Annotated in this window: 170 protein-coding genes, 3 rRNA genes, 1 pseudogene, 3 riboswitches and 1 other annotated feature (2 of these 178 running past the window's edge); of the genes and pseudogenes, 124 read left to right on the plus strand and 50 right to left on the minus strand. The window is 46.6% G+C overall.

Annotation, left to right across the window (positions count from 1 at the left end; translation table 11 throughout):
- On the minus strand, positions 1 to 660 hold the 5' portion of the coding sequence (locus NYE45_RS03345) for an alpha/beta hydrolase (protein ID WP_062837624.1). Its footprint begins 366 nt before the window's first position; only the first 660 of its 1,026 coding nucleotides appear in the window; it begins with the start codon at positions 658 to 660; its stop codon lies off the left edge, out of view.
- Positions 661 to 1,020: 360 nt separating this feature from the next.
- Here NYE45_RS03345 and NYE45_RS03350 point away from each other — a divergent pair, with 360 nt between their 5' ends.
- The gene (locus tag NYE45_RS03350; protein WP_076216717.1) at positions 1,021 to 1,764 is read left to right on the plus strand and encodes an IclR family transcriptional regulator; all 744 of its coding nucleotides are present in this window, start codon (positions 1,021 to 1,023) and stop codon (positions 1,762 to 1,764) included.
- Positions 1,765 to 1,912: 148 nt separating this feature from the next.
- Positions 1,913 to 2,026, plus strand: a riboswitch (TPP riboswitch).
- Between the two features lie 422 nt (positions 2,027 to 2,448).
- A complete protein-coding gene (gene thiC, locus NYE45_RS03355) occupies positions 2,449 to 4,233 on the plus strand; it encodes a phosphomethylpyrimidine synthase ThiC (RefSeq protein WP_340017296.1) in 1,785 nt (594 codons plus the stop codon).
- Positions 4,234 to 4,570: 337 nt separating this feature from the next.
- Here thiC and NYE45_RS03360 read toward each other — a convergent pair whose 3' ends face one another.
- Together NYE45_RS03360 and NYE45_RS03365 are read right to left on the minus strand one after the other, a co-directional pair.
- A complete protein-coding gene (locus tag NYE45_RS03360) occupies positions 4,571 to 5,260 on the minus strand; it encodes an aspartate/glutamate racemase family protein (RefSeq protein WP_340015568.1) in 690 nt (229 codons plus the stop codon).
- 177 nt (positions 5,261 to 5,437) lie between these two features.
- Positions 5,438 to 5,605, minus strand: coding sequence for a hypothetical protein (locus NYE45_RS03365; protein ID WP_017690769.1), 168 nt, complete (start codon positions 5,603 to 5,605; stop codon positions 5,438 to 5,440).
- A 530-nt stretch (positions 5,606 to 6,135) separates the two neighbouring features.
- On the opposite strand from NYE45_RS03365, the gene NYE45_RS03370 reads away from it, so the two are divergent.
- Positions 6,136 to 6,816, plus strand: coding sequence for a hypothetical protein (locus tag NYE45_RS03370; protein ID WP_340015569.1), 681 nt, complete (start codon positions 6,136 to 6,138; stop codon positions 6,814 to 6,816).
- A gap of 12 nt (positions 6,817 to 6,828) precedes the next feature.
- Positions 6,829 to 7,218: a hypothetical protein gene (locus tag NYE45_RS03375; RefSeq protein WP_340015570.1), complete on the plus strand. Its 390-nt coding sequence runs from the start codon at positions 6,829 to 6,831 to the stop codon at positions 7,216 to 7,218.
- Positions 7,219 to 7,314: 96 nt separating this feature from the next.
- On the opposite strand, the gene NYE45_RS03380 is transcribed toward NYE45_RS03375, so the two are convergent.
- Both NYE45_RS03380 and NYE45_RS03385 read right to left on the minus strand, forming a co-directional pair.
- The gene (locus NYE45_RS03380) at positions 7,315 to 8,133 is read right to left on the minus strand and encodes a zinc ribbon domain-containing protein (protein WP_340015571.1); all 819 of its coding nucleotides are present in this window, start codon (positions 8,131 to 8,133) and stop codon (positions 7,315 to 7,317) included.
- Between the two features lie 73 nt (positions 8,134 to 8,206).
- Positions 8,207 to 9,157, minus strand: coding sequence for a YafY family protein (locus NYE45_RS03385; protein ID WP_340015573.1), 951 nt, complete (start codon positions 9,155 to 9,157; stop codon positions 8,207 to 8,209).
- An 84-nt stretch (positions 9,158 to 9,241) separates the two neighbouring features.
- Here NYE45_RS03385 and NYE45_RS03390 point away from each other — a divergent pair, with 84 nt between their 5' ends.
- From NYE45_RS03390 to NYE45_RS03415, 6 genes are all read left to right on the plus strand, one after another.
- Positions 9,242 to 9,937: a response regulator transcription factor gene (locus tag NYE45_RS03390; protein WP_169482750.1), complete on the plus strand. Its 696-nt coding sequence runs from the start codon at positions 9,242 to 9,244 to the stop codon at positions 9,935 to 9,937.
- On the plus strand, positions 9,930 to 11,018 hold the full coding sequence (locus NYE45_RS03395; protein ID WP_340015574.1) for a HAMP domain-containing sensor histidine kinase: 1,089 nt from the start codon (positions 9,930 to 9,932) through the stop codon (positions 11,016 to 11,018). Before NYE45_RS03390 ends, NYE45_RS03395 begins: the two co-directional genes overlap by 8 nt.
- Positions 11,019 to 11,117: 99 nt before the next feature.
- A complete protein-coding gene (locus NYE45_RS03400) occupies positions 11,118 to 11,981 on the plus strand; it encodes a M15 family metallopeptidase (protein ID WP_340015575.1) in 864 nt (287 codons plus the stop codon).
- Between the two features lie 28 nt (positions 11,982 to 12,009).
- Entirely contained in the window at positions 12,010 to 12,570 is a 561-nt protein-coding gene (locus NYE45_RS03405; RefSeq protein ID WP_340015576.1) for a VanZ family protein, read from the plus strand.
- 236 nt (positions 12,571 to 12,806) lie between these two features.
- Positions 12,807 to 13,205 carry a hypothetical protein gene (locus tag NYE45_RS03410; protein WP_340015578.1) on the plus strand — a complete coding sequence of 133 codons (399 nt, stop codon included), beginning with the start codon at positions 12,807 to 12,809 and terminating at the stop codon, positions 13,203 to 13,205.
- Between the two features lie 33 nt (positions 13,206 to 13,238).
- Positions 13,239 to 13,553, plus strand: a complete 315-nt coding sequence (locus NYE45_RS03415) for a hypothetical protein (protein ID WP_340015579.1) — start codon at positions 13,239 to 13,241, stop codon at positions 13,551 to 13,553.
- Positions 13,554 to 13,681: 128 nt separating this feature from the next.
- Here the strand turns inward: NYE45_RS03415 and acnA are convergent, their stop codons facing one another.
- Entirely contained in the window at positions 13,682 to 16,396 is a 2,715-nt protein-coding gene (gene acnA, locus NYE45_RS03420) for an aconitate hydratase AcnA (RefSeq protein ID WP_062837613.1), read from the minus strand.
- Positions 16,397 to 16,773: 377 nt separating this feature from the next.
- Between acnA and NYE45_RS03425 the strand changes: the two genes are divergently transcribed.
- The 14 genes from NYE45_RS03425 to NYE45_RS03490 all read left to right on the plus strand — a co-directional run bounded on the left by NYE45_RS03425 (position 16,774) and on the right by NYE45_RS03490 (position 33,054).
- The gene (locus tag NYE45_RS03425) at positions 16,774 to 17,778 is read left to right on the plus strand and encodes an amidase domain-containing protein (protein WP_062837669.1); all 1,005 of its coding nucleotides are present in this window, start codon (positions 16,774 to 16,776) and stop codon (positions 17,776 to 17,778) included.
- 260 nt (positions 17,779 to 18,038) lie between these two features.
- Entirely contained in the window at positions 18,039 to 19,139 is a 1,101-nt protein-coding gene (locus NYE45_RS03430; RefSeq protein ID WP_062837612.1) for a D-alanine--D-alanine ligase, read from the plus strand.
- 30 nt (positions 19,140 to 19,169) lie between these two features.
- Entirely contained in the window at positions 19,170 to 19,493 is a 324-nt protein-coding gene (locus NYE45_RS03435) for a hypothetical protein (protein WP_062837611.1), read from the plus strand.
- Between the two features lie 157 nt (positions 19,494 to 19,650).
- A complete protein-coding gene (gene uvsE / locus NYE45_RS03440; RefSeq protein WP_340015583.1) occupies positions 19,651 to 20,652 on the plus strand; it encodes a UV DNA damage repair endonuclease UvsE in 1,002 nt (333 codons plus the stop codon).
- A gap of 98 nt (positions 20,653 to 20,750) precedes the next feature.
- Positions 20,751 to 21,623, plus strand: a complete 873-nt coding sequence (locus NYE45_RS03445) for an inositol monophosphatase family protein (RefSeq protein WP_062837609.1) — start codon at positions 20,751 to 20,753, stop codon at positions 21,621 to 21,623.
- Between the two features lie 24 nt (positions 21,624 to 21,647).
- Positions 21,648 to 21,938, plus strand: coding sequence for a hypothetical protein (locus NYE45_RS03450; protein ID WP_340015584.1), 291 nt, complete (start codon positions 21,648 to 21,650; stop codon positions 21,936 to 21,938).
- Positions 21,939 to 22,145: 207 nt separating this feature from the next.
- On the plus strand, positions 22,146 to 23,468 hold the full coding sequence (locus tag NYE45_RS03455; protein WP_340015587.1) for a stalk domain-containing protein: 1,323 nt from the start codon (positions 22,146 to 22,148) through the stop codon (positions 23,466 to 23,468).
- A 250-nt stretch (positions 23,469 to 23,718) separates the two neighbouring features.
- Complete coding sequence (locus NYE45_RS03460) at positions 23,719 to 25,506, plus strand: histidine kinase (RefSeq protein ID WP_340015588.1); 1,788 nt, start codon at positions 23,719 to 23,721, stop codon at positions 25,504 to 25,506.
- Positions 25,481 to 27,034 (plus strand): response regulator, encoded by a 1,554-nt coding sequence (locus tag NYE45_RS03465; protein ID WP_340015589.1) that lies wholly within the window; start codon positions 25,481 to 25,483, stop codon positions 27,032 to 27,034. The genes NYE45_RS03460 and NYE45_RS03465 overlap by 26 nt, the downstream gene beginning before the upstream one ends.
- Before the next feature lie 221 nt (positions 27,035 to 27,255).
- A complete protein-coding gene (locus NYE45_RS03470; protein ID WP_340015590.1) occupies positions 27,256 to 28,539 on the plus strand; it encodes a sugar ABC transporter substrate-binding protein in 1,284 nt (427 codons plus the stop codon).
- Positions 28,540 to 28,677: 138 nt separating this feature from the next.
- Positions 28,678 to 29,580 carry a sugar ABC transporter permease gene (locus tag NYE45_RS03475; RefSeq protein WP_062837603.1) on the plus strand — a complete coding sequence of 301 codons (903 nt, stop codon included), beginning with the start codon at positions 28,678 to 28,680 and terminating at the stop codon, positions 29,578 to 29,580.
- A gap of 2 nt (positions 29,581 to 29,582) precedes the next feature.
- Positions 29,583 to 30,422: a carbohydrate ABC transporter permease gene (locus NYE45_RS03480; RefSeq protein ID WP_076333843.1), complete on the plus strand. Its 840-nt coding sequence runs from the start codon at positions 29,583 to 29,585 to the stop codon at positions 30,420 to 30,422.
- A gap of 73 nt (positions 30,423 to 30,495) precedes the next feature.
- Positions 30,496 to 31,737, plus strand: a complete 1,242-nt coding sequence (locus NYE45_RS03485; RefSeq protein ID WP_340015592.1) for a rhamnogalacturonan acetylesterase — start codon at positions 30,496 to 30,498, stop codon at positions 31,735 to 31,737.
- A 900-nt stretch (positions 31,738 to 32,637) separates the two neighbouring features.
- Positions 32,638 to 33,054, plus strand: coding sequence for a sensory rhodopsin transducer (locus NYE45_RS03490; protein WP_340015593.1), 417 nt, complete (start codon positions 32,638 to 32,640; stop codon positions 33,052 to 33,054).
- A gap of 88 nt (positions 33,055 to 33,142) precedes the next feature.
- On the opposite strand, the gene NYE45_RS03495 is transcribed toward NYE45_RS03490, so the two are convergent.
- From NYE45_RS03495 to NYE45_RS03515, 5 genes and pseudogenes are all read right to left on the minus strand, one after another.
- Positions 33,143 to 34,300, minus strand: a complete 1,158-nt coding sequence (locus NYE45_RS03495; protein WP_340015595.1) for a Ger(x)C family spore germination protein — start codon at positions 34,298 to 34,300, stop codon at positions 33,143 to 33,145.
- Positions 34,297 to 35,766: a spore germination protein gene (locus NYE45_RS03500; protein WP_340015596.1), complete on the minus strand. Its 1,470-nt coding sequence runs from the start codon at positions 35,764 to 35,766 to the stop codon at positions 34,297 to 34,299. The genes NYE45_RS03495 and NYE45_RS03500 overlap by 4 nt, the downstream gene beginning before the upstream one ends.
- Positions 35,747 to 36,853 (minus strand): endospore germination permease, encoded by a 1,107-nt coding sequence (locus NYE45_RS03505; RefSeq protein WP_340015597.1) that lies wholly within the window; start codon positions 36,851 to 36,853, stop codon positions 35,747 to 35,749. The genes NYE45_RS03500 and NYE45_RS03505 overlap by 20 nt, the downstream gene beginning before the upstream one ends.
- A gap of 69 nt (positions 36,854 to 36,922) precedes the next feature.
- A pseudogene (trpS, locus tag NYE45_RS03510) lies at positions 36,923 to 37,915 on the minus strand (tryptophan--tRNA ligase).
- A gap of 140 nt (positions 37,916 to 38,055) precedes the next feature.
- Positions 38,056 to 38,369: a binding site (T-box leader), on the minus strand.
- A 27-nt stretch (positions 38,370 to 38,396) separates the two neighbouring features.
- Entirely contained in the window at positions 38,397 to 39,332 is a 936-nt protein-coding gene (locus tag NYE45_RS03515; RefSeq protein ID WP_340015599.1) for a DMT family transporter, read from the minus strand.
- Positions 39,333 to 39,491: 159 nt separating this feature from the next.
- On the opposite strand from NYE45_RS03515, the gene NYE45_RS03520 reads away from it, so the two are divergent.
- On the plus strand, positions 39,492 to 40,886 hold the full coding sequence (locus NYE45_RS03520) for a PLP-dependent aminotransferase family protein (RefSeq protein WP_340015600.1): 1,395 nt from the start codon (positions 39,492 to 39,494) through the stop codon (positions 40,884 to 40,886).
- Positions 40,887 to 41,037: 151 nt separating this feature from the next.
- On the opposite strand, the gene NYE45_RS03525 is transcribed toward NYE45_RS03520, so the two are convergent.
- Both NYE45_RS03525 and NYE45_RS03530 read right to left on the minus strand, forming a co-directional pair.
- Positions 41,038 to 42,357, minus strand: a complete 1,320-nt coding sequence (locus NYE45_RS03525) for a glutamate-1-semialdehyde 2,1-aminomutase (RefSeq protein ID WP_340015601.1) — start codon at positions 42,355 to 42,357, stop codon at positions 41,038 to 41,040.
- Between the two features lie 131 nt (positions 42,358 to 42,488).
- Positions 42,489 to 43,532 (minus strand): LCP family protein, encoded by a 1,044-nt coding sequence (locus NYE45_RS03530; protein ID WP_076333834.1) that lies wholly within the window; start codon positions 43,530 to 43,532, stop codon positions 42,489 to 42,491.
- Between the two features lie 128 nt (positions 43,533 to 43,660).
- Between NYE45_RS03530 and NYE45_RS03535 the strand changes: the two genes are divergently transcribed.
- Genes NYE45_RS03535 through bcp form a run of 4 tightly spaced genes read left to right on the plus strand, consistent with a single transcriptional unit; the run spans position 43,661 to position 46,804 of the window.
- Positions 43,661 to 44,707: an ABC transporter ATP-binding protein gene (locus NYE45_RS03535; protein ID WP_036614079.1), complete on the plus strand. Its 1,047-nt coding sequence runs from the start codon at positions 43,661 to 43,663 to the stop codon at positions 44,705 to 44,707.
- Position 44,708: 1 nt separating this feature from the next.
- Positions 44,709 to 45,503, plus strand: a complete 795-nt coding sequence (locus tag NYE45_RS03540; protein ID WP_062837592.1) for an ABC-2 family transporter protein — start codon at positions 44,709 to 44,711, stop codon at positions 45,501 to 45,503.
- A gap of 4 nt (positions 45,504 to 45,507) precedes the next feature.
- Positions 45,508 to 46,293 carry an ABC-2 family transporter protein gene (locus tag NYE45_RS03545; RefSeq protein ID WP_253429966.1) on the plus strand — a complete coding sequence of 262 codons (786 nt, stop codon included), beginning with the start codon at positions 45,508 to 45,510 and terminating at the stop codon, positions 46,291 to 46,293.
- A 46-nt stretch (positions 46,294 to 46,339) separates the two neighbouring features.
- On the plus strand, positions 46,340 to 46,804 hold the full coding sequence (gene bcp / locus NYE45_RS03550) for a thioredoxin-dependent thiol peroxidase (protein ID WP_340015602.1): 465 nt from the start codon (positions 46,340 to 46,342) through the stop codon (positions 46,802 to 46,804).
- Between the two features lie 97 nt (positions 46,805 to 46,901).
- On the opposite strand, the gene NYE45_RS03555 is transcribed toward bcp, so the two are convergent.
- The 6 genes from NYE45_RS03555 to NYE45_RS03580 form a co-directional block, all read right to left on the minus strand.
- Positions 46,902 to 48,023 (minus strand): endospore germination permease, encoded by a 1,122-nt coding sequence (locus NYE45_RS03555; protein WP_340015603.1) that lies wholly within the window; start codon positions 48,021 to 48,023, stop codon positions 46,902 to 46,904.
- Between the two features lie 28 nt (positions 48,024 to 48,051).
- Positions 48,052 to 49,179, minus strand: a complete 1,128-nt coding sequence (locus NYE45_RS03560) for an endospore germination permease (protein WP_340015604.1) — start codon at positions 49,177 to 49,179, stop codon at positions 48,052 to 48,054.
- Positions 49,180 to 49,197: 18 nt separating this feature from the next.
- Positions 49,198 to 49,434: a hypothetical protein gene (locus NYE45_RS03565; RefSeq protein ID WP_264935445.1), complete on the minus strand. Its 237-nt coding sequence runs from the start codon at positions 49,432 to 49,434 to the stop codon at positions 49,198 to 49,200.
- A gap of 6 nt (positions 49,435 to 49,440) precedes the next feature.
- Positions 49,441 to 50,643, minus strand: coding sequence for a Ger(x)C family spore germination protein (locus NYE45_RS03570; RefSeq protein WP_340015605.1), 1,203 nt, complete (start codon positions 50,641 to 50,643; stop codon positions 49,441 to 49,443).
- A gap of 20 nt (positions 50,644 to 50,663) precedes the next feature.
- Positions 50,664 to 52,178, minus strand: a complete 1,515-nt coding sequence (locus NYE45_RS03575; RefSeq protein WP_340015607.1) for a spore germination protein — start codon at positions 52,176 to 52,178, stop codon at positions 50,664 to 50,666.
- A 172-nt stretch (positions 52,179 to 52,350) separates the two neighbouring features.
- Positions 52,351 to 52,995, minus strand: a complete 645-nt coding sequence (locus NYE45_RS03580; RefSeq protein ID WP_264935438.1) for a DedA family protein — start codon at positions 52,993 to 52,995, stop codon at positions 52,351 to 52,353.
- Between the two features lie 241 nt (positions 52,996 to 53,236).
- On the opposite strand from NYE45_RS03580, the gene NYE45_RS03585 reads away from it, so the two are divergent.
- From NYE45_RS03585 to rrf, 10 genes are all read left to right on the plus strand, one after another.
- On the plus strand, positions 53,237 to 54,538 hold the full coding sequence (locus NYE45_RS03585) for a polysaccharide deacetylase (RefSeq protein WP_340015609.1): 1,302 nt from the start codon (positions 53,237 to 53,239) through the stop codon (positions 54,536 to 54,538).
- A gap of 103 nt (positions 54,539 to 54,641) precedes the next feature.
- Positions 54,642 to 55,631, plus strand: coding sequence for a MoxR family ATPase (locus tag NYE45_RS03590; protein ID WP_340015610.1), 990 nt, complete (start codon positions 54,642 to 54,644; stop codon positions 55,629 to 55,631).
- Complete coding sequence (locus tag NYE45_RS03595) at positions 55,628 to 56,887, plus strand: DUF58 domain-containing protein (RefSeq protein WP_340015611.1); 1,260 nt, start codon at positions 55,628 to 55,630, stop codon at positions 56,885 to 56,887. The genes NYE45_RS03590 and NYE45_RS03595 overlap by 4 nt, the downstream gene beginning before the upstream one ends.
- The gene (locus NYE45_RS03600) at positions 56,874 to 59,234 is read left to right on the plus strand and encodes a transglutaminase-like domain-containing protein (protein WP_340015612.1); all 2,361 of its coding nucleotides are present in this window, start codon (positions 56,874 to 56,876) and stop codon (positions 59,232 to 59,234) included. The genes NYE45_RS03595 and NYE45_RS03600 overlap by 14 nt, the downstream gene beginning before the upstream one ends.
- A 390-nt stretch (positions 59,235 to 59,624) precedes the next feature.
- A complete protein-coding gene (guaA, locus tag NYE45_RS03605) occupies positions 59,625 to 61,163 on the plus strand; it encodes a glutamine-hydrolyzing GMP synthase (protein ID WP_253429998.1) in 1,539 nt (512 codons plus the stop codon).
- 237 nt (positions 61,164 to 61,400) lie between these two features.
- Entirely contained in the window at positions 61,401 to 61,652 is a 252-nt protein-coding gene (locus NYE45_RS03610) for a hypothetical protein (RefSeq protein WP_340015615.1), read from the plus strand.
- A 402-nt stretch (positions 61,653 to 62,054) separates the two neighbouring features.
- Positions 62,055 to 62,154, plus strand: a riboswitch (purine riboswitch).
- Positions 62,155 to 62,324: 170 nt separating this feature from the next.
- Positions 62,325 to 63,701: an NCS2 family permease gene (locus NYE45_RS03615; protein WP_062837576.1), complete on the plus strand. Its 1,377-nt coding sequence runs from the start codon at positions 62,325 to 62,327 to the stop codon at positions 63,699 to 63,701.
- Between the two features lie 820 nt (positions 63,702 to 64,521).
- Positions 64,522 to 66,074 (plus strand): 16S ribosomal RNA (locus NYE45_RS03620).
- Between the two features lie 299 nt (positions 66,075 to 66,373).
- Positions 66,374 to 69,300 (plus strand): 23S ribosomal RNA (locus NYE45_RS03625).
- A gap of 76 nt (positions 69,301 to 69,376) precedes the next feature.
- Positions 69,377 to 69,493, plus strand: a 5S ribosomal RNA gene (gene rrf / locus NYE45_RS03630).
- The 16S, 23S and 5S rRNA genes sit together here, the layout of an rRNA operon.
- Positions 69,494 to 69,672: 179 nt before the next feature.
- Here the strand turns inward: rrf and NYE45_RS03635 are convergent.
- Positions 69,673 to 70,227, minus strand: coding sequence for an NADPH-dependent FMN reductase (locus NYE45_RS03635; RefSeq protein ID WP_340015616.1), 555 nt, complete (start codon positions 70,225 to 70,227; stop codon positions 69,673 to 69,675).
- A gap of 317 nt (positions 70,228 to 70,544) precedes the next feature.
- Between NYE45_RS03635 and NYE45_RS03640 the strand changes: the two genes are divergently transcribed.
- Entirely contained in the window at positions 70,545 to 71,549 is a 1,005-nt protein-coding gene (locus NYE45_RS03640; RefSeq protein ID WP_340015617.1) for a ketoacyl-ACP synthase III, read from the plus strand.
- A 178-nt stretch (positions 71,550 to 71,727) separates the two neighbouring features.
- Here NYE45_RS03640 and NYE45_RS03645 read toward each other — a convergent pair whose 3' ends face one another.
- Positions 71,728 to 73,662 carry an amidase family protein gene (locus NYE45_RS03645; RefSeq protein ID WP_340015619.1) on the minus strand — a complete coding sequence of 645 codons (1,935 nt, stop codon included), beginning with the start codon at positions 73,660 to 73,662 and terminating at the stop codon, positions 71,728 to 71,730.
- Between the two features lie 367 nt (positions 73,663 to 74,029).
- Between NYE45_RS03645 and NYE45_RS03650 the strand changes: the two genes are divergently transcribed.
- The 26 genes from NYE45_RS03650 (at position 74,030) to NYE45_RS03775 (ending at position 103,684) form a co-directional block, all read left to right on the plus strand.
- A complete protein-coding gene (locus NYE45_RS03650; protein WP_340017297.1) occupies positions 74,030 to 76,159 on the plus strand; it encodes a DNA topoisomerase III in 2,130 nt (709 codons plus the stop codon).
- A 164-nt stretch (positions 76,160 to 76,323) separates the two neighbouring features.
- Entirely contained in the window at positions 76,324 to 76,461 is a 138-nt protein-coding gene (locus NYE45_RS03655) for a hypothetical protein (RefSeq protein WP_017690703.1), read from the plus strand.
- A gap of 122 nt (positions 76,462 to 76,583) precedes the next feature.
- Positions 76,584 to 76,847: a DUF1294 domain-containing protein gene (locus tag NYE45_RS03660; protein WP_017690702.1), complete on the plus strand. Its 264-nt coding sequence runs from the start codon at positions 76,584 to 76,586 to the stop codon at positions 76,845 to 76,847.
- 244 nt (positions 76,848 to 77,091) lie between these two features.
- Positions 77,092 to 77,526: a universal stress protein gene (locus tag NYE45_RS03665; protein WP_047840488.1), complete on the plus strand. Its 435-nt coding sequence runs from the start codon at positions 77,092 to 77,094 to the stop codon at positions 77,524 to 77,526.
- Positions 77,527 to 77,796: 270 nt separating this feature from the next.
- A riboswitch (purine riboswitch) is annotated at positions 77,797 to 77,898 on the plus strand.
- A gap of 192 nt (positions 77,899 to 78,090) precedes the next feature.
- The gene (purE, locus tag NYE45_RS03670; protein ID WP_105602018.1) at positions 78,091 to 78,576 is read left to right on the plus strand and encodes a 5-(carboxyamino)imidazole ribonucleotide mutase; all 486 of its coding nucleotides are present in this window, start codon (positions 78,091 to 78,093) and stop codon (positions 78,574 to 78,576) included.
- Entirely contained in the window at positions 78,573 to 79,775 is a 1,203-nt protein-coding gene (purK, locus tag NYE45_RS03675; RefSeq protein WP_340015620.1) for a 5-(carboxyamino)imidazole ribonucleotide synthase, read from the plus strand. The genes purE and purK overlap by 4 nt, the downstream gene beginning before the upstream one ends.
- Complete coding sequence (gene purB, locus NYE45_RS03680; RefSeq protein WP_340015622.1) at positions 79,772 to 81,070, plus strand: adenylosuccinate lyase; 1,299 nt, start codon at positions 79,772 to 79,774, stop codon at positions 81,068 to 81,070. Before purK ends, purB begins: the two co-directional genes overlap by 4 nt.
- A gap of 242 nt (positions 81,071 to 81,312) precedes the next feature.
- Positions 81,313 to 82,188, plus strand: coding sequence for a phosphoribosylaminoimidazolesuccinocarboxamide synthase (locus NYE45_RS03685; RefSeq protein ID WP_340015623.1), 876 nt, complete (start codon positions 81,313 to 81,315; stop codon positions 82,186 to 82,188).
- Between the two features lie 295 nt (positions 82,189 to 82,483).
- The gene (gene purS / locus NYE45_RS03690; RefSeq protein ID WP_340015625.1) at positions 82,484 to 82,729 is read left to right on the plus strand and encodes a phosphoribosylformylglycinamidine synthase subunit PurS; all 246 of its coding nucleotides are present in this window, start codon (positions 82,484 to 82,486) and stop codon (positions 82,727 to 82,729) included.
- 4 nt (positions 82,730 to 82,733) lie between these two features.
- The gene (purQ, locus tag NYE45_RS03695; RefSeq protein ID WP_062836209.1) at positions 82,734 to 83,423 is read left to right on the plus strand and encodes a phosphoribosylformylglycinamidine synthase subunit PurQ; all 690 of its coding nucleotides are present in this window, start codon (positions 82,734 to 82,736) and stop codon (positions 83,421 to 83,423) included.
- Positions 83,401 to 85,644 (plus strand): phosphoribosylformylglycinamidine synthase subunit PurL, encoded by a 2,244-nt coding sequence (gene purL, locus NYE45_RS03700; RefSeq protein WP_076333435.1) that lies wholly within the window; start codon positions 83,401 to 83,403, stop codon positions 85,642 to 85,644. The genes purQ and purL overlap by 23 nt, the downstream gene beginning before the upstream one ends.
- Positions 85,629 to 87,107, plus strand: a complete 1,479-nt coding sequence (gene purF / locus NYE45_RS03705; protein ID WP_340015626.1) for an amidophosphoribosyltransferase — start codon at positions 85,629 to 85,631, stop codon at positions 87,105 to 87,107. Before purL ends, purF begins: the two co-directional genes overlap by 16 nt.
- Positions 87,108 to 87,116: 9 nt before the next feature.
- Complete coding sequence (locus NYE45_RS03710) at positions 87,117 to 87,554, plus strand: immunity 26/phosphotriesterase HocA family protein (RefSeq protein WP_340015628.1); 438 nt, start codon at positions 87,117 to 87,119, stop codon at positions 87,552 to 87,554.
- Positions 87,555 to 87,683: 129 nt separating this feature from the next.
- Positions 87,684 to 88,724: a phosphoribosylformylglycinamidine cyclo-ligase gene (gene purM, locus NYE45_RS03715; protein WP_340015629.1), complete on the plus strand. Its 1,041-nt coding sequence runs from the start codon at positions 87,684 to 87,686 to the stop codon at positions 88,722 to 88,724.
- Positions 88,724 to 89,341 carry a phosphoribosylglycinamide formyltransferase gene (purN, locus tag NYE45_RS03720; RefSeq protein WP_340015630.1) on the plus strand — a complete coding sequence of 206 codons (618 nt, stop codon included), beginning with the start codon at positions 88,724 to 88,726 and terminating at the stop codon, positions 89,339 to 89,341. Before purM ends, purN begins: the two co-directional genes overlap by 1 nt.
- 294 nt (positions 89,342 to 89,635) lie before the next feature.
- Positions 89,636 to 91,183, plus strand: a complete 1,548-nt coding sequence (gene purH / locus NYE45_RS03725) for a bifunctional phosphoribosylaminoimidazolecarboxamide formyltransferase/IMP cyclohydrolase (RefSeq protein WP_340015631.1) — start codon at positions 89,636 to 89,638, stop codon at positions 91,181 to 91,183.
- Between the two features lie 127 nt (positions 91,184 to 91,310).
- Positions 91,311 to 92,576, plus strand: coding sequence for a phosphoribosylamine--glycine ligase (gene purD / locus NYE45_RS03730; protein WP_340015632.1), 1,266 nt, complete (start codon positions 91,311 to 91,313; stop codon positions 92,574 to 92,576).
- A 716-nt stretch (positions 92,577 to 93,292) separates the two neighbouring features.
- Complete coding sequence (locus tag NYE45_RS03735) at positions 93,293 to 94,630, plus strand: hemolysin family protein (protein ID WP_340015635.1); 1,338 nt, start codon at positions 93,293 to 93,295, stop codon at positions 94,628 to 94,630.
- A gap of 246 nt (positions 94,631 to 94,876) precedes the next feature.
- Positions 94,877 to 95,959, plus strand: a complete 1,083-nt coding sequence (locus NYE45_RS03740; protein ID WP_062836217.1) for a hemolysin family protein — start codon at positions 94,877 to 94,879, stop codon at positions 95,957 to 95,959.
- A 249-nt stretch (positions 95,960 to 96,208) separates the two neighbouring features.
- Positions 96,209 to 97,162 carry a ring-cleaving dioxygenase gene (locus tag NYE45_RS03745; RefSeq protein ID WP_153028258.1) on the plus strand — a complete coding sequence of 318 codons (954 nt, stop codon included), beginning with the start codon at positions 96,209 to 96,211 and terminating at the stop codon, positions 97,160 to 97,162.
- 14 nt (positions 97,163 to 97,176) lie between these two features.
- Positions 97,177 to 97,782, plus strand: coding sequence for an alpha/beta hydrolase (locus NYE45_RS03750; protein ID WP_340017298.1), 606 nt, complete (start codon positions 97,177 to 97,179; stop codon positions 97,780 to 97,782).
- Between the two features lie 216 nt (positions 97,783 to 97,998).
- Positions 97,999 to 100,290, plus strand: a complete 2,292-nt coding sequence (locus tag NYE45_RS03755) for a glycoside hydrolase family 3 C-terminal domain-containing protein (protein WP_340015636.1) — start codon at positions 97,999 to 98,001, stop codon at positions 100,288 to 100,290.
- Positions 100,291 to 100,324: 34 nt separating this feature from the next.
- Entirely contained in the window at positions 100,325 to 100,456 is a 132-nt protein-coding gene (locus NYE45_RS03760; protein WP_340015637.1) for a hypothetical protein, read from the plus strand.
- 191 nt (positions 100,457 to 100,647) lie between these two features.
- Positions 100,648 to 101,538 (plus strand): alpha/beta hydrolase, encoded by an 891-nt coding sequence (locus tag NYE45_RS03765; protein ID WP_340015638.1) that lies wholly within the window; start codon positions 100,648 to 100,650, stop codon positions 101,536 to 101,538.
- A gap of 251 nt (positions 101,539 to 101,789) precedes the next feature.
- The gene (ilvA, locus tag NYE45_RS03770) at positions 101,790 to 103,082 is read left to right on the plus strand and encodes a threonine ammonia-lyase IlvA (protein WP_339168452.1); all 1,293 of its coding nucleotides are present in this window, start codon (positions 101,790 to 101,792) and stop codon (positions 103,080 to 103,082) included.
- Positions 103,083 to 103,096: 14 nt separating this feature from the next.
- A complete protein-coding gene (locus tag NYE45_RS03775) occupies positions 103,097 to 103,684 on the plus strand; it encodes a GNAT family N-acetyltransferase (protein ID WP_340015640.1) in 588 nt (195 codons plus the stop codon).
- A gap of 154 nt (positions 103,685 to 103,838) precedes the next feature.
- Here NYE45_RS03775 and NYE45_RS03780 read toward each other — a convergent pair whose 3' ends face one another.
- The gene (locus tag NYE45_RS03780) at positions 103,839 to 104,807 is read right to left on the minus strand and encodes a hypothetical protein (RefSeq protein ID WP_340015641.1); all 969 of its coding nucleotides are present in this window, start codon (positions 104,805 to 104,807) and stop codon (positions 103,839 to 103,841) included.
- A 317-nt stretch (positions 104,808 to 105,124) separates the two neighbouring features.
- On the opposite strand from NYE45_RS03780, the gene NYE45_RS03785 reads away from it, so the two are divergent.
- Both NYE45_RS03785 and NYE45_RS03790 read left to right on the plus strand, forming a co-directional pair.
- A complete protein-coding gene (locus NYE45_RS03785) occupies positions 105,125 to 108,250 on the plus strand; it encodes a copper amine oxidase N-terminal domain-containing protein (RefSeq protein WP_340015642.1) in 3,126 nt (1,041 codons plus the stop codon).
- Positions 108,251 to 108,633: 383 nt separating this feature from the next.
- Positions 108,634 to 109,539, plus strand: coding sequence for an AraC family transcriptional regulator (locus NYE45_RS03790; protein ID WP_340015644.1), 906 nt, complete (start codon positions 108,634 to 108,636; stop codon positions 109,537 to 109,539).
- Positions 109,540 to 109,642: 103 nt separating this feature from the next.
- Here NYE45_RS03790 and NYE45_RS03795 read toward each other — a convergent pair whose 3' ends face one another.
- The gene (locus tag NYE45_RS03795) at positions 109,643 to 110,455 is read right to left on the minus strand and encodes a hypothetical protein (protein WP_340015645.1); all 813 of its coding nucleotides are present in this window, start codon (positions 110,453 to 110,455) and stop codon (positions 109,643 to 109,645) included.
- Between the two features lie 411 nt (positions 110,456 to 110,866).
- Here NYE45_RS03795 and NYE45_RS03800 point away from each other — a divergent pair, with 411 nt between their 5' ends.
- From NYE45_RS03800 to NYE45_RS03810, 3 genes are all read left to right on the plus strand, one after another.
- Positions 110,867 to 111,100 (plus strand): hypothetical protein, encoded by a 234-nt coding sequence (locus tag NYE45_RS03800; RefSeq protein WP_340015646.1) that lies wholly within the window; start codon positions 110,867 to 110,869, stop codon positions 111,098 to 111,100.
- Positions 111,101 to 111,355: 255 nt separating this feature from the next.
- Entirely contained in the window at positions 111,356 to 112,186 is an 831-nt protein-coding gene (locus tag NYE45_RS03805) for an alpha/beta fold hydrolase (protein ID WP_036606057.1), read from the plus strand.
- A 103-nt stretch (positions 112,187 to 112,289) separates the two neighbouring features.
- Positions 112,290 to 113,075: a class III extradiol ring-cleavage dioxygenase gene (locus NYE45_RS03810; protein ID WP_062836227.1), complete on the plus strand. Its 786-nt coding sequence runs from the start codon at positions 112,290 to 112,292 to the stop codon at positions 113,073 to 113,075.
- A 173-nt stretch (positions 113,076 to 113,248) separates the two neighbouring features.
- On the opposite strand, the gene NYE45_RS03815 is transcribed toward NYE45_RS03810, so the two are convergent.
- Positions 113,249 to 113,461, minus strand: a complete 213-nt coding sequence (locus NYE45_RS03815; protein WP_145152891.1) for a hypothetical protein — start codon at positions 113,459 to 113,461, stop codon at positions 113,249 to 113,251.
- A gap of 163 nt (positions 113,462 to 113,624) precedes the next feature.
- Positions 113,625 to 114,164 carry a DoxX family protein gene (locus tag NYE45_RS03820; protein WP_062836230.1) on the minus strand — a complete coding sequence of 180 codons (540 nt, stop codon included), beginning with the start codon at positions 114,162 to 114,164 and terminating at the stop codon, positions 113,625 to 113,627.
- 337 nt (positions 114,165 to 114,501) lie between these two features.
- Here NYE45_RS03820 and NYE45_RS03825 point away from each other — a divergent pair, with 337 nt between their 5' ends.
- The 5 genes from NYE45_RS03825 (at position 114,502) to NYE45_RS03845 (ending at position 119,416) form a co-directional block, all read left to right on the plus strand.
- Positions 114,502 to 115,575: a DUF3048 domain-containing protein gene (locus NYE45_RS03825; protein ID WP_340015648.1), complete on the plus strand. Its 1,074-nt coding sequence runs from the start codon at positions 114,502 to 114,504 to the stop codon at positions 115,573 to 115,575.
- Positions 115,576 to 115,894: 319 nt separating this feature from the next.
- Positions 115,895 to 116,512: a DUF47 family protein gene (locus tag NYE45_RS03830; protein ID WP_062836231.1), complete on the plus strand. Its 618-nt coding sequence runs from the start codon at positions 115,895 to 115,897 to the stop codon at positions 116,510 to 116,512.
- Positions 116,513 to 116,526: 14 nt separating this feature from the next.
- A complete protein-coding gene (locus NYE45_RS03835) occupies positions 116,527 to 117,516 on the plus strand; it encodes an inorganic phosphate transporter (RefSeq protein ID WP_062836232.1) in 990 nt (329 codons plus the stop codon).
- Positions 117,517 to 117,866: 350 nt separating this feature from the next.
- Positions 117,867 to 118,826 carry a magnesium/cobalt transporter CorA gene (corA, locus tag NYE45_RS03840; protein WP_076333421.1) on the plus strand — a complete coding sequence of 320 codons (960 nt, stop codon included), beginning with the start codon at positions 117,867 to 117,869 and terminating at the stop codon, positions 118,824 to 118,826.
- A gap of 128 nt (positions 118,827 to 118,954) precedes the next feature.
- Positions 118,955 to 119,416 carry a DIP1984 family protein gene (locus NYE45_RS03845; RefSeq protein ID WP_036606052.1) on the plus strand — a complete coding sequence of 154 codons (462 nt, stop codon included), beginning with the start codon at positions 118,955 to 118,957 and terminating at the stop codon, positions 119,414 to 119,416.
- Positions 119,417 to 119,817: 401 nt separating this feature from the next.
- On the opposite strand, the gene NYE45_RS03850 is transcribed toward NYE45_RS03845, so the two are convergent.
- Complete coding sequence (locus NYE45_RS03850; RefSeq protein WP_340015649.1) at positions 119,818 to 120,906, minus strand: DNA alkylation repair protein; 1,089 nt, start codon at positions 120,904 to 120,906, stop codon at positions 119,818 to 119,820.
- Positions 120,907 to 121,039: 133 nt separating this feature from the next.
- Positions 121,040 to 121,678, minus strand: a complete 639-nt coding sequence (locus NYE45_RS03855) for a tyrosine protein kinase (protein ID WP_340015651.1) — start codon at positions 121,676 to 121,678, stop codon at positions 121,040 to 121,042.
- A gap of 456 nt (positions 121,679 to 122,134) precedes the next feature.
- Between NYE45_RS03855 and NYE45_RS03860 the strand changes: the two genes are divergently transcribed.
- On the plus strand, positions 122,135 to 122,425 hold the full coding sequence (locus tag NYE45_RS03860; RefSeq protein WP_017690665.1) for a YerC/YecD family TrpR-related protein: 291 nt from the start codon (positions 122,135 to 122,137) through the stop codon (positions 122,423 to 122,425).
- A 1-nt stretch (position 122,426) separates the two neighbouring features.
- On the plus strand, positions 122,427 to 123,212 hold the full coding sequence (locus NYE45_RS03865; RefSeq protein ID WP_340015653.1) for a CbiX/SirB N-terminal domain-containing protein: 786 nt from the start codon (positions 122,427 to 122,429) through the stop codon (positions 123,210 to 123,212).
- A 146-nt stretch (positions 123,213 to 123,358) separates the two neighbouring features.
- Here NYE45_RS03865 and NYE45_RS03870 read toward each other — a convergent pair whose 3' ends face one another.
- Entirely contained in the window at positions 123,359 to 123,928 is a 570-nt protein-coding gene (locus NYE45_RS03870) for a TetR/AcrR family transcriptional regulator (protein ID WP_340015654.1), read from the minus strand.
- A 168-nt stretch (positions 123,929 to 124,096) separates the two neighbouring features.
- Between NYE45_RS03870 and NYE45_RS03875 the strand changes: the two genes are divergently transcribed.
- The gene (locus tag NYE45_RS03875) at positions 124,097 to 125,023 is read left to right on the plus strand and encodes a 2-dehydropantoate 2-reductase N-terminal domain-containing protein (protein ID WP_340015656.1); all 927 of its coding nucleotides are present in this window, start codon (positions 124,097 to 124,099) and stop codon (positions 125,021 to 125,023) included.
- A 71-nt stretch (positions 125,024 to 125,094) separates the two neighbouring features.
- Positions 125,095 to 125,511 (plus strand): DUF4395 domain-containing protein, encoded by a 417-nt coding sequence (locus NYE45_RS03880; RefSeq protein ID WP_340015658.1) that lies wholly within the window; start codon positions 125,095 to 125,097, stop codon positions 125,509 to 125,511.
- 111 nt (positions 125,512 to 125,622) lie between these two features.
- On the opposite strand, the gene NYE45_RS03885 is transcribed toward NYE45_RS03880, so the two are convergent.
- Entirely contained in the window at positions 125,623 to 126,339 is a 717-nt protein-coding gene (locus NYE45_RS03885) for an NPP1 family protein (protein ID WP_340015659.1), read from the minus strand.
- Between the two features lie 518 nt (positions 126,340 to 126,857).
- Between NYE45_RS03885 and NYE45_RS03890 the strand changes: the two genes are divergently transcribed.
- From NYE45_RS03890 to NYE45_RS03925, 8 genes are all read left to right on the plus strand, one after another.
- Entirely contained in the window at positions 126,858 to 127,739 is an 882-nt protein-coding gene (locus tag NYE45_RS03890; protein ID WP_047840512.1) for a diacylglycerol kinase, read from the plus strand.
- Positions 127,740 to 128,132: 393 nt separating this feature from the next.
- A complete protein-coding gene (gene rlmD / locus NYE45_RS03895) occupies positions 128,133 to 129,743 on the plus strand; it encodes a 23S rRNA (uracil(1939)-C(5))-methyltransferase RlmD (protein WP_340015661.1) in 1,611 nt (536 codons plus the stop codon).
- Between the two features lie 444 nt (positions 129,744 to 130,187).
- Positions 130,188 to 131,903 carry a DNA cytosine methyltransferase gene (locus NYE45_RS03900; protein ID WP_340015663.1) on the plus strand — a complete coding sequence of 572 codons (1,716 nt, stop codon included), beginning with the start codon at positions 130,188 to 130,190 and terminating at the stop codon, positions 131,901 to 131,903.
- Between the two features lie 303 nt (positions 131,904 to 132,206).
- Positions 132,207 to 133,688, plus strand: a complete 1,482-nt coding sequence (locus tag NYE45_RS03905) for an ATP-binding protein (RefSeq protein WP_340015665.1) — start codon at positions 132,207 to 132,209, stop codon at positions 133,686 to 133,688.
- Positions 133,672 to 136,371, plus strand: coding sequence for a Z1 domain-containing protein (locus NYE45_RS03910; protein ID WP_340015667.1), 2,700 nt, complete (start codon positions 133,672 to 133,674; stop codon positions 136,369 to 136,371). Before NYE45_RS03905 ends, NYE45_RS03910 begins: the two co-directional genes overlap by 17 nt.
- Complete coding sequence (locus tag NYE45_RS03915) at positions 136,355 to 137,377, plus strand: PD-(D/E)XK motif protein (RefSeq protein WP_340015669.1); 1,023 nt, start codon at positions 136,355 to 136,357, stop codon at positions 137,375 to 137,377. The genes NYE45_RS03910 and NYE45_RS03915 overlap by 17 nt, the downstream gene beginning before the upstream one ends.
- 14 nt (positions 137,378 to 137,391) lie before the next feature.
- Positions 137,392 to 139,239, plus strand: coding sequence for an AIPR family protein (locus NYE45_RS03920; RefSeq protein ID WP_340015671.1), 1,848 nt, complete (start codon positions 137,392 to 137,394; stop codon positions 139,237 to 139,239).
- 181 nt (positions 139,240 to 139,420) lie between these two features.
- On the plus strand, positions 139,421 to 140,059 hold the full coding sequence (locus NYE45_RS03925) for a DUF6037 family protein (RefSeq protein WP_340015673.1): 639 nt from the start codon (positions 139,421 to 139,423) through the stop codon (positions 140,057 to 140,059).
- A 643-nt stretch (positions 140,060 to 140,702) separates the two neighbouring features.
- Here NYE45_RS03925 and NYE45_RS03930 read toward each other — a convergent pair.
- Both NYE45_RS03930 and NYE45_RS03935 read right to left on the minus strand, forming a co-directional pair.
- Entirely contained in the window at positions 140,703 to 141,011 is a 309-nt protein-coding gene (locus tag NYE45_RS03930) for a leucine-rich repeat domain-containing protein (RefSeq protein WP_340015674.1), read from the minus strand.
- 150 nt (positions 141,012 to 141,161) lie between these two features.
- Positions 141,162 to 142,370 (minus strand): hypothetical protein, encoded by a 1,209-nt coding sequence (locus NYE45_RS03935; protein ID WP_340015675.1) that lies wholly within the window; start codon positions 142,368 to 142,370, stop codon positions 141,162 to 141,164.
- A 60-nt stretch (positions 142,371 to 142,430) separates the two neighbouring features.
- Between NYE45_RS03935 and NYE45_RS03940 the strand changes: the two genes are divergently transcribed.
- The 3 genes from NYE45_RS03940 (at position 142,431) to NYE45_RS03950 (ending at position 146,009) form a co-directional block, all read left to right on the plus strand.
- Complete coding sequence (locus NYE45_RS03940; RefSeq protein WP_340015676.1) at positions 142,431 to 143,144, plus strand: S-layer homology domain-containing protein; 714 nt, start codon at positions 142,431 to 142,433, stop codon at positions 143,142 to 143,144.
- A 290-nt stretch (positions 143,145 to 143,434) separates the two neighbouring features.
- Complete coding sequence (cysD, locus tag NYE45_RS03945; protein ID WP_340015678.1) at positions 143,435 to 144,334, plus strand: sulfate adenylyltransferase subunit CysD; 900 nt, start codon at positions 143,435 to 143,437, stop codon at positions 144,332 to 144,334.
- A gap of 1 nt (position 144,335) precedes the next feature.
- The gene (locus NYE45_RS03950; RefSeq protein WP_340015680.1) at positions 144,336 to 146,009 is read left to right on the plus strand and encodes a GTP-binding protein; all 1,674 of its coding nucleotides are present in this window, start codon (positions 144,336 to 144,338) and stop codon (positions 146,007 to 146,009) included.
- Positions 146,010 to 146,286: 277 nt separating this feature from the next.
- Here NYE45_RS03950 and NYE45_RS03955 read toward each other — a convergent pair whose 3' ends face one another.
- Together NYE45_RS03955 and NYE45_RS03960 are read right to left on the minus strand one after the other, a co-directional pair.
- A complete protein-coding gene (locus NYE45_RS03955) occupies positions 146,287 to 148,053 on the minus strand; it encodes a leucine-rich repeat domain-containing protein (RefSeq protein WP_340015683.1) in 1,767 nt (588 codons plus the stop codon).
- A gap of 448 nt (positions 148,054 to 148,501) precedes the next feature.
- A complete protein-coding gene (locus tag NYE45_RS03960) occupies positions 148,502 to 148,708 on the minus strand; it encodes a DUF2536 family protein (RefSeq protein ID WP_340015685.1) in 207 nt (68 codons plus the stop codon).
- A gap of 388 nt (positions 148,709 to 149,096) precedes the next feature.
- Between NYE45_RS03960 and NYE45_RS03965 the strand changes: the two genes are divergently transcribed.
- The gene (locus NYE45_RS03965) at positions 149,097 to 150,071 is read left to right on the plus strand and encodes a tRNA-dihydrouridine synthase (protein ID WP_340015686.1); all 975 of its coding nucleotides are present in this window, start codon (positions 149,097 to 149,099) and stop codon (positions 150,069 to 150,071) included.
- Between the two features lie 112 nt (positions 150,072 to 150,183).
- Here NYE45_RS03965 and NYE45_RS03970 read toward each other — a convergent pair whose 3' ends face one another.
- Complete coding sequence (locus NYE45_RS03970; protein WP_340015687.1) at positions 150,184 to 151,239, minus strand: ankyrin repeat domain-containing protein; 1,056 nt, start codon at positions 151,237 to 151,239, stop codon at positions 150,184 to 150,186.
- A 379-nt stretch (positions 151,240 to 151,618) separates the two neighbouring features.
- On the opposite strand from NYE45_RS03970, the gene NYE45_RS03975 reads away from it, so the two are divergent.
- The 4 genes from NYE45_RS03975 (at position 151,619) to NYE45_RS03990 (ending at position 158,064) form a co-directional block, all read left to right on the plus strand.
- Complete coding sequence (locus NYE45_RS03975) at positions 151,619 to 152,188, plus strand: hypothetical protein (protein ID WP_340015689.1); 570 nt, start codon at positions 151,619 to 151,621, stop codon at positions 152,186 to 152,188.
- Between the two features lie 170 nt (positions 152,189 to 152,358).
- On the plus strand, positions 152,359 to 153,519 hold the full coding sequence (locus NYE45_RS03980) for a cobalamin-independent methionine synthase II family protein (protein WP_340015690.1): 1,161 nt from the start codon (positions 152,359 to 152,361) through the stop codon (positions 153,517 to 153,519).
- A gap of 280 nt (positions 153,520 to 153,799) precedes the next feature.
- Positions 153,800 to 157,165 carry a HEAT repeat domain-containing protein gene (locus NYE45_RS03985; RefSeq protein ID WP_340015691.1) on the plus strand — a complete coding sequence of 1,122 codons (3,366 nt, stop codon included), beginning with the start codon at positions 153,800 to 153,802 and terminating at the stop codon, positions 157,163 to 157,165.
- A 191-nt stretch (positions 157,166 to 157,356) separates the two neighbouring features.
- Positions 157,357 to 158,064, plus strand: coding sequence for a DNA alkylation repair protein (locus NYE45_RS03990; RefSeq protein WP_340015693.1), 708 nt, complete (start codon positions 157,357 to 157,359; stop codon positions 158,062 to 158,064).
- Positions 158,065 to 158,262: 198 nt separating this feature from the next.
- Here the strand turns inward: NYE45_RS03990 and NYE45_RS03995 are convergent, their stop codons facing one another.
- Positions 158,263 to 158,715, minus strand: coding sequence for a hypothetical protein (locus NYE45_RS03995; protein ID WP_340015695.1), 453 nt, complete (start codon positions 158,713 to 158,715; stop codon positions 158,263 to 158,265).
- A gap of 109 nt (positions 158,716 to 158,824) precedes the next feature.
- The gene (locus tag NYE45_RS04000; protein WP_340015696.1) at positions 158,825 to 159,379 is read right to left on the minus strand and encodes a hypothetical protein; all 555 of its coding nucleotides are present in this window, start codon (positions 159,377 to 159,379) and stop codon (positions 158,825 to 158,827) included.
- A gap of 330 nt (positions 159,380 to 159,709) precedes the next feature.
- Here NYE45_RS04000 and NYE45_RS04005 point away from each other — a divergent pair, with 330 nt between their 5' ends.
- The gene (locus tag NYE45_RS04005; protein WP_036668338.1) at positions 159,710 to 160,891 is read left to right on the plus strand and encodes a DUF4317 domain-containing protein; all 1,182 of its coding nucleotides are present in this window, start codon (positions 159,710 to 159,712) and stop codon (positions 160,889 to 160,891) included.
- A 171-nt stretch (positions 160,892 to 161,062) separates the two neighbouring features.
- On the opposite strand, the gene NYE45_RS04010 is transcribed toward NYE45_RS04005, so the two are convergent.
- Together NYE45_RS04010 and NYE45_RS04015 are read right to left on the minus strand one after the other, a co-directional pair.
- Positions 161,063 to 162,184, minus strand: a complete 1,122-nt coding sequence (locus NYE45_RS04010) for a response regulator (RefSeq protein ID WP_340015697.1) — start codon at positions 162,182 to 162,184, stop codon at positions 161,063 to 161,065.
- Complete coding sequence (locus tag NYE45_RS04015; RefSeq protein WP_340015698.1) at positions 162,181 to 165,312, minus strand: ATP-binding protein; 3,132 nt, start codon at positions 165,310 to 165,312, stop codon at positions 162,181 to 162,183. The genes NYE45_RS04010 and NYE45_RS04015 overlap by 4 nt, the downstream gene beginning before the upstream one ends.
- A gap of 243 nt (positions 165,313 to 165,555) precedes the next feature.
- Here NYE45_RS04015 and NYE45_RS04020 point away from each other — a divergent pair, with 243 nt between their 5' ends.
- The 3 genes from NYE45_RS04020 to NYE45_RS04030 are packed head-to-tail and all read left to right on the plus strand — an operon-like array spanning position 165,556 to position 179,163.
- Positions 165,556 to 166,266 (plus strand): serine protease, encoded by a 711-nt coding sequence (locus NYE45_RS04020; protein ID WP_340015700.1) that lies wholly within the window; start codon positions 165,556 to 165,558, stop codon positions 166,264 to 166,266.
- A 21-nt stretch (positions 166,267 to 166,287) separates the two neighbouring features.
- Positions 166,288 to 171,450, plus strand: a complete 5,163-nt coding sequence (locus NYE45_RS04025; protein WP_340015702.1) for a hypothetical protein — start codon at positions 166,288 to 166,290, stop codon at positions 171,448 to 171,450.
- Positions 171,451 to 171,471: 21 nt separating this feature from the next.
- Positions 171,472 to 179,163, plus strand: a complete 7,692-nt coding sequence (locus NYE45_RS04030; protein ID WP_340015704.1) for an S-layer homology domain-containing protein — start codon at positions 171,472 to 171,474, stop codon at positions 179,161 to 179,163.
- A 103-nt stretch (positions 179,164 to 179,266) separates the two neighbouring features.
- On the opposite strand, the gene NYE45_RS04035 is transcribed toward NYE45_RS04030, so the two are convergent.
- Positions 179,267 to 180,208 carry an AraC family transcriptional regulator gene (locus tag NYE45_RS04035; protein WP_340015706.1) on the minus strand — a complete coding sequence of 314 codons (942 nt, stop codon included), beginning with the start codon at positions 180,206 to 180,208 and terminating at the stop codon, positions 179,267 to 179,269.
- Between the two features lie 171 nt (positions 180,209 to 180,379).
- On the opposite strand from NYE45_RS04035, the gene NYE45_RS04040 reads away from it, so the two are divergent.
- The 3 genes from NYE45_RS04040 to NYE45_RS04050 all read left to right on the plus strand — a co-directional run bounded on the left by NYE45_RS04040 (position 180,380) and on the right by NYE45_RS04050 (position 184,054).
- Positions 180,380 to 181,399, plus strand: a complete 1,020-nt coding sequence (locus NYE45_RS04040) for a glycoside hydrolase family 88 protein (RefSeq protein WP_340015708.1) — start codon at positions 180,380 to 180,382, stop codon at positions 181,397 to 181,399.
- A gap of 13 nt (positions 181,400 to 181,412) precedes the next feature.
- Positions 181,413 to 183,593, plus strand: a complete 2,181-nt coding sequence (gnpA, locus tag NYE45_RS04045; protein WP_340015709.1) for a 1,3-beta-galactosyl-N-acetylhexosamine phosphorylase — start codon at positions 181,413 to 181,415, stop codon at positions 183,591 to 183,593.
- A gap of 242 nt (positions 183,594 to 183,835) precedes the next feature.
- On the plus strand, positions 183,836 to 184,054 hold the full coding sequence (locus NYE45_RS04050; protein WP_056692804.1) for a hypothetical protein: 219 nt from the start codon (positions 183,836 to 183,838) through the stop codon (positions 184,052 to 184,054).
- Between the two features lie 143 nt (positions 184,055 to 184,197).
- On the opposite strand, the gene NYE45_RS04055 is transcribed toward NYE45_RS04050, so the two are convergent.
- Positions 184,198 to 184,521 carry a hypothetical protein gene (locus NYE45_RS04055; protein ID WP_062836294.1) on the minus strand — a complete coding sequence of 108 codons (324 nt, stop codon included), beginning with the start codon at positions 184,519 to 184,521 and terminating at the stop codon, positions 184,198 to 184,200.
- A gap of 598 nt (positions 184,522 to 185,119) precedes the next feature.
- Between NYE45_RS04055 and NYE45_RS04060 the strand changes: the two genes are divergently transcribed.
- The 4 genes from NYE45_RS04060 to NYE45_RS04075 are packed head-to-tail and all read left to right on the plus strand — an operon-like array spanning position 185,120 to position 192,867.
- Positions 185,120 to 186,148, plus strand: a complete 1,029-nt coding sequence (locus NYE45_RS04060) for a Wadjet anti-phage system protein JetD domain-containing protein (RefSeq protein ID WP_340015710.1) — start codon at positions 185,120 to 185,122, stop codon at positions 186,146 to 186,148.
- On the plus strand, positions 186,136 to 187,665 hold the full coding sequence (locus NYE45_RS04065; protein ID WP_340015711.1) for a replicative DNA helicase: 1,530 nt from the start codon (positions 186,136 to 186,138) through the stop codon (positions 187,663 to 187,665). Before NYE45_RS04060 ends, NYE45_RS04065 begins: the two co-directional genes overlap by 13 nt.
- Positions 187,662 to 188,435: a DUF6063 family protein gene (locus NYE45_RS04070; RefSeq protein ID WP_340015712.1), complete on the plus strand. Its 774-nt coding sequence runs from the start codon at positions 187,662 to 187,664 to the stop codon at positions 188,433 to 188,435. Before NYE45_RS04065 ends, NYE45_RS04070 begins: the two co-directional genes overlap by 4 nt.
- Positions 188,419 to 192,867 (plus strand): chromosome segregation ATPase, encoded by a 4,449-nt coding sequence (locus tag NYE45_RS04075; protein WP_340015713.1) that lies wholly within the window; start codon positions 188,419 to 188,421, stop codon positions 192,865 to 192,867. Before NYE45_RS04070 ends, NYE45_RS04075 begins: the two co-directional genes overlap by 17 nt.
- Before the next feature lie 138 nt (positions 192,868 to 193,005).
- On the opposite strand, the gene NYE45_RS04080 is transcribed toward NYE45_RS04075, so the two are convergent.
- Positions 193,006 to 193,959 carry an alpha/beta hydrolase gene (locus NYE45_RS04080; protein ID WP_340015714.1) on the minus strand — a complete coding sequence of 318 codons (954 nt, stop codon included), beginning with the start codon at positions 193,957 to 193,959 and terminating at the stop codon, positions 193,006 to 193,008.
- Between the two features lie 179 nt (positions 193,960 to 194,138).
- On the opposite strand from NYE45_RS04080, the gene NYE45_RS04085 reads away from it, so the two are divergent.
- From NYE45_RS04085 to NYE45_RS04095, 3 genes are all read left to right on the plus strand, one after another.
- Positions 194,139 to 194,468 (plus strand): metalloregulator ArsR/SmtB family transcription factor, encoded by a 330-nt coding sequence (locus tag NYE45_RS04085; protein ID WP_062836296.1) that lies wholly within the window; start codon positions 194,139 to 194,141, stop codon positions 194,466 to 194,468.
- Positions 194,469 to 194,686: 218 nt separating this feature from the next.
- Complete coding sequence (gene sulP, locus NYE45_RS04090) at positions 194,687 to 196,450, plus strand: sulfate permease (protein WP_340015715.1); 1,764 nt, start codon at positions 194,687 to 194,689, stop codon at positions 196,448 to 196,450.
- A 93-nt stretch (positions 196,451 to 196,543) separates the two neighbouring features.
- Positions 196,544 to 197,533 (plus strand): phosphotransferase, encoded by a 990-nt coding sequence (locus NYE45_RS04095; protein ID WP_340015716.1) that lies wholly within the window; start codon positions 196,544 to 196,546, stop codon positions 197,531 to 197,533.
- A 112-nt stretch (positions 197,534 to 197,645) separates the two neighbouring features.
- On the opposite strand, the gene NYE45_RS04100 is transcribed toward NYE45_RS04095, so the two are convergent.
- From NYE45_RS04100 to NYE45_RS04110, 3 genes are all read right to left on the minus strand, one after another.
- Complete coding sequence (locus tag NYE45_RS04100) at positions 197,646 to 198,638, minus strand: DUF4003 family protein (RefSeq protein WP_340015717.1); 993 nt, start codon at positions 198,636 to 198,638, stop codon at positions 197,646 to 197,648.
- Between the two features lie 303 nt (positions 198,639 to 198,941).
- Positions 198,942 to 199,337, minus strand: a complete 396-nt coding sequence (locus tag NYE45_RS04105) for a hypothetical protein (RefSeq protein ID WP_340015718.1) — start codon at positions 199,335 to 199,337, stop codon at positions 198,942 to 198,944.
- Between the two features lie 169 nt (positions 199,338 to 199,506).
- Positions 199,507 to 199,872 (minus strand): DUF6713 family protein, encoded by a 366-nt coding sequence (locus tag NYE45_RS04110; protein WP_340015719.1) that lies wholly within the window; start codon positions 199,870 to 199,872, stop codon positions 199,507 to 199,509.
- A gap of 315 nt (positions 199,873 to 200,187) precedes the next feature.
- Between NYE45_RS04110 and NYE45_RS04115 the strand changes: the two genes are divergently transcribed.
- Positions 200,188 to 201,567, plus strand: coding sequence for an amino acid permease (locus tag NYE45_RS04115; protein WP_264934426.1), 1,380 nt, complete (start codon positions 200,188 to 200,190; stop codon positions 201,565 to 201,567).
- Positions 201,568 to 201,750: 183 nt separating this feature from the next.
- Positions 201,751 to 203,214: an acetylhydrolase gene (locus NYE45_RS04120; protein WP_340015720.1), complete on the plus strand. Its 1,464-nt coding sequence runs from the start codon at positions 201,751 to 201,753 to the stop codon at positions 203,212 to 203,214.
- A gap of 26 nt (positions 203,215 to 203,240) precedes the next feature.
- Here NYE45_RS04120 and NYE45_RS04125 read toward each other — a convergent pair whose 3' ends face one another.
- On the minus strand, positions 203,241 to 204,224 hold the full coding sequence (locus NYE45_RS04125) for a MerR family transcriptional regulator (RefSeq protein WP_340015721.1): 984 nt from the start codon (positions 204,222 to 204,224) through the stop codon (positions 203,241 to 203,243).
- 190 nt (positions 204,225 to 204,414) lie between these two features.
- Here NYE45_RS04125 and NYE45_RS04130 point away from each other — a divergent pair, with 190 nt between their 5' ends.
- The gene (locus NYE45_RS04130) at positions 204,415 to 205,317 is read left to right on the plus strand and encodes an SDR family oxidoreductase (protein ID WP_062836304.1); all 903 of its coding nucleotides are present in this window, start codon (positions 204,415 to 204,417) and stop codon (positions 205,315 to 205,317) included.
- Between the two features lie 128 nt (positions 205,318 to 205,445).
- Here the strand turns inward: NYE45_RS04130 and NYE45_RS04135 are convergent, their stop codons facing one another.
- The gene (locus NYE45_RS04135; protein WP_340015722.1) at positions 205,446 to 207,956 is read right to left on the minus strand and encodes a transglutaminase domain-containing protein; all 2,511 of its coding nucleotides are present in this window, start codon (positions 207,954 to 207,956) and stop codon (positions 205,446 to 205,448) included.
- A 487-nt stretch (positions 207,957 to 208,443) separates the two neighbouring features.
- Here NYE45_RS04135 and NYE45_RS04140 point away from each other — a divergent pair, with 487 nt between their 5' ends.
- Positions 208,444 to 210,822 (plus strand): amylo-alpha-1,6-glucosidase, encoded by a 2,379-nt coding sequence (locus tag NYE45_RS04140; protein WP_340015723.1) that lies wholly within the window; start codon positions 208,444 to 208,446, stop codon positions 210,820 to 210,822.
- A 112-nt stretch (positions 210,823 to 210,934) separates the two neighbouring features.
- Here NYE45_RS04140 and NYE45_RS04145 read toward each other — a convergent pair whose 3' ends face one another.
- The gene (locus tag NYE45_RS04145) at positions 210,935 to 211,702 is read right to left on the minus strand and encodes a GNAT family N-acetyltransferase (RefSeq protein WP_340015724.1); all 768 of its coding nucleotides are present in this window, start codon (positions 211,700 to 211,702) and stop codon (positions 210,935 to 210,937) included.
- Positions 211,703 to 211,855: 153 nt separating this feature from the next.
- Between NYE45_RS04145 and NYE45_RS04150 the strand changes: the two genes are divergently transcribed.
- Positions 211,856 to 212,518, plus strand: a complete 663-nt coding sequence (locus NYE45_RS04150) for a SprT family zinc-dependent metalloprotease (RefSeq protein WP_340015725.1) — start codon at positions 211,856 to 211,858, stop codon at positions 212,516 to 212,518.
- 116 nt (positions 212,519 to 212,634) lie between these two features.
- On the opposite strand, the gene NYE45_RS04155 is transcribed toward NYE45_RS04150, so the two are convergent.
- Together NYE45_RS04155 and NYE45_RS04160 are read right to left on the minus strand one after the other, a co-directional pair.
- On the minus strand, positions 212,635 to 213,717 hold the full coding sequence (locus tag NYE45_RS04155) for a saccharopine dehydrogenase (RefSeq protein WP_340015726.1): 1,083 nt from the start codon (positions 213,715 to 213,717) through the stop codon (positions 212,635 to 212,637).
- A 99-nt stretch (positions 213,718 to 213,816) separates the two neighbouring features.
- Complete coding sequence (locus NYE45_RS04160) at positions 213,817 to 214,137, minus strand: metalloregulator ArsR/SmtB family transcription factor (protein WP_340015727.1); 321 nt, start codon at positions 214,135 to 214,137, stop codon at positions 213,817 to 213,819.
- Positions 214,138 to 214,321: 184 nt separating this feature from the next.
- Here NYE45_RS04160 and NYE45_RS04165 point away from each other — a divergent pair, with 184 nt between their 5' ends.
- Positions 214,322 to 214,708 (plus strand): DUF1801 domain-containing protein, encoded by a 387-nt coding sequence (locus NYE45_RS04165; RefSeq protein ID WP_340017299.1) that lies wholly within the window; start codon positions 214,322 to 214,324, stop codon positions 214,706 to 214,708.
- A gap of 41 nt (positions 214,709 to 214,749) precedes the next feature.
- On the plus strand, positions 214,750 to 215,280 hold the full coding sequence (locus NYE45_RS04170; RefSeq protein ID WP_340015728.1) for an isochorismatase family cysteine hydrolase: 531 nt from the start codon (positions 214,750 to 214,752) through the stop codon (positions 215,278 to 215,280).
- Positions 215,281 to 215,639: 359 nt separating this feature from the next.
- Here the strand turns inward: NYE45_RS04170 and NYE45_RS04175 are convergent, their stop codons facing one another.
- Positions 215,640 to 217,091 carry a CAP domain-containing protein gene (locus NYE45_RS04175; RefSeq protein ID WP_340015729.1) on the minus strand — a complete coding sequence of 484 codons (1,452 nt, stop codon included), beginning with the start codon at positions 217,089 to 217,091 and terminating at the stop codon, positions 215,640 to 215,642.
- A 174-nt stretch (positions 217,092 to 217,265) separates the two neighbouring features.
- Between NYE45_RS04175 and NYE45_RS04180 the strand changes: the two genes are divergently transcribed.
- From NYE45_RS04180 to NYE45_RS04210, 7 genes are all read left to right on the plus strand, one after another.
- Positions 217,266 to 218,849, plus strand: coding sequence for a glycosyltransferase family 39 protein (locus tag NYE45_RS04180; RefSeq protein WP_340015730.1), 1,584 nt, complete (start codon positions 217,266 to 217,268; stop codon positions 218,847 to 218,849).
- Positions 218,850 to 218,853: 4 nt separating this feature from the next.
- The gene (locus NYE45_RS04185) at positions 218,854 to 219,402 is read left to right on the plus strand and encodes a hypothetical protein (protein WP_340015731.1); all 549 of its coding nucleotides are present in this window, start codon (positions 218,854 to 218,856) and stop codon (positions 219,400 to 219,402) included.
- A gap of 403 nt (positions 219,403 to 219,805) precedes the next feature.
- On the plus strand, positions 219,806 to 220,798 hold the full coding sequence (locus NYE45_RS04190; RefSeq protein WP_340015732.1) for a phosphotransferase: 993 nt from the start codon (positions 219,806 to 219,808) through the stop codon (positions 220,796 to 220,798).
- Positions 220,799 to 221,138: 340 nt separating this feature from the next.
- Positions 221,139 to 225,761 (plus strand): amino acid adenylation domain-containing protein, encoded by a 4,623-nt coding sequence (locus NYE45_RS04195; protein WP_340015733.1) that lies wholly within the window; start codon positions 221,139 to 221,141, stop codon positions 225,759 to 225,761.
- Between the two features lie 12 nt (positions 225,762 to 225,773).
- Entirely contained in the window at positions 225,774 to 226,796 is a 1,023-nt protein-coding gene (locus NYE45_RS04200) for a TauD/TfdA family dioxygenase (RefSeq protein WP_340015734.1), read from the plus strand.
- A 91-nt stretch (positions 226,797 to 226,887) separates the two neighbouring features.
- Positions 226,888 to 229,983, plus strand: coding sequence for an amino acid adenylation domain-containing protein (locus tag NYE45_RS04205; RefSeq protein ID WP_340015735.1), 3,096 nt, complete (start codon positions 226,888 to 226,890; stop codon positions 229,981 to 229,983).
- On the plus strand, positions 229,984 to 230,686 hold the 5' portion of the coding sequence (locus NYE45_RS04210) for an amino acid adenylation domain-containing protein (protein WP_340015736.1). 3,314 nt of this gene lie beyond the right edge of the window; the window shows 703 of its 4,017 coding nt (coding positions 1-703); its start codon is at positions 229,984 to 229,986; its stop codon lies beyond the right edge, outside the window.

Raw genomic sequence — 230,686 nt, forward strand, 5'->3', positions numbered from 1 at the left:
GTGATACAGCGTATCTGGCTCCAGCAGGAACGCACTGTCCAGAATCATCGCATCCACTTCCTGCGTAATCAGTCCGGTTTGTAGCGCCGTACCGGCACCCATGGAGAAGCCCCAGACAACCAGTTCCTGTGCACCACGCTGCTTGGCAAACTGGATCGCGCCCAGCAATTGCTGTGACTCAGCTTTGCCACCTGTGGCTACAGCTTTGTTCACCTGGGAGGCGAAGCCATAATCGAACATCACCACGTTGAATCCGAGTTGATGGGCATAGTGGGCGAGATCATACATGGGTACCCATGTTTCTTCCCGGTTGGCACCATAGCCGTGACTGAAGATGATCGTTTTGCTCGCGGCATTGTCAGCCGGAATATACCATCCCTGCATCGTGCGGCTGCCATCTGCTGCCGGGAACGTGATGTCTTCATACTTCATGTTCTTGGCCTGCATCGGATTGGAGAAGACCGGCGCTACCGTTGGATTGGATAATACCCATGCGATATAACCATGCAGTGCAATAAAACAAAACAGTAGAAAAAATACAACGGAGAGCAGCAACGCTACGATAATATGTTTGAACCGAATCAGCCTCGGTGATAGCGAAGAGGGCAGATCGGACACTTTTGTTTGCAGCGGGGCTTCGCTCTGGGATGTTGGATACATGAATGCCCCTCCTTTGAAGTTCAGTTGAAGATAACAACGACATGAAAAGAGAATTCCGTCTATTTCAATAGCCTGCTTCAGAGCGATATCTTAATGTAATATATCTTTATCGTATGTTCCAATATAGTCAAAGTCAATTGATTGAGGGCATTTGTTACGCAATTGTTATATAGTTCTTAAGATATATGGGTAACATTACCTTAGTGTGCAAATTACAGGGGATTAAGTCTTATAAAAAGGAAAAATTTACACTTTGGCCTATTCTGAATTTGGCTCTTTTTGGTTTACAGATGAGACCGTTTCTCATATAATTTATGTAACCAAGTTTCATGTGATGAAACATGAGGAGGGCATTATGCCATGGAAGATCGTAAGTTAACCGTCCGGGCTGTGGAACGGGCGCTGGATATATTATTATGTTTTACCACACGCAGTGATCTGGGACTCACCGAGATTGCCAGTCAGATTGGGCTGCACAAAAGTACAGTGCATCGCTTGATGGCAACGCTGGAGGATCGAGGATTTGTGATCCGGGATGCGGCAACGGAGAAGTACCGACTTGGCATCCGAATCTGGGAACTGTCAGCTCATATGTCCCGCAGTGATGATCCGGCTATTCTATTGCTGCCTGCGATGGAGCGACTGAGAGATCGATTGGGGGAGACGGTAAGTCTGTACCTGCGAGATGGCAGTGAACGGATTCGGATTCAGGCGGTGCAAAGTGATCAGGCGATCCGCCGTGTCGCTCCCGTTGGTGTTAGACTCCCGTTGTCTGTGGGGGCTTCCAGCAAAGTCCTGATGGCTTTTGCCACGGACGAGGATCGTGAAGAGCTGATGAATGGACCGGAATGGCCAGTGTTTATTGATCCTGCGGTGTATTTGGCGCAGATGGGAGACATCCGGGATAACGGATATGCCACGAGTTATGAGGAGCGTGAGCCGGGGGCTGCCGCGGTATCGGTACCGATTATGGATCGCAGAGGTAATATAGCAGCTGCCCTCTCGGTATCGGGTCCTGTCAGTCGACTTTCACAGGAGACATTGCATGAATATGCGCCTGTATTAAAGGAAGCCGCTACGCAGATGGGCCTCATGTTATCCTGATGTTGATGTAAGGTTCGTCTCCAATGGAGTTGATCATTTGGAATATAAAGGTTGTTTTTATGTTCCGGTTGCGCTAATCTGTTATGGACGGCCCATCGGGGCCAGCTGCATTGAATATGAACGGCGGCATGTGTATGCTGCAACTTGTTAACGTTACTGGGGGAGTCCGAATTGTCCGGACTGAGACGGAATCGCATGAGATTCCGGACCCTTTGCACCTGATCTGGATCATACCAGCGTAGGGAAGTAATCGGCGATATGACCACAAACACCACATGATGTGACCCCTGTAGTCTCCGTAAGGAGCTGCATGAAGGTGCATTATTGGTGATGGACATTAAAAGTCGGTTCCTTCGGGGGCCGGCTTTTTTTATATACAGTGAACGGGCGATATAGAAGCGGATTCTAGGGCTCCTTTTTCAATAACCTGCGAAAGTGGGCTTGGATGATGAGAGAGAAGTCACCATAGATTCATGATCTGTGGCAGCCTCCGTCTGTTGTTAACTGTACATGAATGATGTCTCCTCTGGTCTGGTGTAGGATCGCTCTTTCTTCTCTGCATTGCGCATGATTTGGGACAGGTACGTAACCAAGCTAATGATGATACCAACCAAGCCAAGCGAATGAACACTAAGGAGGAGATGAGCGAACATGAGTAAAGGAAATCAAACGGGACAACAAGCGATGGAACAGGAACATAACGGTCAGCCGGTGGAAAAGGAAACAGGGACGACCGCACGGGTTCAGCCCTTTCCCGGTAGCCGCAAAGTCTACATTCAGGGCTCACGGCCGGACATTGCTGTTCCGGAGCGTGAGATAGCCCTTCATGACACGAATACTCCCCAAGGGGTGGAGCATAACGAACCGCTGCGTGTCTACGATACGAGCGGCCCCATGACCGATCCCGCATTTCATGCGGATATCCGTGCAGGTCTACCAGCACTGCGCACTCGTTGGATCACGGAGCGTGGCGATGTCGAGGCTTATCAAGGCCGTACGGTTAAACCGGAGGATAACGGACTGAAGCCCGGAGGGAAGAGAGCCGGCGCCGAAGAGTACCCTGGATTGCGTGGCAAACCGCTGCGAGCACAGCCAGGACGCTGCGTGACTCAGATGCATTATGCGAGGCAGGGAGTCATTACGGCAGAGATGGAGTTCGCCGCTATTCGTGAAGGCGTGGAACCGGAATTTGTACGGCAGGAGCTGGCGAGTGGACGGGCCATTCTGCCATCCAACATTAATCACCCGGAGAGTGAGCCGATGTTGATCGGTCGTCATTTTCACGTGAAGATCAATGCCAACATTGGTAATTCTGCCGTATCCTCTTCCATCGAGGAAGAGGTGGAGAAGATGACTTGGGCAGTACGCTGGGGATCGGATACGGTGATGGATCTGTCCACAGGCAAAAACATTCATACCACCCGGGAATGGATCATCCGCAATTCACCTGTGCCGATTGGCACGGTGCCGCTCTATCAGGCGCTGGAGAAGGTGAATGGCGAAGCGGAAGCGCTGACCTGGGAGTTGTACCGTGACACGCTCATTGAGCAGGCAGAGCAGGGCGTGGACTACTTTACGATTCATGCAGGCGTACTGCTGCGTTATATCCCGATGACGGCCAAGCGGATGACAGGCATAGTGTCTCGAGGCGGGTCCATTATGGCGGCATGGTGCCTTGCGCATCATCAGGAGAATTTTTTGTACACCCATTTTGAAGAAATCTGCAAGATTATGAAAAGGTATGATGTGGCATTTTCACTGGGAGATGGACTTCGTCCAGGCAGTATCTACGATGCCAACGATGAAGCGCAGATGGCGGAACTGGCTACGCTCGGGGAACTGACGCAGATCGCGTGGAAGCATGATGTGCAGGTGATGATCGAAGGTCCGGGGCACGTGCCGATGCATAAGATCAAGGAGAATGTGGACTTGCAGATGGAGATATGTAAAGAGGCACCGTTCTATACGCTGGGGCCGCTAACGACTGACATTGCGCCAGGATACGATCACATCACGTCCGCCATTGGGGCGGCCATGATTGGCTGGTTCGGCACGTCCATGCTCTGTTATGTTACGCCTAAAGAACATCTGGGCCTGCCCAACAAGGATGATGTGCGCGAAGGGGTTATCGCCTACAAGATCGCTGCTCATGCCGCCGATCTGGCGAAAGGCCATCCACGTGCTCAGCGCCGGGATGATGCATTGTCCAAGGCACGCTTCGAGTTCCGCTGGCGTGACCAGTTCAACCTGTCACTGGACCCTGAACGTGCGATGTCCTACCATGATGAGACACTGCCAGCAGAAGGGGCCAAAGAAGCTCATTTCTGCTCGATGTGCGGTCCGAAGTTCTGTAGCATGCGCATTACGCAGGACATTCGTACCTTTGCGGCGGACAAAGGATTGTCCGAGAATGAGGCTGTAGCAGCGGGCATGCAGGAAAAGGCCGAGGAATATCGGACACGCTCCTAGGCGTCATTACAGCGTAAGCTGGGCAGTCTGATATAGAGATAAAGCCGTTCTTCTCTGAAATGACAGAGAGGGACGGCTTGTTTTGATTCTGTGACATGATTGTATTTTAAACTAGGCTAGCGCTCTCCAGGTTCTTCAGAATTAGCTTTATAATTGTTCCGGGTCCATATCTTATACAGAATGCCTGCGATAACAAATAGGAGGGCGTCACTGAGTTTAGGAGCTCCTCCATATAGAAATGCAGAGCAGGCAAAACCCACTATGAACAGTACAATAATATAGAGGAAACGCATATTAGTTCACCTCGTTAATTAATGGTGTTTGTCAGTAAGTGATTTCATTGCGGAGTCACGCCCAAATTCTTCTCCAAATACGTTGCAAGCGATGCCAGCGGGCTATGGATTGGAATACCGCGATCTACTGTAACCTGTGCAGCGGCGGGAGCCATAGACAGTTGGGCTGCCACTACCGTTTTACCCGGATACTGCTCAGCAATCTGCTGTAAGCCTTCTCGTACCGCTTCGAGATACCCTTGCTGATCTCCACGCATAATCAACTCAAATGTCCCAGGGATGCACACCGCTTCCGTCTGAGAGGTTTTGGGAACGTGTAGTTGCCCATTCGCATCCTCCTGCTCTAACGCCTGGTTCACCCGTGCCATCGTGCCTTCAATGGTTGCCGGGTTGGTGAACACGATGATGTACTCTCCCGGTACTCGCCGCATCTCCTGCAATAGCGGATCATCTATGCCAATCACCGGCACTGGGACCTGTTTTGCTTCTTGCTCCAATACTGTCGCAAACAAAGTGCAAGTGACCAGAATGGCATCTGCATGACACTCGGCGATCCAGTGGAGCGTCTGAGCTACTTTCTCGTGAATGACGACATCGGAAAAGTCAGCGTCATGTTTAAGACGGTCCAGACCTGGATCGACGTAATGGACCAATTCAACTTCATAAGGAGCAAGCGTCTCTTCAATTAAAGCGATGTTGGAATAATGAGCGTGAAAACAACCAATGGTGATCATGTGCTGAGTCCCCTTTTACAGTTCGTATATGTCATGGATCCTTTAGATATTTAAACCATTATAGAAACATGACTGAGGACTGTACAGTCGTTTATTGCTCAACGCCAATAACCGCCCTTCCGCCAAGCTGCGGAAAGACGGTTGATAACCGAACTCGAATACGGTCAGGTGTCCATTTTATCGAAGGGAAGGAGAAGCATTCTTCTTCGCCATTTTTTGCTGTAAAATTTCATGAAAGGATAGACCTTGAGTGTTCTCATTCTCCTTTTTAGGAGCAGTGGTCGCCGTGTTGCGCGGATATTGGTGATGGTACGGGATCATTTGCTGAATAGGCATGCGGATCATCTTGGTTCCTCCTTTGATGCATTTTTTTGAATTATGTATTTCGACTGGTTATGTTGCCAGGTGCGCATATAGGTACATATGACTTGTTAGACGAAATAGATGACTTTAGAATGTAATTCCAATTGGATTGTAGTGATTTTACCCGGTTTTAAGGAGATGTAAACGTTTTTAGGGAAATTCAGGAACAAAGGACCTGATTTGAGAGGTTTGATATGGGAGGATCGAATTGGTTGTTATGTGAATAGTCCCAATTTTAAGGAAGTCAATGGTACCCGCATATGAGGCATATTGTCTGGTTGAATAGGTAGGTTACGTGCTAACTAACTTGGTACTATAGGCGGTTGTATCGTTCTATCTAAGAACTTGACTAAGAGTGAAATAGAAATAAGATGTTATTTCAAACCATTGTGGCAATAATATAACTAATAGCATAGTTTAATTAGTGAACAGTATTTTGCTCAAAAAAATGATCATTTTTTTGACTTATCTATTTTCATTTGATATTATGAGATCGGGGGAATCCATGACCCATGCCGAGAAAAGTCGAAAACTCTAACCACAACCCAAACTTTAACACTAACCAAAACACTAACCAAAACACTAACCAAAACCAAAACCAAAACCAAAACCAAAACCAAAACCAAAACCAAAACCAAAACCAAAACCAAAACCAAAACCAAAAACAAAACCAAAACCAAAACCAAAACCAAAACCAAAACCAAAACCAAAACCAAAACCAAAACCAAAACCAAAACCAAAACCAAAACCAAAACCAAAACCAAAACCAAAACCAAAACCAAAACTCTAATCACAACCCAAAACCGGCTGGTATTTTCACCGATGCAGTGAAAGAATGTGTTGCCAGTCTCAAGGAGAACAAATTAAATATGATCACTAGTAAATTTGAACCGAAGGAAATGTTGGCATTTAGTCAGCTTCGAAAACTCAACCAAAAAGAGTTGATTCAATCCTTGGATCAAAACGACAAACTCGGCATTGTGATCAAAGACAAACTTCAAGTTGCAATGATCAACATGGAAAAATACGAACAGTTAGTTGAGGCCGTTCATGAATATAGTCGACTTCTTGAATGGCTGGAGGAACAGGAATTATTTAAATCTGTTGAGCAGCGGTTAAATGAACCTGTGTGGGAAGAACTGCCGGAAGGTAAGTCACTGTGGGAATGGGCTGGTCCTGAAACGAAAGGATGAGACCAGTAATTTATGAGCCAGAATACGAAGCAAAGATTTCATCCAGAAGTCCGAACAGCAGATTTACCTAATATCAAAAAAAAGTTTGGAACGGATTATACCGGATTAGAGGAATGTCAGCAGCAGATTGATGCGGCACTAAAAAGAATTCAAATCTATCCGGACAGAGAGGGAAAAATATGCAAATACGAACCGTTATCATCAGCAGGATTTCGTAAAGTTAAATTGTTTTCTAACAAGAAACCTCCGGTTGGCTCAACACCTGATCTACGAATTATTTATCGCTACAACATCAATGAAGATGCGATCGAGGTGCTAGTGATTGGATTTCGGATTAAACAACGTCCAAGACCACCAGAAGATCCTTATAGTTTGGCTGGTGAGAGGGAATTTCTATTTTAATGCAGCACCTTATATGCACAAAAAGAAGCCTTCGTTTGAGGGCTTCTTTTTGTGGAGTCCAACTTCAATTGTGTAAATTGCGTTTCATTTAGACCTTTATCTACTTTGGCGAACAGCGATGTATATATCGACTTGTACACTTTCAGGATTCAGACTGCGTTCATCATACAATTCGAAATCTCCTGTGAACGTACGATCGCTTTGTTTGTCCCATGCCCACACGGCTCCCCATGCTTCACCGACAACTTCTGCCATCGGTCCTTTTCTGGAAGTGAATACGGCGTAAGTTGCAGGAGGGAGCAGAATGTCGTGCAATCCTTCAGGTAATGTTTCATCGGAGCTGACCTCATGCCCCACTAGTATGGTGTACTCTCCGGTAACGCCATCCGTGTAATCCGCGTAACAGCCATAGCGGGCAGCTTCGGGTGCAGGGAGGTGCTCTGAGGCAAAATATTTGTTCCAGAGACCCTGAATACAGCCTTTGCCACTAATCTCAATGGCATTGGTTGTGCGGGCGGATATGCCGACAAGGCGTTTGCCTGGCAGCGTGACATAACGAACGGGCTGGGCAGATAACAATGGATTGATTGTAACCTGACCTGGTATAGCAGAAGTGGTAGAGTTTTCAGCCAGAGATGCTGCATGCTGATCCGTTGTATTCGTGCGCCAACGTTTCAAAAAAGGGAGCTGGTTACGCAGCATCGAATGAGCCGATTCTTCGTCCATGCCCTCGTCCTTCAGAATGGCAGTGCACATCTCTGTCATGCCTTCGAGTGAAATACCGGGCTGCTCGAACTTACCCTCTTTGTAACAATAGATACAGTACTCACGGGTTGTGCTTCCATCTGCTTCCGTTCCGAATTGGGCAGGGGTGGTGAGCGGCATGCCGCAGCTTTGACATACAGTGACGTTCATGATTAGTTCCTCCTTGGTTATGTACAGATTGAATATATCTGAAGTATACGGGGAGGAACTGGACAGCTGTCTGTCAGGTTTGAGTCGGAGGTATATAATTTTGTACAATTTGCTCGGCGATCCGGCAGATCTCGTCTCGAATATGCTGAGGTTCCAATACCTCAACATCCGCACCAAAGCCCAGAATGAACCCATATAACCAGGAATCCTCGGGGAAAGCAACCTGACTGATGTAATACCCGTTCCCATCAGGGATGACGTTCTCGATCCCAAACCATTCTTCCGCAATATGACGGACGCGAGGATGGAATTTCAAGGTTAACCCAGCCTGATTGCACGGGCGGGTCCATTCCTGCTGCCAGGGTCTGTCCTGTGGGTTGATTACTTTACGCTCGAAGCGCTCATCAGCAAGTGTGACATCTTGCATGCGTACGAGTTTGAACATGCGAAATTGATTCCGCTCGTGGCAAAAGGCATACAGGTACCAGGAATGCTTCTTGAGCACGATGGTATGAGGGTCGGCAGTTCGGTGAGTCTGTGTACCTTCCGCACTGCAGTAGGTAAAGGTGACGGGGCGTAATTGATCCATGCCCTGTTCGATAAGCTGAAGCTTGATTTGCAGGGCTTCGGGATGCGTCCAGGTTGAATAATCAACGATGAAACGATTGGTATTGGCCTGAAAATCATCATTCTTGGCTTCGGGCACGATACTGCTGAGTTTTTCCACCAGAAGCTCACGTGCCGCATTGGCATGGGAGGTGGATACACTGCGCAGCGCCGTGACGATGGAAGCGAGGTCCTTGTCTGTTAACACGTTTCGATCCAGACGGTATCCCTCTGCCAGACCAATACCTCCGCTTGCCCCCTGATACGTCACCACCGGAATGCCAGCTTGGCCCAATGTGTCGATGTCCCGATAGATGGTCCGAATGGATACTTCGAACGTATCTGCCAAGTCTTTGGCTTGTACTCGTCCGCGATTGATGAGTAAAACTACGATAGCTAACAAACGCTCCAGTTTCATATCTATGGATTCCTCTCATTGGTTTATCTGTTGGATTCAAATATGTTATATTGTTGAGCATCACACATAGGAGTGGAATAAGCAATGAAGCGAATTACGATTCTGATCGCAGACGATGAAGTTGAGATCGCTGATCTGGTTGCTTTACATTTACAAAAAGAAGGATATCACATCGTTAAGGCCTTTGACGGGAAGGCGGCGGTACAAGCTGTTCAGACCCAAGCGATAGATTTGGCGATTCTGGACATTATGATGCCTGGAATGGATGGGTATGAGGTGACCCGCAAAATTCGGGAGCAGCATCATTTACCGATCATTTTCCTGAGTGCCAAAACGTCAGATATGGACAAAATTACGGGACTCGTGATGGGTGCGGATGATTATATGACCAAACCGTTCAATCCGATGGAGCTTGTTGCCCGGGTTAACTCTCAGTTACGTCGTTCTCTGCAATTCAGCCAGTCTGCGCCTGTTCAGCGCTCCATTCTGGAGAAGGGCGGGCTCATCATCACGCCGGATCAACATCGAGTGACACTCTACGGCAAACCAGTGGAACTAACACCGAAGGAGTTTGACATTCTGTATCTGCTCGCGAGTCACCCCAAGCAGGTGTTCAGTGCAGAAAACATTTTTGAACAGGTGTGGGGAGAAGCCTATTACGAGAGCGGCAACACGGTGATGGTCCATATTCGGACCCTGCGCAAAAAGCTGGGAGAAGATGTGAACAAGAACAAGTTTATCAAAACGATCTGGGGTGTGGGGTACACGTTTAATGACTAAACGAAGAAGTTTTCGCACAACCATGATTATGTTGTTAGGCTTAAGCATGCTTGCCTCTGGCGCAATTACCTATGTGATTTATAAGCTTTTACAAGCCTATTATTCAGGTGTCCGTGCAGAAGATCAGCTCGCTGAATATCGTCATTTTATGAAAAGTATCGGGGATATCTATTTCTTCCTGATCTTATTTATCCCGCTGGCTATTCTATTTTTCTTCTGGTTTACCAAGCCCTACGCGACGTATTTCAAGGACATTTCAACAGGGATCAGGCATTTGGCCAACGGAGACTTTCAGCATCGTGTGCAGATTTCCTCGAAGGACGAGTTAGGTACGATTGCGGAGGATGTGAATCTGGCAAGTGAGAAGCTGAAGGAAGCTGTAGAACGAGGGGATTTTGCTGAAAATAGTAAGGACCAGCTAGTTGTAAATCTGGCGCATGACCTGCGAACACCGCTGACCTCTGTGCTTGGATATTTGGATCTGCTCATGAAGGATGATCAGCTGACGGAGGAGCAGGTCAGGCACTTTACGGCGATAGCATTCACCAAATCACAACGTCTGGAGAAACTGATTGATGATTTGTTTGAAATTACCCGTATGAACTATGGCATGTTGCCTATAAACAAGACAAAGCTGGATCTTAGTGAGCTGCTGAAGCAGATGAACGAAGAACTCTATCCTGTATTTGAAAAGAACCAATTAGTCGCCCGATTAAAAATAGACACTGACCTTACGGTCTCCGGTGATGGCGAGTTGCTGGCTCGTGTGTTCGAGAATCTGCTAATTAACGCTGCACGGCACGGCAAGGATGGCATGTACGTGGATATTAACGGATATCGGGATGCAGAACAGATCATCATTCAGGTGATTAACTATGGTGGACATATTCGTCCGGAGGAATTGCCGCATATCTTCGATATGTATTACACCGGAGATCGTGCCAGGACCCCTCAGGAGGGTGGGACAGGCCTTGGCCTGTTTATCGCTCGAAATATAGTTGAGCAGCATGACGGTACGATTTCTGCCCAGAGCGATGTGGTACGGACGTTATTCGAAGTTCGTTTGCCCGTATTCCAATAAGATTCGACGTCAAATTTAAGAAAAACTTTAAAATTGCCCTGCTTTTTCTTTAACTTGTGTTGTCTATCCTTAATGTATGAGGTAAAAGGAGGAACAAGCATGAAGAAGTGGGGCTTTTTGATATGTATTATTTTGATCGGATATATCGTTACGCAATCACCGGGATGGATTCAGCAGAAAAATGAGTTGCCCATCGAAATTCAGAATACACGTGAAAATCCTGCAGGTTATACGGTATCCGTCACGGGAAATATTCAGGATCAGGTACATAAGGGGAACTTGTTACTGGTTGATAAGCAGTACCCCGTTCACCCGGAAGGGGTTAAATCCGATATTGTATATGTGGCACATGAGGATGATCTGCTTCGTGGATATGGGATACTGGATCAGAAAATCATGTTATCACGACAGGTGGCGCAGGAGTTTCAGAGGATGGTTGAAGCAGCAGGCGAAGAGGGAGTCCGATATTTTCTCGTCAGCAGCGGGTACAGGGACTTTGAAAAGCAGGATGAGTTGTATCGGGAAAAGGGTTCAGACTATGCACTTCCTGCGGGACACAGTGAGCACAATCTCGGGTTATCCCTGGATGTAGGTTCCAGCTTGGCTGCCATGAATGAAGCACCAGAGGGTGCGTGGCTGGAGAAGAATGCATGGAAATACGGATTTATTTTGCGTTACCCGAAGGATAAAGTGCGCATCACGGGTATACAGTATGAACCATGGCATTTTCGATATGTAGGGCTGCCGCACAGTGCAGTCATGTATAAGAATAATCTGGTGCTGGAACAGTATCTGGATTTGCTAAAAGAGAAAGAGAACATTACTGTGGAAGTAGAGGGTGAGGAGTATCACATCCGCTATTATAGGGCCACCCAAGATACGACCGTTTACATACCTGAGCAAGGCCACACTGAAATATCGGGTGATAACATGGATGGCGTCATCGTCACCGTAAAGAAATAACAGGGCAACGCAAGGGAGGCAGAACAACATGAAGCATAACAACCAGAAGAAAAGCAAACATTACATCCTTTGGATTGCCGTCTTCATTATCTATTTATATCTGTTGACAAAGCTGATCCTGTTCAAAGGAAGTCCAGTCGATTTTGGCATCGTGAAGGATCGACTGATGGCGTTCTTGCAACAACCGGATCTGGTCCATACGCGAACCGTCAACCTGACGCCGTTTCAGGAAATCTCACGAGACTGGAACAGCCTGTCGTTACATCGTCCGGGCACCGCAATCCATCTGGTAGGCAATATACTGGCCTTTATCCCACTGGGCATCTTCATTCCTGTGTTGACGGGCAACAAGTTATTCTCTGGCGTAAAGGTACTCTTGCTGTCTCTGCTGCTCAGTCTGGGCTATGAAGTGACACAGTTAGTGACTGGCATGGGCATATTCGATGTGGATGATCTGATGCTTAATACACTCGGTGGCTTGATTGGATATATAGTTTTCACTATGGCTATGGGTCTGAAAAAGGTGTTGGTGGGAGGAGAATCCCGCGTGACGACGAAGAAGTTAAATTCTAAGGAAAGTCATGTGTAAGAAATGGCATTGGGCATTAAAAGGAAGATGGCCTTGAAGCAACGGAGGGCACACACATATTGAAACCAAAGGCTCTCCATCATTGTGCAGACTGCACTTTACGGAGAGTTTTTTTGCTGTTTCATAAGGTATCAAATTTAGCATAGGATCAGTGAACTTTGCGAATAACTTCGCAAATGAGGTAGAGTAGAGATGGTGCGTTAGTACCTATTCCTTACAAAAAAGGAGGACATATATTGTATTCATTAGCTAAAGAACTAGCAGGAACAATGAAAGCCATTATGCAAATTGAAACCGAAATTGCTGAAGCTACGAATAATCACTACGATGAAGAAGTAGTGCGTGATTTAGAACGGATAAGAACCGATCTGATAAGAGCCTGTACACGTGATGAGTTGCTGGTGATAAAAACGATCATGAATGTGGGGCAATCGGAGAGAGGATATCGACATCATTTCGATTCGTATGACGTTGAGATTATTAACCTTCCCATTGAGTTAAACGAGCATGAGTTGATGCAGAAATATTCCTATTACCTGATACATAAGACTGAACGTGAACTTGGGGATAGCATTGAGTACTATACCGCTGTGTCGGAACAACTGAAAGAAGGTAGAGAGATCTTAAAACTCTAAACTGTGATCTGTAAGTTCTAGGAGGCTAGTAAAATGATAATGAAAATTGTGGTCTATCACTTTGATGTGTTCTACTACTACGTTCCTGATCAATATGCAGGACAGATTGGTGAGTGGAGAGGCGAATTTATCGATTTTTTGCAGAGTTTAGAGTATAAGCACCCATTCACCCAGTATATCGAGTCTATTGATCATGAGGGAAATACGGAATATGCTCACTTTATCCGTAGTTACGGGGCGGATGACTTTGTGGACTGGATGAACGTGGAGAAATTAAACTGCAGAGGTGTATTTCGTATTCCTGAGCCACCTGATGATTCAGAAGTTGGTTTAAACTTTGAGTTCTAAGTGATAAGAACCTACTTGAAATTACATACCGATCGTTAAATAATTCTAAAAAAGCTCCCCATCACGTGCTGATTGCACGTAATGGGGAGCTTTTCTGTATAACTTCATCACATTAATGATTAATGCAATTAAGCTTTTTTCATCATTTGACGCAATACGGTTTGCAGGATACCGCCATTATGGTAGTAATCCACGTCAACCATGCTGTCCAGACGAGCAATGACAGGGAAGTCGAACTGTGTACCGTCCTCACGAGTTACGGTTACTTTCAACTCTTGTCCTGGCTTCACATCATTGCTGAGGCCAGTAATGTCATATGTTTCACGTCCGTTCAGACCAAGGCTGGACCAGCCGTGACCTTCCTGGAATTGCAATGGCATTACGCCCATGCCGACCAGGTTACTGCGGTGAATCCGCTCGAAGCTTTCCGCGATAACGGCTTTGACGCCGAGCAGGAATGTTCCTTTTGCCGCCCAGTCACGGGAGCTTCCTGTACCATACTCTTTACCTGCGATGACGATCAGGTTCTGTCCTTCATCCTGATACTTCATGGAAGCATCGTAGATGGACATTTCTTCGTCCGTTGGCAGGTACTTCGTAATACCGCCCTCGGTGCCCGGAGCCACCTGGTTACGAATACGAATGTTGGCGAACGTACCACGCATCATCACTTCATGGTTACCACGGCGTGAACCGTAGGAGTTGAAGTCTTTGCGCTCTACGCCATGCTCTTTCAAGTACAGTCCAGCCGGACTGGATACTGCAATATTACCTGCTGGCGAGATGTGGTCCGTTGTTACGGAATCCGCAAGCAATGCCATCACGCGTGCAGAACGGATATCTGCGATATCGTTCAACTTGTCGCCAAGCTCCTGGAAGAACGGAGGGTTCTGAATGTAAGTGGAATTCGGATCCCACTCGTACAATTCGCCTTCCGGTACAGAGATCGCATTCCAACGCTCATTGGCTGTAAACACGTTCTCGTACTTGTTGCGGAACATCTGAGCGTTCAGGGAACTAGCGATGGTATCCTTGATTTCCTCGGAGCTAGGCCAGAGGTCTTTCAGGAATACAGGCTCATTGTTCGTATCATAACCGATTGGATCGGTTTCAAAGTCAATATTCACGGTACCCGCAAGTGCATATGCCACAACGAGTGGTGGAGATGCCAGGTAGTTGGCTTTAACTTGTGCATGCACACGGCCTTCGAAGTTACGGTTACCGGACAATACAGCCGCTACGGTCATATCGTTCTCAGCAATAGCTTCGCTCACTTCGTCCGGCAGTGGACCGGAGTTACCAATGCATGTTGCACAACCGTAGCCGGCAACGTTGAATCCGAGTTTGTCGAGGTATGTGATCAGGCCTGCTTTTTCCAGGTACTCGGTAACTACAAGGGAACCTGGTGTCAGACTGCTTTTCACATATCCTGGTTTGGTCAAGCCGCGTTCAACTGCTTTTTTCGCCAGCAGTCCCGCTCCGACCATAACACTTGGATTCGAAGTGTTCGTGCAACTTGTGATCGCAGCGATCACAACAGCGCCTGCTTTCAGTTCACTGGAGGAACCGTTCGGATGCTTCACAGGTACAGTTTGTTCAATTTTCTCATCGCTCAGCCCGTAACCGCCTTTATCTACAGGTGTGCGGATGATGCTGTTGAAGCTTTCTTTCATTTGTGTCAGTTCGATGCGATCCTGTGGACGTTTTGGTCCTGCAAGACTTGGTACAACAGAGCCGAGATCCAGTTCAATCACATCTGTGAATTCAGGATCAACGGTGCTGGAAGTACGGAACATGCCTTGAGCTTTGTAGTAAGCTTCAACCAATTCAACCTGCTCGTCAGGACGACCAGTGCTGCGCAGATAGTTCAACGTTTCACTATCGACAGGGAAGAAGCCGATGGTAGCGCCGTACTCTGGTGCCATGTTGGCAACTGTCGCACGGTCAGCCAGACCGATGTTGGCAAGACCTGGTCCGTAGAACTCAACGAATTTACCAACAACGCCTTTTTTACGAAGCAATTGGGTAACGGTGAGTGCCAGATCCGTTGCTGTTGCGCCTTCGCTCAGGCTGCCTGTCAGTTTGAAACCGATAACGTCCGGTGTTACAAAATAAAGCGGTTGACCCAGCATACCTGCTTCGGCCTCGATTCCACCAACACCCCAACCAACAACGCCAAGTCCGTTGATCATGGTGGTGTGGGAGTCTGTACCTACGAGGGAATCCGGGAATACAACGGTCTCGCCGTCCACCGTTTTCGTTGCTGCCACGGAAGCCAGATACTCCAGGTTAACCTGGTGAACGATACCTGTGGATGGTGGAACCGCACGGAAGTTGTTGAATGCCGTTTGTGCCCAACGCAAGAAGCGGTAACGCTCTTCATTACGTTCGAACTCGACTTGGATATTGTAATCAAGTGCATCGTTGGTACCGAAAGCATCAACCATAACGGAGTGGTCGATAACGAGATCGACGGGTACGAGCGGGTTAATCTGTTTCGGGTCGCCGCCTGCTTTTTTCACGGTATCACGCATTGCAGCGAGGTCAACGACAACCGGTACCCCGGTGAAATCCTGTAGAACGATACGTGCAGGGATGAATGGAATTTCCTTGTTATTGTCACGGCCATCTGCCCAGCCGGTCAGTTGTTTTACGTGTTCTTCGGTAATGGCACGTCCGTCGAATTGACGAATTGCTGCTTCAAGCAACACTTTAATGGAGAAAGGGAGTCTGGAAAGATCGCCGTGGCCGCCTTCCTGAAGAGCATCGAGACTGTAGTAGCGGTAAGACTTGCCTCCAACCTCAAGACTGCGAGCGGCGGAGAAATGATTCTTTGCTGACATACATGTACCTCCTTGGGATGTGTCGGTGAGATGAAGAAAACGTTCATTTAGGTGAAGAACAGGCCTTCATCGTTCCGTGTTCTCGTTCGTTAGTTTCATCAGGTGAAACGTAATTTCATAATCATAACTTTAGTTTTAAGTATACCGTTTTCACCTCCGTACGTAAAGGGCTTTTTACCTGTTCAATCAAGCTTTTGAACCAATGAAGGCGTTTTCGTGAAGCGAGAAGGAATAAGAAATATCATGTACCTGTATTTGCCGAATTTTAAGCCTTCATCCCGAGCTATGTACATACAACTGAAGACCCTCTCATATGAATAGTAGGAGTTTATATATGCAATGAAATATTCCAGACAGAACTCATGCCAAAGGGGGACATAGGCTTGGAACGGGAATGGAAGAGTGCCTTATATACTTACGTGAACCAGTACAATCGCTGTGAGATCGACTACCGTCCACAGACCAGCGAACGGATCGTTACTGATCCTGACTTCGTGGTGGAACGGGGAGAGCGTATGGCAAGGCTGGACGAATGGTACCGTAAGCGGCGCGCCGTGCCTCTTCGCAGCGAGACCAGCGCCAAGCTTGTGCGCACGCTTATGGATGGACAGGAAGAAGCGGTGGTGGATGTACAATTGTACAGCAGACTGTTCTACGAGAAGAGCGGGATCACCCACCGGGAGGACCGGATTGAGCGGGAGCGGTTAACCTTTCTACGGCAGAGTGGTGGATGGATCATTGGACGGGTCGAGCGGGAAGTGCCGGAGCGTCGCCCCGCTGGGGAAGGACGTCCGTTTCAACAGGCAGATTTTGTACAGGCGATGAACCGGCCACTTCTGAATCGGGAAGTTTTGGGTCAAGGCAGAAGCTCACGTCAGCAGGCATATCGCAGGGATCTGGCGGTTGCCTATGCGGATCGATGGTGGAATGCGGGGAATCCGGCATTTGAGGAATTTGATGTGGATTGCACCAATTACGTGTCCCAATGTCTCTTTGCAGGGGGCGCACCCATCCACTATACTGGTAGAAGAGAAGCTGGTTGGTGGTATAAAGGGTATGTAAACGGCTCCGAAATGTGGAGTTACAGCTGGGCTGTCTCCAATAGTCTGGAGCGTTATTTATCAGGCAGCAGCTGGGGTCTGACTGCAACAGTCGTGGATCGTCCTGAGCAGCTGATGCTGGGAGATGTTATTCTCTATGATTGGGATGGAGATGGGCGATTTCAGCATAGCACCGTTGTAACCGCATTTGATGCGGGTGGTATGCCGCTTGTTAACGCACATACGGTTAGCAGCCGTCACCGATATTGGGATTACCGGGATTCTTACGCTTGGACGGAGCGGACGGTATACCGGCTTTTTCATATTGCAGATGAGTTTTAATGGAATCAATTTCATAATACCTTTGGCTGCTTCAATCAGGGCTAGATATAGATCGAAATGATTCGATTTGTCTATATCTAGTTACATGAATCCATTTTTTAGTGAGTTATGAAATTGATTCAATGACGAAAGATTTTCGGGATGCGGTGACGCAGACATCCAGTTCCGTGTAAAATAAGATCAGGTAACGCAAGCAGAATAACAAGGGTGCTGAGCATGCAAGGATGACAGCATCAGGCACAGATAATCGGAGGTTACGCATGAGTATGGATAAATTAAAAGTAGGCGTCGTGTACGGCGGAAAATCGGGCGAGCACGAGGTGTCGCTGCAGACGGCGTTTGCTGTAACGAACGCATTTGATTATGAGAAGTATGAACTGGTTCCTTTTTATATCTCCAAGCAGGGAACGTGGAAAAAAGGACCTGTCATGCATGCGCCGTTCGCGCAGATTGAAGATTTGAAGCTGGAGCAATCGGCAGGTGGAACTCAGGATGCGTTGAACGCACTGTTTGGCCGTTTGTATGGCGGAGCGGAAGCGCTGGACGTCATGTTCCCTCTGCTGCATGGTACGTTTGGTGAAGATGGCACTATTCAGGGCATGTTCGAGATGGCGGATATGCCATATGTAGGTGCAGGTGTACTCGCTTCAGCTGGTGGCATGGACAAAGTGGTTATGAAGAAGCTGTTCGCACAGGCTGGCATTGACCAATGTGCCTTTACGTATTTTAATGCGACACAATGGAAGCAGACAGAGCACGAGATGATCGTACAGGTCGAAGATCAGCTGGGATATCCTTGTTTTATCAAACCGGCAAATCTGGGCTCCAGCGTAGGCATCTCCAAAGCGCGTAACCGCGATGAGTTGAAGACAGCTGTCGAGTTCGCACTTCGGTACGATACGAAGGTTGTCATTGAGGAGTTCGTTGAAGCACGCGAGGTTGAGGTTAGCGTCCTCGGCAATGACGAGCCTATGGCTTCCGTTCCAGGCGAGATCGTATCCTCCGGTGAGTATTATGACTATGCAGCCAAGTATATTGATGGTCAATCCCAGATGCTGATTCCGGCACCACTGGATCCCGAAGCAGCAGATCGTATTCGCGAAGCCGCATTGCAGGCGTTCCGTGCGATTGAAGGTAACGGCATTTCCCGTGCGGACTTCTTCATTCGAAAAACGGACGGCGCATTACTTATTAATGAAGTCAACACCATGCCTGGGTTCACACCGTACAGCATGTATCCACTTTTGTGGCGTGAGACCGGTGTTTCGTATGCTGAGCTACTGGATCGCATGATTGAGCTGGCACTGGAGCGTTACAACCGCAAGCAGGCACTGAATTACGAGAACGGCGTACAGGCGTAGCCTGAGACGACAAGATCAGGAGGGGTATGCATGGGATTTCAGACTGAATTCAATTCCGTATGCAAATTCAAGAGTGAGCAGGAGCTGTTCGAACTGCTTGAATACGGTCGCGGCAAAATGGTTAAACAGGGCTTCCGGGTATTTCCTACCGGCCAGAAAGTCATTGCTTATACACCGGATAACGTGGCTGTAGCCATCGTGAAGATCGTGGTTTCCATTGCAGAGATCAACTTCCAGGGTCAAGAAGTAACCGAAGTAGAGATGCAGTTGATCCGTAAACTGACCGAGGAAGAATCACGCATCCAGACCGCACTTGCGGATGAGATGTTCTTTGGAGAGCAGGCACAGGAATAGTTGTTGTGATTGTGAGTGTGGGACGGATGTACTGATTTGCCAAAATACGATTATGGTCACTCTTTTAGGGTAAAACTTGGTTATATACAGTGACGGTACATCCTGACGGCTGAATATGCCGTGCGGGTTATCCGCCCTAACAGAGAGGAAGAAATTCATGCTCGTACGTTTTGGTTATGTGGCAATGTCCGTGCTTGTTGAGAATGCCTCACCTTCCCGGACCATGACCATGTCCAGTTTCAACAAAATCGATGACAGGGAAGCAGCCATCCGCAAGCTTGAACGGATTGCAGCCGAGAACCTGCACAATACATTACGTTTGCTCCGGCACAACAAAGGCAGCCATATTCATGTATATCGCTTCTCTTCCAAATTGATTCCACTGGCGACACACGAGGACTTGAATGACTGGGACCCGTTCCCGGCACTGAAGCAGGACTTTGAGGCCATTGGTGATTTTGTGAAGGCAAATCATATGCGTGTGTCCTTTCATCCGGATCATTTTACTGTACTTAGTACACCCCGCGAGCAAGTTTTGCACAACTCAATTCGCGACCTTCGTCATCATGTTCGGATGCTGGATGCTATGGGTCTGAATGCCACTGCCAAGAACAATATACATATTGGTGGTGCATACGGGGACAAGCCTTCGGCGGCGCTTCGTTTTGAAGAAAACTTTTTGAAGCTGGATCGAGACATCCAGGAGCGACTGACACTCGAAAATGATGACAAAACGTTCAATGCGCCAGAGACACTGGCTGTGTGCCAGCGCTTGGGATTGCCCATGGTACTGGATATTCATCACCAGTGGGTGAACAACGAAGGAGAACGGCCATGGGATCTGTGGCCTGATATCCTGAAGACCTGGCAGTCACCGCTCGCCCAGGCAGATTCACCGGCTGATCAGCCATTGCCACCCAAAATCCATGTCTCCAGTCCGAAGAGTGAAAAGGATCTGCGAGGTCATGCTGATGGGGTGGAGGTAGAGCCTTTGCTCGACTTCTTACGTCATATCGCAGCAGACACCCCAAGGCTTGACGTGATGATCGAAGCCAAACGCAAGGATGAGGCACTTGTGCAACTGATGCAGAAGCTGGCATTCTATCACGAAGAGGGTGTGGAGTGGGTGGACGAGTCTACCGTCATCATTCATCCGTAAGGTCAAAAGGGGCCTGGGCAACGAGAAACTTTACGACCTGTGGGGCGTATACTTTTAACAAGTATTTCAACTTTTCGTAGATTGATATAGAAAGTAGAGTGAACGCTTTGAATGAGAAGGAAAAGATACCTTATGTCGTGACAAGCAAAAGCTATACTGCCGTTGCCATTAATGCAGCTTCCAAAGCTGGCGAATGGATCAAAAGTCGTCTTGGGACGGTAACCGAACCTGGAACGAAATATTCACCCCAGGATCTGGTGACCGAAGTGGATAAAGGAGCGGAGCAGATGATCCGCCGCCTGATTCTCACGCATTTTCCCCACCATGCCATTCTGGGAGAAGAAGGCGTCGAACCGGGACCGGAAGCTTCGGCAAAAGCACTGAAAGAAGCAGAGGAAGAAGAGTTCCTCTGGATTGTTGATCCTGTAGATGGGACGACGAACTTTGTACACGGATTCCCGTTTTATTCGGTGTCCATCGCATTGGCTCACAATGGTGAAGTCATTGTCGGCGTGATCTACGACCCTTCCCGTGATGAACTGTTTGTTGCGGAAAAAGGGAAAGGGGCATACGTTCACGGAAACCGGATGCTTGTATCTGGTGAAAAGGAATTGGCTCAGAGCCTGATTGCAGTTGGATTCCCGGCAGATACAACCTTTGCTTTGCCACTGAATATGGCGGCTGTACAGGCTCTTGCTCCGCAGGTTCGTAACTTGCGTGCAGGTGGATCTGCGGCCCTTCATCTGGCGTATGTTGCCGCAGGACGTCTCAGCGCCTACACCGAGGTTGGCCTGAAACCGTGGGATATAGCCGCAGGTGCGCTACTGGTTGAAGAATCCGGCGGCAAGGTGACAGATACCATCGGAACGCCTTATCAACTTTCCGTGAATCATGTCGTTGCCAGCAATGGTAAAATCCATGATGCATTAACAGATGTACTGAAGGAAGCAAAGGCTACTGGGTTAGAGTGAAATTGATTATAAGGAGCGAAAACAATGGATGAATCCAAAGAACTGGAACGACGGCTCAGTGATATGCTGACGGAAGGGGACATGGAAGAGTCCGGCGACACCGATCAGCGGGAACGCCAGCTGATTCCTCCCAAATATGAAGTGCGGATTCAGACGGAACGTGATCCAATCGTCGAAGAAACGTTAAAGTACCGGAAGATGGCACGCGAAGTGGACGATCGTTATGATCGCTATCTGGAGCGAGCTACCGGGAACAAACCGGAGAGCAACACGGATTATTCGAATTCTGAAGACTCAGATAAGCCGCAATCTTAATTAATCACTGAACGTCATATCTGAACTTGGTAAATAACAGGCTCCCCATCAGGGAGTCTGTTATTTCATGTGTGCTCTCAACAGAGAGGACAACGCCTACTTTAAAATGATAGAATAGAGTAACACGAACTGATGTCATTGGAATGAGCGATGTACTATATATTAGTGTAAATTATTATAGATTCACGAAAAGGAGTGTTACCCCGAATGAAGCGTAAACGTATATGGGAAAATACAGCTGCAGGTTTAACAGCCAGTATGCTGGCAGGGATGCTGCTCTTCACATCATCTGCATTGCCTGCACATGCTGCAGACGCCAAAACAGGTGTATTGCCGGCGGGTACGAACGAGGCATCACTGACTGCCAAGAAAGATGCAGTAGCCGTAACGAAGGAGTTCCGCATTGTTACCTTGGGAGACTCCATAACCGTAGGTTATGAACCCAACACCAAAGAGCTGCCTTATGGTTATGTGGAACGTTTGCAAGAGCAGGGGTTACTGCATGGACGTACAAAGGTGGACAACTACGGGATTGCCGGATTAAAAACCAGTGGCCTGAAAAACTTCACCACTGCAATTAAGGATGGCAAAACGCTGACTTCTGAAGCCATTCAACCAAGTCTTCCTGATCCAAGAGCGGGACAGATCGGAGCCAATACGGCTGCAATCCGTGAGAGTGTAGCACAGGCGAATCTGATTGCAATTACCATTGGGGGAAATGATGTATCTGAGCTTCTCGGTACAGCAGACAAACTGAGTGATCAGGATCTGCAAGCGAAGGTAAAAGAATTACTCGCAACATATACAGCCAATGTAAGTGCAACGATTAATGACATTCATGAGATTAACCCGACAGCTACAATTGTCATCGCTGATCAGTATCAACCGATGCCAGAAGTAGCGGGCAAAGCTCTTTATGCCAAACTCATGGAGGCATCCCAAGGCTTCACACAAACCATTGATGGTATTGCAGCACAATTCACTGCTCAGGGTATCGATGTCAAAGTGGCACACGTGGCTAAGGAATTTGTTGGCGGCGAGGGCACCATGACACATATGATCAAAAATCGTGATTTCCACCCGAATCAATTCGGATATGCAGCCATTGCCGAAGTATTTGCCAAAACGATCTGGGGCGACTACACCAAGCTGACTGCACCTGCGACAGGTGAGCCGATGAACATTATTGTGAGTGGCAAAACATTGAATACACCGTACAAACCGATTATCCGTAACGGCAAAAATTTTGTGGCAATCCAGGACATCGTGAACGCTGTCGGTGCTACTACGGTGTGGGATAACAAAACCTCAACCGCAACCATTACATACGGAGACCGGAAGGTTGCTGTAAAAATTGGTGCCAATGCTGTGCAGGTCAACGGAGCTTCCGTTACCGTGGATACACCTGCATTCCTGAACAAGGTAGGCAAAGAGTCCAAAACATATGTACCGCTTGCCATGGTAGCCGAAGGTCTTAGCTTTGACGTGCAATATGTAGCGAAGTTGAAAACCGTGTTTGTTAATCCATAATATGCATTTCGTGCTCTAACATAGCATGTTATTTATTAGCCAGAATTCCTTGATCTGTTCAAGGAATTCTGGCTGTTTTACGTTCTATGAGAGTTGCTGACACGGATGTATACCTTCTCTAATGACCTAAAATGTTGCATAAATATATCTTGTCAGATGACCATGGATGTGTAAATATGAAAATAACTGACAATAAAACCACTAACCCATAGCACGACAGCACCCTTCGCAAGCCAAAGGAGCGCTTAGGATGAGCAAAATTAAGAACGCTTTCACAACACTGCCAATTCATCACAAAACGATTCTTCTCATCGGACTTTTGATGTTAATCAGCTTTACGTTTTATGCATCCGTACTCCGATATGTGTTCAGTATCTATGACCGGCAGATCTATGAGAAATCCTCTCAAGTCCTCAATATGTCTTCGGTAGGCATTGAGAATCAACTGCGTGAGATTTCCAATCTCTCCTTCAAGGTGATGTCGGACGAGCCGCTCCAGCAATATTTGCTCCAACTGAAAAAGGTCGAAACAGGTTACGAGAAAAATGGATTGCGCAAAAAGATTACCAACAGATTAGTCGCTTACGCGGGTTCCGAAAAATATGTCTATTCCATGCTATTTATCGATAATGATAATAATGTTATGGCCGCAGGCAATCGGGAGGGGATTTCGGAGTCGAAGCAAAAGGAACTGGTTGCACTGGGACAGCAATTCTCCGGCTCCAATGCCTGGCACACCAGCGGGGATAAACAGTCCCGACTTTTGTCCGTCCGACAGGTGAAATCCTTTATAGGTGGAGCATTTACATTGGAAGACCTCGGTACATTGATCATCCGCGTACGTTTGGACCGAATTGTACAGGATCAGATGCAAGAACCGGCTGAGGACTCTCAACTACTCATTACGGATGGAAAAGAAGTGATCTATCCAACAGAATCGTCGGTCAGTGAAGCCGAGCTTGAGTCTGAATTGAAGCGCACCCAGCCCTACGGAATTGCCATGTTGGAGCAGGGAAGACACTTTGTTGCCCGTGCCCATTCTTCCTATACGGATTGGACCTATTTGTACACGACCCCGTTTGACCAGATGTTTAAACAGATCCAGTTTGTCAAACAGTTGGTCACGGTGATCTTTATCATGATATTTCTGGCCGCACTTATATTTGGAGCGAAATTCTCCCGCAGTATCACCCAACCGATTGCGCAGTTGATCAAGAAGATGCGTAATATCGAAAAAGGCGATCTGGATAAATTGGAGGAGGCAGCCCTAGGCAATGTTCCGATATCTCCACAGAATGAGGTTGGCCTGCTGCATCGCACATTTAAGATGATGCTTCAACGGATACGCGAATTAATTGATGAGAATTATGCGAAGCAACTGGTGATTCGTGAGACCGAGTTGAAAGCGCTTCAGGCGCAGATTAATCCACATTTTCTATACAACACGCTTGAATCCATTAACTGGCTGGCCAAAGTACAGAAGCAACGTCAGATCTCGGAAATGGTTGAGGCTCTAGGATTTCTGTTGCGAAGCTCTGTGAACATGTCCGAGAAGTGGATCACGCTGGAAAGAGAGCTGGATATTGTCCGCAGTTACGTGACGATTCAGCGCACTCGTTTTGAGGAAAGACTGGATTTCGATATGAAGATTGCCCCAGAGGTAGGGACGGCCCGAATTCCGAAGTTAACGTTACAGCCGTTGGTAGAGAACGCCATACACTATGCACTCGAACCAAGCATTGACCCTTGCCGGATTCGGATCCGGGCGAGAGCAGAGGGAGATAAGGTGATTATTGAAGTCGAGGACGATGGTCCGGGGATGACACCTGAATTCCTGGAACAACTACACGAAGGACGTATTCAGACAAGAGGACAGGGCATTGGGTTGTCTAACATCCAGGAACGAATCAGACTGACCTTCGGTGATGAAGGTGGAATGGTGATGAGCAGCAAGCCCGGATCAGGAACTGTAGTATCGATCAGCATACCTTGGATTAGAGAGGACGATGACGATGTACAAAGTGATGCTCGTAGATGATGAACGTGTCATTCTGGAGGGGATTTCCCAAGTGGTCGATTGGGCCGCGGCAGGTACGGAATTGGTGGGAACAGCGAGGAACGGGATCGAAGCATTGGACAAAATCGGACAGTCGAGACCCGATATTATCATTACGGATATTTCTATGCCGGGTCTGGATGGTCTCGGACTCATAGAGAAGGCATCCGAAGCATACCCGGGTGTTCGTTTCATTATGTTATCTGGCTATAAGGAGTTCGAATATGCCCGCAGAGCGATGCAATATGGTGTGAAGCATTATTTGCTCAAGCCCTGTAACGAGAATCAGATCCATGATGCGCTGACTGAACTGTTGCAGGAACATCAGGATGCCCAGGTGAAGGAACATGTTGCCGGTGAGATGAAACAGCGGCTGCAACGGGTGCTTCCGCATGTGAAGGAACAATTTTTGCTGGAGTTCATGACCAACCGAACCTATGGGCCAGTTGATTTGGAGTATTATCAGGAGCTATTCGATCTGGAGCTTGAAGAGAACGCGGTTCGGTTACTGCTGTTCCGAATTGTGGATGAACATGATTACAGTCACTTATTTGCGATCAAAAACATTGCCAGTGACCTGCTCCCACATGTACTGTTAAGCACAACCATCGAAGGCAAACTCTTGATTCTGCTCGCGGATTCTGCTGATCCGGCTGGACTGAGGGAGAGCATTGAAGAAGTTCGGGCTGCGTTTACCCGACTATATAAATTGGAAGTGACCGCTGCGCTGAGTGAAGCAGATCGAATGATCCAGTCCAGGCGGTTGTTTCGTGAGGCATTGCAGTATCTGAACCATCGCTTCTTTATCGGTGAAGGCAAGCTGATCACGAAGAATGATCTGGTATTGGCCGGAGAATGCGACGGCGTGCATGTAGAGCAGGATGCAGAGCAACTGTGTCAGTTGATCAAATCGGGCAATACCGAGGAAACCGCGTTAGAGGTGGAGCGTCTGTTTGATCTATTGTCGCGTCAGCAGCTGGAAATTGAGGTGACTCGCTCTTATGTAGTGCAGCTATACTCGGCGATGGTTCATGTCTGTCCGCCGGAGGAGGCAACAGAATTTACCCAGCGTATGGCGGAATTGCCTCATATCGATACGTTATCTGGTTTGAAATCTTTTGTTGCAAGTAGTGCAGCCCGATTAACTTCCGGTTATTACAAAAACCATATCAGTCGCCAGTCTTCTGCCGTGGAGAAGATGATGGATATCGTGGATCGTCATTTTGGAGAGGCAGATCTCTCGCTCAATGGAGTCGCCCATCAGATGCTCTATATGAATCCGGATTATTTGGGCAAGATTTTCAAAAAAGTCACAGGCGAGAATTTTTCCAACTATGTGAATCGTCTGCGCATTGAACGCGCATGTGACCATATTCGCAGAGGTGGAGATGTGAAAGTATTCGAGCTTGCTGAATTGTTTGGATTCGGCGGGAATTCACAATATTTCAGTCAGGTGTTCAAAAAGTGGACCGGTATGACACCTACGGAATTCCGCAGGATCGGCATATAACAATGGACTATCAATCGTGTGATTCATGTCTGGGGAGGATAAACAGCGCCGAGAGGGGGACTGTTATCCTCCTCTGTTTTTTGAACCAACAAGACGGTTTTGTGTATTCAACTATGGTCGTACATTTGCGAAAATGACATTAACAAGTTTGTGAAAGCGTTATCAGAAATGAGAGGATAACTCGTTCACACAACCATATCAACATAAAAGGGGAGATTGGCATGGTGAAAAAGGCAATATTCCTGATGATGGCTGCATTGCTCGTTTTTACAGCGGCATGTAGCTCAGGTGGAGGAACTGAAGGAGCATCTGGAGATGACTCAGTTACCCTGCGGATCGCTTGGTGGGGCTCGGATGCAAGGCATGAATATACACAGAAGGTCATCGACCTGTACAAATCGAAAAATCCGAATGTCAAAATCGACGTGGAATATGCTTCATTTGACGACTATTGGAAAAAGCTCGCACCACAAGCAGCGGCAAATCAGTTGCCTGACATTGTTCAGATGGATATTTCCTACATCAGCCAATATGCACAGAATGGTCAGCTTGAGGACCTAGCGCCTTATCTGGGCAACCAGATCAAAGTGGACGATGTGTCCGAGAATGTTATCAGCACAGGTGTAATTAACGGTAAACAATACGGTGTACCTGCCGGTGTTAACGTTCTGGGCTTCCAGTATGATCCTGCATTGCTTAAAACAGCAGGCGTGGATGCAATCCCTGACAATATGACTTGGGAATCGTACGAAGCACTGGGTAAACAAACCGCAGAGAAAGGTCTGTATTTGGATGGAGGAATAGCTCCGGATATTTTCTTCCACTACTTCCTGCGTACCAAAGGATTGTCGCTTTACAATGCGGAAGGAACAGGTCTTGGCTATGATGATGACAAATTGTTTGTAGAGTTCTTCGGACTTATGCGCCGCATGATCGAGCAAGGTGCAGCACCTACGCCGGATGTAGCCAACCAAACCAAAGGCATTATTGAGGAATCGGATCTCGTGAAGGAAAAAGGAATCGGCGTATGGCAATGGTCGAACCAGTTCGTAGCCTTGCAACAGGTAGCGAACCGACCACTCGAAATCGCTCCAATGCCAGGACCGGATATGGAAAAAGGACTTTATATGCAACCAAGTATGTATTGGGGTGTAACGTCCAACTCCAAAGTGAAGGAAGAAGCGGCTAAATTCATCGATTTCTGGGTGAATGACGTGGAGGCCAACAAACTGATCAAAGGTGAGCGCGGTGTACCAATCTCAGGAGCAATCAAAGAAGCCATCGCACCTGAGCTGAGTGATGCAACGAAACAGGTCTTTGAATTCGTAGCAGCCATGGAGCCTAAAGCTTCACCAATGAGCCCTCCGCCACCGGTTGGTTCACCGGAAGTAATCTCTTCTCTGGCAGATGTGGTTGAAGAATTGAACTTTGGCAAAATTACACCCGAACAGGCAGCAGAAACATTCCGCAAGAACGCTGAATCTGTACTTGCGAACAATAAATAACAGTTGAATGATAGCTTGCTCGTCCCACCGCTGGGATGGTCGGGAAAGGGGCTACTCGCGAATGCGAGGGCCTTTCCCCGTCCAGATAACCCGAAGGGATTGAGGCAGCAGGCTGATCCATGAAGGAGGTTCGTTCCATTGAGGCAGTATTCATCGCTACGTAGAAACTTAACCGGATATGCGTTCATCAGCCCGTTTATTATTGGATTCCTGGGCTTCACGCTCATCCCCATGTTTGTTTCCTTATATATGTCGTTCACAAGTTATAACTTGTTCACTTCTCCGCGGTGGATTGGGCTCGATAACTACACCAAAATGTTTTTTGATGACCCGAAATACTGGAATTCGGTCAGAGTGACGTTTCTGTATGTATTCATTGGGGTGCCGTTAAGATTGATCTTTGCCCTCTTCGTAGCGATGGTCCTGAACACTGGCTCTCGTATGATTGGAACGTACCGGACGCTGTATTACCTGCCATCCATTATCGGTGGTAGTGTAGCCGTATCCATTATGTGGCGTAACCTCTTTAGTAATGAGGGGGTTATCAACAGCGCTTTAACAGCAATTGGGATCGGGCCTATCAGCTGGTTTGGTGACCCGAATGCGTCCCTCGTTATGCTTATCTCACTGTCTGTGTGGCAGTTCGGTTCGTCCATGCTGATCTTCCTGGCTGGTCTCAAAAATATCCCCACTGAGATGTACGAGGCAGCAGGTGTAGATGGTGCGAATCCTATCCGGAAATTTTTCAGCATTACCTTGCCTCTCCTTAGCCCGATCGTTCTATTCAATATGATTATGCAAACGATTGGTGCATTCATGACGTTTGTACCAGCCTACATTATCTCCAAAGGAGAAGGCGGTCCAATGGATGGTACCATGCTGTACTCTCTGTATCTGTTCCGTCAGGCATTTATGTTTAACAACATGGGTTATGCTTCGGCCATGGCTTGGATCATGCTGATCATGATCGGTATACTCACGGTAGCCGTGTTCCTGACATCCAAGTACTGGGTGTTCTACGAATCTGAAGGAGGGAAGTAACGATGGTTTGGAGAAATGTAAAATGGCCCATTTATCACCTGTTCGTTGCAGCGCTTGCCCTCCTGATGTTGTATCCCGTACTTTGGATGCTCTTCAGTTCATTCAAGGAAAGCCGTACAATCTTCGTCACTGCGGATACCTTGTTCCCTACCGAGTGGATTTGGAGTAACTATGTGGACGGTTGGAAAGGAACCGCTGGAAGACCGTTCATGGATTACATCACCAATTCACTTGTTATCGTAGTTATTTCCACCATCGGTGCCGTAATATCGTCATCGCTGATCGCTTTCGGTTTTGCCAGACTTAACTTCAAGGGACGTACATTCTGGTTCTCCTTGATGATGTTAACACTGATGTTGCCACATGACGTGGTATTGGTTCCTCAATACATTATCTTTACGAAGCTGGGCTGGTTAAACACCATTCTGCCAATCGTTGTTCCTACATTCTTCGGAATGCCATTCTTCATCTTCCTGATGGTACAGTTCATTCGAACGATTCCGAAGGAGTTAGATGAAGCTGCAACCATCGACGGATGTAACAAGTTCAGACTGTATATTCAGATTATTATGCCACTGATCAAGTCTTCTCTGGCGACTGCAGCCATCTTCTCCTTCTACTGGAGATGGGAGGATCTGCTCGGTCCGGTATTGTACCTGAACTCGCCTGATAAATACACCGTGTCGATGGCGTTGAAAATGTTCCTGGATAGCGAATCTGCTTCCAACTGGGGCGCGATGTTCGCCATGTCCATCGTCAGTCTGGTTCCGGTTGTAGCGGTGTTCTTCATCTTCCAGAAACAAATTGTTCAAGGGATGAGCACTAGCGGATTGAAAGGATAAGCAGGATTCAATGTTTCTTCGTATCTTCGCCCGAATGAACGTTTACGAAAGTTAAACAAGGAGGTTGTCGCTTTTGAATAAAGCTCAGGGTAGTCAAACCGTTGCCGTGGAGGCAGCGGCTGAGGGCCAGGCAGTGTCCGTGACCAGCTGGAAGTTTAACTTTGGACCGGACTCGGGAAGAGAAGAAGAGACAGGAGATTATCTGAATGTGACTGCAACAACCACATATGAGAACCGTGGAGAATACGGTTTTGAAGCAGGTTCTCTGGTGTATGAAAAACTACGCATTAGTGATGACCGTGTGTCGGATTTCACGAAACAAACTCATAGCAATCAGGGGCAGACGACCATGTCTGCCCGATTGCGTTCAAGCTTCTGTATTCCGCTCAAAGCTTCGTTCATCGTAGATCTTCCCGATGGAACCTATCAAGTATTACTTGTTGCAGGTGATGAATTGGCCGAGACAGTGACCAAAGTGAAGGCTGGTGAGGGCAGGCTTGTACTGCCAACCATTCGTACACTTCCTGGGCAATGTGCAGAGGTTCGATTCTCGGTGGTTGTTCGCGGCGGCAGACTTCGTCTGTCATTTTCCGGTCCTGCACCAAGAATCAATGCGTTAGAGATTACCCTTGCGAATCAGACCATGACTGTATTCCTTGCCGGGGATTCAACTGTAACGGATCAGCCAGAAAGTGGATATCCGTATTGTGGTTGGGGCCAGCTGTTGCCTGCGCAGTTCAAACATGATGTGGCAGTGGATAATCACGCACAGTCAGGCCGAAGTTCACGAAGTTTCATCAATGAAGGCAGACTCAGCGCCATTATGGAGCGGATCAAGCCCGAAGATTTTTTGTTTATTCAATTTGGACATAACGATGAGAAGCCGGACCCTGAACGTGGGACCGACCCATTCACAACATATAAGGAATATTTGAAAAAGTATATCAATGCTGCCCGCGAAGCCAAGGCTCGTCCAGTGCTCGTGACCCCGGTGCATCGGCGCTATTTCGCGGACGATGGTACTTTGACCGATACGCACGGCGATTACATTATCGCCGTGCGTGAGCTGGCGGAAGAGGAAGATGTTCCGCTGATCGATCTGGCGGAGCGCAGCCGTCTTCTGTTCGAGCAGGCGGGCGTGGAAGGCAGTAAGGAAGACTTTATGTGGGTGCTCCCAGGCGAATATGTGAACTTCCCGTCAGGCGTGGAGGATAACACGCACTTTCAGGAACGCGGCGCCCGCCGCCTTGCCCAGCAGGTGGCAGAAGCCATCCGCGAGTTACAATTGCAACCGTTGCAGATGTATCTGCGGTAGGTTCATGCCCTTAATAATTAAGCGAGTTAATTAAATAACGAGCCAGCAAAAGTTGCCCAGCGAATAGCGAAGGCAATAAACTTTTAAATGGGTCCGGCGAGCGTAGCAGCGAAGAAGGGCGGAATCGGGTAGAGGGAGCGAAGCGTCCGCCTTTGGAGCGGGATTTCCCCTGCTGAGGGAGAATTGAATAGAAATCCCGAGCCAACAGCGGCCCATAGCCCGATCCGCCCGCCAAAGCGGCCGCCCCGCGAGCTATTCAGGGTTTAAAAGCTGTAGCGAGTTAAACGAAGTAACGAGCCAGCAAAGTTGCCGAGCGAAAGAGCGAAGGCAATAATCTTTTTAAAAAATAGGCGAGCGTAGCAGCGAAGAAGGGCGGAATCGGGTAGAGGGAGCGAAGCGTCCGCCTTTGGAGCGGGATTTCCCCTGCTGAGGGAGAATTGAATAGAAATCCCGAGCCAACAGCGGCCCATAGCCCGATCCGCCCGCCAAAGCGGCCGCCCCGCGAGCTATTCAGGGTTTAAAAGCTGTAGCGAGTTAAACGAAGTAACGAGCCAGCAAAGTTGCCGAGCGAAAGAGCGAAGGCAATAATCTTTTTAAAAAATAGGCGAGCGTAGCAGCGAAGGAGGGCGGAATCGGGTAGAGGGAGCGAAGCGTCCGCCTTTGGAGCGGGATTTCCACTGCTGAGGGGAATGAATAGAAATCCCGAGCCAACAGCGGCCCGCAGCCCGATCCGCCCGCCGAAGCGACTGCCCCGCAAGCCCACGGGTTTTAAGAATTGCCCCGCGAATGAGCCGAAGAAATCCCGAGCCAACAGCGGCCCACAGCCCGATCCGCCCGCCGAAGCGCCTGCCCCGCGAGCCGTCCCACGTTTTTAACTTAATTATTGGAGGATATACTCAAATGACATTGGACTCGACCAAACAAGATACTTCAGCCCATAAGACGACTCCAACAGCTACAGGTCACACCTATTGGGTGATTCCGGATGGCTATATCCCGCCGGAGAGTAGCGGCACACTGGAGAGTCATGAGAGCATCTGCGTATTAAACACAGGTGCAACAGATGCGGAGTTGCACATGACGATCTATTTTGAAGACAGAGATCCACTTGAAGATATTATAGCTGAAGTGCCAGCGAGAAGAACAAAGCATATTCGTACTGCTTCGCTTCGCTCCGGTGAGCAGTCTATTCCGGCAGGCGTACCTTATGCGATCACTGTTTCGAGCAACATCCCCGTCATCATCCAGTACAGTCGCTTGGACACGACCCAGCCTGAATTGGCATTGATGAGTGTCATGGCGTATCCATTGGGATAACATAGCGACTTGGCATCAAATGCAAGCCAAAAAAGAAGACCCGTAGCCTTGCATGTAATGCAGGTGTACGGGTCTTCTTTCATTACAATCACTTACTGTATTTATACGTGCTCGCATTAAGGATATCCACATGGACCTCTACTTTGCCGAGCTTGAAACGCTCGAGGGGATCAGCACGTTGGGAGACCTCTTGTTGCCATAATGGAAAATTGTGGCGATAGAGATGTTCCACCAGACCGTATGAATCGATCTTGCGTGACTTGGTTTTTTCGAACGTATCTCGGATTTGGGATTCGATTTGTTTCTCCGCTTCCAGTTCCATGGCATGTGGAGACCGAGGAGCCCCATGATCTTCGGTGATGGAACTTTTGACTGAGGTAACTAGATCGAATGTGACGCTATCTCCTTGTTTTCTCGCGGTGATTCTCGTCTTGGGATGACGAAGCATCAGGGTTAAATCAGGAGTTTTTCCACCATTCCCGTATACGTATAGTGGGTACTGGGGTACGCTCTCGTAATTTACGTATCGTGTGCCATCTGCGTCTGCTCCTGCAACTCTACCCTGACTTGTGCCTTTGGAAATGACATAAAACCCATCCATTCTAACAAGGGGTGGAGTTTTATCGCCGTTGAACCAGGTCTCGTTCCTCGTTGAAACCGAGGGTAAAAGAACGACGGAAGCCGGCTCCCGTAGTCCATCGAGAAGTTGGTGAAGCCGGATAGGTTCGTAACCGGAATGCTGTTTGTATAGCCTCATGGGCTCAAATAACTCAATGGTTTGAGCGGATTGGTTCAACAATGCAGAGGGAGAGAGTATATCCGGAATGCTATGCTCTGTAGCGTAGATCCAGGGTGTATATCTTAGTTGACCTGAATGAAGAAGTGTATTAAAGATATCCTCCAGTCGACCATCTAACGCTTTTTTGGATATAACAATAGCTTTAACATGAGTCCAGAGCGTTTGCTGCTGTGACGTTTCATACAAGTCGTTAATAGCCATGCTCAGAGTTGTACCTTCGCCACGTCCAGTCCAGATATCCCTTGTCTCCCGGGAAGTTGGCGTTTCCTGTTTTGCAATACTGGAGAAGTCAATCAGTTGGGCATAAGCAATGTACTGGTTGTCTACATAATCTATTCCTATGGCCGTGATGAAGTTAATACTTTGCACCTCTTTGGAATCCCAGCACCCCGTTAGCAGGATCAAGCACCCCACAAGTAGGCCAATCATGGACGTGCATCTGATCATGGCCCTTTTCTCCGACGAGTGGAATCTTGGGTGTGAAGTGCTGCTGGACGCTTGGTTCTTTTCATGGAAGGCGGCATCGATACGGCCTGAGTGAAGTCTCCTGGAATGTAGGGAGATACGGGAGCCAGATAGGATACGCCATAACACTCCAAGGATACGAGGTGCACCAACAGGGCGAATAGTCCAATCATAAATCCGAATAATCCAAGGACGGATGAGATGAGAAGCATCCAGATCCGGATATGGGCAGTAGCCCCGCTCAGCACGGTGTTCACGAGAATATAGCTGGAGATAACTGAGATCGCTACCGTGACTATGATGGTGGGAGATGTAATCCCTGCGCGAATAGCCGCATCCCCAATGATAAGTCCGCCTACCACACTCACGGTCTGGCCTAATGCACGGGGCAACCTGCGACCGGCTTCGTTAAATAGCTCGAACATAAAAATCATCAGAAATGCTTCCAGCGTCACTGGCATGGGCAGGCCCATCCGAGTACCAGCAATCGTAGCCAAAAGAGGCAGCGGGATCTGTTCCACATTGAAACTGGTCAAGCCGATATAGAAGGCTGGGAAGAAACAGGCAATCAGCAGTCCGGATATGCGCAAGATTCGTTCAAAGGTAACGATGAAAAAAGGTGTACTTTCGTCTTCCGGAGATTTCAACTGATTGAAAAGTGTAGTTGGGGCGATGACCGCTACAGGAGAACCATCAATGAGAACGGCAAAACGTCCATTTAACAAGGAATCAACAACAAAATCAGGACGCTCGGTATTATCTGTGAGCGGAAAGATACTCCGAACGCCTCCCATTACAGCCCTTTCCATGATCGAGGTACCCAGAATGCCATCAATCTCAATCTGATCCAGATTATGTCGTGCTTCTTTCAGAATGTCTGGATTGATAATATCTTTTACATATAAAAGGCCAATGGCTGTCTGGGTACGACCGCCTTTGACGTACTTCTCATAACACATCGAAGAGGTTTTCATTCGTTTGCGAATAAGGGCAACGTTCGTGGTGAGTTCTTCGGTAAATCCATCGCGCGGCCCTTTAACTGATGTCTCAATGGCTGATTCTTCTGGACTGCGTCCCGGGATATCAGCAATATCCAGACTGCAGGACTGTACACCGTTACCGAAAATAATCAGTAGCTGTCCACTAAATATCAACATATTAAGCTTATTAGTATCTGTGAGGTCATCCAGTGGATTTAATGTTAATCCCAGTTCTTTCGGATGTGATTCCTCAATGATCAGGGAATGCTGTTCCAGACGGGGAATAATAAATTGGTTAATTTGTTTACCGTCGACGAGACCGTCGCAATACAGCAGAATCACGGGCTGATCGGATTCGTCTTTAACAGGAAAAGTCTGAATTACTACATCTGCACATGGATTGAACTGCTCTTTCAAAGAGGCAAGCAGTGTTTCATGGGACGTGGTGTCAATCGCTTGATGCTCCATGATGTTTCCTCCTCTGATGGCGTGAATGGATAAAGGCAACTGTCGTTGCTATAATCGCAAGTCCGCTCAGATACACGAGATTGAACGGGAATATGTATTCGACCAGAAGGTTTTCCAAGGTCATATCATCCAGAGGGAACAACATGGTTAGAATAAAGAAGACACCTAACGAGATACAACTGATGAGCCTTCTGGTAGAATTCTTAATATTCCATATTTCTACTACAATATACATGGCCAGACTAATTCGAGTGAACGACCCGGCGAGCCACTGGTAGATAGAAAAGAAGTCGGTTTGGGCAATGTATTTGCCCAAGGAGGCAATACGCCATTCTTCAAAGGCGGGATATCGCATTTTGGCAGCCTCAAAAGGATTGAATTCCACAATCGCCCCAATGAGTGGGCCGAAAGTCAGTCCCACAATAATGATTGCGAGCAATAGATACTGCCATACACGTATACGTTTGGTGAGATGAGGCTGAATGTACCAGATGAACAGTAGTTCAAACATGCCTGAAAGACTGTAAACCATGCCTTTAAGAACGGGGTGCCAACCATGTTCAAGCACAGGCAACAGCCGACTGTAATCCTTATATTGGGTATTCACGATAGCAACATAGAAGCCCAGCAATACCACCAGTGGAAGGATCAATCCTGCCGTAAATGCCAGCGAGCGAATACCTTTATACGCAGCGTAGGCACAGAGTGACATCAAGGCAATGCTGGTTACCAATATTGGTGTCTCTGTCAGATAGTTCGTTTTGGCCCATGTGGTGGTCTCGTGCAGGGTGAAATAGATGACGCATAGAAAAAAGAGACTGTTCCCAATTCGAAAGAACATGCCGATGGGTTTGCCGAGACGGGATGTCAGCCATTCATGCAGGGTTTGATGCTGGAGGAAACGAGAGACATAAGCGAGCATTAGCGCAAATACGAGAAATGGTCCGGCTGATAGCAGGACGGAAATCCAAGAATCCCTTTTGGCTGCAGCCAAAAGGGCAGGAATAATCAGAACATGGCTGATCAAGCCAACGGACAACATGATCAACATCATAGCTTGTAAAAAAGAAGGCTGTGTTCGTTTCATGCTGAGGGGTCCCCTTTTCCCAATAGACTGTCCTCAGCAGTGTTAACGTGATTGGAGCGCTTCATACTGTCAGTCAAAATAACGAATACCCATGGCTTCTCTTACCTCTAACATCGTTTCCCGGGCCGCTTTCCTGGCCTGTCGTGTCCCCTCAATAAGAATCTCTTTCACTTGATCATCACGCTGTTCATAATAATTCCGTCGTTCGCGAAAAGGAGCAAGCAGATCATTGATGGCTTCACCTGCGATCTGTTTACAATCTTTGCATCCAATCCGCCCCTGACTGCAACTGGCATGTATTTCGTCTGCGTTCTCCTTGCGGAAAAGCTGATGATAGGCAAAAACAGGGCAGATATCCGGGTGACCTGGATCAGAACGATGGATGCGGGCAGGATCAGTCTTGGCCTTGATCAATTTTGCTTTTACATCTTCAGGACTTGCATTTAATGAGATCGCATTCCCCATGCTTTTGCTCATCTTACCAACGCCATCCAGTCCTCCAAGCCGCTCTCCGGTCAAAATGCGGGGTTAGGGGAGAATGGGAGCGTATAACTCGTTGAACCGGCGAACCAATTTTCGTGCTGTCTCAATGTGAGGAATCTGATCTTCCCCTGCCGGAACAAGGGTGGCTTTACAGAATGCAATATCAGCAGCCTGACTGACCGGATATCCAAGAAATCCGTAGTACAGGTCGGTATATCCGCGATCACGTGCTTCGCTCTTGATGGTCGGATTATGCCGGAGTGTATTGACGGTAACAAACATGGAGAAGATCACAGTCAATTCCGCAATTTCCGGAATCATGGATTGAATGAACAGGGTAGCTTTGTTCGGATCAATGCCTACGGCAAGGTAATCAAGCGTGACTTGATAAACACTATCTGCAATCAGGCTAGGTTGATCATAGTGGGTGGTGAGTGCCTGAACATCTGCCAGTAAAATATAGGTTTTGTACTCTTCCTGCAATTGTACCCGACTGTGCAGGCTGCCTACGTAATGGCCGAGATGAAGTTGTCCGGTAGTCCGATCTCCTGTCAAAATAATATCCTTGTTTTTGTTCATGGTTTATTCTCCTTTGGTTTTGTGATTTTTCAACATTGAGCTGTCGCCACCAGCCGTCTTCCACGACCATCACCTCCTTTCAGCCTGCAAAAAAATCAAAAAAGCTTCGTCTTTTATCCCATTCCCCGGTTGGGAACAGAATAAAGGACGAAGCTTGTGCCTCGCGGTGCCACCTTCATTGGCCGCTCTGTTGCGGCCCACTTGAGGGATACGGATGAGGTATCTACCAGGAGCTCTTTTATGAGCTTCCATGCCTATCGATATCCTGTCCATGGATAACGGCTGGACATGCCGCCTTGCCTACTGAAAGTGTGTATTCCTAGGAAAGGATACAGACTTTGTTCAACTTGGAACTCCGAAGCCCATTTCCACATATCCGATGCACCGACTCCCACCAGCCGCCGGCTCTCTGTAGCATCCTGACATATGTACTTCTCTTCATCATCGCGGATAACAAATGTTTACAATTTCCAGAATTATATCACGCTTTGATTCCACTGACCAGCCTATGTTTGCGACCGCTCATATTGGTGCCAAGCACACCAGCGATAATCAACAATGCACCAATATAGTGGTAGCTACCCACTGGTTCATGCAGTATCCATGCGCCCCCTACGATGGAGATGAGCGTGGACAGATTGCTGAATACACTCATTTGGGAAGCCTCCAGATGAGTCAGGGCATAGCTCGCGAGCAGGGTGGAGATCATGGTGGATAGTATCGCCAGATAAGCGAGTGCACCCAGATAGGATGCATCTCCAAGTGGTTTGATGTAGTCCATCATGGAACCGCTGGACGCATGTCGGATCAGGGAAGCAGCGTTAAACACAATACAGCCAACCATCAGTGTGACCCATGTTAGTTCCATTGGTTTGTACTTCTGGGTTAATGGTCTTGCAAGCACACCATACCCTGCAAAACAGACTGTGGATAGCAGCAATAATGCAATGCCCTTCAGGTTACCCACAGACATGCCATTTCCTTGCATCATGAAAATAAAAACTACTCCAACGACAGACAGAAGCAGGAACAGCTTCTGCATCGTGGATGTGCGTTCCTTCAGGAAAACTGAAGCGAGAACGAGTGTGAATACAGGGGCCATAGCCTGAATAATACCGGCTTCCGATGAGTTGGAAGATACGAGCCCAAAGGCTTGAAAGGCAAAAAATAATACGGGAGATAGTAGCCCCAGCGGAATAATTCGCCACAGATCACGAAGGCTCAGTCGGATTTTGATCCAGCCAAAAATGACAGGAATGCTGACAACGATCAGCGACAGGGCGAATCGGTGTGCAAGTACATCAATCGGATGTGCAACAGTGACGGTCATTTTAACAAATAGAAAAGATAGACCTATAATAGCCGCGTATAGAATAGCTGCGATATAAGCGTATCCCCGAGTGTGTGTTGTGTTCATGAATGCTCCTCCAATACAGTAGTCATAGCGTTTTATCTTTTATTATCCTGAAATATGTCAGGTTCGAGGCATGTGCTGGCCTTATTCAATATACTGCCGGGTGCATCGTGCTACAATAGATAAAAGGTTGAACTGTATCGGTACAGTTGTTGGAGAGGGATGGGTGCATTGAGAAAATACGAAGTGATTGCCGAAGCGTTAAAGCAATGGATTCAGGAACAGATGCAGCAGCAGGATCGTCGCCAGTGGGCGGATAAGGGCATTCGACTGCCAGCAGTTCGAGTTGTAGCAGAACAATATCAATGCAGTGTAAGTACAGCGATTCGAGCATATGAGTGGCTGGAGCAACGGCACTTGGTGTACGCCATACCTCAATCCGGCTATTATGCCGTACAGAATGGGACAGGTGCTCAGGACATGGACTGGCAGGGAGCGCTGGACTTCGCTTCAGCTGCTCCCGATCCACGGGTGTTCCCGTATGCAGACTTTCGTCATTGTGTGGATCAGGCGATGGAAAAGAAGCAGGCAGAGCTATTCATGTACGGCACAGATCAGGGATTACCTTCGCTTATTCTGCTGTTGCAGAAGCAGTTTGCGGATTATCAGGTGTTTGCGAGAACAGAGCAGTTCTTTATCACATCAGGTGTGCAGCAGGCATTGGCTGTACTTGCATTGATGCCTTTTCCCAATGGAAAGAGAAAAGTATTGGTGGAACTACCGACGTATCACAATATGCCCTCGCTACTGAGTGGATTGAATGTGCCGATTGCCGGTGTGAGACGTGCCCTGGATGGACTGGACTGGGCATCACTTGAACGTCAGTTCGCTGAGGGAGATATTAAGTTTTTCTATGTCATGCCGCGGTTTCACAATCCAATTGGCACATCGTTAACTGTTGCTGAGAAAAAGAAACTGATCCGGCTAGCACAGCGGTACGATGTATATCTGGTGGAAGACGATTACTTGGCCGATCTGGAGGACAACACGAAACAGGACCCATTATGGTCCTATGATACCGAAGGTCGGGTCATCTATCTGAAGAGTTACTCCAAAATTCTGTTTCCAGGCCTGCGTATTGGTGTAGCAGTTCTGCCCTCACCTCTAATTCAATCGTTTGGTGCTTACAAAAAAATGCTCGATATCGACACGTCCGTTCTGTCTCAAGCTGCTTTGGAGATCTATGTGCACAGTGGAATGTTTGCTCATCACAGAAAAGTGATTCGTAACCGCTATGCTGCCCGGATGCACACGATGCATGAGCAACTGGATACGTATCCAGACTTTACACCATTTAAGGACGCCCCTCGTACAGGAGGGGAGCATACCGTACTGCCTTTGGCGGGTGATGTGCCGCTTCGTGTTCTGGTGTCCCGGCTCCAAAAGCACGGAGTCATCGTCGATACGACAGAACGGTACTATCCGGAGGGAACATATCAGGTGCATCAGGATCAAATGCTGCGATTAAACATCTCCAATGTGCCCAAGCAGCGAATCGAAGAAGGGATACAGAAGATCCGGGAGGAGATTTTGAAACTGCAGATCAGGCAGAAATAACGTGAAGAATCGAAATGTTGTCCGTAAATAACGTCCGTAAAAAACAAAAGGCGTCCACACAAGTTGATCACTTGTTGGACGCCTTTTCAATGAGTTGTTATCCATCAACCATACAGCTTGTACGCTACATTGTAGATGGACATAATCCGATTTATTCCTGAGCCATCGCCTTGAAGGAAGCTTCCGCGGCTTCCAATGTAGCTTGAACATCGTCGTCTGTATGAGCAGTGGTCAGGAACCAGGCTTCATATTTGGACGGAGCGAGGTTAATGCCACGGTTCAGCATATGACGGAAGAAGGAAGCAAACAGCTCTCCATCCGTGTCTTGAGCATGATCGTAGTTCGTAACGGGGTGGTCACAGAAGTGGGTGGAGAATGCACCACGAATCCGGTTAATCGTTAGATCAATGCCATGACGGTCAGCAGAAGCTTGCAGGCCTGCTGTCAGGTCGATAGCAAGACGTTCCATCTCTTCATATACACCTGCGCCTTGCAGGACCTCCAGACATGCGATACCAGCTGAGATGGATGCAGGGTTACCAGCCATTGTTCCCGCTTGATAAGCCGGTCCAAGCGGAGCAACCTGCTCCATAACGTGTTTGCGTCCGCCGTAAGCACCGATTGGCAGGCCGCCACCAATAATTTTACCAAGAGCCGTCAGATCCGGTTCAATCTCCGCATGATTATCGAGTCCGGCGTACGTCTGTGTAGAACCGTAATGGAAACGGAAAGCCGTAATAACCTCGTCATAGATAACCAGTGATCCGTTAGCGCGTGTCATGGCACAGAGGCCTTCCAGGAAGCCAGGCTCCGGCATAACCATACCGAAGTTACCAACGATCGGCTCAACCATGACCGCGGCAACATCATCACCCCAGCGCTCCAAAGCATCTTTCAGGCCATCCAGATCATTGTAAGGCACAGTAATGACTTCTTGTGCAATACTGGCTGGAACTCCGGCACTGTCGGGAATTCCGAGCGTGGACGGGCCTGAACCGGCAGCTACAAGCACCAGATCGGAGTGACCATGGTAACATCCGGCAAATTTTACGATCTTGTTGCGTTTGGTGTAGGCACGAGCGACCCGAATCGTGGTCATAACGGCTTCCGTACCGGAGTTTACAAAACGAACTTTATCCATGGAAGGAATAGCTTCCTTCAGCATTTTGGCGAGTTTGATCTCAAGTTCAGTCGGGGTACCGTATAGCACGCCATTTGCTGCTGCTTCCGTAATGGCCTGCGTAATATGCGGGTGGGCATGTCCTGTAACAATCGGACCGTAAGCGGCCAGATAATCAATATAACGGTTGTCATCGACATCCCAGAAGTGGGCGCCTTGGGCTTTTTTCATAAATACAGGTGCACCACCACCAACGGCTTTGAACGAGCGTGAAGGGCTGTTAACACCCCCAACAATATGTTCAAGTGCTTCTGCGTATAGGAGTTCGGAACGGGAACGTGATGGTTTCATAAGATAACTTCCTTTCGTAATTCAAAATATAATAAAGGTACAAGCTACAGAAAGATATGATGATTTTCTCATAAAGATATAGCCGGGCACAACGAGAGGGCAGCGTAATGGCTGCCCTCTGCATGTTTACATTACTGAGCCGGTTGCTCTGACTTTTGATCGTCACCACTGGCTGTTTTATCTTCGGTGCTGGTCGTACTATCATCCGTTGTAGCAGGTGGATGAATAATATCCTGAATATGCTGCTTCAGTTTCTCTTCATTCGTAACCGTCAATACTTGTGCTCCACCTGCTGTACGTTCTTCTTTCAACAGGTTCATGGGCGGAATCTGTTCACTGCCATTCATGCTGCTTTGGTATCCAAGTCCACCGAGCTTCCACATATCGGAAAGCGTCAGATTCGTATCTACATACGGATTGACCTGTTCCAGAATGGCAGGCAGCTTGGCGATGGTTGTCGTAGACTGCATTTTTGCCGTTACAGCTTTCAGCAATTCACGCTGACGCTCGGAACGAGCGAAATCCGACATCGCATCATGACGGAAACGAACGTACATGAGAGCTGTCTCACCATCCAGATGCTGATACCCTTTTTTGAGATCAATATCGTATTCGTTATTGTCTGCTTTACTTGTATAGTGCATGTCCTTCTCCACATCAAAATCAACACCGCCAACGGCATCCACCAATTTGATGAATCCTTGGAAATCCGTATACACATAATACTGTACAGGAATGCCAAGCAGGTCACCGGCAGCTTGCATCGCTGCGTTAGGGCCATGGGTGATGGCTGTGTTGATCCGCTCCTTGCCATACCCGTCAATATCGACGTAAGTGTCGCGCAGAATGGAGAACAGATTAATTTTTTTGGTAAGAGGGTCAAGCGATACGACCATCATGCTGTCGGAGCGGGGAACTTCACCTTTTTTCAATCCACGTGCGTCGACACCCATAACGAGAATGTTTACCGTTTCCGTGCCTTCCCATTTTGGTGGGTCAGGCGTATTTACTTTCTCCACATTTTCGATACCTGCGAAGGGTGAATCGTCACCGTCCTTTGCCAAACCGTCCAACTGATTGAGAATAGAACCGAAATAGTATGCCGCTGCTCCTCCGACTATTAACACGAAGGCGGCAAGAGAAATCCAGATGGTTCTCTTCGTCTTTCTGGTCATGCTAGCTCTCCTTTGTATTTGAGATGAAATAAAAAACGAGTTCGGGTATTGCTGAATTTTGACTGATACCATTATAATTTCTTTTTGGGCTACAAGCAATTTCAACAAAATCCAAGTGAGGTATAATCATGCTGGCGATTGATGTCAAAGATTTGCGCAAGTCGTTTAGCGTCCAGAAAAGCCGAGGTGGGCTGAAGGGCGCATTCCAAGACCTGTTTGCACGTCAATACCAGGAGGTATTGGCTGTAAATGATATTTCATTTCAGATTCCGCAGGGCGAAATATGCGGATATATTGGGGAGAACGGTGCCGGTAAATCAACAACAATCAAGATGTTGACCGGCATTTTGGTGCCTACTTCAGGGCAAATATCGGTTGGTGGATATGTTCCGTATCAGGAACGTGAGAAATTTGTACAGAATATTGGTGTTGTTTTTGGTCAGCGCAGTCAACTGTGGTGGGATATTGGCGTTATCGAATCCTTCCATTTATTGCGCAAAGTATATCGTGTCGGAGAGGTCGATTTCCGCAAACGGCTGGATGAACTGGTTGAGCGGCTGCAGCTGCAGGACCTGTTAAGCCGTCCGGTACGTAAGCTCAGTCTCGGTCAGCGCATGCGCTGTGAGTTGGTGGCAGCCTTGTTGCATAACCCGAGTATTGTTTTCCTGGACGAGCCAACCATTGGTTTGGATATTGTCGTGAAGTCGGAGATTCGGGATTTCCTGAAAGACATGAACAAGGAGCATGGAACGACTATTTTGCTCACAACTCATGATTTGCAGGACATTGAGGCCTTGTGTTCCCGGGTCATCATGCTTGATGCAGGCAACATCATTTATGATGGGGGTCTGGATCATCTGAAGTCCCAATGGGGCAAAGAACGGGAGATCCGCTTCAAGTTCGGTTCAGCTCACAACATTAGTCAGATGCAGGAATGGACTGCGGCGTTGCCTGTACGTTGGACAGTTGAGAATGAATTGTCCGCATCCGTATGGATTCCGCTGGAACTGAACGTTTCAGATGTACTCGGACGTGTCGTTGGACAAGCCGATATTACCGATATTCAGATTATCGAGATCAACACGGATGAGATTGTGCGCAGTATATACCAATCCGGTTCCGCCGAGCGTCCCGAGATTGTGGGAGCAGGGAAAGAAGCGGTGGGTGTATCCTGAGATGAATAGTGCATTTATTGATTTTATGCGCATCCGTTTTTTAACGATGCTGGCATACCGGGTGAATTATTACTCCGGCATTTTGATATATACGCTGAATATCGGCGTGTATTACTTTACCTGGCAAGCCATTTACGGTAGCAGTGGTGAACTTGGTGGCTTCACGGCAGCTCAGATGACCACGTATATCGCCGTATCCTGGATGGCACGTGCGTTTTACTTTAACAACCTGGACCGGGAGATTGCCGCAGACATAAGGGATGGGTCCATCGCGATTCAATTCATCAGGCCGATCAATTACGTTATGGTCAAAATGATGCAGGGGCTTGGCGAAGGCATTTTCCGCTTCCTGCTGCTCATGATTCCGGGCATGCTCATTGCCATTTTGCTGTTCCCGGTTGAACTGCCTACGGCGCCATCCGCTTGGATTGGCTTTCTTGTCATGCTGTTCTTCAGTTTCCTCATTAATTCCCAGATTAATGTGATAACGGGACTGGCGGCATTCTTTGTGGAAAACAATGAAGGCATGATGCGTATGAAACGCGTCGTGGTCGATCTGTTCTCCGGTCTAATCATCCCGATCAGCCTGTATCCAGGCTGGATGTCCGCGGTGATGAAGGTATTGCCTTTTCAGGCCATTACGTATCTGCCCGGTTCCGTGTTCACTGGAAGAGTGGAAGGTACCGCCATCTGGAATGTACTCGGTATTCAGGTGTTCTGGTTTGCCGTGTTACTGCTTCCGATGGTACTGATCTGGCGTAAGGCGCGCAAGCGTCTGTTCGTGCAAGGGGGATAACGGAATGTACTATATGGGTCTGATCTGGGAATATTTAAAAAACTATATGAAAACACGCCTGACGTACCGTGCCGACTTCTGGGTGGAGATCCTATCGGATCTGCTGTTCCAGGCCACCAACCTGATCTTTATTTTCGTGGTCTTCCGTCATACAGATAACCTGGGCGGCTGGAGTGAGAGTGAAGTCCTCTTTGTTTATGGATATTTTATGGTGCCCTATGGCATCTTCAGTTGTTTTATCAATCTGTGGGGATTCAGCGAGCGGTACATCGTCAAAGGCGAGATGGATCGTATCCTGACACGCCCTGCACATAATTTGTTCCAGATCTTGCTTGAAAATGTAGACCCGCCTGCACTCGTGGGCTCGTTTATCGGCTTGATCATCATGATCTTCAGTGGCGCAGAGATGGGCTTGGTGCTGGAGTGGTGGCATATCCCTGCATTGATTATTTTGGCACTCAGTTCAGTCATGATCTATGCTGGTATCTATACGACACTGACTTCGTTGTCCTTTTATTCAGACGCGCCAACAGGTATCCTGCCATTGATGTATAACATCCAAGGGTATGGGCGTTACCCGGTAACGATCTACAACCGTGCCATTCAGGTGCTGTTGACCTGGATCATTCCGTTTGCCTTCGTGGGCATCTATCCGGCAGCATTGTTCCTGGAGAGGTCCGAGATGCATCGCATGGCGCTCCTTACACCTGTGATGGGACTGGTATTTGGTTCCATGGGCTTGCTGCTGTGGAATTATGGCGTGAAGCGGTATCGCGGAGCAGGATCATAATAAACGCCCTATAACAATTCATGGGGGAGACTAGGGAGGAATTGACATGACGTTAACTGTAGGTGAATTGGCACCGGATTTTGAGCTTCCGTCAAGTACCGGAGAACCGGTGAAGCTTTCGGATTACCGCGGACAGCGGGTGCTGCTTTATTTTTACCCCAAGGATATGACTTCGTCCTGTACGCAACAGGCTTGTGATTTCCGGGATCGACATGCTGAGTTTGAGGGGCTGAACACCGTCATTCTCGGAATCAGCACCGATCCGATGAAACAACATGATAAGTTTATTGCTAAGTATGGTCTGCCTTTCACTTTGTTATCGGATGAAGAGCACGTCGTAGCCGAGCAATACGGGGTATGGCAGCTGAAGAAAATGTATGGCAAGGAGTACATGGGTATGGTTCGCTCCACTTTTCTGATTGATGAAGAGGGGATGTTAATCAAGGATTGGTCCAAAGTTCGGGTCAAAGGACACATCGAGGCTGCACTTGAGGCTGTACAAGCATTGTAATGATTTAGACATGTGTGAATCTGTGTGAATAAATACATCTTATCCGTATCATCATTAAAGGCTGTGCTTCGCGGAATTCACCGTGAACACAGCCTTTTTAGGTGGGCAATCGTTTAGGATTGGTTGAATTGCTCTTGCCAGAGCGAAGCCGATGCACAAGCAAAAGGAGCAGTGGGATAATAAAACCAACAGTGATATCCCAATCTACCCAAGCGGGCATGATCGTATTGGTGTAGAAGATGACATTGGGAGAAATCAGGACAGCTAAGGCGAATAATAACATCGCTGATGGCAGGACGAGAGGTTTGTATGCCTTTAACCGAAATAGCTGAGCTGTTCCAATGACAAAAGAGAACATGTACAGCAGGCTTTTAAAATAGGTAGAAATTAACCAAGCGGTCGCCATGAACGCCTCAATTCGTTCAAAAAAGTTACCGATATTAATTTTCTGGGACAGGGTATAGGAGATATAGATGTCATGCTGGGTCAGAAAGGGTCCAAAAATCATGAGCGAAATGAGCAATAGTGTGGTTAACAGTAACCCTCCACATAAGGTAGCGAGTAACATGTCACGTTTGATATGAGGTCCGGACATCACATAAGGAAGAACCATGCTAATCACGATTAACTCACCACAAGAAGTAAACGCCCCCCTAATGATGGCCTGAATCAGATGAAGCCAAGGAGTGTTTAAGTATGGCTGTAGATGTGAACTGTTCACTTTGGGCATCAGTCCCAGGAACAATAAAATCATAAAGGCAACAACGACGGGGGTCAGCAGTTCACTGCTACTTCCTATTGTATGCAAGCCATGCATAAGTCCCCAGACCAGAGCGCACATAAGGATAATCAGAATGACCCGGATAGGGGTCTGAAGATAGATCTGTGTGGTCATAAAGTCACCGACTTCACGGATACATATGGCAGCGCCTATGGCGAAATAGAACAGATACGCAGCTGATAAAACAGACCCTGCCCATCGGCCAAGTATTTTTTGGCAGATTTCAATAAGGGATAGCTCAGGATGTGTCTGATGAAGTTTGTATAGCACCCACATGATAAATATGCCGATCGGTTGACCGATAAGAGAACAGATCCAAGCATCCTGTTTACCTAAAGCGGTAACCACTGAGGGATAGAGTAGGATCATGTCTCCAACCATGACGAGGAAGGTGAGCAGTGTAAATTGCCTAATGGTGATTTTTTCGTTAATTAACATAGACCCCGTACTCCTTCCCCCAAAAAAATCAATCCTGTGAGGATTTGTTTTGAGTAACCGATGATTTTCTGTAAGACGACTTGAGCAATTGTATTAGCAGAAGACAGCCCGGAAGAATGATCCCGAGTGTGGTATCCCAATCTACCCAATATGGAACTATGGCGATCACGATAAAGGTTATGCTTGGTGAGATCAGATTGGCTAATCCGAAAACGAGTATGGACGCAGGAAGTACAAGTATCCGATACTGCTTAAGCTTGAACAGTTCAGCACAACCAACAATAAAGGCATATAAATATATCATCGCTTTGAAGTACGTTGAGATCAGCCAGGAAGAAGCCATAATGGCTTCAATACGTTCAAAAAAGCCCCCAATACTGATTTTCTGGGACAAAATAAAAGAAGCATATATGTTATGTTGCGTAAGAAAGGCACCCAAAACCAGCAGGGAGATGGTAACAAGCGTCGCCAATATCAAACTGCCTAAGCCTGCTGCAATAAGTACGTCCCGTGTTCGATGAGCTTGCTTGGCAACGTAGGGCAGAATCATCATGATGGGCACGGCTTCACCAATCGGATATATAATGCTGACCAGAATACCTTGTGCGATGGAGACGACACCCGTATCACTTACTGGCTTCAAATTGCTGGTATCTATCTGAGGAAGAAGGCAGACAGCAAGGACCACAATAAACACAATAACGACAGGCATCAGTAGCTCACTACTTCGTCCCATCGCCTCTAATCCGTGCGATACTCCCCAGCCAATCACAATGACGAACATCAGAATGATGATGCGGATCGGAGTGTACTGAAAGATTTGTGTGGTCATGAAATCGCCGACTTCTCTCGTATGCGTGGAAGCACCAATAATGAAAAAGAACAGGTAGAAGCAGGAAAAGAAAGTACCTGGCCAGAACCCTAGAATACTTCGTGCCATCTGCACCAAGTTTTTTTCCGGATGCACGCTGCACAGCTTCAGGATCATGGCCAGCAGTGCCATCCCCAGGGGAACGCCTATAAAAGCACAGATCCAGGAGTCTTGTTTGGCATAGGATGTGATGACTGAGGGGTAGATCAGCATCATATCCCCAACCACCATCATAAAAGTGAGAGTGGTCAATTGTCTTGTTCCAAGGCGCCCCTGTTCAAGCATAATGGTCCTCTCCTTTTTCTAGGTTCCCGTCAGACGTGCCAAGAATTGATTAACAGGTTCATAGATCCACATGATGATATAGAGCGGACTCGGAAAATCCCACAGGTTTGCTGCAATCACACTGAACCCTGTGGCAATGACGAGCATACCGCTGTACACGGCTGTTTCCCTCCATTCCTTGCGGCGGATGAGACCCGGAAGATCTACCATGCCTACAAGTCCTCCTATGACAATGACAGTAATGGTAATCAACATCCGGCCTCACTCCTTCAGATCATTCTTGAATGAATCATCCAGTGTACCTACACGTTTGATCTGTACATTGGCTTCATACTTAACATCCAGATTCTCGAAATATTTATCCCAGTCATTCTCAATCTTCTTAAAAAATTTAGGATCAGCATGATATACTTCCTGACCAAATCCAAAAATGTCGGCATGGAATTTTCGCCGCACTGAATTCACCGATTGTTCCATCAGTTCTATCAGCCGTTCCTCACTGTCTTTTTCCAGTTCTTTGAGGGTTTCCATCGAACCAATTTTGATTCCGCACTCTACTGCACCAATGGAAGACACATTTTTGATTTTGATGTGGATCACAGGCTGGTCGTCAACGACCTTCGCTTTACGTTCAGTCTTGGTGCGGAGGGCCTTGAAAGTCACATTTCCTCCCTTTCGGCAAGGCAGGTGACTGATGGTAGACACCACATTGTCACGGATATAGTTGTATCCTTTGGATTCATCTTCCGTTAACCAGCCGATCAGTTTGTCCTTCCTGAAGATGCTTAATCCCGTGGAATTCAGACGGGCGGGAGACTTGATTGTGGCAATATTATCTTTGCTCCCGCTGTTCTCTGAATTGCCAATAATCTCTACACCGGTGATTACGGGCTGTATTCCGGGAGTCAGCATATATTCGATTAATTGGTCTCCGGTTACGGTTGTTGTGGGAGACCAGGTTTTGGAGGATACGTCCAGAGAATTAAATAACTTCTCCGCAGGAATATTTTCCAATGGGGTAAGCACGTCCAGTACTTTGGAAGCTGTTGTACTTCGAGCAACCATGACGTAATAATCGGGCCGGACGGTAGGTTCCCGCATTAATGCTTCCATAACATCGTAAATTCCCTCTTTGCGGGCATATTCTTCGCCAAATACCAGTACGCGGATATGCGCCATGAATATGCGGCGTGGACTTGTCTCGGTCAGCTTCTGAATCGCTTCAAACAAAGTAGGGGCGGACGCCTGATATTGCGTAACAGGAGTACCTTTTCCACCCCCGGCTTTGGAGGAGACCTCATTTGGCACAACGACCTGAGCACTCACTTTAATCAAATCGCCATCCTTGTCCACACCGAGACCGAGCATAATGCCAAGTTCATTGAGTTCCTGACGATCCCAACATCCGGTAAGGAGAGGGAAAAGGAATGCAATGCATAAAATCAATCGGAGGCACTTGTTCATACGTTGTTCTCCTTACCGAATTAACGCTTCATTTTTTTGTTGGCTTGTCTGGTTTTGTTCGGAGTACCCGTAGAGAGTGGCCGGGTTTTCATATGGGACCAGGGTACACGAAACAGAGTATCCTTCAGATCTTTCTGAATGAAAGGTGCAAAGGGAGACATATACGATACGCCAAAAGAACGCAAGCTGCACAGATGTGTAACCGTAATGAGCAGAACAATTAGAATACCGTAGAAACCAAAAGCTGCCGCCAGAATCATCAATACAAAGCGTAGAATTCGGACAGAGATAGACAATCCATTCTCTGGTATGACATAACTGGATATCGCTGTAATGGAAACGATAATAACCATGGCAGCCGAAACAACCCCTGCATCTACGGCGGCTTGGCCAATGACCAGCGTTCCGACAATGGAAACGGCCTGACCAACTGTTTTTGGGATACGTATACCTGCTTCTCGTAAAATTTCATAGGTCAATTCCATGAGTATGGCTTCAATGAATGCGGGAAAAGGAACGCCTTCACGTTGAGCTGCCAGACTAATGAGCAGATTGGTGGGCAACATTTCCTGGTGAAAGGTGGTAATGGCAATATAGAAGGATGGAGCGAGTAGAGCGATAAAAAAGGACAGATAACGAATCATACGAATCAATGTGCTGATATCGGCCCGTTGATAATAATCCTCCGGTGATTGGAAGAAATGCACGAACAATGCCGGAACTAGCAGTACAAAAGGCGTACCGTCTACGATGATAGCTACTCTGCCCTCAAGCAAGGCAGCACAAACCGTATCTGGACGTTCACTATTGTAAACGGTGGGGAATAGCGTGCCTGTCTCGTCTTGTACAAGTTCTTCGATATACCCGCCTTCCAGAATCCCGTCAATATCAATCTCATCAAGCCTGCGCCTTAGTTCCTTCACGACCCCCGGATCGACGGTATGTTCCAGATATAAGACGGCAACTCTTGTTTTGGTGACTCGGCCAATCTCCCTTTCTTCGATCCAGAGATGAGGGTCACGAATCCTTTTGCGAATTAAGGAAGTATTCGTACGCAAATTTTCATTAAATCCTTCCATAGGACCGCGCACAACGGTTTGTGAGATAGGCTCACCAACAGCACGGTCTTCCCAACCAGCCGCGTCAATTTTTAACCCGCGTACACACCCTTCGATAAGCAGGATAGCGGAACCTGATAGGAGAGCATTAAGCACATCTTCCATGTCATCCACGAATACTACATTGCTCGCAGCCAGAATGTCATTTTGGAGGTAGCTTAGATGCTCATCATCTGCCAAGAATTCCGGAAGTTCATGCGTCTTTAACAGGGATTCCAGGATGGAATGATTCAGGATATGTACGTCCACCAACCCATCGATGTACAACATGACGGCAGGCCATTTATGCAGACACTGCAAAGGGCGCATCATCAAGTCGTTGCTGTTCCCCATCACCTGCTTGCAATATTCTGTATTTTCGCTCAGATCCGGAGAGATCTGCCTCTGATCTTGACGGTCCTGCGTTGCGTCGCTCATACCTTCACCTCCCTATACACCCTATATTTGCAAGTTAGTATGACCTGGATGAATTCGGATTATCACAAATACCTAAAAGAATGATTAGTTCTTACATCGTTGGAATAAACGCAAAAAAAGGAGCCGCGATGACATGCGGCTCCTTACTTATAGATAGACGTTCATTTAAATTTTACTTTTGTCTTTGTCGAACAGGGGTGGGCTTGGATACGGATCTCGCTGCCCATGCTTTGCGGTAACGGTAAAGCACGGCTGCGATGAGCAATAAGCCGATTCCTCCCACGATGTATGCTGCATATTGATGAGCCAGGTGGAATACGGCATTCCACTGGGGGCCAAATATTTTGCCAATGCCCAGAAATAGCACAACCCAGAACAACGCGCCTGAGTAAGCGTAGAGAGCGAATTTACGAAAAGGAACAGCGGCTATGCCTGCGAAATATCCGGTGAAATGTCGTACTCCCGGAATGAAATAACCGATGAAGATCAAGGCATTACCATACTTGGCAAACCACTTTTGCGTTTTATCGAGCTTGTCCTGCTTCAGCAGAAACCATTTTCCGTATCGTGTGATGAAGGGCAGACCTGCTTTGGCTCCAATAAAATAAGTGATTGTCATGCCAATCGTCGTTCCCAGAAAAGCCAGTATGGTGAGGATTCCAAAGTCCAGATGTCCCTTATAGGAGAGAAACCCTGCGTAAGCCATCGTTGTTTCACCCGGAAAGGGGAGTGCGATGAATTCAAGCAACAAGCCAAAAAACAAGACACTGTATCCGTAGGACCCAAACAGATGTTGGATCTTCTCAAGCAATTCCAATAGATTTCACTCTCCTGAAGACGGGGTGGGAGCATGATTCCTCTCCAAGGTGTTTTGTACACGTTCTGCCTGTCCATTATGCTACCTAATCCTAGGCGAAGAATCAATCACGCTCCATACCAAATTGTGAAAAATTATTAAACAAAATCGCGTCTTTTTTCAATGAAGCCTCCATATAATTCTAACAAATCTGCTGAAGTCTATCAGCAAATTACTAGAGACGGTGGAGGTCGATTCGTAAATGGTACAGAGACCGGAATTTAGCATCAAGGAAAAAGGGGAAAACTCCGCAACATCCATACATAGGTTTTTATCTGGACAATGGTCTGTCATTCTAGTGCGAATTGCTATATTGTTATGTGCATTTGCTGTATATGCAGGCACGGCTGACGCCTCTTCTGCTTCTGGCTCAGATGAGCCTGTCTCGGCAGAAAAGAATAATCAAGATAAGGTAGTCTATCTGAGTTTTGACGATGGACCGGGTAACCATACCCGTGAAGTATTGGATATTTTACACAAGGAGCAGGTTACGGCTACATTTTTCGTATTGGGTGAGCAGGCAGAGCGTTATCCCGAGTTAATCCGGGCACTTGTGGAGGATGGACATGCACTGGGCAATCATACGTTCAATCATCAATATGAACAGCTGTACAGTGATTTCAAAGTGTTCTGGAAACAGATCAAGCAGACAGAGGCAGTGCTGGAGCGTATCACCGGCTTCCGTCCGGATCTGGTGCGAGCACCTGGCGGTACCTATGGACATTTTGACCAAAGTTATTTTGATTTGCTCCAACTGGGTGGATACACGGTCATGGACTGGAACGTCGACAGTGGGGATTCCAAGCGCAAAGGTGTCCCTGCCAAAGAAATTCTCAGCAATTCGACCAAAGTACCTGCGGGAGCACGTTCGGTCATAGTTCTGATGCATGACGGAGGCGCACATGCTGAAACGGTAAAAGCACTTCCGGGTATTATCAAATATTATCGTGATCACGGATATCGTTTTGACACCATGAAGAGTACGGATCAACCGGTTCAATTCCGTGTACATCCAGATGGTAAGTATAAGGCGCGCAAGGCACCAGGAAAGGCCTGGATCGCAGAGCATGTAGAAGCGAATGCGACGTTGTGGCTTGCAAGCAAGAAGCTGAAGGTAGAGGTGGGGTTGGCTGCGGCTACCTTGCAACCGGGTGAGTTTCGCATGGAAGGTCAGAGAATCATGGTGCCTTTGCGTACATTTATGAAAAAATTCGGGGGCAGCACTCGCTGGGACCCTGAAACAAGGACAGCCACAGCTGTATGGAAGGAAAGAACGATTCATGCAGACAGTGTGAGCGGAACACTGACAACGACGGGTGCAATTGAAACGGGAGCAGTACAGAGTAAGGGGGGGACCATCTGGGTTCCGTTACGTGAGTTGCTGGAGCAGATGGGATTAAGGGTGAATTCCTTAACCAGTAATGAAGCAGAGTGGTCGGTGAAGGCAGGATCTTCCATATCCATTTCGGCAATGAACTTCATATATAAGTATAAAATGATCTGAAGAAAGTCATTCTTGCAGGACTATTCTCTCTACTTCCGGGCAACACTGAATCATAGATTACTATGGCTCAGAAATGCTGGTAGTTGGAAGGAGATTAGGAGAAATGTCTTATATTCGAATGGAACATGAACATGCAGTTGAATTGCTAAACAGGGTCATGAAGCGTGTTGAAAGTGTGATTATTGGCAAAAAACAAGAGATTCGTTATGTCCTCACTGCAATGCTCAGTGGAGGTCATGTACTTCTCGAAGATGTACCGGGTACGGGGAAAACGATGCTGGTTCGTGCTGTTGCTTCTGCGCTGGATTGCTCCATGGGCCGGATACAGTTCACGTCCGATGTGATGCCGGCAGATGTTACGGGCACTTCAATCTATCACCCGCATACAGCTGAATTCAAGTTTCGGCCCGGACCCGTCATGTCCAACATCGTACTGGCTGATGAAATAAATCGGGCTTCACCCCGTACTCAGTCTGCCCTGCTGGAGGCAATGGAGGAACGACGTATTACGGTTGATGGCACAACCTATGCCTTGCCACGCCCATTCTTTCTGCTGGCTACACAGAACCCGTTACAGTTCGAGGGTACGTACCGTCTGCCTGAAGCGCAGCTGGATCGATTTATTATGAGGATTGGACTGGGGTATCCCGATCCAGAGCAGGAACTGGAATTGTTAACCCGCATGCAAGGTAGAGAAGAGTTTGATGAGCTTCGCCCTGTCCTGCTTGCTGAAGAGGTCGTAGCCATGCAGCGTGAAGTCAAACAGGTACATGTTGATCCGGTCGTTAAACAGTATCTGGTGGCAGTTGCTGTGGCCTCTCGCAGCCTTCCGGCGGTAAGACTGGGCATCAGCCCACGTGGGACATTGGCCTGGATGGCTGCTGCGCAATCATTTGCCTATCTTCAAGGACGCAGCTATGTCATTCCGGATGATGTAAAAGAGGTGGCTGTGCCTGTTCTTTCCCATCGTATTCAATTAAAGGCCCAGAACAGAGCGGAGATTTGGGGGCAAGTACAAGTCATTGAAGAAGCGTTGTCATCGGTCCCGGTACCTGTACAAATGGCATCACAGGGAAGGGGACGCAGGCAATGACTGCTCTGGGACAACGGATTTTGAGTGCTGTCTTGGTGGTGGCTTTCGCTTCCTTGTATCAGTGGCATGGGGGCAGAGCGGCGTTGTTTCTATCCATTATGGCTTTCTTGATGTTCACAGGAGGTCTGCTTCTCCATTGGTTCAGACCACGGCGTATTCACATCCATCGGAAAATGCACACGAACCGGATTGAGGCAGGCGAGCAGGTGCGGGTTCTGGTCGAGCTGGAATTCGAATGCCGTATTCCATTGTTATGGATCGTTCTGTGTGAGAACACACCTGCAGGTGTTCATCGCAAATTGATTTTTCCGGGAACACGGCGTCAATTTACCTATCAATATGAATGTTCTGGTTTACGCAGAGGAGTCTATAGATGGGATACCGGAAGATTGTACTGGGGAGATATTTTTGGCTGGAATACGCTATCCGCAGAGACCACAGGTGACACGCCCTTGATTGTTGTTCCTCAAGCAACGGCTTGGGGGAAGGGAGAATCGGTAGAATTCGCAGCGATGATCGAAGGGACGCTGTCTGAACGAAGAAACAGTCAGGGAAACCGTAGTCCTGAATTCCGTGAATATCAGCAGGGGGATCCGCTGGGACGTGTTCATTGGAAAAGTACAGCCAAAACGGGTCGACTTCAGACCTTTTTGCCCGAAACCACAGATTTAGCTTCGCTGGGCATCCTTGTATATGAAGCCGCGTCGGGTTATGACGTGAAACAGGCAGGGATCATGGATTCACCTGCTTTTGAACGTGTGGTTCGTGCAGCTGCCCGCTGGGTTCATACCGCTGAACGGGATGACATTCCTTATCATCTGTGGATGGAAGGTGGCAATAAGAGCTATGACCCACAAGATCACAGGCAACAGGGACCATTCCATACGAATGATGAGAATCATGGACTGGACAAGCTTGCGGGAGCACGAATATCCAAGGCGGAATCGGTCTCGATTTCGCTCCGCACGGAGATGCTGGATAGATTGGCGAGCGGGTCTCGTATTGTGGTTCTCACAGGTAAGCTGGATCAGGTTCTGGCAGAATGGATCATGTCTGTAATCGGGTTGGGTTACCGCGTAGAGGTGCAGCTGACTGAATCGATCCAGTTAGGATCAACCGATAGGTCGATGAATGGATTGGGATATGACAGTTTGAGTTTGGAGCAGCTTCGTCACAGTGGGGTGCCGATCCATTCGGTCACAGAGAGCGCGTTATCTTCAATGGGAAAGGCGGAGGTAACGGATGTGGGAGCATAATGGAAACGATCGACCGAATTCTACTGTGGTAGACAGGGAGTCCTTAGAAGCCAATATAGAATCGGCTCATTTTGTATATCAAGCTGTGAACCAGACAATGGTAACCGATGTAAAGGGTGAAGGTCATGTTGCAGTACCTGTCCTGTACAAAATTTTTATTTCGGCCATTTTACTCATACTGTCTCTGGAATGGATATATCCTGTTACGTCATCGAATCAGCAGGGCAGTGAACGGTTCTTGTCCGTGATGGCGGGATTAACGGGAGCTTTGCTGCTCGCGGGGTTAATTCGTACAGGCTGGGTCACGGGAGCGCTGATCCGATTGGTCATTGCACTTGCTGCTCTATGTCTGATGTACGGAGGAAGTGATCCTGCCCGTTGGGCGGTTGCTTACCCGGGAATACTTTCAGCGGATATGGACACGTTTATGAATAACTGGCGATTTCATTCAATTAGTACAGAAACGAGAGGTTTGTTCATGATGTGCGGCTGGAGCATGCTCATGGCTTCGGTACAATCCCTTGTATTGCACCGTCGTAGCGTTATGCTGTTTGGCAGTGCAACGGTTCTCTATTTGCTTCTGCTGGAATCCTTTGCTGGGCTGGATGTGTATGCTTCGGTGATACGGTCTGTCCTATGGATTTTTCTTATTCAGGCGCTGCTTCAGCTACTTCGTCTTAATGGAGGAGTCACTACCCCGAGTTATCGCGGCAGTCCCTATGGCCGTTGGAGTGTGGTAACCATTGTGGCTTCCGCAGGCATGGTACTTTGCTCTGCATTACCTGGTCAGTTCGCTTCCATACCTCAACCGGAACGCATATCCCTGGAGCAGATGGGTGAACGCTTAGCCCGCTGGGCAGGTTATACGCAGCAAGGTAGTATCCCTGCTGCAACAGCGGTCACGGGATATAGCACAGCGGATGCGCCAATGGGAGCACCTCTGGTGCAGGGCAATTCCATCTTTTTTACGGCGAAAAGTCCGGAAGTGACGTATTGGCGGGGAGAGACCCGTTCATATTATAACGGTAGTACTTGGAGTGATCCTGGTCAAAGCTTTGAAACGGCGAGTCCGTCTGGATTGCTGCGAACAGATGGATGGGAGAATCCAACCTTTTGGAGTCGCATTCGTCAAACCGTCACGATGCAGCGAGAGTGGAAAGGACCAAATCCACTTTTTACCGGGGGCATACCGGTTAACGTATCGTTTCAGGATAAGAATAAGGATAATCAGGAGAACATGCTTTCTTTGCTGTCTAATCGAGATTCCGCAACGTTGTGGCTCGCAGGCTCCGGGAATGATAAGACGGTTAAACATTATACAGCGGACATCATGGTTCCAGTGGCATCGCCTGAACAGTTACGTCTGCTTGGGGAGACGGATAAAGGGAAAGATCCGGCCTCTATTCGGAGGACATATCTGCAATTGCCCGCGACACTCCCGGGTCGAGTGAAGAGTCTCGCCAAAGAAATCATGCAAGGAAGTGATACGCGTTATGACGCTGTGCAAGCCGTGAAAACTTATCTGGCTGCTCATGCGGAATACACGTTAGATACCCGTATGCCACCGCGAGGAACAGATTTTGTGGACGATTTTCTATTCGTCACACGGCAGGGGTATTGTAATCATTTCTCGACAGCCATGATTGTGCTGCTGCGTGCAGAGGGCATCCCCGCACGTTGGGTGAAAGGCTTTGGCCCGGGCGTAGCTGACCCGGAAATGCCCGGTCAGTACATGATTTCCCAGGGAGATGCACATTCCTGGGTAGAGGTGTATTTTCCAGGTGCAGGCTGGATGCCGTTCGAGGCTACGCCAGGCTTCACCATGGCGCAAGGCGTTGGCGAAGATGTCGCAGCGCTCGCCGGGCCGCAGGCAGGTGAAGTGACTCCGCCGATGACTAACGGCGGAGTGGCTTACGCGGGCGCATGGCTGCTCGCCCGCGCACGGGCCCTTGCCGCGGAGCCATGGCTCGCGGCAGCCCTTGTGGCAGCGGCCCTGCTGGGCGCCGCTGCTATGATCCGCATGCGGCGGCTACGCCCCGCGCTGCGGATCAGGCTGCTGCTGGCGTGGCCACGCAGCAGCTTCCCCGACCGCGAGCGGCTGCTGAGTGCCGCCGCTCCGGTCTGGGCCGCGCTCGCGCGCCGGTACGGCCCGCGGCCGCCGGGTATGACGCTGCGTGAATATGCAGCGTCACCGGCTTTGGCCGCAGGCGCGGGCGGCGCGGACATCGCGCGGTTTGCAGCCGACTGGGAACGGCTGCTGTACGGGCCAGACCGTCCGCTGCGTGCGGACAGTCTGGACTTCCTGCGCCGGGCACTTCGTTTGGCCCGGCGTTTGCAGGCGTTGTAACACAAGGGTGTTAACAACGTTACACCAAAGATGCGAAGCAGCTGCCATACAATCGCTATCGCTTTCCAATAGAGCTCGGCCACTTGTGGGTAGCTTGCGGGCAGATGAAGATCGCCATTGCTGGCGCACTGTTTTTAAACGCAGCGTTTGGTTCATCGCTGCATGCCATACATAAGACGCCTTTCGCGCTGCGCTGCGAACGAGGCGTCTTTCCACGATCATACACTTGAACCAGCATCTTGCTGCCAAGCTTTCTATTCGGAATTTCATATTTAAAGGCATTCGGTAACCCTTGTTTTGAAATGTCGAAAAAAGGAGTTTCGCCTTTCCTTGACGGTATGTTTTGTCGTTGCGTATAATTAGTTTCATTGAATTGAGGGAGGCACGGTTATGAATAAGCAGAATGAGATTGTGGTTGTCCTTGACTTTGGGGGCCAATACAACCAGTTAATCGCCAGAAGAATCCGGGATCTTGGCGTCTACAGCGAGCTTTTGCCGTATAATACACCGGCGGAAAAGATCGCAGAAATGGCACCAAAAGGAATTGTATTCTCGGGTGGTCCGTCCAGCGTATACGCTGAGAACGCTCCACACGTGGATCCGGCTGTCTATGACCTAGGCTTGCCGATCTTCGGTATTTGCTATGGAATGCAGCTTATGGCTCAACAGCTTGAAGGTAAAGTAGAACGTTCCGAGAAGCGAGAGTACGGTAAAGCAGACCTTGAGTTTGCTGCTGGATCTACACTGGCAAAAGGCATTGAAGGCGAACATACCGTATGGATGAGTCACGGTGACCACGTGGTTACACTTCCTCCAGGTTTCAAACTGGATGCAGGCACGGAAAGTGCGCCAATCGCTGCCATGAGCGACGATGAGCGTAAATTGTATGCTGTTCAGTTCCATCCGGAGGTACGTCACTCTGTTCGCGGTAACGACATGATTCGTAACTTCCTGTTCGAAATCTGTGGTTGCGAGGGCAACTGGACGATGGAGACATTTATCGATGACACGATCAAAGACATTCGTGAAAAAGTGGGCGACAGTAAAGTACTGTGTGCGCTTAGCGGCGGTGTAGATTCTTCCGTTGTAGCTGCATTGCTTCACAAAGCCATTGGTGATCAACTGACATGTATGTTTATCGACCACGGTCTGCTGCGCAAAGGCGAAGCGGAAAGTGTAATGGAGACGTTTGTCGGCAAATTCGACATGAAAGTTGTCAAAATTGATGCACAAGAGCGCTTTATGTCCAAACTGGCTGGCGTGGATGATCCAGAACAAAAACGTAAAATTATCGGTAACGAGTTTATTTACGTATTTGACGAAGAGTCCAAGCAGTTCGATGATTTTGCATTCCTGGCGCAAGGTACACTGTACACGGACATCGTGGAAAGTGGTACAGCGACTGCACAGACCATCAAATCCCACCACAACGTGGGCGGTCTGCCTGAAGACATGAACTTCAAACTGATCGAGCCACTGAGCACGCTGTTCAAGGATGAAGTACGTAAAGTCGGTACCGAGTGTGGCCTGCCGGACGAAATTGTACACCGTCAGCCGTTCCCTGGTCCGGGTCTTGCGATCCGTGTTCTTGGTGAAGTTACTGAAGAGAAACTTAAAATTGTTCGTGATTCAGACTACATCCTGCGTGAAGAGATTGCCAAAGCCGGTCTCGACCGTGAAATCTGGCAGTACTTCACAGCCCTGCCTAACATGAAGAGTGTCGGCGTTATGGGTGATGCGCGTACGTATTCCTACACTGTAGGTATCCGTGCTGTAACATCCATCGACGGTATGACTGCAGACTGGGCACGTATCCCTTGGGATGTGCTGGAGAAAATCTCCGTACGGATTGTTAACGAAGTTGATAACGTAAACCGTATCGTCTATGACGTAACATCCAAACCACCTGCAACGATCGAGTGGGAATAAGGCATATACCTTTAACAATAGAGTGAAAATGACTCTCTTTTATCTGCGTTGTTTCGCAAATAGAAGGGAGTTTTTTTATTGCGTATATTATGACTAAATTTATATTAGGATAATATTTTCTTTATAAATCTCGAATTTCATCCCATTTTAAAGCTCACTTCATGATCCTTTCAGGTCCAGCCTATACAATAAGTACATACTAAGAGCTATATGGCTACTGAAGGGAGAATTGAATGTATGCGTAAAACCGACTATATGAGCAAATGGAAGATGGGCATAGGAAGTGCGTTTCTGATGGTGATGCTGGCAGGATGCGGTTCAGGTGTGCAAGACCTGGCTTCCGGTTCGGGGGACTTTCCATTTGTGAACTTAGAGGCAGCGGATGCTTCTTCCGATGAGTCCAGAAACCATGAGTTATCCTCTGACTTAACAACGAACACAAATCAGGAACAACGAGAGATACAGGATGCTCCGCAGACAGAGATTTAATTAACATAGGACTGATCCGGTAAAAAGTAATTCCGGCGCATGTCGCAAATTGCTCCATATACCTAATCATTATATGCTTTCGTAATACCAGACATCGTTATTCCTAGAACATGACTCATCTGATTGCTAGAACGCATCAGAAACATAAACTACCCTGATCAGAGGTCTTCTTGACCTTTGATCAGGGTAGTTTTTTATGTTGAACTGCTGATCTCTCAGTCTGACAGAATGAACATATCCCCTTGAAGTCTCATCGAAAAAAGCGTATTCAATTGGGTTGTAAACCGCTGAACTGGTTCAATCTGTTAAATAATACGAACGATATTATAAAAGGGTGAGATTAATATTCGTTTTTCTCATTGACAAAAACATACTGCCCTCCTAAAATAGTGATGGGAAACAAACAAATAGCGCATACTAATTCGTATAATCTCGAGAATTGGCTCGGGAGTCTCTACGAGATCACCCTAATGATCTGGCTACGAAGAGGAGAAGGCTAAGCACATGAATTCTACATGATTGCGGGACATCACGCACATTAGAATTTTTTTTGTTCTTAGTGAAGGCATCGTGCCTCTCCTTGTCAGCTGAACCCTGGGTGAAGGATCTTCATCAGGGTCATTTGTCGTTTTTCAATATGGCTTCAACATCTCTAAGGGGGAGTTAGTAATTATGGATCGTTTCTTTAAATTAAAAGAAAACGGAACAAACGTTAGAACGGAGATTGTTGCGGGTCTCACTACCTTTATGACAATGGCTTACATTCTTTTTGTGAATACGTTGTTCTTGGGTCAAGCCGGGGCGGGGATGTCGGATAATGCAGTATTCTTTGCAACAGCCGTCGGCGCCGGATTAATGACTATTATTATGGGATTGTTTGTGAATATTCCGATCGCGCTCGCACCAGGTATGGGATTGAATGCGTACTTCATGACTGTCGTTCTAAGCTCGAATGGAGCGATTACTTGGCAGGCTGCTCTCGGAGCGGTATTCCTTTCCGGTATCGTGTTCATTATTTTAACCGTGACGAAGATTCGGCAAATGCTGCTTGTAGCAGTTCCACAGTCGATCAAAATGGCCATTACGGTGGGTATCGGTCTCTTTATTACCATTATCGGTTTCAAACTTGCTAATCTCGTGGCTGTAACAGTTAATGTTGCACCAGACGCAGATCTGAGTCAGCCGATTCCAGGTAGCAGTTTTAATCTATCATTGGGTAACTTTATAACGCATCATGATGCATTGCTTGCACTGATTGGTTTGCTCCTTATTGCTATATTGATGGTTATGCGTATCAAAGGCGCTCTATTGATCGGGATCGTAGCAACAACGCTGATTGGTATTCCGATGGGCGTTACGAATCTGAGTGGTCTTTCAGGCGCAAGCTGGTTGCCTAACTTCAGTGATCTGGCGGTTGGACAGCTGGATTTGAAAGGTGCCATCAGTTTGGGATTGTTTGAGATCATCTTCATCTTTACCTTCGTTGAATTGTTCGACACGTTCGGTACGATGGTAGGTACTGCAACACGTATGGGTATTATGAAGGATAAGAAAAAAGGCGAGAAAACCATTGGTAAAGCAATGCTCGTCGATGCAGTTGGTGTCAGCGCAGGTGCTGCACTGGGTACAAGTACCATTACGGCATACGTTGAAAGTGCTTCAGGTGTTGAGGCAGGTGGACGTACAGGACTGACTTCGGTAACGACAGGTTTGCTGTTCATTTTGGCTCTGTTTATCGCGCCGCTTGCGCTTGTTGTTCCATCCGCTGCGACAGCTCCGGCATTGATCATCGTGGGTGTGCTTATGATGAGTCAAGTGCGCAGCATTGAGTGGGATGATTTCCTGCAAGCTTTCCCAGCGTTCCTTACGATTGTATTGATGCCTTTCACAGGCGGAATCGCGAACGGAATCTCTGCAGGTATTGTATCTTATGTGATTCTGGCGGTGTTCAGTAACTTGGTGACAGAGCGCAAAGTGAAAATTCACTGGCTCATGTGGATCTTGGCGATCATCGTAATCTGCCGATACGTATTTATTGGTGGGGAGTAAGGGTACGTTAGGTGTAACGAAGAATTATCTGAGATGAGTTTCTTATCTTATAAATGAAAGAAGCGGAAGCCGCGGGATTAGACCCTGAGCTTTCGCTTTTTTTTGTATTCTTTTCTTGGGATAAATGAATTTCAAAAATGGTTTCCTTCTATAATAGAAGGAATGAGTATAATGATTATAATTTCTTGGTTGTTTATCCAATGAAATCATCGGTTAATATGTTTCTATAGCGCGAAGAGTCTGTACTGTGTACAACATGAGTTTCTCTATAATTGGATTAGGGATCATACGGGAAACCTTTTGCGAATGTAAGTAATTATTCCGATTCATTCAAGGTAGTACGCTGATGTATCATTTGGACTGCTATAAGGAGATACTTGTTAAAAGGAATATAGAATACTAATTTTATAAGAATTAATGTTTTCAAAAAAAGACTTGCGTTCCTTATCTGTACATGGTATATTCTAATTCCGGCCAAGAAAACACGAGATACACGGTGCGGCAAGCGAATGAAATAAGCTTCGAAAGAAACTTGAAAAAAGAGCTTGCAAAGTTGGTTCGGACATGATAATATATAAGAGTTGCTGGAGCGAACAACGATCGGTAACGAAACAAGTTTGATCTTTGAAAACTGAACAACGAGTGAGTAACGGTCTTGCTTGCAAGATCGACGCTGAGAAATTGGTACAAGTCTTCGGGCTGTATGATTTCGAAGAAAAAAAGAGATTTTTAATCTCGTCAGATTCAAAATGAGCTTATCGCTCTTTTCAAATACTGAGATGACTTTCATCGCGTTTAACCGCGCTACTGAAATTCATCTTTATTGGAGAGTTTGATCCTGGCTCAGGACGAACGCTGGCGGCATGCCTAATACATGCAAGTCGAGCGGAGTTGATAGGAAGCTTGCTTCCTTGATACTTAGCGGCGGACGGGTGAGTAACACGTAGGCAACCTGCCCTCAAGTTTGGGACAACTACCGGAAACGGTAGCTAATACCGAATAGTTGTTTTCTTCGCCTGAAGAGAACTGGAAAGACGGAGCAATCTGTCACTTGGGGATGGGCCTGCGGCGCATTAGCTAGTTGGTGAGGTAACGGCTCACCAAGGCGACGATGCGTAGCCGACCTGAGAGGGTGATCGGCCACACTGGGACTGAGACACGGCCCAGACTCCTACGGGAGGCAGCAGTAGGGAATCTTCCGCAATGGGCGAAAGCCTGACGGAGCAATGCCGCGTGAGTGATGAAGGTTTTCGGATCGTAAAGCTCTGTTGCCAGGGAAGAACGCTTGGGAGAGTAACTGCTCTCAAGGTGACGGTACCTGAGAAGAAAGCCCCGGCTAACTACGTGCCAGCAGCCGCGGTAATACGTAGGGGGCAAGCGTTGTCCGGAATTATTGGGCGTAAAGCGCGCGCAGGCGGTCATTTAAGTCTGGTGTTTAATCCCGGGGCTCAACCCCGGATCGCACTGGAAACTGGGTGACTTGAGTGCAGAAGAGGAGAGTGGAATTCCACGTGTAGCGGTGAAATGCGTAGATATGTGGAGGAACACCAGTGGCGAAGGCGACTCTCTGGGCTGTAACTGACGCTGAGGCGCGAAAGCGTGGGGAGCAAACAGGATTAGATACCCTGGTAGTCCACGCCGTAAACGATGAGTGCTAGGTGTTAGGGGTTTCGATACCCTTGGTGCCGAAGTTAACACATTAAGCACTCCGCCTGGGGAGTACGGTCGCAAGACTGAAACTCAAAGGAATTGACGGGGACCCGCACAAGCAGTGGAGTATGTGGTTTAATTCGAAGCAACGCGAAGAACCTTACCAGGTCTTGACATCTGAATGACCGGTGCAGAGATGTACCTTTTCTTCGGAACATTCAAGACAGGTGGTGCATGGTTGTCGTCAGCTCGTGTCGTGAGATGTTGGGTTAAGTCCCGCAACGAGCGCAACCCTTATATTTAGTTGCCAGCACTTCGGGTGGGCACTCTAGATAGACTGCCGGTGACAAACCGGAGGAAGGTGGGGATGACGTCAAATCATCATGCCCCTTATGACCTGGGCTACACACGTACTACAATGGCCGGTACAACGGGCTGCGAAATCGCGAGATGGAGCCAATCCCAACAAAGCCGGTCTCAGTTCGGATTGCAGGCTGCAACTCGCCTGCATGAAGTCGGAATTGCTAGTAATCGCGGATCAGCATGCCGCGGTGAATACGTTCCCGGGTCTTGTACACACCGCCCGTCACACCACGAGAGTTTATAACACCCGAAGTCGGTGGGGTAACCGCAAGGAGCCAGCCGCCGAAGGTGGGATAGATGATTGGGGTGAAGTCGTAACAAGGTAGCCGTATCGGAAGGTGCGGCTGGATCACCTCCTTTCTATGGAGAATCGTTTCCTGTAACGGAAACATTCAAATAAGCAGGTTCTTAGAACCTGCAACAGCGATTCATTTTGGTCCGTCACTTCGGTGTGGATGAAATGAAGAGCACAACACTCACTCGTTGCTCAGTTTTGAGAGCTCAAACTCTCAAACAGCTTGCTTTTGCATGGAGCTTGTTCTTTGAAAACTAGATATCGAAACGAAACAAACGCGAATTAGAACATTCCTTTTTAGCTGAACTTGTGCAAACAAGTTTTAATAAAAACGGTAGATTGCTATTGCTCATATTGAGCAATTGGTTAAGCTACTAAGAGCACACGGAGGATGCCTAGGCGCTAGGAGCCGATGAAGGACGTGGCGAACAACGAAACTGCCTCGGGGAGCTGTAAGCAAGCTTTGATCCGGGGGTGTCCGAATGGGGAAACCCAGCTGGGGTAATTTCCAGTTACACCTAACTGAATACATAGGTTAGTGTGAGGCATACCAGGGGAACTGAAACATCTAAGTACCCTGAGGAAGAGAAAACAATAGTGATTCCGTCAGTAGCGGCGAGCGAACGCGGAGAAGCCCAAACCAGAGAGCTTGCTCTTTGGGGTTGTGGGACGTCTCACATGGAGTTACAAAGGAACCGGTTAAGCGAAGAGGTCTGGAAAGGCCCGCCAAAGAAGGTAAAAGCCCTGTAGTTGAAAGTCTGTTCCCTCCGAGACGGATCCCGAGTAGTGCGGGGCACGTGAAACCCCGTATGAATCCGGCAGGACCATCTGCCAAGGCTAAATACTTCCTAGCGACCGATAGTGAAGCAGTACCGTGAGGGAAAGGTGAAAAGCACCCCGGAAGGGGAGTGAAATAGAACCTGAAACCGTGTGCTTACAAAAAGTCAGAGCCCGTTTTAGGGGTGATGGCGTGCCTTTTGTAGAATGAACCGGCGAGTTACGTTCCCGTGCAAGGTTAAGGTGAAGAGCCGGAGCCGCAGCGAAAGCGAGTCTGAATAGGGCGACATAGTACGTGGACGTAGACCCGAAACCGGGTGATCTACCCCTGTCCAGGGTGAAGGTGCGGTAACACGCACTGGAGGCCCGAACCCACGCATGTTGAAAAATGCGGGGATGAGGTGGGGGTAGCGGAGAAATTCCAATCGAACTCGGAGATAGCTGGTTCTCCCCGAAATAGCTTTAGGGCTAGCCTCGGAAAACAGAGTCGTGGAGGTAGAGCACTGATTGGGTGCGGGGCCCGCAAGGGTTACCAAGCTCAGTCAAACTCCGAATGCCATAGACTTACTTCCGGGAGTCAGACAGTGAGTGCTAAGATCCATTGTCAAAAGGGAAACAGCCCAGACCATCAGCTAAGGTCCCCAAGTGTGTGTTAAGTGGGAAAGGATGTGGAGTTGCACAGACAACCAGGATGTTGGCTTAGAAGCAGCCACCATTGAAAGAGTGCGTAATAGCTCACTGGTCGAGTGACTCTGCGCCGAAAATGTAACGGGGCTAAACACACCACCGAAGCTATGGCTTGATGCTTTGCATCAGGGGTAGGGGAGCGTTGTATAAGGGTTGAAGGTGTACCGTAAGGAGCGCTGGACATTATACAAGTGAGAATGCCGGTATGAGTAACGAAAAGATCAGTGAGAATCTGATCCGCCGAAAGCCTAAGGGTTCCTGAGGAAGGCTCGTCCGCTCAGGGTAAGTCGGGACCTAAGGCGAGGCCGAAAGGCGTAGTCGAAGGACAACAGGTCGAAATTCCTGTACCACCGTAAGCCGTTATGAGCAATGGGGGGACGCAGTAGGGTAGTGACGCAGACTGATGGATGTCTGTCCAAGCAGTAAGGCTGATGTGTAGGCAAATCCGCACATCATTAAGGCTGAGCTGTGATGGGGAGTGAAAATTACAGTAGCGAAGGTCATGATCTCACACTGCCAAGAAAAGCCTCTAGCCAGGTGATGGTGCCCGTACCGCAAACCGACACAGGTAGGCGAGAAGAGTATTCTAAGGCGCGCGGAAGAACTCTCGTTAAGGAACTCGGCAAAATGACCCCGTAACTTCGGGAGAAGGGGTGCCCCGGTAGTGTGAATAGCACGAGGGGGCCGCAGTGAAAAGGCCCAAGCGACTGTTTAGCAAAAACACAGGTCTGTGCGAAGCCGTAAGGCGAAGTATACGGGCTGACGCCTGCCCGGTGCTGGAAGGTTAAGGGGAGTGGTTAGGAGCAATCCGAAGCTGTGAACCGAAGCCCCAGTAAACGGCGGCCGTAACTATAACGGTCCTAAGGTAGCGAAATTCCTTGTCAGGTAAATTCTGACCCGCACGAATGGCGTAACGACTTGGGCGCTGTCTCAACGAGAGATCCGGTGAAATTTTAATACCTGTGAAGATGCAGGTTACCCGCGACAAGACGGAAAGACCCCATGGAGCTTTACTGCAGCTTGATATTGAATTTGGGTACGATCTGTACAGGATAGGTGGGAGCCTTTGAAGTGGGAGCGCAAGCTTCCATGGAGGCAACGTTGGGATACCACCCTGATCGTATCTAGGTTCTAACCTGGTACCGTAATCCGGTGCGGGGACAGTGTCAGGTGGGCAGTTTGACTGGGGCGGTCGCCTCCTAAAGAGTAACGGAGGCGCCCAAAGGTTCCCTCAGAATGGTTGGAAATCATTCGAAGAGTGCAAAGGCATAAGGGAGCTTGACTGCGAGACCTACAAGTCGAGCAGGGACGAAAGTCGGGCTTAGTGATCCGGTGGTACCGCATGGAAGGGCCATCGCTCAACGGATAAAAGCTACCCTGGGGATAACAGGCTTATCTCCCCCAAGAGTCCACATCGACGGGGAGGTTTGGCACCTCGATGTCGGCTCATCGCATCCTGGGGCTGAAGTAGGTCCCAAGGGTTGGGCTGTTCGCCCATTAAAGCGGTACGCGAGCTGGGTTCAGAACGTCGTGAGACAGTTCGGTCCCTATCTGTCGTGGGCGTAGGAAATTTGAGAGGAGCTGTCCTTAGTACGAGAGGACCGGGATGGACGTACCGCTGGTGTACCAGTTGTTCCGCCAGGAGCACCGCTGGGTAGCTATGTACGGACGGGATAAACGCTGAAAGCATCTAAGCGTGAAGCCCCCCTCAAGATGAGATTTCCCAGTATGTAAGACCCCTTGAAGACGACGAGGTAGATAGGCTGGGGGTGGAAGTGCAGCAATGCATGGAGCTGACCAGTACTAATCGGTCGAGGGCTTATCCAATTAGCAAGTGATAACTCGCGTGTTTCGTTTCGAATCTAGTTTTCAGAGAACAACACTCTGAAATGTAAGCTACGCGTTTGGTGGCGATGGCGGAGGGGTTCCACACGTACCCATCCCGAACACGACCGTTAAGCCCTCTAGCGCCGATGGTACTTGGACCGCAGGGTCCTGGGAGAGTAGGACGCCGCCAAGCAATAGGAAGGCACACTTGATGATATCGAGTGTGTCTTTTTTATTTTTTCTAAATGCTTATATAAACCTTAACAGCCCTGGTAAATAACCAAGGCTGTTTTTTTATTTCAATATTTATGAGAATGCTAAATAACTTTAAAAGGATCATTTCTCTGTCATCGATTTAAGTACAACATCTGTCTAGATTTTTATTTGGTTGCAAGCCTCCCCAAGGATTGTAAGGGAGTTCTGCAATGCATGCTGGGTTTCCGAATCAATGATGACGCCTTGTTTGTTCATTTTCAATGTAATATGAGGAATGCTTAAGCAGCCCTTTTGTAATACTTGTGCATTAATCATGTTTAGTGTAAGCAACAAGGAAGCAAGGGCTTTGTCACCTCCCATGGGGCTTGGGGAAGCAGCGATGGCAATGGTGGGTTTATTGAGCCATTCTCCAGAAGATACAATCCAATCTAATGCATTTTTTAAGGCACCAGGAACTCCATTTCCATACTCTGGCGTGCAGATAAGAACTCCGTCCGAATGCTCCAATAGCTCTCTCCAATTCTGCACGGGTACAGGGCCCTCCTCGACATCGAGGTCAGGGTTAAAATGTGGCAGATCATTTAATCCGTCATATACTTCAAACTTAAGGTTAGGCGTAGCCAGCTTAATCATGGCGTGCATTAGTAACGTATTAGAGGATTGATTGCGCAGACTTCCGGAAATGGCAAGGATATTTAATTCTTTTTTCATGGGTATAGTTCATCTCTATTCTATAGTAATGTATGGCAATCTGTTTATTTTCCTCTTGTTGGAATGAGCTGTCTATAGAAAACGCATTTACTTAAGACATTCTTCATGTTAATCAGATGATGTCCACAATTCTTCATCAAAAATGCTCGCTATAGTCTCTATTAGAATGGGTAATAGGATGAAGAGATTACTTACAATAAACAACTCACGAAAGAAACATAATAAATATTTTTTTAAAATTAGTACCAAGTACTAAGACTTAGTGCTATAAGACTTAGTGCTATAATAATAAAAAAACAAATGAGGTGACTACCGGTATGAATCATCAATCAAAGGCAACCATCACGGCAATGGGGACGTATGTACCGGATCGAATATTAACGAATGCTGATCTGGAGAAATTGGTCGAGACAAGTGACGAATGGATTGTACAGCGTACAGGTATGAGAGAACGGAGAATTGCAGCTGAAGATCAGTTTGTATCTGACCTGGCTACGAAGGCTGTGGAAGACATGATGCGCCGTTACCAAGTAAGTATTGAAGATGTGGATATGATCCTTGTGGCTACAAGTACACCTGAATATGCTTTTCCAAGTACGGCATCCAGAGTACAGGCTAATCTTAAGATTCCACACACGGGCGTACTGGATTTAAATGCTGCATGCGCAGGTTTTACCTACGGGCTGCAGCTAGCGGACAGTCTGGTGACCAGTGGAATGTACCGCAAAGTATTGGTTATTGGAGCAGAGACATTATCCAAAATTACGGATTACACAGACCGCACGACTTGTGTGTTGTTTGGTGACGGAGCGGGAGCCTTCTTGGTGGAAAGATCAGCGGGTGCTGAAGGTGACTTTATGGCAGCCATATCAGGTACGAATGGAGATGGCGGTGTACATCTCTATAAGAGTGGTTTGTCTTCAGAGATGAATGGTGTGCCTTTACAGGGCGAAGGTTGTTTAGTTCAGAATGGCCGAGAGATCTATAAGTGGGCTGTACGGACGATTCCAGAGCAACTAGGTAAGCTTATAACAAAAGCTGAATTAAGCCCTGAGCAGATTGACTGGTTTGTCCCACACAGTGCTAACATGAGAATGATTGAGGCTGTTTGCGAACGTGGACCGGTTCCCTTGGAACGTACTTTAACCAGTGTTGAGTATCGTGGGAACACATCTGCCGCTTCCATTCCGCTGGCGCTGCAGATTGCAGTGGATGAAGGGAAGTTGAAAGAAGGACAGAGCGTAGCTCTCTTTGGCTTTGGCGGTGGTCTGACGTATGCGGGTTTGGTGCTGAAATGGGGCGTGCCGGACAGGGTTGAGTAATGAATAACATGCGAATGTATACAACACAAAGATAAATAGAGAAAATAAAAGAGACCACCCAAACTTCATGCAGTCATGAAGAGGGTGGTTTCTTTAGTGATTAACTCGATTTAAGAAAATGATATGAATGCATTTTATTTCTTTGTGTTAACCGGAATTGCTTAATCCCATAAACATTTTACGGCGTAAGCTTAGGAGCTTGGCGGTGATGAGTTCCTTGTTCGTAGCTATAAGCCAACTTGATCAAGGTACCTTCATCAAAGGCACGACCCAGGAATTCCATACCTACTGGCAAACCATCGGTTGTGAAACCGGCAGGTACAGTGATCGCCGGGAAGCCGGAGAATGGACTCAGACGGTTGTTGCCACCGGAGTTTTGTCCTTCGCCAATGACACCAGCGGCTTGTGTGGACGTAGGATAGATGATGGCATCCAGGTTATTGTCTGCCATAACTTTCAGCAGGGACTCACGTGTAACTTGGGTACGTTTCAGGACGATGTCCTTGTATTCGGTAGTCTCCAATGTTTGGCGTGCATCCCGAGTCTTCATGGATTGCTCCTGAGATTTGTCGAACTCTCCGGAAGCGATGATCTCGGACAGACTGTGATATGGAGCATCTGCACCCAATGAGTCCAGATAGTCATTCAGTTGGAACTTGAATTCATATCCACTGAGACTTGGGTATTTGTTGATCTCAGTCAAGTTCGGGATAGAAATTGGAACTGCCTTAGCGCCCAATGACTTCAGTTCTTCTACAGCTGTGTTGATCACGTCAGCAACGGCTTTTTCTTCAGCTTTGGTACTTGGGATGAGTTCTGTGGCCACACCGATGCGTGCACCTTTCAGTCCGTTTACATCCAAGAAGTCTGTATAGCTGGAAGGGATTTTTCCAACCGCGTAAGCTGTAGCGACATCTTTTTGATCATATCCGGCTGTAGCATCCAACATGATTGCAGCGTCACTAACCGTACGAGCCATAGGGCCACCTACATCCTGTGTCAAAGCCAATGGGATAATGCCTTCACGGCTGGACAGCCCAATGGTTGGACGGATACCCACAAGGCTGTTAAAGCTGGATGGGATACGGATCGAACCGCCAGTGTCTGTACCCATGCCGGCTGCAGCAAAGTTAGATGCAATGGCTGCACCTGTTCCACCGCTTGAGCCACCTGGATAGTGGTCCAGGGCGTAAGGGTTCAGTGTTTGTCCACCCAATGAGCTGGATGTCGTGATGCCGAATGCAAATTCATGCAGGTTCGTTTTGCCCAAAATAATGGCGCCAGCTGCTTTGAGTTTCTTCACTTGTTCAGCATCATGCGCTGGAATGGAATCTTTCAGACAGATACAGCCTGCGGTTGTCGGCATGTCATTGGTATCAAAATTGTCTTTCACCAGAATCGGAACGCCATGCAGAGGTCCGCGAGCACCTTGAGCTACACGTTCTTCATCCAATTGCTCCGCAATTTGGAGCGCATCCGGGTTCAGGGTTAATACGGCGTTGATGCTTACACCTTGATCATCGTATTTTTCAATGCGATCCAGATATTTCTGAACCAGCTCTTTAGATGTCAGTTTTCCTTGCGTCATTGCGGCCTGGAGATCCATGATGGTTGCTTCCTCCAGCACAAACGGTTTTATGTAGTTATAAATGCGATCTTTCAATATGGAGAGGTCATTCTCCGTAAGTACAGCGTTTGGAAGGAAGAGGGATTCTGTATAACCTTTCATCAATCCCGCAGTGTTCAATGCACCAACAGCACCTGCGAAAGTGGCTTCATCCGTGACATCCTTGAATGATTCGGAAGTCGAATCCAGCTTGAGCCATTGTTGCAAGGCCACCGCAGCATCTTTACGTTGAACGGTTGTGCCAGAGAGCTTGTCCATGGTAAAAGGGACACCTGCAAGTGTAGCCGCTTCTTCCATAGCTTGAACAAATGCTGCCGGAGTAGCAGGCGCTTTGCCTGTGGATACCGCAGCAACTGTTGTTTTACTCGTGGGCGTTGCCGTTGCGGCTGATGCCGAAGGTACCGTTCCTCCCCATGTTGTGGCAACAACAGCTCCCGCCAGTAACAAAGCCCCACTTTTTTTCAATACAGATCCATGATAAGTCATGCATCCACGCTCCCTTCCTGTGTCTCATTGATGTGTGTAGCGATTCTGTTTCTATGCTTTTGACACATTGTATAGTTATGTGAGGTAATCTTACAATGTTTATATTTATCCAAAAAAACGTATACATCAACACTTTACAGTGTTAATACTTACTGATGCTTCTGATTCCGTGTACTCAGGAAAACTATCAAACGAATTAATGTAATTAAAAGTGACATGAATACGACATATTGTTTAAACATGAGGTTACAGAATGCAAGTAGATTGGGAAAGGGAGAAGACAGAGCATACCTTTACCGTGAAATGATATAATGAAAAGATAGGAATAGAAGAGACATAAGGCATGACAGAGAGGAAGAGATATGAAGTGAAGACATTGGTACTCGCAGAAAAACCATCTGTAGCACGCGAAATAGCCAGAGTCATGGGTGCGCGTGATAAACATAAAAGTTATATGGAAGGCCCGAAATATATCGTTACCTGGGCGCTTGGACATCTGGTGGGATTAGCTGAACCGGAGGATTACGACAAGAAGTATGCAACATGGAATCTGGAGGACCTGCCCATTCTGCCAGAGCGTACGAAACTGAAGGTGCTTAAAGAGACCAACCATCAATATAAAGCAGTACAGCAGCTGATGAAGCGTCAGGATGTGGGGGAGCTTGTCATTGCGACGGATGCAGCGCGTGAGGGAGAATTGCTGGCCCGTTGGATCATACAGATGGCGGGGTGGAAAAAACCTTTTAAACGCCTGTGGATTTCATCCCAGACAGATAAGGCGATCAAAGACGGATTTGCTTCGCTGAAGCCAGGCAGTCAGTTTGACCGTCTCTATGAATCTGCACGTTGCCGGGCGGAGGCCGACTGGATGATTGGGCTTAACGTGACCCGTGCGTTAACCGTTCGTTTCAATGCGCAGTTGTCTGCTGGACGGGTCCAAACGCCAACCTTGGGCATGATTATGGACAGAGAAAATGAAATTAACGGTTTCCGCTCGCAGGAGTATGAGACGTTAACGGCAGATTTGGGAGGTTTTCAGGCTGTGTGGCGGGCAACTGGGGGAGATTCGCGAATCTTTGACCCTCAGGAAACGCAGGAATTGAAGAAACGGGTAGACGGGCGCAAGGGCATGATTGCCCAAGTGAAGAAAAGCGAGAAGGTAGAGCCTCATCCACTGGCATATGATCTGACGGAACTTCAACGGGATGCCAACCGGAAATATGGTTTCTCTGCAAAGCAAACATCAAACGTCCTGCAACGTCTGTATGAACAGCACAAGCTTGTGACGTATCCGCGTACAGACAGCCGATACCTGACTTCCGATATGACAGCCACATTGAAAGAACGTCTGGACAGTGTAGCCATTGGGCCTTATGCGTCTTTGGCACGTCCTTTGCTGCGCAAAAATCTGAATATCACCAAACGTATTGTGGATGACAGCAAAGTTACGGATCACCATGCGATTATCCCCACGGAGCAGACGGTGCTTCTGAATCAATTGAATCCAGAGGAACGCAAATTGTACGATCTGATCGTACGTCGTTTTATCAGCCTGTTCTATCCGGCAGCGAAGTACGATTCGGTTGCGATCACGGTTCAAGTGGGGAACGACTCCTTCCATGTCAAAGGTACAACGGTGAAAGAAAGTGGATGGCGTGAAGTATACGGCGGCGATTACAGCGATGATGACGATGACCGGGCTGAGGATGCAGCAGACCATGAGCGTACGCTTTTGCCAGATGTGCAGCAAGGACAATCCGTGACGGTTCAGCGTTGTCATATTAAAACTGGACGGACGATGCCGCCCAAACGGTATACCGAAGCTGCTTTGCTTTCCCAGATGGAAAAGCATGGACTGGGCACTCCGGCGACACGAGCGGATATTATTGAGAAGCTGGTCAGTTCCGACACGATTGATCGACAGGGCAACAGCATGCACCCGACTGGAAAAGGTAAACAGTTGATTGAACTGGCTGCTCCGCAGCTTCGTACACCGGATCTGACTGCCCGCTGGGAAGCTGAACTGGAACGCATCGCTCGTGGGCAAGGGAAACCGGGACCGTTTCTCGATAGTATCCGATCCATGGCGAAAGAGTTGGTGTCTACGGTAAAAGGCAGCAAAGCGGAGTATAAGCCGCATAATGTATCCAATAGCCATTGCCCGGACTGTAACGCACGATTACTGGAGAAGAAGGGCAAGCGCGGTAAATTCCTTGTATGTCCTACCGAGGACTGCGGGTATCGTCGTTCGGCAGAGAAGAGACTGTCCAATCGACGTTGTGCCCAGTGCCACAAAAAGATGGAAATCAAAGAAGGTAAGGCGGGACTATACGTGCAGTGTCTGCCTTGTGGCATTACAGAAACATTGGATAAGGACAAACAGCATGTGAACAAACGCGATCAGCAAAAATTAGTTAAGCAGTATGCGAAGCAAGAGTCGATTGGGTCCAATCTGGGCGATCTGCTGAAGGCGGCTATGGAGAAAAAAGGGCAGTAACACGTTTGAGGTAGTTGAAATCCTGCCTCGTGCGGTACGAGCCATGCGAATGATGTACTCATTTACTCCAAAGGGACTGATTATAACTTTTCTCTACTCATCTATGTGAAGTCGTATAAGATCCTTCGTTTTCAGGCAACGTAAGCCAAGGAGGTGATACCTATATGCCGCATAACAAACCAGAGAAAATCCATAATCAGCAAAACAAAGACAGTATTCGGGAAGAGAGTATCGCTGTGCGCCCGGACAAAGCAGCCAAAAGAGCACCAAGCCTGAACGGTATTCCAAAACAGGAGTCGTAGAGTCAGAAGTTACCATTCTTACACAAACTTGCGGTTCCCTACCGGTGCGTTGAACATGTCTCTGATGAGGATTATAATGGAGACAGGGAGATGTCCCGGGACAGGGGGATCGCTAGAATTATATGCAAACCGGACTTATATTGTGGTTTCTATTTATTAATGTAGTTGGTTATCTGGTGATGTCGGATGACAAGAGGCGTGCACAGCAACGGCGTGATCGTACACCCGAACGGACGTTGTTTTTGCTTGCGTTTATTGGTGGTGCTTTGGGAGTCTGGATCGCGATGTATCGGAAAAGGCATAAAACCAAACATCCCAGCTTCACCATTGGCATTCCGTTGCTGTTGTTCTTGAATGCGGTAATCTATGGTTACTTTATTCAATGAACACATGGAACACATGCGTAACCATTCCTTCTATGTTTTTAATTGTAGGATTGGAGATATCGAACTGGACTTATGCTGAAGTGAAGGTGTATCGTTAATTGGTCTGATATGTAAATTCATTCGTATAAATGGTTCATAGTGACTCCGGGACGTTTAAGGAGTTATATGGTTCTGTTAGTTTATTGGATGTCAGACCGAAGCTTGCTTCGCGTGCTCTACATATAAAGGAAGGGACGGGATTCACATGTTATTTTCCAAAATATTAGTGGCTTATGATGGTTCCAAAGCTTCAAATAAAGCACTTGATCGTGCGATTGAGCTAGCTAAAGTGTCCCCAAATGCAGTACTGGATGTCATTCATGCTTTTGATTTCCCGCGTGTATTCATCGGGGAGGGGTTGGCTCCACTGCCACCTTCACTTAATAATGACTACTACAATCTGGCGGTGCAGACGACGGATGAAGCGAAAGAGAGAATCCAGGCTGCTGGTGTAACGGCCAACGTGGACCTGATTCAAGGAGCGGCTGCGGAAGTGCTGCTTGATTTTGCCAAAGAAAATGATTCTGATATCATTATCATTGGTAGCCGCGGACTGGGCGGAATTCGGGAATTTGTCTTGGGTAGTGTCAGTCACAATGTAGTGCAGCATGCTCAGGTTCCAGTACTGATCGTAAAATAATGGATGAAGTGTGGATGCACTGAAAAGCAGGAAGCCGGTTGTCTTCGAGAGATTGAAGAGGAGCCGGCTTTCTTTTATGGGATGAAATGGATGACTAAGCGAATTTAATGAAGCAATTCCCGAACATTATATTTGTCAATATGTTAAATGTTCGTCTTTAAGTTGACATTAGCTGTAGGGGATTGTTAGAATGTTAGATGTGTCGATCAGGTAAGAATAAGGTCGAGTAGGAACGAAATGTGTAACAAGATATTACAAAACGAATGAAGATGGTTTGAATAGATATTTGCTCGTATAACGCCGGGAATAGGGCCCGGAAGTATCTACCCGGGAACCGTAAATTTCCGGACTACGAGGAGATACGGCTGAGAGTCGCATGAACCAGATGCGGACAGCAAGCCCCCTTTTGGCATGCCCAAATGAGGGATACGTATTTCTTGGAGTCCGGTGTCCGGAGAAAATGTGATGTTTTCGCGGGTAGCGGATTTTTTCATTTCACACGTAAAATGAATTCCTTCATATCAGATGTAATCAAAAAAGCTCAGACGGGAGTTGGATGTATTCATGTCACTGCAAGTCGCTGTAATCATGGGCAGTAAGTCGGATTGGGAAACGATGAAGCATGCGTGCGAGGTGTTGGATGAACTGGAGATTGGATATGAGAAAAAAGTAGTCTCAGCCCATCGTACACCGGATTTGATGTTCGAATACGCAGAGCAAGCAATCGATCGAGGATTCAAGGTGATCATTGCAGGCGCAGGCGGGGCAGCACATCTGCCCGGGATGGTCGCTTCCAAAACGATGCTTCCGGTCATTGGCGTTCCCGTTCAATCCAAAGCATTGAACGGTCTCGATTCCTTGTTGTCCATTGTTCAGATGCCCGGTGGTATTCCCGTCGCAACTGTAGCGATTGGCAAGGCAGGGGCAACGAATGCAGGATTGCTGGCAGCTCAGATGATCGGTGCATTTGACCCGGATGTTCAACGTCGCTCTGAAGCTAGAAGAGAGCGCATCAAACAAGAAGTACTCGAAAGCAGTGAAGAACTATGAGTAGAGTAGCGAACCAATCCGATATAGCAGGAGAACTACAGAAAGTCCTGCTGCCCGGGAAGACAACCATCGGTATTCTTGGAGGGGGACAGCTCGGACGCATGATGACGCTCGCAGGCACGGCGATGGGGTATCGATTTGTTACCCTAGATCCCGCTCCGGATGCACCCTGTGGTCAAGTTGCTCGTCAGATTGAAGCAGGATATGACGATGCCAAAGCTGCACTTGAACTGGCTCGGCAATGCGATGTCATTACGTATGAATTCGAAAATGTGGATGCAGAAGTCGCTGGGCTGCTCGAGCGTGAATCTTACGTACCGCAAGGAAGTGCGTTACTGTACACCACACAACATCGGTTGCGTGAAAAACGGGCGATTGAAGCCGCTGGAGTAAGAGTCGCGCCTTATCGTGAAATCACGAGTGCGGTTACGATGCTTGCTGCTGTAAGCGAACTTGGAGTGCCATGTGTACTGAAGACGGTGACTGGCGGCTACGATGGCAAAGGCCAACGGGTAATCCGGGAATCAAGTCAGGCTGTTGCCGCATACGAAGAACTTGCAGCTACAGGTGCGGAACTGGTGTTGGAACAATTCATCAAGTTCGAATGCGAAATATCGGTCGTTGTAGCGCGTAGTACAAATGGGGAGATCAAGACGTTCCCGCCAGCGGAGAACATTCATGTGAACAACATTTTGCATGCGTCAATCGTACCGGCTAGAGTTGCTGCAGACATCCAGATTGAAGCTCAAAAGCTGGCAGCCGCGGTGGCAGAATCGATGAAGGCTGTCGGACTGCTGGCTGTGGAACTGTTTGTGGCGGCGGATGGAAGACTGTACGTCAACGAACTGGCACCAAGACCGCACAATTCTGGTCACTATACCATGGAAGCTTGTGCGACTTCTCAGTTTGAACAACATATCCGTGCCATCTGCGGGTTACCACTTGGGGACACTTCGTTATTGACTCCGGTTGTTATGGTCAATGTGCTTGGAGAGCATCTGGAAGGTATTATCGCAAGAACAGGGCAACCTGATGCTGAAGCGATAGAGCTCGGTGTGATTCCCAAGCTTCATATATATGGTAAAACCGAAGCGAAAACAGGACGGAAGATGGGGCATGTGAATCTGCTCTGTCAGGATGTTGAAGAAGGATTACAATGGATTGAACAAACTAATCTCTGGAGGAATACAAATTCATGATTGAACGTTATAGCAGACCCGAAATGAGAGCCATCTGGACCGAAGAAAACAAATTCCAATCGTGGCTGGAAGTTGAAATTTGTGCATGTGAGGCGTGGGCGGAACTGGGTGTAATCCCTAAGGAAGAAGCAGCATTGCTTCGTCAGAATGCATCTTTTGACATCGACCGCATCTATGAGATTGAACAGGAAACACGTCATGACGTTATCGCATTTACACGTACGGTATCTGAAAGTCTGGGTGCGGAGCGGAAATGGGTGCACTACGGACTGACTTCCACAGATGTCGTAGATACGGCCTTGGGATATGTACTGCGTCAAGCGAATGAGATTCTGGAAAAGGATATCGTGAATTTCATTGAAATTCTTCGCGGAAAAGCACTGGCTTATCAGCACACACCAATGATGGGACGTACGCACGGAGTACATGCAGAGCCAACGACATTTGGACTGAAAATGGCGTTGTGGCATGAAGAGATGAAACGGAACCTGGAGCGTTTCCGTCATGCAGCAGACAATGTACAATACGGCAAAATCTCAGGCGCAGTAGGAACGTACGCGAACATCGATCCGTTTGTGGAAGAGTTTGTCTGCGAGAAGCTGGGCACGAAACCTGCGCCAATCTCGACTCAAACATTGCAACGTGATCGTCACGCGGAATATATGGCTACACTGGCGTTGATCGCAACGTCCCTGGACAAGTTCGCTACAGAGGTACGTGCACTGCAGAAGAGTGAATTCCGTGAAGTGGAAGAAGCTTTTGCAAAAGGTCAAAAAGGATCTTCCGCAATGCCGCACAAGCGTAACCCAATCGGTAGTGAAAACATTTCCGGTCTGTCCCGCGTCATTCGCGGACACATGGTATCGGCATACGAGAACGTAACGCTCTGGCATGAGCGCGACATCTCGCACTCTTCCGTAGAACGTATCATTTTGCCGGATGCAACGATGCTGCTGAACTACATGCTGAACCGTTTTGGTAACATCGTGAAGAACCTGACAGTGTTCCCTGAGAACATGAAACGCAACATGGAGCGCACCTACGGAGTACCATTCTCCGGTCGCATCATGACTAAACTGATTGACAAAGGTTTCAGCCGCGAGCAAGCGTACGATACCGTTCAACCACGTGCGATGCAAGCATGGGAAGAGCAACGTCAGTTCCAGGATATCGTGAAATCCACACCGGAAATCACGGAAGTACTGAACGAAGAGGAAATCGCAGATGCATTCAACCCGTCATGGCACCTGAAGCACGTAGACACCATCTTCAAAAAGCTCGGCTTGAACGATTAATATATAAGGTATTCTACTCCCTAAAAGTATAAGTTGATTATGTGTTCACGCTGGAACGGAGAAGGCAGAAAAAACCTGGAGAAACGAAGTGTTCGCCTTTATTCCCGGATTTTAACCCTTTGAAAGTGAGATCAAAAATCCGGGAATAACAGCGATCGAAAGGTTGTTCTGCATTCGTAGTGGCCCTGCGTGATGAAGGGAATTGGACGTATACTTTACATCTCCTGAAAGAAGGTGAGCCCATGGCACTGTCCACTGCGGCAGATCTCGTTAAAGCACCTCTGTTATATAAAGGAAAAGTACGTGAATTGTACGATCTGGGTGAACATTTTCTGATCGTGGTTACGGACCGTATATCGGCATTTGATTACGTGCTGGACCCGGCAGTTCCTGAGAAAGGAAACGTGCTGAATAAACTCAGCAGTTTCTGGTTTGAACTGACAGGTGACATGATGGAGAACCACGTCGTTCATACCGATGTGAATCAACTGGGCGACCTCATCACAGACCCTGAATTGCTCAAAGACCGCATCATGGTAACCCGCAAAGCAGAACGCATTGATATTGAGTGTGTTGTACGTGGATACATCACGGGTGGTGGTTGGAGACAATATGAGACAAGCGGAGAAGTGAACGGGATCAAGTTGCCTGATGGACTTCGCAAAAACGCCAAGCTCGAAGTTCCCATTTTCACCCCGGCAGCCAAAAACGATGTTGGTCACGATGAAGACATCTCAATGGATCGCATGAAAGAACTGGTGGGAGACGCACTCGCAGTTGAGCTTCAGGAAAAAAGCTTGCGCCTGTACGAATTCGCCCGTGATTATTGTGATCAGCGTGGCATCATTCTGGCAGACTGCAAATTCGAGTTCGGCATCGTGGATGGCAAGGTCATCCTGATTGACGAAATCTTCACTCCAGATGCTTCACGCTTCTGGGCCAAAGAGAATTACGAACTCGACATCGAGATCGACAGCATGGATAAGGAACCAGTGCGCACCTATCTCGCCGGAACCGATTGGGACAAGAACAGCAAACCCGATCCACTCCCACAAGAGGTAGTTGAAGCAACAACTGCAAGATATGTCGATATTTATAACCGTTTAACGGCACAATAAATTTAATTGTTTTCATGTAATGGTTAGTCTAGACCATTACACACCGTGCAACGTAAAGGTTTAGGCCTTTAAAAAAACGTCGCATGGACTAGCGGAGGGGCGGAATTGTTCTTAAAGGAGCGATAGCGTTCGCCTTTGTCCCCGGGTTTTGACCGCACAGCGGGCCAAAACAATCAAAAAACCTGGGGACAACAAGCGACCGGAAAGAACAATCCGCCCCGGAGCAAGCTCCACCCCCATTTTTAACAGCATAAAGCATTTATCCCGTTCATTACTGAGGAGGAACATAAGGATCATGATCAAAGCAACCGTATATGTCACTATTAAGCAAAGCGTACTCGACCCGCAAGGCGTAGCTGTTCAAGGAGCCCTGCATTCCATGGGATTCAACGAAGTGGAAAGTGTACGGATCGGTAAAGTCATGGAATTGAACCTGGATACAACAGATCGTGCGGAAGCGGAGAAACGATTGAAAGTCATGTGTGAAAAGCTGCTGGCCAACACCGTTGTTGAAGATTACCGCTACGAATTGGAGGATTAATCTCATGAAATTTGCAGTTCTTGTGTTCCCTGGCTCCAACTGCGACATCGACTGTTACAAGGCAGTGGAAGATGCCATTGGGCAAGAGGTTGATTATGTATGGCACACGGCTACAGATCTATCGGCTTATGATTGTATTTTAGTTCCGGGTGGTTTCTCTTATGGTGACTACTTGCGTTGCGGAGCGATTTCCCGCTTTGCACCGGTAATGAACGAGGTAGCGAAAGCTGCTGAACAAGGTAAATATATTTTGGGTATTTGCAACGGATTCCAGATCCTGACGGAAGCGGGATTGCTTCCAGGTGCATTGATCCGCAACACTTCCCTGAAATTCCGTTGTCACGATACGGTATTAAAAGTGGCGAACGCAGATACGCCATTTACACGTGACTATGCACCGGGTGAAGAGATCATCATCCCGATTGCTCACGGCGAAGGCAATTATTATTGCGACGAGGAGACGCTCGCGAGTCTGCAAGCGAACAACCAGATCGTATTTACGTATGGCAACAACCCGAACGGTTCCCTGGGTGATATTGCGGGAGTCTGTAACGAGGGTGGCAACGTGGTCGGCATGATGCCGCATCCAGAGCGTGCAGTGGACTCACTGCTAGGTTCGGAAGACGGCAAACGTATGTTTACATCTATTTTGAAAGCATGGAGGGATCGGCATGACGCAGCAGCTATCCGCTAAGGAACCGACAGCAGAACAGGTCGCAGAACATAAACTTTACGCACAAATGGGCGTATCTGACAGCGAATATGCGCTGATCTGTGAGTTCATGGGGCGCAAGCCAAACTACACCGAAATTGGTGTGTTCAGTGTAATGTGGTCCGAGCACTGTGCTTATAAAAACTCCAAGCCATTGCTGCGCCGTTTCCCAACGTCTGGACCACGTGTCCTGATGGGACCTGGTGAAGGTGCCGGTATCGTGGATATCGGTGATAACCAGGCCGTGGTATTCAAAATTGAAAGCCATAACCATCCTTCCGCAGTTGAACCTTATCAAGGTGCGGCAACAGGTGTAGGCGGCATTATCCGTGATATTTTCTCCATGGGTGCAAGACCGGTAGCAATACTGAACTCCCTTCGTTTCGGCAAGCTGGAGAGCGATCGCGTTAAATATTTGTTCGAGCATGTTGTATCGGGTATTGCCGGATACGGTAACTGTATCGGTATTCCTACCGTTGGTGGCGAAGTGATGTTTGATGAGAGCTATGAAGGCAATCCGCTAGTTAACGCGATGTGTGTAGGTCTAATTGATCATGACAAGATCCAGCGCGGTGTAGCTAAAGGTGTAGGTAACCCTGTGTATTATGTTGGGCCACCGACAGGCCGTGATGGTATTCATGGAGCAACCTTTGCATCGGTTGAATTGACGGAAGAATCCGAGTCCCAACGGACAGCCGTTCAGGTCGGTGATCCATTTATGGAGAAACTGGTGATGGAATCCTGTCTGGAATTGATCGACACGGGCATCGTGCTCGGAATTCAGGATATGGGCGCTGCGGGTCTGACATGTTCGAGTGCAGAGATGGCAAGTAAAGCGGGTAATGGTCTGGAATTGTATCTGGATCAGGTACCACAGCGTGAGGAAGGCATGACGCCTTACGAGATGATGTTGTCCGAGTCCCAAGAACGGATGTTGTTCGTCGTTGAGCCGAAGGATGAAGCGCAGGCGATGGAAATCTTTGAACGTTGGGGCGTAATCTGTGCCAAAGTTGGTAAAGTAACGGATGACGGTCGTCTGAAATTGATCCACCACGGGGAAGTGGTCGGAGATATGCCGGTGACGGCTTTGGTTGACGAATGTCCAGTCTATGACAAACCTTCTTCTGTACCTGCATACTACGAGCAAAGTGCTTCCATCGACACGCTTCGTTACGACGAAGTGTCGGATCTGGGCGGAGCACTGAAACAAGTGCTGGCTTCACCAACAGTAGCAAGTAAAAAATGGATTTATGATCAATACGACTACATGGTGCGTACAAGCACTGCCGTTCGTCCAGGTTCGGATGCAGCCGTAGTCACGATTCGTGGCACACGCAAAGGTCTCGCGATGACAACGGACTGTAATGGACGTTATGTATACCTTGATCCTGAGGTTGGCGGACGGATTGCCGTAAGTGAAGCAGCTCGTAACATTGTATGTTCTGGTGCTGAGCCGCTGGCGATTACGGACAACCTGAACTTCGGTAACCCGGAGAAGCCGGATATTTTCTGGCAAATGGAGAAAGCGGTAGACGGTATGGCAGAAGCTTGCCGTGTGCTGGATACGCCGGTCATCGGTGGTAACGTAAGTCTTTACAATGAAAACGCCAAAGGCTCCATCTATCCAACGCCAGTTGTCGGTATGGTAGGTCTCGTTCATGATACGGATCATATCACGACACAAGCATTCAAATCCGAAGGTGATGTTATCATCCTCCTCGGTGAAACGAAAGCTGAACTGGGTGGCAGCGAGCTGCAATACGCGGTTCATGGTCAGACGGAAGGGCGCCCACCAGAACTGAATTTGCAAACGGAAAAAGCGTTGCTCAGCACGGTGTTGGAAGCAATCCAATCCGGTCTCGTTCGCTCGGCACATGACTTGTCTGAAGGCGGCTTGGCTGTTGCACTCGCAGAGTCTTGTATCAGCGGTAACGTAGGAGCACAGGTGAATGTGGAGACTGCACTGCGTGCAGATCACGCTCTGTTCAGCGAGAGCCAATCCCGTATCTTGTTGTCGGCTACGCCAGAGCAAGCGGGTAAACTTGAAGCATTTGTACGTGAGCGCGGTGTACCTGTAGCTGTGATTGGACGTGTAGAAGGAAGTAACCTGACGATTGAACTGAACGGAACATCAGCCGTGAGCGAACCTGTAGGAGGTTTGGCTCAGGTCTGGGAGGATGCGATTCCATGTCTCATGAACTGACGACAGGACCGTTGTGGACAGGCGATTATTATAATGAAGGGTCCGGCAAGGAAGGACTCGACAAATTGAAGGAAGAATGCGGCGTGTTCGGGGTTTTCAGACACCCTGACGCGGCTTCGCTCTCCTATTATGGACTGCATGCGCTGCAACATCGGGGCGAAGAAAGTGCAGGCATGTGTGTGAGTGATGGCAGCCAGTTTAACTATCATCGCGGCATGGGTCTGGTGAAGGAAGTGTTCACCAAAGACCTGATGCAGACGTTGACCGGGGATATTTCCATTGGACATGTCCGTTATTCAACAAGTGGTGACAGTAAACTGACGAACGCACAGCCATTGGTATTCAAATACCGTGATGGCGATTTGGCGGTAGCAACCAATGGTAACATTGTGAATGCACCAACGATCCGGCGTGAGCTGGAGCAGAGCGGTTCAATTTTCCAAACAACAAGTGATACCGAGGTCATTGCGCATCTGATTGCACGATCCTCCAAAGGGCTTGTGGAAGCTGCAAAAGAGGCGTTCCAGCGCATTGTTGGCGGTTATGCATTTCTGATCATGACCAATGACAAGCTGCTTGTGGCTTCCGATCCGCACGGACTTCGTCCACTGACGATGGGTAAGCTAGGGGATGCGTATCTGTTTGCATCTGAGACGTGTGCACTGGAAACAATCGGCGCAGAGTTAATTCGTGATATTGAACCGGGTGAACTGCTTGTGCTGGATGCAGATGGTCTGCACGAGGATCGCTTTGATCATCACAAACACCGCAAGGCGTTATGCGCGATGGAATATATTTATTTTGCTCGTCCGGATAGTGATATGAATGGTGCGAACCAGCATGCGGCCCGTAAACGGATGGGAAGCCGGATGGCCATTGAGTCGTTTGTGGATGCGGACTTGGTTACGGGGGTACCAGATTCCAGTATTTCAGCGGCCATTGGTTATGCGGAGCAAACGGGTATTCCGTACGAGATGGGTATGATCAAGAACAAATACACCGGACGTACGTTTATCCAACCGAGCCAGGAATTGCGGGAGCAGGGCGTGAAGATGAAGCTGAGCGCTGTGCGTCGCGTTGTGGAAGGCAAACGTGTGGTTATGATTGACGATTCCATTGTACGGGGAACAACTTCCCGGCGGATTGTGAACATGCTGCGTGATGCAGGAGCTACCGAAGTCCATGTGCGCATTACATCACCACCTTTCAAAAACCCATGTTTCTATGGCATCGATACCCCTGACAGCCGCGAATTGATTGCCTCACAGCTGTCGGTGGAAGAAATTTGCCGTGAAATTAATGCGGACTCCCTGTCGTTCCTCAGTCCGGATGGACTGATTACATCGATTCAGGGAGATAATCAGAATGATCCTAAAGGCGGGCTTTGCCTCGCATGTTTCGATAATGATTACCCAACCCGCCTCGACTTTGGTGGCGAGGAAAAATTCGGCTGCAGCTGTTAATCCTTGCTTATGAGAAAGAGCTATAGTGAAGGCGATATATTTCTGATTCCGATGAAGGATGGCCGATTTGCGGTATGCCAAGTGGTGTGTGCGCTAAAAGGCCGTTTCAAAAAGGCATTTTCGTTCGGCGTGATTCGTATTGGGGATGACGAAAAAGCAATTATGGAAGATGGCGATTTTCTCTTCTATTCCTTTGGGAAACGTAGAGGCAACGTGATTTTCACTTCTACGGCCAATATCCGAAATGGAACGTGGAAGATCGTTGGTAATTCGCCTTTGACTCCCGAAAAGGAAGAGCTGAGAGTGTTTCAGTGTGCCGGACATTTATACTGCGGCGATGAGTACATTCGTACCCTACAGATTGAGGAGTATAGCCAGTTTAATACGCTCGGCGTAGCCGGGTTTGAATTGGTACAAAACCATCTGTTAGAGATGGAGCAAGGATAGGTGGATTGGACTTAACATTGACACGATAAAATCTGGAGATAACAGCGATCGGAAGGTTGTTCTGTCATCGAAGAGGTAAGTGTTAATACACGAGTTCAATTTATATAAGATACGAAGGGTGTGATGGTTGTGTCCGAAGCATATAAAAAGGCCGGCGTCGATATCGCGGCAGGTAATGAAGCGGTTGAACGGATGAAAAAACACGTGAAGCGTACCTTCCGTCCGGAAGTGATGACGGATCTGGGTGGATTCGGTGCACTGTTCGGTTTGAACAAAGATAAATACGATGAGCCGGTGCTTGTATCCGGTACAGACGGCGTAGGTACCAAGCTGAAAATTGCATTTGCCATGGACCGTCACGATACTATCGGAATCGACGCGGTAGCGATGTGTGTGAACGACATTGTGGTACAGGGTGCAGAACCACTCTTCTTCCTTGACTATCTGGCATGTGACAAAGTCATTCCGGAGAAGATCGAAGCTATTGTTGCGGGAATCGCTGAAGGCTGTCATCAGTCTGGTTGTGCGCTAATTGGTGGCGAGACGGCGGAAATGCCAGGTATGTACAGTGAAGGCGAATACGATATTGCCGGATTCACGGTAGGCATCGTGGACAAAGCGAAGATCATCAACGGTACAACCATCGCACCTGGCGACACAGTGATCGGACTTGCCTCCAGCGGTGTGCATAGTAACGGATTCTCGCTGGTACGCAGACTTTTGTTGGAAGATGCGGGACTTGATCTGCATGATGAAGTAGCGGAACTGGGCGGTAAGCTAGGTGATTCTCTGCTGGAACCTACGAAGATCTATGTTAAACCGCTGTTGTCCCTGCTGGAAAAAGTAAAAGTAAAAGGTATGGCACACATTACAGGTGGTGGCTTTATCGAGAATATCCCACGTATGTTGCCAAGCAACGTGAATGTGGATATTGACTACGGCTCTTGGCCGATCCTGCCGATCTTCAACCTGTTGCAGGAAAAGGGTGCTGTCTCGAACAGTGACATGTTCACCACATTTAACATGGGTGTTGGGCTTGTACTGGTCGTTAATGAAGCAGATGCAACGGAAGCTCTGCAACAACTGAAAGCATCTGGTGAAGAAGCGTACATCATTGGCCGTGTTACCGAAGGAGATGCGCGAGTAACCTTCACGGGAGCGGATGTTTAATGGCGAACTACCGCATAGCTGTATTTGCCTCGGGTGAAGGGTCCAACTTTCAGTCATTGGTCGATGCAGTACGAAACGGTGGGCTGGATGCATCCGTAGATCTGCTCGTATGTGATAAACCGTCTGCACGCGTTGTGCAGCGGGCACAGGACGCAGGCGTGGATTGTCATCTGTTTACTCCGAAAAATTATGCTTCCCGTGAAGCCTATGAGGCAGAGATCGTGGAAGTGCTTGAATCCAAAAAGATCGACTTAGTCGTTCTTGCGGGATATATGAGACTGCTGACTTCTGTTGTGGTGGATCGTTACGCAGGGCGGTTAATTAATATTCATCCGTCCTTGCTACCAGCATTTGCAGGCAAGGATGCGATTGGACAGGCTCTCGAATACGGCGTGAAAGTTACGGGTGTGACCGTGCACTTTGTGGACGGTGGCATGGATACCGGACCGATTATTGCCCAACATCCCGTTCCCATTTTGCCAGGGGATACTGCTGAATCAATCAGCCGTTCCATTCATGCTGCCGAGCAGCAGCTTTACCCTGAAGTGGTATCCTGGTTCGCCCAAGGTCTGGTTCAGTTAGACGGACGTCAGGTCACAGTACAGAAAACGGTTTGATATAAGTTGAAATTTTTTTACACATTAACGGAGAGGACAGAAAAAACCTGAAAAAGCGAAGCGTTCGCCTTTATCACCGGATTTTCCCTTTAAGAAAAGGGAATCAAAAAATCTGGGGATAACAGCGATTAGAAGGTTGTTCTGTCATCGGAGTGTCCCGTGTAAACATCTTAGTTCCACTTATATAACAGAAGTCGAATATTGGTACGCATTTTGTGATATTTCTCGGGAAATAAATCGGCTGTGTTTCGTCAGGAAACGCGAAGCCATGGGACATTAAAGGAGGAGCATATTGTGAGTATCAAAAGAGCGCTGGTCAGCGTATGGGATAAAACAGGCATCGTGGACTTTTGCCGCGAGCTGTCGCAAATGGGTGTGGAGATTATTTCGACAGGAGGTACAAGCAGCCTGTTGTCGAAGGAAGGCGTACCTGTCATCGGAATTTCGGATGTGACTGGATTTCCGGAAATCATGGACGGACGTGTTAAAACTTTGCATCCGGCAGTTCATGGTGGGTTGCTGGCTGTTCGTGACAGCGAAGAGCATAAGCGCCAGATGGAAGAGAACGGACTGGATTATATCGACCTCGTTGTCGTAAACCTGTACCCCTTCCAAGATACTATCGCCAAACCGGATGTGACGTACGAAGACGCGATCGAGAACATTGATATCGGTGGTCCAACCATGCTTCGCTCGGCTGCCAAAAACCATGCTTTTGTTAGTGTCGTTGTTGACACAGCAGATTACGGCAAGGTGCTTGAAGAAGTTCGCAGCAATGGAGATACCACTCTCGAAACACGCAAACGGCTTGCGGCAAAAGTGTTCCGCCATACAGCGGCTTACGATGCAGTTATTTCTGACTATCTCTCCAACCTGAACGGTGATCCGTTGCCAGAGCGTCTGACGGTTACTTACGAGAAACTCCAGGATTTGCGCTACGGCGAAAATCCACACCAGCAGGCCGCATTCTATCGCAAACCGCTGGCTGCTCAAGATACGTTGACAACAGCCGAGCAATTGCATGGCAAAGAGTTGTCTTACAATAACATCAACGATGCGAACGCAGCATTGCAGATTGTTAAAGAGTTTGAAGAACCGGCCGTTGTCGCGGTTAAACATATGAACCCATGCGGCGTAGGCATTGGCGTAAGTATCTATGAAGCTTACAGCAAAGCATATGCTGCAGATCCAACGTCTATCTTTGGTGGCATTGTGGCAGCAAACCGCATTATCGACAGCGATACAGCAGGCAAATTGAGCGAGATTTTCCTGGAAATCGTACTTGCTCCTGACTTTACGCAAGAGGCTCTCGATATCCTGACGAAGAAGAAAAACATTCGTTTGCTCAAAACGGGTGAGTTGAATGCTGCTCGTAAACGGGAAAGCCAATTCGTGGTAACGTCCATCGACGGCGGCATGATCGTGCAGCAGTCGGATGTGCATTCCATTGAAGCGAGCGAGCTGAACGTGGTAACAGATCGTGCGCCATCGGAAGAAGAATTGAAACAGCTGTTGTTTGGCTGGAAAGTAGTTAAACACGTGAAATCCAACGCGATTGTACTTGCTGCGAATGACATGACAGTAGGTGTGGGCGCTGGACAAATGAATCGTGTGGGTGCAGCCAAAATTGCGATTGAGCAAGCTGGCGAGCAAGCAAAAGGTGCTATTCTGGCATCCGATGCGTTCTTCCCAATGGGTGATACGCTGGAACTGGCAGCAAAAGCCGGAATCACAGCAGTGATTCAACCGGGTGGTTCAATCAAAGACGAAGAATCCATCAAAGTAGCAAATGAATACGGAATTGCCATGGTCTTCACAGGCATTCGTCACTTCAAACACTAGAACGAAAAAGGTTTAATAAGGGGTGTCGCCTGTCATGTTAATGACTTATGGTACACCCCCTCTTTTTTAGGTTTTTAACACGCAATAGCGTAACAAATTCAGTTATGCACGGAGGGGAACAGAGCGAATGGATATTTTGGTAGTAGGCGGCGGCGGCCGGGAGCATGCAATTATCTGGGCACTGGCGAAGAGTCCAAAGGTAGACAAGATTCACTGTGCACCGGGAAATGCAGGTATTGCTCAGCTGGCTGAGTGTCATGCCATTGCGGTGAATGAATTCGATAAACTAACAGCTCTTGCTGTAGAGCTTAAAGTGGGTTTAGTGGTTATTGGTCCGGATGATCCGCTCGCGGATGGGATCGTGGATGCATTTGATTCGACCGGTATTCCGGTATTCGGACCTCGTCGCAATGCGGCAGAGATCGAAGGAAGTAAAACGTTCATGAAGGATCTGCTACACAAGTACAACATTCCAACCGCAGCCTATGAGAAATTCGACAATTACGAACAGGCTCAAGCATACCTGAATGAGCAAGCAATTCCGGTTGTTATCAAGGCAGATGGACTGGCAGCGGGCAAAGGTGTGACGGTAGCTTATTCCCGTGATGAGGCTGATCAGGCTCTGCGCAGCATCATGGTGGACAAGGTGTTTGGTGAAGCAGGAGCCAAAGTCATCATCGAGGAATTCCTCGCAGGGCAGGAAATGTCCATCCTGGCTTTTGTCGATGGGGAGACGGTTCGTCCGATGGCCGCAGCACAGGATCACAAACCTGTATTCGACAATGATCAGGGGCCAAACACAGGCGGTATGGGTACATACTCACCATTGCCACATATCCCTGCATCGATTATTGAAGAAGCCGTGGAGACAATCATCAAACCAACTGCGAAGGCAATGGTATCCGAAGGGCGTCCGTTCCAAGGCGTATTGTTTGCCGGGCTGATGATCTCTCCGGATGGCAAACCCAAAACCATTGAGTTCAACGCACGTTTTGGTGATCCGGAAACACAGGTTGTATTGCCACGTCTAAAGAGCGACTTGTTCGATATCTTCTGGGCAACCGTTCATGGCAAGCTGGCTGACATTGAGATTGAATGGAGCGATGAAGCCGCAGTATGTGTAGTGCTTGCTTCAGGAGGTTATCCGGGTCCTTATGCCAAAGGCGTAGTCATTGAAGGACTGGACCAAGTAGAAGATGCCGTGGTATTCCACGCAGGTACAGCGCGCAGTGAAGCAGGAGAATGGGTTACGAATGGTGGACGAATCCTGGGCGTAGTTGGCCTTGGTGCAGATATTGCCGAAGCCAGAAACAAAGCCTATGCACAGGCGGAGCGTATCCATTTTGATGGTAAACATCAGCGGACAGACATTGCTGCCAAAGCACTCGTATAGAATGAATACAAGAGCCCGTAGAGATGTATACCCAAAAGGTATTTGCATCCTGCGGGCTCTTTACTGCGTATATAGATGTATCTTGTGTAAACGGCCGGACTTGTCCATACGAGAAAGACATGGGAAAGACGCAAACTAGGAGTAGATCAGGATGATCACGCATGTTTAACGCCCTAAACTAAAGGGTAGTATTTTTATAAATTGGACTATACTAAACATGTGAAGATTATCACATTATGAGGTAATAACCATCATATTATAGAAAGTACGTAACATACATAAAGACTAATTTGTGAACATTATACTGTAACCTTGTTCCAAACCATGACGTGCAACTGGATGGTTGAGCGGGAAACATGGTATACTTTTCGGAAACAGGAATGAGTACGAGGGGAGGTGGATATCTATTGGGTAGGCGATATTGTAAATTGTCCAAATGGCGAATCTAGGTGGAGTTAAGCGAGGAACAATTGACAGCATGAGGGGTAAACCCGATTTGAATGAAGAAGTTTCTGCAAGTCATTGACTTCATCTTGAATTCCTGTTTTGGTTTTACAAGGTCAAACACGTACGACATATACAAATATGATCATTATTCGATTTCATATAAGGCATACGCCATGTTGAACGACAAACAGCGAATGAATGGTTAACATAGTTAACGGATCACGCTGTAACTATCTCTGGAGGTGAATCCCTGAGAACCGGGGAAATCATTGGACATAATTACCATATTGAATATCGCTTTACTTATTATCTTGATTGCATTGACTGCATTTTTCGTAGCATCGGAGTTTGCTGTAGTCAAAATTCGTACATCAAGAGTGGATCAACTGGTCGCGGAAGGCAATAAAAAGGCTGTACTAGCCAAAAAAGTTGTCTCAGACCTGGATTATTATCTGTCAGCCTGTCAGCTCGGTATTACGGTCACTGCACTAGGACTGGGAGCGCTCGGAAAACCGACGGTTGAGAGATTGTTATATCCGGTATTCGATTACCTGAACGTATCACCTTCAATCTCGTCGATTGCTTCCTATGCAATCGCCTTTATCCTCGTTACGTTCTTGCACGTGGTTATTGGTGAGATGGCACCCAAAACGCTGGCAATTCAGTTTTCGGAAAAACTGACGTTGATGCTCTCCCCATCCCTTTATTGGTTTGGTAAAATCATGTATCCGTTCATTTGGGCGCTTAACGGAACCTCACGTGTTCTTCTGCGAGGATTCGGTGTGAAGCCTGCCAAACATGATCAAGCCTACTCGGAGGACGAGATCAAAATCATCATGAACCAGAGTTATGAAGGTGACGAGAACAACAAGACCAAGCTCTCATATCTGGAAAATGTATTTGTGTTCGACGAACGTGATGCCAAAGACATTATGGTACCGCGTACAGAACTGGTGACATTAAACCAGGATATGACCTATGACGATATTATTCCTATATTGGATGAACATAACTATTCACGTTACCCTGTCATCGAGGATGGGGACAAGGACCGCATTATCGGCGTCGTGAATGTGAAAAAGATTTTGCCTGACATGGTAGCCGCAAGATCGTATCAACTAAGCGAGTTCGTTCGTGAGATCCCGTTCGTGTCCGAAGTTACAAGTATCCAGGATGCGATGATTAAAATGCAGCAGGAACGTGTACACATGGCCGTGGTCGTGGATGAATACGGCGGCACCTCGGGAATCATTACGATGGAGGATATCCTGGAGGAGCTGGTCGGTGAGATTCGTGATGAATTCGATGCCGATGAGGTGGCCGATATTCAGGAGACCGGAGAGAATCAATATCTCATTAATGGCCGGGTACTTTTGGATGAAGTGGAGCGGCAGTTCGGACTTATCTTTGAAGGTAATGAAGAGATGGATACTGTGGCCGGATGGATTCAGTACCAGAAGGGTGTAGGTGTGGAAAAAGGCGATACGGTAGAACACGGCGATTATGTGTGGACCGTTGTGGATACCGAGAACTATCACATCAAGCAAGTTCTACTGGAACGAGTGAGCGGCGCGCAGGTTGAGGAAGCGACTAGCGATCTGGCGTGATCTTGCCCGAAAATCTTTTAAAAATTTTAAATGTTTTTGCGATAACGGAGCAGTGTTGGGGACGGAATCGATTCTGAAGAAGCGCAGCGTTCGCGTTTGCAAACCAATTTTAAACCTTTGAAAACAACAATCAGGGAAATTTGGAGGCAATGGCTATCGGAAGAACGAGCCGTCACCGGAACGTCACTCGTGCAACCTTAATATAAATTTTACTTGGAGGTGAATCCCTCAACCTGAGGGAAATCATTGGACGGAATAATAGCCTTGAATTTATTTTTAGTAGCCGTATTTATCGGCCTGACAGCCTTTTTCGTTGGAGCTGAATTTGCAATTCTTAAAGTACGGATGTCCCGAATCGATCAATTGATCTCGGAAGGCAACAAAAAGGCAGTACTCGCCAAAAAAGTGGCGCACAACCTGGATTATTATCTGTCTGCATGTCAATTGGGGATTACCATCACGGCGTTGGTATTGGGAGCCTTGGGTGAACCTACCGTTGAGAAAATGTTACATCCGTTGTTTGAGCGCATGGAAGTGCCGGCGGCGTTGTCTACTGTACTTTCCTACGGTATTGCTTTGGCGATCATTACGTTCCTGCACGTGGTAATTGGTGAATTGGCACCGAAAACACTGGCGATCCAGTTTGCAGAGAGAATGACGCTGTTGCTGGCACCACCACTTTACTGGTTCGGTAAAATCATGAATCCATTCATCTATGCATTGAATGGAGCTGCACGTCTATTGCTTGGCATATTTGGTGTAAAACCTGCCGGGCATGATACCGTTCACTCGGAAGAAGAGCTGAAGCTGATTATGGCACAGAGCTATGAGAGTGGCGAGATCAATCAGACGGAGCTGGACTACCTCAAAAACATTTTTGCTTTTGATGAGCGTCTGCTTCAGGAGATTATGATTCCACGAGATAAAATTGTTACGCTAAATAAAGAAATGCCGCTTGATCAGATCATTGAGATGCTGAATCGACACGAATACACGAGATACCCTGTTATTGCAAATGGGGATCAGGATCATTTTGTTGGTTTCATCAACACAAAAGAAATGCTGACAAGTGTGGCTGCGGGCCGCGCCTTCAATATGGAGACATTTGTTCATAATACGCCGAGTTTCTCCGAGCGCTCTCCAATCAAGGACGTGCTGATTCAGATGCAGCAAAGCCGAGTACACATTGCAACCGTGAAGAACGAGGCCGGTGCTACGGTAGGTATGGTTACGATGGAGGATATCCTTGAAGAGATTGTCGGCGATATCAAGGATGAATACGAGCACAAAGATTTGGTGAATCCACCAAAAAGAATGAAATTGGTTTAGGAAGCATTGGTACAAAGAGGTAATACAGAATTAGCGAAGCAACGTAATGGTTTTAACGAGCAGGCTCCCGATGTGATCGGGGCCTGTTTTTTGTTGTGAAATCTTAATTTTGAAATAAATGCTTGCATATTGTTTTGCAATGGATTAATATAAATTTAAAGAATCTTAATTTAAAGATAAATAACAGAAACGAAATAAATAAAAGAAGCAAAACCAACCTATGATACTACTAAAACCAAGGGAGTGGAGATTATGTTCAGAACTTCAGGAATTCATCATATTACAGCTTTTGTTGACGATGCGCAGAAAAACGTTGATTTTTACGCAGGTGTGTTGGCGCTCAGACTGGTGAAAAAAACCATTAACTTTGATGCACCAGACGTGTATCACTTGTATTACGGAAACGAGCAGGGTGCACCGGGCACAATTATCACCTTTTTCCCACAGCAGAATTCAAGAAGAGGTGTCATTGGTTCAGGTCAGACTGGAGTTACCGTATATGCGGTTCCTGTGGGCAGCCTGCCTTTCTGGAAAGAACGTCTTGCTTCCTTCGATATTCCATATGAAAATAAAACGAGATTCGGTGAGCAATACATTCGTTTCTTCGACAAAGGTGGTCTGCTGCTTGAACTGGTTGAGCGCGAAGGTGGTCAGCCAAGCAAATGGTCTTTCAACGGTGTAACACCAGAGCATGCCATCAAAGGATTCGGCGGTGCCGTATTGTTCAGTCATGTTCCTGAGAAAACCATGGACGTATTGGTGAGCAAACTGGGTCTGGAGCAGGTTGGCGAAGAGGACGGACTCCTTCGTCTTCAGGCAAGCGGCGATATCGGTCAGATCATCGATATTCAGTCTACAGGTATTCAACGCGGGATTGGCGGAGCGGGAACGGTTCACCATATTGCATGGCGTGCAAAAGATTACGTAGAGCATGAACAAATTCAGCAGGATCTTGAACAATCCGGATATCATCCAACGCCAGTCATTGACCGTCAATACTTCAACGCTGTGTATTTCCGGGAGCCGGGAGGCATACTGTTCGAATTGGCTACGGATCCTCCGGGATTTGCACGGGATGAACCAGCAGAGAGCATGGGCGAGAAACTGATGTTGCCTGAATGGTATGAGCCACAGCGTGAGCAGATTGAACAATTGTTGCCACGAATCGAAGTACGTGAATGGAAAGGAGAGTCCAAATCATGACCACAACCAATACAATGAAACATATCTATAAAGCAGGTGCTCAGCCGGATGCTCCAACAATTCTGTTGCTTCACGGCACAGGCGGAACCGAGAATGATCTGGTCGGTCTGGCGGAGATGATCGCACCAGGAGCTGGCATTCTTGGGGTGCGGGGGAACGTATCGGAGAACGGGATGCCCCGTTTCTTCCGTCGTCTGGCCGAAGGTATTTTTGATGAAGAGGACCTGATTGCTCGCACGGCGGAGTTGGGGTCTTTCGTAGATGCAGCTGCGGTGGAATATGGCTTCGATCGTTCGAACGTGTATGCACTGGGCTATTCTAACGGTGCCAACATTGCAGCAAGCCTGATTTTCCATCAAGCGGATGTATTCAAAGGTGCAATTCTGCATCATCCGATGGTACCGCTGCGTGGACTGGAATTGCCGGATCTGAAAGATTTGCCTGTGTTCATTGGTGCGGGTGAGAACGATCCGATCGTACCCAGACGTGAAACGGAGGAACTTGCTTCGCTGCTGAGCGGTGCGGGTGCCAATGTTAACACGCATTGGGAGCGTCAAGGTCATCAGTTGACTCGTACTGAGGCAGAAGCTGCGGCAGCTTGGTTCAAGACACAGGCTTAATTCGGGTGGATAGACGGTTATGAAACAGGTGAAGACAGCCTGATCGTGAAGATCGGGCTGTTTTTTCTTTTTATTTAGTCATCGACAGGAAGAGGAAATGATTGCCTGGTGTTATGTAACCGTTACTAACCGGGTAAACATTTGAATGTGTGGTAGATAACCTTGTATGCTTAGTGATATAGCTATGCATCAACATCATGAACTGGAGGGGTTAATGTGGAACGTAACATCAAAGAACTGGTACAGCGGATGACACTGGAAGAAAAAGCGGGTATGTGCTCGGGACTGGACTTTTGGCATCTGAAAGGGGTGGAGCGTCTTGGCATTCCATCCATCATGGTGACGGACGGACCTCATGGGTTGCGCAAGCAGGATGGGAGTGCAGATCATCTGGGTCTAACGTCGAGCGTACCTGCAACCTGTTTCCCATCTGCGGCAGGATTGGCTAGTTCATGGGACAAGGAGCTGGCGCGCCAGGTCGGGGTTGCCTTGGGTGAGGAGTGTCAGGCCGAGGATGTAGCGGTACTGCTTGGGCCGGGTGTAAACATTAAACGTTCCCCGCTGGGCGGGCGTAATTTTGAATACTTTTCCGAAGATCCGTTGTTATCTACGCAGATGGCTACCGGTCATATTCAAGGTGTGCAGAGTCAGGGTGTGGGTACGTCTCTCAAACACTTTGCAGTCAATAATCAGGAAGAACGGCGCATGTCGATTGATGCGGTGGTAGATGAACGGACGTTGCGCGAGATTTATCTGGCGAGCTTCGAAGGTGCGGTGAAGGATGGACAGCCGTGGACGGTGATGTGTTCCTACAACAAGGTGAACGGTACGTATGCAGGTGAGAATGAATGGTTGCTTACGGATATCCTGAAAGACGAATGGGGTCACGAAGGTCTTGTGGTATCAGACTGGGGTGCGGTCAATGAACGTGCAGACGCCCTTGCAGCAGGACTGGAACTGGAGATGCCAACAAGCGGTGGAATTGGTGAGCGTAAAGTGATCGATGCCGTAGAGAGCGGACAACTGCCGCTGGACAAGCTGGATCGGGCAGTGGAGCGTCTACTTAAGCTGATCTTCAATGCCGTTGATCAAAAGCAAGAAGGGGCTACATATAACAAGGATGAGCATCACCAACTTGCGCGCAAGGTAGCAGCCGAGAGTATGGTTTTGTTGAAAAATGAAGAAGGTCTCCTGCCGCTGGGCCGTGAAGGCGAAGTGGCGTTAATCGGAGCATTTGCGCGTAAACCCCGCTTCCAGGGCGGCGGCAGTTCCCACATTAATCCGACCAAAGTGGATGATATTGTGGAAGAAATGACACAGGTGGCTGGCGAAGGTGTAACCTTCTCTTATGCTCCGGGTTATCGGATTGAAGCGGATGATGTGGATGAAACGTTAATGCATGAGGCTGTTCAGGCCGCACAGTCAGCGGATACCGCCGTGGTGTTCGTTGGATTGCCGGATCGTTATGAATCCGAAGGTTATGATCGTGCCCATCTGCGTCTGCCTGACAACCATATTCGGTTAATCGAAGAGATTGCTAAGGTTCAATCACGTGTCGTCGTTGTACTGAGCAACGGATCTCCAGTGGAGATGCCTTGGCTACCTCAAGTACAAGCCGTGCTCGAAGCTTATCTTGGTGGACAGGCCGTTGGTGGAGCGATAGCTGATCTGTTGTATGGAGAGGTAAATCCATCCGGTAAACTGGCGGAGACGTTCCCTGCCAAGCTTAGCCATAATCCATCTTATCTGAATTTCCCTGGTGAAGGGGATCGTGTCGATTACCGGGAGGGTATCTTTGTTGGTTATCGCTATTATGATAAAAAAGAGCTGGAGCCACTATTCCCGTTTGGATATGGACTGAGTTACACGACATTTGAATATGCTGATCTGAAGGTAGATCGCACAGAACTGACCGATCAGGATGAAGTGAATGTGCATGTTCGGGTTACCAATACCGGAGACCGAGCAGGAAAGGAAATTGTGCAGCTGTATGTCAGCGACGTAGAGAGCACGGTTATTCGTCCGGTCAAAGAACTGAAAGCTTTTGCCAAAGTGACTCTGGAACCTGGAGAATCCGAAGTGGTAAGCTTTACACTAAACAAGCGTTCATTCGCCTACTACAACGTGGATATGAAGGACTGGCATGTGGAGACCGGAGAGTTCGAGATTCAGGTCGGCAGTTCCTCACGGGACATTCAAGTGCACACACGTGTGAACGTAGAGTCTACAGCGACATTCCTTCCAACTTACACGCGTAATAGTACATTGGGAGATATCCAACGTGATCCGGCCCATAAACAGCTGCTGGAACAGGCTTTGCAGCAATTCCAGGAGGCTAGTGGATTTGGCGGTGATGATGCTGGGGATCACGCGGATATGATGGATGCGATGATGAAATATATGCCGCTGCGTGCACTTGTTGCGTTTAGCGGTGGGGCCATGACGGAAGAAGCGATGAATGAGCTTCTGGAGCAGCTGAACAAAAAGGACCATGGTATTCGAGGATAAGGGTCGGTACCCTTAAACGGAGATTTGTCCAACCTTGGATTCAACGATTGTGCAATCCGTGCAGGAACTGCGCACGAAGCAACAAGAATGTATATATGAGGGCCAGCCGCATAGTGCTGGGACAGTTACCCGATCCAATCATGGATCGGGTTTTCTTTTTGCATAAGGAAATGGAGGGTTAAAGAAACGGTGGGATAGGGAGTATCCTTGCAACGTGACAGAGGTGACAGGACTGCTGTAACTTGATGAAGCCATATGGTTGTCGTATAGCATGGATTATTCTATAATGAAGTAATTGATAATCATTTTCAATTAGATTCGGTGAAAGATGACTATGCTTGTAATCAGGAGGGGAATATGAATCCTAACCCTAGCTCTCATACGTTTGGTTCAAGTGCGTTTGTTCAGACCCGCGATGGTCGCAAACTACATTATATGTCCAGGGGAACAGGGGAACTGACGGTTGTATTTGAATCCGGTATGGGTGCCTCCAGATCCAACTGGGGACTGGTAGCACCAGCCATTGCTGAGCATGCACGTGTTGTCGTGTATGACAGGGCAGGGGCGGGGCGAAGCGATATCGACTCGGCTCCCCGCAGCCTTCAACGCATTTCAGGGGATCTTGGGGAACTGCTGACAGCGCTGGGCCCGGGCCCATTCATTCTGGTTGGACATAGCTGGGGAGGTCCGATTGTACGGGCTGCGGCAGCTGCACATCTATCTCGATTACGTGGCATTATCCTGGTAGATCCATCAGACGAGCATTGCGAAATGTATTTCTCCAAGCTTACTAAAAAGAGCTTTGCCATTAATGGTTTCATTATTCCAATCATGGCGCGTACGGGCTTATATAAGTTGCTCGGTAGCAAAGCTGGAAGTGTTCAGCCTGACGATGTGGCAGCGGATCACCTCAAGGAGGATTTCACTGTAAGGGCAGCCAGCACGATGCTCGCGGAAGGCAAAACATTTCTGGATGACATGGCAGCACTGCTGGAACATCCTCCGGCTCTGGGTGATCTGGAAGTCAGCGTGATCTCGGGTACGAAACTGGGCAAGGGAGAAGCGAAAATCAGACCTGCCCTCATCACGGCGCATCGCCAGACGGTGAGCCAGCTGTCCAATGCGAGATGGATTGAGGCGGATCAATCCGGTCATATGGTTATGTTTACAGACCCACAGGTTATTATTGATGAAATTATACGAATGATAAATGATGTGAGCTCAGGCGCAAGAACAGAACAAAAGTGATACAATACAAAGAAAAGCAGTGCGCGACATTGCTAGATAAGTCGAATTAGTCATTTACACGATAACGAAGAGGACAGAAAGAACCTGAAAAAGCGGAGCGTTCGCCTTTATCACCGGATTTTTCCCTTAGAAAGGGAATCGAAAAAATCTGGGGATAACAGCGATTGGAGGGTTATTCTGTCATCGTAGTTTCAGTGTAAATAAACTTTGTTCAACTTATATAGACCATAAAAGCGGAGTGTGGAGACAACATGAAACCAGTTGAACAAGAACCAACGGGGACCACAAGTCCCGGTCGTGCCAGTGTTGGCATGGAAGATATCGTGCGCGCACATCATGTGCTGCGTGAGGTCATTGTAAGAACGCCGTTGCAGCGGGATGCTGTATTGTCGGCCAAATATAACTGTAATGTTTATCTGAAAAGGGAAGACCTTCAAGTGGTGCGTTCGTTCAAAATTCGGGGCGCCTATAATATGATTCGCAGTCTGACACCAGCCGAGATGGAGAAGGGTATTGTCTGTGCAAGTGCGGGCAACCATGCTCAGGGTGTTGCTTTTAGCTGTAATGCGCTCGGAATTAACGGCAAAATCTTCATGCCGAGTACAACACCGAACCAGAAGGTGAAGCAGGTACGACGCTTTGGAGGAGACAACGTTGAAGTGGTGCTGATCGGAGATACGTACGATGATGCATACGCAGAAGCGATGCGTGCATGTGACGAACAGGGTATGACGTTCATCCATCCTTTTGATCAACCCAAGATTATTGCAGGTAATGGTACGGTAGCGATGGAAATCATGGAAAGTCTCGATGAGAATGCCGACTATGTGTTCGTTACGATTGGTGGCGGTGGGTTGGCAGCCGGCGTGGGAACTTATATGAAGACCGTGAGTCCGGAGACACGCATCATTGGTGTTGAGCCACTTGGGGCAGCTTCCATGAGTGAGGCGATGTTCCGTAAACAGGTTGTTACGCTGGATGATATTGATAAATTCGTGGATGGCGCAGCGGTGAAACGGGTTGGTGATCTGACCTTTGAGATCTGCAGCAGCGCACTGGATGACATTGTGAAAGTGCCAGAAGGCAAAGCCTGCACAACCATTCTGGAGCTATATAATGAAAATGCGATCGTTGTCGAGCCTGCCGGTTCCTTGGCTGTTGCGGCGCTTGAGCAGTATCGTGAACAAATTGTGGGCAAGACGGTGGTCTGCGTTATTAGCGGCGGGAACAACGATATTGACCGGATGCAGGAGATCAAGGAACGTTCCCTCATCTATGAAGGTCTGAAGTATTATTTCATGGTTAATTTCCCGCAGCGTGCAGGAGCTTTACGTGAATTCCTGGAGGAAGTTCTAGGGAAGAATGATGATATCACGCGATTTGAATATACGAAAAAGCATGATAAGGAAAATGGCCCTGCCTTGGTGGGGATCGAGCTGATGTACAAGGAAGATTACCAACCGCTCATTGAACGTATGAACCGCAAAGGTATCGCCTATACCGAGCTGAACAAAAATCTCAATCTGTTCAACATGTTAATCTGATGAATCATTCCAGTATGCAATCAGATCACCAAGAAACATCCCCTCTGATCAGACCTGCGCGCATAGAAGATGCAGATCAGGTCATTCCTTTACTGTATCAGGCGATAGGGGATATTGCTTACGCGCTTGCGGGTGAGGCGGATCATGAGAAGGCGATGCAGATTTTGCAGGAGTTCTATGTACAGGAAAACAACCGGATTAGCTATCGTCATGTAACAGTGATGGAGCAGGATGGACTAATCGCGGGGATTCTAGTGGCCTATGATGGCGGTGAAGCAGATCTTCTGGATCAGCCGATTCTGAATCGCCCTGGACGAAATCAGGATGAGAAGTATATTTTGGTCAAAGAAACCCGTCCGGGTGAGTATTATCTGGATACTCTCTCGGTAAGTGAAGCTTATCAGGGGCAGGGCATCGGCCGGGCACTGATGGCTGCTTTTGAGGAGCAGGGCAGAGAACTGGGTCACTCACAGGTATCCCTGATTGTAGAACGGGACAACGGCCGTGCGCTAATGCTCTATGAACGGCAGGGATACGTCAAAGACGATGTGATTGTCATCGCAGGACATGAGTATAATCATATGGTCAAACCGATTCAATAAAGCAGGGAGCTGACGGGTTAAGTCAGTTTTGACTATAGAAACAAGAAGAAACCGCCACAGGGAGAATCCTGTGGCGGTTTTTGTCGTGGTGATATGTTCGAATTGAGCCCGAGTTTTGGCTTGGCCCGAATATTAACTAGGGGGACGGATTAACTCAATAATTTGCATAATCGCTGACCGGGATGTTCTGCTCCAACCATTTCTCGACAGCAGTCGTTTTCTCGAATTTGGCTTCGGTGACGATATCCATGAACTTCTGGAGTTTGGTTAGGAAGTCACTATCTTCAGATGAGTTACGTTGTAAGACAGCTTTGTAACCTTTCTGGGCATTGGCAGTCATTTTATTCGTTTCATAGTCAAATAGAGGCGTATTATTCAGGCCATAAAACGTATATAAGGTATAGTTATTCATCAGGTTGTTCACTTGTTTTACCCGATTGGACTTCGGATATTCGTTCAGGAATCGTTCCTGATTCAAAGCTCGATTGAGTATCTCCTGGTAACCAATGACCAGTGCACCATCATCGGCGGCAAGGTTACTGGTTTCGACCGCCATGATATTGATGTATTGTTTGATGTCTGGTTTCACGTACGAGATATATTTCTGAAAAGCCATATAATTCATGATCGGATAGAGGGAACCTTCCAGCATGACCAAGCGATAACCGCTATCCCGTGCTTGCTGGAGCAGTGCACGCAGACTGGCGTCGTTGGTGCGGCTCATCAGTTGGGTGAAGCTATCATTCCACTTGTAGGCTTTGATCATTTTGTCTTGAACATTAGGTACCAGTAGACGGTCCGTCATGGCTGTTAACGCCTTGTTGCGGGCATTCTCCAGCTGTAAGACCATCAGAGTTGCATGATGAGTGGTGACTTGATTGATATGAGATTCGAGATAAGTATCCGCGGCAGGTAAGCCGTTCTTTTTGTAGAGCATGGACTGAAATGTTTTATATATCGTTGTTGAACTGGCAGTCGTGACTTTGGTATCTGTACTGGAAGATGCGGCAGCAGCGACTCCAGATAATGGAGCTACGGTCGTTTGGAGCAGCATGACGATGGCAGTAGCTGTAATGAAGGTGCGCATGCCTTTACGTTTGGCAGATTGGAACGATGATGTCATAGATATGAACCTCCCGTAGTTAAGAAAATGATAGGCGTTGTTCACTAGTCACTATACATTAACCCAATTGGTGCAGGATGTGGTTGCGGAATGGTGACAAATTCTTCTGTTATTTTTAACTTTTGGAGGGTGGAAGATAGAGGAATATTTCTGCGAAAATATTTTTTGTACAACTGGAAACTTTTAAGCTGATCGGAACGTCTTAGTTGTGCATAGGTAAATACAGGAATTAAATGAAATGAACAGCGAAAACTTTTCGTTGTTATCAATTTGCGAGAATGGGGATATGGGATATGAGGAAAGCGGGAGGAAAACAAGTGAAGAAGGTCATGTCAGCGCTGGCTGTATCAGCTATGCTGATGTCCGCACTTCCAACGTCGGTTATGGATGCAGCTGCGAGAATCAGTATATATATTAATGATGCAGAGTTATCATCTGCTCAGGCACCTGTCATGAAAGGTGGACGCGTACTGGTTCCACTTCGGTCGATTTTTGAAGGATTGGATGCGAAGGTACAGTACACCAACAGAACCAAAACGATTGTTGCAACTCGCGACGATCAGGAAGTTACTTTGACACTCGGTTCCAAAACGGCATACATCAACGGGGAAGCGATCTCGCTGGATGTACCTGCGAACACGATCAAGGGCAACACGATGGTTCCCATTCGTTTTGTCAGTGAAGCTTTTGGAGAGAAAGTATTCTGGAACTCGCGCAATCAGCGTGTAGATATCAAGACAACGGCAACGCCTCCAGTGGATGAGACACAATATGCTGCATGGAACATCTATGGTTCGGTATCCGGAAGTAATGGGGATGGTCGTGATCTGACCGTGAGCTTCACACGTCCAACTTCAGAGAGTGCAGTATCTGCTTACCGAATTATGCTAGTGAAAACTCGCGATGTGAATAGCTTTACGGAGTCGTCAGCATCTGCTGTACCTTCTGCAAACTATACATCCGTAACACCAAATAATAGCAACCCGAAACTGACGCTCAATGCACAGACACGTGACGTGAATGGGGATTTACTCAATAGCAATGAAACGTATCGCCTGTATGTACTGACTGTTGGAAACAGCAACAATAATTATAAAAACGCATTGAAGTGGTCTTCCCAAACGTTGAAGCTCAATAATGTGAAATCTACAGTACAGGCGGTAACAAGCCTGCGCGCCGCAGACATTAGCGACTATGGCGATGGCCGTGATCTGGAGATTAATTTCACGCAACCGAGCACGACATCGAACATTACGTATTATCGTGCTTTTGTAGTCAAAGCGAAGGACTCTTCCGCATTCAATCTGGCTGCAGCGAATAAAGTGTCCAGTGCAAACTCCACGATCATATACAAAGGCAACGCTGCTGCTGTCAAAAGCCAGCTAACTTCTTCAACACGGGATACGTCCGGCGAATTGATCAAAAGTGGTACAGCGTACGTGGTTTACATCCTGTCGGTAAGCACGAATGAAGCAACAACAGACAGCAAGTTGTCCGCGGCATCCTCTTCACTTACGTTGTCCGTGAACACAGCAACATCTCCGGTAATTACGCAAGTGAGAGATAACTCGGATTATGGAGATGGTCGTGATATTCAGGTGAGCTTCAACCGTTCATCGGATGAGTCCAAGGTGGCGAATTATCGCGTCTTCGTGGTGCGTAACTCGGTTGCCAGTAGCTTCAATCTGACGACGGCAAGCAACCTGTCCTCCAGTCTGTACTATACGGTGAACAAAACAGGCAACAACATTACAACGACATTGCCTTCATCCATGAAGGACACAAGCGGTTATAATGTAACGAATCTGCAAGATTATCGCATCTTTGTGATGGCGGTAGGTAACCAGCAAAATGGATACACCAATGCGCTGTCAGCTTCCTCTACAGCTCTGAGACTGACAACGACCGGTAACGCGGGAGTCATTAGCAACCTGGCTGTTGCGGATATTGGTGACAACGGTGATGGGCGTGATCTACGGGTTTCGTTCAACAAAGCCGCGGATGAGTCCAGAATCTCTGCCTACCGAGTATATGTAGTTCGTTCCGCTAATGTGGGCAGCTTCACACTAAGCGCAGCTAATGCGTCAAACAACTATACGCAGGTGAACAAAACGGGTGGTAACTTGTCAGTTACGCTTCCTAATGCATATGATACAAGCGGTTCTAAAGTCCAAGAAGGTGTTAGTTATCGTGTCTTTGTTGTATCGGTGAGCAACAGTGGGAACGCTAGCCAAAACGCAATATCAAGTTATTCAGCATTAATCACATTATCCAAAACTGCTGCTTTGACTGCCCCGACAATCATTACAGCAACGGATATCGGCGATAATGGTAATGGTAGCGACATAAGTGTGACGTTTAATAGATCGGCGAATGAGACTAATGTTCATCACTATCGTGTATTCGTGGTAAAGAAAACGAATGTAAGTGGATTTGATCTGGCAGAAGCGAATCGGAATCCTAATTTTACCCTCCAGAGTAAAACTGCAGGAAGTGGAAACTACACTTTGACTTTAAATAATGCAAAAACGACAGATGGCGCAAATATTCGTAATGATGAAGATTATCGTATATTTGTACTGGCGGTGAGCAACACCGGTACTATTTCTAATGCTCTATCTACGGTTTATTATGATGTTAGGTTGTCTGTAAATAGTGAAGTTGGGAAAGTTGCAATCACAGATGTTGAAGTCAAGAAAGAAGAGCAAGCTGCAGGTAATGCTACCGATGTAAAAGTGACATATACAAAACCAGTCCCTGATCAAGCCATTGGACGTTATGTGTTAATGGTAGTACCTGCATCTACAACTTTCGATCTAAATGCGGCCAAAAAAACGGCTAAAACCAGCAATTCGCTAGATGTCTCTTCAAGTGCAGTAACAGAACTTCCGGTTTCTTTATCTGATAGTAATGGTGATGAGATCAAAGCTGGAGCATACAAGATTGTTATTTTGTCCGAATCATCTGATGGTAAACGAGAATCAAGTATGACTACGTCGGCTCCTTTCACTATTAAAGCAAAAAAACAGGCGCCAACGACTGTTGATAGCGTAACAGCTCTGGAAGCATCTGCAAGTGCATCTGTAATTAATGTTAGTTTCACAAAACCTAAAAACGAAGCTGGAATTGAACGCTATGATATATACATCGTTAAGGAAGGGAGTACCACAATCGATAGCGGTCTGGGCAGCCCAGTAGGGAGTGTAATAAGTGGGGCTAACAATCCTTCAACAGCAAAGATTGAAATTACCAGTAATTCAACGGATTCAGATGGAGTTGTTCTCGGTTCAGGAGATTATAAAATCAGGGTAGTATCCGTAGTTAATGATCCTGCAAAATATACAAACAACAGGTCAGATGTATTTAATTTTCCTATCACGCTAGTATCTTCTGGAACCGACAATGGTACTGGTGCGCAAGCATCTGCTGGAGAAACTCCATAAAAATGATCAAGACTTAATGTTTGGATGCATGGAACATCTGGATATCTGATACAGGTAGTGAAGGGCACGGAATCGATTTTGAAGAAGCGTTAGAGTTCGCCTTAGTCTCCGAATTTCGACCTTTTAAAGGTGAATGAAGAAATTTGGAGACAACAGCAATCGAAGGAACGATCCGTGACCGGAACGGCCATTATCAGAAGAACATTTATTATTCAGTAAAGTAACACGCTAACTCCCTTTCCAAAAGAGAAGGGGAGTTTTTTTATTACCATATTGAAAATCTTGTCGCCAAAAAGGTTCCTTAGACCATTGCTGGAATAGGACAAACCGATGGATAATAGAACGAATAAGCTAGAAGCCTATGAGCCGAAAGGAATGATGGAATGCTTGCATTTCGTTTGACGGGCCTGCCGGATTCCCGTTTGCCGCTGTACCTATATTGTGTGGGCACGCAGGAAGAGAAAGGTCTGCATAGACCGGATGGATTTCCAGTGTATCAGTTGTTTTTGTCACGTGGTGGTGAAGGGCAGTTCAGGATACCGGGAAAAGGGACATGGACCATGGGAGCAGGGCAGTTATTCATCGTGAAACCCGAGGTTGCGCATGAGTATGTGCCTCATTCCAAAACAAACGGAGAGCTCGGTTATATCGGTATTGGCGGTGCATCGGCTGGATCGGTACTTCAATGCGCGGGTTTGCTTCAGAACGAGCCGTACCATATCTCCGGTTTTGAAATCATCTGGTCACGGATGACCAATCTCTGGCACGCGCTCGATCAAGGAGCAACGGAGATGTGGAACACATCAACGCTGATCTACCAGCTCATTTTGGATTTAGCGCAATCCGTAACGCCCTCTGATGTTGGTAGCGTAGATGTTGGATCATCTACGGCGCAAGATGGGCCTGTAACACATTCTAATCGAGATTGCGATCCGGGCAAAGATGCACTCATGCGAGCAGTAGCATTGATGCATACACATTATCAGGACGACCTGTTATTGAAGCATGTAGCTGACGCAGTGGGTTATTCGGTGCAGCATCTCAATCGATTATTTCATCATCATTATGGCGTGACAGGACATCAATATATGCAACGATTACGTTTGCAGAAGGCTTCGGACTGGATGGACAAGCATCCACGAGCAAGTGTGCGAGAGGCGGCAGAGACCGTGGGGATGGAAGTGAACTATTTTATCCGGATGTTCAAGCGGGAGTTTGGAGAGACACCGGGCAAAGGAATCAAACATCGGAACCAGCTCCAAATGGAAAAAGACCTCACGAATTCGTGAAGCAAACACGTGCCCTTTTTTCGCGTGAATATCATCAGAAGGATTAATTCAATCAGAATATAAAAAGGGACCCTCAAGGCCCCTTAATCGGTTATATAACGTGTTATGCTGTTTTCTTTTGTCCAAATAAAGGCCTTAACGTTGCCAGCCCCACAACACCGATCACCGCGCTCACCCACGGAGCCAGTGCAAATACCGGAAGCTTATCACGCAGTGGATACCCCACAAACAACACGAGTACCACGATTACGATGTAGATGATGATTCCCTTAAGGTTAACCTTAGGTACGGTGTTCTTGTCCGCTCCTTCATCATCCGGTCGCTCTGCAAGGCGACGCAGCATCTCCACCAGAGCAATCCCGCCTACAGCCGCAACGATCAGAGAGAACAGACTAATGTGCTGGAATGGTTCCGTATCTCCGCCGGTCCAACCCACAAACAATCCGGCACATCCTTGAATCAACATGACAAAAGACAAAGCCGCCCAAGCGATCATGGCATACCACTTCGGTGTCCGTTTCACTGGCTCTGGATTCTCAGTTGGCTGTGGTTCTGCAACGCTGGCTTTCTTTTTCGCTGAAGGGGATGGACTTGTAGCACGGGTTGGATCGGATTTACCCACCTCAACGGCAGCCGTCTTCTCCGGTGCTGTATTTGTTACCCCGAGCTGTGTAAGGATGTCTTGCTCCAGATCAGGTCCATATAGCTCGCGAGCGGGCTTATTATCCTTCTGAGCCTGCACGATCGCTCTTCCTGCGGAGAGAATCCACTCTTCCTGTGTTCTCTCGTCAGCTGGCGCATGGCGTGCTATTGTGCTGATCTGGTCATACAGTTTTACATTTTCAGGTGTCATCCGACTCATCTCGGTTATTTGCCGATTCTGTATTTCTTTAAGCTTCTTGTAGGAAATCCCCAATGATTGCTCCCCCTGTCTACACACGTTCTGATCTCCCAATATATGAAGACCCTGACGGTATTTTAGTATACGGGAAGGGCTCTCGTTTCGCAAAGTCATTCCTTATAAAAAAGCTGCTCATGGTGGACCCATATCCACACACAGGCCAGTATGACACAGGTGCATAACAGCACCAGTTTTCCGTGATGTTGAATCCATTCCAGTAGATGTCCCATGAATTCATTCCTTTCGGCAGAAGGATTCCGAGGCAGATGCTGCCTATAATTATTGGTTTATTTTCCCCGATTGATGTAAAAAAATACCCTCATATCTTCCAGATCTAACGATTGTGTGAAGTATGCATAAAGAGCAGTCGATTCCATCACAATAGTAGCATTTCCAACAGAAATCCGAGATTGGAGTGTGCTTGTTATGGATAAACAAACAGATTTGACACGGAAGCTACTGCTGAACAGCAACTCCCGTGGAGTCGTGGATGAGGTTGTGTCTTTGGAGGAGAACCTGGAGGATACGGAGTATGCAGAAGAACTGACAGATGGCAATCTGAGGGGAAGAAGTTTCTGGGACAACAGTGTTTCCGGTCATGAGCATGAATGGAATGGACGTGTGGAGACACACGAGATGTTCCGTAGAAGCTACGAATAGTTATCCTTGACCAAGGTGTATGAAGTCCAGAAAATATCCGGGCCAGCTGTAACCAGCTTGGCTCATTTTTTTGCGTCCATTAACCGATAAAATGTAGACTGGCAGTAGACTTACAAAGCGTTTTTACTGACGTTGACTTGCAGGTTGCGGGATGATAATATATGAATATCATCTTAATACACACTAAACTTATCGGATTATATATATTTAATAAATGGAACATCGACAGGCTACGTATGGAAAGGGGAAATCGGCATGGAACGTCAGATCAGTATCCGTCATGGACAGGAAGAATTAACAGCTACGATTCATTATCCGGTTGTGAAAGATATCAAGGAGGAGAAGAGTCAGCAGCGAGTACCTCTGGCAGTTATATGCCACGGCTTCGTTGGTAGCCGGATCGGCGTGGATCGTCTGTTTGTAAAGACTGCACGGGAGCTCGCTGAAGACGGCTATCTGGTACTTCGTTTTGATTACATCGGTTGCGGAGAGAGCAGTGGTGAGTATGGAGCAGAGGGACTGGAGTCGATGGTGCTACAGACCCGCTCGGTGCTGGATTACGCGGTGAATTGCAGTGATGTAGATCCTACGCGCGTTACACTAATTGGTCATAGTCTGGGTGGTGCCGTTGCATTACTAACTGCTGTGCGCGACAAACGTGTCAAGAACTTGGTTATGTGGTCCTCTGTAGGTTATCCATTCAATGATATCGTGAAGATTACGGGGCGGGAAGTATATGATGAAGGCGTGAAACTGGGGGCGGCTGACTATCTCGGATACAAATTCACACCGACCTTCTTCGAGTCTCTCGCTGAACAACAGCCATTCCAGGAAGCAGTTAAGTTTAGTGGCGATGTTCTCGTCGTGCACGGCACGTCAGATGAGATTATCCCTGTCGACTACGCATTCCTGTATCAAAAGGTATTCTGGATGCGCCAGGAAGGCCGTTGCGACAAGGAGATCATCTTCCAGGGTGATCACACCTTCTCTTCAGGTAAAGAGCGGGAACAGCTGATTACGCGTACCAGAGAGTGGCTGGGTGAACGCCAGAAGATCGAACAGGATTGGCAGCACTGGATGATATAAATGGCAGGATTGCAACTGTTTGGGGATGTCAGCTTGGAAAAGCGCCTTCTTAGGGGTAAAATAGAGGAGTAAGCATTCTATCCGTGTCTGGAGGTTGGCAGCAATGACATTACCCGCACTTTTCATTGCGCATGGTTCTCCCGCTCTGGCGGTGGAGAGCAATGACTACACTCATTTTCTGAACCAGCTTGGAGACAGGCTGCCGGCTCCGAAAGCCATTGTCGTATTTACGGCGCATTGGGATTGTCCCGAACCGTCCGTGACGATGGATGATACACATCAGACCTTGCATGATTTTTACGGATTTCCCTCTACGATGTATACCATGGAATACCCTGCATCTGGGCAGCCAGATCTAGCGAATGAGATATGTGCTTTGTTCACCCGCAGCAATCTGGCGCATCAACCGATTCGAGGTCGTGGCCTGGATCATGGCGTATGGGTACCGCTGCTACATATGTACCCTGAGGCTAATATCCCTGTGATCGCCGTATCTGTAGACTCGCTGCGTACGCCGCAGGAACAGTATGATATTGGTCGGATGCTGGAACAGTTGCGTCATGATGATGTGCTGATCATTGGCAGCGGTGGAACGGTCCACAATTTGCGATTGCTGGGCAATACGGATGAGCCGCAAGAGTGGGCAGTGGAATTTGATAACTGGATCGGGGAGCGCTTGGAGCAGTGGAACACGAGAGAGCTGTTTCAATATGAGAAAAAAGCCCCTCACGCACGCACGGCAGTTCCGTCTTATGGTACAGAACACCTTGCGCCTTTATTCTACGCTATGGGTACAGCGGACATGTCCCGATCGGCGAAGCGTCTATTCCAGTCTTATCCTTACGGAACGCTCAGTTTGAACTGCTGGCAGTTTGGAGACGGCGTGTAACTTGGAACAGACAACAGCCTGATTCATGGCTAACTAGTTAGATTTGTATGGATAACGTGGGATAGAGTATACGATTAAAATAAATAAACAAAAAAAAGGTTTCTGTACCCGCTTGATGGGCTACAGGAACCTTTTTCGATACCAGGTCTAATTTATTTGTGCAATGGGGGCCCTTATTTGCGGATTTCGAACAATTCACAGTCTGTACGCGAATGATAAGCGAGTTCACTGACACTGGATTGGACAACCACGGTATTGCTGTCAAAACGGATAATGATGCCACCGGAGTCAATCTGGTGATTATCTTTAAAAACTCGAACCTTATGCTTCATATTCATGGCTTCCTGAAAGTCCGCATCGGTCTCAAGACGGCGCTGGGTCGGCATATCGTGTACTCCTTTGAAGTTCAACTTTATGTTCATCATAATACGTTTTTCTGTGACAGGGCAAGTCAGGCGGGGTCATCCGGGCTAATCTTGGAAAGCAAAAAGCCCTGCTCTCCGGGGGATGGAGAGTAGGGCTGAAAATTTGATGAATGATTGCTATTGCTTAAGCTGTTTTTTGAGTCGGGCTAATCGTTGGTGTGTCTTTAGGATGATTCCCTTTGTTGCGAGTGATCAATCCGCGAAGGTAAGGCAGTACCCAGTGATCCAGACCGATTTTACCAGCATTTGCACCAGCAACAACCAGGAAGATTTGCATCAGAACCAGTTGAGCGTTCGTGCTTACTGTACCCGAGAAGAGGAACGCGAAGTTCATCACGAGAGCCATCAGTGCAGCCAGTGTTGTGAAGCATCCGAGTAAGAGTCCTACACCTACAAGGAATTCACCCAGCGGGATGATGAAGTCGAACAATCCTGCGTTTGGTACAGCGAATTTCTCAAGGAATGTTCCCCACCATGCTTGAACTGTAGGGTTTTCACCCGTTGCTTTGCCGACTGCCCCAGCGAGGAACCCGCCAGCTTGGAATCCGCCGGTCAATTTGCTCCATCCGTGAGTCATCCAATCGTAACCGATATACACCCGAAGTACTGTCAAAATCCACATTGCTACTTTGTTTTCTCTAAGCCATTGGTTGAAGCTGAACATATGAACCACTCCTTCATGGAATTTAGTGTGTGTTGTTTTTGTTTTTCTAAGTGATCACCTTTGATGTCTTTATTGTATAGTTCAAAAGTCGTTTTGTTTGTGATTAAAATCACAATCTAGTTCAAATTTTAAGTAAGGTTTGAGAAGTTCACATTTAGGACATATTTTTCTGGCGATATGCTGTTTCAAATGCGAATTTCACGCTGTATCAAGGCCTTCTGGGCGCAGACAAATCAGATGGTGTGTGATTAAATGGAAAGAAATACGTGAAATGGTTGCCTACATGAGACATATATCACAACTTAGAACCAGGCCATATCGTTCAGGAGGTCCTATATTGAAGCTTTTTAAATGGAACAAAGCAGCATCGGCTGCATCCCTGTGTATTCTTGCATTGAGTCTTGTTGCCTGCCAAAACCAGGAGGTAGCCCAGATGCCACTTCAGCCAGAACCGACCCCAGCACCTGTGCAAGAAGAACAGAATGTGGAGGAGCCAAGCACGTCTCTTTACACAGCACCACTGACAGGTCTGCCTGTAGATGAAGCGATTACGCGTCGACCACTCGCCGTGATGATTAATAATGCTCCAGCAGCTCGGCCCCAATCGGGTCTGAGTTCAGCCGATATCATTTTAGAGGTCCTCGCAGAGGGAGGCATTACCCGTTTTATAGCCATCTTCCAGAGTGAAGGCGGTGCGGAGACGGTCGGACCGGTACGCAGCATACGTCCATACCTGATTGAGCTGGGCGAAAGTTATGATGGTGTACTGGTTCATGCCGGAGGTAGTCCAGAGGCTTATTCCATTTTGCAAAGGCAGCAGAAACAGCATATGGATGAAATATCGAATGGCGGGCCTTATTTCTGGCGTTCCTCTGATCGTAAAGCTCCACATAATCTGTATACCTCAGCGGACAAGCTAAGAGAAGGGGCAGATATCAAGGGATACAGTCATGACTTCAAGTCTCCGGTATACATCTATAACGAAGAGGGTGCGACATCAGCAGGAGAGACGGTGAAGCAATTCGATATCCATTATTTATTGGATAGTTACCGGGTGACGTATGATTATGATGAAGTTAGCGGACGATATATGAGAATGGTGAATGGCAAGGCAGATCAGGATCTGGATAACGGGAATCCGCTTGGTGCAACGAATATCATTGTTGCAGGTGCAGATCACAAAGTGCTCGATAGTGTAGGCCGGTTGTCCGTTAATTTGGATCAGGGCGGGGAAGCCATGCTGTTTCAGAAGGGCAAGATGATTCGTGGACAGTGGGTGAAGAAGCAGGGGGATATTATCCGTTTTGTTCGGGACGGCAGTGAAGTGGCTCTTGTACCTGGCAAAACCTTTATCAGCATTGTTCCGAATCAACCGGAATTTGCGAGTCATGTGAAGCTGGCTGTTCAATAAAGTTGTATGCAATGAAAGAAAACGATGAAACAAGTATACATTTTGTCGTCCCAAAGACATGATATTTTACCTTTGCGTGAAAAGCAGAATGGTGTCGAATCTGATTTTTGATGTCGAATTGTAAACGCAGTGTAAAATCTCGACTTGAATTTGCCATTATTCCAAATAATTAAGATTCATTTCAGATTAATGTGATAAGAATATAAAAAAGGATCGCACCTTTTGTACAAACCATGAAACAAATATGATAAGATATCAAAGGTTGTCATTTCATGTTTCATCGGTTATCGGCAATTTTTTCCGTAAAGGGGATAGGGCTATGAAGCTTAAGAAGAAGAAGGATATATTTTTTGAGACACTGGAGAACATGGCAGATACGGTTGTTCAAGCGGCAGATTATTTCTCCCAGCATGTTTCCAACCTTCAGGATGTGACTCTTTTTGCCAATGAAATGAAGAAATACGAGTCCCAATGTGATGACTATGTTCACACAATCATTACGGAACTCAACAAAACGTTTATCACGCCGATCGAACGCGATGATATTATGGAGCTGACAACAACACTTGATGACGTATTGGACGGACTCGAAGCAACGGCTTCCCGTTTCTATATGTACCAACTGACGGATCCTGACGAATATATCGTGCAATTTGCTGAAATTTTGCGCCAATCGGCTTACGAAATTCAGAAGGCCATTCATTTGCTGTCTCAGAAAAAATTGCTGGCGATTCGCGAGTACACGATTCGATTGAACGATCTGGAAAATCAGGGTGATGAAGTGTTGCGCATGTGTATCAAGAACCTTTTCGCTACCGTTCCTGATCCGATTGAATTGATCAAACGTAAGGAAATTTACGAACGTCTTGAGACAACAACGGATGCTTGTGAACACGTAGCAAATGTGCTCGAATCCATCATCATGCGTAATTCTTAAGGAGCCAGAGAATAATGGAAACAACGATTTGGGTATTAGGTATAGTCGTCTTCCTTGCACTGGCGTTTGACTTCATCAACGGTTTTCACGACACGGCCAATGCCATTGCCACTTCAGTATCGACACGGGCACTGACGCCACGTCGTGCGATCCTTTTGGCAGCGGTAATGAACTTTGTCGGTGCGATGATGTTTACAGGCGTTGCGAAGACGATCGGGGGGAGTGTAACCGACCCCACCACGCTGGATAACGGGATCGAGGTCGTCATAGTCACCTTAATCGCTGCGATTATCTGGAACCTGGTTACATGGTGGTTTGGTATTCCGTCTTCTTCATCACACGCACTGATCGGAGCCCTTGCAGGTGCCGTGCTCGTTGGCGCTGGTTCTGACAAAGTGAAGTGGAGCGGGTTCATTGATATTGTCGGAGGTTTGCTATTATCACCTCTAATCGCATTTGCCATCGGTTATGTGGTCATGACGATTCTCAAATACATTTTTGCCAAACGCAGTCCGCATAACGTGAATAAAGGTTTCCGTACAGTACAGATTTTCACGGCAGCACTGCAAGCTTTCACACATGGTACGAATGATGCACAGAAAGCGATGGGTATTATTACGTTTGCTTTGGTAGCAGCAGGTGTACAAGATCATCTGGAAGTGCCGCTGTGGGTTAAAATCTCAGCAGCAACCGCGATGGCTCTGGGTACATCCATTGGTGGTTGGAAAATCATCAAAACAATGGGTACCAAAATCTTTAAAATTGAACCGATTAACGGATTCGCCGCCGATCTGTCAGCTGCTTCCGTTATTTTCACAGCAACGTTGCTTCACCTTCCAGTGAGTACAACGCACGCGATCACATCAGCTATTCTGGGTGTGGGTTCCGCGAAACGTTTCTCTGCTGTGAAGTGGGGACTTGCTGGACGTATCATTATTACGTGGTTCATTACAATTCCAATTACTGCTGGACTGGCAGGATTGCTGTACTGGATCATTTTCTAAAAAGAGAAGTTATCCCGAACGAATTCGGGGTTACCAGACAAACTGTTCATAACTGTGTGAATATCGGGATATGTGGACAATTATACAACCAAAATCAAGAGACGCCTGTGCATGAACGTGTGGACAGGCTGGATATGTGGATAGCCATCCGTGGAATGATAAACCAAAAGAAGATATTCCTGTGGATACAGGGAACTGTGGATAGGGAAATGAGAGAAGCCAACAGGGTTGGCTTTTTTTGTTGTCGAGTTTGAATGTGTTTGTGGATATTTTGGCTACGTTGGCAGACGTGCCTATGGTTAAAGTTGTACAATGACGTAAAGATACAGGACAAGGACGTGGTCTAATTTATGATTCGTACACTCGCCATTACACGAGAGCATCAAGTCTCCGTTAACGTACCACTTACACAGCTGGACCTGAATGATTACGCCTGGGTATGGGCGGATTTTAACCAGCCAACGGAAGAGGAAAGCCGTTTGCTGGATACATATTTTCATTTTCACCCCTTAGCTATAGAGGACTGTCTGCATGTGTTGCAGCGGCCGAAGCTCGATTATTATGAAAATTTGCAGTTTCTTGTGCTGCATGCACTGAATCCATCCACATTGGAAGCCGAGGAAGTTGACTTGTTTCTCGGAGCGAACTTCCTTGTTTCCTTTCATCATGGTGTATTGGAGGAAGTGGATGAAGCGTGGGAACGGTTGTTGCATCATGCACATGAACGAACCATCTGGGCGAGAGGTCCGGTGGCAGCAGCGTATACGGTGATGGACAAGCTGGTCGATCATTATTTCCCGTCTCTATTTGCCATTGAGGATGAACTGGCTGAGCTGGAGAACCGCGGTGGACAAGAGTCGGTTGAAGACCTGATGAACCAGGTGTTTGACCTGCGCAGTCGATTGCTGAAGCTCAGACGAACGGTTGTACCGATGCGGGATCTGCTCTATCGGGTGGTCAATTCCCAGCATGTGCAGCGAACGGGCGAACATACGGCTTATTTTACCGATATCTACGACCATTTGTTGAAGCTGACGGATATGATCGAAGCCGATCGGGAAATGACCGCTGACCTGCGCGACAGTTATATTTCCCTGAACTCCAACCGGATGAATCAGATCATGAAGACACTCACGGTGATTACGACGGTGTTTATGCCCCTCACGCTGATCGCGGGAATCTATGGCATGAACTTTGCTTATATGCCTGAGCTTCAATGGAAGTTTGGGTATGGCGCGGTGCTGTTGTTAATGTTTGTGCTTGGCGGAAGCATGGTGGCCTGGTTTGTAAAACGGGGCTGGTTTAAGTGAGAACGAATGTAATTAGATGTTAGTAACATAAACTTGTAATAACGTGTATCCACAGGTAAAATATAACGATATGTGAATAGAATCTGGATGAATTATCCATACATATCATTGTGGAAGGATGGGATACGATGAGATTGGCAGAGGCTCTTGTACTGCGTGCAGATGAGCAGAAGAAGATAGCTCAGCTCAAGCAACGTCTGGAACGCGTAGTCAAAGTTCAGGAAGGTGAACAGCCAGCAGAGGACCCGCAGTTGCTTATGATCGACCTGGAGAACACGATCCGGAGCCTGACGGTATTGGTTAAGAAAATTAATAAGACCAATGCGCAGACTGACTTCACTGCTGGAGTTACGCTTGCTGATGCCCTTGCAGAGCGGGATGGAATCATGCAAGAAAGAGCATCCTTTAACGAAGTTTTGCAGAATGCGTCCATTCGCCAGGATCGGTACAGTCGTTCTGAAGTGAAGTATGAGCGAACCGTGAACATAGCAGATATTCAACATAAAGTGGATAGCCTTTCGAAATCCTACCGGGAACTGGATTTTAAAATTCAGGAGAAGAACTGGACCATAGACTTAATCGAGGAATAAAACTGCGTCGGTAACCCTATCCAAATGAAGCGAGCATAACCCACCAACGGGAAGTTGGAAACCTGGTAGACGCTGGGCCATGTCTAACCCACATCATCATTTAGCCCAATATTGTTACAAGAATGCGCAGCATGGATGTATCGTGTATCTTTCTAATTGTTACGACCATATGCAGGTCTTTGGATAGCGGTGAGGGTGGGTAAGGGGAATTGCAGTTTGAACTACATAAGAGAAGGCCACTGGGCCATGATCTCAGGCAGTAATATCTGTCAGGAGATGATGTTGGCCAGGTGGCCTTTCTGATTCTTCTATAGAAGAACTTGAGGAATAAAATTATTGTATCCACATGTGTATAAGTGTTTCGCTGGAATAAGCTGTGTATAACTTATGATGACTTCCTTTTACTCCAGTTCAAGAACAAAGGAAGTCGTTGTTGCTTCTTTTCCATTCACAATAATGGTTAGCGTATGCAGTCCGGCGTAATATTTTCTCGTGGTAATGACTTTGAACGATTGTTTGGTGGCTACCTTGGTTCTACCTGTGGGATACATTTTATCGGAGCATTTGAATCGTTTGGGAGCCTGCTTGCCGTTCGCCTTCATATAACCCATCTCATACTCAATTCTCAGCATCTGTGACTCGCCACTCTCATTGACCACATCAAATGAAAAATGAAGATCCTCGCCAATAGCAATCGTATCCTGGGCAAGCTGAAGCTGCTCAATGTGAATCGCATCCTGCTCTTTGTAACTAAAAAGACTTAGCGCTTTGCGATGTCCTTTCTTCAGTAATGACCTGCTGGCATGCCGGACAATCCAGTCCGTGTGTGTATGTTGTCCGTACCAGGTCGTGGCTAGATCCATCACCAGTTCAGGGTGATCTTTGGAGATGTCATTCAGATGATTGGCCACACTTTTCCGAACATAGAGGGACTCGTCGGCTTTTAACGCATGAAGAATTGGCAGTACAGGTGTTGGATCGGTGATGAATCCTTGGAGTTTAGCTCCCCATGGCAAACGGGGCCGACTACCTTCACTGGCAAGTCTGCGAATATGCTCGTTGTTGCTATCTGCCCACGCCATCATATGTTTCATGGTTTGGATCGGATAACGATCAATAAACGGGCGTACCGCGAACTCGGAGCTGGAATAAGGTGTGAAGACGGTCAGATACTTCATGGATAGCTCGTAATCTTCTGGGTCAAGTCCGTTCACTTCGATAAAATCCGGTACAAACAGATATTCAACGCCTCTCATATGGGGGGCAGCTTGTTCGATGATATGTAATGCTTCTTCATAATTATCAGGCAGCACTTGAGTCAAAGCGAGTGTGATTCGACGAATCCGTGCTTTGAATTCCAACTGTTCCCAGCCTTCAGCGAATACTAATTCATGAAATTGCTGGGTATCCAGCTTCGGGTAGAATTGACGCAACAATTCACCAGTCCGACCGATTAATGCGGGAGTGTATTTGTCTTTGAAAAGTTCCATGGTCCGCCTCCTTTAGTTACTATCCAGTATACCTCAAATGACAGGAATAAGAACATAAGTTCCTGAATTTTCTATGTATATTGATGAAAAGAGTTAAGGCACCCACCTTCTATAAGGGGGTGCCTGGATGGGTTTAACCTTTGCGACTTTTGGGACGACGCTTCGTGGAATTGGATTTGCGACGAGTTGGCGTCGTGTTGCGACGACGTGGAACACTCGTTGGTTTGTTCCGGCGTTTGCGTGTACGTTTCCGGGGCGGCGTATATTCTTCATAGTCTGCATCAGCCGCGCTGCTATTACTTTTTCCTTTTCCAAAAGGCAGAATGCCCATAACGAGCTTCATCATCGGAGCCATCTGCTGGATGCCGCCGACGACCTTCTGCATTTTGCCTATTCCACTCATGATTCCATCAATCCCGCCGAAGCGGTCGATCATTCCTTTTAACTCACCAATGTTAGCTAAAGAAAAGCCGGAACCGCCTGTTGAAGCAGGCGCCTGTACCGGAGCTGGGGGGACCACCTGGGCTCCACCTCCATAAAAGTTCCCGCCAGGGACACCTTGCCCATAGGGTACGATGGCTGATGCTTCGACTTCACCGAAGCCCGGGTAATGAGGCTCTACGCCAGGATACATCGGTTGGATCTGAGTTTCATTCAAAGACCGCGGAACCACACCGGGCGGCATATAGGCAGAAGTATGTGCCTGCCGATGAGCATGAGAAGACGGACGCTGCCCTTGTGCTGGCTGGCGGTGATAATAATGCTGTGGCATGAACGATCACGTTCCTTCTATGTTGGATTTCGGAATTGCGTTCCATGAGTTACATGACAGATGAACATCATAGACCCTACTGGAACTCCCTTTTGCTATACTGTATGTCATTCGCGGAGAGACGGCGTAGGCGGGTATCACGGAAAACGGGATATTTGCGGATTTGGGCGCGTAGACATGCTGGGAGGTATCCATACAGGAAAATGCAGTTTAGACACAAAATTGTAACATTTAGGTTGATTGAATTCCTACATAAGTAATCGGAAATATACAGGTGAAAATTGGGATATAGCGCGATAATTTCGCTAGATGTGCGCGAGGGGAGGACAATAGTACCTTTTGTAAGCGGTAACATGTATTTTTATTCTGTAGTGCGTGAAATCGGTAACGCTTGAAATACCAACTCAGGGTGAGTACAATGTAGGTACACAGTAACCGCTAGGGGATGATGATGAAATGCAGCTGAAAAAGCTAAATGATAAAAGCATTGAACAACTATTTGAGGCTATTTTGACTCTAAAAGATATTGAAGAGTGTTATGTCTTCTTTGATGACCTCTGCACCGTAAACGAGATCCAATCCATGTCACAGCGGCTGGAAGTGGCTCGTATGTTGGGCAAAGGCAATACCTATAACCAGATTGAAGCTGAGACGGGTGCGAGTACTGCCACGATTTCACGTGTCAAACGCTGCCTGAATTACGGCAATGATGGTTATAAAATGACGCTGGAACGCCTGGGACGCTAACATGAAGAAGCCGGGTGTACTCATCATCAGTCACGGTTCTCAGGAGCAGACCTGGGTGGAATCCGTCGATGACGCGATCTCCCGGTTGAATCTGCCCCGCCCGTTGCCGGTTGAAGCCGGATTTCTTGAATTGGTGGAAGGACGCCTGATCCAGGACGGTATCGACCGACTGGAAGCGCAAGGCGTAACCGATATTCTGGTTGTACCTTTATTCGTTTCATCTGGAAGTACACATGTGGATGAAATTGAATTTGCCATTGGTGCAAAGGAAGCACCTGAGCGGGAAACAGATCTGGAACCGTTCCAGGTCACAGCGCGGGTTTACTTTGGTTATCCAGTGGATAATGATCCGGATATTGCCGTGATGGTGTGGGACAAAGTCCGAACGCTCTCGCAGCAACCGGAGCAGGAAACGATTCTGCTGGTGGGACACGGTAGTATTCATGATGGATTTCGTGAGCGTTGGGAAGCGGGAATTTCTTCCCTTGCAGAGCGTGTGCAGGAAGTTAGTGGCGTAGCCCATACGGATTATGCATTACTGAATCCAGAGAGTGTACACGACAAAGTGAAGTACTGGAGCGAAGAGCGGGGGAACCGAGTCATTGTGGCGCCGCTGTTTTTGAGTGCCGGTTACTTCACGAGAAACGTTATTCCGGATCGGCTACAGGAACTGAACTATGTGTACAGCGGTGAGACACTGTTGCCACATCCATTGCTTGGGCAGTGGTTGGAGCGTCAGATCCAGATTTTGCTGGAAAGATGTAATGAAGTTGAAGCTTCTTCTTGAAGTGATCGCTTTGGCGCAGTTGTGTGAACGCATTGTTCGCGGAAATGTCGCATCAATTGATTTGAACTCCATAGCTTCATAAACAATCAAACCACGTCGAAGGACGTGGTTTTTGTTTGTTGTAGATCACTGGAACGCGGATTAGGTTATCCATTAATGGGTGCGTGCAATTGCAGATGTAGCTCCAGTAAATCTATTAATTGGTCAACGATCTCCTCGGCCGGATAAGGCATGGAATTCATAATCCACCACTCCAGAAGACCGACTGCAGCGGAAGCAAGGAACTGTATGGTAATCTCTTTTTTCATACCCTCCTGAATGCCACAGGCATCCATTTGTTCCTCCACTCCCTGGACCAACAATTCCATCAACTTACTACGGAATGCCGGAATACCTTTTTTGGTTAGAAGTGTGGTATAGGTAGAGGCATGCTGTTCCAGATAACGGAAAGTTCTGAGCAGCGCATCCTTGGCCGTAACGGGTGTTGTAGTAGAGGTTTCGATCATGCAGGCATCCAATAACTGCTGCAAATAGGTCTCAATGCATTGATCCAATAGGTCGAACTTGTCTGCATAATGCAAATAGATCGTTCCCCGGTTAACATTGGCTCGATCAGCAATCTCATTTATCGTAATTTGCTCAAACTCTTCTTCCGTCAATAACTCCACAAAAGCTTCGATTATTGCCTTTCGTGTCTTGAGTACTCGTCTGTCCATGGCCCCTCCTATAATGGTTTTCAACAATAAGGAATCATTCGTTGATTATTCAACAAAAACGGATATTTTAGCGATTGAAGCACGCCAGTTGCTTTGATACTCTTATTTTATCAACAAATGTTCATAAAGCAACGAATATTGATAAAATATGAAATAGAGGGATAGCCAATGAAGATATTAGTGTATGGTGCAGGTGTTTTGGGCAGTCAACTGGCGCAAGTTCTGGTGCGCGGTGGCAATGATGTAACTATCCTGGCTAGAGGGAAGCGGGCAGAGGAGCTGGAGAAGGATGGAATCGTTATCCGGCATGTTTTCCAATTCAAAACGACTGTTGATCCGGTTCGGGTAGCCAGAACGTTGGAGGTAAATGACCAATATGATCTCATTTTTGTTGTAATGAAATATAACGATTTTCCTTCCGTGTTACCTATTCTGGCAGAGAATCAGAGCAACAATATTGTGATCGTGGGAAACAACGCAGATGCACGAAGCATGCAGACCTATCTGGAAGAGCATAGTCCGATGGGAAAACAGGTTGCGTTCGGATTCCATGTGAGTGGAGGTAGGCGTAATAAGGACCGCATGTTATCCATCGGTGGAGGTAGCGCACAAATGGTGATCGGCAGTCTGGACGGCGAGATAGGCTTTAAACCTTTGCTGGATCAGGCTTTCCAACGTGTGAAATACAAGTTAAATTATTTAAGCGATATTGATGCCTGGCTGAAAAGCCATATCATCCCCATTCTAATGCTTAATGCAGTGAGTTTTAATGAGCAGTATGAGTTGAAAAAACTGGATGGCAACAAGCGGGAACTTGTGCATATGATTGAGGCGATGGATGAGGGTATCAGCGTACTGGAGGCTATGGGTATTTCGGTTATACCAGAGATTCAAGGCAGATTGATTCGTAAACATAAACGCATGTTGTACCTTCTGTTGAAGATCTATAGTGTGCTTCCAATTCATAAGCTGATTGCGGGTTCTTTTGGAGAGATTGAAGCGTTGAATAATGCATTTAATGATTGGAAAAAGACAACAGGCATTCCAACTCCCCATTGGGATGTATTGAAAAGAGATTTTACTCCCCTTAAATGAAGTGTTGCTCATTGCCCCAATACCGACTACAATTAAACCAACTAATAAAATGGGGATAAGGAGATATACGGATGCGGGAAGTGCCCATGCGCTATGTGAAAGCAAATCAGGTCGGTATTGTATTGTTTGTTTTACTCTCGTTTGTGTTCAATCCAATTGTAGTTTTGGGAGCGCTGTGGAGCATTCAGGTAGTTGGTCTGGCTTCCAGTGGCAAATTGAATCTGTTCGTACAGATTGGCAAAGCCGTGCTGACTGGTAAAGGGACAGAGACGCAGGCGGTGGAGCTGCAGCGATTCAACAATATTTTGGCCGTGCTCTTCCTGTCTCTGGCACTCATCTCGTTCTCGCTCGGCTGGGTAGTCGCAGGTTATGTATTTTCCGTCATGCTTCTCGCGGCTGCAAGTGCGGCCCTGCTGGGTTATTGTGTGGGTTGCACCGTGTATTTCTGGTATAAACAGCTGCGTGCAGGCAGAAAAATCGGATTTTGAGGTTGGCTGAAGAAACGATAAGAAGACAGAGCTGAAAGGTAAGCTATCGATTCACTATAGCCTCATATGAAAATCCCCCTCAAGTGAGCTGTTCACTTGAAGGGGATTTTTTTATCTAAACCAGGCTTTGTTTAAATTATTGGTGAAATTGTTATCGTTGAAAGGCACGTTAGCGCTACCGAAGTTTGTCGTGTTGAGTGCATTTCGTGCTGCAGAAGTCAGATCGTCCCATCCGATTAAAGGCTGAGTACCACCAACAGCGCTGGTAACGCCAAGCTCATGGTTCAGCGGCCAGGTACTATTATAGGAAATCAACGGATGGTTACCTTGTGTGTTGCTGTTGCTTGGTGTGACGTTGGTGAACTGGCCGTGACCGGAATACGCGATGGAGAGGATTTGGGGATTGGCCGCTGCCGGATTATCGACCCACACGACGATTCCTTCCCAATCATGACGATGGCCGAGTCCAGAGGAAGGGGAGTCTTTGGGAAAATACCACGAATACATGATCGCCCATACTCCATTGTGCCAGGCGGAACGGGAGTAGACCTGGCCTGTACTTGAGCTACAGTTTCCATTCGATGACCCGGAAGTGTTCAAGCCAGCGCTGGTATTGCCCTGTTGATCCACAGCGGGGAAAGGCACGCATCCATGATAGACTTTCAGAAAAGGTTGAAAAAGCTTGGCTGCTTGTTGCGTTACGGTGACTGGTGTGACTTCCTGGAATCCGACAACCTGATCATGATTAATTTCTGCCGCTTCAATAACGGTGACCCAAGGAACACAGGCCATAAGCGCAACCATGAGTGTTAACACGAATTTTTTCATTCACAGCTCTCCTTCATGGGTATGATGTGGTGCGGGGTTGAGGGTGCACTAAGACTATAGTAGAAAAAGGTTTGTTTTATTTATCTTTTCATCTTAAGATTTGTAAATTTGTAGCATATCTATGTCATAATAATATGAAAGTACCGAAGACTAATTCCTGCCCAAGCGGGCAGAATGGTTGATTAATGAGACTATTTTACAGAAAAGGTAGTGGGACAGATTCAAGATAGGTATGAGAGGTTTATTGGGTAATAGGCAGATTAGCGGGTACGGATATGAAAAAATATACTTATACATTACAGGCTAGGACATCTTTACATTTGATGATATGATAGGAGTTAAAGGCTTTGGAATGAGACGGAATTCCTGATGCATAGATATAGGTAAGACGAAAGATTAGAGCAGCATTAACGGAAGTTCATTATTGTGTAAAAAATATGCCCTTTTGTGGACTGATGCAACGTAAGAATATGAGGTCGTTTAGACTCATGGATAATGTGGAATAGGTGGCGTATGAGATGAAAAAAGCTCGCTTAATATATAATCCGACCTCAGGCCGGGAAGAAATGAAGAAACGTCTGGCTGATATTTTGCAGCGTTTGGATCAAGGTGGCATTGAAGCTTCATGTCACGCAACAACGGGTGAAGGTGACGCAACCCGGGAAGCCGAACTCGCGATTGAGCGCGGCTATGACATGATTATTGCTGCTGGTGGCGATGGCACATTGTACGAAGTCATTAACGGTATGGCCGAGCGGGAGAACCGTCCTCCGCTAGGTGTTTTTCCTTTGGGGACGACGAATGATTTTGCACGTGCACTCGGCATTCCGAGACAGTGGGAAGATTACGTGGATCTGGTCATTAACCAGCAGCTTCGCCCGCTCGATCTGGGCAAAGCGAATGATAAATATTTTATCAACATCGCCGGTGGCGGATCATTGACTGAACTGACCTATGAAGTACCAAGTCGTCTGAAAACGATGATTGGGCAACTGGCCTATTATATGAAGGGTATTGAGAAAATGGCGAGCCTGTCTCCACAGGAGCTGATTATTCGTGCCGACGGTCAGGAAGAGATTCATGATGAATTCATGTTATTCCTCATCGCCAATACCAATTCGGTCGGAGGTTTCGAGAAGTTGGCTCCAGGTGCAACCATTGATGATGGTCTGTTCGATGTCATTTGCGTGAGGAAATGTAATTTGGCTGATATGATCCGCCTCGTAACGCTTGCGCTGCGTGGGGAGCATCTGAACGACAAAAAAGTGGTTCATTTCCAGACGAGTCATATGGAAGTTACGTCACCAGGCTATGTGCAACTGAACCTCGATGGAGAGTTGGGCGGCACGCTGCCAGCTACATTTACGAATTTGCGTCATCATCTGATGCTGTATCGTTAAACTTGGCACTTGGCGGAGAATGTGGTCCCTTGCGGAAAGCGTCAATGCCGCAGTGGTTGTTGCACAGCATCGCATAAGTGGTGAGGAGAGTTGGATTCAGCTCTGCCGTAAGGCGAGATGGAAGTGCATTTTCCAGTTGCTGTGTATGGTGGGATCGCGTATAATCTCATGTGGTCACCATGCGCTTAGCTTAACGAACTCAGAAAGCTTTAATGTGGCGAAATTTTCGAAGCTACGAATCTAACGAATCTCAGCATCGTTATTTTGGAGAAAGTGACCGGAAAAGGTCGGAAAACACCATCTTAGGATGATATAACGTTTCTGAAGTTCATTAGAAATTCGGAACGTTATTTTTGATGTGATACTATATAAGAAGAAAGAAGTGAATGTACGTTGTCTAATACGAACCGCAGCGGTCGTGGAAAAAACCGCCGGAATTCGGCTGCCTTTCAGGGGCAAGGGAACGCTTCAGCGTCCCGTCAGCCAAGTCAATCATCTCGTCCATCTACACGTCAGCAGGGAAAAGAGGTGCGACCACAAGGCGCATCTCTTTCTGCCGTTCGTCCAAAGGGGAGAGCGCGTGAATCTACACCAATCGAAGGACTGCCCGTTAGCAAAAATGAAGAGACCATCATCGACATCATTGGTATGAACCATGACGGTGAGGGTGTAGGTCGTGCGAATGGATACACGCTCTTCGTGCAGGGGGCGCTTCCGGGTGAAACCGTGCGTGTGCGTGTGATGAAAACCAAGAAGCAGTATGGCTATGCCAAACTGCTGGAGATCGTGAAAGCAAGCGCGGATCGTGTGTCCGCGCCATGCCCGATCTACGATCAGTGCGGCGGCTGCCAGATCCAGCATATGAGCTATGCCGGACAGCTTGCGTGGAAACGCCAGTTGGTGATCGATAATTTGCAACGGATTGGCAAGTTGAACGTGATGGTGGAGGATGCAGAAGATACGGAGCAAGGCATTCGTGTTCTTCCTACGATGGGCATGGACGAGCCATGGCGCTATCGGAATAAGGCACAGGTGCCGATTGGAGCTGCCGAGGGTGGTTTGGTAGGTGGTTTTTACGCTAAAGGAAGTCACCGGATCATTGATATGGAGAGCTGTCTCATTCAGCATGAGCACAATGACGAAGTGGTTGCGAAGGTTAAGGAGATCGGCAGCCATTTTGGAATTAGCGCGTACAACGAAGAGACAGGTCGCGGCTTGCTGCGTCATGTAGTCGTAAAGAAGGCGTTCCGTACAGGCGAGATGATGCTTGTTCTGGTTACGAATGGTCGAGACATTCCGTACAAAGACGAATGGATTGGCAGTATCCGTGAAGCGATTCCGCATATAGCGAGTATCTGCCAGAACGTGAACAAGAAACAGACCAACGTCATCTTTGGCGATGAGACCCGCGTTCTATGGGGCCGTGATGTAATCTACGATTATATCGGTGATGTTCAGTTTGCGATCTCTGCGCGTTCGTTCTATCAGGTGAATCCGGTGCAGACGGAAGTACTGTATGGCAAAACGGTAGAGTACGCTGGACTGAGCGGCAAAGAAACTGTAATTGATGCTTATTGCGGCATCGGTACGATCTCTCTTTTCCTCGCGCAACATGCGGATCAGGTGTACGGGGTAGAGATCGTGCCTGAAGCAATCGAGGATGCGCGTAGTAACGCCATGTTAAACGAGATGAAGAACGTGAAGTTTGAAGTGGGTGCATCCGAGGATGTTATTCCACGCTGGAAAGAACAAGGTATTGAAGCAGACGTCATCGTCGTCGATCCACCGCGTAAGGGGTGTGATCCGCGTTTGCTGGAAACGATTCTGGAGATGAAGCCGGAGCGAGTGGTGTACGTGAGTTGTAATCCGAGTACGTTGGCACGTGATCTGCGTGTACTTGAGGATGGTGGCTATCGGACGGTTGAGGTCACGCCGGTGGACATGTTCCCGCATACGGTGCATGTGGAGTCGGTGGCGATGTTGGTATATAAGGGTGTGTTATAGACAAGCAACTAACCCCAAGAGTTTATGCCCTCACGGTAGACAGTGAAATGAATTGAATACTTTTGACTAGTGGGGGATTTTTTTTCACCTAAGGAAGGAGAGAACTTTACCAACTATAGGGAGAAGAGAAAGAAGGTTTCAATATTCTGATACTGCTTGATAATTTACTATGCAGCAAGGGAATAGTTGTAACTTGATATATGAATTCATCTGGAATATTTTGTGTGGAAAAAATGTTTTTAAAGTAATTGGGGAAAAAGTAAAGGTTCTATAATTTAGAATGAAGAAGGATATGTGAGATTCCATAGTTAATATGCTTTCTTAAAAATTATCTTTATATAAGTTTTTATGATTTTACGACTCGTATCCTTGAAAGTTTTCTAGAGAGATGTTAAGCTGCTTATATAAGGAACGAATGTTCGTAGGCAAGGAGCGAGATAAATTATGAGGAATGATAAACTTTTAGCAGTTGATTTGTTCTCCGGGGCTGGAGGCTTAAGTTTGGGATTTTTACAAACAGGACAAGTACAAATTGTTGCCGCAGTAGAAAATAATAAATATGCGAAGAAAACTTATGAGAGAAACCATAAAGGTGTGAAGATTTTCAATGATATTATAAGTCTTAATGACGATAAAAACAACTCGTTAGAACAAATAATGAGTGAATGTAATAAATTTGGACGAGATCGTGTGGATATTGTTTTTGGGGGACCGCCATGTCAAGGTTTTTCAAATGCGAACCGACAAAAGACAGAATTAATTTCAACTAATAATCAGTTAGTCAAAGAATATGTAAAAACAATTGAAATGCTAAATCCTGATGCCTTTGTAATGGAGAACGTAAAATCTATGAAATCTGCTAAGCATAAATTTTTTTATTCATTAGAAGATAAAAATTTGGTAGAGAATCTAGAATTGAATCTTATTGAAGAAAAAATTGCTATAGGGAAAGAAACAGAATTAACAGAAGAATTAATAGTGTTTCTAAAGGAGAAAATTTTAGAAAAGGCTGATCTATCTAATTATATATTAAAGGACAAAAATGTTTTTTTAAGATTAAGACAACTTGGAAGAAAAGAGAAAGACCTTAGTACCTATTTGGTGAAAGTGGAAATTGAACTAGAGAAAATGTTCTTTAGATGGGAAGAGCTACATCAAGAATTATGGTCCGCTAGATATATGGAAAAATGGAGATTACTTCGGGAACAAATACAAAATAAAGGTCTAGATCAATCAGATACAGATTTAATCATCAGTTATCTAAAAGAAATAATAGAAGTTCAGAGAATTTTGATGAGAACGAATGAAATCATAACAAATAATATTGAGATAAAAAATATAGTAACTATAAATAAAGTTGTATATATTCAAGTGCAGACATATGGAGTTTTAGATTATTTAGTTGCTAAATTTAGAGAGCTAGGGTATGTTCTAAATGAAAATCATCTCATTCTAAACGCGGCGAATTTTGGTGTGCCACAGCTTCGAGAAAGATTATTTTTAATTGGTGTTAAGAGTAAGTTTGTCTTAGAGCAAAATGTTGAATTACCTAATCCAATCATACACAATCCGGATCAATTTTACACAGTAAAAGACGCTATTGAAGATCTTGAGGAATTGACCCCGTATACAATTATGGATGCAGACAGTCCGCTTGAGAAGTCGTTATCTAAAAAAACTAATCCTTTGATACAATACTTGAGCGGCAGTGTAGATACAGTAAGAAACCATATTATGACTGAAACAAGACAGACAGCACTTGATAGATTTAAAATGTTAGAACCAGGACAAAACTTTCATGATCTAGATGAATCATATAAGCAAACATATTCTAATCCAGGGAGAACACAGAATACAGTTTACCAACGTCTTCATTATGACAAGCCTTCTGGAACTGTATTGAACGTAAGAAAATCAATGTGGATACATCCACGGAAAATACGAGCTATCAGTATTAGGGAAGCTGCGAGAATTCAGTCTTTTCCTGATTATTTTATTTTTGAGGGAACTAAAGATTCACAGTATCAGCAGATTGGAAATGCTGTTCCCCCTCTTTTGGGGAGAGCAGTTGCGGAACAAGTGCTAAAATATATAGGGATATCTGAGATAGAGCTACTAGCTGATATTATAAAACCGAGGGAGACAATTTCAACTCCATAAAATATGTAAACTGCATAGCCTTCATAAACTGAGGCCCAATAGAGAGTACTTTGAAAAAAGTATCCTCTATTGGGTTTCTTTATATCAGTTATACTCACTAACAGGGATGTGGTTGTTCTTGCTTCACCTGATGAGATGACATCAGCTACTCGTTGTGGAATCTTGGAACAAAATGATGATATTTATGGGTATGATTTGGGTTTCTGTCGTAAGACTATATCATTCTTTCGATGTAGAAGTTAACTGTTTTTACTTTATAATTTTATTAGAGTAATATAAGAGTAAAAAAGCTAGGTGGAAATAATGTCTACAATTAATACACAACCGTCTGCAGCACCTGTAATTCAAGCTCTTAGAAATATTGGTTATAATGCACAAACTGCAATTGCTGATATTGTGGATAATACTATTGATGCAAAAGCCGACAGTATTCACATTGAATTTGAATATGATTTAGGGAATGGTTTTATAAAAATAGAGGATAATGGAATAGGTATGACAGATGCAGAATTGCAACAAGCAATGACGATTGGCTCAAAGGATCCTAGAGACAAAAGGGCTAAAGAAGAGCTTGGGCGTTTTGGAATGGGATTGAAAACTGCCTCGTTTTCAATGGGGAAACGATTGTGTGTCATTTCAAAAAAAGATGAAATAATTTCTGAGCGTTGTTGGGATTTAGATTATGTCAGTGATAAGAATGAATGGCTACTGTATAAGTCAATTCCAAGTGACATTAGAAAAAAAATAGGACAAGTACTAGGGAATAGCGGAACTATTGTTTTTATAGATAAACTAGACCGATTTTCTGGCTCCGGTACTCATAAAGTTTTGAGACAAGAAAGCTATTATTCCAAAGTCAAGCGCATACAGATATATTTAGAAATGGTTTTTCATGTTATGTTAGAAAAAGGATTATCAATTACAATTAATGAAAATAATTTACAATCTTGGAGTCCATTTCTAGAAGGGAACCCAAGACGTATTGAAGGGGAGGAGCAAAGTATAAGAGTGAATAAAAAGTTAGTTAGAGTTACTCCCTATGTATTACCTCATCCGACTACTTTTAATCAAACTGATTATAAATATGCAGGTGGCGTAAAAGGATGGCGCGATCAACAAGGCTTTTATATTTATAGGGAAAACAGAATGGTTAGTTTTGGTGATTGGTTCGGTATGTTTCCAAAGGATGTTTCCTCAGAATTAGTCAGAATTAAAATTGAATTTTCAAATGAGGCTGATGACGACTGGAAAATTGATGTTAAAAAATCCACAGTTTCTGTTCCTGATGATGCCAAAGAAGATTTACAAGCGATAGCAAAATATTATAGACAGATTTCACAGGAAATAATGTTGTATCGCACAAAAGCTAATCGGTCAGGAGAAAAAATCAAAGGGACTTTAAATACTTGGGAATTTGCAACTGATGATATTAATAGTACATATATTTTAAATAAGACACACCCTATACTAACCCAAATTCTTAAGGCTGTTGATCATGATTTAAGAAGAAAGATTAATGTATATCTTAAACTAGTCGAATTAGGCTCACCTAATAACCTCTTAAAGACTTGGAATATGGTGAAAAAAGAAGGACAACAAATTGATGACAAATCAAAGAAATTAGTAATTGATTATGCGGAAATTTTATTTAGCACGGGCATAGAATTAGATATTGAAAAAGTGGCAGAAACAATTTCTATGATGGCTGGTTTTGAAGGTATAGAGATTCATATAATTAAAACTATAATTGAGAAAGAAGTGATAAAGAATGATTCAAGATATTAGACGTGAATATTTTGGTGTTGTTGATAACTTATACACCGCCTTTAAGAACTCAGGTTTTGATAATCCGATTCAAAAAGCAATTGATGCTGCAGAGGGTCAAATTATAAAGATTTACGGCACAATGGACAAAAGTGAGCTAGAAAGTTTAGCCTTAGAAACGTATTTAAAGTATGACAATATAAATGTGCGTAAAGCTTACACTATGAGAAGTAATGAAAATGAACCATGGTTTGAGAATACACATCCTAGCTATTCATATTTTTGGCCGCGTTATGAAAAATACTTGAAAGAGTTTAAGTACTGGTCTAAACCGACGATTGACAGTATAGATTTGACGACAAATGAAATCTTGAAGAGCATCGGAGATCCCAAAAGTAATAAAAACTTCGATAAGCGTGGGCTAGTATTAGGATATGTACAATCAGGGAAGACAGCTAACTTTACAGGCCTAATTAATAAAGCATTTGATATAGGGTACAAATTAGTAATTGTGTTAGCAGGTATGCACAATGATTTACGTGCTCAAACGCAGTTGCGTTTAGAAAGAGAAGTTGTCGGTAATGTCGATATAATCACTGGTGAAAAAAAAGGGGTGGCATTAGTTAAAACGGGGGGGACACAAATAGAGACCTGGACTACCGTGCAAGATGACATATCTACTAATAATGCAATCGGTATTAAAAATTTAGATAAGCCAATTCTACTTGTAGTAAAAAAACAAAAAGATGTGCTACCTAAATTAATAGAATTGTTAAGCAAAAGTATTAACCTTTCACAAATGAGTCCACCAGTATTAATCATAGATGATGAGGCAGATCAAGCTAGTGTTGATTCGTCTGGAAAACATACTGATGATCCTAGCAAAATTAATCAGCTAATCAGAGAACTTCTAAGTTTGTTTAATCAAAAATCCTATGTCGGATATACAGCTACGCCATTCGCTAATCTACTAATCAAAGCAGATGCAAACCATATCGATGTAGGGAAAGATCTCTATCCAAAAGATTTTGTTAGCGCATTACCTAAACCTGAGGGTTACTGTGGACCAGATGAATATTTCAATACAACCGGTTATAAAGAAGATAATAAACCGATGTTTATAAGGCACTTAAGCTCAGAAGATATCGCTATTTTAGATAGTATGAGAACAAAAGATGATGCGGGGTTATTTATGGAAGTTCCCAAATCTATGCAGGAAGCTATATTAGCCTTTTTACTTTCAAATGCTATTAGAAATATAAGAGGTCAAACTAGCGACCATAAATCAATGCTAATCCATACATCAAGACTTACTGATGTTCAAAACTCTATGTGCAGTGTTATTAATCAGTTCTATAAAAAATTATCCAATGACTTAATTTATAACTCGAAAAGTGAATATATAAGTAAACTTCAAAAATTGTATGAGGATGATTTTTTAGAAGTACAAAATAATTTCAATTCGTCACAACAATTCAGTAGCATTGCTTGGGAAGAAATCTATAAACAAATCAAGGTTGTAGCAGGCAAGGTTGAAGTGATGGAAATTAACGGGGAGAGTGAAGATGCTCTTGAGTATGATAAATACATAGAAAATGGATTGTACGTAATTGCAATTGGAGGGAATAAATTATCACGTGGTTTAACATTGGAAGGTTTGACAATTTCCTACTATTATCGTAGTAGTTCTATGTATGACACATTAATGCAGATGGGACGTTGGTTTGGCTTTCGTACCGGCTATATGGACTTATGCCGTATTTACACTAGTGAAGAAATTGCAGAGAATTTTGAATATCTTGCCGTTGTCATGAGTGAGTTAAGAGAAGAATTTGAAAAAATGGTTGAGTATGATGTGACACCAGAAGAATATGCAATAAAAATGTTATCACATAAAACAATGACAGTTACGAGTCCAGCAAAAATGGGTACGGCTGAGTCTCCTATAACATACACCGGAACCATGCAACAAACACGTAGCTTTGAAAAAAACAAGGAATTTTATAAAAAGAATATGGAGGCTACGGTTCAGCTCATCAATAATGTTGAACAAGATTTTAAAACGATTAATAAAATGACCAAGTACCATATTGCTAAAGATGTTCCTAGTGAAGTTGTTATCGATTTTTTGAAAAAATATAAAACTATTTCTTCAGCAAGAATAGTTAATAGCAAAAAAATCGCAGATTATATTAGTAAAATGAATAAAGAAAACCTGTTAGAAAAATTTAATATCGCTGTAGTAGATATAACACAGGATACATTGAACAAACAGAAGGCTATTGATAATGGAATTACTCCTTGGAAAGTTAGTTTAGGGAAATTATCGATTGAAAGTGCTGTTGTTCGTAGTATTGATCAGGATAAAAGCAAAGGGATAGGTATTGTAGACCTGGGTGCTATTGTTGCAGCTAACCAAGAGTTTATTGATTTTGAAAATCGAACTAAAGATAAAAGAGAAAATATAAAGTTAAGGATGAACGAAAATCCGCTTCTTTTGATTTATCCCTTACATCCACAAGTAAAACCATTTAAGAAATTGAATATCGATTTCAATGAAAATCTAGTGCCTATAGGGCTGGCATTCTCATTTCCAGATATAATAAAAGTTCCAGGTGAAGACCTCGATCCAATAGAACGAATTAAGAAAGAAGGGGTTTATATTTACAATAATACAGTTGGAAAGGATGGTTCTGTTGATTAATATCTCAGAAAGATTTAAGTTGCTGATCGAGCAGTCAAAAAATGAGGAGTCAAATGATATTTACCGCTTAGATCCATTATACTTTCAAAAACCATTTGTATTAATTGGGATTGACTTACTAAATTTTCAACGACGTATTTATATAGATATTACAGATGAAGATTGGGATGAAGATCAATTGAAGTCTTTCCCGAAATGGAGAGGTGTTAACATAGGGCAAGAATACTTTTCACGAATTGGACCACTAAAAGATAAAAATTTTTTAGTGGTTTCTCAGAATGTAGAGGACAGTGAAGAGATTTTTGAACGAGTGCTACAAAATTTAGTGGATCATATTTTAAATGAGGAAGAGCTACCGTTATATACAATAGTATATGAAGTTTTAGATCGTTGGCATAATTTCTTTAAGAAAAAATGGGATGCCCAATTGACACTTGAAGAGGAAATGGGACTATTTGGTGAGCTTTATTACATTAATAGATGGCTTGAATTTTTTTCTCAAGAGCCACCTTTAATTATTGAAAATTGGAAAGGTCCGTTAAAAAATCGAATAGATTTTGTAAGTAAGAATATCGGAATTGAGATTAAAACAGTTGCACCTAAAATTAGAGACGAAATTAAAATTTCGAATGAAAAACAATTAGAACTTAATCCAGTTATAGAAACATTGTTTCTATACGTATTAAAGATTGAAGTAAATGATTCAGTAGGTAAATCGCTTCAATGGATTATTGAAACTATAAATGAACAGCTAATTGATCGAGCACCATCTTTAGCAGTGAAATTCAATGATTTGCTCGTAGAGAGTGGTGTAATAAGCGAAGATTATGATAAAAACAACTTTTTTGTACATGAGGAATTAGCATACATTGCAACCGAAGAATTTCCTAAATTAACTTCAAAAAACTTACCAATAGGTGTTACTAATGTGTCATATTCAATTGATTTATCACATTGCAAAACGTTTATGGTCTCGATAGAAGATATGTTCAATTTGAATAAATAAGGATGAGAATAATAATGAATGAGAATAAAAGAAAACGAGACTTCTTTAATGAATTTATTAACACGGTTGAACAAAAGGGGCGTGTGATAGGAAGCCGGCAAACGCCTTTTTTGCAAGAAGTATTACCATTTATAAATTCTGAGGATGAACCAGCGATTATTTATTTTGGTAAAAAAGAGTCGAAGATTCAACTCAATGGTTATTTATTTCTTGAGGATATTAATACTTTAAATTTGTACGTAGTGGAATATGAGCCGTTTTTCGAAGAAGGTGAGCTCCCAGTGGCTAACATGACGTTATTGAAAGAATATGCGAATAAAGCGAAGCGCTTCTATACAAATGCAGAAGGAATTCTGTATTTATCCGATCGTTCGATGGAATATTATGATGTTACGAAAATGATTTTAGATAAAAAGGATGAAATTGAAGAAGTCAATATTTATGTGATTACAAGTAAATTTTATCTTTCGAATAAGCCTATAGATTTAACTATACCTGGTGTAGAAACAGTTAATGTACATATTTGGGATATGGATCGCATTTTCAAATTGTCAGAAGCTGAACAAGGTATACAAGAATTTGATATTCATTTTGAATCGGAATATGGTGAAGCCTTACAAATGATGCATGTGCCAAATAACACAAAAAAAGGATTAATAGAGTGTTATGTGGGGGTTGTTCCTGCAAAACTCTTAGCCAAACTATATGATGACTGGGGACCTAAATTAGTAGAACGAAATGTACGTTCCTTTTTACAAGCACGCGGAGGCACAAATAAAGGGATACGAGATACATTAAAAGATACGCAACAACGCGAATTATTTATTGCATATAATAATGGCATTTCAAGTGTTGCAAAAGCAGGGGATATTGAACAAATTGGCGAGTCTAATCTCTATGAAGTTAAGAAGCTAACAAGTTGGCAAATTGTCAATGGTGGTCAAACTACAGCCTCTATTCATCAAGCTTATAAAAATGATGTTGATTTAGAAGGAGTTTATATACAAGCAAAACTCACTATTATAAATGTTCCAGAAATAAGAGAGAATAATGAGCTTCAATTGGATAATCTCGCGCTTGAGGATGAGATGATAGCTAAAATTTCAGAATACGCTAATACGCAAAATAAAATCAATAAATCAGACTTACTTGCAAATACTCGTTTTATGTCAGATGTTGAAAAACATTCTCGTAACGTTTGGATTCCTACACAAGATAATCGTAAAGAAGATTCTAAATGGTATTTTGAACGAGCACGTGGCCAGTATATGGTTGATATTAGTAGGCGTTCGAAGGGAAAGGAACAAACTGCTTTTAAAAAAATGTACCCATCAGATAAAGTAATAACAAAAGTGGAGATGGCAAAATACTTTATGTCTTGGGAAGGATATCCGCATGTATCTAGTAAAGGTGGGGAAGAAGCCTTTAAACGTTTTATGGATATGAATAGCCAATATTGGAAACAAAGTGCTGTTACAAATGACGAAGGTGAAGTAACAAAAAGTATTTTAAATGTTGATAGCGACTACTATAAGCAACTTATTTCTAGGAGAATTATAAATATATTCGTAACTAGAATTGTTGAAAGTATGAATTTAAAAGGTTATAGAGCAAACGTGATTTACTATACAGTAGCAATGCTAAGTCATTTGTACGGAAAAGAAATAAATTTAATGGAAATATGGAGGCAACAAGATCTTTCTAATAAGTGGGAGGATATTGTACGGACGATTGCTAATAATGCTTTAAATTATCTAAAAGAATCTGCTGGTGATCAAAATGTTACACAGTGGGCGAAAAAAGAAGATTGTTGGAGAGGATTTATTAAAGAATCAGCAGTTGTGCTAAGTGGGATAGTTTAGTGAAGGAGTCGTAGACATAACTTAACTGAATAAATGAAGGTAAAGCCTTCATTATAACAACATGAATATTTAGTGTTTTGCTTGTTAGAAACGGCTAGTTAAACGTGTCTTTTCGCTAACTTAGCGAGTACAATGGTTATTTTCTACTATACGAGGGAACAACGATAAGAGGGACGAATATATGACTAACGTTTTAGAAAATCTAAAGTATTTAAAGAAAGATATGGAAGCTAAGGGCTGGGTAATTGACTCGTTTATTTTTAGATATAATGACGAAGACTTTATCGTACTAATAAAGTTGTTTGCGGAAAATGAAAAAAAGAAGAATGCTTACGCGTTACTGAAATTAGAGTTTTTAAGACTGACTGATGTGAATATTAGTTTACAAGTGGAAGCAAATGCTGCTAAGTTATTTGTTGATGCAAAACCACTTAGAGAGTACTTTGGAATCAGTTATAGTGAAAATCTTGGAAGTATACTTCAACAATTTATGGAATATTTTTCGAGGTTTATTCCTGTAGAAGTTATTGATAACAAAAATGAGGATCAATTGAAAGTAATGGTATCTTCATTGAGTAAAAGTGACTCGGAAAATCCTAACAAATTATATTGCTATCAAGTTAGAAGAAATGGAATCAAATCGGATGGGAGTTTAGCTCAAAGAAGCAATTTCAACGATAATAAGTCTAGAATCTTACGCCCATTCCTATATGAGAAATTTAAAAACGAAAAAAATATTAGCTTTTGTTATTCAGCAAAACAAAATGAGGAGAGTACCGATGAAATAATCTTAGCAAATTATTCGAATAACAAAAAATGACTTTTAGTACGCTCTTAATTGTCTTATATCTATGTTAGTAATTTGTTTTGATAACGTATGATTCACATGTATTTCTCAAAACCAAACTCAGTTCAAGCTTCGTTTATTTAATTTGCCAATATAACATTGGGAACAGACTCTTCATGTAGTACCTAGTTGCTCTGAGGTAACATCTCATCACACGTGAAGTTGATGGCGATGTTGGTTAAGTAGAATCTGTAACAAGGAAAATTGGGAGATTGGTACGAAAAGAAGACGCGAGCAAAATCGCGTCTTTTTTTGTTTTCCTTATAATCAGCACAATCTTAGTTAAATTCAATTATTTCGGTTTTTCATTAATTTACTGCAAAATGCACGACTGCACTGTATAACACTTTATTGCGAAAAGGGTCAATAGTCTTACTTCTTCCTTTCCATCTATAATGGAATATGACCTTATGAGTGAATACAGTCACATCTTAATTTATTCTACCGTCAACACTCATTCCATGTGGAGTCTGTAGCGATGTTGGTTAGAAGCTAAACATAAACAGAAGGGGTTCGAGAATTGATACATGATTCTCGAACCCCTTCTTGTCTTTTTTTTTTAATACCACCCATTAACTACAGTATTCTAAAAACTCCCCACCATTCCAGGCGGTCATTAATACACATGCACATCCGCACCAAGCACGGACCTGTTTTGTACGGAATTACCGGATAGATATACCTTTTGCAGATTAGGCAGCTGGCTCAGGGTCTCGATATTGGAAATGGCATTGTTTTCGAGATGAAGCTCTTCTATGGCCTGCCAGTTACTCATAAATTCGAGAGAAGCCAAATTGCTGTCTTGCAGAGTGAAGGAACGTAGAGCGGACATGTTGGCAAAGTAAGGCATCATTTGGTCAACTTCAGTAACAGAGGTATTGTTTATGCTGAAATATGGCTGCTCAAAGGTCAAATGTTCAAGCACGCTGTTCTCCGCGGCCGATTTTTGTCCGAAATTCAGCCTACACTCGGAGCAAATCAGAGATTTGACCTGCTCCAAACGAAATAAAGCATCGCTCTCCTTATAATAGTGACGAGTCGTAAATGTTTAGAGTCTCTAGACGAGGTAAACCGTCTAGGGTGCCAAGATGGTTATTTCACTGATCTCCCAGAGGGAGAGTTGCTCCAGTTTCGGGAATTTCCCCAGCGCCGCCAAATTCAACTCGCCGCTTCCGCCACGGAGCGTCAGGTTGGTTGCGCTGGGCGCCTTCAGCCCGGTGAGAAAGGAGCTTGGAATTTCCACTCGGCCCACATTAGGTAAAGATAACGCCTCTGCGTTCTCATAGTAACCGGACAGAGCTAATTCCCGCAGAGAGGGCAGACTGTTTATGGCTTTTACCGAGCTAAGCTGACTTAGAGAAGCAAGCCGTAGTGTAGTAATGGAGTCCTTGCCGGCCAAGCGCTCCAGGCTTGAAAAGTTTACGTTTTCGATATCTAGCGTTTGTAAAGCAGGCATATTTTGTACAAAGTCGATGGACTTTACGTTGGTTAAATAGGAAAGCTGAAGCTCCTGAAGCTGGGTTAAAGCATACAGCGGCTGCAGGTCTGTGACTTCACTGTAATGGATGGACAAGGATGACAGCCCCGTCATAGATGACAACCATCCCAGTTCATTAACATAAGTGAGCGACAGGGACTTGAGCGGCAGCTTATTCAACAGAAAGAAATCCGTCACGGACTCATCCACATAGGTAATGGATAAAGAGCTCAGATTAGGAAATTCCAGTAGCAGGGCCAATTCCTGATTACTGCGAAGCTGAGTGGAAAGTTCCGTTATTTTAGACTTGTCGCCAAAGTAGCCCGAAAATGTACTGAAGGATTCGTTAAAAGCGCGTCCATAACTTTTTAATCCGGGCATATGAGCCAAAGTGGTTTGGTCCGTCTGGGATATTTCATAGGTATTTGTCAGGTCCAATGCCGTCAGTCCCTTAAAAGCTTCAAAATCTCGCTGATCAATCCGTTGGCTATTCAGTTTTTTGTCCTGAGTAATATAAGTGATCTTCTCGGCCTGTTCATCGCTGAAGAGATCGGAGAGGCTATATGTAAACTTCCATTGATCATTCTCCGAATGCTCTACGGTTAAATAGCGAATACGAGCCAATTCCTCCTCTGTTGGCAAGGCGGACCCTTTATCGAAGATATCTCGCAAAAATGAGAGAAAAACCTCGCTTTCAGGCATCTTTCGCACAGGCAGATTGGCTTCTGTTTTTGGATAGGTGGAGCTGTTGCTATAATAAAAATATGTACCGATGGCGCCAGCCAGGACTAACATCAGTATCAGCATTACCTTTATAGAGACAGTCTGCTTCAGGCGTGCTTTCCAGCGGCGCCTGTAACGGTATCTGTGCCGTACACACCTGCTGGCCAAGAACTTGCCAATGCACATCAATTGGTGATCCTGAATATTGACAGTCAAGGAAAGGCTGCAACCGTACCAAGTGGACGATATGATGCTAAATCCGGATCGGTTGTGTTCAAGACAACGGAATTTAGCAGGTATGCCGTAGCCTACGTAACGAAGTCTTTTGCCGATGTACAGCATGTCCTGTGGGCAAAAGAAGCCGTTGAAGCAATGGCTGTTCGCGATATTATTAAAGGCGTATCGGATGACTTCGCGCCTGCAGTTTCCATCACGAGAGCTGACTTTATCACCTTGTTGGTGAGAGTACTTGAATTGAAGGGCCCGGGCACGAACACGGCAGTCTTCAGCGATGTACAGCCTACTGCTTACTATGCGCAGGCTGTGGCCATTTCAAAGGAGCTGGGGATCGCCTATGGATTCGAAGACAACACGTTCAAACCCAGCAGCATTTCCCGTCAAGACATGATGGTTTTAACGGCGAAAGCCCTGAAAGCAGCAGGTAAGCCATCTGCCGGCAGCGGGAATCTGGCTCCTTATTCCGATGCTGCAACCATTTCCACTTACGCTGTGGATAGTGTAACTTCCCTTGTAGGAAGCGGAATCGTCAACGGAAAAGGTGGCAAAATCGCACCAACTGAATTATTGACCCGCGCTGAAGCAGCGGTGATTCTGTCCAGGATCTGGGCGACTCATTGAAGCTGCTGTCTGTACTTTACAGGCGGCAGCTTTTTCAAATTCCATGGCCCTCAATCATGATTGTAATATAGATCGTTAACCAACCGATTCTATTTGCAGCTCAGCACAAATCATTCGTTCAGGCGATTTTATTATAGGAGAGAACCGCTACTCAATGCTGAATATTGTCGATTCAATACATAGACATCATAAATTTTACTTTTTTCCACTTTGCAATAAAGATGGAATCTGATAGGATAAGTTTATAAATACGATGGTTTTAGTGAGGATTAAAAGGAGGCCGCCTTGCCATGCAAGAATTAACACATCTGGATCAACTTGAGGCTGAAGCGATATACATTATCAGAGAAGTAGCAGCGGAGTGCGAGAAACCGGTCATGTTGTATTCCATCGGCAAGGACAGCTCGGTCATGCTGCACTTGGCCCTAAAGGCTTTCTACCCCGAGAAGCCGCCGTTCCCATTCATGCATATCGATACTACCTGGAAATTTAAGGAAATGATTGAGTTCCGCGACCGAAAGGCGAAGGAATTTGGTATCGAGATGATCGTGCACTCTAATGAAGAGGCTATTCAACAAGGAATCAACCCCTTCGACCATGGTTCCGCATATACCGACATTATGAAAACCACAGCCCTGAAGCAGGGATTGGACCAATACGGATTCACGGTTGCGTTCGGTGGCGGAAGACGTGATGAGGAGAAGTCGCGTGCGAAGGAGCGGATTTTCTCGTTCCGGAACAAGAACCACTCGTGGGACCCGAAGAACCAACGTCCGGAGATGTGGAAGCTGTTCAATACGCGAATCAACAAGGGAGAGAGCATTCGAGTCTTTCCGCTGTCCAACTGGACTGAGAAGGATATCTGGCAATACATTCGTCGGGAGAACATCGATATCGTTCCGCTTTACTCCGCGGACGTAAGACCAATCGTTAATCGTGACGGGCATATCATCATGGTGGATGACGAGCGGATAAAGCTTGAGCCTGGCGAGAAGGTAGAGATGAAGAAGATTCGCTTCCGTACGTTGGGTTGTTACCCGCTCACGGGCGGAGTCGAGTCCGATGCCGTTACGCTGGATGAGATTATTGAGGAGACATTGGGTGCGTTATCTTCCGAACGGACCAGTCGGGTTATCGATCAAGAAGCGGCGGGAAGCATGGAACGACGCAAACGGGAGGGCTATTTCTAACATGAAGAGTCTACTTAAATTCATTACCTGCGGAAGTGTGGATGATGGCAAGTCCACGCTGATCGGACATATGCTCTATGAGGCCAAGCTGCTGTTCGCCGATCAAGAACGCGCGCTTGAGCTCGATAGTCGATTGGGAAGCCGAGGCGGCAAAATCGACTACTCGCTGCTCCTCGATGGTTTGCTGGCCGAACGCGAACAAGGGATTACCATTGATGTGGCATATCGTTATTTTACGACGTCTCATCGTTCCTTCATCGTAGCGGACACACCGGGACACGAAGAGTATACGCGCAACATGGCTGTAGGCGCTTCCTTTGCCGATCTAGCCATCATTCTAGTGGACGCTACCAAAGGCATCATTACCCAGACCAAACGCCATGCCCGGATCTGCGCCCTGATGGGGATCAAGCATCTCGTATTGGCTGTGAACAAGATGGATCTGGTCGGCTTCGATCAGAGGACGTTCGAGGCAATCAAGGAAGAGTTCATCCAAACGACGGCCGAATTCCAAATCAAGAGCATTCAGGTCATTCCCGTGTCCGCTACGGAAGGGGACAACATTACAACCCAGTCGCCGAATGCACCCTGGTACGAGGGGTTAGCTTTATTGCCGTATTTGGAAAGTATAGATGTTCATACTACCGATGATACGAAGCCTTTCATGATGCCGGTTCAGCGTGTAAGCAGACCGGACCATACGTTCCGTGGGTTCCAGGGCCAGATCGAGGCTGGAAAGATTGCGGTTGGAGACGAACTCATGACTCTGCCAAGTCGGGAGAAAGCCAAGGTTAAGCGGATTTTGGTGACGGATCAAGCTCAGGATTCGGCTTATGCTGGCCAACCGGTTACGATACAACTGGACCGCGAAGTTGATGTCTCGCGGGGCTGCGTGCTCACGACGGACAATCAAGTCCAAGAAGCTGACAGCTTCGCTTCTACGATCCTGTGGATGGACGATTCCGTCCTGACTCCGGGCAAACATTATTGGGTAAAGGTCGGAACGAAGACTCTTCCAGGCACAGTAACGGCGATTACCCATAAAATTGACATTAACACGGGCCATACCGTTCCGGCCGATCAAATTGTTAAGAACGAATTGGCCAAGTGTGAATTCACGCTGTCGGATCAGATCGTCTTCGATTCCTTTGAACACAACAAGAGCATCGGAGGTTTTATCCTCATTGATCGTGTCACCAACATGACGTCTGCTTGCGGAGTCATCGATCAAGCTCTGAAGGGAGAAAGCCGATTTGCCACGCTGGATACGGGGATCACGAGAGATGTTCGCGCCCAGCAGAAAGGACAATCTCCGCTCACGGTCTGGTTTGCTGGCTCGGATACGGTAGCTCTCGCCAAGGAAGTGGAGAAGCGACTAATGTCATCCGGTTACCATACGATGCTGCTTGAGAGCGTCAGTGGAGAAACGCTCCGCGGCACGGCGGAGATGGCAAAGGTGTTGAACGACGCCGGTCTGATCTCACTGGTATCCCATGATTCTATCAGTGCGGGCGAACTTGAGACAGCTCGAGAGATCATCGGGGGCAAAGGATTTATCGAAGTTAACGCGGACGAGATCGGCGGAATGTCCACCCAGGATGCCGCGAAATCCGTGGTTAAACGAGTCGTGCAATCCGTTATCGATCACAGTCCTTCGAATAACTACGACATTTAATAAGCATGTCCGATAAAGCGGTTGCCGATCAGGCAGCCGCTTGTTTGTTTCGTCAAGATCCCTTTATATGGGGAGACTGATCTCTGGATGCCAACATCACCCGTGCTGAGGTTGCAGCTATCGTCCAAAGAATATTGAAGGCTTCTGACTTGATTTAAAACACCGAAAGGGTTCCCCCATGCAGGAAGAACTGCATAAGGGGAGCCCCTTTTTTCTTTGTTCCGATACCATCCATTAACTACAGTAGTCTAAAACTCCCCATCATCCCAAACGGTAATTAATACACATGCACACCCGTACCAAGCACGGATTTGTTTTGAACGGAATTACCGGATAGATATACCTTTTGCAGATTAGGCAGCTGGCTTAGAGTCTCAATATTGGAAATGGCATTATTCTCGAGATGAAGCTCTTCTATAGCCTGCCAGTTGCTCATGAATTCGAGAGAAGCCAAATTGCTGTCTTGCATAGTGAAGGAACGTAGAGCGAACATGTTGGCAAAGTAAGGCATCATCTGGTCAACTTCATTAACAGAGGTGTTGTTTATGCTGAAGTATGGCTGCTCTAAGGTCAAATTTTCAAGCATGCTGTTCTCCGCGGCCGCCTTTTGTTCAAAGTTTAGCCTACACTCGAAGCACATCAGAGATTTGATCTGCTTCAAACGAAATAAAGCATCGCTCTCCTTATATAGTGAAGAGTCGTAAATGTTCAGGGTCTCTAGGCTGGACAAGCCATCCAAGGCGCCCAAACGGATTATTTCATCGATCTCCCATAGCGATAGTTGCTCCAGTTTCGGGAATTTCCCCAGCGCAGCCAAGTTCAATTCCCCACTTCCGCCACGGAGCGTCAAACTGGTTGTAGCCGGGGCCTTTAGCCCGGGGAGAAAGGAGCTTGGAATTTCCACTCGCTCTACTTTAGGCAGTGTCAGCGCTTCTGCATTCTCGTAGTAGCCGGACAACGTTAATTCCCGCAGAGAGGGTAGACTGTTTATGGCCTTTACCGAGCCAAGCTGACTTAGAGAAGCCAGGCGCAGCGTAGTAATAGAGTTTTTGCCGGCCAAGCGCTCCAGACTGGAGAAGTTTACATTTTCGATATCTAACGTTTGTAGAGCAGGCATATTTTGTACAAAGTCGATGGACTTTACGTTCGTTAAATAGGACAACTGAAGCTCCTGAAGCTGTGTCAAGGCATATAGCGGCTGCAGGTCTGTGGTTTCACTGTGCTGTATGGACAAGGATGATAGCCCTGTCATGGACGACAACCATCCGAGTTCATCGACAAAGGTGAGCGACAGGGACTTGATTGGCAGTTGGTTTAACAAGTGAAAATCTGTTACAGACTCATCCACATAGGTAATGGATAAAGAGTTCAGATTAGGAAATTCCAGCAGCATGGCCAGTTCCTGATTGCTGCGAAGCTGAGTGGAAAGCTCCGTAATTTTAGACTTGTCGCCAAAGTAGCCCGAAAATGTACTGAAGGATTCGTTAAAAGCGCCAGCATAACTTTTTAATCCGGCCATATGAGCCAGAGTGGTTTGGTCCGTTTGGGAGATTTCATAGGTATTCGTCAGGTCCAATGCCGTCAGTCCCTTAAAAGCTTCAAAATCTCGCTGATCAATCCGCTGGCTATTCAATTTCTTGTCCTGAGTAACATAAGTGATCTTCTCGGCCTGTTCATCGCTGAAGGGATCGGAGAGGCTATATGTAAACTTCCACTGATCATTCTCCGAATGCTCTACGGTTAAATAGCGAATACGAGCCAATTCCTCCTCTGTTGGCAAGGCAGCCCCTTTATCGAAGATATCTCGCAAAAAGGAGAGTAAAACCTCGCTTTCGGGCATCTTTCGCACAGGCAGATTGGCTTCTGTTTGTGGATAGGTGGAGCTGTTACTATAATAAAAATATGTACCGATGGCGCCAGTTAGGACGAACATCAGTATCAGCAGTAGCTTTACGGAGGCAGTCTGCTTCGGCGTTGCCTTGGGAGGCGTTCCGTGGTAATGATTAATGGTCTGGTCTACGTAATAGACATGATTTTGCTTCAATAAAAGCTCTGTTTCACAATAGGGACACTTTAAAACCTCATCCTTCTTGTATTCAATTCTTCCGTTGCAATTGGGGCAGTTTAGCGGAATAAACGCCACGAATGTCCCCTCCTTCATTATGATGGTCATAAGATCATGCTGAACGGTCATCTGATTTCATTATACCTTGTGAATTTACGTTTGATGAGAGAAAGAAGTTTCATATAGCAAAGGAGCAGGGGAATCCTGCTCCTTTTTGGTCTTATTTAAAGTGTGGCTGGTGGTAGGCATTATTTAATAAAGGTGATCGTGCTTTTTTGAACGATATGTGGTTCATCTGGAGTGAAATAAAAGGTTATTTTCTCCGAATCAACATCTACAATCTTATCCAAGATATCATTCATATTCATTTCGTTTAAGCTAACCACATCGAAGAGGTCGATGTTTCATTATTCCGAATCTTAATCCATCAATCTACGGCAAAATGTACGACTGCACTATATAACATTTTGTTGCGAAAAGGATCAAACGTCACTTGATGTTGAACTTGCTTCACCCGCAGCATTAGTGCCTTATTAATCTCTATTCGTTCTTCGATTGCTCGCGCCAGTTCATGGAAGTCATACGCCTGCAAGCATTCGACCTTGTCTTTGATCATATCCAGTGAAATATCCATATACAATTCAGGCCTCCTCCAAATCTCGATTTGCAGGTTTAAAGCCTGCCGAGCTTCATTTTAGAGGAGCTTTTCCAGTTCGGCAAGAGCAATCGTGCTGAAAATCAAATGAAGACGTGATAAAATCGGGAAAGGACAATTTCGAAATCATCGAACTTTCAATAATCTGAAGATCTAATGGAAGTAATAACAGATACTGCTGTTTGAACAAAGTTACATTTGCATGGTATAAGTGAAGAAGAAGCTAGGACACCATAATGTGAATTGCAACGAAACTGCGAATGATCATGTAAATGATAGGCAAGCAGATGCATGAGTTACGAGTTTTACTATTTTTACTATTAATGAGGACAAAGACTGTCCTGGAATGTATAGAGGAGCTTTTGAGATGACAAAGGAAAACTTTTGGCGTGAATTGCCACGACCATTTTTTATACTGGCACCGATGGAAGATGTGACGGATGTCGTGTTTCGGCATGTCGTAAGTGAAGCGGGTAGGCCGGATGTGTTTTTTACGGAGTTTGCGAATACAGAGAGTTATTGTCACCCGGAGGGGCACCATAGTGTGCGCGGGCGTTTGACGTTTACAACGGACGAACAGCCGATTGTGGCTCATATCTGGGGAGATAAACCGGAATTCTTTCGTGAGATGAGTATCGGTATGGCGAAGGAAGGCTTTAAAGGGATCGATATTAATATGGGATGCCCTGTAGCGAATGTAGCCGAGAATGGAAAAGGAAGCGGCCTGATCTGTCGTCCGGAAATCGCAGCTGATATTATTCAAGCAGCCAAAGCCGGGGGACTACCCGTCAGTGTAAAAACAAGACTTGGCTTTACCGCTGTAGACGAATGGCGTGACTGGTTAACCCATATCTTGCAACAGGACATTGTGAATCTGTCCATTCACCTGCGGACGAGAGAAGAAATGAGCAAAGTAGATGCTCACTGGGAACTGATTCCGGAGATTAAAAAGCTTCGTGATGAGATCGCGCCGAATACACTTCTGACGATAAATGGGGATATTCCTGACCGTGAGACAGGCCTTAGACTCGTGGAGCAATATGGTGTGGATGGTATTATGATTGGACGAGGTATTTTCCAGAATCCGTTTGCTTTTGAGAAGGAGCCGAAGGAGCGCAGTAGTGAGGAATTACTTGGTCTGCTGCGGCTGCATCTGGACCTGCATGATCAATATTCCGAGCTTGAACCACGTTCGTTCAGCCCGCTGGCCCGTTTTTTCAAAATCTATGTTCGTGGCTTCCGCGGTGCTAGTGAGCTGAGAAACAGCTTGATGAACGCCAAAACCACTTCTAAAGCACGTGAATTGCTCGATGAGTTTGAAAGTAATGAACAGGCGGAGTAGAGTAAGACGAAGAAAACAAATCGTTGTAATCATGGATATGAGTATGATTTAGGTATATTTATTAACAAAAAAAGAAGCGGTAACTCTTCCGCTTCTTTTTTTGCTTTGATGTTTAACGCGAGTACTCTGGTTGGGCCATCGCGACCGGTTGAGGATTAGCAAGTACCCATAACACAGCCAACTCGGATAATCGGGCAGGCGCATCAAAATCGTATCCATTATGAAGCCTGATGGTCAAGTCTGCTGCCTCTTGGAGATGTGCTGGGGCGAGTGGCGCACCAGTGCCCAGGTGACGAATCAGTGCATCCAGCATCTTGCGATACTCCGCATCCCAGTTGCCACCGCCATTATCCAATACTTCATGGGACACGCGTCCTGTAATCCGGATAACCTCTCCCTGTACCGTTCGGGCATGTCCCTGGGCCGGGATAAGATACTCCCACAGCTCTTGGTGTTGCTTGGGCCAAGCGGCTGCCTTTACCTGAATGGGTGAAGTCCCATCGTGCATGATCCGATTCGCTACCGGCTCGACATCAAATAGCCGGTACAGTTTGATCAGCGCGTCTGAAACGTCATCGACCTTGTCCTTATTGAACTTCTCACGGACGAATTCAAAATCCTTACCGATCCGCTTCACCGATTCTCTCATATCCGGGGTGACCGATGCTCCGGCATCCAGCAGAATTGCGGCAATCTCTACCAGATTGACTATATCGCTATTCCTGCAATTGATTAACCCCTTAGCTAAAGGCGTATTTCCCTGTTTATTTTCTACGTTAATAGTAGCGCCCTGGTTTACCAACTCTTGAACCACTTTGGTTCTATACCCACTGACTGCTGCATGTAACGGTATTTCATTTTGGTAATCCACAGCGTCCAGATCTGCACCTAATTCAAGGAACAGGGGTACATTTCCTGACCAGTGTGAGGCATGGGCATGTAAAGGCGTGCGTTGATATTTGTCGCGTGCATTAATATCTGCCCCTTGCTCTACCAGCCAGCGAACCAATTCATCCGAAATATGCCGAAAGCTGAGAGCCGTACCTTTGCTGTAGCCCCCGCGGGCATCCCATTCACATTGCTCGAAAACCTCTTTTACGGTAGCGATATCATTATCTTTAACGAGTTTTTCCATATGAGCAGGTAATATTGTTTTCTTCTTAGCCATTAAAAAATCCCTCTCCTTGTGAATAACATCGTATTTTACAATGATAGGCAATGACAGATGGATAGAAAGTAGATAATTTTCTGCAAGTTTATCACATAGGGGAATTTAAAACCAATAACTGGGTTTCTTCCGTCTAAGCTGTTAAGCACAAATATTTTCTCCCTAGCGACAATAAAGTAGAATAAGAAAGAAGACCAATAGTTTCATTCAACGATGGGAAGTTGACCCGGATGCAAAGCTTTCAATCAACATGAGACGTTGCTTTGTTTGGCTGTGTTATAATTTTAGAAGAGTTTCCATATGGTTGATGGTTCGAAAAAAGATAATTGAAATGATCGCTGTAATTCATGCGGTAGGCTTTTTATAAATAGGAGGATCTATGTCCTGGAGTAAATTGAAGCAACAACTGGAGAGTTTTCTTAGTCCTGCGTTAGTTGGAAGTGTGGAGTACCGTGCCACCAGCTATAGCTATTCACCTGATAAATCAGGCAATTGTTATATTACTGTAGATAAAAAGAATGTACTCAACATGAGTGATACTACAACCCCAATCCGATGGTATCAGTCAGAGCAGGAGATCAAGAGCGATCCGGAGATCATGATTCCTGTGAGCGATGAAGAGATTGAAGTTATCCGAAAAGATTCCAAAGGACCCATTCCCGAGGATCGTCTTCAAGTCATGGCAAGAAGTAGAAAAATCTCCGTACATGCCAAAGAGCTTTTGTTGGCTCAGACCGCACTTAGTAAATCGAATTTTACTGTTGCAGCTACGACGTATCTATCAACTTCTATAGAGGATAATTTGGAGAGCAAGGATATCTTATTTAATATTCTGGCTTTAATGGACAGACGAGTTGGCAAAAAGCGAATTCTAAACATGTCGGAGCAGGTCAAATTAAAGCATCCAGCGGTGCAATATTTTTATGAACTGCGTCGTCGTACGGTGTGAAATTTAATAACATTCACGGATAGAGGTGCACTGTGTCGGTGACGGTTTCACTGAAATCTGCCTAACAAGTGGATATAGCTTTTAACTATAACCAGTTATGGTTTTTTAGTATCCCTTCTAACTGCTCTCAGCGTGATATGATCATTGTATACAACGAGGGGGTTTTTTACATGACTGATAAGTTCCAGATCGTAGGAAGTTTATTGCGGCCGGATGAGCTGCTGAAATATAAAACGCAAATTGAACATAATGATGATATCCAATATCCGTTCTATGAAAACTACGAAGGATATGAGAAGTGTGAGACCGAGGCAATCAAACAAGTTGTTGCAAAGGAAATCGAACATAACTTGTCCGTGGTTACCGATGGCGAATTTTCCAAATCGATGTGGCATCTGGACTTTGTATGGGGATTTGGCGGAGTGAAGCGTTACATCGCGGATCACGGCTATTTTTTCAGAGATGTGGACGGAACTTCGAAGTATGAAACACGCAAAGATATTGGACTGCGTATCACTGATAAATTGAGTGGAAAGAATCATCATTTCATTCAGTTGTTTAAACAACTGCAAGACACAGCTGGCGAGCAACAAACGAAGCTTTGTGTACCGTCGCCTTCCCATATTTTCGGTGAGCTTTCCTGGTCGGATAACATTGGTGGTACGGATTCTGTATATCAAAACATACAGGAGCTCAAAGAGGGCCTTGTGATCGCGTATAAGGAATTTGTGGAGGAATTCGCTGCAGTGGGCGGTAAAATTCTGCAATTCGATGATTGCTTATGGGAGCTGTTTGCAGACGACAACCCGAACTCTCCTTTTACAGGGGAAAATATTAATCAAGATGAAGTAAAGGGTCTCGCTACCGAATTCATTGATATTAATAATACCGTGATTGACTTTGGTCATAGCCTTGGCTTGAAAATGTGGACACATAACTGCCGCGGCAATTATGATTCCCGCAACATGGGTGGTGGATCGTATGCCAAAATTGCGAATCTGTTCCTGAAGCAATTGAAGTATGACCGTTTCTTCCTGGAGTGGGATGATGATCGTGCGGGTTCAATTGAAGCTCTGGAAGTGTTCAAGGACAGACCTGAAACGGAAATTGTACTGGGTCTGTTGTCATCCAAAACGAGTACACTCGATGATGAAGCGCGCGTTGTCCGTTTGCTGGACGAAGCTTCCAAAATCATCGATAAGGATCGGCTGCTGTTGTCTCACCAATGCGGCTTTGCATCTTGTGATGGCGGTAACGAATTAAGCGAAGCTCAGCAATGGGCGAAGATTGATCAGGGTCAGAAGATTGCCAAGCAATACTGGAACAACTAAATTGCAGTAGTACCATCTTGAATGAATAGGGATGACTCGTAGGGCCATTAGTGGACCTGCGAGTCATCTTTTTTTGTATATAGTCGAAGACATGGTTGGCTTTTTATAGCATAGATGAAGATCGATTCCACGGACTATACTCACCCGGAAACATCTATCCAAAAGGGAAAGCTCCTGTTTACGCAGAAGTTATATACTTTCAAGCTCCTGCGATGAGAAACGATGGCATGGATGCATTGAACGGTTATATAGAGTGAAAGGGAGAGGGGATAAGATAATAATGAATCAAACACCGTTAGAAAAAGATCAGGTTCTGAAGAAACTGGATTCGCTTGGATACTCGGACCGGATGAAGAAAATAGCTCAACTGGGTCACCAGCATTCGGATCAGGCAGAGTACTCTGCGTTACTTATAGCTTTACTCGATAGCGGTACTGCCTATGAAGCACATCTGGCATTGACTGGTGCGAGTGTAGTAAATGATGTAAATGCCGTATTGCTTGCTTTGAAGCATCCCAAGGCAGGGGTCAGAGGTCGGGCAGCCGGACTGTTGACCATAGTGGTGACAGATCCAGTTTATTCCATTGAATCCGAGATCATCTCTATGTCCTATCATTGCCGCCGTCAATTACTGCGAAGCATTGTGAACCATCGCAGACAGGATTGGGCGGAACGGTTGCTGCCGCTTGTGCTGGTTCGCTGGGGGGCACAGGAAGCGGCCTTGTTACTGTCCGTGTGCGGTGAAGAGACAGTTCGCGACAGACTTCCTGAACTCGGCTATGCGCTCCGCAATTGGCGGGTAATTACGAAGCGTTTTCCTGATCTGGTCGCAACATATCTGGAGCATGCTCTGCAAAGCGCGACACATCGTGGAAGAAATAGCGTATGGTGGACACTTTCTTCGGCGGTGGAGAAGTTGAGTGAATCCAGACCAGCGATCGTGCTGGAATATACGCTCAAATATGGACCACTCGATACGATACATCCTGTGATTAAGCAGCAATTGGGTGTCCTGATCCAGACAAGCCCTGAAAGTGTATTCGAACTGCTGACACGGGAGGAGACACGAGGTTATCTCTTAGAGGAGGGGGTACCAGCTGGTATTCTGAAAAAAAGAAAATGGTTCACTACAGCCCAGTGGACGACGCTGGTTACCCTGCTCGCTGACGAGCCCATGCACGTTGCCATAGTATTGGATACACTTGCACCGTCGAGTCGTGAAGCAATTTTTGACGCGGCTTATAAGGAAAATGAGCGGAGGACACGTATTTTTCCTGTGTCGTTATTGGACGTTCTACCGCACCAACTGCGTGACAAGGAAGCAACGCGCATGCTCGAATTACGCGACATCCGGGATGATCGGGAACAGAGGCTTGAGATTACAGCCCGTCGTTTGATCATTCATGCGAGGGAAAAGCTGGAGCAAGCTGTGCAGGTATCGAATGCGGATGAACGTGCTGCGGCGTATGGTCGGCTTATTCGAAGCACGGTGATATCTCGCCGGGGGATGGATGAGACATTGCGTTTCCTGACACGGGTGAAGAATGATCAGGACCCAGTACGCTATGCTGTTATGGCCGAACTGTCGAACTGCCCCGCTCCCATGTTCAAAGAAGAGCATGTAGATGATATGACTTTGCTAGTGGATAGTGTTATTGAAGCCAGAGATACCTCCTACGGGACAAGGGATAGTGTGGAGAGACTAGCTTTTGCCATGCTGAGGGATCACGCCTTGGAGCCAGAGAGCAGACTTTTCAAATTCGCTTTGAGAACGTTTGAGAGACTGGTTATGCTGGATGGAGAGTTTGTGTTGTTTTCCATGAACTGGGATAGCATGCCAAGTCGCGCGCTAAACATTTTATTCGATCAGATTTATACCTTTGGTTTAGAAGCTAACAAGCGTGAAAACTACTATGTGGTCCTGCGTATGGTCGAATCGTTCGGTAGAGCGGTGGAGCGCTTGCCTAAGCTTCAACATCTGCTGGAGGAACTGGTGAGGGCAAAAACGGTATGGGCTCAGGCGATTCGGTATTGGTTAGCTCCTTATGAAACGCGGGATGAGAGAGTTAAAGAACTGCTGGATCGAGATCCATCCTTTATCTCGTTCGACGATGTATTTATGCATGTGCACCTGAAGCGACAGGAGTGGCTAGATCCTTTCATCTCAGGAAAAGTCATTAAAGGAAAACATTTATCGGGAAAAACCATCTATCTTTTGCCCGCCAGGGATGGATTCCATCGATGGCTGCCACGTCAGCAAAAGGCATTCGCTTCCCTGCTGGAACGGATTGCGTTGGATAGCAAACGGAGCTTCCATGAACGTGCGTCGGCGATGCGAAGCTTGGCGAGTATGCCCGACCACTGGTCCGATGAACTGGAGGTGCTGTTGCAGGATTCGGAAGTGCATGTCGTGGAGGCGGCACTGTATGCCTATTCGTTAGGTGAAGAACCGGAGAAGGCACTTCCTGTTCTGTTGGATAATCTGGATGGAGACCGCGCTCGTGTTGCCATGTATTCAATCCCTAGATGCGCGCGCAGGGTGAGCCCGGTTTTGCTAACGTCGATGCTTTCGGAGTTGCTAAATCGGGAGAAACTGAAGATTACGGTCAGAAAAGAGGCCATTCGGCTGCTTGGTGCTTATAAAAGCAATGACAGCATGACCCTCCTCGTTCGGGAATACGAGAAGCCCAATACTCACAAAGACGTCATTATCGCCATTGGACATGCGGCAAGGCAATGTCTGGATGATGAGCGAAGCTGGACCATGATGAGTACGATGGCTTCCTCTTCGGAGCGGGATATTGCTCGAAGCTTGTTAAACCAGCAGCCGAGTGAACTTCCGCTGGAATCGCGTCCACGTTATTTGCGATGGATTACAGGGATCGCAGGCCATGCAGATCCAATTGTAGCCAGAGAGGCTTTTCGCTCCATGATCTCGTGGTTGAACGGGAATGAAGAAGTAATCGCCACTTGTGCCAGTAGCACACTGCTTGATTTTCAGGATAGTACCCGATGGAAGGCAGCGCTGGACACCCTTATTGCAGCTTGCTCGGAAGGCAAAACAAACGAACAGGTGATCGAGGTTTGCAGACAACTGGCTGCCACAGAAACGACAGACGAATGGAATGCGGGGAATGAGAGAGATCTGCCGCAACGGCAGCGTTTGCTCGCACTGATCGACAAGTTAACCTCGTTGCCTCTGACGGAAAGGAAAATGCTTGTTCCTTTGTATGCGGGCATCATTACATGTCTCAATTGTGATGAAACCATGAAGCTGGCGGTAATCCGGTTGCATCTGGCTACGACAGACTGGAGCAAGGCGGACCTGGCGATAGGTGGCTTGGACCCTGTCATTGGCATAGTGAACAGACAGCCGTATGTACTGGATTTTGCAAACCGGCAGGTCAGTCGTGTCGTGAATGCAAGCAAAGGGTACTGGAAACCGGAAGACCTCCTTCAGATGGTGGATCAGTTGAATGCTCGGCCTCACATAGCTGCTTTCGGTATAGGGCTATGTCTGTTGAAGATCGCCGGTGAGGCATTATTATGGAATGAGGACTGTACGGATCGTTTAAGAGTATATCGAACCCATGAGCAGGAAGCTGTCCGTCTGATGGCTGTGGATATATGGACCGCTCTTGAATAACATAATTGAGCGGTACAGGCAGTATTCTGTACCGCTATTTTATTACTTGATAATTAGCTCATCTCAGATCTGCGATTAAGGCGCTGTTGGAGAATCTGGATGCGAGGCACCGACAGAAGCTGTGATACAATGAGAGTGAATTTGTTGTACGGATCATCTGGCGAGTAAGCAATATAAAAGGGGTGTTATTCATGAACGTAGAAGATGTTATGCAGGAGCTTGAGGCGCTCGGTAAAGAACGAACGAAAAAAATCTACATCTCCAACGGTGCGCATGAACCGCTATTTGGTGTGGCAACCGGGGCGATGAAACCGATGGCCAAGCAGATCAAAAAGGATCAACCTTTGGCGGAGCAATTATACGCTACGGGAAATTATGATGCGATGTACTTTGCAGGCGTGATTGCCGATCCCAAAGTGATGACGCCCGCCGATTTTGATCGTTGGATCGATGCCGCTTATTTTTACATGATCTCTGACTTCATCGTTGCTGTGACGTTGGCTGAGACAGACATTGCGCAAGAGGTCGCCGATGCGTGGATTGCTAGTGGTGATGAACTGAGGATGTCAGCGGGATGGAGCTGTTACTGCTGGCTGCTTGGAAGCCGGAAGGATACTGAGTTTTCTGAGAATAAACTGATGGAGATGCTCGAACGCGTGAAAAAGACCATTCACGAATCTCCGGAACGAACGAAATATTCGATGAACAACTTCCTATATACCGTCGCGACATCCTATCAGCCCTTGCACGATCAGGCAGTGGAGACGGCCAAGGTCGTTGGCCCTGTTGAAGTAAATAAGGACAAGCCCAAGAGCAAGTTGTTGAATGCCTCCGAGAATATCCAAAAGGCAGTGGATGCAGGGCGGACTGGGTTCAAGCGCAAATATGTAAGGTGTTAGCCACGAGGAGCTTCGATGTATTGTTGGACTATATAATTCTGTTTGTTCACGATAACACCAGTCTAGACAGGAGTTACTTTTTACGTTTAGGGCTTTTTAAAAGACAATACAATCAAATAGACCGCTACCTTTTTGGGAGACGGTCTATTTGTGTTTATTAGGCGGTAGAACTACAGATCAATGAACACTCTCTATCTACTATTCTTTAATTCTGATGATAGGGTCTTGGTCGTGAAAAGCAATACATACTGCGAGTGAACTTTCATCGGAGAGCACCTGATATGCTTTTGCATATGAAATTACTGTTCTTGCTATTAAGTAAATGGTTGAACCGACTGCGGTCTCATTAATGTCAAATCCATTTATCTCATAAATATCAGCAAATTCTTTTAAGCGTGGACCTTGCAAATCCTCATTCCAATTGCTCGACCAATCATCATCGTTATCTTCTAATACACTGTATTCCTCACAAATGAAAAATGTACTATCCCAGTTATTATCCAAATCGTATTCAAAGTAGATTGCACGAGCTGTTTGTTTTTGAGCCAGTTTTATTGATTGTTTAAGGCATAATTTTAAATCATTTACATATTCATTTAAGCCTAATTGCTTAATCGAATTAGCTCGGTCAGGTCCGCTAACGTAGAACAAATATTGAAATACTTCTCTTCAATTTCTTCAAGGTTTTTACTTTTAAGATCTACTTGTAATTCATTCAAATGATCGAAAATGTCCATAGTCGTACCTCCTATACGGAAAATTATGTTCCATGGTTGAGGGCTTTATATAATTGTTCTTCGTAAGCTTTCACACTATCGCTATCCATCTCTTCTACACCTGTAAATACATTTTTTGTGTTGTGATAAAAAGCAAGAGCGAAATCCCTGACGACTGGAACTTCGTGATGTTCTAACACAATCGATTGAAACAGATTGCTTAACATATATTCAGCATTCGAGCCGTCTTTTAGATAATTGAAACTCATAAATTCTTGAAGGACATGATACTTAAATACTTCGAGTTCTTCAGTAGTAGGATTGTATTCCCAAGCAAGCTTTTCTGTTGCTTCGACTTTTTCTGTAGGTGATTGATCGCTTCTAGCTAGTTCGTTAATGGCTGTCTGCCAATCTATTGCTGCTTTCTCCGTCTGTTCGACGGCACCAGATGTATATGCTTCATCTGTTACTACATCTGCATTCTCAATCTGTGATACTACTGTACTGACTGGTTTAGTTTCCTCTGTTTTGGTCACAGTGCATGCACTTAATAGAGAGGACAAAACAAGAACAGATAAAACTAGCATTGATTTCTTCACAATATTTCCTCCATTGGTATGTAATCTTAGTTAGTCTACCAGACTGAAGGTTATGTTACTATGTTCAGTTAAAATCGTATTCAAAAATGGATCGTGATCTTAAGGGGGAAAGTCCATAGATTGATTCTCATTAATCGTCATCATTATATGATATAATTTCTCACTGAGAGTACAGAAATGGAGAGCAAGAATGGCTTGATCCAGCTACTCCATAGTTGCGCCCATTTGTGACCTACTGCTCAGATGAAAACTTCCAAGGGAGCACTGGCTTTTAGGATATAGCGCTGCACGCAGAAAAAATTATTTATTATGGGAGTTGTCTAACGAATCATGAATAAAAAAGAAGTCGCGCATATACGCAAGCAATTTAAACTCGATCACGATCTACTGAATATTTACGATATTCTCAACGTGTATATCACGAAGGAAACGAATGAGGTCTATCACTGGGAGCGTCACCCGTTCGAACTGGTGGACAGAGAGAAACAGGAGCTGTACATGGGCAATTTCAAAAAGCTGCTGACAGGTGATTTGGATCAGAAGTTATTTGAACTGAAGTTCCAGGAAGCGGCGGAGGACCCGGCACAGGTACTGCTTCACCAGGCGCTGGTAACAGGTGATCCGGATGAATGGCAGGATCTGATGCTGCTGCTCGTGGATCGAATGTTGGTGGATACGAAGTTTGAGCGGGACATGGTAGCTACGTTCGTGCGTGGACAGTATTATCTGCCGACCAAGGCTAGAAACGAAGCTACGGAAGAGAGCGAGAAGAATGAGGTATTCGCCCATCCGTTCATTCTGTGCAGCGTAAATTCCACGGAGAAGCAGCGGAAAACGCTCTTGTTTGATTATGTGGAGAGAGAATTCAAATACAACATTATTGTCGATCCGATTATCAAATTAAGCACGCCAGAGCAAGGATTCCTGTACCCTAGCGTGACGGACAACTACTCCGATGTGAATCGTGTACTGTATTGTACAGGGAAATCCAATTTCCCAGATCCGCATTTTGTTGAAAATGTTTTGAATGGAGAAAGATCCGTAACCGCACTGGAAGAACGAGCGATCTTCGAAGATATCGTCAAGGAAGTGGCCGGTGAACAGCTCGATTCAGCCACCATTGCTCATGTGTATGAGGAAATCAACCGAGTCATCGAAATTAACGAAGAGTCCCATGAGGAAGAACCTCCGAAGCTGGATTATAAAGATCTGGAACGTGTGCTGACCGCAAGCGGTATAGAAGATCTGACGACGGAGAAAGTGGAACGTGCCTTTGAAACGATCGTGGACAACAAGAATTATGAAATGAAGGCGACTAGTGTTATGCCGAAGTTCACGTCCAAGTCCATTAAGATTGAAACCAAGGTTGCTACGATTTCGGTTAGCCCGCAAGACCTGAGATATGTGAAGCAGGTGAACTATCAAGGCAGACGTTGCATCATGATTGAAGTGGACGAAGATGTCGTGATTGAAGGATTTACCCTTAATACAGAAAAACTTATAAATGAGTAATTGATTTTAGACCAGGATGATGTAAAATCATCGGACAAGGACGAATGAACGTCCATCTATTGCAAAAAGCCCAAGCCTAAAGCAAGACTGAACTGCTCCCTGTCATAGTAGACCGTAAAAGACTATGATGGGAACAGTTCAGTATGCCAGCGCATGGGCTTTTTTGCTGTTTCATGATTGACGCAGTAGTTGTTTGATATCCGCTGCCGGACTGGAGCCGAGCTCCTCTTTGAGCAATTCCTCCAGCACCAGATATTGTCGCTGCGCTTCGGTTCTTCGTCCAAGCGACAGATACAGCAGGATGATCTCGCGATGAATATCTTCTCGAATCGAATCAATCTGGAGGATACGTTCAAAATAATACAGCGCTCGTAACGGCTCGCCTGCCTTCGCGTGATAGTGGGCAGCAGTTTCCATCGTCATGATGAAATCCAGCTCCAGCTGTCTGGACCACGCGAAAGCCCACTCATAATGCCTTCCCTTCAGAAGTTCACCCGTATACAACGTGTCCATCCGCTCGAAGAGATCGGGGTGATGTGCCGAGGCCTGACGCATCTGCCGGAACAAAGTCTCGAACTCGTACAAATCGCAGTCAATCGCTTCCCGGTCGATACGGATACCGTTTCTGTCCTTGAGAATGATCGGCACGTCACTGTTATCGCCGATGGCACGCCGCACGTAGTACAGTGTGGAATTGATGTTCGTCCAAGCCTTCTGCGGACTGAGATCCTTCCACAACGTATCAGCCAAGGCATCTCGGGTGGTTGATTTGGTATACAGCAAGAATGCCAGCAATTCTTCCGTCTTGGGCGTTCTAAGCTTGATGGGACTGTCTGCTCCGGCCCCGCCGAGCACGGTGAATTCACCGAACAGACGAACGTTCAGCTTGGGGGCAGGAGTCGTCGGTTCGGAAGGGGCGACGGACTTGTGAAGCTTTTCCTGCAATCGCTTAATGCTACGGTTCAGTCGCTCAGCCGTGACGGGCTTGATGACGTAATCGATCACCTCTTTGTCGAAGGCCTGCACCGCATACTCCTCATATCCGGTCACCAGCACAATGGGGAGCGAAGGGTGATGCTTGCGCAATTCACCAATGAGGTGCATACCCGAGATGCGAGGCATCGTAATGTCCAGAAATGCCGCATCAAAGCTATTTTCCGCCGCATATTCGCAGGCTTCCTCCGGGTCGTGAAATGCGCGAGACACCTCAACTTCTCCACTTTCTGTCAAAATGCGATTCAATCGCTTCAGCGACAAATCCTCATCATCCACGATGATGACTTTCATCTTCATGTTTCATAACCCCCGTTCCCATCTGTGCTTAGACGTTGATTTGGAAGATCAAATGTAATCCGCGTTCCCTCGCCATCCAGACTTTCCATCTGAAGGTGTCTGCCATACAGCAGATTCAACCGGCTGGAGATATTCCATAGTCCCACGCCGTTACTGCCATCTGTGGATTGCCGAATTTCATCCATCCGTTGCCTGGTTATACCAATTCCGTTGTCCTCGATGGTGAAACGTGTTTCCGTATCATTCAGATTACGAATGGACAACATGACCCGACCACCGTGAATGCTGGACATCAGCCCATGCCGAATCGCATTTTCGATCAGGGGTTGTAACGTGAGGGGCGGAATATCCATGTTCCGGTTAACATCCGCATCCACATCGATAATGACCTCCAACCGTTGGCCAAAGCGAGCTTGCTCAATGGCTACATAGGCCTCGATCATCTCCAGTTCGTTCATCAGGCTAGTTTTTGAGTCCAGGTGTTTAAAGTGCACACTCCGCCGTAAGTAACTCGATAATTGCAAGATCAATTGTTCTGCCCGATTCGGCGCATCCACGCACAATTCGGCAATGGCATTCAGGGCGTTATATAGAAAGTGCGGGTTCATCTGTGATCGTAAAAAGGATATTTCTGCATCTCGCGCAGCTTGAACGGATGTTTTCATCCGGGTCAAACCGCCGATCCGGGCCAGCAATTCCTCCGATTCAAACGGCTTCGATACGAAATCATTGGCACCTTTCTCCAAGGCCAGCTTCAACTGATGGGCTTTGTTACTCGCCGTCAGCATGAGTACAGGCAGCTCGGAAGGGGAGTAGCGCTCCCTGATCCGTTCCAGCAATTCGTAACCCGACATGTCAGGCATCATGATATCAGCAATGACAAGATGCACGGTAGGTAGCTTGTCCAGCAGTTCCAGTACGGAAGGGGAGCGTGCAGTGACTGCATAACTGTAACCTTCCAGCTTCAAGAGATTAACAATGGTCTGCAAATTAGCCGAGTCGTCGTCCACGACGATGATCCATTCGTCTTTAGTTCCTTTCACAATCGTTGGTTCTTCGAACCGGAACAGCCGTTTACCAGGACTTGTAGGAGCTATGGCGAGTGGCATAACGTTGGATCGCTTCTCTCCTTTGCCATCCGCCAGCGGGAAGCTCAGGATGAACGTGGCACCCATACCGGGTACCGATTCCGCATGAATGGTTCCGCCATGCAGCTCAACCAGCTTGCGCGTAATGCTTAGGCCTAGACCGGTACCTCCTGCAACCACTGGCCCCGTATCTGCTTCCTGCTCGAACGGCAGGAAGATATGCTCCAGCTTATCCGTACCAATGCCACGGCCGGTATCTACAATGCGTAATTCCGCTTTTCCTTGAACCACTGTAGCACTAATGCTTACGGTGCCACGTTCCGTGAATTTGATGGCATTACCGATCAGATTATGCAAAATCTGAATCAGTCGATTTCCGTCCGCATAGATCGGCGGGAAATGCGCCGGGATGCGGTTGATAAGCTCCACCTTTTTCGCGCCAAGCAGGAAGGAGTGCATACGCATGACCGATTCGACAAACGAGTACAGATCGGTCGAAGACCGGTGGAGCGGTATGTCGCCATGTTTCATTTTCGAATAATCCAGCAATTCATCCACCAGATAAGTTAATCGTCGGCCGCTTCCCGTCACGATCGCCAGATTGTGCGCCTGCTCGTCGGTAAGCGGGCCTTCGGCGCCTTTGAGCAGGCTTTCACTGATATTTACAATCGCGTTCAGCGGTGTTTTGAGCTCATGCGAGGTATTGGACAGGAAGTCGTCCTTCACCTTGTCCAGCAAGAGCAACTGATCTTTGAGAGTGCGGACCGTACGATAGGCCTCGAAGAAACGAAGCACAGCCAGAAACAGCATCAGGATGCTGAACAGGACAATGGAAGCCTGCCCGATGTTCATGCTTTCCTTGAGCGAGATCGAGAAGAGATTAATGTCCAGACAGTACAGCACGATGCTTAAGAGAGCCGCATACCACAAGAAAGTAGAGAGCCGTTCGCCTTTCTCACTGGTCAGGAACTGTGATGCGCATTGATACAGCAACCAGAGCAGCAGCAACGTGTACATAACGACGACGTAAGGCGCAGCAAGCCCGTAGACAGAGATAGGCAGGAGCGCGACCATGCATAAGTAAGCTCCGAAGATGATCAGGATCACCGCTGTGAGCATACCGGACAGGATGCCTGTTTTGAATCGGTAGAAGTAAAAGGTCAACAGACCCAGACATGCGACAGAGCAGAAATCTTTTAATTTATAGAGCGTGCTAAAGGAGATTTCCGTGCCTATCATGGATAACACACGTTCGCTGATCATGCCGTTATAGAGGGCGTACAGCAGACAGATTAGACCAAGCAGCAGCAGGGAATCGTCCCTGTTTCGATAGAGTGCAGACCCCAGGTAACTGATGAGGAATATGATCGAAATGGTAGCCAGTACAGCGAGCGTGCCGAATTCGATAGCTGTGCTCGTTTGATGTTTTTTCAGCATGGCCGCTTGTTCGCCGAAAAAGAGTGGACCCGGAATGCCAGAGTCCGTGTAATCGTAATTAGCCACCCGGATCAAAATCTCAATGTCACCGCCATGATAGGGGAAAAATCCAATCTGTGGGGAGTTGCCGGGTTGGTAACCCGCGGACTTTGCCACGGCATGCCCGTCTTCCAGCAGTTTGTTGCCATTGATGTAGATTTCGCTGGCAAAACGAATGTTCATTTTTTTGATCGCCAGCGTTCCCCGGGCAGGTGCATTACGGAGCACTAGTCGATACGTAGCGAAGCCGTGGGTAGGCAGTCGTACGCCATCCACTTCAAGTCGATTCCAGGAGCCGGGAACGGTTGCATAGGTATCGGGTGCTTTCGTCGGACCAGCCTGATTCGGAGTTGCAGATTCGTCAGGAAGCAATCGCTCCCAGTAAAATTCCCACTCCCCATCCAGCTTGATCCGTTCGTCCTGTTCAGGGTTCCAAGCCGAGAGGTCCAGAACACCTTGACGAGCATGAAGCGCCGCAGATTGTGGTTCTCTGATCGTTGACAGGAGCAGTACGGTAATGGCGAGTATAACAGTCAGGACAACACCTGAAATTTTTAATAACACGAAATGCTGCTCCTTTAGAGTTTGTTCGAAACCTTTGGTAGATTCGGACGAAATCTCTTGTATTCTATCGGCATTGTAGCGAATATCTCTGGGGGGCGCAATCACATTTCGACAAATTTTTTTCTGTTTATTGCTTGTTTATTGTGATCCATTATAATGCGGAAGCAAGATATGTCGAACGGACGCAGAAAAAGCATCGAAAGACCTATCTTTGCGCGACTATGGGCTGATGGAGTTGAGAAAATGGAGAGAAGCATCACATCTTGGCGTTTGCGGCGGCGGATGATTGGCATTTTGGCTGTACTGATTGCTGTGGCATGTCTGAATGGGTATACGGGTTCATCTGTCGCGAAAGCGGCTGGGACCGGACAAGTGGCTGTATCGGGAGCTGAAAAAGTGTATCAATCCGCGGCGCAAGCTGTCTTTTACTTGAAAGCGTATCGTAAGGACGGAACGCTTAAAACGGTAGGTACCGGTTTTCTGATCGGTGATGGTAAAGCACTTACAGCAGCCCATGTTGTGAAGGACGGGGTTTCTTTCGAGGCGGTATTTGAAGATGGTTCCATCCAAAAGATAACGGTTCTGAGCGCTGACACGGAAACCGATGTGGCTATGTTGTCTGTGCAGAATAGCAAAATACGTCCGGTACTTACCCTGTCAGGGGACAAGCAGCCTGCAAGATATGGGCAACGATCGTTTGCAATCGGATATCCGCTGAAGGATGGCAAGATCATTACGGAGGGCATCGTGAATGCACCAACCGCTGAGGTGAACGATGTCATTCGCTTGCTGACTTCCGCGCAGGTGTCTGCGGGCATGTCGGGTGGTCCTTTGTTAAACGAAGAAGGTCGCGTGATCGGCTTAATCTCCGGTTCGTTCCGGACAATGAATGGCATTCATATTTGTGTAACGATCGAAGATATTCGCAAGCTGATGAAGAAGTCGAATACATAACGGGAAAAAGGGGAATCTCGCATGTTCAAAAAGTTATCACTCTGTCTGCTTGCCACTTTGCTGACGTTGACGTCTGTGAGCTGGCCACACCTGCCGACCGTTTCCGCAGCTGCGGAGTACGCGGATATTTCTATTCCAAACGGCGGTGGTAAGATCATCAATCGGGGAGACATGTCTTCCTGGAACAATAAAATTGACAAGTTCGAGGCGAATAGCTTTGGCATATTTGCCGCTGGCGCACCGGGTACATCAATGGAGAAGGAAGATATTGAATCCGTAGGTGTAAGTCATGTTAAAACGAAGGGAGCAGGTTTATTTAAAGCCAAGATTTCGGTGGCGAACAATCCATCATTAAGACGATTGGCTGAAGGTGGAGACGCCAGAATGCTCCTTAAGATTGGATCGATTGACGTTTTTATCGGTGGCACGAACGTCCGAGTCGATGTTAACGGCAAAGAGAAGTTCAATCAGTTCAATCATGATAAATCGGCTAATTCGTCATGGATCGCTTTCGGACCCAATGATACGATCGAAATCACATTGTTTGGTTTTTTTAAAAGCGCCAGTGATATTGAGCTCTATTTCGCCGACATCACACCTCCTACATACAACGGCAATACACTGACCCATACGGGGGCAGTTCGATTCAATGCCGATCCGGCAGTACAAAAGAATGAATTGTTCCTGAAGCAAGGAAGTAACCTTAACCTGGCGCTGAACTTCAGCGAGCCGGTGTTTCCAGATTCTGCAGAGAATGCCTCTGACCGGATTGATGGCAAATTCAGCTTCATGCGTACGGAACTGTTCAGTAATCCGGGTGGAGACGGCTTCGATCCGTCCGTTTATTATCTAACGAGCGCTGATAGCGGATACAGTGACTTTGCGCAGGGTGGACTGGATCGGAACATTCATGCACGCTCCACTTTTAACTTTCGTTATCAGGCTGCGTTAAATGATAGCACAGGTAATATTCCTATTGATCCGAAGCGTCTGATCGCGCCCTCCGAAGAGGATCGCCCAACATTACTCGAACGGATGAATGAGGCTGGTTTCATCGATGGTGCGGGTAATCCCGTTGCAACTTTTAACGGTATTGGAACAGTTCCTTTTGCCGATAACACGAACCCGGGCGGTACGTTCCGTACCATTATCGACGCACGTGTACCGCAGTACTCAGCATCCCGCAATGGCGTGCAGCCTGAGGTACTAACGGGACTTGTGCTGAACAAGGGCGACGTTGTTGATTTTACCGTGTACCTTAACGAACAGGTGATCAGCGCGTTTACCCCGACCGAGGATACACGACTCAAGTTTGCCAATGGCTTGACCGCCGCATATGTTGGCGGCCAGAACACGAATACATGGACGTTCCGTATGACAGTGCCAGACGGCAAGAGTATCGAAACGTCATTGCTGGAGACAGCTGCTTTGGAGCATGCCAGCAATCCTGGCGACGGGAAGGCATTGACGGATTACGCCGGCAACGTGCTTACTGAGCCAGTCAAGAAGATTGATTGGGCTGGATTGTCTTTGGACAATACGGCACCTGAAGTGAATTTTGTCTATGAAAATCAGGACGGAGAGATTATTCCCGAAGGACAATACGTAGGAAATGGATCATTCACGATTAATGCATTCGATCCGGACTTGAACGGTCAGACGAGCAAAGGATTGTTCCGTCCAGGCAGTGGTTCAGGGCTCGTGTATTATGTGCTGAACCAGAGCCCGAATGATCCCTTCGCTGGGCAAAACGACAACTTTGCCGCAGTGAAACGGTATTCCCTGACGCAGAAGCAGCCTTCTGAAGAATTGTATACATCTGGTTTCCAGGATGTTGTACTGTCTACCGGACAGAATGGCGTGAAAGTAGAACTGCCGGATGACGGCACAGGTTTGAACGGGAACTGGTATTTGCATACATGGACTGCGGATATGAGCTGGGACTCGGCTCGTCAACGGATGCAATACGACAAAGGCAGCAACGAACGTGCAGCTTACCTTGCCCAACATCCGGATGCGACACCTGCCGAGCTGGAGGAATATTATCGCTCAAGCATTCTGCCGAATCTGTCCGATTACGGCAATACAGTACAGTGGCCTTTGGCCGATTTCAAACAGGATGATTCCAATTGGTCGTACCATGTCGGCCTGTTGAAGATTGACAATGACGATCCAACCGTCGAAGTTGCGAACATCGTGGACAATAACTCCGACAATGTGAAGATTACGGTTAAGGCCGCTGATCCGACTTCTTCTATTAAAAATAACAAGGTGCAATACCAGTTCGTGGCCGTGGGCAAGAACCCTGTCGCTTCCGGATGGCAGGATGCCGAGCTGAACGCACAAGGTGAAGCTGAGATATCGACATTGAATGATCCGGCGATCTCCAAAGGTGGACAATACGAGCTGCATGCGAAAGCCGAGGATGTGGCAGGCCATTCAGCTACTGCCGATCCCAAAGCAGTCGATGTGCTTGTCATCTCAACCAAGTTCAAAGCCTATCCGGGCACCTATGCGATCAATGACGGACCCGACTTCACCGTAGCCGGTGTACCGATCGATACGATTGAATATCAATACAGTGAAAGTTCTGAACGTCCTGTGGGCAACAGCAAATGGGTTGCTTTTGAGGATGAACCGAAGGAAACGAAGCTGGGGGATGTTCCCGCCGAGCGCTACAGCTTCCCTGCCGACAAAACGTTGAACGGGACCTGGTACGCCCATGTGCGCATCAAGCAGCAGGATACCGGACGTTATTACTACTATTATCAGGAGTACAAATTCGACCATCTGCCACCTGTCACGAAATTCGGTTCGCAGGGTTATCTGTATCCGATGCCAGAGCAGACGGTACAGATTGATGTGTCTGACACGTTGGTGGACTTTAACGGTGTTGCAGCCAAGAACATTCGTTACCAATGGATCAAAGTGGTTGACGGGCAAGACGAACAGGAACCAGATCCGGAAGGCAAGGGCTGGAGCGTGTCGCCTGCGGATCGTTTGATCACATTGCAGGTAGACAACAAAAAGGACAACGGTAATTACCGACTGTACGTCCATGCCAGCGATAGCTTGGGTAACAGTAAGCTTTACCACACAAGTGGTCTGTTCTCCGTGTTTTATCTGAGCAGTGAACCACCTGTTGGCAGCGCGCGTTTGATTCGGACAGAAGGTCCAGGAGATGATGGGTACACCGCCATTATGGAACTGACGGTGGATGTGCCGGCACAGGAAGGTTACTTCTATTCCGTTTCCACCAACGGTGGAGACAATTGGAGCACTTGGCTGCCGTACACGAACTATGTCGGCGTTCCTGTTGACACGAATGATTCAGGACAACTCAAGTCACAGGTTCGGGTCAAATTCAAAGGCTACTACGACAATATCAGCGATATCGTAACACCTGAGATCCAGCTTCAGGATGCCCCTGCCTATGGGCTTGCTTCACTGGAGCAGATCATGCCGGTTCGCGGAGGCGAGAAGGTGCAGGATGGTGGGCAGAACGAAGGACAAGAGATCCTGTTCGACCTCGTTGATGGCAAGACCGTGAAGCCAACGAACAGCAACCCGGAAATGCCGGAAACGCTGGAGGCGAACAAACGATTCAAAATATACCGCAACGGAAGCTACTCCTTCACCGTGAAGGATGGCAGCACTACAGCAACCGTGTTCATCGTGGTCTCCAACTTCGATGATACGCCGCCAATGGTAAACGTGAAGTATTCCACGATTGCGGCAACGAATGGCACGGTTAAAGTAAGTCTGCAATCGAGTGAACCGATCCGCATCACCAATCTGCCGACGTCGTCCAAAACGTTCCGCGAGAACGGAGAATTCACGTTTGAGTACGAAGATGCGGTTGGCTTTACGGGGAGTGTCACGGCAACGGTGAGCAACATCGATACCACGCCGCCGGAAGCAGATATTGTCATGCACTACAACCATCCCGATCTCAAAGCGTTGATCCGTTACGGTAGTGGTACTGCTGTCGTGGATAGCGCGGGTGACGGGTACAATGCAAACGGAGAATTTACTCATTTCGCAGCACCGACAACAGGTAATGTGATCGCATCTAATCTGATCGTGGCACAAGTGCTGCCGAAACAGGGACAAGTTCAGGATTACCAGGTGGTCTCCAATAGCTCAGGGACGAACCAATCCTCATTGGTCATGACCTCAGGCAGTAAAGCACGCTTCTCACTGGCAGATGCCGCAGGGAATAATGCGAAGCTGGAATCCGAAGGGATTACAACACTCGTTGGATCGATCCCCGCAGTAGAAGAGATCACGATGGTTCGAGTAGACAATGACGGACAGACCATCGATGACAGCAAGTTGGTGCAGATTGGCGATCAGGCTTACTCCAAAGGCAAAGTGCGTGTAGGCATTGTAATGCCATCATCTGTAGTAGAAGGCAATATGATCTATGCTGGGGCAACCCCGGTAGCGAGTTTTAGCGCCGACTACGCCAGCAATGGCGAGCATACGATTTTACTTTCAGACGTACTTGGTAACAAGAAACAGGTCAACTTTACGATTGCGGGTCTCGATAATACGGCACCAACGATCCGTCTGAACAAAGCTTCCACAACGGTTCTGCAAAACAAACCAGGCTTCGATCTGGTCACCGATCTGGGCGGGTACACGGTGAGCGATAATCTCACATCTGCGGAGCAGATGCAGGTGACGGCTGCGGAATACGTGCTGGAAGGCGGACAATACGTGGAGAAACCGTTGAACCTGACGGTGACGGGCAAACACACGATTCGTTACACCGTGAAGGATCAGCTCGGCAATGCAGGCTACGCCCTGCAAACGGTATTTGTTCGTTCGACAGATGGCATGTTCGTTACGGCCAATGGCATTCCGTTGTCGGATACCGAATCCGAAACAGCAATCGTGAATACAGGTACGGTCACGTTCAATGTGAACAACTTCCGTACGATCGAGACTGCTGGGGGAACCAAGCTGGAGAATGAACTTGGCACGTATGATATTTATTATTTCCCGGGTCTGGTGCGCGAAGGACAGATGAAATACATCGCTACCCGTGTGACCTATAAGGAACTGATCAGCAAAGACTTCAAGATTACACTACCCAAAGCAGGATGGTACACCATCATTGTGCAAAATCAGGAGCGCGAACGCGTATACTCCACACTGCTTGTTAATCGGGCCAATTAGAGAAACGGAAGGGGTTCACCCATGCGACGGAACAAAATTATTCGGATAATCGCAACGTTGATGGCCATGGTCATGCTGATCAGCGTCTTGCCGCTTCACATCGCGGCAGCGGCCGTTTCCTCAGCGGGAACGACATCCATTAAGAACGGGTTTATCAAGGTAACAGTGGACAATGCAAGTGGGCGCTTCAGCATTCGTACAGAAGACGGCCAGCCAATCCGCAAAAAGGATAACGGCGTGGATATGATCTTTGGTGGAGATAACCCGGAGACGTCGTTCACGACATTCCGCATCAACGGAACGGATCTGATCTTCGGTAATCCGTACAAAATGGCACCGAACTGGACCTCGGAAGTTACACCTCCGAAGGTCGTTACGGGTAATGACGGTACCCAGAGTCTGGTTACCGTATGGACCGTTCAAGGCATTCGTATTAGCCAAGTGATCACTTTGCTGTTAAAGGAAGACAAGGATCAGGGCGGTAATGCGCGTGTTCAATATGTAGTGGATAATACGACAAATGCCAAGGTAGAGATCGGGTCACGTGTGTTGCTGGACACGTCGGTCGGCGGCAATGATGGCCCAGCCTTCCAGATCGGGCAGAATTATTCCGTTCCACTTACGGTGGAGCGCAAACTGGTTCACGAACCAGAGAAGCTCGGTTATGACAAAAACGTGGACGAGCAGGCGTACAATCTGCATAAGCTGCCACCTTACTGGGTGATGCGGGACAAGCTTGATCTGAGCAATCCGATGGCGACGAATGTCATTGCCTATGGATTCAACAACTTGTTCGAGGGCGGTATTAACGTCGTTGATGAAATGGTGGTAGGGCATTGGGCCAATCTCGCCGGAACGAAGTGGGAATATGAACCGGACGAGAATCTTGATTTTACGCAGGATACAAATGACTACGGTACAGCTGATACGGCCGTGGCTTTCTATTGGGAGCCTGATACGGTTCAAGCTGGCGGCCAGCACTCGTATGAACTGGTATACGGCTTGGGGGAGATTGTATCCCCCGAGAAGGTATTCGATGTTCGTTTCCTTGATCCAACGCAAAAGCTGGAGACGAATGAGGAAGAGACGGGTTACGTGAATGACGGCGTGTTCGAAGTGAACACGGAGATTGAGAACCTGGAGATGTTCAACACCAACCATAGTCAAATCGATGTGACTCTGACACTGGAGAACGGTCTGAGCTTTGTGGATGAGAATGGGAAGGAACTCAATGCAGCGAGCCAGAAGCTTACCTTCCGCAAGGATGTTCCGCCGGAACAAGCTGCACAGGGCATTGAATTCCTTCCGTATAAACCGGGCGAGGTTGTCGCAGCCAAATGGCGAGTGAAGGGTACAGGCAAAGCCTGGCCTTCAACGCGCCAGTATATGGTGACGGTGAGCAGCCCGGAGACAGAGAAAAAGCTGGAGACGGCCGCTCAAGAGAGCGAAGGGCTTCCGGAATCGGAAATTCGAGCAATCTATGAATCGTCAAGAGCAGGTTTTATTTTCCTGCCACCGGTTGGCGAATTAAGAGAGACATTGGTCTACGCCATGTCACCGGAGGAAGCGTACAGCAAGGACGAGAAGTACATCACGCTGAACGTGTCCAATATCGCTGCCTACAATGTCGGCAATGAAGCAACGTCTACCGCTGCCAACTTTGACATGTATCTGGTGAACGTGAAGAACGGGGATCGTTACAAAGTGCCGGTGACCCGTTCCGTAACATCCCAGCCACTTGGAAACGGGTTCGCGGGAGATTTGAAGCTGGTATATCGTGGCGGGGAAAAGGTGAAGGCGGACGGCACAACACTTGAAGTGCTGAACGATGCGTTCTTGCCACTTGGGGAATATGCTGTGCAAGTGGACTATCGGGACAAGTCAATTCCCGAGCTGGCCGAAGCGCTGAGCTTCAAGACAGACCAGACTTTTGCCATCACCGAGAACGAAGAGAACCGGGTTCGCAAAGCCGGAATTCTCGCTGTGTATAAAACTAAACTGGACCTAAATGCAGGTGCTGGTGAGAAAGCGACGTTTGCGAGCGTGCTGCCATGGACGTATGGTAACCTGACGGACGCGCAGTTCAAAACAAAGCTGGATCAGGATCGGGCGAGACTGACTGCTGCCAAGCAGGAAATGGTAGCAGCTTCACGCAAACTGGACCCTGCTCTCGATGTAGCTGGAGCCATCGATGCATCGGCTTCGCCGGTATATGCGGTCCAAACGTTCGAAAATGAAGCAGCATTCGAAACGTTCAAAAAAGGACTTGATGATGATACCGAGCAGGAGGTTGTTCTGGAAGTGCGCGGTAAGATCGTGCAGTCCGGTACGGGTGCAAACGCCCAATATACGGTTCAATCGGATACTGAACCTGCGATTCTCAACAAGAGTGTAGCTTACAGCGGGAAAGACCTCACCATTTCAACGGGGAATTTCCCGCTCGCCAAAGACTTGAGAGCAAATACCGACACGCCGTTCTTGCAAACCCTCTTTGTGGGTGGCGACGGTACCCTAAGCGTGGCGAATAGCGGTTTCGTATTCCATTCTGGCGAATGGACCGTTGATTTCTACAACGGATTCGATAAGTCACTCGGAACGGAATCGAAGCTGACGGATGAAGAGCAGGCATGGGAGGAAGGACGCAATCCGGAAGACCCTACTCTGAACGGAACCCTGACATGGGCTAATGGTATGCTGGGCGATGCGCTCAATCCATACCGCAATCTGCTTGTCTCCTATGTGTACTTTAATAAACATACGTTGTTTTCAACACCTACCTTCTCGCTGAATGGCTTTGGGTTGAAACTCAATGACTTTGTGCTTCGGCAGGATGGGGTGTCCTTCGGTGGTGCAATGAAGATGTTTATTGTAAATGGGGAAGTAAGCAACGTTATGTTCAACCAATCGGGATTCGTGGGCATCGACTCCTCACTGGCGTTTGAGCTGAATAACAGTATTGGTTTGTTCAAACCGGACTCCGAGGATAGCGTAAAAGGCGGTATCAATGTTACACACTATAAAGACCCGAACAAATACGGCGTAATGAATTCGTACGGCGTTAACTTCGAGGCTAAACTGGAGAACTTGTTCTCCATTAGTGCGGAGCTTGCCTTTAAACGGGTTCCCGACGGACGGATTATTCCAGACGTCATTGCTTTTGGATCGGACCTTCCTGATCCGGGCATCATGATCAATCCGGCTACCAAAATCTCAAGTATTCGCGGGGCCATCCGTGAACTTGCGATGACGATTGCCGGTGGTACCGAGCGCTTGCCCCTGACGCTGGAGGCAGGCATCGACATGGAGCTGGGACAGAAGCCGGCTGTATTCTCAGGTAGTGTAGACCTTACGCTCAAAGCTACCGGCTTCAAAGTGGTGGGAAAACTCGGCTTTGGTGAAGGCAGCAAAGTCATCCCGATGTTGACGGAAGCGCTTGTCCAGACCCAATGGGCCAGCCCGATGTTTATCCGAGCCAGGGCACAGATTGATGTCGGTGGATGGGATATCATCGTGGGCAGCGCCAGCCTCTTTATCGGCGAGAACCTGGAGAAGGGACGAGTCGATTTTGAAGGCATGGTCAGCTCCAAAATACAAATACCAAGTTCAGTGCCGGTTGTCGGCGGTTTAGGATTTGGAACCCGTGCAGGCGTGAATAACGATGAGCTGTGGGCAGGGATTTCCTTGTTGTTCCTCACCTTGGGCATCAAATATTACTGGGGCGGTGGCATCTCGTTTATGACCGATGGATCGGCATTGGATAACGAGGCACTCGCACACCTGTCGATTAATGATCCAGAACAGGGTCCGCGCCTGTTACAGATCGGAACGGGAATCGAGACGCTTGCGACCTCGTGGGAGAATGAGGAGCCTGAGCGTTACGAGATTCGGTATACCGCCGTTGGGGACGGCATTGATATGATTGAGGATAGCTCACAAAATCTCGGAATTGGCGGCATTCGTACGTCCAATGGAGGGAAAACGCATGTGATCCCGATGAGCGGAGTGACAGGGGATGCCCTCCTTGAATTAGAGTATTTTACAACAACCAGACCTACCCTGACTCTGAAGCGTGACGACGGAAGCACGTACGATATCGTGTACGGAGAAGCAACCGATCGGAACGCAACGGCGTTTGAACAGATTATCAAAGCACCTAAAGAGGGTGATCTGAAGAGCGACGGTACAACAGTGACCAAAAAAGAAGAGCTTCAGGGAACGGATATCCGTCGGATCTATGTTGCAATTCCACAGGACGATGCAAAAACGGGAAGCTGGACGCTGACATCCAGTCAATCGGTCAAGTCCAAGCTGATGAACATTCCGGTACTGCCGGAACTGTCTTCGACGGAACTTGCGGTAGATCCACAGGATGCGGACCAATTCACAGCAACCTGGACCGTGGACAATGCTTCCCCGGGAGATACGGTTGATCTGTATCTGTCTTCGGACCGTTTGCAGGCAACACCTACACCGGATGAATCCGTTGATCCGGGGATCATGATTGCCAAAGGAATCGAGATTGAAAGTGCCGATATTGGTGCTGACGGTCGTGCATCCGGCGAGATGACCTTTGACGTGAAGCAGATTGCGTACCTCGGCGGAGCAGACCTTCGTGGTTTGCTGCAACAAGGAACATATTATCTGCGTACGGAACTGAAAACGGACATGGCATTCTCTGTCTTATCTTCACAAGAAGGGTATACGCTCGTAGATCCGCTTGCTCCGAACGCTGTGCCAGCGGTGGAAACGAGAAGCATCGGAAACGGGCAGTTCGAGGTCGCTTTCCCGGCGATCACGAAAACAGCCGAAGAAGAAGCGGAGGAGTTCACTTACATCCTGACCGCATCGGATGAGCAAGGACATCTTTATGATCCGTTTGGCGAAGAAGGATACAGTGAATCCGACTTGAAAGCTACGCTCAAGGATGGCAAGTATCATGTGACTGTTGGCGGATGGAATGCACTAGGAACGCCTAAGCTGGGTGCGGATGGAAAAGTGCTGCGCAATGCAGACGGCACCATGGCGATGGAGGATAAAGAGGTACGCCATTCCGGACTGGAGCCGGGTAAATCTTATCGTATGGGCGTTACGGTCGCACGCAAACCGGCTTCCGATGAGCAAGCGAATCTTCGTTTATCCACAACAACGTATAGCGGGTCGAAGCTGCTTCCTGCCCCTACAGGGCCAGTGCTTTCGCTCGATAACAAACAAGTGGTCAACAACAAATACGAGGTTGTTACAAGTTCGAATCAAGTGACCGTGAACGTGGCTTCGAATCAGTCGAACGTTGTTGTAGAGGCTTCGACGGACGATGGTTCGCTCGGCACAACTAACCTTGCAACAACAGACAAGCTGAAGTTCAACTTTGAGGTGGATGGTGTATATGCAGTCCAGCTCAAAGCTCGAAATACTAACACGGGGGATACGTCAGTTACGATGCTGTACGTGACAATGGATACGACGGCTCCGATGATCTATCTGGATTCGCCTTCACAAGGCGAACGGGCACAGGGAGGCGTTGCGCTCGTACAGGGTACAACGATGACCGATGCCGAAGTGACGGTAACGGATGCCGATAGTGATCAAAAATTGGCACAGTTCAAACCGGACGAGAACGGAGTCTTTAAACATGAGGTGCCGATTGATGCGAACCGCATGAAGACCCGTCTCCGAATTAAAACCGAGGACGCGGCAGGCAATGTGAACTCTGCCGTTGTCGAGGTGCTGAACGGCGACTTCAAGCTGCCACGCAGACTGAAACTGGTTATGCCGGAAGAACTTGTTGCTGGTGGAGAACAAGCTGCGGTTCAGACTTATGTGGAGTATACGGATGGGACTCGTGAACTGGCAGACAACGATAGCATCACCTACAGTGTGGTTATGGGTGAAGCGAATGCAGCCGTTCAAGATGATGGTCTTCTTGACGGAAAACGTGTTGGAGCTGCTCTAATCCAGGCCGATTATACATGGCAAGGTACTGAACTTAGCACAACGGATATCGTCTCCGTTGTTGCACCGAAGACGGGAGCTGCGCCACCGGATTACATGGATACGATCAAAGCATCCACAATCGGAACGGGCAAAAAGGGAGAGACACGTGTCTCGATCAGCGCTGCCGGACACAAAGGCAACATGGTTGGCAGTGAACTGGCATACCGCATTTTCACGGACCAATCGCAAGTGATGCTGCCAACATTTGAACAGGATATCAGCGGATGGAACACGCTGCCTTCCGATAAAGTCATCAAAGCAAAACCAGGCGAGTGGGTTGTTATCGCCAAACGAACAACCAGTGAGCCAAAACTCACGACAGCATCCTCTGCTGCGGTGAAGGTGAATGAGCGGATCTCTTCAAGCGTGGAGCCAAGCGAGCCAAGTTCGGGCGGCAGCAAACCACCCGCATCGAATGTGCCTGTTGGTCCGTTGACGGTGGGTGGTGTGGCCATTGATAGTGCCGTTGGAGGTCGAGACCTGAAGATACCTCTGGAACTGGATGCAGTGCAGAAGGATGGATTGTTGCTGGTCGATGTTACGCCAGGCGTAAGTGGCCCAACCGTGGTTGCTCATCCTGTGCGAGAAGCGCTGCTGGATGCAGTCAAGCAAGGTCAGCGAATTCGTTTGCACGTTGCAGGCCAACTGGAGCAACTACGCTTCGAGCTGGATGCGGATTTGATTAAACAACTCGCTGCCAAAGATATTTCGATGGATCTGGAAAGCGATTGGGGCAGCTACCGTTTGGATTGGAATGCTATCGATCTGAACGCACTCGAAGCAGCGTTCCCGGCGCAAAAGGCTGAGGACATCAAAGTAAGCTTGAATGTAGGTAAACCGGATCAGGCATACGAGCAGCTTGCTGCGAAGCTTGCCAGTGAAGGCCGCATGATCCCGAGAGGAACCCCGGTTGCCTTCAACATGACGGCAAGCGATGGTAGCAAGTCAATCGAGATCGATAAGCTTTTGAAAATGACAACCAAAGAACTTTATCTGCCGGTTGGAGAGGACGAACGCTCCGTATCGACCGTGGTCGTTCTTGAAGCTGATGGAAGCTTGCGGCATGTACCTACCCGCTTCGAAGTGCGGGACGGCCGGATGGTTGCCATCGCAAGCAGTATGACCAACAGTGTGTACTTGCCGATCCGATATGATGTTTCGTTTAGCGACATGAAGAGTCACTGGGCAAGTGAAGCGGTTCATGATCTGGCATCACGTCTCATCTTGAATGGCGTGTCATCTACCCGCTATGAGCCTTCGCGTAGCATGACTCGGGCAGAGCTTGCTGCACTGATGGTGAGGGCCTTTGGCCTGAAACCAGACACAGGCGCAAGTACAGCATTCGCAGATGTTAAAGTAGCGGATTGGTACAACGATGTGGTGCAAACAGCGACTGCCTATGGCCTCATGACGGGCTACAGCGGTAATCGTTTCGGTCCACAGGATGCCATGACACGTGAGCAAGTGATGGTCATGCTGATCCGTGCATACGAGATGGCAGGACATGCTGCGCCAGCTGCGAGTAGTGCAGCTGCTAGCCTTGACGGCTATACCGATGCATCAACGTTGTCTGATTGGGCGAAAGACAGTGCCGCACAAGCGGTGAAACTGGGTCTGATTCAAGGCAAATCGGCAACGACACTTGAGCCAAAAGCTCCGATAACTCGCGCCGAGATGGCGACGCTTGTCCGCAGATTGCTTGTGGAACTGGATCTGCTGTAAACCATAAGTGATTGATTTGAACTGAAAAAGCCCGAAAGTCATTGCGACTTTCGGGCTTTTTTGTATCTTTTTTATGAGTATGGTTATAGCATTGCACATTATTTTATACCCACCCGGTAAATTCCAGTATGGATGCTTTTGCAGACTGTGCTTCCGTATGAGACCCTTTGCGCCAGGCTTTGGGCGATTCTCCCATCAGTTTGGCGAAGCAACGGTTAAAGCTGGAGATGGATCGGAAGCCGACCTGCTCGGAGATGGACAGAATGGAGGCCTCCGTGCTTTTCAGTCGCTTGCATGCCTCTTCGACCCGGGTACTATTCAGAAAATCGAGCGGTGTGGTTCCCATAATTTCATGGAACTTGCGGCGAAAATGCGTTGTACTCAGATGACACAGTTCAGCGAGGTAATCGATGGTCACGGGCATCATATAATTTTTGGTGATAAACTCCAGCACGGGTGAGATGACCAAGTCACCTTGAAGGTCCCTTTCCTGATCCTGCGCTGACCAGCTCTCGTTACTCGCATGAATTCGAAGCAGTTCGATATATAGAGACATCAACAAGCCGTACGCGCTCTCCCGATAGTAGGGGGACTGCTGCTTCATTTCTTCCACGATTGATGTTGCTAGTGTATGAATTTTGGGATACTGTTCCTTATTCAGAATGCAATTGGTTCCCTGAATGGCCCATAAATTCGGTTCAATATGAGTTTGAGCGGTTTTGAGCGAATGGCGGAAAAGCTCTTCCGGTGAAAAAAAGATATAGGCCCACAGGCTGGCGTTATTAGGCGAACTGTATGTGGTATGCGGAAGATAACGAGGAATGAACGTGATGTCGCCTGCCCGAAAAGGCACAGATTCCCCCTTAATCTCCATGATGCCTCCATCCGAATAACAGATGCCAATTTCCATGTGGTTATGGAAATGAAGATGCTCACTCTTGATATCGGATATTCTCCAGCGGTCTCCACTGAGTAAAAGGACAGGAAAATCAATGGGCAGACTGTAGTGACGATATTCAATGACAGGTTTCTTCGGTTTGGGCATTTTCGAGGACTCCTATGTATAAATGATTGAAATTGCACAGTTTTGTTGCGAATATGCTTAGATTGAGACTATTTTACTGCGTACAATGGAATAAGTAAAGCGTTTACAAAAATGGACGGACACCTCTCAGGGCGCACTTGGGGGCGTGTGCGCAGGGAGAGGGGAATAACAATGCTTCAAGTAAAATATGACAGGGAACACATTCTAAACGTAATCGAGAGCGTTACCAAGAAAACACTGGATATGGATCTGACATGGGATTGGCCCGGCGGTGTGGCTTATTATGGCGTATCCAGAGCCTATCAAACGACAGGCAACCAAGAGATTCTGGACAGGCTGGTGAAATGGGCGGACGAATATATCGAGCTGGGTCTGCCGAGCTGGACGGTAAATACTTGTGCCATGGGTCATGTGCTCATCACTTTATATGAAGAAACCGGGGATCAGAAGTATTGGGATATTGTCCTCAGCAAAGTCGATTATCTCCAGAACCATGCGCTTCGCTTTGGAGACAATGTGCTTCAGCATACGGTATCCGTTTCCAATGATTTCCCGGAACAAGCTTGGGCGGACACCTTGTTTATGGCGGCATTTTTCCTGCTCCGCGTAGGTAGCAAATTAAAAGATGAGGCCATGATTCAGGATGCGCTGAATCAGTATTACTGGCATATCAAATACCTTCAAGATCCGACCAGCAGTCTGTGGTATCACGGCTATAACAATATCAACAAGGACCATATGTCCGGATTTTACTGGGGAAGAGCGAACGCTTGGGGAGCCTATACGATGTCTCAAGTGAAACCGCAATTGAAAGACTGGTATTTGTATCCGCAATGTATGGATGTAGAATGTGCACTTCGCGATCAATTGGCGGCTCTCAAATTGGTACAGACCGAGAACGGCTTGTGGCGCACGGTTTTGGATGACGAAGAATCGTATGAAGAGGTGTCAGCTTCCGCTGGTATTGCAGCAGCCATGATCAATAATGGCAATCCACTGCATACGAAATATGTGCAAAAAGCATTGGAAGGCATCCTGAGCAACATTAGTGAAGATGGGCGCGTGCTTGGTGTATCTGGTGGTACGGCGGTCATGAAGGATCGGGATGGTTATCGCAATATTCCAAAAGACTGGATTCAGGGCTGGGGTCAGGGCCTGGCACTCGCTTTTCTGTCCGATATGTTGAGATAGGGAGGGAACCACATTGTCCAAACCAACTAAAGGCTCCTTTACACTACCGGGAGAATCCGGTTATGAAGCACTGACGCTGGAACTTGCCGATCGCTGGGGTGCCGATGTAATCCGTGACAGTGACGGTACGAAATTGTCCGATGAGATTATTAATGCCGGATATGGCATCTATTCAACCATTTGCATTATTCGGGATCATAATGAGTGGGCATCCCGTAATCTGGATAAGCTGCAGCAATGTTTTCTCATTACGAATCCGAAGGTCGCTGTTCAGGATTATGTATCGATCTATCTGATGGAGGACTTCTTCGCTGAACAATTCAGGGTCAATGATTCCAAAGAAGCGTTTAAATATTGGCAGGTTTATGATCGAACGACTGGTGAAGAAGTTCCCAAAGGACAGTGGAATTATGAAAGGGAATCTGGCAATGTTGTGATTACTGGCGTTGCTCCTTGGCATAAATACACGGTGAGTTTCATGGTCTATCGGATATGGGAAGAGATCTCCATGTACAATCATACGACGAATAACTGGGACAAAGAGCATCTGATGCAGATTGATCCGATCTATACGGACACGCAAACGTATCTGCTGGATTGGATGGAAACGTGGTGTCAAAACCATCCGGAAACAACGGTTGTACGTTTTACATCCCTATTTTATAATTTCGCCTGGATCTGGGGCAGTGATGAGCGGAATCGCCATCTGTTCTCGGATTGGGGTTCATACGATTTCACGGTAAGTTCGAGAGCGCTGGATCTGTTTGCTCAAAAATATGGGTATTCACTCTCGGCTGAGGACTTTGTGAATGGCGGTAAATATCAGGTCACTCATATGCCTGCGGATCAGCGTAAATTGGACTGGATGGCATTTATCAATGATTTTGTCATTGAATTCGGTAAAAAGTTGATTGATATTGTGCACAAACATGACAAGCTGGCGTATGTCTTCTATGATGACAGCTGGGTAGGCATGGAGCCGTACAATGATCGCTTTGAGGAATTTGGATTCGACGGCATGATCAAATGTGTGTTCTCCGGTTATGAGGCAAGAATGTGCTCAGGTGTTAAGGTTGATACCCATGAGATTCGATTGCATCCATACTTGTTCCCAGTTGGCTTAGGCGGGCTTCCTACCTTCAAGGAGGGCGGAGATCCTACCCTGGATGCGAAGAAATATTGGATTAATATTCGGCGAGCGCTGCTGCGTGAGTCGATCGACCGGATTGGACTAGGTGGATATTTGCATCTGGTTGAGCCTTACCCGGACTTTGTGGATTACATTGAGAAGATTGCCCATGAATTCAGGGAAATGAAAGAGCTGCATCAAGAGGGAAAACCATATCAGATCAAGACAAAGGTAGCCGTTCTGCATAGCTGGGGCAAGTTAAGATCGTGGACCTTGTCCGGTCATTTTCATGAAACGCATATGCATGATCTGATTCATGTGAATGAGGCGTTATCCGGTTTACCGATCGAGGTCCAATTCATTGATTTTGATGATATTCGTCAGGGTGTATTAAAGGATGTGGATGTTGTCATTAATGCGGGTTCCGCTGGTTCTGCCTGGAGTGGTGGAGAGCACTGGAACGACCACCAAGGTGTAGACATCCTGACCCAGTGGGTGTACGAAGGCGGTACCTTTATGGGGATCAACCAGCCTTCAGCGGCCCACGGGTACGACAGCTTTTTCAGAATGGCGCATGTGCTTGGGGTAGATGAGGATACAGGTGCAAGAGTCGTTCATGGAAAATGGTCGTATGAGGTTGGGGATGCGCACGGCCTGGTGCCGGAAGGGGCTAAAATCGCGTCAAAAGGTAAAGGTAGCATATATCTTACGGATGGGACAGCCGAGGTATTGCACGAGACAGATGGCAACATTACATTGTCCACACACTCCTTCGGAAAAGGGCAAGGAATCTACTTATCTTCGTTCGAATTCAATTGGGAAAATACGAGATTGCTCCAGAATCTGATTCGTTTTGCCGGGAATGAGGTGGGTGAGGCGAAGTATATTCCAGATAATTTGTATACCGAGTGTGCCTACTACCCTGAGAGCAACATATTGGTTGTGATCAATAATAGTGATCAGGTTCAATCCACGACGATTGATACGGAGCATGGAAAACAAACCGTGGAACTAGATCCATATGATACGGTGATCACCAAGATTGGCTTAATCAAATCAGTGTAGAAACGGATATGGGATCTATTTTATAACGAAGAAAGCTCAAGCCTGCGGCGATCAGCCAATGCTTGAGCTTTTGTTGTATTCAGTGTCTATTAAAGCCTGTATTCCCTACTGGATTGATAAGTTAAATGCGTATTATACAAGAAATTTTATGGAAATGCAAGAGGAAAAAGATTGCTTTTACGTAGGCTATCGTTTATTCTAAAAAAAGGAAGTCTACTACATTTTAATAGGAGGTATGGATGATGGAAAATATGATGATGATGAACATGATGATGAATATGTGCATGGAAGAAATGATGTGCAAAATGAAATCCATGAAGATGATGATGGAATGTATGGAAGACAAGAGCATGATGGAAGGCATGGATATGAATAAAATGATGTCCTGCATGCAAGAGTGCGACGAAATGATGACCACTATGATGGGCATGATGAGCAACATGAAGAAAGCATCCATGTAATTCATTGATTACAAGTTCGACTTGTAAAGCTGGCGGGCTTTACAACTCTGCAGAACAGTTCACTGTATGCAGTCCAAAATAGTAAGCCTTTCAATAGGGCGGGTTGAGCAGACGAACTGCAGACCGGCTTTTTTTCTTATTTATTATTGATATTGAAGAATCTTCCGCGATACATCGATACGCATCAGCTTTAATTTGAACCATTGCTCCTGCAAGGATTCAGTCTGGTATCCTTCTGAAGCGACTCTTAGCTTGCTGAAAATATCCACCAGTTGCTTGTTGATTCGGTCATAACTTATAAGCAATTCACGGAGCAGGATAGCTTTTCGTTCTTCCTCCAGCAACGCATCCTTCTGATCACGAAGCTTTCTGAGAATATCTTCAGCCCATTCCGAGTCTTCTATTGTACGGGCAAAATTATATAAGTCCAAATAATCGTTAACCCAGGTTTGTGTCAAAGAATCCATGGCGTTATTCACTCCAGTCAGCTACGCTTTTCTATATACCGAGTATTATACCCGGAATAATACAATTTACAAGTAGGTTATCGCATTTATTGCTATTTTCTTAAATATTTTGGAGTTGAACAAGGAGAACTTGGGAAATTTCAAAGAAATCTTGAAGTCAAGCTGGTGAGCCCTGGAGAATGATTAAGGGTCAGACGATGTTCTAAGGAATCCAGGACGTCTTATTTGTCCCGTAGGCCCTATTTCTCAAACGTAAGGAACATGAGACACGTTATTTACCAAAGTACCCTCACAAAAATGCTGAAAATTTCCGTACAGTCCAATATAGCGTGTCTCAGGTTTCTTAGATTTAGGCTGAGACTTCAAAGCCCTGAATAAGACGTCTCAGATTCCTTAGCGATTAGCTCGCCCTGCTTTCATGCCACTCCCATCGTGAGTGAGAGGGCGATCCCGGAATTCGCAGAAGCGAAGATCCTTAACAGCTTTTTTTCATTTTATGTTAGCGCTGACATTCCGGTGTCTGCAGGAATTGATATGTTATACTGGCTTTAGAAAATAAGGTAGATAGGGGTAGTTCACGATTGATCCCAAAATAATCATGAGAAGGTATCTTGAACAGAATAAACGGTCAACTCTGTGGCTGGAACAGTTGCAACAATTATTTGTCGGGGAGATTATAGATTATGAGTCTTTTGCTCAGGCGATCGGAGAACTTGTGCAAGAGGGTTATATGAGTGATATGAAGACGGTTGGCAGGAACGGCAAGACGCCCTCGCTGGCGCTTCGTTTCAGGATTGGACACGGGATGCTGAGACAGGGTTTTCAGGCAAGGTTACAAAGGCTCGGTCTGGAGATGCATCCTTCGATTTCACTGGAACTGTATTACAAGCATGGGGAAGAGACGTGGGAGAAGGATGCTCCCGCAGTTGGGCAGATTGATCAATATTTGAAAAAGTATGGTTTGCCTGAACATGTTGTGTCAGCATCGGAACGCAGCTATGCGCTGGTTCAGGATGAGAAATGGATCATGGAGCAAGGCGGAAAGGCGACCCTCATCCGTCTGGGCTTGTGGGACAAGTTGCTGATCAGGGCGGAATATGACCCGTTAATGATGGCGGTTAACCCTGGCATGATGAATAAATCCTTTGTCGAAAAAGAGTCACTGTGTCTGCATCTGGTGGTAGAGAATAAAACGACTTTTCAGGCACTGCTGCCTGTAATGACAGAAAGTTGTTTTCATACCCTGATCTATGGTTGCGGGAACAAAATCGTAGGCAATATTGAAATGTTTGATAAACAATTTCCTTTGCAGGACAGATTGCATCAATTTTACTATTTTGGAGACATTGATCACACAGGAATTCAGATATGGCACGAGGTTTCCCACAAACGGGAAATGAAACCGGCACTCCCATTCTACCGTGCATGTTTTCAAAAAGTATGTGCAGCAGGTAAACAAAATCAACGGGTGAACCATGAAGCGCTTGCTGCTTTTCAATCGCATTTCTCCCAGCAGGAACAGCAGCATCTACAACAATGTTTGCAGAGTGGTGGCTATTACCCCCAAGAGAGTCTGTCGGCATACGAGCTTCAGGAGATATGGAGGGATACAGATTGGTATATATAACAGAGTCCCTCGGGATTGAGGAGTCCTTGACAGGATTCAGAGGCAGAATGAGTAAGATTGCCCTGTTTGATCCTCTATTTGAGCTTCAACGTAAAAAGCAATCCGATCAGCAGGGCAACAGTCTGGATATGATGGAACTGGGCATGCTGACGCTGCTTTTTTTCTTTGAACAGAAGTTGATTCGGAATCACCGGGCGGGTGCAAGGGACCTGGCTCAATATTTGCATACAGTGACTCATGCCAGATACCAGCTCAATCTGAACCAATATGAAGAATGTTCACGTTCTATTATTCAGGTGTTTCGTCCCGCTTCCGGTCGTAAACGGGCATTTACATTTTATAATTGGGAACGGGGAGAGCAGGAAGTTATACATACGTCCATTTTGAGGGCCAGTGCTTACGACAGCGAGACCAATACGCAATACTATGCGCTCGATGAGGATGGATTGGAACTGGTATTCGCGACCAAAGAATTTTATGTAGAGTTTCAACTGTCTATTCACCAGCTTGTCCTGAGAAAACAGTTGGAAAAAGGCGAGTTTCTTGGGGCGCTACGGCAGATCAATGAGATGCAGGTAGACGTGGAGACATTGGAAGAACGAATGGTCAAGCTTACTCATGAGATCAAACGAAGTATTGTGTCCGAGGATACACTCCTCAAGTATGGGAGTCTGCTTGATGACATTTATGGACGATTACAGCGTGAGAATGAAGAAATCGAGGAATTGCGTGATTTTGTCAAAGAAACCAGGGCCAGAATTTACTCAGATACCCTCCAGGATAAACAACACCAGGCATATGCCTACATTCTACGTATCGGGTCAGAACTTGAGAAGGTTCATGGGCGACACACAAGCCTTTTGGAGCGAAGTATGCAGCTCAAGAGCAGCGCATTGCATGCAGCAAAGGAATCATTGTATCTGACAGGGATGAATTCGTTTAATTTTGATCAGGATCTGGTTAGTGTCATCGTAGGTTCGCCCCTTCCACTAGAAGCACTTCGTGCTGTGCTATCCCCGTTTTTCAAGCTGGAACAAGAGAAAAAATGGTCATTGTTCACTGTGTTTGGCGAACAGAATCTGACCGGAGATGATGGGGAGGACAAAGCAGATCAGGGGTTGCTGGAAGAGATTGCACTCTCGGAGGAACCGGATGAATTCACGTTGCAGCGCGGACAGTTATTTTCAGGATTTATGGCAGATCTTCTCGATCTGATGGAGGGAAGAGAAGAGATTCTTTTATCAACGGTCATAGAGCGTTATCGTGACGACGATACCAGACAGCACTGGCTGGCTCGTCGTGTTTTTTATGACTTTTGGATCATTTTGCATCATCGGTCTCCAATAACGTCATTTATCACCGAAGGAGAACGGGCAAATCAGGCAAACGGGATGGAAGCGGCACTTCAGCAAATAGGTGATCGTGAACTTGTATTGACTGAGCAATCTTCTGTCATTCGGATTAATGACCGCTATGCGATTCAGGAAATGACGATTAAGTGGGGGCTGGGAAAATGAACTATGAGAATGAAACCGTCATGAGCGCATTTAGCATATACACGGAGTTGTCTCGAAGCGGTGTGGTTGAACAGGAAGCACACAAGCAATATATGTCAGATGACCTGATCCGCGGCTTGGTTGACCAGTTCGCTAGCGCAGTAGATTGTACTTTGATCTCGGTAGGGGATCAATTACATCTTATTCCACGGGTTCGCTTCTCTCCATTTCATATTTCGAATGAGGCGATGAAAAAGACATATCTGCGCAGCCAGGCTGTGAATGCGGATCTGTACTTGATGTATGTCGCTATTATCGCATTGATCGGGTCGTTCTATGATAGTTATCAAAGCCTTGAACCGACAAGGGATTTTATTGTTACAGATGAATGGATCGCATTGGTGCAGGAGAGAATTGACACCCTGAAGGAACATGATCCCGAGCAGTTGAGACAGTATGAGAAACAATTTTCATATAATTGGGCAGCTATTGTAGAGAAATGGGATGCCATGGATGATCTGAAGGAAACGGCCAAACGTCAGAGTGGCAATACGATCAGCAGATTGAGTTTTATTGATTCGGTTCGACGTTTTTTGCTGGATCAGAATCTGGCTGAACAGGTAGGAGAGGTAGAGACTGCCTTGACGGAGAAAACGAAAGTGATTGTGCAGCGATTCTTCATGGAACTGGATACGAACCGTGGAATCTTGCAATTTTTATATCATTTCGAGACAGATAAAAAAGATGCAGAATATACAACGGAGGTGAAAAACGATGCCGTCGATCTCTAGAATTCGCTTTGCTCATGTGGTCTACGAGGGTGGCAATAAACGATATAATGATGAAACATTTATCTTGGATGGACATAATGGGGCAATCGTTCTGGAAAATGGCGGAGGTAAGACCGTGTTCATCCAGACAGCTGTGCAGGCTGTATTGCCACATGCAGATCTGGCGGGGCGCAAGGTGAAGGAGACGTATTCACTTGAACAGGGGCCGGCTCATGTTGCCATCGAATGGATTTTGAGTGAGAAGCCCAGGCGCAGGTATGCGCTGACGAGTGTCAGTCTTTTTCAAACTTCGACGGGCATTGACTCCTATCGTTATGTTTACGAATATGGGGAGAACGATGCTCATGGCTTGTCTGAACTTCCGTTCACCCAGAAGGTTATGGACAGGGCACGTGTTGCAGATAAGGGTGAGATTCATGATTATTATTCGGGGATGGCACAACGTTACCCTCTGCAGGCACAGACATTTTCGCGGCTGAAGGATTACAGAGCTTATCTTGAAAAAAATTTCCATATCATTTCCGGTGAGTGGGAAGCGATCGTCAAAATTAATAGTAGTGAGGGTGGAATTGAAGCATTTTTTGATGAATGTAAAACAACGAGCCAGTTGTTTGACCGATTATTGATACCGGAGGTAGAACGTTCGATTGAGGAGTTTGAGCCGGACTCTTTTGCGCGCATATTTGAGGAACACAGGGAAGGCTTCGAAACCTACAAGAAGCTGAAAGAGCAGATTGCAGAGAATAATTCGATTGCTGCTCGTCTGAGCGGTTATGTGGAACTGTTCCGGAGCATGGATCTGCAGCAGAAAAAGTATGATGAGAGTCGTGGTAAAGCGAAGGCATACTGGCTGCTCTCCACAGCACAACAGAAGGAATTAATGGGAGACAAGCAACAACTGCACTTACGCGAACAGGAGTTGAAGAATGCTCGTGAGGCGTGGTCGAGAACGAATGAAGCGATGAAATGGGCTCTGAATAAACAACAACTGGACACATTGTACACCTCACTTCACGACATTCAGGAAGAGAGGGATGATGCAGCGGACCGAAAGCAGCAGGCTGAGCAGCAATATTACTCCTTGCAATATGCACAAGTCAGGGAAAATGCCCAAGGAACGCAAGCCAAAATCAACGGACTTGTAGCTCAACTTGCCTCTCTGGACACTTCAGAAGATGAGAAGCAACTGGAACAGGATTGGCATACCAATGGTGCCTTGCTTAAATATGGATATGAACTGGAACTTCAACATCTGAATCATGTACTTGGTGAACAGAAGAATACTCTTCAAAATCAATTGAACCAAATGGAATCGCTGAAACAAAGAGCTGCTGAAGCCAGGAAGGAAGCGGGTGTACTTGGTGAGCAACTGGCAGCCCAGGAAGCGGAAAAACGGCTAAAGCGGGAACAGATTTCCCAGATCGCTCGTGAGATTCTATCGAATCCACAACTGGAGAACGTAGAACAGCAGATTCCCGTCTGGATTCAGGAAGAGCAGAGCCAGGAGCACCAGCGGATCAATATCCTTCAGGAATTGAAGCAATTGGAGGAGCAACGTAAGGAACTGGAGCAACGGAGAAAGGATGGAGGCAAGGAGCTTTCCTCCAGAGAGCAACTCCTGACACGGATTGAGGAGCAAGAGGTTCAGCTTAACACCGCTTATGAGGAGGTCAGGCTGGCCTTGTCCGGTCTCAGAAAAGACTGGGCGCAGATACAATCTGTGTATGAGAAACAGACGTCTATTCGGGACAGGCTCGATGATTCTATTTTGCGCTTGAAGCAGGATAAGGAGAAGCAGTTATTAATGGAGCGGATATCGTGGCGCTATGTCGATGATCATGGTGAACAGGAACCCTTTTTCGCTGATCCGGTGATCTATCGATTGTGTCATCAGTGGCAGGCTCAATTTTCGTTGCTCAAACTGGGTACACAATATGTGCAGGAGATACGGGGTGAAACTCCGATAGAATGGGCTGATGACGATCACCTCTGGGCGGTTACGCTAATTACAACGGAACATGAAAAGGAAGGGTTGATCCGGAAGCTTGCAGCTATGAAAGGGGAGCATTCTTTTCCCGTTCGTGTCTGGAGTACGCAGGAGGCCCTTGCACGGATTCGAGGTAACGGAGTTGAGGTATCGGGTAGTCATTCGGAATGGATTATTCCATCTCACTGGCTTAACAACGAGCAACCGGAGTCATTTGCTTCATGGAAATCTCTTTTGTATGAAGAGGCAAGGGAAGCACAGCAAAAACGTGAACATACGGAAGCACAGATCACGACGTGGGAACATGTACGCGGCCAATTGACAAGCTTTCTGGAGCGTTATCCGCTGCATATACAGCAGGACCTTGAACAGCAACGTCTTCGAGAACAAGGGGCGATCGTGAAGCTCGATCGTGAATTGGATCGAACGGATTACGAACTGAATGTGAATCGCGAGACGCAGGATACGCGCAAGAAAACGATCGAACATCTGAATGCAAGTATTCTTCGGTTGGGTCAGTCACTGCAAGCTGCCAGGAGGTACCAGATTATCGCGGGTGAAGTGAGCAAACTGGAACATGAAATAAAGAAATTAAAGGATTCCAGAACATGGTTACAAGCAAAACAGTTGCGACTGGAAAGCGAACTGAACCTGGCGGAAGCAGACGGTGACAAGTGTAAAGCATCTATTCAGGAAATCGCATCCGCGGTTCAACTACTTGAGCAACAGGAAGTATATCAGGAAATCGAGCACTATACTGCGAAAGCGACGGAAGAGTCTTTGTCTACCTTACGGGAAATTCGTAAAACCCTCCATCTGCGCCGTAATCAAATAGCTGTAGAGCGTACGATGCTGGAGCAACAGTTACAGGAGTATAAGAGCAGGGCACAGGAATATGCACAGCAGATGGAGATGCTGAAAAAAGAGCATTCGGGACTGATTGAGGACCTGCTTGTTCCGATCCAGTCAGAAGAGAAGAAATCGGTGCTCTGGCAGGATAAGGTTACAGCAGAGGAACGATTATTTCGATTGAACAGTGAATTTAAACAAATCGAACAAACATTTGCCCGTGAGGAAGGCGCTTTGGAGAATATGCGCAAACAGTACGAAGAACGTTTCGGCGTAGCGAAACCGGAAGCGTTCCATGAACCACTAGCACTTGTTCAGGAACGTCTGGCGATGGAAATCGAACAACTGGCAGAGCATGAGAAACAATTGGGCAATCAGGTCGCTTTTATCACAAAACAACTGGATGATATGGAAGCAGTCATGAGTCTCTGGAACAGGCACATGATGCTGCACGCACTTGAGGATGTGAACCTGATGGCGAGTGACTTAACGATGGAGGAACAATCTGAATTCGTATACCATAGACGAACATATGCCAATGATTGTGTTCAGGAATTGATTCGTGACCATAGAAATTTGCAAACGGAACAGGATAAGGTCAAAAAAGGAAGACAAAGCATGAATGACTTTGTTCGTATTCAGGTAAAAGATGTCAAGTTGCAGCAGATGACCCTCCAGGGAATCGAATCCAAAGGAACGTTCAGCGAAGTGGCGGAATTTCAACAAGCGATGAATCAGCGTATCCAGATGGCGGTCCATATATGGGAGCAGACGTTACAGACGCATGATAAGGAATTGCAGCAATTCATTCACCATATCCACACCCATGTGAAGCTGATTGTCCAGGAATTGCGTGAAATTCCGAAGAAAACACGTGTACGGACCGAGGATGGGTGGAAAGATATCTTCAGTTTCTCTATTCCTGACTGGGATGATCGGGATGGGAAAGAAAGAATCCGTCAGCACATTGACTGGATTGTACAGCAGTTGGAACGACTGACCAGGCCGGATTCACAGGTGGGTAATAGCCAGGGGAGTAATGAGATTCGTCGTAATCTGGAGAAGTGGCTGGATACGAGACAACTACTTCAAGTGGTGTTGAGTGGTGAGGTTATGAAAGTAAGTTGCAGAAAAGTCGGTAATGACCAGAGTTTGAGTAAAGCGACATATTCATGGGAACAGTCAAATCGCTGGTCAGGCGGTGAAAAATGGAGTAAAAATATGACTTTGTTTCTTGGTTTGCTTAATTATGTTTCTGAGAAAAAACAGCATATTCAGAGCCAGATGAAGCGGCATCGAGCCGTTATTCTGGATAATCCATTTGGCAAAGCTTCAAGTGATCACGTCTTGCATCCTGTTTTTTTTGTTGCCGAACAGCTTGGTTTTCAGATCATTGCACTGACAGCACATGTTGAAGGGAAGTTCCTTCAAGATTATTTTCCAATCGTATACAGCTGTCGACTGCGTACCTCTACCAATGGCACAAAACAGATCATAGAGCCGAGTCAGCGAATCAGCTCAGCTTATTTTCAGGATTATGAACCAGAGGTGCTGGAGCGCTTGGGTGGAAAGATGGTTCAAGGAGAACTTTTCTAGACGATTACACATGGAGTAAAGCATCAGAACGCTTGATTGTATATGGTTAAAAGGACTGCCAAAAGGCTTTTGCGAGAGAACAGTATTCCGCAAAAGCCTTTATTTTTGAACAGGTTGATGATGTCCTATTGTAGTGTCTTATTTATGTGATTCATGTGATTCATGTGATCCATGTTTAATGATATTAATGATGTTGTGCTGAGCGTCTTTGGCTTCAGGAATCGGATACAGCACGAAGACGTGATTCATTTTGGGATAAACGAAAGTATTATGATCAATACCTTGGTCCGTCAGCTTTTTATCAAGCTCCATGTTGTCTGGAAATAAACCTTCATGGGTTCCGATGAAGATGCTAATCTTGCCAAGCCCATCGAAATCCCCGTAGATTGGACTAATGAGCGGGTCATCCAGCTGTTTATCGGCTGCCCAGATCCGCCGAATTACATCATATCCTTCCAAAGCCAGCATGGGATCTCTGGTCTCATAGTCGAAGATAACCGGATTATCCAAAACCATATCCACACACGGTGATAATAGAATGATGTCTTTGGGTTGAGGAAGAGAATGCATCTTCAGGTAGTGTGCAAGACTTAGCGAGATATTTCCTCCTGCTGAATCTCCCATAATGGTTAGCTGTAAGGGACTTTTTATGGATGCAATGATATCTCGATACAGATTTAAAAGTTTTGGATACGTATGCTGATAGTTGAAGTGAGGTACTTTGGGATAGATGGGAGCGATCACTTTGGCATTCAGTGTCTGAGCCATATAATCCATGAACTTCCAATGAAAAGACAGTGGTTGATGCGTATGGGCGCCTCCATGAATATAGAGAATCACCCGTTGTTCAGGGGAACCTTGGTCATTTAAAGTAAATACCTGCATGTCTTCATAGGAACGCTCTTTGATAGGCGAAGTTAATTTAACTTTACCTAATTGATAAGGCTTAATATTCTCAACGCCCATGTGCTCCAGATGTTTCTGCGTATGTTCCCGTGTCGATAGATTTTTCTTGCTATCTAATGTTCCGATGTATTTTTCTAATAGATAACTCGTTACAGAGCGTCTTTTATTATAAATTTGTATGCTCATTTAAGGATCGTCCTCTCATCATTGAAGGTTGATATGTATAGTATAAAGGTTGAAGTATACTTCAAGGTCAAGGCTGGTATGCAGTAGGCAATGATCGTTACGGTATAGAATGAAACTTATGATTGCATCTATGTTATGATCTTTATATATTCAAAAGTTTGAATGAAGGGGTATAACGTATGAATCAGAGCATACAACAGTTTAAAGCGGATTTTTTCAAAGCCTTGGCTCACCCCATGCGAATTCAGATTCTGGAGTTGCTGAGTGAAGGGGCGAAGAACGTTAACGAGTTACAAAGTATCCTGGGGTCTGAAGGCTCCGCTGTTTCGCAACAACTGGCTGTATTACGTAGCAAAAATGTTGTGCAGGGTTTGAAGGAAGGGACTACGGTCATATACTCTCTGCGTGATCCTTTGATTAAAGACTTGCTGGAGGTTGCCAAGCAGATTTTTGACAATCATCTGGTCGATGCCATTTCCATGTTGGAAGATATCCGAAAAGAAACATAAACAGAAATCAATTTCATAATCCCTTTTTAGTGAGTTATGAAATTGATTCAAAACGCGAAACAAGAGGAACCGGAAGTAAGTTCAGGTAACTTCTTGTTTTTTTGCATGTAATCCACGTCTCAGGTGTGAGCATTTCGATTGACAGGGTGTTCGCAGGAGCGTAGTCTTTTTATTATATTCAAATATTCAAATATATAAAGAAAAGAAGGTTAAGTCAGATGAAATGGATGGGGAGATATGCGGGGTACAATGGTTCTGCTTTTCGGAAGGATCTGTTATCAGGGCTAATTGTAGGTATTATTGCGATTCCACTCGGTATGGCGTTTGCTATCGCTTCCGGGGTTAAACCGGAGTATGGCTTGTATACAACGGTGATCGCAGGGATTCTCATTTCCTTGCTTGGTGGTTCCAAATTCCAGATTGGCGGGCCGACGGGGGCATTCATTCCGATCCTCTTCGCCATTGTGATGCAGTATGGATATGAAAATCTGCTGATTGCCGGAATCATGGCCGGAGTGATGCTTGTACTAATGGGGCTGTTTAAGCTTGGAGCATTAATCAAGTTTATCCCACGACCCGTGACCATTGGATTTACGGCGGGTATTGCCGTCATTATTTTCAGTGGGCAGCTTGCTAATTTTCTGGGACTAAGCGGGATTGAGAAACATGAAGATTTTTGGTCCAATATGAAAGAAATCGGGGCGCATATCTCAACCATTAATATATATAGTTTGCTGACAGCAGGCTGTTGCCTGGCTGTTCTTCTGCTTGTGCCGAGATTTGCACCGAAGGTGCCTGCATCACTGGTAGGTCTGGTTCTATCGACGGTAGTCGCAGCGTTGTTTTTTGACGGGCAGGTGACTACGATCGGATCGTCCTTTGGTGCGATACCAAGCTCCTTGCCTCAATTTCATGTGCCTGAGATGACGTGGGAGCGAATCGTAAACTTGCTGCAACCCGCTTTTGTCATCGCCATGTTGGGCGGAATCGAATCGTTGTTGTCTGCTGTTGTGGCCGATGGCATGACCGGAAGTCGCCATAACAGCAATCGGGAGTTGATTGGGCAGGGGATCGCTAATATGGTAACGCCGTTATTTGGTGGTATTCCTGCAACAGGAGCGATTGCGCGTACGGCTACGAACATTAAATCCGGAGCTGTATCACCGTTGTCTGGGGTTATTCATGGTGTAGTAGTCCTATTAGTAATTGTTCTGTTCGCACCCTATGCTTCCCATATTCCACTTGCCAGTATGGCTCCAGTTCTGATGATGGTTGCCTGGAATATGAGTGAACGGAGATCGTTCATGCATGTCATGAAAACCAAAACGAGCGATTCGCTCGTCCTGCTTATTACCTTTTTACTGACCGTATTTACAAGTTTAACGACAGCTGTAGAGGTAGGGTTGATTCTGGCTGTCCTTTTATTTGTTAAACGCATGAGTGAGATGTTGAAGGTTGCCAAAGTGCTGCCCGATCCCAATCATAAACATGAGAAAGTCATGGCCCACATGGTCCGTGAAGGACATGATTGTCCACAAATAAACCTGTATACCATTGAAGGGCCATTATTCTTTGGTGCAGCAGATAGGTTTGAGAAGTCAGTCATGGATTCGATTCATCGGCGACCAGGTATTTTGCTCTTGCGTATGGGCAAGGTGCCCTTTATGGATACGACAGGTGAATCCAACCTGGCCCATGTTGTTAAACATATGGAGAGTTCTGGAGGAAGGGTTTTACTTTCAGGCACTCAGGCACAACCGTTGGAGATGCTCAAGAGAACAGGCTTGATTGAACGGATTGGTTCTGATCATATGTTTGAACACACGGGTGAAGCCATCAATTTTGCATTAAGGCATCTGGATGATCAGAAATGTAGAGGGTGCAAACATTTTGCCTTTCGTGAATGTACTGCATTGTCGAGCGATGGATCTATGGGAGTCCAAAGAGTATTTACCCATCAAAATATATATTCTGGAAAATAAATTAAAATTATACTATGTTATAGATTGATAGGTGAAAGGATTACATCGTTCATCAGAAGAGAAAGATTCATATTAAACTGAAGGAGTAACCATATGTCCATTCAACCGACTGCTTTACGTTCAGTGCTTAACCCAAGGTACCTTGAGTCTGCATTGAGGAATCAGTATGACATTGGAACATGGGAAGAATGTTTATTTTGGCTTAGAGGATTGAATGATACCTACCGGGTTCGCACATCCACTGGCATGTATATTCTCCGTATCTACCGCACTGAAATTGCGGAGGCAGATGTGCAGTACGAGTTATCTTTATTGTCTCAACTGAAGAACGTTCTAACTTCTGCGGAACATACCGACATTGGAGAATACATCGAGAAGAAAGATCGTACAGGATATACGGTGTTGGAGGCTGCGGAAGGCAAGCGAGTGGCTGTAATGTTTCGGTATATTGAGGGTACGGAAAACAATCTCGAGGATGAGGAGTCTTGTTACGCCTTTGGCCAGTCTGCTGCTGAATTACATAAGGCTATGGATCAGGTGAACGTGGAGCTGCCACGATATGAGCTGGATCTGAAATTTCTTATTGACGAACCTCTTGAGCGAATCATCCACTATATCGGTGAGAACAATGAAGCAGCAGCATTTCTCCACACGTTTGCCACAACGTTAAAAGAACGAATCGGTGCCGCTTCCAGACAAGGTCTGGACGTTGGACTGTGCCATGGCGATATGCATGGGAACAATAATGCGTTTCAACAGGATCATCAGTTCATCCATTACGACTTCGAGTGGGCAGCGAAAAGCTGGCGTGCTTACGATCTGGCCCAAGTGAAGGTGCGAAAGCGACAGTCTGAAGATCGAAAAGCAGCATTATGGAATGCGCTAATGGCAGGTTATCGTTCAGTCAGAAGCTTCTCTGCTGAAGATGAACAGGCGGTTGATCTCTTTATTGTCGCTCGCCGATTCTGGGTGATGGGTCTGGATGTTGCTTTTATTGAAAGTGATATGGGTGCGCTGGACTATGGTTCGGATTGGCTGGATAGTTTCGTGGAAGAGTTCCGGGATACAGGTATTGTATCGTAGAGAATGATCAACATTATCTTAGGTGTAGGCTTGAATGTTGTAAGACCCTTCCGAGTGAACTTGAACTCGGGAGGGTCTTTTTCTACTTATATTGAAGGTAACATGGTTACTTTTAGCTTGACGATGATGAAGAAGCAGTTGCAGCCGATGCTGCGGCCGCTGCGGTCAAGGCCGCCTGCTGGGCGATAATAATATTCGTGATACTGGTTGAGATCGCTGTCGTAAGCACACCGTTTCGTAAGTTCTCCACATGTTGATTAGCTATCAACGCAGATGAGAACAGGAGCAGCTCCTGTTTATCGATCGACCAAGCACCGAAGCCTTTTTGAGTCCGTAACCAGTCATGTGTCTCCGCGACTTGTTCCACTAACAAGTCTCTGTCAGAAGGCAGTAGGGAAAGGATGCCGAGAGAGGGTAATGTGTAGGTTTTATCCATTCGGAGATCCCTTTTGCGAAAAGCCTCATTTAAGGCTATCACACGAGCACTTGCATCCGGGGTATCATCTCCAAGAACCAGTACCTGTGTTAACGCCTGCACACTGTTTCTGGAGGAGAACTCTGGTTTTAATTCGCCATACAGTTGTTCCATGCGTGCCACACCAGACTCCACGTCGAGATCGGAAAGGGCTAACATGGCAGCGAAAATGTAGTCATCCTGTCCAGTGAGGAAGCGATGCTCTGCTTTCATGGCGTCATAAAATGATTTGGCCCGCTCCACGGTAGGTTGAAACTGGTTAGGCGATACCTGAGTAGCGATCTGATAGGCGGCAATAACCAGATAATCCGAAGTGCGGAATTTGATTTCTTTCATCAGGTCATAGACATGTAGTGTATCTGCAAGCTTTGTGTTCTCATCCGTTGTAAGGGAGAGCATGGTAGCAATACTAATGGACGAATTACCTCTGAATGCAGAGAAGAGTTTGGTGTTTTGCTTGATCAACTCATGGTTTTGACGAATGGCTTCTCCATCGGCTGTTTTATTCTCCGCTGCATAGAGCAGGGCGGCCAGACGATGCATCATCGCATGTTGCCATTTGAACGACTTCTTGATGATCTGAGTGTTGGAAACGAATAATTCAACTCTTTCTGCATGATGTTGTTGCATAGGCACACCTCCATATTTACTTTTATTTTACAATACACTATTTCATGATCAGATTACCTTCACGCTGCAACATCAACTCATCCAACGCTTTGAAGCTGCTGAATTCAGGGTCTACCTCAATGCCAGACAATCGTACCTTCTTAAGTTAGGCAGACCTCCATTTAAGAAAAATAGGTTGTTTGTTCTACATTACCCTTTTTTAAGAGGTACCACTTCCACAGATAAGAGGGAGTTGTATCAATATAAAAAAAGACCGCAATCAGCGGTCGTAGGTTTGATTTTGATCGATGATATAGGACTGATCTAATTGAAAGAAATCGTGTAGGCTACGTTAGGGTATGCTGTTGTCGAACCTGGAACACGTTCTACTACGGTGATCAGCGTGCCTGGGTTGTAATATGCGGAACCCCCGAAGTAAGTATTGTTGTTTACGATGGCTGTACCCAGATCGAGTGTCGTATTATTGTAGCTCCAGTAATAATGCAATTGAAGGGTATTAGCTGCGTTTGTCGTAATTTTCACGCTGGTACCGGTCGTTTTGGCGTTAGGAAGAATGTAGGCGTATCCTTGCCCGGCCGAGAGTGCATTGGAATAGGTGCCTCCATAACTTACGATGGCGGGATTAGCGGAAGCGTTCAGGCTAAACAGAAGGGAGATGCCTAGAATAAGTGCAAAAAATGTGCTAATGCGTCTTTTCATAGAATGCCCATCCTCTCAAAATAAAGTGTTTTTATAGTTTAACTCGATGTAAACCAAAAACCTTTTCGAAACGGATTGGAGCCCCTCCTTATTCAATTTATGTTAGCGCTAACATTCCTGACGGCTATACTATATACCAATAAAATACAGATGTAAACAGTGGATCAGATTAGACAATTAGGAATATCAAATGAATTAAAGCGATTATTCCCATAGGGTAGATCAAGGATCTGGAAAATCCATTTTTAAATTCATTGCGAGGGTGCTTTTCGAAAAAGAAGTGTAATACGGTATGTATGATGAAAAAGATATCCAGGACCCAAAATGTGATAGTTTGATACGAGCTAAAAAGTAGAGAAAGAATGACCGTGTACATAGGTAAATGAATCCAAGTGAAATACCTGTAAGCTTTATCATCTTCCATATCTTTTAACACGATAAACAATTTCCACTCGGATCGCCTGATGGCATCCATTTCGTGAAGCAGGAAGAGAGATAGGTTAAACAAAAATAAGACTAGTAAAAAGTCAGGCATGTGAACCTCCCATTTTTCGATTTAGTATAAGCAGGTCAATAGCGAACAAGTCACTTACGGTATTGCGACCAAATATACAATACGTGAGCCGTCTTTTGGGGTTCCAGCAAGAATTGTTGAATGAGCTGACTGCCATATTTATTAAGCGGTTATCCTATACCTATATGTGTAGTGAATCCGTTTCCTCACATTCCTTGTTGTATTTCTGCGGCACATCTCGTACAATTTGGTGAAGCAATTCTGCATTGCGTTAATGTGAACATGAAAATTAAAGATTACATCAGGAAGCTGTACACAAGAAAAGGGGAGAATCGTTTGGAGTCAAAGCAACTATCTAGAGGGCTAAAGCCCCGCCATGTAGAGCTGATTGCACTCGGAGGTACAATCGGCGTTGGTTTGTTCATGGGATCGGCGAGTACGATTAAATGGGCAGGGCCATCCGTGCTGCTGGCCTATTTACTGGCCGGTATCGTTATCTTTTTTGTCATGCGTATTATGGGTGAAATGTTGATTCAGGAGCCGGTAACCGGTTCGTTTGCTACATTTGCTCACAAATATATTAGTCCGCTTGCCGGATTCCTGACCGCCTGGAGCTATTGGTTCCTGTGGGTTACGGTTGGTATGGCAGAAGTTACGGCGATTGGTATCTATGTCGGGTATTGGTTCCCGGATATTCCACAGTGGCTGCCAGCACTTGCTGGGGTGCTCATTATTGCGGCGGCGAATCTGGCGGCCGTGAAGTTCTATGGCGAATTCGAATTCTGGTTTGCGATGATCAAAGTGACGGCTATTGTGGCAATGATCGTGATCGGAACGGGGCTCATCTTCTTCGGCTGGGGGAATGGGGGTCAGGCCATTGGTCTGTCGAATCTGTTCAGCCATGGTGGCTTCTTCCCTGGAGGCATCAAAGGTTTCCTCTTCGCGCTGTGTATCGTAACGGCTGCGTATCAAGGGGTGGAGATGGTCGGCATTACAGCAGGCGAAGCGGAGAATCCGAAATATACCTTGCGTAAAGCGATCAAAAATATCGTGTGGCGTATTCTTATTTTCTACGTTGGCGCCATATTCGTTATCGTAACCCTGTACCCTTGGAACGAAGTGGGCGAGACGGGCAGCCCGTTTGTACTCACCTTTGCCAAAGTCGGCATTGTGGCTGCTGCGGGGATCATCAACTTTGTGGTGCTCACGGCGGCTATGTCGGGATGCAACAGCGGGATCTACAGTGCGGGACGGATGTTGTACACGCTGGCTGAGAATGGGCAGGCACCTGCCTTCTTCAAAAAGTTGTCCAAAGGCGGGGTTCCCCGCAACAGTATCGTCATTACGATTTCTTTGCTGCTGATTGGGGTTGTGCTGAACTACCTGATGCCGGACTCCAAGCTGTTCCTGTACATCTACAGTGCAAGTGTTCTTCCGGGTATGGTTCCATGGTTCGCGCTGGCGTTCAGTCAGTTCCGATTCAGAAAGCGTTGGGGCAACGAGATGGCGGATCATAACTTCAAGTCCAAATGGTTCCCGATCAGCAATTACATCATTATTGTGTATCTGATCCTCGTGATCATCGGTATGGCGTTTAACCCGGATACGCGCTTACCCCTGATTGTAGGAGCTACGTTCATGGCCATCGTGGTGGCTGGATATTTCGCATTTGGCATCGGCAAAAGACAACGGATAGATGGCGGCGAAGATCGCTAGTCTAATATTCAAAAATCAACTTATATCGTAATACTATACGTGCATTCCTTGAAACGATTGGAGAACCTGCGGGTGATTCAACGTCATTCAGGGAGTGCATTTTTTTGTCGCAAAATTCATGCTTGAATCTCCTGTAACTGGAGGTTTTAAGATTAGAGGTAGAAAGAGGGAGGCTTTAAGCATATGAGGACAGTAGAATGGATTTATCTTATTTTCAACCTGCTTATGTTCGTGGGGGTAATCGGGATCGGGAGACAGAATCATCATTTTCGGAAAATGGTATGGGGTGGATTCGCGATATCGGGTGTGCTGCTGATCATCCATGGTGTGGTCGAAGGACTACGTTGGCCGATGATTCCGGCGTATCTGCTCACGATGGTTCCACTGGTTGTGTTATTTACAAAGGCATCACCTGTGGCGGGGAAATTGGGACGTGTTCGAATCATCGCAACGTCTCTCCTGGTGGTGGTATACGCTGTTGTGAGCATTGGCTTGCCGCTGCTGTTCCCAGTGTTTTCATTTGCCAAGCCAGCAGGTGATTATGGAATCGGAACGGTATCCTACGACTGGACAGATAGTAGCCGGGAGGAGCTTCTGTCGAGTACCACCAGTGATCCACGGGAGCTGATGGTACAGATCTGGTATCCAACAAATCCAGAAGCAGAGGGAGCAACAGCCCCTTATGTTAATAAGCCGGAGATCTACGGGACAGCCTTCAATGAAGTGCTGAAACTGCCAAAGCGTTTATTTTCCAGTCTGAGTCAGGTCAAAACGCATGCGATTCAGGAAGCTCAGTTATCTGATGCCGAAGCCAAGTATCCGGTTGTTCTTTTCTCTCATGGTCTGCATGGCTATGAAAATCAGAATACGTTCCAGGTCGAGCAGCTGGTTAGTCAAGGTTACATTGTTGTCGGTATCAATCACACATATAGCAGTCTGGTGTCCGTATTCCCGGATGGACGTGTGGCGCAGTTTGAATCCGAAGGGAAAGAGGGCTTTGAGCAGCTACAGTTCAGTTACATGGACAAGTTGAATGAGACATGGGTGCAGGATGCACAGTTTGTACTGGATGAGGTAGAGAAGTTGGCTAAGGGGGACCCGAGTGGGCGGTTTACCGGACATATGGATTTAGACAACATCGGCATGTTTGGGCATTCATTTGGCGGAGCAACGACAGTACAGATGTTAATGGATGATCCACGTGTGAAAGCAGGCATGAATATGGACGGTGTATTGTTTGGCGAGAAACGTATCCCAGCGGAAGGCGTGGGCAAGCCATTCCTGATGATGAGTGCAGATTCAACCGTTGCAGGCACAAGTGTCATGAGTGATGAGGAAATTGCTGCGATGGGCACGACCCGTCCGGAAGCCGAGAATTATTATGAGGAAGTGTACGCTCGGTATGAGCCAGTAACCGCAGGAGGGAACTACTGGATGGAGCTGACCAACACCAAACATCTGAGTTTCTCCGATCTCTACCTGATCTCTCCACTGCTCGAATGGATGCAGGGTGTAGATGCGCGGGGGACGCAACAGTTGGTCAACGATACGACGATTGATTTCTTCAACCACCACTTGAAAGGGCAACCGCTCCATATGGACAAGGAAGTGGGAGAACATGAGTCCTACTCGTTGAAAAAAGGCTGAACATAAAAATGGAAGGAGACTGAAGTTCAGTCTTCTTCCATTTGTTTTAAACGTAACCGCATGCCCTCCTGCAGCAGGTTAATGCCATCTACAATCTGGCTCCATTCGGGATTCATCACCTTGCACAGCTTGTTAAAACGCAGAATACGATCAGTCACGGAGTCCAGCATATATCGGGCCTGTTTGCTGAAAAATACTTCAGGTGCTTCGGCATGCTCGACACTTGCATACATCAACACAAAGTCCCACACCATGCTTTGCACAGCAGGGCTACCAATTGCCCAACGCTTATCCAGAGCTTCGGTAGTGCGAATGCGAATAGCCTCCATTTTTTTCACCCAGACGTCCGCTTCGACTTGTGGCTGATTCGCCATAATGAAGAACGGAACCTCCAACCTAGCCAGATCAGCCCAATAGGCCGGATCATTGATCAGTTCCTGAATTTCCTTCCAGGCCACTGTTTGCTGAGCTGTCAGTTTCGTATCTTTCATCATGTATTTATCGAAAAAGTGCAGAAACGATACTCTCCAATCCTGTGGAATGCTGTCCAGCAGATGAGATTCATTCACCTTGGCAGCAACGAATTGTTTTCGACTGCTCGCATTGGCCGTTAGCGATTCTACCAGACTGGAGATATAGGTGAGAGACTGTTCGGAATGTAGGGAAGTGTCTTCTTCATGCTGCCTCGCTTGCTGCAAAATGGATAGCATGGAATTTATCGTGCCGATCTGGGTTTCCAACGCTTCAATCTGTAGATCCAGGGCCTGTGCTACTGCCAGTTCACCAGACATGAGTTTGCGAATATCCGGTATGCTGAAATTCAAATAACGAAGCGTTGTAATGAGTTCGAGTTGCCACAGGTCTTGCGTTGTATAGAGTCGATGTCCGCCTTCCGTATGACTGGAGGGCTGTAACAGTTCAATCTCATCGTAATAACGGATCGTTTTCACCGTGGAGCCGATCAGTTTGGCTGCTTCACCGATGGAATAGGGTTCTTTGTTTGCATTCAACGAGATCACCTCATGTTCTATTATATAATCTCCAGCTAGGGGAGATTCAATGTTAGATGGCTGTTAGGGAATTCTGGCGGGCTTAGTTTAAATTTCACCCATCTCGGTTACAAAGGAAAGAGTGCAACATTTATGAAAATAACTTCTGTGATCGTAGTGATCACTGTAAATAACCGAGGAGGAATTGAACATGGCTAATCAAGACCAGCACACCATGCAAGATCCAACGACACAATATCCGAAGGCTACACCGGAGTGGAAACAGCAACAGGATGAGCCGGGGCTCCAGCGTGAGATGACTCCTGTTCCTGATGCGGGTGAGAAAAGTTATAAAGGCAGCGGACGTTTAACGGGACGCAAAGCGGTTGTGACCGGAGCTGACAGTGGAATTGGCCGGGCGGCAGCGATTGCGTTTGCCCGTGAAGGTGCAGATGTCGTTCTGGCATATCTGCCGGAAGAGGAAGCAGATGCACAGGAAGTCGTGAAGCTGATTGAGGAAGCTGGGCGCAAAGCGATTACGAAGCCAGGTGACTTGAAGGATGAGAAATACTGTGAGGAACTCATTGAATCTGCGGTAAAAGAGCTTGGCGGGATTGATATCCTCGCTAACGTGGCAGGTAAGCAGCAGTTTGTAGAGCAGATTGCAGATCTAACCACCGAGCAGTTCGATGCGACGTTCAAAACGAATGTCTATTCCATGTTCTGGCTCTGCAAAGCAGCGGTAAAACACATGAAACCGGGTAGCTCCATTATCAACACATCATCGATTCAGGCGTACAAACCTTCGCCAATCCTGCTGGATTATGCGACAACGAAGGCATCCATTAACACGTTCAGCAAAGCGCTGGCCCAACAAGTGGGTAGCAAAGGAATTCGTGTCAACGTTGTTGCACCAGGACCGGTATGGACTCCGCTTCAGGTCGTGGGTGGACAGCCAATTGAGAAGCTTGCTGATTTTGGCTCCAATACACCGCTTGGTCGAGCAGGACAACCTGCCGAGATGGCTCCGGCATTTGTGTTCCTGGCAAGCCAGGAATCCAGCTATGTGAGCGGCGAGACACTGAATGCGAATGGCGGTACGGTTAGTCCGTAAACGTGGATAAAAAAGGTCTATAGACCGACCATAGTTCAGTGATCTTAGGCAAGTTAAACAAAGAACTCCATTCCCAATGAAGGTGAATGGAGTTCTTTGTTTTTATGAAATTTTTTGTGATTATAAATTTACTTCTGCTCTGGTTTTGGATCCAGAATGGCATAACTGCCGAGTGTGGCCAATTGTGCCGTATTCAGAAGGGCTTCGTCCACTGCAGCGAGGGCTTCGCCAGCAGCTGTCATCAGCTCATCAGAGTCAACAGGTGAGGCAAAACGGAGAATGACCCGGTTCTCTCCTTTTTTCAGTTCACTCTCAGCCTTGGTTTTGTACTCATTAATAGATGCGACTTCGAGGTCATTTTGTACATAATAATCATTGGCATCGCTCTCGCCATTGAACATCGCGAGTTCGGAATCAAGCCAGTAATCCTTATCTGCTATCGTTTTCTGACTTGCAGCAGTTTCATCGTTGGCATTATACAGGAAGTACGGGATGCCGGAGTTCGTCAGGTTGTTGGTGGCATCCACATGGAACCATTCGTTCCCGATTTTGACCTTGTTCCATGCATGTGGAACGCCGCTTGAAGCTCCCGTTACAACGATGCTTTCCAGGCCCGAGAGATCGGAGAGCAATTTGTAGACGGAGGCATAACTGGCACATACCCCAACCCCTTTGACCAGAATACCGTATGTGGTAAACGAGTCATTGAACTGCGGATCGACATTTTTGAAGTTGTTCTGCTCCGCATTCTCCAGCGCTGCATCGTCATACTTCGCGTTATCGTTCAGATAATCGTAGATGGCTTTTCGTTTCTCGTCTTCGTTCATGCCATCCTTGATAATGGAAGCTACAACTTCGTTTGCTTTGGCAATAATCTCATCTTGCTTCTTCTGGATACCACTAGCCGATTCATTGTAATAAATGGAAAGGGTAAGTGTACCATAGTTGTATTCGAAACCTTCCACACCAAGAATCAATGGATTCTGGTACATCACTTTCAGGACAACATCCGAGAGTGTCGTGAAATTTTGAGCTTCGGGGAAAGCTTTTAACGAAATTTTATCTTGTGCCGCAATCATGTTTTTGGCTAAAACTTCTTCCAATGCGGAATCTGCATTAATCATTGCATCACCTGTAGCAGGCTGAGGCACAGTTTCCTGATTACCTTGTTCTACATTTTGCTGTGTATTGGACTTCTGTTCATCTACCAGATTGTCTTCTTCAGCTTCAGGAGCTGGAGCAGGGGCTTCATTAGAAGTTTCCTCGGAAGCATTCCCGGAAGTATCATTAGAAGCTTCGGTGGATACAGGATCAGCTGCATTCTCTGAAGTCTCAGTATCGGTTGTGGACTCTGTAGTTGGAGTTTCCGAAGCCGGTGCTTCTTCTGTTTCCGTTGCAGACTCAGGTGTATCATGATTGTTGATGATCGTTGGCACATCAGGTGCAGGGACGTAAGGTGTATCATTCTTCGGTTCCACCAATCCGTTGCTGGACTCGGCTACGGTTTGCTGAGCGAGTCTGTCCAGGTCTGCTTGGGTCACATTTTCTACACGTACGTAACTTTTCAGAGCGGTTCCTTTAACGTGAAAAGGAATATTCGTTTCATTGAACTTTGAAATCTCTACGCTTTTGGTATCATAGACAATGGTTTCACGGGATAATGAACCGTCATTGTACTCAACTGTTGTTTTCTGAGGAAGTACATCTATATTCTTTAATTTCTCCCTATACAATTGTTCTTTCAGAGATGTTGGTAACTGGGAAGCAAGCGGAGCTGTAGGGACACCCCTGCTAAAATTGGATTCTTTGCCTCCACCGATTGCAGTGACGTAATATTCTCCTCGTAAACCATGGTTCTGATGAGTAGTTATCAGTTCACTATAAGTGCCCAGCCCGCCTCTTCCGTCTTTCATAAAATCATTGAAAGACGTCTCTGTCGTTACCGCAATATCTAAAGGCAGACTATTACTGAAAGCGTCCTCTGCGCCAGTTAGAGGTACATTTGTATCGAAGTTGGTTAGGTCAGAACGTTCATAAATTTTATATTCGGTTGCACCCTCAACCTTGTCCCAGACTAACTTTAACCGTCTCTCTTTATCAATCTCGTATCTTAGGTTGGGCACAGGCAACTCCGATTTCACTGTAAACGGAATAATGATGGGTTGATCGAGCAGGGTTAGCTTCTCGGCATCCGGATCATAATTCAGACGAATGTAATAAATGGGGGCACCGCCCCAAGAGCCTTGATCCTTGTTCTTCATGGAATCTGAGGTTAAAACGCCCCAACCAAGAGGCCTAATAGAAATACTATTGTCATGAATATCTGATAATAAAGGTACTTCACTTGCTTTGAGTGCTTTAATATCGGTATGTACGGATATGGTATCTCCCAGGGACCAATTAGATTTTCCTAAATCTGCTTTAAACTTGAACGTAAATTCTTCATCCTGAGCTACGTTGTACATCGGCATGATCGATTGTTCTGATTCAGAGCCATATTTCTGCTTCAAACTTAAAACGGTAGAACCTTCTACTACATCTGTAGGATTATTCTCGGACGGACTGCTTTCCTGCTCATTACTCTGGCATCCAACCAGTAACAGGGTGAGCGCAAACATAATGAAAAATAGACGTTTCATGATACACCGCTTTCTTGTTTTTCTGAGTGACTCTAATGGCTACGTTCTATACGCCGAAAGATTATCAAAATTGGTTAAAACCCATACTCGAACCTCTTAACGGCCAAACCTCCTATTAATTTCCTAATATCCTTTGCTAGTTTATGGTCATATTGACGCATTGTCAAGGTAAGATGGTAGGTTTTAAGTCCTGTAGAACAATAGAAGAGTTGTAATTACGTGGCGCGGGTTCCATGTTAAAATACAAAAGTCAATTGCGAGTGCGGTATACCGAGTGAAAAACGAATGAATTGCAGCGTATTGGATGCAGATCGACAGGTTGGGCATCGAAAAACAATTGGAGCGTTATCGGAGCTGAGTTTCTCAGCTCTTTTTTAGTTTTCAATTCTTTGTAAGCGTTCCCGTGTTATAATGAACAAAGTTGTATACAAGTTACCTAAAACGTTTTCTGTCTTTTAACTCCAACATCTGAAAGTGAGGTTCAGTGATGATTAAAGCAACGGAAGATAATCAATATGTTGAACTGACAAGCCCGACAAGCTTACCGAAGGCATCCGGATTCCTTTGGAATGAAAAGATGATGATTCATGTGAATTGCCGGGGGTACGCGGTGGCCCAATTCATGCAGCCCGAACCTGCCAAATACTCGTACGCGCCCAACCTGGAAGCAAAGACGTTTATGCAACCGGAGCAGCCATACTATGCCCACCATCCGGGACGGTTTGTCTACATTAAAGATGAAATAAGCGGCGAAATCTTCTCTGCCCCGTATGAACCGGTTCGCAAGCAAGCAGATAGCTATACGTTCGCTGTCGGCAAACACGATATTCACTGGAAGGTCATTCAGGACGACATATGCATCGAGATGTCCCTGCGTTTACCGAAGGAAGATGTTATGGAGCTGTGGCGTGTGAAGGTAACCAATCTGTCTTCGAGAAAACGCAAGCTTAGTATCTACCCGTATTTTACGGTCGGCTATATGTCATGGATGAACCAATCGGGTTCATATGTGGAAGATTTGCAGGGCATTGTCTGCTCGGCAATTACGCCGTATCAGAAATATCAGGATTATAGCAAAATCAAAAACTACAGCGACAAAACCTATCTGCTTGCAGATCACCAACCGACCGCGTGGGAAGTGAATCATGAGAGCTTTGAGGGCGAAGGCGGACTTCATAATCCTTTCGCCCTTCAATCGGAGACGCTCGCAGGTGGAGATGCACGGTATGAGACACCTGTAGCTGTATTGCAATATAGAGTCGAACTGGAAGCGGGAGCGGAGCAAGCGTATCGATTCATCTTTGGCCCGGCTCATGATGAGACAGAGATTGAGGGCATTCGTCAGCATTATTTTGTGAAGCAGAATGAGGAAGGACAGGATGGGTTCACCGCAGCCGAGCAGGAGTATGCTGGTTATATTGCGGAAGGGCAAGGAAACATCCAGATTGAGACACCGGACAGCTGGCTAGATAATGTCGTGAATCACTGGTTACCTCGCCAGATGTACTATCATGGCAAAACCAATCGTCTGACAACCGATCCGCAGACGCGGAATTATTTGCAAGACAACATGGGCATGAGTTACATTCAGCCGCAGATTGCACGGGCTGCGTTCTTGACCGCTTTATCTCAGCAGCATATAAGCGGTGCGATGCCAGACGGCGTTATTTTGCACCCGGACGCAGAACTGAAATATATTAACCAGGTTCCTCATACCGATCACTGTATCTGGCTTCCGGTCTGTATGAAGACCTATTTGGATGAAACGAATGACTATAGCATTTTGGAGGAACAGGTTCCTTTTACAGACAGTGAACAGAAGGTTTCGGTATTGGAACATATGAATCTTGCGATGCGCTGGTTGATCCATGAGCGGGATGCGCGTGGGTTGAACTACATCAATCAGGGCGACTGGTGTGATCCGATGAACATGGTGGGATACAAAGGAAAAGGCGTATCCGGCTGGCTGACCATTGCAACGGCATATGCATTTAATGTGTGGGCAGAAATTGGTGAACAGGCGGGGCATGCCGAGGTTGCAGAGGAATTCCGTCAGGAAGCCAACCAGACCAATGCGGTAGCGAATGAGTATCTATGGGATGGGAACTGGTATGCGCGCGGAATTACGGATGATAACGTAGTGTTTGGTGTAAGCAACGACGTGGAAGGGCGCATCTATATCAATCCTCAGAGCTGGGCACTTATGAGCGGTGCTGCGGATCAGGAGAAACAGGAGAGGTTAATCGGCGCCGTAGAGGAGCAATTGGAGACGCCATATGGTGTCGAGAAGCTCGCGCCGTCTTTCACCGCCATGCGGGAGGATGTAGGCCGTGTCACGCAGAAACATCCGGGAAGTGCAGAGAACGGAGCCGTGTACAATCACGCGGCGGCTTTCTATATTTATGCGTTGTACCTGGTGGGAGAGAAGGAGAAGGCGTATCGTCTGTTGCGTAAAATGATTCCTGGCCCCGATGCCGAGGATATTCTCCAGCGGGGTCAGCTACCCGTATTTATCCCAAATTATTATCGCGGAGCCTATCGTCAATTTCCACGTACAGCCGGGCGCTCCAGTCATCTATTCAACACCGGCACAGTACCTTGGGTGTATCGCTGCCTGATCGACGGATTGTTTGGACTGCAAGGTCATGCACAAGGACTTCAAGTGCGTCCGCAGTTACCAGAAGATTGGAACGAGGCGTCGGTTACACGTTTGTTCCGCGGGGCTGAGCTGCATGTAAACATGAAGAAGGATGCATCTGTCCAGACAATTGAGGTACATGTTGACGGTCAACGGATTGAAGGGGACATTATCAAGAACATACAAGCCGGCATGAAATATGAGGTGCTGGTGAAGCTGCCATTGTAGAAAAGCGCAAGCAGTAATGCTGAACGATGTGAAGAGTTGTGAACGATTACGAAGCCGAATTAAAAACTGCCTTTCCTTTATAAGAGGAGGGCAGTTTTTGGTTTCAGCATGGTCAGAACTCATTCCATTCTTTGACTCTGTACCAATAGCTATAAATCTCTGAATAACCCAGCTTGGCGTAAAGCTTCAAGGCAGGTGCATTATTCGCAACCACTTGCAGGTAACTGGAGGTAGCGCCCTGTTTTTTTGCCCAATGCAGGAGATGAAGGATCATCTGTTCAGCAAGTCCCCGACTCCGGAAGTTTGCGTCTGTAATGATGTCATATAATCCAATGTAGCCACGTTCAATTACACCGAACCCACAAGCGACGACTTGCCCGTCGATCAACAGTGAGATGAAACCTACCTGTGTGCGGATATTGTTCAACATAAGTTCCGTCGTTTCCCGTTGCAGATCATTCACCTGATTCAGTCGGCAAAAGTGATCTAGCCACGTTGTGGTCAACTGTTCGTCGATCTGTACAGCTTGGTGCACAGGCTCTTTAATCTCTTCCAGACTCCGAGTCTGGATACGGGTCAGATCCACAACAGCATACCCTTTGTCTTGTAAAAGTTGGTCGAGATGATCCGGCTGAATAAACGGCGTGATCTTGAATATGGTATTTAACTGATTGGAAGCATAGATGCGCTCACATTCCTCAATCTTTTTATGCACATCCAGAGTGGAGTAGTGGATCGGTTGAACGGAGTTGGCACGTTTGGTATATCCATTGGCAAAACGCAGGACCCAGCCATCATATAATAAGGTGGACAAGGGTTGCCAGTGATTAAGGGATAGTTCTTCAATGGTTTTGTATTCTGTATCCGTAATATGCGTCATATCTAACCTCCGATTTCACAATTAAATAATAATACATAATAATGTATAAAAATACAATGATAACATATATATCGTCGAACAGTATGCATTATAGCCCGAGATGGTATACAATTTGATTTGGTTGAAAGAATAACTTCAGAAGCGGAGCGCGTTATGTTAACTATAGAATTGAATAATCATAGCATTAACTGTCATATAGAATACGGCAAACGCAAGAAAGTTTCCATCACGATGGACTTGCCTTACATGGTAACGATCAAAGCACCCAATGGTACCAGTGAAGACATGATCCGGCAACTTGTAGAGCAGCATGGGGATGTGATTTTGAAGAAATCAGCTCTGATGCAGCAAGCGCTCGACGGTCCTCAAGCCAAGGAATATGAAGATGAGGGCAAAGGGAAGTTCCTGCTTTTTGGCAAGGAGCATGCACTGCATGACTTAATCCCTGTAGAGGGTCTGACAGAAGAAGAGCTGCGAGCGAATCTGAAGAAGTTTTATTTTGCCGAGTGTAAACGCATGATTGGGGGGCGCATCGGGCGTTATCAGCAGGAGTTGAAGGTGAAGCCGAAGTCAGTAGAGATCGTAGATTCTCCCACCAAGTGGGGCAGTTGCAGCTGGGACAAAAAACTTACTTTCAATTATCGCCTGGCGATGGCGCCACTGGAAGTGATGGATTATGTCATCATTCATGAACTTTGCCATATTCACCATATGAATCATGATCGCTCCTTCTGGCGACGGATCGGCAGCATCATGCCGGATTACAAAGCGAAAGAAGATTATCTGATGCGCAATGGTCGGGCCATGACACTATAATTTCAAGCTTAAGCATTCACTTTGATACGCCATATCCCTCCATTATCATTTGTTAATTCCGCGAAGTTCCCACTGTTGCAGTGAGCGGCTTCGCGGATTTTTGTTGTGTCTGGATATTAGGAATAAGATACTTGAACGCCGTATTGTTTGAAAAAATGAGTAACCGCATCCATGTCCATTCGATCATCGAACAGATGCTCAGGATAATAGATGCCTGGAACCATAGGCTCATCCGTAGGCATCATCAGTATCTTCTCGGCTTGCACCGCAGCGCCGAGTGCAGTCATATGAGTTTGACCGAGTGGGTCAGAGACCGTCAGCGTTCGTTCAACCTGGTTACCTTTCGCATCCAGCCCTTTCAATTGAATGACCAGATGATGTGCACTCCCGGTTCCCGGATTATAGAGCAACTTTCGCCGGAATGGCTTGAAACGTTCACCGCTGATCATCTTCCATACCCCCGTTTTGACCAATCCGGCGAGTGCATAGGTAGATACTTTACTATCAAATGAAATGCGGAAGCTAGCGGAATCGATATGACTCGTATGAGGCAAAGTGACGTGATCGGGTGTGTCCAATCTGTAACATGGGGTCGTGTACCCGTTCGGAAAATGTACTTTAATCGGATCTGTCATGGGGTAGACGAGTCGGTTCGTGTTGGATTCGGTGACCTGAAAAGGAATGCTCATCCGGTCCATGAAAGCTGCCGAATCAGGGCCGGCCTTATCCCGCAGCGACCATAGGGCATGAATGTTTACTTCGACGTGTTGCAGAGAGTTAGAAAGTATCATGGCAAATAAAGAAGCTGTTCCTGCCATCCATCCAGAGGATAGCACTACAGGAGCATGAAGCTCTTCCTGCTCTATTGTACGGATCGCTTGATTGAACACCTCAGTCCAGCGTGTTATATCGATAAGTGGAATTTTTCTCCGCACTGCCGATACCAGTAGCCGATCATCCAGATCGTTCACTGCATTAATGATTAGCGATATATTCTCTCCTGCGTGAATCAGTGGATCGTCTGCATTGGTATCAACAACAACCGTTTGGACACGATTGGATGGAAAAGGTGCTGCTTTACCCGCAGAACGGCCTCCCAGTACCAATTCCAGATCAGGATGCCTATCATGCAAAATGCGGGCAAGCTGTGCACCTACAGCACCATAACCTCCAGCGATGAGAACTCTTTTTCTATTCATTCGATAAACCTCCGTTAATATGTTTATGTACTTATATGTTTAAACTATTGAACATAATAGGGTGAAGAAAAGGAATGCGGTTCACCAGCGCGGTATGCGCTAGCTCTGACATTCCACTTCTACGAGATGAACGAGCTGTTTCAGTAAATCGATCGTATCGTTGAACTCCAGCTTGTAATACATCTCTGTACCTTTTTTCTGAACCGATAACAGCCCGGATTGACGTAATATTTTCAAGTGATGAGAGACCGTAGGGCGTGACATGGGGACATGCTCTGCAATCTGTGATACGTTCATGCTCTCTTGATCAATGAGCAGCGATATGATTCGCTGGCGAACGGGGTCTCCCAAACCTTGAAGATAAGGACTTAGATTCTCGAAAATATCAATAACTTTTTGGTTACCCATCGACTCGTTCATGGCTCACTCCGTTATAATGTTTAATTGTTTAAACGTATTATAAGGCTTAGTTCACTTAAAAATCAAATTTAACATTCCAAGTTGTAGGAAAATAGCTGTTCCGCTTGCCCATTTGAAGTACAATATAAGCAAATATGCCCGTACCACGAATCCATTGATGTATCCGTGGTGGAAGGAGTCCAAGATGGCTGAGAGTAACCATTATTCGGTGCTGGTAGATGAATATATCTCGGAGTTTGCACCCGATGTACAGGTGAGATTGCAGGCAATAAGACAGATTATTCGTGAAGCGGCTCCGAACGCCGAAGAGAAGATCAGTTATAAGATGCCGACGTATGCACAGCATGGGAATCTGGTTCATTTTGCCGCATACCAGCATCATATTGGGTTTTACCCTGCTCCCAGTGGGATTCTGGCGTTCAAGGAGGAACTTTCCAAGTACAAAGGGGCTAAGGGATCTGTCCAATTTCCGCTGGACCAGCCATTGCCAGAGGACCTCATCCGCCGGATAGTGGAGTATCGGGTGAAAGAAAATGTGGAGATCGCGCTGGAAAAGAAACGCAAAAACTGATTGTTAGCGGCAGACAGGCTATCTATGGAAGGAGATACCGGGTGAAAAAAGGATTAATTGTACTTGATGTGCAGCATGGGCTCACAAGTCTAAGGGATGTATCTGTTCCAATTGCGAAAATTCAGTCTATCATCACCATTTTTGAAAAGATGAACTGGCCTATTGTGTTTACTAAACATCTGGACCAGGACAATGAAGAATCCTCTCTCTATTATGAGAAATGTGCCAATTTGGAGATTGTTGTCGATACTGGGGAACATCCTATTCTGGAGAAAAGTAAACCGAGTGCGTTCAGTAATACGGAGCTGAAAAAGTGGCTGCTGGATCATCAAATTGAACATGTATTCATTGTTGGATTTAACATGGAGTATTGTTGTCTGTTTACAGCGATTAATGCTGAACATGAGGGGTTTAAAGTAACCCTGATTGAAGATGCGGCGGGTTCAGTAAATACAGCAGAAACGTATGAAATGAAGGGACTAGACATACAGGATTTTATCGGTACGCTTCTGAATTGGTCAGGTTGTATTGAGGTTCTATACATGAATGAATTTAAGGAACAGTATACTTAGATAGTTTTGAATTTAATCTGCACTACAGCATTTATATTGAACTAAACGTTTACACGTGAACGTAGGGGACAGAAAGAACCTGAAGAAGCGGAGCGTGCGCCTTTATCCCCAGAATTTTACCTTTGTAAAATTGAATCAAAAAATCTGGGGATAACAGCGATCAGAAGGTTGTTCTGTCATCGAAGTGGCAAGTGTAAATATTCTTTAGTTCGATCTATGTAATAACCGAAGCTCATATCATAAACCAAAAAAACAGTCGGATGCCTATGCATTCCGACTGTTTTTGTTTTTAGATTCTAGATTTTACTCTGGTCGTACTTCATTTTACTTTAGTTTCTTCCTATGCTCTTGCTTCGCTTCTATTCAAAGTAATACGTGACGTCTGAATTACTTGCCGTAGGAATCAAATACATAAAGCTTGGATCCACTTGCAAATAGATGGTTAGGTCGGGTACGCCCAGATTGGGAACAGTCAGACTGAACCGACCGTTAGCGTCCAGCTTCACCGTTTCAGTGCGAATATGTTTTTCGTCAGGTGAAGGACCGTGGATTTGGAATGAGAATGTTTTGCCTGCATAAGCCGTGAGTGTTCCCCGTACTTTCAGCGTACGATCCACTGTATATTCGAACTGCATCAGATGGTTATCCAGGTAATCCTCGTTCCCGTTACCCGGATCTTGTGGCTCTGTTCCAGGGTCTTGTGGTTCTGTCCCAGGATTCTGTGGATCCGTTACAGGCTCTTGTGAAGGATTGCTAACCGAGAAGAAACGTGTCTGATATGAAATTTCTGCTGTGGACCCGTCTTTCTTTTTCAAACCGGTAATGCGAACGTTGAACGTGTCGCCTGCCTTCAAGGATTTCAAGTTATCCGGACGGAAAATGACAGCGTAGTTATATCCATAACCATCGGTATTTACATTGAAAAAGGCCTTTGCAGGATCACTGCTTACCGGAGTTTTCGCTCCTAATACCCAAGTCTTCTGATCCGATGAACGCACGATTTCCACCTGTACCTCCGAATTGGAGGGCTTCGCGAAGACGTCCGGATTCAGCTGTGCAGACCAGGCTTGTGACACATTGAATGCCTCAATCGGGAATGCCCCTTTGTTAGGATACAAGTTGTAATTGTAATTGAGTTTTCCTGAACGGCTCGTATCCATCACTTGCATGGTGCTGAAGTGGCTCGCATAGTTTTTGTTGTCTCGGGATGCAATCCCGAAACCGACTTTCTTCAGTTGCGGACTCAAAATCCAGCGACGATGGCCGAGTGCAGCAATGTTGCTGGCATCTGAATCATCCATATAAGCTTCTACGCTTTTGACTGCCAGGTTTCCTTGAGCACCATAGGAAGCGTACAGGTTGGAGCTTGAAGCCGATTTGGCTCCCAGATCAAAAAAGTCTTTCGGCATATCTGCCGGACGAGCCGGGAAATGAGTCAATTCTCCGGTAGAAACAACGACTGCTCCATGTTGGGCTTGACGATTGAGAGCAGCATCGAGAACGAGATCTCCATCCAGACCGGAGAGATAACGATAGAAGTTGGCTGCACCTAGAGCCTGCTCTAATGTGGAATCACTTACTACACCAGCGACGTAAGGTGCCTTGGTCGAAGGATTCTGAGTGAATGTGGCAGTTTGGTCCTTGCCACTCATCCATTGTGTCCATTTCTGACTAATTTCTTGCTCACTTCGCTCAGGCAGCAGGCTGTCGACAGGGGCTGCAGCGATCTGGTGGGTCCCCAGCAGCATGAATAACAGGCCTGCCAGAGGAAGAGAGAGTAACGAGCGGATGTACCTTTTTTGAATAAGCATGTTCTAATCTCCTTCTAGTATAAAATGATAATATTATGTATCCGATGTATATTATCGACATTAGAGGGATAATTCGTTAGTTTTATGAATGAAATTGTGTTTTGAATTCAGCGATTTTTCAGCCAGAGCCATTATAATACTCACGGAATCCTGTATTCGAAAAGGAGTTTTGGCATGTCTAAGATGCTGCATAAGTCGTTTTATCTCATTTTGCTCGTGTTTGTTGCGGTATTCATTGCTTCGACCTTGTTGATTCGTGCACAGTACAACTACGCCTTGTATGGGGACAATCCCATTTTGGGCATGCAGCAGTGGAGTGTTTTCCTCCCGGTCATTCTTTTGCTCCTTGGTTCAGGTGTCGGGTTATACGCTCTGTGTCTGAAGCTGAACAAATACAGCCCGAAGGTTGTCATTCCGTTGGTGCTGCTCAGTTCTCTGGCCATTCAGATCATCATCATTTTCGTGTTTCCGAGAGTGCCCACCGATGATTCACAGACCGTTCTCTCACTCGCCATGAATATGCTGTACGACCAAGACTACTCGTCGTTTGAAACGGGTGGTTATCTGCACATGTTCCCGTTTAACTACTCGATCGTGCTGTACCTGAAGACATTGCTGTACCTGTTCCCGGACAACTATCTGGTCATCAAACTATTTAATATTTTGTTTTCAACATTAACGACAGTCATGATTTATCTTATCTACAAACAAGTGAACGACAGATCCACGGAACGTGATTACGGTGTGTTGATCTTTGCAGCGACGTACCTGCCATCCCTGTTCCTGAACAACCTGATCTATAACGATGTGATTGCTACAGCATTTCTGACATCGTGCTTATACTTCTTAATTCGTTTTATACGTGAAAAGTCTTGGAAAACAATCGTCATTGCTGCCGTTTTCCTCGCGATGGGCAACTACTTCCGAAGCATCGGCGTGATCGTGCTGATCGCCGCCATCATAACTATCCTGCTGAATATGCGGAGCATCGGAATGAAGAAAGTCATCATTTCCATCGGTGTGCTGGGTATGTTGTTTAATGTACCAACCTGGACTCAGAATGCGGTTCTTCAATCCTCCGGTGCAGTGAGCGAACCAGTGGGAGAGAATGCCGCGCCGGTCTATATGTGGCTGAACATGGGAATTAACCTGGAGCGCTTTGGCTTCTGGGACAATATGGAGAGCTATCAGATCTATCAGAGGCAGGCCAACTACAATAAGGCCGAAAGCGCAGATTTGTTCAAACAAGAGATCAGCAATAAACTATCCGAAGCAAGTGCAAGTGACTTGGTGCAGATGTATTACAAAAAGATCATATGGACCTGGACCGAAGGAACGTACCAGATGGACCGATACGGAATCGGCAATGAAAGTTCCTTGGGTGCGGGAAGAGGAAGGGGAGGCGGAATCGCAGGCTCCTACAGTTATACCAATGCGATAACAGAACTGTTGCAGGGGGATTCGGCTTATCGGACAGGTTTGCTCTGGATCGTATATGTGATGAATTTCTTGATGTACTGTTTTATTCTTATCCGGTTGGTCGGTGGAATTCGTGGTAAACGATATGACGAAGTCTCATTGATCCTGGTCATTCTCGGATTCATCGGATTTTATATTCTCTGGGAGATTAAGTCCAGATACATCTACCCTGTATATCCACTGCTGGTTGTGCTGTCCTATATGGGATTCAAAGATACGTATGATCTCATATTCCATCGTAAAGGTACCTTGGAGAGATATTCCCTGAGAAAAAGGTGATCATATGCGAAAAAATAAATATTATACATCGGTTACGCTACTCCTGCTGCTGGGATGTTCGGTTATGCTTACCGCTTGCGATGTGATAACCGCCCAAAATATTACCAACACCGGTTCTGCACAAGGCATGAACGGTGGCGGCATGCCGAATGGCGGTGGCCTGGGCATAAATGGAGGAACGCCTAGAGGTGAAAGGGGCGGTACGGGTATGAATGACCGTACAGGCAGTCCGGACAGGACGCAGGGGATGATGAATGCCGACATGACAGGCAGAGTCATCTCCGTGGATGGAAACACAGTTACTCTGGCATTACTTGAAATGCAGGACACCTCATCTCCAAGCATGGAATGGAAGGATACCGGAATGGAAATGAAGTTGGATATAAGTGATGATGTCACTATTACTGAAGGTATGGGCACGCCGCGTTCGGGCAAATCCAGCCCAAGTGCAAATTCGTCCATTCAAGTGTCAGATCTTCAAAAAGAAGACATCGTGATGGTGTGGTATAAGGACAACACCGAGACCGTTGAACGGGTGATGGTTGTCCAGTAAAAGACGATGGGAATATCGTTATTTTGTAATTGCTTACATTTGGTATATGGGTTATTATGGAAACAGCTGTTTTTTGAAGGGAGTGAGCGTCATGAAACGACGGTCTAAGATGGTATGCTCTATTACCACAATGAAGGTAAAAATGAACTGAATAATTCCGGCAGACCATCAGACGACGGCTGGAACACATCTCGTTTTCCAGTCCGGTCTCAGATCTGCCGATATATAGGGATATAACTGCTCAATTTTTCTGGCGTATGCGAGGTTTATTTGCTTGTGCAAATTTCTCATATACTCAGAATTTTTAAAAGCCGCAGGCATAGCCTGCGGCTTTTTGCGCGCAAAAATAGGCATTCGTGTGTTACAGACAATCCATAACAAAGATCAAAAAGGAGAAATGCCCATGTTAAAGTTAAAATATTTATTTCAACATAATGATCTTGCCGAGATGATCCTAAAGAATTGGAACTATGATTCCGAATCGCTGGACATGTTTCAGTATTATCGCATATCCTCCAATGCTGTGTATCCGTTCAGAGATCAGGGGGAAGTTCGTTTGCTTCGTTTTGCCCCGGTAGAGGAGAAAAATCAAGTCAATCTTAGTGCTGAACTGGCGTTCCTACGTTATCTTCGAACGAATCATTATGGAGCCATGGAGGCTGTACCTTCTCATTCAGGGACAGAACTCGTAGAGGCTCACACCCCATGGGGAACATACTATGCTTCTGTATTCAAGCGAGTAACCGGATCGCAGTTAGGAAGCATTGATTTGAATGACTCCATCCTGTACAGCTATGGTCAGGCATTGGGTGAGCTGCATCATCTATCGTGCGCATTCATGCCTGAGCAGAAGGAGAAACGCTGGACCTATACAGAGGTTTTGGATTGGATGCGGGAGATCCTGAAAGGTTTTCCTGGTGAAACGGCTGCTTTGAATGAGGTGGAGTTTCTTCGAACGTATTTTGCGACTTTACCGATGACCCAGCAAAATTTCGGTCTCATCCACTACGATTTTGAACTGGACAATGTCTTCTATGATGAAGGCAGCCAGTCTTGTTATGCCATTGATTTTGATGATTCCATGTATCACTGGTACGCGATGGATGTGGAGCGTAGCTTGGATAGTTTACGTGAGGAAATCGAGCCTGAGCAATGGGAGCAGAAAAGGAAATTGTTCCTGAACGGGTACTGGTCCAAGGCAGGAGAACATTATGATCTGGAGCGTATGTTCCCTGCATGTCGGCGTTTTGCCAATCTATATGGTTATGTACGTGTTCTTCGGTCTGCTTCAGAACAGTGGTTACATGAGCCGGAATGGATGAGTGGATTAAGAGCAAGATTGAGCAAGAAGATGACGGAACAAGCAGAGCAATTCGGAAAGGGATTCGACAGCTGAGATTTGTTCCAATTCTCCCAAGCTAGTCGCAATCCATGAGCACTGAAGTTTGGAATAATTCACGTTAACTCGGTCCCGCGGTCAGATGCAGATACTCTGTATTGATCACGGGGCTTTTCATTTTTGTTCGAACTTTACCGAATAATGAAACGGAAGTGGGTATCTTGTAGAAGGGTTGGCTGGGACTTTCATTCTTTTCACGCGATAAATGGTATTTTGATGTCGTATTATATAAAATTTTGTTAAAAAAACAAATAAAATAGTTATTGATTAAATTTTGGTGGAATGATAAGTTGTAATTAACTTATTTTAGGATAAATTATATATAAAGGAGAATTAGATGGGAAATGTATGTGTTGATCTGCATCCTTTAACAGAGCATCAACGAAGAATATGGTATATGGAAATGATATATCCGAATTCAGATGTATGGATGATTACATCCAAGCTGAGCATACCGGAACCGATCGATTTCACCTTGTTAGAGCGTTCGATTAACAGAGTTTTGAAGAATAACGAACTGCTTCGAACCCGAATTATACTGGATCAAGGTGAGAATAAACAATACATCCAACCTTATGAGTACAGACCACTCAAGCACATTCAAGAAGACCCAGCCTTGACTGATGTAACATGGACTGAGTATGTGGGTAACCATCCGATTCATGTACACAGTGAAGATCTATGTCAGTTTTATACGTATGAGGGTCATGGGCAATACGGATACATCATTCAGGTTCACCATATCATCTGTGATGGCCTGGGGTTATTCCAGTTAACGAATGAGATTACGGAAACCTACCATGCCGAACTGAAGGATGGTAATACAAGCAGGATGGAATCTACCATTCACGATTATGAATACTATATAAATAGTGAACAACAATATCTCGCTTCCAAACGTTATGCGAAAGATCAGACATTTTGGAGAGAGAAGTTTGATACGATTCCCGAATTTATGGAACTGAAAGCACACAATCCCCTTCTAACTCACACCGCAGCCAGAAGAAAAACGATGAATATGGATCACTCCATGTATGTACGTTTGAAAGAATTCTGTCGTCAGAAGAATGTCAGCGTATTTACCTTTTTTCTCTCAACCCTAGCTATTCTGCTAAATAAACTCACTCACCAAACCGACTTGGTCGTTGGAACCAACTACGCGAACCGCACTAGTAAAACAGACAAAGACATGATTGGCATGTTTGTCACGACCGTACCTGTCAGGATCGGAATAGAACCCTCTGAACCCGTGTTAACCTTGCTGCAACGCATTTCCAATGAACAGAAAGAAATATTGCGTCATCAAAAATATCCGTATAATCAGCTGATCCGTGATCTGAGAGAGTCACTCTCCTTACCGGAACTGAACAGACTGTTCGGCATATCACTAGTCTATCGTCCAGAACGCTTTGACAAGATGCAGGGACATGATGTCTACATGGACAACAAGTTTAACGGACATGAGACGAATGATCTGCTTATCAACATTATTGAAAAAATCAATGAGGATCGTATCATATTTCAGATGGATTATCGGACCCAGTTGTTCAGTGAAACGTTCATGGACAATCTGCTCGATCAGTTTCTTAGGGTTACTGAAGCTATTCTGGAGCATTCCGAACAAAGCATTGAACAAATCAGTATTGTAAGTGAAGCCGATAAACAATCGATGCTAACCGAGTTTAATGATACCGGGGCGGTGTATCCGAGCGACAAAACGGTTATCCAGTTGTTTGAAGAACAGGCAGCGGCTACCCCTCAACATACAGCACTTATCCTGGGTGATCAGGAGATGAACTATGAACAATTGAATGCCAGAGCTAACGGCTTGGCTACAGTATTGATCAGCAGAGGAATCAAGCAGCGAGAAATGGTAGGCATTATTGCAACACACAGTATGGAAATGGTCATTGCGATTCTGGCTGTTATGAAAGCCGGATGTGCTTATATTCCGATTGATCCCGAGTATCCCGATGAACGAATTCAACATATTTTGAGAGATTCTCAGGTAAGATTTGTTCTGGTTAACCAGTGGATCGGTGTGCCGGACAGTTTAGAAGTCATTCACATGCTTGAAGATAATAAGGGGCATTTATCAACAGATAATCTGAACTTGACCATAGATGTGAAGGATCTGGCTTATGTCATCTACACATCAGGTTCAACAGGAGCACCGAAGGGGGTATTGGTGGAACATAAGGGATTGACGAACTATATATGGTGGGCGAGTCAGACGTATGTTACTGACAGGAAAACGACTTTTTCACTGTATTCATCCATCGCGTTTGATCTGACCATTACCTCCATCTTTACACCGTTAATTACGGGCAACACGATGATCATCTACAACTCGTCTCATAACAAGGCGTTGATTGCTGATGTTGTCATGGATCCACGAGTGGATCTGGTCAAGCTGACGCCGGCGCACCTGCAATTGATTCAGGACATGAACATTATGGACAGATCCAATGTCCAAACATTTATTGTGGGCGGCGATAATCTGAGTGCTTCCCTGGCTGCGAATATTACCCGGCAAAGCAAACATGAGGTTACCATTTTTAATGAATATGGACCGACAGAGACGGTGGTAGGCTGCATGATCTATGCCTACGATCCTCAAGTTGACCAAACGGAGTATGTGCCCATCGGCAAACCCATTCAGAACACCTCCATTTATGTGCTCGATCAATCACTGCAATACGTTCCTGTCGGTGTTCAGGGTGAATTGTTGGTTGGGGGAGACGGAGTGACCAGAGGCTATCTGAACCAACCCGAATTGACGAGCAGAAAGTACGTTGAACACCCGGATCATCCAGGCGAGCGATTGTACCGGACAGGTGATCTATGCAGGTTAAGGGAAGATGGTCAGATGGAATACCTCGGAAGAATGGACGACCAAGTGAAGATTCGCGGGTATCGAATTGAACTGGGAGAGGTCAGGGCAGCTTTCTTGAAGATCCAAGGAATCCGGGATGTTGCCATAAGCGTCAAGATGGATCAGCAATCTCGTCAGTTATGTGCTCATTACGTGAGTGATGCACATGTAACCCGGAGGATGATTCGGGATATCCTGCTATCTCTATTGCCGGAGTATATGGTTCCCACATATCTGATCAAGGTATCTTCGATTCCACTTACCATTAACGGCAAGATTGATTACTTGGCGTTATCGATAGAGAAGCCGCAATCGGATGAAGAGAATGTGTATGTGGCACCCAGTTCTGTCATGGAACAGACGATATCTGCCATCTGGTCTGAGATTCTTGGCCTGAAAGAGGTGGGTGTGACGGACCACTTCTACGAACGGGGTGGTGATTCCCTTAAGTTGATTCAGATCTATACCAGACTTTCCGAGATAGGTTTTGATTTTTCGATTAACGATATGTTTAATTTTCCTACAATCCAATCCTTAAGTTCATATCTGGATCAGATCATAGAAGGAAAGGAAGGCATGATGAGCATGGAACACAACACGATGAAGAGATCCAAAGTGGATGTATTGAACGGAATTATGGACAAGCCGATCTTCCTGTCTACAGATATTCCCAGAGTTGATCCGGCACTCCAAGGTGTAATGTCATTCAACCAGGAATCCCTGTGGCTGGTTGAACAGTTCGAGGGGAAGAGCACCAAATATAACATTCCCGGACATGTCCTTTTTGAAGGTGCATTCTCGGAAGAGGCTTACATCTATGCATTGAATCAGATTGTGCAGCGGCATGATGTATTGAGAACGTATTTTGTTGTAGAGAACAATACACCGGTGCAGCGAATCAGACCTTACGAGCCTTTTGACATCGAGGTCCAGCATACGCTGAGGGATAATTCCCAAGCCAGTCTGAAACGTGTGATTGAAGAAGAATCCAGACACCAGTTCAATCTGGAAACCGGACCGATGTATTATTTTGGATTGTATATGATCCATGAACATCAATATTTTGCCTATTTTAATTTTCATCACATTATCTTCGATGGCTGGTCTCAGGATATTCTGATGGCTGAACTGGGGGCGTACTATAATGCTTATCTGAAGGGAGAAAATGCAGCAACAGAGGATTTGAGCATTCATTATTCCGACTATTCACATTGGCAAAAGAATAAATGGATGACTGCCGAATTTCCGACAGTTCTTAATTATTGGCGCAACCAGTTGGGAAGTACCGTTAACCGATCGGTGAAAGTATTGCCGTATGACCGGGAGCCTTCGCTGAATAATGGGGATACCGGAGATATTCTGCTCTCAGAAATTCCGATCCAAACCATTGACATGATCAAAAGGGCCGGTATGAAAAACAATGCCAGTCTGTACATTACCATGCTCACCGCCTACAAAATGTTGCTGTACTTTTACTCGGGTGAAACCGAGATCGTTGTTGGAACACCTGTAGCAAACCGTAATCGTGCCGAAGTTCAGAGATTGATCGGATATTTCTCCAACAGTCTTGCTTTGAAGACGACCATGGACCCGGAGCAGTCCATAGACGCCCAGATTGTTTCCGTTAGAAATACGGTATTTGAAGCATTTGATCATCAAGAGATGCCTTTCGGCAAGCTGATTGAACTGCTGAACCCGGATCGTGCCTCCGGGCTGACCCCGTTCTTCCAGACATGGTTCGTACTTGATGTCAAAAATACGTACAACATCGAAGGTCTGAATATTGCTCAGAATGAAATTTTGTGGGGCCACAGTGGCAAGAGCAAGTGGGATCTGACGTTGAATCTCATCGAGGCTGACCATGTCATGAATGCAGTAGTTGAATACAAAACAGAGTTGTTTGGCAAATCCACCATGAAGAGATTCCTGCATGATTATATGGCTGTAGTGAAGCTGATTGCAGCTGACTCCTCACGGAGTCTTCAAGCTGTACGCCATGATTGGGAGGTGATGGCCCACGAGTACAAGATGGAGTTGCTGAATAGCAGTAAGAGCAAAAAGAAATTCAACAAAATCAAATCTTAGGAGGAATTAACCATGAAGAAGAAATTTGATAAAGGTGCGCAGATGGTCATTCAAAAAGAAATCGTGAAGCAATCGTTTCTGGAGGAAGGTCAAGAGCTGCCATTGGTAATCAAACCAAATCTGGCCGGGTTGGATCTGAATCAGTGGTATCTCAACAATAAGGATTTGGTGGAAGAGAAAATTTTGGAATATGGCGGCGTCCTGTTCAGAGGTTTTGATACCACCACACCAGAGAGTTTTTACGGGTTTATTGATGTAAGCTGCCCCGAGCCGCTCAGTTATAAAGAAGGAGCGACACCGAGAACTAAAGTACAGGGCAAGGTGTATACGTCAACGGAATTCCCGAACGAGGAGACCATTGCACCGCATAATGAATTGTCCTACGTTATGACCTGGCCCAAAAAAATCTGGTTCTCCAGTATTGTTGTCGCCGATGAAGGAGGAGAAACGCCTATTGTGGATGTACGGAAAGTATATAACCTCATTGATCCGGACATTCGGGACGTTTTTGCAGAGAAAGGTTGGATGCTGGTTCGAAACTACGGCAACGGCTTCGGGCAGACCTGGCAGTATGTTTTCCACACGGAATCCAAGGAAGAAGTCGAGCAGTATTGCCTGGATAACAACATGTCATTCCACTGGAATGAGGATGGAACCCTCACAACGAAGCAGGTGAGACCGGCCATCACGATCCACCCGGATACGAATGAGAACCTGTGGTTCAATCATATTGCCTTCTGGCACAGCAGCAGCCTGAACGAGGAAGTTCGCAACTTGATGCTCGAAGAATTTGGAGAAGGTGGCTTGCCATACCAGACGTATTATGGAGACGGAAGTTCAATTGATGCCGAAGTGGCTGCTCATATTCGTCAGGCTTATGCCGATGCCACGATTGCCTTTCCATGGCAAGAGGGAGATATTCTCATGCTGGACAATATGCTGGTGGCGCATGCACGGAACCCGTATCAGGGAGATCGAAAAGTACTGGTAGCCATGGGAGAACCCGTGAGTCGTGAAGCCTCAATTCCGTCGTAAGGTTATTCTGTCATCGAAGTGGCAAGTGTAACATTCTTTAGTTCACTTTATATATAACTGAAAATACATTAGAAATGCAGGAGGATTGAACATGGAAAATGTAATGCTGGGTTATCCCCTTTCACCACAACAGAAACGACTGCATGAACTGAATAATAATGGATTAACATCACTGGTCCCCAATGTAATTGCTGTTAACATCGAAGGTGAATGCTCGAATGGTCAGATTGAATTAGCCGTGAAGAGAATAGCCGAGAAATACAGCACACTCCGCACTTCCATAGAAGCTGATCCCAATTATGGGGTTCATCTTCAGAAGGTAGATTCGGAGACCAGAAGCCGATTCCGTACTGCATATTCCGATGAATCCATTCAGGAACAGGATATTCAAGGGTTAATCCGAAAAGAGTTGGGCACATGGACAGGTGATTATTCGCTGGAAGCCATTAACGTGGATCTGTCCGAACGTTCCAAAGTATTGATTCTCGCCTTTGATCCACAATTCTCAGATATTGAACCTGCCGTTATTCTTGAGGACTTGTCACAATTAATTACGGCCGAGGTGGACCCGGAACTTCTGGAAGAAGAGGTCCCGTATTATGCTGTATCCGAGTGGTTGAATGACCTGCTGACCAATGATGAGCACGCGGAGGAAAGAAGTTTTTGGAACAATAAACGGTTCGATCATGTGGACAAACAATTGTCCATGGCATCCGGTAGCGAATCCCAAAGTATTACGCTGGCAAGTTTCCCTGTGGAATGGTCACCAGAACTATGGGCTGAACTTGAGAAGGTAGCGGAGAAGGCTGGAAGTACCATAGATAATGTTGCGCTCGCCTGCTGGAATCTGACTTTGCATCTGCTGGGCGAGGATAAGGAACTAACGGTTGGCGTACATACGCGTGGCCGACAAGATGAGGATTTGGAGAAGGTTGTCGGTGCATTGAATCGATACGTACCTCTGTACTCGGGCTTGAAAGAGGACGACACGCTGGCTCAGTTTTTACACAGAACGACGAGTGAAGCGAAAGATAGTGCGGAATATGCAGATTATTTTGACTTTAAAATGTTGGGCAGATCGGATTCCAGTCAGTCTGTGTTCTCCTATGGATTCGAGAGTCGGGATGCATCATCCGTGGTGGAATCGAGTGGGCACACGTTTCGTGTCGTGTATCAGTCGGAACAGATTGAACCGGTTCACCTTGGACTCAACATTCAGCAATATCCTGAACGTAGAGATATCGTTCTTCGTTATAACGAGGAGGCTTACACTCCGACAGAGATTGGCTATGTGGCGGATATATTCACACATGTTTGCAGCAAGGCGTATGTGAATCTGGATGGACCCGTATCGTCCAATATCATCCCTGATCATCTGACAGCTACATTGCAAACGATCCTTCAAGGAGAGGTTCGGGAATATGCAACCTCGACATTGGTGGAGATGCTGGACGAACAAGCCTTGAAGACGCCAGATCAGATTGCGGTTGTGTCTGGTAACACGCTGCTTACGTTCCGGGAAATCCATGAGAAGTCCAAACAGCTTGCCCAATATCTGCATCGGACAAAAAGTGTCGGACATGGAGATGTAGTCGGCGTCAGCGTGGAGAGATCTCCTGAGCTGGTCATAGCCCTTCTATCTGTACTTCGAGCAGGTGCGGCTTATGTACCGCTTGATCCGGATTATCCGAATGAGCGATTGTCCTATATCCGTGAGAATGCCCGCATTGAGACGGTGCTGTTGTTGAATAAAAACAATGAACGGCTCAACTCCCTTTTTGCCAATCCTGTATTCCTTGAAGAAGAAGGTGAGGCAATTGCGGCCGAGTCTACGGACGCACCGGCAATCGGTGTAGATGCCAGAGATATCGCCTATATCCTCTATACTTCCGGTTCCACAGGCAGACCCAAAGGGGTCAAAGTGTCACATCAGGCCATCAGCAACCATATGCATTGGATGAACAATGAATTTCCACTGAGCGGAGAAGATGCTGTATTGCAGAAAACATCGATTAATTTCGATGCATCGGTATGGGAATTCTATGCACCGCTCACTACGGGCGCAAGGCTGGTTCTTGCTGAACCGGACAAGCATGCTGATCCCGACTATCTGCTCGATATTATTCATAAGGAACGGATTACGACGTTACAGGTTGTGCCTACCATGCTTCAGGCTTTGGTGGAAAAAGACACTCTCTCATCAGCACCGTTAAAAAGGGTGTTCAGCGGTGGAGAAAGACTGGGAATTCCGCTCCAGAAAGCTTTCTTTGCCGGATCCAATGCGCAGTTGATTAACTTGTACGGCCCAACCGAGGCGAGTATTGATACGACTTATCATATCTGTGACAAGGATAACGTTTATGAAACGATCGGCAGACCCATTCATAATACGAACCTGCTCGTGCTGGACTCGAACCTGAATCTTGTTCCGCCAGGTGTTGCCGGAGAGTTATATATCAGCGGAAAGGGCCTGGCAGATGGATATGTGGATGAGCATTTAAATGACCAAGCTTTCCTGACACATTCTTATGCGCCGGACAACGTGATGTACAAAACCGGTGACAGGGTTCGTTATTTCCCGGATGGTCATATCGAATACGTTGGCAGGGTTGACAGGCAGGTGAAGTTAAGAGGGTACCGGATCGAACTCGGTGAGATCGAAAAGGTTCTGAACGAACACCCTCATGTGCGACTTGCAGCGGCGAAGCTGCTAGAGAAGACAGAACCGTTGCTGGCCGCTTATGTAGAACTGGATAACGATGGAGAGATTCAGGATGTCAAACAGTGGATTTCATCCGCACTTCCCGAATATATGATTCCGAACGTCATCCAAGTACTGGAGCATTTACCGTTGCTGAGCAATGGAAAAATGGATTATCACGCTCTACCGGACGTGGATGTAAGTTCCGGGGCAGAATATGCCGCACCAACGACAACTGTCGAGCAGATTGTTGCCAAGATCTGGAGAACGGTATTGAAGCGGGAGCAGATTAGTATTGATGAGAATTTCTTTGCGCTCGGAGGGCATTCCCTTATCGCAACGCAGGTCATCTCTGGAATCAGACAACAGGTAGGGGTCAATCTGCCGCTACGTAAAATATTTGATGCGCCTACCATTCGTGAATTGTCCGAAGTGATTGAGAATCTGTTATTGGAAGCGAATGGATATACTGCGGAGGGTAATTAAGTGAAAAAATCTGGTGCAGTAATGAACAAAAGCGAACTGATTGATCGAATATTAAGTCAGATGAACGTGACCAATACAGTAGAGCGCACTTCTCGCGACAACAATCACTTTCCGCTATCTTTTGCTCAGAAGAGGTTGTGGCTTCAGCAACAGATTGAGCCGGCAAGTACCGCATATAATATGGTATTCGCTAATGAGATTGTGGGAGAGTTCGATAAGTCTGCATTTGAACAAGCCATCGGACTGCTGGTGGAGAGGCAAGAGGCACTACAAGTTCGGATTGATGCCGCAGAAGGCATACCGTATCAATATATTCAGGAAGACCAACCGGATTATGAATGGGTTGATATATCGATGTATCCGGGCGATCAGGCCGAAAGGCAGATTGTTGATCAAGTCGAAAGGGCCGATGGCCCTTTTGATTTTATCCGGGACAGACTGTGCAAATTCAAAGTGTTTAAGCTGAACGATCACCGCCATATTTTTGTTCTGATGATGCATCATATCATCTCGGATGGTCAATCGATCGAGATCATACGAAGAGACCTGTTATCTTATTATGAACATTTCCGTGGATTGGGCTCATTGCCATCATATAGTCCTTCCACGACCCAATATATAGATTACTCGGTATGGCAGAATCAATTACTGGAAAGTAACGAGTTTGCTAATCAGAAGAGGTACTGGCTCGATCAACTGAAGG

It is taken from the genome of Paenibacillus sp. FSL K6-1318, from assembly GCF_037976905.1.
In the GTDB taxonomy this organism is placed as follows: domain Bacteria; phylum Bacillota; class Bacilli; order Paenibacillales; family Paenibacillaceae; genus Paenibacillus; species Paenibacillus amylolyticus_A.

Coding starts and splice junctions, on each gene's coding strand:
- NYE45_RS03350 (WP_076216717.1), top strand. CDS start 1,021: ATGGAAGATCGTAAGTTAACCGTCCGGGCTGTGGAACGGGCGCTGGAT.
- thiC (WP_340017296.1), top strand. CDS start 2,449: ATGGAACAGGAACATAACGGTCAGCCGGTGGAAAAGGAAACAGGGACG.
- NYE45_RS03360 (WP_340015568.1), bottom strand. CDS start 5,260: ATGATCACCATTGGTTGTTTTCACGCTCATTATTCCAACATCGCTTTA.
- NYE45_RS03365 (WP_017690769.1), bottom strand. CDS start 5,605: ATGATCCGCATGCCTATTCAGCAAATGATCCCGTACCATCACCAATAT.
- NYE45_RS03370 (WP_340015569.1), top strand. CDS start 6,136: ATGCCGAGAAAAGTCGAAAACTCTAACCACAACCCAAACTTTAACACT.
- NYE45_RS03375 (WP_340015570.1), top strand. CDS start 6,829: ATGAGCCAGAATACGAAGCAAAGATTTCATCCAGAAGTCCGAACAGCA.
- NYE45_RS03380 (WP_340015571.1), bottom strand. CDS start 8,133: ATGAACGTCACTGTATGTCAAAGCTGCGGCATGCCGCTCACCACCCCT.
- NYE45_RS03385 (WP_340015573.1), bottom strand. CDS start 9,157: ATGAAACTGGAGCGTTTGTTAGCTATCGTAGTTTTACTCATCAATCGC.
- NYE45_RS03390 (WP_169482750.1), top strand. CDS start 9,242: ATGAAGCGAATTACGATTCTGATCGCAGACGATGAAGTTGAGATCGCT.
- NYE45_RS03395 (WP_340015574.1), top strand. CDS start 9,930: ATGACTAAACGAAGAAGTTTTCGCACAACCATGATTATGTTGTTAGGC.
- NYE45_RS03400 (WP_340015575.1), top strand. CDS start 11,118: ATGAAGAAGTGGGGCTTTTTGATATGTATTATTTTGATCGGATATATC.
- NYE45_RS03405 (WP_340015576.1), top strand. CDS start 12,010: ATGAAGCATAACAACCAGAAGAAAAGCAAACATTACATCCTTTGGATT.
- NYE45_RS03415 (WP_340015579.1), top strand. CDS start 13,239: ATGATAATGAAAATTGTGGTCTATCACTTTGATGTGTTCTACTACTAC.
- acnA (WP_062837613.1), bottom strand. CDS start 16,396: ATGTCAGCAAAGAATCATTTCTCCGCCGCTCGCAGTCTTGAGGTTGGA.
- NYE45_RS03430 (WP_062837612.1), top strand. CDS start 18,039: ATGAGTATGGATAAATTAAAAGTAGGCGTCGTGTACGGCGGAAAATCG.
- NYE45_RS03435 (WP_062837611.1), top strand. CDS start 19,170: ATGGGATTTCAGACTGAATTCAATTCCGTATGCAAATTCAAGAGTGAG.
- uvsE (WP_340015583.1), top strand. CDS start 19,651: ATGCTCGTACGTTTTGGTTATGTGGCAATGTCCGTGCTTGTTGAGAAT.
- NYE45_RS03450 (WP_340015584.1), top strand. CDS start 21,648: ATGGATGAATCCAAAGAACTGGAACGACGGCTCAGTGATATGCTGACG.
- NYE45_RS03455 (WP_340015587.1), top strand. CDS start 22,146: ATGAAGCGTAAACGTATATGGGAAAATACAGCTGCAGGTTTAACAGCC.
- NYE45_RS03460 (WP_340015588.1), top strand. CDS start 23,719: ATGAGCAAAATTAAGAACGCTTTCACAACACTGCCAATTCATCACAAA.
- NYE45_RS03465 (WP_340015589.1), top strand. CDS start 25,481: ATGTACAAAGTGATGCTCGTAGATGATGAACGTGTCATTCTGGAGGGG.
- NYE45_RS03470 (WP_340015590.1), top strand. CDS start 27,256: ATGGTGAAAAAGGCAATATTCCTGATGATGGCTGCATTGCTCGTTTTT.
- NYE45_RS03480 (WP_076333843.1), top strand. CDS start 29,583: ATGGTTTGGAGAAATGTAAAATGGCCCATTTATCACCTGTTCGTTGCA.
- NYE45_RS03490 (WP_340015593.1), top strand. CDS start 32,638: ATGACATTGGACTCGACCAAACAAGATACTTCAGCCCATAAGACGACT.
- NYE45_RS03495 (WP_340015595.1), bottom strand. CDS start 34,300: ATGATCAGATGCACGTCCATGATTGGCCTACTTGTGGGGTGCTTGATC.
- NYE45_RS03500 (WP_340015596.1), bottom strand. CDS start 35,766: ATGGAGCATCAAGCGATTGACACCACGTCCCATGAAACACTGCTTGCC.
- NYE45_RS03505 (WP_340015597.1), bottom strand. CDS start 36,853: ATGAAACGAACACAGCCTTCTTTTTTACAAGCTATGATGTTGATCATG.
- NYE45_RS03515 (WP_340015599.1), bottom strand. CDS start 39,332: ATGAACACAACACACACTCGGGGATACGCTTATATCGCAGCTATTCTA.
- NYE45_RS03520 (WP_340015600.1), top strand. CDS start 39,492: ATGGGTGCATTGAGAAAATACGAAGTGATTGCCGAAGCGTTAAAGCAA.
- NYE45_RS03525 (WP_340015601.1), bottom strand. CDS start 42,357: ATGAAACCATCACGTTCCCGTTCCGAACTCCTATACGCAGAAGCACTT.
- NYE45_RS03530 (WP_076333834.1), bottom strand. CDS start 43,532: ATGACCAGAAAGACGAAGAGAACCATCTGGATTTCTCTTGCCGCCTTC.
- NYE45_RS03535 (WP_036614079.1), top strand. CDS start 43,661: ATGCTGGCGATTGATGTCAAAGATTTGCGCAAGTCGTTTAGCGTCCAG.
- NYE45_RS03540 (WP_062837592.1), top strand. CDS start 44,709: ATGAATAGTGCATTTATTGATTTTATGCGCATCCGTTTTTTAACGATG.
- NYE45_RS03545 (WP_253429966.1), top strand. CDS start 45,508: ATGTACTATATGGGTCTGATCTGGGAATATTTAAAAAACTATATGAAA.
- bcp (WP_340015602.1), top strand. CDS start 46,340: ATGACGTTAACTGTAGGTGAATTGGCACCGGATTTTGAGCTTCCGTCA.
- NYE45_RS03555 (WP_340015603.1), bottom strand. CDS start 48,023: ATGTTAATTAACGAAAAAATCACCATTAGGCAATTTACACTGCTCACC.
- NYE45_RS03560 (WP_340015604.1), bottom strand. CDS start 49,179: ATGCTTGAACAGGGGCGCCTTGGAACAAGACAATTGACCACTCTCACT.
- NYE45_RS03565 (WP_264935445.1), bottom strand. CDS start 49,434: ATGTTGATTACCATTACTGTCATTGTCATAGGAGGACTTGTAGGCATG.
- NYE45_RS03570 (WP_340015605.1), bottom strand. CDS start 50,643: ATGAACAAGTGCCTCCGATTGATTTTATGCATTGCATTCCTTTTCCCT.
- NYE45_RS03575 (WP_340015607.1), bottom strand. CDS start 52,178: ATGAGCGACGCAACGCAGGACCGTCAAGATCAGAGGCAGATCTCTCCG.
- NYE45_RS03585 (WP_340015609.1), top strand. CDS start 53,237: ATGGTACAGAGACCGGAATTTAGCATCAAGGAAAAAGGGGAAAACTCC.
- NYE45_RS03590 (WP_340015610.1), top strand. CDS start 54,642: ATGTCTTATATTCGAATGGAACATGAACATGCAGTTGAATTGCTAAAC.
- NYE45_RS03595 (WP_340015611.1), top strand. CDS start 55,628: ATGACTGCTCTGGGACAACGGATTTTGAGTGCTGTCTTGGTGGTGGCT.
- NYE45_RS03600 (WP_340015612.1), top strand. CDS start 56,874: ATGTGGGAGCATAATGGAAACGATCGACCGAATTCTACTGTGGTAGAC.
- guaA (WP_253429998.1), top strand. CDS start 59,625: ATGAATAAGCAGAATGAGATTGTGGTTGTCCTTGACTTTGGGGGCCAA.
- NYE45_RS03610 (WP_340015615.1), top strand. CDS start 61,401: ATGCGTAAAACCGACTATATGAGCAAATGGAAGATGGGCATAGGAAGT.
- NYE45_RS03615 (WP_062837576.1), top strand. CDS start 62,325: ATGGATCGTTTCTTTAAATTAAAAGAAAACGGAACAAACGTTAGAACG.
- NYE45_RS03635 (WP_340015616.1), bottom strand. CDS start 70,227: ATGAAAAAAGAATTAAATATCCTTGCCATTTCCGGAAGTCTGCGCAAT.
- NYE45_RS03640 (WP_340015617.1), top strand. CDS start 70,545: ATGAATCATCAATCAAAGGCAACCATCACGGCAATGGGGACGTATGTA.
- NYE45_RS03645 (WP_340015619.1), bottom strand. CDS start 73,662: ATGACTTATCATGGATCTGTATTGAAAAAAAGTGGGGCTTTGTTACTG.
- NYE45_RS03655 (WP_017690703.1), top strand. CDS start 76,324: ATGCCGCATAACAAACCAGAGAAAATCCATAATCAGCAAAACAAAGAC.
- NYE45_RS03660 (WP_017690702.1), top strand. CDS start 76,584: ATGCAAACCGGACTTATATTGTGGTTTCTATTTATTAATGTAGTTGGT.
- NYE45_RS03665 (WP_047840488.1), top strand. CDS start 77,092: ATGTTATTTTCCAAAATATTAGTGGCTTATGATGGTTCCAAAGCTTCA.
- purE (WP_105602018.1), top strand. CDS start 78,091: ATGTCACTGCAAGTCGCTGTAATCATGGGCAGTAAGTCGGATTGGGAA.
- purK (WP_340015620.1), top strand. CDS start 78,573: ATGAGTAGAGTAGCGAACCAATCCGATATAGCAGGAGAACTACAGAAA.
- purB (WP_340015622.1), top strand. CDS start 79,772: ATGATTGAACGTTATAGCAGACCCGAAATGAGAGCCATCTGGACCGAA.
- NYE45_RS03685 (WP_340015623.1), top strand. CDS start 81,313: ATGGCACTGTCCACTGCGGCAGATCTCGTTAAAGCACCTCTGTTATAT.
- purS (WP_340015625.1), top strand. CDS start 82,484: ATGATCAAAGCAACCGTATATGTCACTATTAAGCAAAGCGTACTCGAC.
- purQ (WP_062836209.1), top strand. CDS start 82,734: ATGAAATTTGCAGTTCTTGTGTTCCCTGGCTCCAACTGCGACATCGAC.
- purL (WP_076333435.1), top strand. CDS start 83,401: ATGACGCAGCAGCTATCCGCTAAGGAACCGACAGCAGAACAGGTCGCA.
- purF (WP_340015626.1), top strand. CDS start 85,629: ATGTCTCATGAACTGACGACAGGACCGTTGTGGACAGGCGATTATTAT.
- NYE45_RS03710 (WP_340015628.1), top strand. CDS start 87,117: ATGAGAAAGAGCTATAGTGAAGGCGATATATTTCTGATTCCGATGAAG.
- purN (WP_340015630.1), top strand. CDS start 88,724: ATGGCGAACTACCGCATAGCTGTATTTGCCTCGGGTGAAGGGTCCAAC.
- purD (WP_340015632.1), top strand. CDS start 91,311: ATGGATATTTTGGTAGTAGGCGGCGGCGGCCGGGAGCATGCAATTATC.
- NYE45_RS03750 (WP_340017298.1), top strand. CDS start 97,177: ATGAAACATATCTATAAAGCAGGTGCTCAGCCGGATGCTCCAACAATT.
- NYE45_RS03765 (WP_340015638.1), top strand. CDS start 100,648: ATGAATCCTAACCCTAGCTCTCATACGTTTGGTTCAAGTGCGTTTGTT.
- ilvA (WP_339168452.1), top strand. CDS start 101,790: ATGAAACCAGTTGAACAAGAACCAACGGGGACCACAAGTCCCGGTCGT.
- NYE45_RS03775 (WP_340015640.1), top strand. CDS start 103,097: ATGCAATCAGATCACCAAGAAACATCCCCTCTGATCAGACCTGCGCGC.
- NYE45_RS03780 (WP_340015641.1), bottom strand. CDS start 104,807: ATGACATCATCGTTCCAATCTGCCAAACGTAAAGGCATGCGCACCTTC.
- NYE45_RS03790 (WP_340015644.1), top strand. CDS start 108,634: ATGCTTGCATTTCGTTTGACGGGCCTGCCGGATTCCCGTTTGCCGCTG.
- NYE45_RS03800 (WP_340015646.1), top strand. CDS start 110,867: ATGGATAAACAAACAGATTTGACACGGAAGCTACTGCTGAACAGCAAC.
- NYE45_RS03805 (WP_036606057.1), top strand. CDS start 111,356: ATGGAACGTCAGATCAGTATCCGTCATGGACAGGAAGAATTAACAGCT.
- NYE45_RS03810 (WP_062836227.1), top strand. CDS start 112,290: ATGACATTACCCGCACTTTTCATTGCGCATGGTTCTCCCGCTCTGGCG.
- NYE45_RS03815 (WP_145152891.1), bottom strand. CDS start 113,461: ATGCCGACCCAGCGCCGTCTTGAGACCGATGCGGACTTTCAGGAAGCC.
- NYE45_RS03820 (WP_062836230.1), bottom strand. CDS start 114,164: ATGTTCAGCTTCAACCAATGGCTTAGAGAAAACAAAGTAGCAATGTGG.
- NYE45_RS03830 (WP_062836231.1), top strand. CDS start 115,895: ATGAAGCTTAAGAAGAAGAAGGATATATTTTTTGAGACACTGGAGAAC.
- NYE45_RS03835 (WP_062836232.1), top strand. CDS start 116,527: ATGGAAACAACGATTTGGGTATTAGGTATAGTCGTCTTCCTTGCACTG.
- corA (WP_076333421.1), top strand. CDS start 117,867: ATGATTCGTACACTCGCCATTACACGAGAGCATCAAGTCTCCGTTAAC.
- NYE45_RS03845 (WP_036606052.1), top strand. CDS start 118,955: ATGAGATTGGCAGAGGCTCTTGTACTGCGTGCAGATGAGCAGAAGAAG.
- NYE45_RS03850 (WP_340015649.1), bottom strand. CDS start 120,906: ATGGAACTTTTCAAAGACAAATACACTCCCGCATTAATCGGTCGGACT.
- NYE45_RS03855 (WP_340015651.1), bottom strand. CDS start 121,678: ATGCCACAGCATTATTATCACCGCCAGCCAGCACAAGGGCAGCGTCCG.
- NYE45_RS03860 (WP_017690665.1), top strand. CDS start 122,135: ATGCAGCTGAAAAAGCTAAATGATAAAAGCATTGAACAACTATTTGAG.
- NYE45_RS03865 (WP_340015653.1), top strand. CDS start 122,427: ATGAAGAAGCCGGGTGTACTCATCATCAGTCACGGTTCTCAGGAGCAG.
- NYE45_RS03870 (WP_340015654.1), bottom strand. CDS start 123,928: ATGGACAGACGAGTACTCAAGACACGAAAGGCAATAATCGAAGCTTTT.
- NYE45_RS03875 (WP_340015656.1), top strand. CDS start 124,097: ATGAAGATATTAGTGTATGGTGCAGGTGTTTTGGGCAGTCAACTGGCG.
- NYE45_RS03880 (WP_340015658.1), top strand. CDS start 125,095: ATGCGGGAAGTGCCCATGCGCTATGTGAAAGCAAATCAGGTCGGTATT.
- NYE45_RS03885 (WP_340015659.1), bottom strand. CDS start 126,339: ATGAAAAAATTCGTGTTAACACTCATGGTTGCGCTTATGGCCTGTGTT.
- NYE45_RS03890 (WP_047840512.1), top strand. CDS start 126,858: ATGAAAAAAGCTCGCTTAATATATAATCCGACCTCAGGCCGGGAAGAA.
- NYE45_RS03900 (WP_340015663.1), top strand. CDS start 130,188: ATGAGGAATGATAAACTTTTAGCAGTTGATTTGTTCTCCGGGGCTGGA.
- NYE45_RS03905 (WP_340015665.1), top strand. CDS start 132,207: ATGTCTACAATTAATACACAACCGTCTGCAGCACCTGTAATTCAAGCT.
- NYE45_RS03910 (WP_340015667.1), top strand. CDS start 133,672: ATGATTCAAGATATTAGACGTGAATATTTTGGTGTTGTTGATAACTTA.
- NYE45_RS03915 (WP_340015669.1), top strand. CDS start 136,355: ATGGTTCTGTTGATTAATATCTCAGAAAGATTTAAGTTGCTGATCGAG.
- NYE45_RS03920 (WP_340015671.1), top strand. CDS start 137,392: ATGAATGAGAATAAAAGAAAACGAGACTTCTTTAATGAATTTATTAAC.
- NYE45_RS03925 (WP_340015673.1), top strand. CDS start 139,421: ATGACTAACGTTTTAGAAAATCTAAAGTATTTAAAGAAAGATATGGAA.
- NYE45_RS03935 (WP_340015675.1), bottom strand. CDS start 142,370: ATGCTGATACTGATGTTAGTCCTGGCTGGCGCCATCGGTACATATTTT.
- cysD (WP_340015678.1), top strand. CDS start 143,435: ATGCAAGAATTAACACATCTGGATCAACTTGAGGCTGAAGCGATATAC.
- NYE45_RS03950 (WP_340015680.1), top strand. CDS start 144,336: ATGAAGAGTCTACTTAAATTCATTACCTGCGGAAGTGTGGATGATGGC.
- NYE45_RS03960 (WP_340015685.1), bottom strand. CDS start 148,708: ATGGATATTTCACTGGATATGATCAAAGACAAGGTCGAATGCTTGCAG.
- NYE45_RS03965 (WP_340015686.1), top strand. CDS start 149,097: ATGACAAAGGAAAACTTTTGGCGTGAATTGCCACGACCATTTTTTATA.
- NYE45_RS03970 (WP_340015687.1), bottom strand. CDS start 151,239: ATGGCTAAGAAGAAAACAATATTACCTGCTCATATGGAAAAACTCGTT.
- NYE45_RS03975 (WP_340015689.1), top strand. CDS start 151,619: ATGTCCTGGAGTAAATTGAAGCAACAACTGGAGAGTTTTCTTAGTCCT.
- NYE45_RS03980 (WP_340015690.1), top strand. CDS start 152,359: ATGACTGATAAGTTCCAGATCGTAGGAAGTTTATTGCGGCCGGATGAG.
- NYE45_RS03985 (WP_340015691.1), top strand. CDS start 153,800: ATGAATCAAACACCGTTAGAAAAAGATCAGGTTCTGAAGAAACTGGAT.
- NYE45_RS03990 (WP_340015693.1), top strand. CDS start 157,357: ATGAACGTAGAAGATGTTATGCAGGAGCTTGAGGCGCTCGGTAAAGAA.
- NYE45_RS04005 (WP_036668338.1), top strand. CDS start 159,710: ATGAATAAAAAAGAAGTCGCGCATATACGCAAGCAATTTAAACTCGAT.
- NYE45_RS04010 (WP_340015697.1), bottom strand. CDS start 162,184: ATGAAGATGAAAGTCATCATCGTGGATGATGAGGATTTGTCGCTGAAG.
- NYE45_RS04020 (WP_340015700.1), top strand. CDS start 165,556: ATGGAGAGAAGCATCACATCTTGGCGTTTGCGGCGGCGGATGATTGGC.
- NYE45_RS04025 (WP_340015702.1), top strand. CDS start 166,288: ATGTTCAAAAAGTTATCACTCTGTCTGCTTGCCACTTTGCTGACGTTG.
- NYE45_RS04030 (WP_340015704.1), top strand. CDS start 171,472: ATGCGACGGAACAAAATTATTCGGATAATCGCAACGTTGATGGCCATG.
- NYE45_RS04035 (WP_340015706.1), bottom strand. CDS start 180,208: ATGCCCAAACCGAAGAAACCTGTCATTGAATATCGTCACTACAGTCTG.
- NYE45_RS04040 (WP_340015708.1), top strand. CDS start 180,380: ATGCTTCAAGTAAAATATGACAGGGAACACATTCTAAACGTAATCGAG.
- NYE45_RS04050 (WP_056692804.1), top strand. CDS start 183,836: ATGGAAAATATGATGATGATGAACATGATGATGAATATGTGCATGGAA.
- NYE45_RS04055 (WP_062836294.1), bottom strand. CDS start 184,521: ATGGATTCTTTGACACAAACCTGGGTTAACGATTATTTGGACTTATAT.
- NYE45_RS04060 (WP_340015710.1), top strand. CDS start 185,120: ATGAGAAGGTATCTTGAACAGAATAAACGGTCAACTCTGTGGCTGGAA.
- NYE45_RS04070 (WP_340015712.1), top strand. CDS start 187,662: ATGAACTATGAGAATGAAACCGTCATGAGCGCATTTAGCATATACACG.
- NYE45_RS04075 (WP_340015713.1), top strand. CDS start 188,419: ATGCCGTCGATCTCTAGAATTCGCTTTGCTCATGTGGTCTACGAGGGT.
- NYE45_RS04080 (WP_340015714.1), bottom strand. CDS start 193,959: ATGAGCATACAAATTTATAATAAAAGACGCTCTGTAACGAGTTATCTA.
- NYE45_RS04085 (WP_062836296.1), top strand. CDS start 194,139: ATGAATCAGAGCATACAACAGTTTAAAGCGGATTTTTTCAAAGCCTTG.
- sulP (WP_340015715.1), top strand. CDS start 194,687: ATGAAATGGATGGGGAGATATGCGGGGTACAATGGTTCTGCTTTTCGG.
- NYE45_RS04095 (WP_340015716.1), top strand. CDS start 196,544: ATGTCCATTCAACCGACTGCTTTACGTTCAGTGCTTAACCCAAGGTAC.
- NYE45_RS04100 (WP_340015717.1), bottom strand. CDS start 198,638: ATGCAACAACATCATGCAGAAAGAGTTGAATTATTCGTTTCCAACACT.
- NYE45_RS04105 (WP_340015718.1), bottom strand. CDS start 199,337: ATGAAAAGACGCATTAGCACATTTTTTGCACTTATTCTAGGCATCTCC.
- NYE45_RS04110 (WP_340015719.1), bottom strand. CDS start 199,872: ATGCCTGACTTTTTACTAGTCTTATTTTTGTTTAACCTATCTCTCTTC.
- NYE45_RS04120 (WP_340015720.1), top strand. CDS start 201,751: ATGAGGACAGTAGAATGGATTTATCTTATTTTCAACCTGCTTATGTTC.
- NYE45_RS04130 (WP_062836304.1), top strand. CDS start 204,415: ATGGCTAATCAAGACCAGCACACCATGCAAGATCCAACGACACAATAT.
- NYE45_RS04135 (WP_340015722.1), bottom strand. CDS start 207,956: ATGAAACGTCTATTTTTCATTATGTTTGCGCTCACCCTGTTACTGGTT.
- NYE45_RS04140 (WP_340015723.1), top strand. CDS start 208,444: ATGATTAAAGCAACGGAAGATAATCAATATGTTGAACTGACAAGCCCG.
- NYE45_RS04145 (WP_340015724.1), bottom strand. CDS start 211,702: ATGACGCATATTACGGATACAGAATACAAAACCATTGAAGAACTATCC.
- NYE45_RS04150 (WP_340015725.1), top strand. CDS start 211,856: ATGTTAACTATAGAATTGAATAATCATAGCATTAACTGTCATATAGAA.
- NYE45_RS04155 (WP_340015726.1), bottom strand. CDS start 213,717: ATGAATAGAAAAAGAGTTCTCATCGCTGGAGGTTATGGTGCTGTAGGT.
- NYE45_RS04160 (WP_340015727.1), bottom strand. CDS start 214,137: ATGAACGAGTCGATGGGTAACCAAAAAGTTATTGATATTTTCGAGAAT.
- NYE45_RS04165 (WP_340017299.1), top strand. CDS start 214,322: ATGGCTGAGAGTAACCATTATTCGGTGCTGGTAGATGAATATATCTCG.
- NYE45_RS04175 (WP_340015729.1), bottom strand. CDS start 217,091: ATGCTTATTCAAAAAAGGTACATCCGCTCGTTACTCTCTCTTCCTCTG.
- NYE45_RS04180 (WP_340015730.1), top strand. CDS start 217,266: ATGTCTAAGATGCTGCATAAGTCGTTTTATCTCATTTTGCTCGTGTTT.
- NYE45_RS04185 (WP_340015731.1), top strand. CDS start 218,854: ATGCGAAAAAATAAATATTATACATCGGTTACGCTACTCCTGCTGCTG.
- NYE45_RS04190 (WP_340015732.1), top strand. CDS start 219,806: ATGTTAAAGTTAAAATATTTATTTCAACATAATGATCTTGCCGAGATG.
- NYE45_RS04195 (WP_340015733.1), top strand. CDS start 221,139: ATGGGAAATGTATGTGTTGATCTGCATCCTTTAACAGAGCATCAACGA.
- NYE45_RS04200 (WP_340015734.1), top strand. CDS start 225,774: ATGAAGAAGAAATTTGATAAAGGTGCGCAGATGGTCATTCAAAAAGAA.
- NYE45_RS04205 (WP_340015735.1), top strand. CDS start 226,888: ATGGAAAATGTAATGCTGGGTTATCCCCTTTCACCACAACAGAAACGA.